This is a genomic window from Acinetobacter lwoffii (genome assembly GCF_024129435.1).
Lineage (GTDB): Bacteria > Pseudomonadota > Gammaproteobacteria > Pseudomonadales > Moraxellaceae > Acinetobacter > Acinetobacter lwoffii_F.
The window spans coordinates 57,120-262,136 of the sequence record NZ_JAMXXN010000001.1 but is presented as its reverse complement, the minus strand read 5'-3'; the positions used below and the strand labels follow the sequence as shown (position 1 = coordinate 262,136).

Annotated in this window: 200 protein-coding genes and 1 tRNA gene (1 of these 201 cut by a window edge); 82 read left to right on the top strand and 119 right to left on the bottom strand. The window is 43.3% G+C overall.

Annotated elements, in window-relative coordinates; all coding sequences use genetic code 11:
- Together NI455_RS01320 and NI455_RS01315 are read left to right on the top strand one after the other, a co-directional pair.
- On the top strand, positions 1 to 881 hold an 881-nt coding region (locus NI455_RS01320), incomplete at its 5' end, for an IS481 family transposase (RefSeq protein ID WP_253112038.1).
- A 342-nt stretch (positions 882 to 1,223) separates the two neighbouring features.
- On the top strand, positions 1,224 to 1,787 hold the full coding sequence (locus tag NI455_RS01315) for an NAD(P)/FAD-dependent oxidoreductase (RefSeq protein WP_153566254.1): 564 nt from the start codon (positions 1,224 to 1,226) through the stop codon (positions 1,785 to 1,787).
- A 246-nt stretch (positions 1,788 to 2,033) separates the two neighbouring features.
- On the opposite strand, the gene ppsR is transcribed toward NI455_RS01315, so the two are convergent.
- Positions 2,034 to 2,870 (bottom strand): posphoenolpyruvate synthetase regulatory kinase/phosphorylase PpsR, encoded by an 837-nt coding sequence (gene ppsR, locus NI455_RS01310; protein WP_004278781.1) that lies wholly within the window; start codon positions 2,868 to 2,870, stop codon positions 2,034 to 2,036.
- Positions 2,871 to 3,024: 154 nt separating this feature from the next.
- On the opposite strand from ppsR, the gene ppsA reads away from it, so the two are divergent.
- From ppsA to alr, 12 genes are all read left to right on the top strand, one after another.
- A complete protein-coding gene (ppsA, locus tag NI455_RS01305) occupies positions 3,025 to 5,403 on the top strand; it encodes a phosphoenolpyruvate synthase (RefSeq protein WP_004278782.1) in 2,379 nt (792 codons plus the stop codon).
- A gap of 419 nt (positions 5,404 to 5,822) precedes the next feature.
- Positions 5,823 to 6,620, top strand: coding sequence for an RDD family protein (locus NI455_RS01300; RefSeq protein WP_253112036.1), 798 nt, complete (start codon positions 5,823 to 5,825; stop codon positions 6,618 to 6,620).
- A 297-nt stretch (positions 6,621 to 6,917) separates the two neighbouring features.
- On the top strand, positions 6,918 to 8,012 hold the full coding sequence (gene cyoA / locus NI455_RS01295; protein ID WP_044108868.1) for a ubiquinol oxidase subunit II: 1,095 nt from the start codon (positions 6,918 to 6,920) through the stop codon (positions 8,010 to 8,012).
- A 3-nt stretch (positions 8,013 to 8,015) separates the two neighbouring features.
- Positions 8,016 to 10,004 carry a cytochrome o ubiquinol oxidase subunit I gene (gene cyoB / locus NI455_RS01290; protein ID WP_005252153.1) on the top strand — a complete coding sequence of 663 codons (1,989 nt, stop codon included), beginning with the start codon at positions 8,016 to 8,018 and terminating at the stop codon, positions 10,002 to 10,004.
- 4 nt (positions 10,005 to 10,008) lie between these two features.
- On the top strand, positions 10,009 to 10,629 hold the full coding sequence (cyoC, locus tag NI455_RS01285) for a cytochrome o ubiquinol oxidase subunit III (protein ID WP_004278786.1): 621 nt from the start codon (positions 10,009 to 10,011) through the stop codon (positions 10,627 to 10,629).
- Positions 10,629 to 10,955: a cytochrome o ubiquinol oxidase subunit IV gene (locus NI455_RS01280; protein ID WP_004645410.1), complete on the top strand. Its 327-nt coding sequence runs from the start codon at positions 10,629 to 10,631 to the stop codon at positions 10,953 to 10,955. Before cyoC ends, NI455_RS01280 begins: the two co-directional genes overlap by 1 nt.
- A gap of 10 nt (positions 10,956 to 10,965) precedes the next feature.
- Positions 10,966 to 11,844, top strand: coding sequence for a heme o synthase (gene cyoE / locus NI455_RS01275; protein WP_253112034.1), 879 nt, complete (start codon positions 10,966 to 10,968; stop codon positions 11,842 to 11,844).
- A 438-nt stretch (positions 11,845 to 12,282) separates the two neighbouring features.
- On the top strand, positions 12,283 to 12,669 hold the full coding sequence (gene rpsF / locus NI455_RS01270) for a 30S ribosomal protein S6 (RefSeq protein WP_004278789.1): 387 nt from the start codon (positions 12,283 to 12,285) through the stop codon (positions 12,667 to 12,669).
- A gap of 12 nt (positions 12,670 to 12,681) precedes the next feature.
- Complete coding sequence (gene rpsR, locus NI455_RS01265) at positions 12,682 to 12,909, top strand: 30S ribosomal protein S18 (protein WP_004278792.1); 228 nt, start codon at positions 12,682 to 12,684, stop codon at positions 12,907 to 12,909.
- Positions 12,910 to 12,918: 9 nt separating this feature from the next.
- Positions 12,919 to 13,365 carry a 50S ribosomal protein L9 gene (gene rplI, locus NI455_RS01260; protein ID WP_004278793.1) on the top strand — a complete coding sequence of 149 codons (447 nt, stop codon included), beginning with the start codon at positions 12,919 to 12,921 and terminating at the stop codon, positions 13,363 to 13,365.
- Between the two features lie 216 nt (positions 13,366 to 13,581).
- Positions 13,582 to 15,024 (top strand): replicative DNA helicase, encoded by a 1,443-nt coding sequence (gene dnaB, locus NI455_RS01255; protein ID WP_005247269.1) that lies wholly within the window; start codon positions 13,582 to 13,584, stop codon positions 15,022 to 15,024.
- A 49-nt stretch (positions 15,025 to 15,073) separates the two neighbouring features.
- Positions 15,074 to 16,144, top strand: coding sequence for an alanine racemase (alr, locus tag NI455_RS01250; protein WP_253112032.1), 1,071 nt, complete (start codon positions 15,074 to 15,076; stop codon positions 16,142 to 16,144).
- 47 nt (positions 16,145 to 16,191) lie between these two features.
- On the opposite strand, the gene NI455_RS01245 is transcribed toward alr, so the two are convergent.
- From NI455_RS01245 to NI455_RS01225, 5 genes are all read right to left on the bottom strand, one after another.
- Positions 16,192 to 16,623 carry a BLUF domain-containing protein gene (locus tag NI455_RS01245; RefSeq protein ID WP_044108864.1) on the bottom strand — a complete coding sequence of 144 codons (432 nt, stop codon included), beginning with the start codon at positions 16,621 to 16,623 and terminating at the stop codon, positions 16,192 to 16,194.
- Positions 16,624 to 16,704: 81 nt separating this feature from the next.
- Entirely contained in the window at positions 16,705 to 17,439 is a 735-nt protein-coding gene (locus NI455_RS01240; protein WP_004278798.1) for a proteasome-type protease, read from the bottom strand.
- A 13-nt stretch (positions 17,440 to 17,452) separates the two neighbouring features.
- Positions 17,453 to 18,232: a transglutaminase family protein gene (locus tag NI455_RS01235; protein ID WP_253112030.1), complete on the bottom strand. Its 780-nt coding sequence runs from the start codon at positions 18,230 to 18,232 to the stop codon at positions 17,453 to 17,455.
- Positions 18,229 to 18,831 (bottom strand): alpha-E domain-containing protein, encoded by a 603-nt coding sequence (locus NI455_RS01230; protein WP_004278801.1) that lies wholly within the window; start codon positions 18,829 to 18,831, stop codon positions 18,229 to 18,231. Before NI455_RS01230 ends, NI455_RS01235 begins: the two co-directional genes overlap by 4 nt.
- Before the next feature lie 22 nt (positions 18,832 to 18,853).
- A complete protein-coding gene (locus tag NI455_RS01225) occupies positions 18,854 to 20,413 on the bottom strand; it encodes a circularly permuted type 2 ATP-grasp protein (protein WP_004645420.1) in 1,560 nt (519 codons plus the stop codon).
- A gap of 240 nt (positions 20,414 to 20,653) precedes the next feature.
- Between NI455_RS01225 and NI455_RS01220 the strand changes: the two genes are divergently transcribed.
- Both NI455_RS01220 and NI455_RS01215 read left to right on the top strand, forming a co-directional pair.
- Complete coding sequence (locus NI455_RS01220; RefSeq protein ID WP_253112028.1) at positions 20,654 to 21,661, top strand: helix-turn-helix transcriptional regulator; 1,008 nt, start codon at positions 20,654 to 20,656, stop codon at positions 21,659 to 21,661.
- A 501-nt stretch (positions 21,662 to 22,162) separates the two neighbouring features.
- A complete protein-coding gene (locus NI455_RS01215) occupies positions 22,163 to 23,833 on the top strand; it encodes an FMN-binding glutamate synthase family protein (RefSeq protein ID WP_253112026.1) in 1,671 nt (556 codons plus the stop codon).
- A gap of 68 nt (positions 23,834 to 23,901) precedes the next feature.
- Here the strand turns inward: NI455_RS01215 and NI455_RS01210 are convergent, their stop codons facing one another.
- The 4 genes from NI455_RS01210 to NI455_RS01195 are packed head-to-tail and all read right to left on the bottom strand — an operon-like array spanning position 23,902 to position 27,636.
- Positions 23,902 to 24,945, bottom strand: coding sequence for an alpha/beta hydrolase (locus NI455_RS01210; RefSeq protein ID WP_253112024.1), 1,044 nt, complete (start codon positions 24,943 to 24,945; stop codon positions 23,902 to 23,904).
- Positions 24,945 to 26,084, bottom strand: coding sequence for a YdcF family protein (locus tag NI455_RS01205; protein WP_005263276.1), 1,140 nt, complete (start codon positions 26,082 to 26,084; stop codon positions 24,945 to 24,947). The genes NI455_RS01210 and NI455_RS01205 overlap by 1 nt, the downstream gene beginning before the upstream one ends.
- Before the next feature lies 1 nt (position 26,085).
- Positions 26,086 to 27,126, bottom strand: a complete 1,041-nt coding sequence (gene murB, locus NI455_RS01200) for a UDP-N-acetylmuramate dehydrogenase (protein WP_044108858.1) — start codon at positions 27,124 to 27,126, stop codon at positions 26,086 to 26,088.
- A 3-nt stretch (positions 27,127 to 27,129) separates the two neighbouring features.
- Positions 27,130 to 27,636: a low molecular weight protein-tyrosine-phosphatase gene (locus NI455_RS01195; protein ID WP_243474537.1), complete on the bottom strand. Its 507-nt coding sequence runs from the start codon at positions 27,634 to 27,636 to the stop codon at positions 27,130 to 27,132.
- A gap of 120 nt (positions 27,637 to 27,756) precedes the next feature.
- Here NI455_RS01195 and NI455_RS01190 point away from each other — a divergent pair, with 120 nt between their 5' ends.
- On the top strand, positions 27,757 to 28,917 hold the full coding sequence (locus NI455_RS01190; protein ID WP_253100598.1) for an iron-containing alcohol dehydrogenase: 1,161 nt from the start codon (positions 27,757 to 27,759) through the stop codon (positions 28,915 to 28,917).
- Positions 28,918 to 28,961: 44 nt separating this feature from the next.
- Positions 28,962 to 29,396 (top strand): acyl-CoA thioesterase, encoded by a 435-nt coding sequence (locus NI455_RS01185; RefSeq protein WP_081401206.1) that lies wholly within the window; start codon positions 28,962 to 28,964, stop codon positions 29,394 to 29,396.
- A gap of 8 nt (positions 29,397 to 29,404) precedes the next feature.
- On the opposite strand, the gene dnaX is transcribed toward NI455_RS01185, so the two are convergent.
- From dnaX to NI455_RS01160, 5 genes are all read right to left on the bottom strand, one after another.
- Positions 29,405 to 31,537: a DNA polymerase III subunit gamma/tau gene (gene dnaX / locus NI455_RS01180; RefSeq protein WP_253112022.1), complete on the bottom strand. Its 2,133-nt coding sequence runs from the start codon at positions 31,535 to 31,537 to the stop codon at positions 29,405 to 29,407.
- 133 nt (positions 31,538 to 31,670) lie between these two features.
- Positions 31,671 to 32,114: a copper resistance protein NlpE N-terminal domain-containing protein gene (locus tag NI455_RS01175; protein ID WP_253112020.1), complete on the bottom strand. Its 444-nt coding sequence runs from the start codon at positions 32,112 to 32,114 to the stop codon at positions 31,671 to 31,673.
- 78 nt (positions 32,115 to 32,192) lie between these two features.
- The gene (locus NI455_RS01170) at positions 32,193 to 33,458 is read right to left on the bottom strand and encodes a serine hydrolase domain-containing protein (protein ID WP_253112018.1); all 1,266 of its coding nucleotides are present in this window, start codon (positions 33,456 to 33,458) and stop codon (positions 32,193 to 32,195) included.
- A gap of 59 nt (positions 33,459 to 33,517) precedes the next feature.
- A complete protein-coding gene (locus NI455_RS01165; RefSeq protein ID WP_253112016.1) occupies positions 33,518 to 34,372 on the bottom strand; it encodes a MaoC family dehydratase in 855 nt (284 codons plus the stop codon).
- A 157-nt stretch (positions 34,373 to 34,529) separates the two neighbouring features.
- Positions 34,530 to 35,921: a 3-oxoacyl-ACP reductase gene (locus NI455_RS01160; protein ID WP_153566239.1), complete on the bottom strand. Its 1,392-nt coding sequence runs from the start codon at positions 35,919 to 35,921 to the stop codon at positions 34,530 to 34,532.
- Positions 35,922 to 36,161: 240 nt separating this feature from the next.
- Here NI455_RS01160 and NI455_RS01155 point away from each other — a divergent pair, with 240 nt between their 5' ends.
- Positions 36,162 to 37,679: an acetyl-CoA C-acetyltransferase gene (locus tag NI455_RS01155; protein WP_253112014.1), complete on the top strand. Its 1,518-nt coding sequence runs from the start codon at positions 36,162 to 36,164 to the stop codon at positions 37,677 to 37,679.
- Between the two features lie 54 nt (positions 37,680 to 37,733).
- On the opposite strand, the gene NI455_RS01150 is transcribed toward NI455_RS01155, so the two are convergent.
- A complete protein-coding gene (locus NI455_RS01150; protein WP_253112012.1) occupies positions 37,734 to 39,917 on the bottom strand; it encodes an LVIVD repeat-containing protein in 2,184 nt (727 codons plus the stop codon).
- 163 nt (positions 39,918 to 40,080) lie between these two features.
- Entirely contained in the window at positions 40,081 to 40,530 is a 450-nt protein-coding gene (locus NI455_RS01145; RefSeq protein ID WP_005252200.1) for an AceI family chlorhexidine efflux PACE transporter, read from the bottom strand.
- A 98-nt stretch (positions 40,531 to 40,628) separates the two neighbouring features.
- Between NI455_RS01145 and aceR the strand changes: the two genes are divergently transcribed.
- The 4 genes from aceR to NI455_RS01125 all read left to right on the top strand — a co-directional run bounded on the left by aceR (position 40,629) and on the right by NI455_RS01125 (position 44,606).
- The gene (gene aceR, locus NI455_RS01140) at positions 40,629 to 41,519 is read left to right on the top strand and encodes an HTH-type transcriptional regulator AceR (RefSeq protein ID WP_005263303.1); all 891 of its coding nucleotides are present in this window, start codon (positions 40,629 to 40,631) and stop codon (positions 41,517 to 41,519) included.
- Positions 41,520 to 41,608: 89 nt separating this feature from the next.
- Positions 41,609 to 42,586: a transaldolase gene (gene tal, locus NI455_RS01135; protein WP_085064292.1), complete on the top strand. Its 978-nt coding sequence runs from the start codon at positions 41,609 to 41,611 to the stop codon at positions 42,584 to 42,586.
- Positions 42,587 to 42,661: 75 nt separating this feature from the next.
- Positions 42,662 to 43,321, top strand: a complete 660-nt coding sequence (gene leuE, locus NI455_RS01130; RefSeq protein ID WP_004278829.1) for a leucine efflux protein LeuE — start codon at positions 42,662 to 42,664, stop codon at positions 43,319 to 43,321.
- A 109-nt stretch (positions 43,322 to 43,430) separates the two neighbouring features.
- Positions 43,431 to 44,606, top strand: coding sequence for a benzoate/H(+) symporter BenE family transporter (locus NI455_RS01125; RefSeq protein ID WP_253112045.1), 1,176 nt, complete (start codon positions 43,431 to 43,433; stop codon positions 44,604 to 44,606).
- A 39-nt stretch (positions 44,607 to 44,645) separates the two neighbouring features.
- Here NI455_RS01125 and NI455_RS01120 read toward each other — a convergent pair whose 3' ends face one another.
- Both NI455_RS01120 and NI455_RS01115 read right to left on the bottom strand, forming a co-directional pair.
- Positions 44,646 to 44,990: an SMR family transporter gene (locus NI455_RS01120; protein ID WP_005252206.1), complete on the bottom strand. Its 345-nt coding sequence runs from the start codon at positions 44,988 to 44,990 to the stop codon at positions 44,646 to 44,648.
- 90 nt (positions 44,991 to 45,080) lie between these two features.
- On the bottom strand, positions 45,081 to 46,067 hold the full coding sequence (locus tag NI455_RS01115) for an alpha/beta hydrolase (RefSeq protein WP_253112010.1): 987 nt from the start codon (positions 46,065 to 46,067) through the stop codon (positions 45,081 to 45,083).
- A gap of 266 nt (positions 46,068 to 46,333) precedes the next feature.
- On the opposite strand from NI455_RS01115, the gene NI455_RS01110 reads away from it, so the two are divergent.
- Together NI455_RS01110 and NI455_RS01105 are read left to right on the top strand one after the other, a co-directional pair.
- Positions 46,334 to 46,777, top strand: coding sequence for a universal stress protein (locus NI455_RS01110; protein ID WP_004278834.1), 444 nt, complete (start codon positions 46,334 to 46,336; stop codon positions 46,775 to 46,777).
- Between the two features lie 134 nt (positions 46,778 to 46,911).
- Positions 46,912 to 47,358, top strand: a complete 447-nt coding sequence (locus tag NI455_RS01105) for a universal stress protein (protein WP_004278835.1) — start codon at positions 46,912 to 46,914, stop codon at positions 47,356 to 47,358.
- A gap of 33 nt (positions 47,359 to 47,391) precedes the next feature.
- On the opposite strand, the gene NI455_RS01100 is transcribed toward NI455_RS01105, so the two are convergent.
- Both NI455_RS01100 and pepN read right to left on the bottom strand, forming a co-directional pair.
- Entirely contained in the window at positions 47,392 to 47,601 is a 210-nt protein-coding gene (locus NI455_RS01100; RefSeq protein ID WP_004278836.1) for a hypothetical protein, read from the bottom strand.
- 215 nt (positions 47,602 to 47,816) lie between these two features.
- A complete protein-coding gene (gene pepN, locus NI455_RS01095) occupies positions 47,817 to 50,423 on the bottom strand; it encodes an aminopeptidase N (RefSeq protein WP_253112044.1) in 2,607 nt (868 codons plus the stop codon).
- Positions 50,424 to 50,784: 361 nt separating this feature from the next.
- On the opposite strand from pepN, the gene NI455_RS01090 reads away from it, so the two are divergent.
- The 3 genes from NI455_RS01090 (at position 50,785) to thiM (ending at position 53,244) form a co-directional block, all read left to right on the top strand.
- A complete protein-coding gene (locus NI455_RS01090) occupies positions 50,785 to 51,042 on the top strand; it encodes a hypothetical protein (RefSeq protein ID WP_253112008.1) in 258 nt (85 codons plus the stop codon).
- Between the two features lie 161 nt (positions 51,043 to 51,203).
- On the top strand, positions 51,204 to 52,364 hold the full coding sequence (locus NI455_RS01085) for a hypothetical protein (protein ID WP_004278840.1): 1,161 nt from the start codon (positions 51,204 to 51,206) through the stop codon (positions 52,362 to 52,364).
- Between the two features lie 40 nt (positions 52,365 to 52,404).
- Positions 52,405 to 53,244 carry a hydroxyethylthiazole kinase gene (gene thiM, locus NI455_RS01080; RefSeq protein ID WP_253112006.1) on the top strand — a complete coding sequence of 280 codons (840 nt, stop codon included), beginning with the start codon at positions 52,405 to 52,407 and terminating at the stop codon, positions 53,242 to 53,244.
- A 570-nt stretch (positions 53,245 to 53,814) separates the two neighbouring features.
- Here thiM and NI455_RS01075 read toward each other — a convergent pair.
- Positions 53,815 to 55,338 (bottom strand): TerC family protein, encoded by a 1,524-nt coding sequence (locus tag NI455_RS01075; RefSeq protein WP_005247303.1) that lies wholly within the window; start codon positions 55,336 to 55,338, stop codon positions 53,815 to 53,817.
- A 742-nt stretch (positions 55,339 to 56,080) separates the two neighbouring features.
- Between NI455_RS01075 and NI455_RS01070 the strand changes: the two genes are divergently transcribed.
- On the top strand, positions 56,081 to 56,545 hold the full coding sequence (locus NI455_RS01070; protein ID WP_004278843.1) for a MarR family winged helix-turn-helix transcriptional regulator: 465 nt from the start codon (positions 56,081 to 56,083) through the stop codon (positions 56,543 to 56,545).
- 77 nt (positions 56,546 to 56,622) lie between these two features.
- On the opposite strand, the gene NI455_RS01065 is transcribed toward NI455_RS01070, so the two are convergent.
- The 5 genes from NI455_RS01065 to NI455_RS01045 form a co-directional block, all read right to left on the bottom strand.
- Positions 56,623 to 57,285 (bottom strand): SOS response-associated peptidase family protein, encoded by a 663-nt coding sequence (locus NI455_RS01065; protein ID WP_253112005.1) that lies wholly within the window; start codon positions 57,283 to 57,285, stop codon positions 56,623 to 56,625.
- A gap of 92 nt (positions 57,286 to 57,377) precedes the next feature.
- Positions 57,378 to 58,826, bottom strand: coding sequence for an aldehyde dehydrogenase family protein (locus tag NI455_RS01060; protein WP_253112004.1), 1,449 nt, complete (start codon positions 58,824 to 58,826; stop codon positions 57,378 to 57,380).
- Between the two features lie 128 nt (positions 58,827 to 58,954).
- On the bottom strand, positions 58,955 to 61,120 hold the full coding sequence (locus NI455_RS01055; RefSeq protein WP_253112003.1) for a malate synthase G: 2,166 nt from the start codon (positions 61,118 to 61,120) through the stop codon (positions 58,955 to 58,957).
- Positions 61,121 to 61,486: 366 nt separating this feature from the next.
- Positions 61,487 to 62,638 (bottom strand): cell division protein ZapE, encoded by a 1,152-nt coding sequence (gene zapE / locus NI455_RS01050; protein WP_005252217.1) that lies wholly within the window; start codon positions 62,636 to 62,638, stop codon positions 61,487 to 61,489.
- 84 nt (positions 62,639 to 62,722) lie between these two features.
- Complete coding sequence (locus NI455_RS01045; RefSeq protein WP_253112002.1) at positions 62,723 to 63,730, bottom strand: helix-turn-helix domain-containing protein; 1,008 nt, start codon at positions 63,728 to 63,730, stop codon at positions 62,723 to 62,725.
- Between the two features lie 144 nt (positions 63,731 to 63,874).
- On the opposite strand from NI455_RS01045, the gene NI455_RS01040 reads away from it, so the two are divergent.
- On the top strand, positions 63,875 to 65,371 hold the full coding sequence (locus NI455_RS01040; RefSeq protein WP_253112001.1) for a flavin-containing monooxygenase: 1,497 nt from the start codon (positions 63,875 to 63,877) through the stop codon (positions 65,369 to 65,371).
- 67 nt (positions 65,372 to 65,438) lie between these two features.
- The gene (locus NI455_RS01035; protein WP_253112000.1) at positions 65,439 to 66,347 is read left to right on the top strand and encodes a LysO family transporter; all 909 of its coding nucleotides are present in this window, start codon (positions 65,439 to 65,441) and stop codon (positions 66,345 to 66,347) included.
- 157 nt (positions 66,348 to 66,504) lie between these two features.
- Here NI455_RS01035 and NI455_RS01030 read toward each other — a convergent pair whose 3' ends face one another.
- The 29 genes from NI455_RS01030 to NI455_RS00890 all read right to left on the bottom strand — a co-directional run bounded on the left by NI455_RS01030 (position 66,505) and on the right by NI455_RS00890 (position 88,735).
- Complete coding sequence (locus NI455_RS01030) at positions 66,505 to 66,696, bottom strand: hypothetical protein (RefSeq protein WP_253111999.1); 192 nt, start codon at positions 66,694 to 66,696, stop codon at positions 66,505 to 66,507.
- An 85-nt stretch (positions 66,697 to 66,781) separates the two neighbouring features.
- The gene (pyrF, locus tag NI455_RS01025; protein WP_004645455.1) at positions 66,782 to 67,462 is read right to left on the bottom strand and encodes an orotidine-5'-phosphate decarboxylase; all 681 of its coding nucleotides are present in this window, start codon (positions 67,460 to 67,462) and stop codon (positions 66,782 to 66,784) included.
- A gap of 36 nt (positions 67,463 to 67,498) precedes the next feature.
- The gene (locus NI455_RS01020; protein ID WP_004278852.1) at positions 67,499 to 67,858 is read right to left on the bottom strand and encodes a lipopolysaccharide assembly protein LapA domain-containing protein; all 360 of its coding nucleotides are present in this window, start codon (positions 67,856 to 67,858) and stop codon (positions 67,499 to 67,501) included.
- A 24-nt stretch (positions 67,859 to 67,882) separates the two neighbouring features.
- Positions 67,883 to 68,188 (bottom strand): integration host factor subunit beta, encoded by a 306-nt coding sequence (locus tag NI455_RS01015; protein ID WP_004278853.1) that lies wholly within the window; start codon positions 68,186 to 68,188, stop codon positions 67,883 to 67,885.
- A 163-nt stretch (positions 68,189 to 68,351) separates the two neighbouring features.
- A complete protein-coding gene (gene rpsA / locus NI455_RS01010) occupies positions 68,352 to 70,028 on the bottom strand; it encodes a 30S ribosomal protein S1 (protein ID WP_004278854.1) in 1,677 nt (558 codons plus the stop codon).
- Positions 70,029 to 70,138: 110 nt separating this feature from the next.
- Positions 70,139 to 70,822, bottom strand: a complete 684-nt coding sequence (gene cmk / locus NI455_RS01005; RefSeq protein ID WP_004278855.1) for a (d)CMP kinase — start codon at positions 70,820 to 70,822, stop codon at positions 70,139 to 70,141.
- A 17-nt stretch (positions 70,823 to 70,839) separates the two neighbouring features.
- Positions 70,840 to 71,271, bottom strand: coding sequence for an SRPBCC family protein (locus tag NI455_RS01000; protein ID WP_005247314.1), 432 nt, complete (start codon positions 71,269 to 71,271; stop codon positions 70,840 to 70,842).
- Positions 71,272 to 71,331: 60 nt separating this feature from the next.
- Complete coding sequence (tadA, locus tag NI455_RS00995) at positions 71,332 to 71,847, bottom strand: tRNA adenosine(34) deaminase TadA (protein WP_005106574.1); 516 nt, start codon at positions 71,845 to 71,847, stop codon at positions 71,332 to 71,334.
- Positions 71,848 to 71,853: 6 nt separating this feature from the next.
- Complete coding sequence (locus NI455_RS00990) at positions 71,854 to 72,975, bottom strand: enoyl-CoA hydratase/isomerase family protein (protein ID WP_253111998.1); 1,122 nt, start codon at positions 72,973 to 72,975, stop codon at positions 71,854 to 71,856.
- Positions 72,972 to 73,685: a uracil-DNA glycosylase gene (gene ung, locus NI455_RS00985; protein ID WP_005247316.1), complete on the bottom strand. Its 714-nt coding sequence runs from the start codon at positions 73,683 to 73,685 to the stop codon at positions 72,972 to 72,974. Before ung ends, NI455_RS00990 begins: the two co-directional genes overlap by 4 nt.
- A gap of 46 nt (positions 73,686 to 73,731) precedes the next feature.
- Complete coding sequence (locus NI455_RS00980; RefSeq protein WP_004278864.1) at positions 73,732 to 74,328, bottom strand: 6-pyruvoyl trahydropterin synthase family protein; 597 nt, start codon at positions 74,326 to 74,328, stop codon at positions 73,732 to 73,734.
- Positions 74,329 to 74,480: 152 nt separating this feature from the next.
- Positions 74,481 to 75,452, bottom strand: coding sequence for a type II secretion system minor pseudopilin GspK (gspK, locus tag NI455_RS00975; RefSeq protein ID WP_253111997.1), 972 nt, complete (start codon positions 75,450 to 75,452; stop codon positions 74,481 to 74,483).
- Positions 75,453 to 75,458: 6 nt separating this feature from the next.
- Positions 75,459 to 76,100 (bottom strand): type II secretion system minor pseudopilin GspJ, encoded by a 642-nt coding sequence (gene gspJ / locus NI455_RS00970; protein WP_191112500.1) that lies wholly within the window; start codon positions 76,098 to 76,100, stop codon positions 75,459 to 75,461.
- Positions 76,097 to 76,648 (bottom strand): type II secretion system minor pseudopilin GspI, encoded by a 552-nt coding sequence (gene gspI / locus NI455_RS00965; RefSeq protein WP_404976566.1) that lies wholly within the window; start codon positions 76,646 to 76,648, stop codon positions 76,097 to 76,099. The genes gspJ and gspI overlap by 4 nt, the downstream gene beginning before the upstream one ends.
- A complete protein-coding gene (locus tag NI455_RS00960) occupies positions 76,638 to 77,189 on the bottom strand; it encodes a type II secretion system protein (RefSeq protein WP_005106567.1) in 552 nt (183 codons plus the stop codon). Before NI455_RS00960 ends, gspI begins: the two co-directional genes overlap by 11 nt.
- Positions 77,190 to 77,198: 9 nt before the next feature.
- Positions 77,199 to 77,813: a TetR/AcrR family transcriptional regulator gene (locus NI455_RS00955; protein ID WP_005252237.1), complete on the bottom strand. Its 615-nt coding sequence runs from the start codon at positions 77,811 to 77,813 to the stop codon at positions 77,199 to 77,201.
- Between the two features lie 41 nt (positions 77,814 to 77,854).
- Positions 77,855 to 78,628 carry a TatD family hydrolase gene (locus NI455_RS00950; protein ID WP_005106566.1) on the bottom strand — a complete coding sequence of 258 codons (774 nt, stop codon included), beginning with the start codon at positions 78,626 to 78,628 and terminating at the stop codon, positions 77,855 to 77,857.
- A gap of 27 nt (positions 78,629 to 78,655) precedes the next feature.
- Entirely contained in the window at positions 78,656 to 78,997 is a 342-nt protein-coding gene (locus tag NI455_RS00945; protein WP_004278877.1) for a PilZ domain-containing protein, read from the bottom strand.
- Positions 78,998 to 79,012: 15 nt separating this feature from the next.
- A complete protein-coding gene (locus NI455_RS00940) occupies positions 79,013 to 79,993 on the bottom strand; it encodes a DNA polymerase III delta subunit-related protein (protein WP_253111995.1) in 981 nt (326 codons plus the stop codon).
- 14 nt (positions 79,994 to 80,007) lie between these two features.
- Complete coding sequence (kdsB, locus tag NI455_RS00935) at positions 80,008 to 80,769, bottom strand: 3-deoxy-manno-octulosonate cytidylyltransferase (RefSeq protein ID WP_253111994.1); 762 nt, start codon at positions 80,767 to 80,769, stop codon at positions 80,008 to 80,010.
- Between the two features lie 12 nt (positions 80,770 to 80,781).
- Entirely contained in the window at positions 80,782 to 81,786 is a 1,005-nt protein-coding gene (gene lpxK / locus NI455_RS00930) for a tetraacyldisaccharide 4'-kinase (RefSeq protein WP_253111992.1), read from the bottom strand.
- Positions 81,787 to 81,789: 3 nt separating this feature from the next.
- Complete coding sequence (gene msbA / locus NI455_RS00925) at positions 81,790 to 83,517, bottom strand: lipid A export permease/ATP-binding protein MsbA (protein WP_253111990.1); 1,728 nt, start codon at positions 83,515 to 83,517, stop codon at positions 81,790 to 81,792.
- Positions 83,517 to 83,939: an ExbD/TolR family protein gene (locus NI455_RS00920; RefSeq protein ID WP_004278885.1), complete on the bottom strand. Its 423-nt coding sequence runs from the start codon at positions 83,937 to 83,939 to the stop codon at positions 83,517 to 83,519. The genes msbA and NI455_RS00920 overlap by 1 nt, the downstream gene beginning before the upstream one ends.
- A gap of 10 nt (positions 83,940 to 83,949) precedes the next feature.
- A complete protein-coding gene (locus tag NI455_RS00915; protein WP_253111989.1) occupies positions 83,950 to 84,588 on the bottom strand; it encodes a MotA/TolQ/ExbB proton channel family protein in 639 nt (212 codons plus the stop codon).
- Positions 84,589 to 84,621: 33 nt separating this feature from the next.
- Complete coding sequence (locus NI455_RS00910; protein WP_004731487.1) at positions 84,622 to 85,509, bottom strand: ParB/RepB/Spo0J family partition protein; 888 nt, start codon at positions 85,507 to 85,509, stop codon at positions 84,622 to 84,624.
- Positions 85,506 to 86,288, bottom strand: coding sequence for a ParA family protein (locus NI455_RS00905; RefSeq protein WP_004645476.1), 783 nt, complete (start codon positions 86,286 to 86,288; stop codon positions 85,506 to 85,508). The genes NI455_RS00910 and NI455_RS00905 overlap by 4 nt, the downstream gene beginning before the upstream one ends.
- A gap of 25 nt (positions 86,289 to 86,313) precedes the next feature.
- Positions 86,314 to 86,946, bottom strand: a complete 633-nt coding sequence (gene rsmG / locus NI455_RS00900) for a 16S rRNA (guanine(527)-N(7))-methyltransferase RsmG (protein WP_004645477.1) — start codon at positions 86,944 to 86,946, stop codon at positions 86,314 to 86,316.
- A gap of 85 nt (positions 86,947 to 87,031) precedes the next feature.
- Positions 87,032 to 87,721, bottom strand: coding sequence for an N-acetylmuramate alpha-1-phosphate uridylyltransferase MurU (murU, locus tag NI455_RS00895; RefSeq protein WP_253111988.1), 690 nt, complete (start codon positions 87,719 to 87,721; stop codon positions 87,032 to 87,034).
- Positions 87,722 to 88,735, bottom strand: a complete 1,014-nt coding sequence (locus tag NI455_RS00890) for an aminoglycoside phosphotransferase family protein (RefSeq protein WP_253111987.1) — start codon at positions 88,733 to 88,735, stop codon at positions 87,722 to 87,724. It lies immediately after the preceding gene.
- 121 nt (positions 88,736 to 88,856) lie between these two features.
- Between NI455_RS00890 and NI455_RS00885 the strand changes: the two genes are divergently transcribed.
- Positions 88,857 to 91,310, top strand: coding sequence for an LPS-assembly protein LptD (locus NI455_RS00885; RefSeq protein ID WP_253111986.1), 2,454 nt, complete (start codon positions 88,857 to 88,859; stop codon positions 91,308 to 91,310).
- Positions 91,310 to 92,617, top strand: a complete 1,308-nt coding sequence (locus NI455_RS00880) for a peptidylprolyl isomerase (RefSeq protein WP_044109557.1) — start codon at positions 91,310 to 91,312, stop codon at positions 92,615 to 92,617. Before NI455_RS00885 ends, NI455_RS00880 begins: the two co-directional genes overlap by 1 nt.
- A gap of 119 nt (positions 92,618 to 92,736) precedes the next feature.
- Here NI455_RS00880 and hfq read toward each other — a convergent pair whose 3' ends face one another.
- From hfq to tsaE, 4 genes are all read right to left on the bottom strand, one after another.
- Complete coding sequence (hfq, locus tag NI455_RS00875) at positions 92,737 to 93,264, bottom strand: RNA chaperone Hfq (RefSeq protein WP_253111985.1); 528 nt, start codon at positions 93,262 to 93,264, stop codon at positions 92,737 to 92,739.
- Between the two features lie 91 nt (positions 93,265 to 93,355).
- On the bottom strand, positions 93,356 to 94,300 hold the full coding sequence (gene miaA / locus NI455_RS00870; protein ID WP_004645483.1) for a tRNA (adenosine(37)-N6)-dimethylallyltransferase MiaA: 945 nt from the start codon (positions 94,298 to 94,300) through the stop codon (positions 93,356 to 93,358).
- Between the two features lie 6 nt (positions 94,301 to 94,306).
- Complete coding sequence (mutL, locus tag NI455_RS00865; RefSeq protein WP_253111984.1) at positions 94,307 to 96,274, bottom strand: DNA mismatch repair endonuclease MutL; 1,968 nt, start codon at positions 96,272 to 96,274, stop codon at positions 94,307 to 94,309.
- On the bottom strand, positions 96,264 to 96,743 hold the full coding sequence (gene tsaE, locus NI455_RS00860; RefSeq protein ID WP_004645485.1) for a tRNA (adenosine(37)-N6)-threonylcarbamoyltransferase complex ATPase subunit type 1 TsaE: 480 nt from the start codon (positions 96,741 to 96,743) through the stop codon (positions 96,264 to 96,266). The genes mutL and tsaE overlap by 11 nt, the downstream gene beginning before the upstream one ends.
- Before the next feature lie 126 nt (positions 96,744 to 96,869).
- On the opposite strand from tsaE, the gene NI455_RS00855 reads away from it, so the two are divergent.
- From NI455_RS00855 to NI455_RS00845, 3 genes are all read left to right on the top strand, one after another.
- Complete coding sequence (locus NI455_RS00855; RefSeq protein ID WP_253111983.1) at positions 96,870 to 97,778, top strand: pseudouridine synthase; 909 nt, start codon at positions 96,870 to 96,872, stop codon at positions 97,776 to 97,778.
- A gap of 114 nt (positions 97,779 to 97,892) precedes the next feature.
- On the top strand, positions 97,893 to 98,240 hold the full coding sequence (locus tag NI455_RS00850) for a type II toxin-antitoxin system RelB/DinJ family antitoxin (protein ID WP_005106547.1): 348 nt from the start codon (positions 97,893 to 97,895) through the stop codon (positions 98,238 to 98,240).
- A 97-nt stretch (positions 98,241 to 98,337) separates the two neighbouring features.
- Entirely contained in the window at positions 98,338 to 98,781 is a 444-nt protein-coding gene (locus NI455_RS00845) for a GNAT family N-acetyltransferase (protein WP_005106546.1), read from the top strand.
- A gap of 43 nt (positions 98,782 to 98,824) precedes the next feature.
- On the opposite strand, the gene NI455_RS00840 is transcribed toward NI455_RS00845, so the two are convergent.
- Complete coding sequence (locus tag NI455_RS00840) at positions 98,825 to 99,532, bottom strand: pseudouridine synthase (protein WP_191112513.1); 708 nt, start codon at positions 99,530 to 99,532, stop codon at positions 98,825 to 98,827.
- 140 nt (positions 99,533 to 99,672) lie between these two features.
- Here NI455_RS00840 and NI455_RS00835 point away from each other — a divergent pair, with 140 nt between their 5' ends.
- Positions 99,673 to 100,125 carry a DUF441 domain-containing protein gene (locus NI455_RS00835; protein WP_004645490.1) on the top strand — a complete coding sequence of 151 codons (453 nt, stop codon included), beginning with the start codon at positions 99,673 to 99,675 and terminating at the stop codon, positions 100,123 to 100,125.
- A 257-nt stretch (positions 100,126 to 100,382) separates the two neighbouring features.
- Here NI455_RS00835 and NI455_RS00830 read toward each other — a convergent pair whose 3' ends face one another.
- From NI455_RS00830 to NI455_RS00805, 6 genes are all read right to left on the bottom strand, one after another.
- Positions 100,383 to 100,709 carry a gamma-glutamylcyclotransferase family protein gene (locus NI455_RS00830; RefSeq protein WP_085064566.1) on the bottom strand — a complete coding sequence of 109 codons (327 nt, stop codon included), beginning with the start codon at positions 100,707 to 100,709 and terminating at the stop codon, positions 100,383 to 100,385.
- Between the two features lie 31 nt (positions 100,710 to 100,740).
- Entirely contained in the window at positions 100,741 to 102,456 is a 1,716-nt protein-coding gene (locus NI455_RS00825; RefSeq protein WP_129716622.1) for an AAA family ATPase, read from the bottom strand.
- Positions 102,457 to 102,546: 90 nt separating this feature from the next.
- Complete coding sequence (locus tag NI455_RS00820) at positions 102,547 to 104,553, bottom strand: hypothetical protein (protein WP_253111982.1); 2,007 nt, start codon at positions 104,551 to 104,553, stop codon at positions 102,547 to 102,549.
- Between the two features lie 197 nt (positions 104,554 to 104,750).
- Positions 104,751 to 105,503, bottom strand: coding sequence for a 1-acyl-sn-glycerol-3-phosphate acyltransferase (locus tag NI455_RS00815; RefSeq protein ID WP_253111980.1), 753 nt, complete (start codon positions 105,501 to 105,503; stop codon positions 104,751 to 104,753).
- A gap of 26 nt (positions 105,504 to 105,529) precedes the next feature.
- Positions 105,530 to 106,639, bottom strand: coding sequence for a beta-ketoacyl-ACP synthase III (locus tag NI455_RS00810; RefSeq protein ID WP_005247344.1), 1,110 nt, complete (start codon positions 106,637 to 106,639; stop codon positions 105,530 to 105,532).
- Between the two features lie 30 nt (positions 106,640 to 106,669).
- Positions 106,670 to 110,626 carry a DUF3418 domain-containing protein gene (locus NI455_RS00805; protein ID WP_253111979.1) on the bottom strand — a complete coding sequence of 1,319 codons (3,957 nt, stop codon included), beginning with the start codon at positions 110,624 to 110,626 and terminating at the stop codon, positions 106,670 to 106,672.
- Positions 110,627 to 111,115: 489 nt separating this feature from the next.
- Between NI455_RS00805 and ahpC the strand changes: the two genes are divergently transcribed.
- Positions 111,116 to 111,679, top strand: a complete 564-nt coding sequence (ahpC, locus tag NI455_RS00800) for an alkyl hydroperoxide reductase subunit C (protein WP_004278916.1) — start codon at positions 111,116 to 111,118, stop codon at positions 111,677 to 111,679.
- Positions 111,680 to 111,971: 292 nt separating this feature from the next.
- Positions 111,972 to 112,178, top strand: coding sequence for a KTSC domain-containing protein (locus NI455_RS00795; protein ID WP_004645498.1), 207 nt, complete (start codon positions 111,972 to 111,974; stop codon positions 112,176 to 112,178).
- A gap of 11 nt (positions 112,179 to 112,189) precedes the next feature.
- On the opposite strand, the gene NI455_RS00790 is transcribed toward NI455_RS00795, so the two are convergent.
- Together NI455_RS00790 and NI455_RS00785 are read right to left on the bottom strand one after the other, a co-directional pair.
- On the bottom strand, positions 112,190 to 112,780 hold the full coding sequence (locus NI455_RS00790) for an O-methyltransferase (RefSeq protein WP_253100690.1): 591 nt from the start codon (positions 112,778 to 112,780) through the stop codon (positions 112,190 to 112,192).
- Positions 112,781 to 112,804: 24 nt separating this feature from the next.
- A complete protein-coding gene (locus NI455_RS00785) occupies positions 112,805 to 113,023 on the bottom strand; it encodes a DUF1653 domain-containing protein (protein WP_034436473.1) in 219 nt (72 codons plus the stop codon).
- 233 nt (positions 113,024 to 113,256) lie between these two features.
- On the opposite strand from NI455_RS00785, the gene ahpF (NI455_RS00780) reads away from it, so the two are divergent.
- The 3 genes from ahpF (NI455_RS00780) (at position 113,257) to NI455_RS00770 (ending at position 115,697) form a co-directional block, all read left to right on the top strand.
- The gene (ahpF, locus tag NI455_RS00780) at positions 113,257 to 114,822 is read left to right on the top strand and encodes an alkyl hydroperoxide reductase subunit F (protein ID WP_253111977.1); all 1,566 of its coding nucleotides are present in this window, start codon (positions 113,257 to 113,259) and stop codon (positions 114,820 to 114,822) included.
- A 278-nt stretch (positions 114,823 to 115,100) separates the two neighbouring features.
- Positions 115,101 to 115,346, top strand: a complete 246-nt coding sequence (locus tag NI455_RS00775) for a hypothetical protein (protein WP_253111975.1) — start codon at positions 115,101 to 115,103, stop codon at positions 115,344 to 115,346.
- A gap of 144 nt (positions 115,347 to 115,490) precedes the next feature.
- Positions 115,491 to 115,697 carry a hypothetical protein gene (locus NI455_RS00770; RefSeq protein ID WP_253111973.1) on the top strand — a complete coding sequence of 69 codons (207 nt, stop codon included), beginning with the start codon at positions 115,491 to 115,493 and terminating at the stop codon, positions 115,695 to 115,697.
- On the opposite strand, the gene NI455_RS00765 is transcribed toward NI455_RS00770, so the two are convergent.
- A complete protein-coding gene (locus NI455_RS00765; RefSeq protein ID WP_253111971.1) occupies positions 115,681 to 116,319 on the bottom strand; it encodes a LysE family transporter in 639 nt (212 codons plus the stop codon). The genes NI455_RS00770 and NI455_RS00765 overlap by 17 nt on opposite strands.
- Positions 116,320 to 116,437: 118 nt before the next feature.
- On the bottom strand, positions 116,438 to 117,004 hold the full coding sequence (locus tag NI455_RS00760; protein ID WP_153566204.1) for an FxsA family protein: 567 nt from the start codon (positions 117,002 to 117,004) through the stop codon (positions 116,438 to 116,440).
- A 125-nt stretch (positions 117,005 to 117,129) separates the two neighbouring features.
- On the opposite strand from NI455_RS00760, the gene ruvC reads away from it, so the two are divergent.
- Entirely contained in the window at positions 117,130 to 117,675 is a 546-nt protein-coding gene (ruvC, locus tag NI455_RS00755; RefSeq protein WP_004278925.1) for a crossover junction endodeoxyribonuclease RuvC, read from the top strand.
- 3 nt (positions 117,676 to 117,678) lie between these two features.
- Here ruvC and NI455_RS00750 read toward each other — a convergent pair whose 3' ends face one another.
- Together NI455_RS00750 and NI455_RS00745 are read right to left on the bottom strand one after the other, a co-directional pair.
- The gene (locus tag NI455_RS00750) at positions 117,679 to 117,951 is read right to left on the bottom strand and encodes an acylphosphatase (RefSeq protein ID WP_191113031.1); all 273 of its coding nucleotides are present in this window, start codon (positions 117,949 to 117,951) and stop codon (positions 117,679 to 117,681) included.
- A 10-nt stretch (positions 117,952 to 117,961) separates the two neighbouring features.
- Positions 117,962 to 119,419: an NAD(P)H-hydrate dehydratase gene (locus NI455_RS00745; protein ID WP_253111969.1), complete on the bottom strand. Its 1,458-nt coding sequence runs from the start codon at positions 119,417 to 119,419 to the stop codon at positions 117,962 to 117,964.
- 23 nt (positions 119,420 to 119,442) lie between these two features.
- Between NI455_RS00745 and queG the strand changes: the two genes are divergently transcribed.
- From queG to bioB, 3 genes are all read left to right on the top strand, one after another.
- Positions 119,443 to 120,537: a tRNA epoxyqueuosine(34) reductase QueG gene (gene queG, locus NI455_RS00740; RefSeq protein WP_253112042.1), complete on the top strand. Its 1,095-nt coding sequence runs from the start codon at positions 119,443 to 119,445 to the stop codon at positions 120,535 to 120,537.
- Between the two features lie 104 nt (positions 120,538 to 120,641).
- On the top strand, positions 120,642 to 120,845 hold the full coding sequence (locus NI455_RS00735) for a hypothetical protein (protein WP_004278929.1): 204 nt from the start codon (positions 120,642 to 120,644) through the stop codon (positions 120,843 to 120,845).
- A gap of 133 nt (positions 120,846 to 120,978) precedes the next feature.
- On the top strand, positions 120,979 to 121,980 hold the full coding sequence (bioB, locus tag NI455_RS00730; protein ID WP_253111967.1) for a biotin synthase BioB: 1,002 nt from the start codon (positions 120,979 to 120,981) through the stop codon (positions 121,978 to 121,980).
- A 7-nt stretch (positions 121,981 to 121,987) separates the two neighbouring features.
- Here bioB and NI455_RS00725 read toward each other — a convergent pair whose 3' ends face one another.
- A complete protein-coding gene (locus NI455_RS00725; RefSeq protein ID WP_034438286.1) occupies positions 121,988 to 122,224 on the bottom strand; it encodes a hypothetical protein in 237 nt (78 codons plus the stop codon).
- Positions 122,225 to 122,896: 672 nt separating this feature from the next.
- Positions 122,897 to 122,973: transfer RNA gene (locus NI455_RS00720), tRNA-Ile, on the bottom strand.
- Between the two features lie 798 nt (positions 122,974 to 123,771).
- Here NI455_RS00720 and NI455_RS00715 point away from each other — a divergent pair.
- Positions 123,772 to 124,326: a 1-acyl-sn-glycerol-3-phosphate acyltransferase gene (locus NI455_RS00715; RefSeq protein WP_004278932.1), complete on the top strand. Its 555-nt coding sequence runs from the start codon at positions 123,772 to 123,774 to the stop codon at positions 124,324 to 124,326.
- 248 nt (positions 124,327 to 124,574) lie between these two features.
- Positions 124,575 to 125,324 carry a YebC/PmpR family DNA-binding transcriptional regulator gene (locus tag NI455_RS00710; protein WP_004645516.1) on the top strand — a complete coding sequence of 250 codons (750 nt, stop codon included), beginning with the start codon at positions 124,575 to 124,577 and terminating at the stop codon, positions 125,322 to 125,324.
- Between the two features lie 68 nt (positions 125,325 to 125,392).
- Here the strand turns inward: NI455_RS00710 and NI455_RS00705 are convergent, their stop codons facing one another.
- On the bottom strand, positions 125,393 to 125,863 hold the full coding sequence (locus NI455_RS00705; protein WP_004645518.1) for an Lrp/AsnC family transcriptional regulator: 471 nt from the start codon (positions 125,861 to 125,863) through the stop codon (positions 125,393 to 125,395).
- A gap of 384 nt (positions 125,864 to 126,247) precedes the next feature.
- Between NI455_RS00705 and NI455_RS00700 the strand changes: the two genes are divergently transcribed.
- Entirely contained in the window at positions 126,248 to 127,636 is a 1,389-nt protein-coding gene (locus NI455_RS00700; RefSeq protein ID WP_253111965.1) for a hypothetical protein, read from the top strand.
- Positions 127,637 to 127,701: 65 nt separating this feature from the next.
- On the opposite strand, the gene NI455_RS00695 is transcribed toward NI455_RS00700, so the two are convergent.
- A complete protein-coding gene (locus NI455_RS00695; RefSeq protein WP_253111963.1) occupies positions 127,702 to 128,466 on the bottom strand; it encodes a glutathione S-transferase family protein in 765 nt (254 codons plus the stop codon).
- A 294-nt stretch (positions 128,467 to 128,760) separates the two neighbouring features.
- On the opposite strand from NI455_RS00695, the gene ychF reads away from it, so the two are divergent.
- Complete coding sequence (ychF, locus tag NI455_RS00690; protein WP_004645523.1) at positions 128,761 to 129,852, top strand: redox-regulated ATPase YchF; 1,092 nt, start codon at positions 128,761 to 128,763, stop codon at positions 129,850 to 129,852.
- A 209-nt stretch (positions 129,853 to 130,061) separates the two neighbouring features.
- Positions 130,062 to 130,679, top strand: a complete 618-nt coding sequence (locus tag NI455_RS00685) for a superoxide dismutase (protein ID WP_164543056.1) — start codon at positions 130,062 to 130,064, stop codon at positions 130,677 to 130,679.
- Between the two features lie 190 nt (positions 130,680 to 130,869).
- Here NI455_RS00685 and NI455_RS00680 read toward each other — a convergent pair whose 3' ends face one another.
- Positions 130,870 to 131,367, bottom strand: coding sequence for a hypothetical protein (locus NI455_RS00680; protein WP_005106524.1), 498 nt, complete (start codon positions 131,365 to 131,367; stop codon positions 130,870 to 130,872).
- 103 nt (positions 131,368 to 131,470) lie between these two features.
- Between NI455_RS00680 and NI455_RS00675 the strand changes: the two genes are divergently transcribed.
- The 6 genes from NI455_RS00675 (at position 131,471) to dapC (ending at position 138,521) form a co-directional block, all read left to right on the top strand.
- Positions 131,471 to 132,223 (top strand): AzlC family ABC transporter permease, encoded by a 753-nt coding sequence (locus NI455_RS00675; RefSeq protein ID WP_004278940.1) that lies wholly within the window; start codon positions 131,471 to 131,473, stop codon positions 132,221 to 132,223.
- The gene (gene ygaH, locus NI455_RS00670) at positions 132,220 to 132,567 is read left to right on the top strand and encodes an L-valine transporter subunit YgaH (protein WP_004278941.1); all 348 of its coding nucleotides are present in this window, start codon (positions 132,220 to 132,222) and stop codon (positions 132,565 to 132,567) included. The genes NI455_RS00675 and ygaH overlap by 4 nt, the downstream gene beginning before the upstream one ends.
- Positions 132,568 to 132,661: 94 nt before the next feature.
- On the top strand, positions 132,662 to 133,306 hold the full coding sequence (locus tag NI455_RS00665) for a hypothetical protein (protein WP_253111962.1): 645 nt from the start codon (positions 132,662 to 132,664) through the stop codon (positions 133,304 to 133,306).
- 114 nt (positions 133,307 to 133,420) lie between these two features.
- A complete protein-coding gene (purT, locus tag NI455_RS00660) occupies positions 133,421 to 134,635 on the top strand; it encodes a formate-dependent phosphoribosylglycinamide formyltransferase (protein ID WP_253111961.1) in 1,215 nt (404 codons plus the stop codon).
- Between the two features lie 26 nt (positions 134,636 to 134,661).
- The gene (gene glnD, locus NI455_RS00655) at positions 134,662 to 137,334 is read left to right on the top strand and encodes a [protein-PII] uridylyltransferase (protein WP_253111960.1); all 2,673 of its coding nucleotides are present in this window, start codon (positions 134,662 to 134,664) and stop codon (positions 137,332 to 137,334) included.
- Positions 137,335 to 137,351: 17 nt separating this feature from the next.
- Entirely contained in the window at positions 137,352 to 138,521 is a 1,170-nt protein-coding gene (dapC, locus tag NI455_RS00650) for a succinyldiaminopimelate transaminase (protein ID WP_253111959.1), read from the top strand.
- Positions 138,522 to 138,622: 101 nt separating this feature from the next.
- On the opposite strand, the gene NI455_RS00645 is transcribed toward dapC, so the two are convergent.
- Positions 138,623 to 139,099, bottom strand: a complete 477-nt coding sequence (locus NI455_RS00645; RefSeq protein WP_114541885.1) for a glutathione peroxidase — start codon at positions 139,097 to 139,099, stop codon at positions 138,623 to 138,625.
- Positions 139,096 to 139,515 (bottom strand): peptide-methionine (R)-S-oxide reductase MsrB, encoded by a 420-nt coding sequence (msrB, locus tag NI455_RS00640; RefSeq protein WP_004645533.1) that lies wholly within the window; start codon positions 139,513 to 139,515, stop codon positions 139,096 to 139,098. The genes NI455_RS00645 and msrB overlap by 4 nt, the downstream gene beginning before the upstream one ends.
- A gap of 228 nt (positions 139,516 to 139,743) precedes the next feature.
- On the opposite strand from msrB, the gene NI455_RS00635 reads away from it, so the two are divergent.
- Positions 139,744 to 141,174: a pyridoxal phosphate-dependent aminotransferase gene (locus NI455_RS00635; protein ID WP_253111958.1), complete on the top strand. Its 1,431-nt coding sequence runs from the start codon at positions 139,744 to 139,746 to the stop codon at positions 141,172 to 141,174.
- A gap of 212 nt (positions 141,175 to 141,386) precedes the next feature.
- Positions 141,387 to 142,598 carry a YbfB/YjiJ family MFS transporter gene (locus tag NI455_RS00630; RefSeq protein ID WP_213687453.1) on the top strand — a complete coding sequence of 404 codons (1,212 nt, stop codon included), beginning with the start codon at positions 141,387 to 141,389 and terminating at the stop codon, positions 142,596 to 142,598.
- Here the strand turns inward: NI455_RS00630 and NI455_RS00625 are convergent.
- The 3 genes from NI455_RS00625 to icd all read right to left on the bottom strand — a co-directional run bounded on the left by NI455_RS00625 (position 142,577) and on the right by icd (position 144,976).
- Positions 142,577 to 143,134: a M23 family metallopeptidase gene (locus NI455_RS00625; protein WP_253111957.1), complete on the bottom strand. Its 558-nt coding sequence runs from the start codon at positions 143,132 to 143,134 to the stop codon at positions 142,577 to 142,579. The two genes, NI455_RS00630 and NI455_RS00625, sit on opposite strands and share 22 nt — an antisense overlap.
- A gap of 143 nt (positions 143,135 to 143,277) precedes the next feature.
- The gene (locus NI455_RS00620; RefSeq protein WP_005252272.1) at positions 143,278 to 143,418 is read right to left on the bottom strand and encodes a hypothetical protein; all 141 of its coding nucleotides are present in this window, start codon (positions 143,416 to 143,418) and stop codon (positions 143,278 to 143,280) included.
- Between the two features lie 301 nt (positions 143,419 to 143,719).
- Positions 143,720 to 144,976 carry an NADP-dependent isocitrate dehydrogenase gene (gene icd, locus NI455_RS00615; RefSeq protein ID WP_180180853.1) on the bottom strand — a complete coding sequence of 419 codons (1,257 nt, stop codon included), beginning with the start codon at positions 144,974 to 144,976 and terminating at the stop codon, positions 143,720 to 143,722.
- A gap of 194 nt (positions 144,977 to 145,170) precedes the next feature.
- Here icd and NI455_RS00610 point away from each other — a divergent pair, with 194 nt between their 5' ends.
- Positions 145,171 to 145,959 (top strand): rRNA large subunit pseudouridine synthase E, encoded by a 789-nt coding sequence (locus tag NI455_RS00610; protein WP_253111956.1) that lies wholly within the window; start codon positions 145,171 to 145,173, stop codon positions 145,957 to 145,959.
- Positions 145,960 to 146,107: 148 nt separating this feature from the next.
- Here the strand turns inward: NI455_RS00610 and NI455_RS00605 are convergent, their stop codons facing one another.
- Entirely contained in the window at positions 146,108 to 146,830 is a 723-nt protein-coding gene (locus tag NI455_RS00605; RefSeq protein ID WP_253111954.1) for a hypothetical protein, read from the bottom strand.
- Between the two features lie 170 nt (positions 146,831 to 147,000).
- Between NI455_RS00605 and paaI the strand changes: the two genes are divergently transcribed.
- Positions 147,001 to 147,393, top strand: a complete 393-nt coding sequence (gene paaI / locus NI455_RS00600; RefSeq protein ID WP_219309006.1) for a hydroxyphenylacetyl-CoA thioesterase PaaI — start codon at positions 147,001 to 147,003, stop codon at positions 147,391 to 147,393.
- A gap of 75 nt (positions 147,394 to 147,468) precedes the next feature.
- On the opposite strand, the gene NI455_RS00595 is transcribed toward paaI, so the two are convergent.
- Positions 147,469 to 149,172 carry a M61 family metallopeptidase gene (locus NI455_RS00595; RefSeq protein ID WP_253111952.1) on the bottom strand — a complete coding sequence of 568 codons (1,704 nt, stop codon included), beginning with the start codon at positions 149,170 to 149,172 and terminating at the stop codon, positions 147,469 to 147,471.
- A 175-nt stretch (positions 149,173 to 149,347) separates the two neighbouring features.
- Here NI455_RS00595 and NI455_RS00590 point away from each other — a divergent pair, with 175 nt between their 5' ends.
- From NI455_RS00590 to slyD, 3 genes are all read left to right on the top strand, one after another.
- Positions 149,348 to 150,661 (top strand): D-alanyl-D-alanine carboxypeptidase family protein, encoded by a 1,314-nt coding sequence (locus tag NI455_RS00590; RefSeq protein ID WP_253111950.1) that lies wholly within the window; start codon positions 149,348 to 149,350, stop codon positions 150,659 to 150,661.
- A gap of 241 nt (positions 150,662 to 150,902) precedes the next feature.
- On the top strand, positions 150,903 to 152,189 hold the full coding sequence (locus NI455_RS00585) for an NAD(P)/FAD-dependent oxidoreductase (protein ID WP_004645547.1): 1,287 nt from the start codon (positions 150,903 to 150,905) through the stop codon (positions 152,187 to 152,189).
- Between the two features lie 136 nt (positions 152,190 to 152,325).
- The gene (gene slyD, locus NI455_RS00580) at positions 152,326 to 152,808 is read left to right on the top strand and encodes a peptidylprolyl isomerase (protein WP_004278960.1); all 483 of its coding nucleotides are present in this window, start codon (positions 152,326 to 152,328) and stop codon (positions 152,806 to 152,808) included.
- A 166-nt stretch (positions 152,809 to 152,974) separates the two neighbouring features.
- Here the strand turns inward: slyD and NI455_RS00575 are convergent, their stop codons facing one another.
- The 5 genes from NI455_RS00575 to NI455_RS00555 all read right to left on the bottom strand — a co-directional run bounded on the left by NI455_RS00575 (position 152,975) and on the right by NI455_RS00555 (position 157,548).
- On the bottom strand, positions 152,975 to 153,748 hold the full coding sequence (locus NI455_RS00575; protein ID WP_005106510.1) for a M48 family metallopeptidase: 774 nt from the start codon (positions 153,746 to 153,748) through the stop codon (positions 152,975 to 152,977).
- Between the two features lie 112 nt (positions 153,749 to 153,860).
- Positions 153,861 to 154,169, bottom strand: coding sequence for a hypothetical protein (locus NI455_RS00570; RefSeq protein ID WP_071851724.1), 309 nt, complete (start codon positions 154,167 to 154,169; stop codon positions 153,861 to 153,863).
- Positions 154,170 to 154,329: 160 nt separating this feature from the next.
- Positions 154,330 to 155,649, bottom strand: coding sequence for an adenylosuccinate synthase (locus NI455_RS00565; protein WP_004278963.1), 1,320 nt, complete (start codon positions 155,647 to 155,649; stop codon positions 154,330 to 154,332).
- A 70-nt stretch (positions 155,650 to 155,719) separates the two neighbouring features.
- Positions 155,720 to 156,886 carry an ATP phosphoribosyltransferase regulatory subunit gene (locus tag NI455_RS00560; protein WP_195725826.1) on the bottom strand — a complete coding sequence of 389 codons (1,167 nt, stop codon included), beginning with the start codon at positions 156,884 to 156,886 and terminating at the stop codon, positions 155,720 to 155,722.
- A 206-nt stretch (positions 156,887 to 157,092) separates the two neighbouring features.
- Positions 157,093 to 157,548 (bottom strand): Lrp/AsnC family transcriptional regulator, encoded by a 456-nt coding sequence (locus tag NI455_RS00555; RefSeq protein ID WP_253111948.1) that lies wholly within the window; start codon positions 157,546 to 157,548, stop codon positions 157,093 to 157,095.
- Between the two features lie 147 nt (positions 157,549 to 157,695).
- On the opposite strand from NI455_RS00555, the gene NI455_RS00550 reads away from it, so the two are divergent.
- Together NI455_RS00550 and NI455_RS00545 are read left to right on the top strand one after the other, a co-directional pair.
- Positions 157,696 to 158,445, top strand: coding sequence for an AzlC family ABC transporter permease (locus NI455_RS00550; protein WP_253111946.1), 750 nt, complete (start codon positions 157,696 to 157,698; stop codon positions 158,443 to 158,445).
- The gene (locus NI455_RS00545; RefSeq protein WP_114541870.1) at positions 158,442 to 158,741 is read left to right on the top strand and encodes an AzlD family protein; all 300 of its coding nucleotides are present in this window, start codon (positions 158,442 to 158,444) and stop codon (positions 158,739 to 158,741) included. The genes NI455_RS00550 and NI455_RS00545 overlap by 4 nt, the downstream gene beginning before the upstream one ends.
- Positions 158,742 to 158,783: 42 nt before the next feature.
- Here the strand turns inward: NI455_RS00545 and NI455_RS00540 are convergent, their stop codons facing one another.
- Entirely contained in the window at positions 158,784 to 159,080 is a 297-nt protein-coding gene (locus NI455_RS00540; protein WP_004278968.1) for a hypothetical protein, read from the bottom strand.
- 192 nt (positions 159,081 to 159,272) lie between these two features.
- A complete protein-coding gene (locus NI455_RS00535) occupies positions 159,273 to 160,295 on the bottom strand; it encodes a type I glyceraldehyde-3-phosphate dehydrogenase (RefSeq protein ID WP_005106504.1) in 1,023 nt (340 codons plus the stop codon).
- 388 nt (positions 160,296 to 160,683) lie between these two features.
- On the opposite strand from NI455_RS00535, the gene alaS reads away from it, so the two are divergent.
- The 3 genes from alaS (at position 160,684) to csrA (ending at position 165,227) form a co-directional block, all read left to right on the top strand.
- Complete coding sequence (gene alaS / locus NI455_RS00530) at positions 160,684 to 163,377, top strand: alanine--tRNA ligase (RefSeq protein ID WP_253111944.1); 2,694 nt, start codon at positions 160,684 to 160,686, stop codon at positions 163,375 to 163,377.
- A gap of 64 nt (positions 163,378 to 163,441) precedes the next feature.
- Positions 163,442 to 164,722 carry an aspartate kinase gene (locus NI455_RS00525; protein ID WP_004278971.1) on the top strand — a complete coding sequence of 427 codons (1,281 nt, stop codon included), beginning with the start codon at positions 163,442 to 163,444 and terminating at the stop codon, positions 164,720 to 164,722.
- Between the two features lie 250 nt (positions 164,723 to 164,972).
- Complete coding sequence (gene csrA, locus NI455_RS00520) at positions 164,973 to 165,227, top strand: carbon storage regulator CsrA (RefSeq protein WP_004278972.1); 255 nt, start codon at positions 164,973 to 164,975, stop codon at positions 165,225 to 165,227.
- Positions 165,228 to 165,324: 97 nt separating this feature from the next.
- Here csrA and rnhB read toward each other — a convergent pair whose 3' ends face one another.
- Both rnhB and NI455_RS00510 read right to left on the bottom strand, forming a co-directional pair.
- Positions 165,325 to 165,912 (bottom strand): ribonuclease HII, encoded by a 588-nt coding sequence (rnhB, locus tag NI455_RS00515; RefSeq protein ID WP_005247416.1) that lies wholly within the window; start codon positions 165,910 to 165,912, stop codon positions 165,325 to 165,327.
- Positions 165,913 to 165,971: 59 nt separating this feature from the next.
- Positions 165,972 to 166,343 (bottom strand): hypothetical protein, encoded by a 372-nt coding sequence (locus NI455_RS00510; RefSeq protein WP_004278974.1) that lies wholly within the window; start codon positions 166,341 to 166,343, stop codon positions 165,972 to 165,974.
- A gap of 217 nt (positions 166,344 to 166,560) precedes the next feature.
- Between NI455_RS00510 and NI455_RS00505 the strand changes: the two genes are divergently transcribed.
- Complete coding sequence (locus tag NI455_RS00505; RefSeq protein WP_005247418.1) at positions 166,561 to 167,124, top strand: cytochrome b; 564 nt, start codon at positions 166,561 to 166,563, stop codon at positions 167,122 to 167,124.
- A gap of 43 nt (positions 167,125 to 167,167) precedes the next feature.
- On the opposite strand, the gene NI455_RS00500 is transcribed toward NI455_RS00505, so the two are convergent.
- The 4 genes from NI455_RS00500 to yaaA form a co-directional block, all read right to left on the bottom strand.
- Complete coding sequence (locus NI455_RS00500) at positions 167,168 to 167,521, bottom strand: hypothetical protein (protein ID WP_004278976.1); 354 nt, start codon at positions 167,519 to 167,521, stop codon at positions 167,168 to 167,170.
- Between the two features lie 46 nt (positions 167,522 to 167,567).
- Entirely contained in the window at positions 167,568 to 168,569 is a 1,002-nt protein-coding gene (locus NI455_RS00495) for an adenosine deaminase (protein ID WP_005103600.1), read from the bottom strand.
- Between the two features lie 76 nt (positions 168,570 to 168,645).
- On the bottom strand, positions 168,646 to 169,968 hold the full coding sequence (locus NI455_RS00490) for an NCS2 family permease (RefSeq protein ID WP_004645563.1): 1,323 nt from the start codon (positions 169,966 to 169,968) through the stop codon (positions 168,646 to 168,648).
- Between the two features lie 1,181 nt (positions 169,969 to 171,149).
- Positions 171,150 to 171,932, bottom strand: coding sequence for a peroxide stress protein YaaA (yaaA, locus tag NI455_RS00485; RefSeq protein ID WP_253111942.1), 783 nt, complete (start codon positions 171,930 to 171,932; stop codon positions 171,150 to 171,152).
- Positions 171,933 to 172,055: 123 nt separating this feature from the next.
- Here yaaA and NI455_RS00480 point away from each other — a divergent pair, with 123 nt between their 5' ends.
- The gene (locus tag NI455_RS00480; protein ID WP_253111940.1) at positions 172,056 to 172,688 is read left to right on the top strand and encodes an alpha/beta hydrolase; all 633 of its coding nucleotides are present in this window, start codon (positions 172,056 to 172,058) and stop codon (positions 172,686 to 172,688) included.
- A 32-nt stretch (positions 172,689 to 172,720) separates the two neighbouring features.
- On the opposite strand, the gene NI455_RS00475 is transcribed toward NI455_RS00480, so the two are convergent.
- The 5 genes from NI455_RS00475 to pheA form a co-directional block, all read right to left on the bottom strand.
- Positions 172,721 to 173,290: a GNAT family N-acetyltransferase gene (locus NI455_RS00475; protein ID WP_253111938.1), complete on the bottom strand. Its 570-nt coding sequence runs from the start codon at positions 173,288 to 173,290 to the stop codon at positions 172,721 to 172,723.
- Complete coding sequence (locus NI455_RS00470; RefSeq protein ID WP_253111936.1) at positions 173,278 to 173,640, bottom strand: hypothetical protein; 363 nt, start codon at positions 173,638 to 173,640, stop codon at positions 173,278 to 173,280. Before NI455_RS00470 ends, NI455_RS00475 begins: the two co-directional genes overlap by 13 nt.
- A gap of 99 nt (positions 173,641 to 173,739) precedes the next feature.
- Complete coding sequence (locus tag NI455_RS00465; protein WP_253111934.1) at positions 173,740 to 175,986, bottom strand: bifunctional prephenate dehydrogenase/3-phosphoshikimate 1-carboxyvinyltransferase; 2,247 nt, start codon at positions 175,984 to 175,986, stop codon at positions 173,740 to 173,742.
- 3 nt (positions 175,987 to 175,989) lie between these two features.
- A complete protein-coding gene (gene hisC, locus NI455_RS00460) occupies positions 175,990 to 177,081 on the bottom strand; it encodes a histidinol-phosphate transaminase (protein ID WP_004645569.1) in 1,092 nt (363 codons plus the stop codon).
- Between the two features lie 66 nt (positions 177,082 to 177,147).
- Positions 177,148 to 178,257 carry a prephenate dehydratase gene (gene pheA, locus NI455_RS00455; protein ID WP_004645570.1) on the bottom strand — a complete coding sequence of 370 codons (1,110 nt, stop codon included), beginning with the start codon at positions 178,255 to 178,257 and terminating at the stop codon, positions 177,148 to 177,150.
- Positions 178,258 to 178,745: 488 nt separating this feature from the next.
- Between pheA and NI455_RS00450 the strand changes: the two genes are divergently transcribed.
- Positions 178,746 to 179,264, top strand: a complete 519-nt coding sequence (locus NI455_RS00450; protein ID WP_005106495.1) for a DJ-1/PfpI family protein — start codon at positions 178,746 to 178,748, stop codon at positions 179,262 to 179,264.
- An 85-nt stretch (positions 179,265 to 179,349) separates the two neighbouring features.
- Here NI455_RS00450 and NI455_RS00445 read toward each other — a convergent pair whose 3' ends face one another.
- Both NI455_RS00445 and NI455_RS00440 read right to left on the bottom strand, forming a co-directional pair.
- A complete protein-coding gene (locus NI455_RS00445; RefSeq protein ID WP_253111933.1) occupies positions 179,350 to 180,492 on the bottom strand; it encodes an acyl-CoA dehydrogenase family protein in 1,143 nt (380 codons plus the stop codon).
- A 159-nt stretch (positions 180,493 to 180,651) separates the two neighbouring features.
- On the bottom strand, positions 180,652 to 181,995 hold the full coding sequence (locus tag NI455_RS00440) for a dicarboxylate/amino acid:cation symporter (RefSeq protein ID WP_253102397.1): 1,344 nt from the start codon (positions 181,993 to 181,995) through the stop codon (positions 180,652 to 180,654).
- A 407-nt stretch (positions 181,996 to 182,402) separates the two neighbouring features.
- On the opposite strand from NI455_RS00440, the gene NI455_RS00435 reads away from it, so the two are divergent.
- Positions 182,403 to 183,404: a glycosyl transferase family protein gene (locus NI455_RS00435; protein WP_253111931.1), complete on the top strand. Its 1,002-nt coding sequence runs from the start codon at positions 182,403 to 182,405 to the stop codon at positions 183,402 to 183,404.
- An 82-nt stretch (positions 183,405 to 183,486) separates the two neighbouring features.
- Here NI455_RS00435 and NI455_RS00430 read toward each other — a convergent pair whose 3' ends face one another.
- Complete coding sequence (locus tag NI455_RS00430; protein ID WP_004278992.1) at positions 183,487 to 183,759, bottom strand: YeaC family protein; 273 nt, start codon at positions 183,757 to 183,759, stop codon at positions 183,487 to 183,489.
- Positions 183,760 to 183,762: 3 nt separating this feature from the next.
- Positions 183,763 to 184,701 carry an NAD(+) kinase gene (locus tag NI455_RS00425; RefSeq protein WP_180086143.1) on the bottom strand — a complete coding sequence of 313 codons (939 nt, stop codon included), beginning with the start codon at positions 184,699 to 184,701 and terminating at the stop codon, positions 183,763 to 183,765.
- 191 nt (positions 184,702 to 184,892) lie between these two features.
- On the opposite strand from NI455_RS00425, the gene mrcB reads away from it, so the two are divergent.
- Positions 184,893 to 187,283, top strand: a complete 2,391-nt coding sequence (gene mrcB, locus NI455_RS00420; protein WP_253111929.1) for a penicillin-binding protein 1B — start codon at positions 184,893 to 184,895, stop codon at positions 187,281 to 187,283.
- 14 nt (positions 187,284 to 187,297) lie between these two features.
- Complete coding sequence (locus NI455_RS00415) at positions 187,298 to 187,843, top strand: hypothetical protein (protein ID WP_005103606.1); 546 nt, start codon at positions 187,298 to 187,300, stop codon at positions 187,841 to 187,843.
- Between the two features lie 58 nt (positions 187,844 to 187,901).
- Here NI455_RS00415 and NI455_RS00410 read toward each other — a convergent pair whose 3' ends face one another.
- Positions 187,902 to 188,801, bottom strand: a complete 900-nt coding sequence (locus NI455_RS00410) for an NUDIX domain-containing protein (protein WP_253111927.1) — start codon at positions 188,799 to 188,801, stop codon at positions 187,902 to 187,904.
- Between the two features lie 138 nt (positions 188,802 to 188,939).
- Here NI455_RS00410 and hemP point away from each other — a divergent pair, with 138 nt between their 5' ends.
- Positions 188,940 to 189,110 carry a hemin uptake protein HemP gene (gene hemP, locus NI455_RS00405; protein WP_004645578.1) on the top strand — a complete coding sequence of 57 codons (171 nt, stop codon included), beginning with the start codon at positions 188,940 to 188,942 and terminating at the stop codon, positions 189,108 to 189,110.
- A gap of 85 nt (positions 189,111 to 189,195) precedes the next feature.
- Here the strand turns inward: hemP and NI455_RS00400 are convergent, their stop codons facing one another.
- The 4 genes from NI455_RS00400 to tfpB all read right to left on the bottom strand — a co-directional run bounded on the left by NI455_RS00400 (position 189,196) and on the right by tfpB (position 193,540).
- Positions 189,196 to 190,518 carry a sensor histidine kinase gene (locus NI455_RS00400; RefSeq protein WP_253111926.1) on the bottom strand — a complete coding sequence of 441 codons (1,323 nt, stop codon included), beginning with the start codon at positions 190,516 to 190,518 and terminating at the stop codon, positions 189,196 to 189,198.
- A 4-nt stretch (positions 190,519 to 190,522) separates the two neighbouring features.
- A complete protein-coding gene (locus NI455_RS00395) occupies positions 190,523 to 191,188 on the bottom strand; it encodes a response regulator transcription factor (RefSeq protein WP_253111924.1) in 666 nt (221 codons plus the stop codon).
- 135 nt (positions 191,189 to 191,323) lie between these two features.
- Complete coding sequence (locus NI455_RS00390; protein ID WP_004645581.1) at positions 191,324 to 191,689, bottom strand: NirD/YgiW/YdeI family stress tolerance protein; 366 nt, start codon at positions 191,687 to 191,689, stop codon at positions 191,324 to 191,326.
- Between the two features lie 93 nt (positions 191,690 to 191,782).
- Complete coding sequence (gene tfpB / locus NI455_RS00385; protein ID WP_253111922.1) at positions 191,783 to 193,540, bottom strand: type IV pilus assembly ATPase TfpB; 1,758 nt, start codon at positions 193,538 to 193,540, stop codon at positions 191,783 to 191,785.
- Positions 193,541 to 193,749: 209 nt separating this feature from the next.
- Between tfpB and NI455_RS00380 the strand changes: the two genes are divergently transcribed.
- Positions 193,750 to 195,003: an MgtC/SapB family protein gene (locus NI455_RS00380; RefSeq protein ID WP_253111920.1), complete on the top strand. Its 1,254-nt coding sequence runs from the start codon at positions 193,750 to 193,752 to the stop codon at positions 195,001 to 195,003.
- Between the two features lie 128 nt (positions 195,004 to 195,131).
- A complete protein-coding gene (locus tag NI455_RS00375) occupies positions 195,132 to 196,193 on the top strand; it encodes a hypothetical protein (protein ID WP_253111919.1) in 1,062 nt (353 codons plus the stop codon).
- Between the two features lie 49 nt (positions 196,194 to 196,242).
- Here the strand turns inward: NI455_RS00375 and tsaA are convergent, their stop codons facing one another.
- Entirely contained in the window at positions 196,243 to 196,947 is a 705-nt protein-coding gene (gene tsaA, locus NI455_RS00370; protein ID WP_253112040.1) for a tRNA (N6-threonylcarbamoyladenosine(37)-N6)-methyltransferase TrmO, read from the bottom strand.
- A gap of 105 nt (positions 196,948 to 197,052) precedes the next feature.
- Here tsaA and NI455_RS00365 point away from each other — a divergent pair, with 105 nt between their 5' ends.
- Positions 197,053 to 197,832: a ferredoxin--NADP reductase gene (locus tag NI455_RS00365; protein ID WP_004279005.1), complete on the top strand. Its 780-nt coding sequence runs from the start codon at positions 197,053 to 197,055 to the stop codon at positions 197,830 to 197,832.
- A gap of 64 nt (positions 197,833 to 197,896) precedes the next feature.
- Here the strand turns inward: NI455_RS00365 and NI455_RS00360 are convergent, their stop codons facing one another.
- The 3 genes from NI455_RS00360 to NI455_RS00350 form a co-directional block, all read right to left on the bottom strand.
- On the bottom strand, positions 197,897 to 198,079 hold the full coding sequence (locus tag NI455_RS00360) for a YgdI/YgdR family lipoprotein (RefSeq protein ID WP_004279008.1): 183 nt from the start codon (positions 198,077 to 198,079) through the stop codon (positions 197,897 to 197,899).
- Positions 198,080 to 198,097: 18 nt separating this feature from the next.
- Complete coding sequence (locus NI455_RS00355) at positions 198,098 to 198,349, bottom strand: hypothetical protein (RefSeq protein ID WP_354269226.1); 252 nt, start codon at positions 198,347 to 198,349, stop codon at positions 198,098 to 198,100.
- A gap of 171 nt (positions 198,350 to 198,520) precedes the next feature.
- On the bottom strand, positions 198,521 to 199,144 hold the full coding sequence (locus tag NI455_RS00350) for a cation efflux transmembrane domain-containing protein (protein WP_071851681.1): 624 nt from the start codon (positions 199,142 to 199,144) through the stop codon (positions 198,521 to 198,523).
- 86 nt (positions 199,145 to 199,230) lie between these two features.
- Between NI455_RS00350 and NI455_RS00345 the strand changes: the two genes are divergently transcribed.
- The 3 genes from NI455_RS00345 (at position 199,231) to NI455_RS00335 (ending at position 201,441) form a co-directional block, all read left to right on the top strand.
- A complete protein-coding gene (locus NI455_RS00345; RefSeq protein ID WP_253111915.1) occupies positions 199,231 to 199,641 on the top strand; it encodes a Cd(II)/Pb(II)-responsive transcriptional regulator in 411 nt (136 codons plus the stop codon).
- Positions 199,642 to 199,774: 133 nt separating this feature from the next.
- Positions 199,775 to 201,184, top strand: a complete 1,410-nt coding sequence (gene trhP / locus NI455_RS00340) for a prephenate-dependent tRNA uridine(34) hydroxylase TrhP (RefSeq protein WP_004645587.1) — start codon at positions 199,775 to 199,777, stop codon at positions 201,182 to 201,184.
- Positions 201,185 to 201,186: 2 nt separating this feature from the next.
- Complete coding sequence (locus NI455_RS00335) at positions 201,187 to 201,441, top strand: YfhL family 4Fe-4S dicluster ferredoxin (RefSeq protein ID WP_071851677.1); 255 nt, start codon at positions 201,187 to 201,189, stop codon at positions 201,439 to 201,441.
- 250 nt (positions 201,442 to 201,691) lie between these two features.
- On the opposite strand, the gene ahpF (NI455_RS00330) is transcribed toward NI455_RS00335, so the two are convergent.
- The 3 genes from ahpF (NI455_RS00330) to NI455_RS00320 all read right to left on the bottom strand — a co-directional run.
- The gene (gene ahpF / locus NI455_RS00330; protein WP_253111913.1) at positions 201,692 to 203,257 is read right to left on the bottom strand and encodes an alkyl hydroperoxide reductase subunit F; all 1,566 of its coding nucleotides are present in this window, start codon (positions 203,255 to 203,257) and stop codon (positions 201,692 to 201,694) included.
- Positions 203,258 to 203,499: 242 nt separating this feature from the next.
- Positions 203,500 to 204,417: a hypothetical protein gene (locus tag NI455_RS00325; RefSeq protein ID WP_253111911.1), complete on the bottom strand. Its 918-nt coding sequence runs from the start codon at positions 204,415 to 204,417 to the stop codon at positions 203,500 to 203,502.
- Between the two features lie 37 nt (positions 204,418 to 204,454).
- Positions 204,455 to 205,017, bottom strand: partial view of a toxic anion resistance protein gene (locus NI455_RS00320; protein WP_253111909.1) — the 3' portion only. The gene runs 571 nt beyond the window's last position; 563 of the gene's 1,134 nt are visible here — the last part of the coding sequence; the start codon falls outside the window, past its right edge; the stop codon is at positions 204,455 to 204,457.

Below are 205,017 nucleotides of genomic sequence, written 5' to 3'. Positions count from 1 at the left end.
TGATCAATAAATCCCGTCGAGTACCAAATTTAAAAAACCGTGTAGATGATGCTACTGAACAGGCTGTTATTGATTTCGCAATTCAATATCCAGCTTATGGTCAGCATCGTACCAGTAACGAATTGCGCAAGAAAGGTGTATTTGTTTCAGGGAGTGGTGTTCGTTCTATTTGGCTCCGCCATGATTTGGAGAACTTTAAGAAGCGTTTAAAAGCACTCGAAGCTAAAGTGGCACAGGATGGTATCGTACTAAATGATCATCAGATTGCTGCACTTGAGCGTAAGCATGAAGATGATGTGGCGTGTGGTGAAATCGAAACTGCTCATCCAGGCTATTTAGGTGCACAAGACACCTTTTATGTCGGGAATCTCAAGGGTGTTGGACGGATCTACCAGCAAACATTTATCGATACTTATAGCAAGGTCGTTCATTGCAAGCTCTATACAACCAAAACACCGATTACAGCGGCTGATTTGCTCAATGATCGTGTATTACCTTTCTATCAATCCCAGGATTTACCAATGCTTCGCATTCTTACAGACAGAGGAACCGAGTATTGCGGTAAGGTGGAACAACATGACTATGAGTTGTATCTAGCGCTCAATGACATTGATCACACGAAGACAAAAGCAGCTTCACCACAAACGAATGGGATCTGTGAACGCTTCCATAAAACAATACTGCAGGAGTTTTATCAAATTACATTTAGGAAAAAGCTTTATAGCACGCTAGAAGAGTTGCAGACGGATTTAGACGACTGGCTGAAATTCTATAATACTGAACGGACTCATCAAGGAAAAATCTGCTGTGGTCGTACACCATTTGAAACTTTACTTGATGGAAAACAAATTTGGGCTGAGAAGAATTTAGCTCAAATTTAACCTGACAGGCACAATAAAAATCAGGTAACTGTCAGATCAGGTTTGAGCTAGTACATGACCAAAAGAAATATATCAGTAAAAGCATTTCTATCGACCTCCTCCATTAAAAAACTTCTTCCCTAAACGAACACTTCACTTCTTTTCCTTCATCCATCTCAGCAAGTTAAAAGTCATTCCTTTTGGATCGCGTGTAAATCTATTCAGTCTTCAATAAAATCAGATTTTATATTTTGCTCAAATAGATGACTGTCTAAGTTAAATTTTTCACTTTACCCTGGCTTGAGTTTTTGTTTATATCTCATACAAAGAAAATTAATTATTAAATAAATTCAAGGAATTCTAATGTCTACCAAGCAGGATCCACACGCTGGTATTTTTGAAAATCGCCCCGAACATTTTCAGCAGTTTAATGGAATTAAAGTGCCCTCCTCCGAACTGTTAGAATTGGATTATGCAGATAAAGATATTGCTATTATTGGCACAGATCAGTTTACCGTGAGCCAGCTGGATAAAATCAGTCAACATGCCCGTTCGGTAAAAGTTTTCCAGATTAATCCTGCTTTTGTACTGCCCGGTTCCGACCGAATTCTGCAACGAATTATTAATCACCCATTGATTGGTAAAAATCGCCGCTTATTTAACAACCGCATTAAAAGCTTGCTTTCTCTGCGGTTTTTAGAAAATCAGGTGCAGAATTTGTGGCTAAGACGCCAGTTAATGCCAAATCTTGCATCTTCCCGTAAAATTTATCTGAAATCAGATCATTATTATGCTGCCCTACAGCGTGAAAATTGCCAGCTGATTACTTGGCCAATTTTAAAAATTTCGGAAAATACGATTCATTGCATCAATGGTGAACAGCATCCGGTCGATATCATTATTCATACTTATTTAGCAGAAAAATAACTCACGCTGGCGAGTAAAAATGAAAAATTGGTAAGCTGATAATGAGATTTTTATTTACGTATCAAGAACCGACATGATGATTTATTCAACAAAATGAGCAAAGAAGACTCTTTTATATTTCAGAATATGATAATTGGTATTTTCTTAGAATTATAAAATTCATACATTATTTCGATTAATCAATGCTTACTTGTAATTTTTAGCTATAAATCAAAGCCAAACCGCAGTTTGGCTCTGGCTGGTTTCTTAACCGATTCGACGTTTTAAACCGGTCATTTGCAACACACGTGTTGAGATTTCTTCAATCGACATTTCAGACACATTCAGGTACTTGATGCCTTCCGAAATATAAATTCCTTCAATCGCACGCAACTCCATCTGACACTGACTAAAGCTGGCATAACGGCTATTGGCCTTACGCTCAGAACGAATGGCCACAAGGCGTTCCGCATCAATCATCAGGCCAAACAGCTTGTTTTTATGCGGTCGCAGCACGGCTGGCAGTCGGTTATCATCCAAATCTTCTTCAGTCAGTGGATAGTTCGCCACGCGAATACCGAACTGCAAAGACAGATAAATAGAGGTCGGGGTTTTACCTGAACGCGATACACCAATCAGGATCAGGTCAGCTTTATCATAATGACGGGTACGTGCGCCGTCGTCGTTATCTAAAGCAAAATGAACAGCATCAATACGGGCCTTATAAGACTCAGAGTCGGTCACCGCGTGGGTCTGCCCGACTAAAGTTGTAGGAATCGTGCCTAATTCATCAGCCAACTTACTAATAAGCCCTTCAAATACATCGAGATTTACTGCATTTGCAGTATTAATAATGTCGCGCACATAGGGATCAACTAGGGTATCAAATACCAGCGGTTTTTCACCGTCGATTTGAGCTCTTGCATTGATCTCTGCCACCACATTTGTAGCCGCTTCTTCGGAACTAATGTAAGGGATAATATGAATGTCAAATTTCACATGCGGAAACTGCGCTAACAGCGAGTGTCCAAGGGTTTCAGCGGTGATGGCGGTACCATCTGAAATAAAGAAAACACTACGCTGAATTTGTTTACCTTCCGACATTAAAATTCTCCTCCAACATTTGTCTTAGTGCTATATAATCTTTATAGTAAACCGATCTTACATGACTGTCGCTTAGTAAAATCAAAAACCTAGATGATTTGCTATACTCTCATGCCGAGATAGTGATTAATACTGCAAAAGTGGAGTAACAACTTTGGAAGCGCGCGTAATTGGTCTGGAAAAATTAGGGAAGCACGACGTTGAGCTGGTCGGTGGGAAAAACTCATCACTAGGCGAAATGATCAGCCACTTATCAAATGCTGGTGTATCTGTGCCAGGTGGTTTCGCAACGACTGCCGATGCCTACCGTGAATTTCTCGAGCAAAGTGGCCTAAACGCTAAAATCAATGCAGAGCTTGCTGCACTCAATGTTGATGATGTAAATGCACTTGCTGAAACTGGCGCAAAAATTCGTCAATGGATTGTGGATACTCCACTTACGCCTGCATTAGAACAAGAAGTTCGTACAGCATTTGCAGAACTTTCTAACGGCAACCCTGACATCGCGGTTGCCGTTCGTTCTTCTGCAACTGCAGAAGATTTGCCGGATGCTTCTTTTGCCGGCCAGCAAGAAACTTTCTTGAACATTCGTGGTATCGATAACGTTCTGATCGCAATCAAAGAAGTGTTTGCATCTTTGTACAACGACCGCGCAATCTCATACCGTGTACACCAAAACTTTGCCCATGATGTAGTTGCCCTGTCTGCTGGTGTACAACGCATGGTTCGTTCAGAAACTGGCGCTGCAGGTGTGATGTTTACGCTAGATACTGAATCAGGCTTCCGTGATGCAGTATTCATTACTGCATCTTATGGTTTGGGTGAAATGGTCGTTCAAGGTGCAGTTAACCCGGACGAATTCTATATTTCTAAACCGCTTTTAAATGCAGGCCGACACGCGATCCTTCGTCGCAACCTGGGTTCTAAGCACCAGAAAATGATTTATGGTGAAGAAGCATCTGCAGGTAAATCTGTCGTTGTCGTGGATGTTGAAAAAGCTGAACGCCAACAGTTCGCTTTAAACGACCAGGAATTACAAGAACTTGCTAAACAAGCGCTGATCATTGAAAACCACTACGGTGCACCAATGGACATCGAGTGGGCAAAAGATGGCGATGATGGCAAGATTTACATCGTTCAGGCGCGTCCTGAAACTGTAAAAAGCCGTGAAAATGTCGGCACCATGGAACGCTACCTGTTGAAACAACGCGGTACTGTGATCTGTGAAGGCCGTTCAATCGGTCAACGCATTGGTTCTGGTAAAGTCCGCATTGTGACGTCTATTAAAGAAATGGACAAAGTACAAGACGGTGATGTTCTTGTATCTGATATGACTGACCCGGATTGGGAACCAGTCATGAAACGTGCAGCTGCGATTGTAACAAACCGTGGTGGTCGTACTTGTCACGCAGCAATTATTGCACGTGAGCTTGGTGTTCCTGCAATCGTGGGTTGTGGTAATGCAACTGAAGTTCTTGTAGACGGTCAGGAAGTGACTGTGTCTTGTGCTGAAGGTGATACTGGCTTTATCTATGAAGGCGCACTAGATTTTGAAATTCAAAAGAATTCAATTGAGTCTATGCCTGCTCTTCCATTTAAAGTAATGATGAACGTGGGTAACCCGGATCGTGCATTTGACTTTGCTCAAATTCCAAACGCAGGTATTGGTCTGGCGCGTCTTGAATTCATTATTAACCGTATGATTGGTGTTCACCCGAAAGCATTAATCAATATTGACAGCCTTCCACGTGAAACACGTGCAGCAGTCATGGCGCGTACTGCAGGTTATGCATCTCCAATTGAATTCTATGTAGAGAAACTGGTTGAAGGTATCTCGACACTTGCTGCTGCATTTGCAGACAAGCCAGTCATTGTTCGTATGTCAGACTTCAAGTCTAACGAATATGCAAACTTGATCGGTGGTAAGTTATACGAGCCAGAAGAAGAAAACCCGATGCTAGGTTTCCGTGGTGCAAGTCGCTACGTTTCTGATAACTTTCGTGATTGCTTCGAACTTGAATGTCGTGCATTGAAAAAGGCACGTGATGAAATGGGTTTAACCAATATCCAGATCATGATTCCATTTGTTCGTACTGTTGCTGAAGCGAAACGTGTAATTGAACTTCTTGCATTAAATGGTCTTAAGCGCGGTGAAAACGGCCTTAAAGTGATCATGATGTGTGAACTTCCAACCAATGCTTTATTGGCAGATCAATTCCTTGAACATTTCGATGGTTTCTCTATTGGTTCAAACGACTTGACACAATTAACGCTTGGTCTTGACCGTGACTCGGGTATTGTCTCTCACCTATTTGATGAGCGCGACCCTGCAGTTAAGGCGTTGCTTTCTCTTGCAATTCAAGCATGTCGTAAAGCTGGCAAATATGTCGGTATTTGTGGTCAAGGTCCTTCTGATCATCCAGATCTTGCACAATGGTTAATGGAACAAGGTATCGACTCTGTGTCTTTAAACCCAGACTCGGTACTTGAGACTTGGTTCTTCCTGGCTGAAGAAAAAGTGCAAAAAGCATAAGCAATTGTGAATAAAAAAGACCCTTTGATAGGGTCTTTTTTATGAGATAGATATTATGATTTATTGTTTGAAAATTGATAACTAAAGACCCAATCACAAGCTAAACAATTGAATTTATAAATATAATTAAATCAACGCTTATCAACACATAAAGACTGTAATGACAAACAAATACCAACAGTAAAGTCATATCAAAATGGCAATAATAATAAATAACCATCGAATGTTCAGGAAGATATTTTTAAGAATGCAGATCCTTGCAATTTTGTATGGGCTCATTTTTAATGACAAATATGATTGAAAATCCTCAATTAATCTATATCTTACGATGAGAGGATGTTTGTTTTCAAAACAGAATTCAATACAATCTTGATCAAAGCTATTATCAGTTCACATTTATATATTGAGATTCAGTCTATATGCAGATTTACTTGGCCCGAAACAATCAACAAGCTGGTCCATATACGCTCGAGCAATTGAATCAGATGCTGGCGAATCAACAAGTCATGCTGACTGACCTGGCATGGCATCAAGGCATGACCGAGTGGAAAGCCTTAGGTGAACTTACCCAAGGAAAATCGGTATATCAACCCGAAGGTTATGTCGCTCCAGCAGTCACACCTGAAACGCCGGTATTCCAGAATAGCCAACCAACGACTTCGGCCTACTCACAGCCTCATACTCAAACAGCAACTCAAAAAAATGAACTTGCCAGTATTCCAAGCCGCATCCTGGCCAAAATTGTAGACGTATTACTGTGGCTACCAGCAACCTTCATTTTGACTGCTTTTTTTACGCCTGAACAGGAAACCCGGTTTGCTCAACTGAATGAAGAATTCATGAATGTTGTGCTGAGTAGCGATGCAGATCCTGCAATGGCTCAGCAATTACAGACTCAAATGTTTGAGATGTTTTCTCAGCAGGCGTGGCTTGCCACAGCGGTCTATTTGATTATCATGCTGGCCATTCAAGCCTTTCTGATTGCCAAATCAGGCCAAAGTATTGGTAAAAAGCTGACAAAAATCAAAATTGTAGATGCCGAATCAGGTGAAAAGACCAGCCTGTTACGCGCCTTCACTATTCGTAGCGTATTTTTCATATTTTTAAATATTGTATTTATGCCACTGAGTTTAATTATTGACTGGGCCTTCGGGTTGGGCAAAAAACGTCAAACCTTGCACGATAAACTCGCAAAAACGCAAGTTGTGAAACAATAGTGCAGGAATACACAAAATGGGATGAATATCATCCCATTTTGATTACAGAACTTTGAAATTGAAATAAAATTCCCATAAATCCCCCCAATCCAGACCAGCAAAATCGGTTTTTATTACAGGCATTTAAAGCGCCCTAGATATAGCTTAGTTCGTGAATCTCAGGCATAATGCCCTACAACGTAGCGGTGTATTGTGATTAATAGGATGTTTTGTAAAATTCAGCCTTTTTTGTCATATGCACTTTAATCGCTATCCCATATTAAATTAGGGAATGGGACTCTTCACCGAGGTTGTAAAATGAGACAAACGATTTTAGCTGTATTGTCTTTATCTGCGATGACTGCACTCTTGACCGGGTGTGGTGGTGATATGGTACTTCTGAACTCTAAAGGTCCAGTTGCAGCAGGTCAAAGTAACCTGATGATGACTGCGATTTACTTAATGCTTTTGGTGGTTATTCCATCAATCATCATGGCATTATGGTTCGGTTGGAAATATCGTGCATCGAATAAAGACGCAGACTATAAACCTACATGGACACACTCTACTGCGATTGAAATTGTAGTATGGGGTATCCCTGTCATTATTATTGGTATTTTAGCTTGGTTAACTTGGTGGGGCTCCCACAAGTATGACCCATACCGTCCAATTGAAGCAGATAAAGCGCCATTAACTGTTCAAGTTATTGCTGAGCAATTTAAATGGATCTTCATCTATCCTGAGCAAGGCATTGCAACTGTTAACGAATTGCGTTTCCCAGAGAAAACTCCGGTAAGCCTTCGTTTAACCTCTAACTTCACGATGAACTCGTTCTTCATCCCGGCGTTAAGTGGTCAGATTTATGCAATGGCAGGTATGCAAACTCACCTCAACCTATTAGCTGATGAAACTAGCCCAGCTGAAGGCTACCGTGGTTTCTCTTCAAACTATTCAGGTTACGGCTTCTCACAAATGCGCTTCCGTGCACATTCTGTGACTGATGCCCAGTTTGCCGAATGGGTTTCTGCTATTCAGGCAGGAAACGGTACTTCAGTTAACCCTAATGCAGTACAAAAAACTGTTCTAGACCAAGCTGAATTTGCAAGCTTACGTGACGGTAACCGCGGTGTTCACCAGATCGAAGCGATTATTGCAAGAGCTAAGACTCCTGAAGAGAAGGCTGCTGCTGAAGCAATGAAGCCTTACCCTACTAAGCCACATCCTGTGACTTACTACTCTTCTGTAGAGCAAGGTTTGTTTGAATCTGTGATTCACAAGTATATGAGTAACTACCACGGTGCTGACCATTCAGCTCCTGTAGAAGCTGCAGCGACTGATGCTGTTGCTCATGAAGCGTCTGCTTCTGAAGCTCATGTAGCTGGTGAACATGCGACTGCTTCTCAAGGAGAATAAGACATGAGCTTCTTAGGTAAGTTAGGTCCAGATGCAATTCCTTACGATCCAATCGTATTGGCAACTGTTGCAATGATGATCTTGGGTGGTATCGCAGTTGTTGCCGGTATTACCTACTTCAAAAAATGGGGCTACCTGTGGAACGAATGGTTCACATCTGTAGACCATAAAAAAATTGGTATCATGTACCTGTTCGTATCGATCATCATGCTGGTGCGTGGTTTCGCCGATGCGATCATGATGCGTCTTCAGCAGTTCCTTGCAAAAGGTGGCGGCGAAGGTTATTTACACCCTGAGCATTACGATCAGATCTTTACCGCGCATGGCGTGATCATGATCTTCTTCGTGGCAATGGGTCTTGTTGTTGGTTTGATGAACATCTCTGTACCGCTTCAAATAGGTGCACGTGACGTTGCATTTCCATTATTAAACTCTTTAAGCTTCTGGTTATTCGCCGGTGCTGCGGGTCTAATGATGGTGTCACTCGCGTTAGGTGAGTTCGCTGCAACAGGCTGGATGGCATACCCTCCACTGTCTGGCATTGAATACTCTCCAGGCGTAGGTATGGACTACTATATCTGGGCACTGCAAATTTCAGGTCTGGGTACGCTATTAACGGGTGTTAACTTCTTCGTTACCATCATCAAAATGCGTGCGCCTGGCATGAAACTTATGGAAATGCCAATCTTTACCTGGACATCTTTATGTACAGCAGTATTGATTATTGCGGCTTTCCCAGTGTTGACTGCAACAATTGCAATGTTAACGCTTGACCGTTACTTCGGTTTCCACTTCTTTACTAACGACTTGGGTGGTAGCCCGATGTTGTACGTGAACTTGATTTGGACTTGGGGTCACCCGGAAGTATATATCTTGGTATTACCAGCATTTGGTATTTACTCTGAAGTTGTTGCGACTTTCTCGCGCAAAGCATTGTTCGGTTACAAATCAATGGTGTATGCAACAGTAGCAATCACAGTATTGTCATTCGTTGTATGGGTTCACCACTTCTTTACCATGGGTGCAGGTGCCAACGTTAACGCGTTCTTCGGTATCATGACCATGATTATTGCGATTCCTACAGGTGTGAAAATCTTCTCTTGGTTATTCACCATGTACAAGGGTCGTATTGTTTACACTACTCCAATGCTATGGACACTAGGCTTCCTGGTAACTTTCGGTATCGGTGGTTTAACAGGTGTATTGATGGCGGTTCCACCAGCGGACTTCCTGGTACATAACTCTTTATTCCTGATTGCTCACTTCCATAACGTAATTATTGGTGGTGTAGTATTTGCGATGTTCGCAGGTATCATCTTCTACTGGCCGAAAATGTTCGGTTGGAGACTGAATGAGACTTGGGGTAAAGCAGCGTTCTGGTTCTGGTTCTTCGGTTTCTACTTTGCGTTCATGCCACTTTATATCCTTGGTTTCATGGGTATGACACGTCGTTTGAATACATTTGACAACCCAGAATGGGACCCGTATGTAAATATCGCGATGTTCGGTGCAGTTCTGATTGCGCTTGGTATCGTATGTTTCATTCTGCAAATCGTGGTTGGTTTCTTACAACGTGACCAACGTCTGGATTTGACTGGCGATCCATGGGATGGTCGTACCCTTGAATGGGCGACATCTTCTCCTGCTCCGTTCTATAACTTTGCTCATCTTCCAAAGATCAATGGTATTGATACTTTCTGGATCGAGAAAGAAAATGGTGTTGCGTATGCAAAACCAACGAAGTACGAAGATGTTCATATGCCAACTAACCGTGCTGCCGGTTTCGTTATCGCGATGTTCATCACTGTTATGGGCTTCGGTTTAATCTGGCACATCTGGTGGTTAGTAGTTGTTACGTTCCTTGCTTCTATCATTAGCTTCATCGTGTCTTCTTTCACCAAGAAAGTGGATTACTATGTTCCAGCTGCTGAAGTTGAGCGTATTGAAAACGAACGCTATGCGATTCTTGAAAAACACTTGAAGAAGGACTAAGACAATGGCTGAAGTACTTCATCACGATAACCACGGACACGATGAGCATCATCATCACGATGATACTGACATCACCGTCTTTGGTTTCTGGACTTACTTGATGAGTGACCTTGTCCTGTTCGGCACACTCTTCATTGCGTTCGCTGTTTTGAGTAGCCACATTCCTGTGGGTACTCCAAGTGCGAGAGACCTGTTTGGCGACTCTTTAGGTTTCGTTCTTACTGAAACCTTCGCCCTCTTGATCTCTTCTGTAACCTTTGGTTTTGCAGTTCTTGCTGCATACAAAAAAGACGTTGCAAAAGTACTGACTTGGTTAGCGATTACTTGGGTATTCGGTGCTATCTTCATCGGCATGGAACTATATGAGTTCAATCACCTAGTTCATGCTGGTCACGGTCCAAGCACAAGTGCGTTCTTATCTGCGTTCTTTACTTTGGTAGGTACGCACGGTATTCACGTAACTTCTGGTCTGGTCTGGATGATCGTGCTTATGGTTCAAATCAAGAAATATGGTTTGACTCTTGCAAACACGCGTCGTCTAGCTTGCCTAAGCTTGTTCTGGCACTTCCTTGACATCGTTTGGATCTGTGTATTCAGCGTAGTTTACTTGATGGGAGTTCTGTAATGAGTCACGATCATAACGCTGCTGGCGAATCACACGGTAACGTTAAGCAATATACTGTTGGCTTTATCCTTTCTGTCATCCTTACCGTAATTCCATTCGGTATGGTGATGGCAGGCGGTTTTGGCCGTGGTATCTTGATTACTGTCATCGCGATTACTGCGGTTGCTCAGATTCTTGTGCAGTTAATTTACTTCCTGCATATGAACTCTTCTTCAGAGCAACGCTGGAACGTGATTGCATTCGTGTATACCATCTTAACTATCGCTATTCTTTTAGTGGGTTCTGTATGGATCATGAATTACCTACACTACAACATGATGATCTAAACTGGTCGTCATGCTGAAAAAGTATTTATTCCTGACTAAGCCAGGAATTCTCTTCGGTAACTTTGTTACCACTTTGGGTGGCTACTTCGTAGCCACCCAAGGTTCTGTAGATTTCCTTCTCCTGCTTATTACCCTTCTCGGTACTACGCTTGTCGTAGCATCAGGATGTGTGGTCAACAACGTGATTGACCAGGACATCGACCAAAAAATGCAGCGCACCCAAAACCGTGCTCTGGTCACCAAAACCATTTCCGAACCTGTTGCCCTGGCCTTTGCTCTGGTATTAGGCATCGTTGGTTTTAGTCTTTTATGGTTCTGGGTAAATGCGTACGCTTTCTTATTCGCGGTGATTGGTTTTGTCGTATATGTTGGTTTCTACAGCCTATGGACAAAACGAACCACAATTCATCAAACTGTTGTAGGCAGTATTTCTGGTGCAGCTCCGCCTGTCATTGGTTATACCGCAGTAGCCAATCAATTTGACCTCGGTGCGTTACTGATCTTTTTAGGTTATGCGCTATGGCAAATGCCTCACTCATGGGCGATTGCGATTTACCGCTTTGATGATTACAAAAATGCAGGCATTCCGATTTTGCCTGTAGCGCGTTCGATTCATCGTACCAAGATTGAATCACTGGTTTATGTGGTGTTATTCACACTGACCATGAATGCATTATTTGTCTTTGGTTATGCTAACTGGTTTTATGCAGTGATTTTAAACTTACTGTGCATTTACTGGTTGTATATCGGTGTCATTGGATTTAAAGCTGAAAATGATCAACTTTGGGCAAAGAAATATTTCTTGTTCTCGGTGATCCTGATTACTGTCATCAGTATTATCTTTAGCTTTACCTCAACTGCGCCATCTATACAGATTGTGTTTTTTTAAAAAGATAGAGTTAGTCTCTATCTTTTTTTATTTTGATTTCTCTTAATCCCCTACTTCCAATAGTTGTAGAGCAGAATCAAAAATTCGGCTTTATAAAGCTAAACCTCGATCTTCCTGATCGCTTAGAAAATTCAATCTTTCTGGTTCCAGACTCCGATCCTTCAGTTTTCTAGATTTTCTGGCCTGATAAGTAAAGCTTGATCTTCGCAACAATACATGTGCTGAATTTAACCAGTCCAAATTTGCTTAAAGCCAAAGTCAGGTTCTGATGATCGATCTGGTTATAGAGATAATTTCGCAAAAATGTCTTATTTGGTTGAAATTATCCCTAAAGATCACTACAATTCCCCCTTCGCAAACACTGCGACACAACTTTGGTTGTGACTCCTTGCTTCAATTTACTTAAATTGGGGCTGTCCAAACCGTAAGGAGCTGACAATGCGTCATTACGAAATCGTACTTTTAGTACACCCTGATCAAAGCGATCAAGTAGTTGGTATGGTAGAACGCTACCTAACTCACATCAAAGAAGCTGAAGGTCAAATTCACCGTCTTGAAGACTGGGGCCGTCGTCAATTGGCTTACCCAATCAACAAGATCCACAAAGCTCACTACATTCTTATGAATGTTGAGTGTGGTCAAACTACTCTTGATGAGCTTGAAGAATTGTTCCGTTATAACGACGCAATCATTCGTAGCCTTATCATCCGTCGTGAAAACGCTATCACTGAAGAGTCATTATTGGCGAAAAGTGCTGAAGAAAAACGTGCGCGTAAAGCTCAACGTGAAGAAGCACAACACGCTCAAGACTCTGCTGAAGCTTAAGGAGAACATAACATGGCACGTTTTTACCGTCGTCGCAAGTTCTGCCGCTTTACAGCTGAGAACGTTACGTACATCGACTACAAAGATATCGACACTTTAAAACAGTACATCACTGAAAACGGCAAAATTGTTCCTAGCCGTATTACAGGTACTAAAGCTCGTTACCAACGTCAATTAGCGTTAGCTATCAAACAAGCTCGCTACTTGTCTTTGATCCCTTACACTGACAATCATAAGTGAGGTTGAGCTGTGGATATTATCTTATTACAACGCATTAAAAACCTAGGTAAACTAGGCGATAAAGTTTCAGTTAAAGCTGGTTACGGCCGTAACTTCCTTATCCCTCAAGGTAAGGCTGTTGCTGCAACTGAAGCAAACACTGCTGCTTTTGAAGCTCGTCGTGCTGAACTTGAGAAAGAAGAAGCTGCTATCTTGGCTGCTGCTCAAGCACGTGCTGACCAATTGAACGAAGTGAACATCGTTATCACTGCGAAAGCTGGTGATGAAGGTAAACTATTCGGTTCTATCGGTACTCGTGACATCGCTGACGCGTTGACAAATGCTGGTCTAGAAGTAGACCGTGCTGAAGTACGTCTTCCAAATGGCGCGCTTCGTCACACTGGCGAATTTAACATCGCAATCCAATTGCACCATGATGTTACTGCAGAAGTTCTAGTTACTATCGTAGCTGAGTAATTTCTCGCCTCAAAAAGAGCATGCGAAAGCATGCTCTTTTTTTATCTCTAAAAAATATAATCTAGCCAACACTGTCAAATTCATTTTATTATTCGTGTTTACAAAAAATTGCACTTCGCATTTTTGATCAGAGCGCGTATCATTTCATCTCGTAGTGAATAAACGCTATTCATCTCCGACGATATTTAACTATTGTATTTAAAATCAGGGATTTATATGTCACAGGCGAATGCCAGCAAAAAGGTAGCTACTGCTAAACCGGAAATTGTTACTGAAAATAGCAATCTCAAGGAGTTCCGTACTCCACCTCACAATTTAGCAATTGAACAGGCTGTACTTGCTGCCCTTATGACTGTGGCTGAATCTTTTGAGCAGGTCGGTGATGTGCTGACCGAAAATGATTTTTATGCCACCCGACACAAATATATCTTCCGTGCCATTGAGCAGCTCTCTAAAGAAAACTCGCCTTATGATGCGGTTCTGGTGCATGACTGGCTCATCAAACAAAACTTGCTCGATGCAATTGGTGGCGAAGAATATCTGATGCAGTTAATGGCAGATTCGCCATCGAGTTTCTATAACCTGGAAACTTATGCAGGCAAAATTAAAGAATTCTCTACCCTGCGTAGTATGATTAAAGTCAGCTCTGAAATTTTACAAAATGCCTATGACACCAAAGGCCGTACTGTCAGTGAAATTCTGGATCTGGCTGAGACCAATATTTTCTCGATTGCCGAACAGCATAATAACAATGCCAAAGCGCAAGGGCCTAAGCCGATCAACTCGGTGGTCGCGGACGTATTTGATAAATTAAATGAACTGTCGCAAATGGAAGGCAGCATTACCGGTTTAACCACTGGTTTTGTGGAACTGGATAACAAAACTTCCGGCATGCAATCCGGCGACCTGATTATTGTTGCGGCGCGTCCATCCATGGGTAAAACCACCTTTGCCATGAATCTGGTCGAAAGTGTCTTATTCAATAACAATCTGCCTGCTCTGGTCTATTCAATGGAGATGCCCGCCGACTCGATCGCCATGCGTTTGATTTCCTCATTTGGTCGCGTGCATCAGGGGCATTTACGTTCTGGTAAAATGGACAGTGATGAATGGTCAAAAGTCACCAGTACCATTGTGCATTTACAAGAAAAAAATCTGTATATCGATGATTCTTCTGCGCTACCACCAACAGAATTACGTGCCCGTGCGCGTCGTATTGCCAAAATGCATGGCGGAAAGCTGGGCTGTATCATGGTCGATTACTTGCAGCTGATGAAAGTACCCGGTATGGGCGATAACCGTGTCGGCGAGATCTCGGAAATCTCCCGAAGCTTAAAAGCTTTAGCGAAGGAAATGCAATGTCCGGTAATTGCCCTGTCACAGCTCAACCGATCGCTGGAAAACCGTCCAAACAAACGTCCGGTGATGTCCGACTTGCGTGAATCCGGTGCGATTGAGCAGGATGCCGACTTGATCATGTTTATTTACCGGGATGAGGTTTATAACAAGGAATCCAAGGAAGCTGGCACCGCCGAAATTATTATCGGTAAACAACGTAATGGCCCGATTGGTACCGTGCGTCTGGCATTCGAAGGTCAATATACCCGCTTTAGTAATCTCTCACCTGAGTTCTATGCTCAGTATGATGACGAAGAGTAATCAGGCTCTCGTCATCACATTTCCATCGTCCCTCTAGGAGTAATTTAGGGTGCGTCAAGCTACAGTTTATATTGACAGCGCTGCGCTGCAATATAATTTAAACCGTGTCAAACAACTTGCCCCAACCGCGAAAATCGTCAGCATGGTGAAAGCCAATGCTTATGGACACGGAGTTAAAGACTGCTTAGCAGCCTTAAGCGAAACCGATGCCTTTGGTGTCGCCTGCCTGCAAGAAGCCTTAGAAATTCGTGAATTAGGCTATCTACAGCCGATCACGCTTATCGAAGGTGTTTTTTCTGCAGATGAAATGCCAATCGTAATCGAACAAAATATTGAAGTCATTGTGCATCAACAGGCTCAAGTCGACTGGTTAATTGCACATAAAGATGCCTATATCGCCAAAGGTCTAAAAGTCTGGGTCAAACTGAATAGCGGCATGAACCGCCTAGGTTTTAAGATTGATGTGATTAAAACCGTGATCAATCAGTTGAAAGCAGAAGGCTTTACTTGTGTACTTGCCATGCACTTCGCTAATGCCGATGCCGAGCATCCACTGAATGATGAACAAATCCGTCAATTCCTGGAAATTAAAAATGACTGCGCCCCACTTTTAGCCTCTTGCTGTAACTCGGCTGCAATCTATAAATATCCAGAATTGCATTTTGACTATGTGCGTCCAGGGATCATGCTCTACGGTGCGACGCCCTTTTCAGACCGGGATGTGCATGATCTGGACTTAAAGCCGGTCATGACGTTTACAGCTGAAATTATTGCCTTGAATGATATTCAAGCAGGTGAGCATGTCGGTTATGGTTCGACATTTACCGCAAATCAGGACATGACGCTAGCGATTGTTTCGATTGGCTATGGTGATGGTTATCCTCGCGCTTTCCCTAAACAGAACTATGTCGCAATTAATGGCCAGCAAACTCGTGTGATCGGCCGCGTAGCGATGGATATGATTGCCATTGATGTGACAGGACTAGAAGTGCAATTGGGCACAGAAGTCGAACTTTGGGGTAAAACCCGTCTGGTGGATGATGTAGCGACAGCCAATGGCACGATTGGTTATGAACTATTATGCAGGCTCAGCAATCGTCCACTACGCCAAGTAGTCTGATCTAGTTCTCAAAATAAAAAAAGCCCAACTTATGTTGGGCTTTTTCTTTAGGCTGACTTTTGTTCTTCGCCCTGCTCTATGCATAATTGCATTAATAATGCATCGACATGGCTTTGCTGAAAGGCAAAAGGATTAAAGTCATCAAATCCCATTTCCCGACAGAATTGCTGGATCTGACTGCGTTTGGAAATATATTTCATGGACCAGTCCGGGAAACTTGGATATTCAATTTCCTTGGTTTCAAATAGTTTAATGTCCTGATGGCGAGGATCTTTATTCAGTCGCTCCACCAGCAGACTTTTTAAAGTGGGACATTCACCTTCCAGACATTGAAAAAAATGACCATCTGCGAAATAAAGTACACCTGTCACTTGATGCTGGTAATTAAAATCACGGGCTTCTTTCAAAATATTCGCTAAATCTTCAAGCAAATCAGTTTTGGGAGAAGTACTTTTACTGGCGTAACAAAATTGGTACATGCGCTAACTTCTCTATTTTTATTATGCTGGACTGCATAGAAGTTAACACTGTACGCGAAAAGCCTGAACCACGGTAGGTTTTTATAAGAAATACTCATTAGAGGGAACCGGAAGTTCTGCCAGTCCTTTTTTTAAGGTCTCTGACCATTGCCGGCTGATTGACGTGAAATACTCATCATCTTCGGCAATACGCTTGCCTCTTGGCATGATCAGACTGTCTTTTTTATAGACCAGCACATCGAGGGGCATGCCGACCGATACATTGGAACGTAGGGTCGATGCAAATGAAATCAGGGAACAGCGCAAAGCTTCATCCAGCGGCATATCATAAGTCAGCGCACGATCCAAGATTGGCTTGCCATATTTACTTTCGCCAATCTGGAAATACGGCGTATCGCGTGTGGCACAGATAAAGTTCCCTTGCGGATAAACATGATAAAGCTGCATATCCTGATCTTTAAGTTGCCCCCCGACCAGCAGATTGCAATAGTAATTGCTTTGTTCCGAAATATCGCTCGTAACATTCGCAATCACTTTTTTCAGCATACTTCCAACCAGCTCAGCGACATCAAACATGGTGTGCAGACTCAAGATATTGGGTTCCTGCTTCAGTTCGAGCTGATTTTTAATATGTCCAATTACGGCTTGTGTTGTTGCCAGATTTCCGGATGCCTGTATGACGATCATACGTTCCCCAGGAATACCAAAGGTATACAACTTTCGAAATACAGAAATGTGATCTACTCCGGCATTGGTCCGGGTATCACTGATAAAAAGCATACCTTGCTCTAAACGTAGTGCACAACAATACGTCATTTATTCGTCCTTATTAACATCCTAGCACTTGAACGATGGAATGCATGGATTCTACACCGCCTTTTTCTCTGACACCGCGTACCGGTGCCACATCCCAATAATCCCGTCCAATCGCCACATAAATATGCGAACTTGGAGTAAACACCAGATTACTGACATCAAAACAATACCATGTCTGGTCTACAAACACCTCTGCCCAAGCGTGACTGGCCAGATGCGAAGCATTTTGTGCATATAAATAACCAGAAACATAGCGTGCAGGCAAACCTAGATATTTGCACATGGCAATAAAAATATGACTATGGTCCTGACAGACGCCCTGTCTGGACTCAAAGGCATCTATTGCAGAGCCTTGCACTGAAGTACTGTTGGAAATATAAGGCACATGCTCCAGCAAGGCCTGTGCCAGTCCAATCAAATGCTGACGGGTTAATGCAGGAACATGACGTTGTGCAAAGTCTTTCATTGCTGCATTACATTGTGTCGATTCGGTCGGCTGTAGAAAAAGATTGGGATTGATTGAATCATTCAGTCCACTCTGATGCGCAGGATTCAGTTCAACAATCCCTTGCGCCATGATAGTCAGGGAATAATAAGGCTCCCGCTGGCTACAGGTCATCCACAGATTATGAAATGCATCTTTCCGGATTTCTTTATTACCCGGCACACTAATATCCCAGGAATGCACCCGCTGATGCGCATTGCTCGAAGGCATCATTTTAATGTACTGAATACTGTTCCTCACCTCGGCCGTGTACATATAATGCGTTTGGTGATTCACCATCAATTTCATACATCTGCCTCAAACAGTTGATGAATATGGTCGCTAAACTGGTAAAACTGAATCCGGTTCGGTTCTGTACGCAACTGCTCCCAGTACTGTTCCAGATCATTCCAGCCCATCTCTACCAAAATTCTGACCACATAATCAATCTTGCAGAGTGTAGTACTGGTTTCTTCACCCAGACGTAACTGATGATCGAGCTGTTCGACACATTGCCCTAGACTAAAAAACAGAAAAATATCGGAAGATTCGGCTTCCAGAATATCTTCACATTCCGTCACCACTTCACAGATATAACCAGCATTTTTGTCTGCGGTTTTGATCAATTTCATCAGTTCCGCATAGCCTGAAGCAGACAGCACCCCGCGTAATTCCTGAATATTGTCTTTAGCTACTTTAAACTGCTGGCTAAAAGACGCCACTTGCGTAGGATCAAGTACCAGCTCATTTAGGGAACTGGCATCAAAAGCAGGTAAACAAAAGGCATGGGCATACGCTACTGCCGCTTCGTCTTCTAAAAATGGAAAGCGCGCACATAAAAAATGAGTGCGAGATAAATAACGCCCTAACCAAAAAATATGTTGTGCATTGCTATTCAGCAAAACCATGACATTTTCCTTCTTTGGAATCTTATGAATGTAAATTGTCGACTACCCAGGTATCTTTGATACCGCCACCCTGTGATGAATTCACCACCAGTGAGCCGGGCTGCATCGCCACACGTGTCAAGCCACCCTGTACGATTTCAGTACGATAAGGCGAACTTAATACAAATGGGCGTAAGTCGATATGACGTTCAGCAATACCAAAATTGGTCAAAGTCGGACTAACCGATAAGTCCAAAGTTGGCTGCGCAATATATAAATGCGGCGCAGCTAAAATTTTCTCCCTGAAAGTTTCAATTTGCTGTTTAGACGCTTGTGGTCCAATGAGCATGCCATAACCGCCCGAACCCTGCGCTTCTTTCACCACCAGTTGATCCAGATGAGCCACGACATAGTCTAATTCTTCAGAATTACGACATTGATAAGTCGGAACATTTTTTAGAATTGGCTGCTCGCCCAAATAAAAATGAATCATTTTGTCGACATATGGATAAACCGATTTGTCATCTGCCACACCGGTTCCCGGTGCATTGGCAATCACAACATTATTTTGCAAATAAGCTGACATCAAGCCAGCCACACCCAAAGTGCTATCCGGTTTAAAGCATAAGGGATCAAGAAACGCATCATCGACCCGTCTATAAATAACATCGACTCGTTGGCGACCACGTATGGTTTTTACATAAACCTTCGAGTCATCAACAAAAAGGTCACGTGATGTTACTAATGGCACATCCATCTCTCTTGCAAGGAAAGAATGTTCATAGTAAGCACTATTAAAACGTCCTGGGGTCAGTACCACCACAAATGGCTTGTCGACATAAGCATTTTCGATCAGGATTTCTTTTAATAATTGTGGATATTGCTCGATTCCGGCAATCTTGGACTGCTCGAATACTTTCGGCATCAGTTTTTCACTGATCTTGCGGCATTCCAGCATATAAGACACGCCAGATGGCGTTCTGAGATTATCTTCTAAGACATAAAACTCGCCCTTGGAATCACGGATCACATCGATCCCGCTAATCTGGCTATAAATCCCGCCTTTCAAGCTATGTTGATACATATGCGGCTGATAGGCTTCATGAGTTAAAATCTGCAACTCAGGAATGATATTGGCTTTTAAAATGTCCTGTTGATGATAAATATCATGTAAGAATAAATTTAGCGCCCGTACCCGTTGTGCCGAGCCTAAAGCCACCATATTCCACTGTTTCCGGTCTATGACTCGCGGAATGATATCGTAGGGAATAGTGCGTTCTACGCCTTCTTCATCGCCATAAACGGTAAAGGTAATACCGTGATTTAAAAAATGTTCTTTTGCTACCTGATTCAGTGCATTGAGTTCATCCAGCGTATGTTGAGATAACCATTCTTCCAGTCTTTGACCTGCCTGACTGGACAGCACATGTTCATCCTGCATTTCATTAAAGAACTTTGAAGATAACTGCTGCAGTAAAAGTTGTGGGTTTGTTGTAGTAGATACCGCTGTAGTTTTAGTGTCTATAAAATTTTTTCCAATATTCTGGGAACTAAATTTATCAATTGTTTCAATCACATTTGTATCCTGATTTCCTTTAAGCATACAACCCCCCGTATTATCATCTATTATAATTAAATCAAAGCAATATCCATGCCATGACATCTGCATTTCAATTACCATTAATCTAATAAATGCCCAATGAACTCAATGCTATTTTCGACCAAGTTGTTTTAGAATTGTAGGACAAATGTTGCACAGAGGGACTTGCGAAAAAATGAGAGTTTTTTTATTGTGTTAAGCTAAGCCTAAATCCCCTATTCTTTATTGCCAGCAAAATAAATTATGTCAGCACAAGAAAAAGAAACTTCAAACAGTCTGTATCGCCAATGGCAAATTTTGTCGCGTCTTTCTACCGGCAAATGGATGGGAACACGTGAATTACAGGAAATCCTGAATCGCGAAGGCATTGATATCAGTCTACGTACCATTCAGCGTGACCTGAATCAGATTGCGCAACGCTTTCCAATTGAAAGCAGTAAAACCACGCCGCAAGGCTGGCGTTGGCGTTCAGATGCGCCGCTGCAAAGTTTGCCGCATATGACCAGCTCGCAAGCGGTCACTTTCATGATGGTCGAAGAACATTTAAAACATCTGCTGCCACCGAGCCTTATCGAGGAAATGAATCCGTGGTTTGATCTGGCACGACGCAGTCTTTCTTCCCAGAACAATGTCCGGCAATGGATTAACCGCGTACGCATTGTTCCGGCCACCCAACCCCTGATTCCACCTGTGGTAGATAAGGCCGCGCAGCAAGCGGTGTATGAAGGTCTGTTACAGGACAAACAGCTGGAATGTGTGTATCAGGGCCGCGGTCATAATAGCGAAGAAAAAACCTATATTCTCAATCCTCTGGCATTGGTACAAAAAGGGTCAATCATCTATCTGGTGTGTACCCGTCATGACAAGTCCGATATCCAGACCTTTGCCCTGCACCGCTTTAAATCGGCCGTCGTGCTGAATTCACGTGCCTTGCATCCGGTCAATTTCGATATTGATGAGTATATTGATTCTGGTGCGCTGGGCTTCCGGGTGGACTTTAACCATCCTACCGAAAATGTCACGCTTAAACTCAGCATGTCAGAATCGGATGCGCATTACTTTGAGGAAAGCCAGCTCAGCAAAGACCAGAAGATTGAAAAAATGGACAATGGTATGTCGCTGATCATTTCTACCGTGCCATTTACTTCACAACTGGTCTGGTGGTTACGCAGCTTTGGTAAAAAGATTAAACATATTGAACCGAGTATTGTAGCCAATGCAGTCGATCAACTGGATGAGGAAAACCCTTAACCACACAGGCTTCATCCAGATTCTTTTATGTATTCCGGAATAAAAAAATCCCCAAATTGGGGACTGGAGAATTATGCTTATATTTTTGTTCTTGTTGTGGTGATCTGCCGCTGTGCCAGGCTGCTTTTCTTTAACACCCCGAAATGCAGCCTAGATGAAACATCAATATTTAAAAATGACTGAGACATGAGCAAGCCAGTTCAGCATCATTAAAGCGAATGGATTTTTTGGTCATGGTTTAAGACTCCTATGTAGTGAATAAACCGACTATAAAGTCATCCGCCTTACTTGTGAAATAAATAGAATGCATGTCTTTTGCAGATTTTTTCTATAGAACTTTTTCCGTAAAATTTATCTGTAATCGCTGCCGATTCATTGTCTGGCTTAATAGCATTTTCGGCAAGTTTATAAAATCGAATAACAATTCTCTGCTTGTATAAGATACCTCGCTCTGCACATCATAAAGCCCTATAGAAGTAGAAATAGGGACTTAATTTTACAATGGCTAACCCTGCTCAATTAGTACGTCACAAGCTGCTCAATACTTTCTTTTCCCGCCATTCGGTCTGGTTTGCCTGCATTCTGATTGCAGTGATTTTTACTACATTTCATATCGGTTATTCACCGCGTTATATCTATTATTTTATGCCGCAAACGTTAGTGAATACCCTATGGATCCTGAGCATTCTGCTGAGTTTGCTGGGTTTGTATGATGTACTACAAAATAAGCATTCCATTCTGAAAAATTATCCCATTATGGGACATTTCCGCTTTATCTTTGAGGAATTCCGTCCCGAGATTCGTCAGTATTTTATTGAAGCCGACCGGGACGCACTGCCTTTTTCCCGTATGCAGCGCAGTCTGGTGTATCAGCGGGCAAAAAATGAAAATTCTGATAAACCTTTCGGCTCGATCCTGAATGTCTATGAAGATAATTACCGTTTTGTTAGTCATTCCATCACGCCCTGCAAAGTTGCCGATCCGCAGACTTTTCGCATCCTAATTGGAAATGAGCAATGTACCCAGCCCTTTTCAACTTCTATTTTAAATATTTCAGCCATGAGCTTTGGCAGCATGAGTGCAAATGCAATAAGAGCCCTTAATCTCGGCGCTAAAAAAGGTGATTTTTTCCATGATACAGGCGAAGGCAGTATCAGCCCCTACCATCTGGAATATGGCGGTGATCTGGTCTGGGAAATTGGCAGTGGTTATTTTGGCTGCCGTACTTTAGATGGGCAATTTGATCCGGAACGTTTTGCTGCACAAGCCAAATTACCCCAAGTGAAGATGATTGAAATCAAGCTTTCGCAAGGCGCAAAACCTGGCCACGGCGGTATTTTACCTAAAAGTAAAATTTCGGAAGAAATTGCCCAAATTCGAGGCATCAGCCGTGATCATGATTGTGTTTCACCTTCGAGTCATCCGGCATTTAGCACACCGATTGAAATGATGCATTTCATACAAAAATTACGTGAACTTTCCAACGGAAAACCGGTCGGATTTAAGCTATGTCTGGGCCAGCCGTGGCAGTTTATGAGCATGGTCAAAGCCATGTTACATACCCAGATTTATCCGGATTTTATTGTGGTTGATGGCTCTGAAGGTGGAACCGGAGCTGCACCCATTGAATTAATTGACTATGTTGGCGCCCCTTTAAGAGAAGGTTTGCTGTTTGTACACAATACCCTGGTTGGTGCAGGATTGAGAGATAAGATCAAAATTGGTGCAAGTGGTAAAATAATTAGTGCATTCGATATTGCCAGTACGCTTGCCATTGGTGCGGATTGGGTGAACTCTGCCCGTGGTTTTATGTTTGCAGTGGGCTGTATTCAGGCACAAAGTTGTCATACCAATCAGTGCCCTGTCGGAGTCACCACCCAAGACAAAGATCGCCAGAAAGCCTTACACGTGCCGACCAAGGCGGAACGGGTGTTTCATTTTCATAAAAACACCTTACATGCTCTGTCTGAACTGATTGCTTCCGCTGGTCTAAAACACCCTTCCGCTATTAAGGCACATCATCTGGCACAACGTGTTAATAATCACGAAATAAAGAACTTTGCGCAGATCCATTTCTGGCTCAAAGAAGGCGAATTATTGACCTGTGAAAATAAGGATGAGGAGAACTTCTACTTCAGGATGTGGAATTTGGCCCAATTAGAAAAATTTTAATTTGATGCAGTTAAAATCAAAAAAGGCGTTTTAATAAACGCCTTTTTAAATATCCAATTTTCAATCTATTAATAATAAGTTTTGCTGCCATGTGCATGCAGAAAGGCTGGAATCAAACCCGTCAATGCAGCGCGAATATCAGCACGTTCATTGATTAACTGATGCGAACCTTCTTCCAGCATCAGTAAAGTCTGGAGCCGGAATTTACGCCGGATAAATTCGATATTATAACGCCAATCAACAGTCTGATCCTGTGCACCCTGTGCCAGCCAGACTGGAATACGACAAGCCGGACGCGCTTCCATTTCCAGCATCCAGCGTGACATCGCCAGAATCCAGTCCATGCCCATCATTCGCGGTTGTAATGGATCTTTAAGCCGGATAAAACGCAGAAACTCCGGATTATGGTTATTGCGTCTAAAATGCCGGGGAACTTCACGTTTGATTCGGCTAATAATGCCAAGCCCGACCGAATTATGCCACCAAGCAGTTTTGGCGGGACGAATCAATGGTGATAATAGCAAGACCCGCTCGACAAAAGGATTTTCACGACGTTCTGCAAATTCCAGTAAATGGTGCATCCAGATCGCACCACCGGTACTCTGGCCGATGCCAACCCAAGGTTTCGGTAATTGTGAAGCGTGCTGTACATAGCGATGTACTGCATGCAAGACCTGCTGATAATGATCAAAATTCTGAATGCTAGCAGGTGAACCATCACTGAGACCATGTCCCGGCAAGTCATAGGTCAATACGCTAAAACCCTGTTCCAAAAGCTCTTTGACAATCGGCTGATAAATACCGCTATGTTCCAGATAACCATGCAGCAAAAAAGCGGTTCCCTGAATATTGTCAAAGCGGGTATTTTCCAGATTCGGTTCAAACACCTGTACATGTAACTTGAATAATGGCATCTGTACATAGCCCTGCCAGTGTTTGCAGTCCAGTAAATCAAAACCATAAAGCTTTCGATAGGACTGCAGATCAATCGGCGGTTCATCACTACGATTCAGGTTTAAAGGTGGCAAGAGTTGAGGCGTAACATCCCGACTCGGAATGGGTAAATCCAGCTGTTTCAGAATGGTGGGATTTAAAAATGGGATATCAGACATTATGGCACCTCCCGACAGTCACTGGATCCAAACCACATATCGCGCATGGTCGCCAACATTTCATAATTGGCACGACGACTGTGATCATAATTTTGTGCACTTGGACGCCATCGTGTCAATGGCGTTGGCATCGGCGCTTCTACCGGAATGGTTTGTATGCCATTTAACGCAAATAAACGGCGGGTACGCGGCATATGATAACGATCCGTAATCAGAATCACTGTAGGCGCTCCACCTTTCTTTTGTAATAATAATGAACTGAAACGGGTATTTTCACAGGTGTTCATGCTGCGATCTTCCAGTAATTTGGCATCGACACCATGATTTTTTAACCAGCGCTGCATATACGGCGCTTCGACCCCACTCAGAACAATCGGCAACTGATAATGTTTCTCTACTGCCAGCGTAGTTTCCAGACGTAGTCGCGTATAGTTATTGACGATGATCTCTTTGCCTTGGTCATCTAGGGTTAAGCCACCACCCAATACCACAATGGCATAAGGTTGGGAGCTATTCGCCGGTTTAGCCTGCTGTTGCTCTTGTAGTAAAGCCAAGTCCTGCTGGATTTCCTCTCCATCGGTTTCCTGTACCGAACTGGCTTCACCCTGCTCAAGTGGATGCGTCGTCAGAAACTCCATATATTGCTCAATGCGTTCCTTATTTTCACTACTGTCCCACTCCAGCAATTCCCGGACATTGGCTGTCGGATCGGCTGGTTCTGCATCTTCCTGTGAGGACAATAAGGGCACCTGAGCAGGTGGACTTTGCTCTGCTTTTTGATCCTGCTGTTCGCGCTGATATTCTTCAATCACCTGCTGCAGTGCTTTATAACGTGCCTGAATCAACATGAGGTTGGCCGAGTTATTTTGCTGGATATCCTGTTCCATGACCTTTAAATACGCCTGACGGGCAATCCACAAATCAGAGCCAGGTTCCAGATTTTCATGTTCGCTGAGTGCAGCCATTTTCTGGCTTTGAGCCGCGACTTCATTTAGCTCTAAGGAGACAAACTGGTTTAAGCCCTTGACGATCATTTTTGAGTAAAAAGGCGTATAAACCAACACCAGTAGACAGCCGCATAGCACAAACAGTCCAGTGACAATTTGTAGCAAACGTACCATCCAATGGGTGTTTTTCATGTTATTCCTCTTCCTGATGAGAACGGATCAAGCCATTTTTATCGAACAATACAGGTTCAGGTTCCAGCATCAGACTAAATTTTTCCCAAACTGATTGCTGTACCCCACGATACGTTTTACGAACATCGGTGAGAGAGGCTTGACCATAATTCACCAAGACCAATGCCTGTTTGTGAAACATGCCGACAGGCCCCAACTGTTTACCCTTCCAGCCCGCCTGATCAATCAGCCAGCCCGCTGCTAGTTTAACTTGAGCATTGGCTTGTTGGTAATGGGGTAAATTCGGGAAAGATACAGCAATTTGGTCAAAGACCGCCTGATCAACCACTGGATTTTTAAAAAAGCTACCCACGTTGGGAAATTCTTGCGGATCAGGTAATTTGCTCTGACGAATCTGAATGACCTGTTGCTGCAAGTTTTCTGCTGTGAGCTGATCACCGACCGCAGTCTTCAGGTCACCGTAATTCAGTTTCAAATCTGGCTGTTTAAGTAATCTAAAAGTCACATGGGTAATCACATAACGGTTAGGATCATCTTTAAAAATACTATGCCGGTAGGCAAATTGACAGTCTGCTGCCTGAATCGAGGCAAATTGTTTCAGCTGACGGTCATAGACCTCAACTGAATCGATAAACTCGCCAACTTCGACGCCATAAGCGCCAATATTCTGTACTGGCGATGCACCGACCCGACCCGGAATTAAAGCAAGATTCTGTAGGCCATATAAACTTTGTGTCGTGGTCCAGAGCACGAAGTCATGCCAGCCCTGACCACCACCTACACGTAAACGTTGCGACTGATCATCAGCATCCAGCATCTCTATGCCCTGAATATCCATATGCAAAACCAGTGCATCAATCTGCTCCGGCAGCAACATATTGCTACCGCCTGACAGGATCAGCACATTGAGTTGCTGTTGTTCAGCAAAATCCAGTGCAGCCAGCAGATCAGCGGTTGATTGAATCTGAGCATAGTGCGAAGCAACTGCTTCTAAATTTAAGGTATTAAAAGGTTTAAGTTGAACCTGGGTTTGAATCTGCATCGCTTAAACCTTGTGTAAATTCTGTTTAAAAATCTCAATCCAGGCCTGGCTGCTGGACTCACACTGATCAAGCACCCGTTCAAAGCCATCCGCTTCGCCATAATAGGGATCCGGTAAGGCCTGTTTCGGATAGGTCTGATCATGCTCACTCATCAATGCCACACGTGCACGTACATGACCAAACTGAGTTTCTGCCAGACGCTGTATGTTCTGGATATTGGATAAATTCTCCAGATCCATCGCCAGAATCAGATCATAATCAATAAAATCGTGTGGAATGAGTTGACGTGCGCGAAGTGCTGAAAGGTCATAGCCACGTTTTAGTGCATGCTTCTGGCTACGCAAGTCCGGTGCCTTGCCCGGATGATAATTACTGGTTCCGGCAGAACCGACCACAATATTCAGTTGCTGTTCATCACAATAATGTCTGAGTACAACTTCTGCCGTGGGAGAGCGGCAAATATTTCCCAAACAAACACATAACACCTTGTATGGCGTTCTGGATGACATAAACAACCTCAGAGCTACTTTATTTTAAGGATTCTTATGTTAAGTTATTTATATACTGATTCCTATCTTACAATCATAGAATAATCTCGTATTTGCAATAAAAAAATCAAGGATATCGCCATGAATCGTTTTCAGTTTCAAACCGTCCCCAATATCATTGCCGGACTAGGCACGATTCAGGAATTATTTAAAATTCTAAAAAATGGCCGTTATCGCCGTCTTCTGCTGGTGACTGACCCGGGTATGCTGAAGGAGCAATTACATCTGCCGATTCTGGATATTATTGAATCTGCCGGACTGGAGTATGTGATTTACTCGGATGTTCAGGCCGATCCGCCCGATACAGTGGTGCTTGAAGCGGTGGCTTTTGCAAAACAGGAAAATATTGATGTGGTTCTGGGCTTTGGTGGTGGCAGCTCGATGGATGTGGCCAAACTGATCGCGATTCTGGCACATCCCGAGCAGCATCAGACATTGTCTGATCTGTATGGCGTTGATAATGCCACCGGACCGCGTTTAGCCTTAATTCTGGTACCAACTACGGCTGGAACAGGTTCAGAAGTGACGCCGATTTCGATTGTCACCACAGGTGAAACCACTAAAACCGGTATTGTGGCACCGATCCTTTTTGCTGATATTGCCATTCTGGATGCAACCTTTACCCAGAATCTTCCGGCACAGATCACTGCCGCCACCGGCATTGATGCCATGGTACATGCCATTGAAGCCTATACCTCAAAACACAAGAAAAACCCTTATTCGGATATGCTGGCCAAACAGGCTTTAAGATTACTGAATGCCAATCTGCCGCGCGTGCTACAAGACGGATATGATTTAGATGCGCGTCAAAATATGCTGGTCGGTTCCATGCTGGCCGGACAAGCCTTTGCCAATGCACCAGTCGCCGCCGTACATGCGCTGGCTTATCCACTGGGTGGACATTTTCATCTATCGCATGGGCATAGCAATGCGCTGGTTCTAACTGAAGTATTAAAGTTTAATGCGCCAGCGGCCAAACAGCTCTATGCGGAATTGATGACCTGGCTGGATCCTTACAGTAAAGGTTGTCATGATGGCCTGACTGATCTGTTTATTGATCATTTTAATAATCATCTGATGCAAAGCGGTTTGACCCTAAAACTGAATCAGTTGAATATTCCGGAAGATATGCTGCAGGTCATGGCAGAAGATGCGATGCAACAAAGCCGGCTGTTGCAGAATAATCCACGTGAACTCAAGGTGGAGGATGCTTATCAGATTTATCAGGCGATCTATGCCTAGATCAATTTCCACCTAAGCCTTATCTAGCTGAGGACTGAATAGTGATGAAAGCCACCATCAAACAGCGCGAACACTATACATTTTTCCTGCCCATTCAAACTCGATGGGCAGACAATGATCTGTACGGCCATGTCAATAATGTGACTTATTACAGTTATTTTGATACCGCAGCCAATGCTCTACTGATTCAGGAGGCTGATTTTGATCCTAAATATTCCCCGATGATTGGGCTGGTGGTCAGCTCCAACTGTCAGTTCAATCAGGAACTGTCTTATCCGGAAATTATTGAAGTGGGCGTGGCCATTGAAAGCATGGGAAATTCATCGCTCAGCTATGATCTGGCTATTTTTAAACGCAACTCAGATACAGCCGCTGCGCAAGGCAATTTTGTCCATGTATTTGTTGACCGTGAAACACGAAAAAGCACCCCGATTCCAGTCGAAATGCGGGATGCTTTATCTCGATTTGTTGTGACTTAACATCCAGCCTATTTCAGCTGAATATTTTGCAGTTCACCATCAAACTGCTGTAACAGATCGCGTACTGCCGGTTCAACATGTAACAGTTCTTCGGCACGTTTAAAGGCACGTACCTTACGCTGATGCTGCATGGTATAGGGCGTTAACTGATCCACATTTTCAAATTTCACCTGGAAATTGGTTTGCGGCCATTGCTGTTGCAAAGCAGCTTCCAGATGATGTTGCAACTGGGTCAACAACTGCTGGTACTGTTCAGGAATATGGAAAACGGATTCGCCATTCATCTGGCCAGTCATGACGCCATACTGCGCCAGTTCCTGTACTGCCGGAGAAAGCTGGCTATTACGGAACCAGTATTCCCATTTTTCTACGCTCCACTCGCCTTCTAAGGTTTGCTCAGGTATTTTTAAAATATCCTGTGGCATCAGATTCTGCGTATTTACATCTTGGGAAATATCTTCCAGCAAAGCTGTCTGTGCAACTGGCTGAACCGGAGCTGTGTTTTCAAGAGCAGGTTGAGCAATCGAATCCTGTGAAAGTTCCAATTCCGGTGCAGCAAGACTAAATTCCTCATCAGCAGGCATACTGTCTTGTGCTGGCTCGGTAGGGATGACAGCATCTGCAGGAATAAACTCTTCAAGCAGGAAATCATCCGAACTGTTGCTGGTAGCAGGTGCTTCTGGCGTACTCTCGATTTCATCAAAACCAAATAAGCCTTTGTCATCATTTGGATCAAAAATAATTTGATCACTAGACTGCACTTCTTCAATGGTGGTCTGAATTACTACGGGCTGGACAGATTCAGGCTCAGTGATGCTGGTTGGCTCGTCTTCATCCAAAAAATCATCCGAAGAAGGTTCAGACGCTGATGCGAAATCAATCTCCTCATCTGTCTCATCGTCCAGAGAAAAATCATCAAATACAGGCTCCGCTTCAAATGATTGTGTTTCTACGGACTCAGATTGAAGTTGTGTCTGAACGGGCTGCTGTAGACGTGTTGTACTGGTTGCTGCCTGTTGCGGTGCAGTCTCCTGCATCACCGGAATTTCGCTTGGCTGTAAGGGACGGAAAGCCAATAAACGTAGCACCGTCATCTCAAAACCTTGTTCCTGCGTAACTGCAAGCTGTAAATCGGCACGCCCCTTACAGGCAATCTGATAATAGAGTTGCAGGTCTTGTGCTGAAATTATAGCCGATAATTGCATGATCTTTTGATTGATCTCTGCACTGTATTTCAGGCTCAGATCTGGCAGGTACTGCAATAAAGCCAGTTCATGCAATGTCGAAATCAGCTGGTCGAGCACCAACGATACATCCAGAGCCTGCTGGCGGAACTGCAATAATAACTCGCTAACACGTGCTTTCTGGTTCTGGTGAATCGCCAGAATCAGGTCATAAATAATAGTGCGGTCAATCAGACCCAGCATGTCTTTGACATCCTGATGCTGAATCGCTCCTTGACCATAGGCAATCGCCTGATCGGTCAACGACAAGGCATCACGTAATGAACCTTGCGCAGATTCAGCAATCTGCCAGATGGCATCCTGATCAGACTGAATGCTTTCTTTGCTAAGAATATGGCCTAGATGTTCAGTAATTTCATCGACTGCCAATGGACGCAAAGTAAATTGCAGACAGCGAGAAATTACGGTAATGGGTAGTTTTTGCGGATCGGTGGTTGCAAATAGGAATTTGACATGTTCTGGCGGTTCTTCCAGCGTCTTTAACAGCGCATTGAAAGAATGCGTGGAGAGCATGTGCACTTCATCGATCAGGTAGACTTTAAAGCGACCTTGAGTCGGTGCATAAGGCACATTGTCGAGCAACTCACGTGTATCTTCCACCTTGGTGCGTGACGCCGCATCAATTTCAATCAGGTCAATAAAACGACCTTCATTGACTGCGGTACAGGTTGCACACACTTCACATGGGGTCGAAGTAATACCGGTTTCGCAGTTCAAGCACTTCGCCAAAATACGTGCAATCGTGGTTTTTCCGACACCACGCGTTCCTGTAAACAAATAGGCATGATGCAAACGGCCACGTTCGAGCGCGCTGGTTAAAGCACGTGATACATGGTTTTGCCCCACCAATTCATTGAAATTACGAGGACGGTATTTTCGCGCAAGTACTTGATACATGTATGCTCCTTTTTACAGGTCTAAGCATACTGTTTTTTTATGAAATAGTGAAATGAATGTCGGTTTATAAAAAATAAAAATCCCTTGATCAAAATCATTGAAAAAGGGATATAAAACAAATACTTTTTTAAAATTAGACCAATTCAAACAGGATAAAGTCACTTTGCATCTGGTAGCGTTTGCCTGTTTGATCTTCACGAATTTCCAGAACATGCTTTTTCAGATCGACATAGAGTAGATTCCGGGTATCGACATTCAGCAATTCAATCTTTTGTTGTGATTCATCCTGAAACCGAATATTCCCGCTCATCGTTTCAATTTCATTATGACCACTTAAACTTTCACGCTGTAAAGTAAAGGTCTGATCTTCATTCAAAGTCAAGGCCACTGCCATGCCTGGACAGTCTTCACAACTTGAAAAGCATCCCATACATGGCGTTGTACCTTGATAATTCCCGACCCAGGCAGGAATCTGAGCTTTGGCTTCCATCACCGTTTTTGCAGCCGGCTGATTCGGCTCCTGACATCCGAACAACGCACTGCTTGCGACCAGTGGAATCACCAGCACTTTTTTCATTACTTCACACCATAGCCATGGACTGCGCGACAAAATAACATATTTGTCTGATGGGCTAAACTCCCAAATCAGGGATAACTAGCGCCAGCCTTTGCGGCCGGTCAGTACCGCATCCGCACAGCGCAATGTTTCCTGCGTCAGGCCCCAAAGACGATAATCTCCGGTTAATGAACCTGTCGGGAAATTATGGGTATAGGCAAAACTTAAATTCCGCTCAGGATCGCACCAGGCACCAGAGCCATTAAACCCCATATGACCAAAACCTTTAGAGGCTTTTCCTAAAGTGAGAACACGGTGATAACCCAAACGCCAGTGCATCGGTAAAGGCATGACCCGATCTCGTGTTTTGTATTGCATCTGACTAAGTCGCTGGAACACCTCAGGCGAAATCAGTTGCTGACCTTGCCATTCACCATGATTCGCCAGCATGGTATAGATTTTTGCCAGACTCTCTGCAGTAAAGACACCATTGGCGGAGGGAATAATCGCTTGTAGCCCCCGTTCACTAAAGAAACTAAATTTCTTCATGCCTTTGGGAATCATGGCATCCTGAAAATCCTGAGGATCCTGCCCGCTAAAGACCAAGGCTCGCTCCATCAGGTTCGGCTTTCTTGGTGTAGTTTTTTTCGCAGTCTGTGTTTGAGACTTGGCTGCTTTAGGCTTTAAAATGGGCAGCGCTACCCGAGCTAACTCATTCGTCGGTACGCTAAAATAAGCGCCATTTAACTGTAGTGGCTGTACCAGATATTCCTGCATCAGTGCACCCAGTTTTTTACCAGTCGCTTTTTCTAATGCCCCACCGACCTGCCAACCAAAAGTCAAAGGTTGATAAGCTGCATCTGTTGCAACCTGGAATCGTGGTTCAGCCCCCGCAATCCGGTCCAGCATATGCGACCAGTCGGCCATTTCAGTGGCATCATCAATGATATTACGGATATCAAACAATCCACTTTGATGACTGAGCATATGCGCCAGAGTAATATTTTCTTTACCCTTTTGCGCAAATTCAGGCCAGTATTCTGCAACCGGTCGGTCATAATCCAGATAACCTTGACTCACCAGAATGTGCGCCAAAGTCGCCAGCACACCTTTGCCAGTGGAATAACACAGTGACATGGTATCGGGTTGCCAGTTTTCAGTTAAAGACTTTTTACCGGTATAAATATCGACGACCTTTTGTCCCTCAAAATACACTACCAGTGCAGCACCACCCTGTTCGGTACGCGCATCCTGCAAACGGCTAAACTGACGGGCAAGATCGCTAAAACGCTCATCGACATTACCCTGATAATTGTGCTGATCAGCAAACAGATAATCTTTAATTGGCTGCATCATTCTATCCATAGAATATTGATCCCTTAAAATGAAAAAGCCTAAATCAGATTTAGGCTTTTGATTCAGATTTAAATTGCTTTGATATGACCGGTGACATGTGGTTTTTGATTCTTACTGTTTCGAATCAGGAAATCTGTATCATTCGCTGCCTGCGCGGTCAGGAACTCAACTTTAGATGGCAAGTACATCGGCAACTTGAACCAGACATCAACTTCATAAGCATCTGGCAATGACAGATTCGCCAGTGCTTTGGCTTTGCTCCACATACCATGTGCAATTGCCTGTTTAAAACCAAAAGCTTTCGCTGTGACTGCATGAATATGGATCAAGTTAAAGTCGCCTGAGGTCATGGCATAACGACGACCAGTATTCTCCGAGATGTTCCATTCATTATTGAGTATATATTCTGGCGCTTGGCTTTCTGCAGGTTTTGCAGCAGCTTTAGCATTGGTCTTTTGACGTGACAGATAAGTCGTCAATGCTTCAACTACGACCTCGCCTCCCACTTTGACTGTAGTAATGAAATCAAACTGCACGCCTTTATCGTGCGGCTGCAATTCGCCAAATTTGCATGATAGGGTCAAGGTTTCATTGACGCCGATTTTACGGTATTGCTTCACTTGGTTACGGATATGTACCAAGCCCAAGATCGGAAATGGAAATGCTTCTGAAGTCATCATGTGCATTTGCAGGCTTTGTGAAAGAACCGTCAGATAAATCGCTGGTATATAGCCATTATTTTTAAAGCCGCAGACTTCATTATAAGCTTTCAAATGTTTTTGATCGACCTTGAATGAATCCACCACATATTCAACTTGCGGTAGAACTTTTTCAGCTTTCGGCTTTTTAAAAATCAAGCCTTGAATCACTTTTGGATAGGCTAAATAAGGTTTTGGAAGTTGACTAAAATGGCGCGTATTCATACTGAACCTTTAAAATATTCTTTTCATTTATATATGAGTGGAGTTCTCTCTCCCTTTGGGAGAGAGTTAGAGAGAGGACTAAAAAAAGGCCCCTAGTCTCCCTCTCCTAAATCCTCTCCCTGAGCTTTAATTAAACTGCAAGAAAGGACTTGATGCTTTAAGCCCCTAACAGACTTTGACCACATACACGTACCACATTGCCATTTAAACCTGTTGATGCAGTAGCAGCAAACATTGCAATCGTTTCTGCAACATCAACAGGTAGACCGCCCTGACTCATCGAATTCATACGGCGGCCTGCTTCACGGATCGCAAATGGAATCGCAGCCGTCATCTGAGTCTCGATAAAGCCCGGTGCAACGGCATTAATCGTTATACCATTTTTTAATGTCGGTGCTGTGAATTTTACTACACCAATCACCCCGGCTTTAGATGCTGCATAATTGGTTTGACCCAGGTTTCCTGCAATCCCAGAAATTGAGGATACACAGATAATACGACCATTGGCATTTAGACCATCGTTGGAGATTAAATAATCATTCACGCGTTCAATTGCCGACAGGTTGATGTTAATCACCAGATCCCACAGTTCAGGCTTCATATTGGCCAAGGTCTTGTCACGAGTAATTCCGGCATTGTGCACAATGATGTCTAAGCCACCATGCTCAGCTGCCGCTGCCTTGATCTTTTCACCTGCATCTGCAGCTGTAATATCAATAGCCAAGGTAGAGCCGCCGATCTCACTAGCTACACGATCAAGGTCAGCCTGCTGTTGTGGAACATCCAGACAGATGACATGTGCACCATCACGGGCCAATACATGGGCAATCGCTTCACCAATACCACGGCTTGCGCCTGTCACAACCGCAGTTTTACCCGCTAATGGCTTGGTCCAGTCTACGTCTACTTTTTCAGCAGGTGAAACACGGATCACCTGACCAGAAACATAAGCAGAACGTGGAGAGACCGCAAAACGTAATGCAGATTCAAGATTTGCTTCAGCACCCGCATCTACATAGATCAGGTTCGCTGCAATTCCCTTTTTAAACTCTTTACCAACAGATTTTACAAAACCTTCCAGTGCACGTTGAGCGATTGACTGACTGACTGATTTAGCAGTTTCAGGCGTAGTCCCTACAATCACGACACGGCCAGAACTTTGGATTTGACGCGCAATCGGGTTAAAGAAATCATAAAGTGATTTTAACTGTTCTGAATTTTCGATCCCTGAAGCATCAAAAATAACGACCTTGAATTTTGATTCTTTATCGCCCGGGTTAAATGCACCCAGATTCAGCCCAGATGCTGCAGCCGCCTGTTGCAACTCAGCATTATTACCTGCATAGCTGTTGGCATGAATATTTGCCAGAACCTGAGCAATAGCACCCGTCAATGGACTTGCTGGTGCTGCGCCCAATAATACTGCGCCTTTTACCACCGGCGTAGCAGACTCAAAACGGTCTAAAGAAGTTGGGGATGGCAAACCCAAATTTTTAATGACAAATTTACCAATAGGAGATTTTGCAAAAGTTTGGTACTGATCAGTCATGTTTATTATCTCTCATACAAATTAATTTTTGGTTGATCTAAAGTTACCCTTAAACTTCAATATGATGCCAGACACATATATTTCAATAGATCCGCCAGATTCCGCCCAATCATACTTGAGATAATAGGCAGATGACTTGACCTGAGCGCAGTCTGTAATGTCATTGTAGTCAATACAGCCTATCCTCTTCTATGCTAATGTAAGCGCCAAGAAGACGATCTATTTGCCTGGTAAAGCCTTATGAGCAAAACAACTCAAGAAAATCCAGCAGTCGAGAACTCTGCGACAGGAACTGTGTCAAAACCATCAACGCGCACCAAGCGTAGCACTAAAAATACTGACACAGCCACTGGGACAGAAAAAAGTCCGACTAAAACCTCGCGTACACGGAGCACACCTGCCCGTGCCAAAAATACGACTTCATCTGAAAAAGATTTAATCTCTACAACACAGACTTCTGTTCTACAGGAACCAAACATGAACCAAAATACAGTTCGCCGCGTTGCGATTATCGGTGGTAACCGCATTCCATTTGCACGTTCTAATGGTGCTTACTTTACGGCATCCAATACTGACATGTTTACAGCAACCCTGAACGGCCTAGTTGAACGCTTTAATCTGCAAGGTCAACGCTTAGGTGAAGTGGTTGCGGGTGCAGTACTGAAACACAGCCGTGACTTCAATATGACCCGTGAATGTGTACTAAATACTGCCCTTGCACCTGAAACGCCTGCTTATGACATCCAGCAGGCATGTGGTACTGGTTTGCAAGCGGCATTTCTTGTTGCCAACAAGATTGCTTTAGGTCAAATCGAAGTAGGCATTGCAGGTGGTGTAGATACGACTTCTGATGCACCGATTGCTTTTGGTGACGGTTTACGTAAAGCATTACTTGAGCTAAACATTGCGAAAACTGCAAAAGACCGTCTGAAAGCACTGACCAAAATCAATGTGAAAGACCTTATGGATGCACCAAAAAATGGTGAGCCGCGTACAGGTCTGTCTATGGGTGATCATCAGGCGATTACTACACTGGAATGGGGAATTTCCCGTGAAGCACAGGATGAACTTGCTGCATCTTCACACCAGAAAATGGCTGCAGCGTATGAAGAAGGTTTCTTTGATGACCTGATCACACCATTCTTGGGTCTTCAACGTGACAATAACCTGCGTGCGGACTCAAGTGTTGAAAAACTGGCGAAATTAAAGCCGGCCTTTGGTAAGGGCGATGCCCGTACCATGACTGCGGGTAACTCTACGCCGCTAACAGATGGTGCTTCTTGTGTGCTATTGGCTTCTGAAGAATGGGCGAAGGCAAATGGCCATGAAGTGCTAGCTTACCTGACTTTCCAGGAAACTGCCGCAGTTGATTTTGTCGAGAAAAAAGAAGGTCTGTTGATGGCGCCTGCATATGCCGTACCACGCATGCTTGAGCGTGCAGGTCTGAAACTGCAAGACTTCGACTATTATGAAATTCATGAAGCTTTTGCATCTCAAGTATTGTCTACGCTGAAAGCTTGGGAAGATCCAAAATTCTGTAAAGAGCGTTTAGGTCTGGATGCACCTTTAGGTTCAATTGACCGTGCCAAACTGAACGTAAAAGGCTCTTCACTTGCTGCCGGTCACCCGTTTGCAGCAACTGGTGGTCGTATCATTGCGACAGCAGCAAAACTGATTAACCAGAAAGGTTCAGGCCGCGTACTGGTGTCGATCTGTGCAGCCGGTGGTCAAGGTGTGACGGCAATTATTGAAAAATAATCCGTTGACCGATCCAATTAAAAAGCCCCTCAATTGAGGGGCTTTTTTTATGTTTTAGGGATTTGGCATCGGGTTATTTTTAAAATATTCATCCACTTTGTTCCACGGTGCAGTCGATGCCACACCTTTCACCATATTCTGGTTCACACCCTGACAAAGCGCGCTGTCGGGTGTTAGGTGGAAAGCATTCACATTTGGGTCCATATAAGGAATTGAGCCTGGACGGCGCTGGAAATAGAAGTTTAACCAATCGACCATAGCTTCAAAGCCATAATTCGACATGGCCCAGGCACTATTATGCCCGCCCCAATGATGACCAAATTCATGTGCAATAATTCGATAACCAGATAATCTGTAATGGCCATAGAATAACCAAGTATCTACTCCTAATACTGCTCCACCACCTAAACCACCACCCATATTGGTAATGCCAAGATTAATTTCATTGCGGTTAAGAATTTCCCGATAGATCCGGACATAATCTTCTGGCTGAAAGAAACCATTCGGCCCTTCTACCTGACCATCATTGCCAAAAAAATCGTGTCCCATGACCGCTTTATGGTTAAACCATAAGGTTTCAAATTCTGGAGTACTGAGCATATAGGCCAGATTGGTCATCATCATGACCCATTCCCGGGCATAGACCGGCGTAATACGACACCATTTATTCGGTTCATCATAGGTACCAAAATAAATTTTCCATTTGGCTTTAATCTGATTCAGCTTTTTGACGTGCTCATCGGTCTCAGAGCTAATTTTCAGATCAAAAACATTGCTTGGGTTTTGCGTGGTCTGACTCAGACCTGCGAGCTGGATCGAGCCTGTGCCATCAAGCAACGGGAAACGGGATTGATCGGTCAACTTGAGACCAAAATTTGCCTTCGAAAATGGCGTCAACTGATCCAGCTTAGCCAGAATCACCCAGTCTTCTGAGTTTTTAATCTTGGCACGAATCTGCAAATCACGTACAGGCACAGCACTGTAGCTTTGCAAATGCAGGCGGTTGCCATTTAGAGTTGCCGATAAAATCTTGTCCATATAGACATGACGCTGGCTGCTATTGGTCAAGGTTTCCCATGATTCACCATCCTGCAAGACACGGCTTCTCTCGCGTGCCTGAGATTCGGTTAAAATCATAGCTTGGTTTAGCTGTGTGGATTTATTCTGTTGCAAGGTCAGCATTGGCAGAATATGAATTTTCTGATTGGCCATGTGTAATAGATTCTGACCATAAATATAAAGATCGCTGGCCTTGGCCAGTCGACTGCTCTGGTTTTGCCCTTTTAAAATATAATCTCGGAAAGTATCTACACTTTTATTGGGTAAGATAGACTCCAAGTTAAAAGATTTTTCCCGGTAGCTTTTTACAGTTCCATCATTTCGTGACACATAGACCAAGCCATCGTTATGACGATGCATGACTGCCGACAAATTGGTTTCTGTTAAAATGGGCGTAATATTATTTCCATTTTCCTGAATCTGATTGATATCGTGGACATAAGTCATACCATCCGGCAGGCTGGTATACAGATAGTCGCCCATGACCTCCATACGTGCATTACAGTTGCGTGCACAGCCCGGCAAGCTGAGCCGTGCAAATTTGCGGGCCTTTAAATGGTTTTGCGCTGTCACATCACTTTGACGCCAGACATTGATCCGGCCTTCAATATCAGGTACATACACATAACGGTCGTCAGCAGTCACTGCATTGCTATGTACCAGCGAATAATTAAGCGCATCGCCCCACCACACACCTGTACCGAGTGCCATAATGAAGCTCGGCTGTTCACCACTAATATCTAGAATATCAATTCGGTTCGAGCCATAATTGGCCACATATAAACGCCCTGCATGAATTTCCAGATCATTCAGGCTGTCCCATTTTTTGGCCAGACCCGAAATTTTCATAGGATCAATCGCACTGAGTGCACGTTTTTGTTTTAAGTCATAACGTAAAATATTCGATTCGGCCTGACTATTGGCAATATAAAGGACATCGCCATTTACCACCATGGCGGTGGGATTCCAGGTTTTCAGACCGAAATTCCCTGCTGTTAATTCTGAACCCACATCCAGAACCTTAAATTCCGCAATTTTGCTCAGTTGCTCACCCGAACCGGGGGGTGTCACTGGATCCGGCAGCGTCTGCTGTGGCGTACTGCTCTCACCTCCTCCACCCCCACAACCCCACATCAGCAACACGATGGACACTGACAAGATCGCTCGTCTAAATAGCATTGAATTCCCCAATAAATTTTAAAATTAAAATAAAAAATCAATGTCTTATAGCTTAATTTTCAGTTGGGTTCGAGCATAAAAAATGAGGACTTGATCAAGTCCTCATCGCTGAATATTTCACCTTTCACATTCTGAAAAGGGAGTCTGAACTGTGTGGTATTTTTTATGGCTTATTTGATGATGAGATTTTCCGATAATCCGGCTCTTGCCCCAGTCTGGCTTCTAGATGATCATAAATCCACTGGAAAATAAAGGTATACACCAAGATACAAAGGGTCAAAGCCAAATCCAGCAGAAAGGCCTGAGCCAGACTCATGTGCAAGGCATAAGCCACCATCGGAATGGTCGCCAGCATCAAACCGCCTTCAAAGCCAATTGCATGGGCAATCCGCACTTTAATGGTTCTTTTCAAACGATGTTTTGCTTCAAATTTTTCAAAATAATGATTAAACAGCATGTTCCAGAGTACTGAAGTCACGGCCATAGCAATCCCGAGTGCACCGGTGACCTCAAGCGGCATATGCATCAATGTACTTAGCAGGACAGCGATCACGACCAGTAAAATGCCTTCATATAAAGCTGCATGAATCAACCTTCTTTTGGAAATTAACATATCAAATCAGCTCAATTCATTACATGATGCAAGAATTTTATTTCTTTAAATCTGACTATTCGAGTTAGAATCTATCAGTAAAAATGAAAGATAAAATTATGAATGTTAATCAGGAACAGCTGCTGATGTTTAAAACTGTGATGGAAACCGGTTCTTTCTCTGCAGCTGCCCGTCAACTGGGTAAAGTACCTTCCGCAGTCAGCATGGCCATTGCCAATCTGGAAATTGACCTGAATCTGGAACTGTTTCAGCGTATAGGTCGTGAACCGAAACCAACTGCACAAGCGCAGGTATTGTATGAAAAAACCCAGCAGCTACTGGTAGAAATGAACCAGTGGAAACAGCATGCTCAAGCCCTAAGTTCAGGCTTGGAATCTGAATTGAATATTGTGGTAGTTTCAGAATTGCTGCATACGCGCTGGACCGATTATATTGTGTTGCTAGAACAGGAATTTCCTGCACTGCAAGTCAATGTATTCAGTGCACCTCAGGAAGATGCACATCGTATGCTGTTTGAAGGTTCAGCGCAGCTAGCCTTGATGTTTGAACGCGAACAACTGGAAACACGGGAACAGTTTGTGGAATTGAAACGTGAGGTACTGGTGGCTGTAGTCGCCAAACAGCATCCCCTAAGTCAGTTCGATCAAGTCAGTTATGAACAGATTTTGCAAAACAGGCAGATTGTGGTGGCCAGTCGGGATCGCACCATCAAGCCGGAACTACTCTTTTCACGAAATTACTGGCGCACCGACAACCACCACTCGGCTTGCAGCATGATTCAGCAAGGACTGGGCTGGGGGGTTCTGCCACTCGAAATGCTGAATGAGCAGCCACATTTGCAAGATCAGTTACAGGTTCTCAACCTGCTCGATTTCACCCCAAAGTTTGAATATTTTGTTGATCTGGTCTGGAGCAGAGAAACCCGATTAGGCACAGCTGCTCATTTTTTGATTAATCACTTGCGCAAACAACGTAAAACCGGGCATTAATCACAGAAATTCAACGACAGTCTACTTGGTAAACCGGCCATTTATGATATATAAGAAAGCATAAGCAATAACCATAGAACTAGATCGTAATGACATTAACTGCATTAAACCAATTAAAAAACTTGACGATCATTGTGGCAGACAGCAGTGATTTGAGTGCCATTGAAAAATTTCGTCCGCTTGATGCAACCACCAATCCATCGCTGATTACTGCAGCAGCAAAACAACCTGAAAATCAGGCCTTGATTGAAGCTGCTTTTCAGCAAGCCCAGCAAGAAGGCTATGCAGATGACGCTCTGATTGAACGGACTATTGATATTTTAACGGTCAAATTTGGTGTAGAAATCTTAAAACTGATTGAAGGTCGTGTTTCAACGGAAGTCGATGCTTCGCTGTCCTTTAATACTGAAGCTACCATTGCCAAAGCCAAAGAGTTACTGGCACTTTATGCGCAATATGGAATTGACTCAGACCGCATTCTGATCAAGATCGCGTCTACCTGGGAAGGCATTCAGGCAGCGAAAGCACTGGAAGAACAAGGCATTCATACCAATCTGACTTTATTGTTTGGTCAGCATCAGGCCCATGCCTGTGCTGATGCCAAAGTAACATTAATCTCGCCTTTTGTCGGCCGTATTCTGGACTGGTACAAAAAAGCTGAAGGCGTTGAGTCTTACCCGATTGAAAAAGATCCGGGTGTACTTTCGGTTAAGCGTATTTATGAATTTTATAAAGCGCATGGTATTCAGACTGAAATCATGGGTGCCAGCTTCCGCAGTATTGATCAGGTTCTAGGCTTGAGCGGCTGTGACCTGCTCACGGTAGCACCAAACCTGCTGGCCGAACTGGAAAATGATCAGCGTGAAGTGCAGGCCCAACTCTCAGCCAAAGATATTAAAGTTCAAGGTGAACTCAGCCCAATCAGCCCTGCCGATTTTGAAGCACAACTGAAACAGGATCCGATGGCCAGTGAATTATTGCAAGGCGGCATTGACGGTTTCATTAAAGCCCGTGAGCAACTGGCTGCTTTATTACGTGAAACTTTCCTGAGTACCACTGAGATTTAAAGAAAATTTAGCAAATTTCTCCAAGCCGATGTTGCTATAATGCCGCATCGGCTTTTTTGTTCATGCGAGTTTTTCGTGTTTGGTATCACAGATCTAACGACCTTTATCATTGGAACCACGTTGATTGTGCTACTGCCCGGGCCGAATTCCCTGTATGTCATGTCGATTGCTTCGCGCTTTGGGATTAAGACGGGATATATGGGTGCCTTGGGGGTTTATACGGGCGATCTGATCCTGATTATATGTACAGCATTGGGAGCAGCTTCTTTACTGCATGCCTTTCCGGTACTGTTTATTGCACTGAAAGTTATTGGAGCGATCTATCTCAGTTACTTGGGTATCAAGCTAATCATTGCGGCCTACCAGACTTTCTTTCCGGAAAAGTCATCACAACGCGTCCAGATTAAAAAGACGACTCCAGATACGGTAGAATCTGTTCAGCCCTTTCGTACAGCGCTCACAATCAGTATTTTAAATCCCAAAGCGATTCTGTTTTATCTGTCTTTTTTTGTGCAGTTTGTCGATCCTGCCTATCCTTATCCAGCCCTGACATTCACGCTTCTGGCTGTAATCTTGCAATTGATCAGTATGACCTATCTGTCGATCCTGATTTTTTCTGGTGTAAAACTGGCCTCCTATTTCAATCAGAACTATAAAGTGACTGCCAGCTGTGTCGCGGCGGTTGGGATCCTGTTTTGCGGTTTTGGCCTTAAACTGGCGACTTCAACTTTCTAGCAATGACCGGCTTCAAGCCAGCAGACCTCTGGATAAAATTGTTAAAAACATTGTGTTGATACGTGAAAAGCGTATGATTTAAACGCATTTAAAAATAGTGTCATGGATGATGCCAAAACTTTTACAAGATCTCTCCTTTCCCGCCATCATGGCCGGTTTTATTACCTGCATGATTGGTATCAGTGTTTCTGCCGTACTGGTTATTGAAGCTGCGCAAAGCCTGGGTGCCAATCAGGCACAGATCAGTTCCTGGTTGTGGGCACTGGGTATCGGCATTGGAGTTTCCGGGTTTCTGCTTTCCTGGAAATATCGCTATCCGATTTCAACCGCCTGGTCGACTGCCGGTCTGGCGCTGGTCATTGCTTCTGCCGGTCACTATAGTCTGGGGGAAGCAATTGGCGCTTTTCTGATTTCTGGCATTCTGATCGCTTGTCTAGGATTTTTTGGAATTTTCGAGCGAATTTTCCAGTTTATTCCACAAAGTTTGACCAGTGCCATGCTGGCAGGTGTCTTGCTGAAATTTGGTATCTCTGTGTTTGGTAGTTTGCAACAGTCATGGGAATTTGTGCTTTGTGTACTGGCGATTTATCTGGTTTCCAAAAAACTGAGTACGCGGTATAGCATCGTGATTACCGTGTTAATGGCTATTGCCCTTTGTCCGTTCTTTATTAATTTTACTATTCCACAGCTGAACTGGAGTATTGCCCAGCCGGTATGGATTACACCTGAATTTAGTTTGCAGGCTGTTTTAGGATTAGCCTTACCGTTAATGGTGATTAATCTGGCATCGCAATACCTGCCTGGCTTGGCCGTCATCAAAAGTTATGGTTATCCCCCGAAAGTAAATTCTATTCTAGGCTGGACGGGTATTACACAGACGATGTTGGCACCATTTGGCTGTTTTAGTGTCAATCTTGCCGCAATCAGTGCGGCGGTCAGCCTGGATGTCCAAGCGCATCCTGATCCGGCCAAACGTTATATTGCCGGTATGAGCTGCGGCCTGTTTTATATCCTGATGGGTTTTTTTGCTGCGACCTTGACCAGTGTACTAATGGCTTTTCCGGGGATTCTGATTACAGTATTGGCAGGCATTGCCCTGTTTGGCACCATTGGCCACAATATCGCGCTGGCTTTTCAGGACAGTCATGACCGTGAAGCAGCACTGATGACATTCCTGTTTAGCGCCTCTAATATCCAGTTTTTTGGTATTGGCTCCGCTTTTTGGGGACTGCTACTTGGTTTAATGGTTTATTTGCTGTTTAAGCTTAAACCGCAAGTGGCATAAGCTTATTGTAGAAATGAGGCAGCTACCTTGTCTGCCTTTTTAATGCCCTGCAGTCTGGGAAAACAGGTTAATCACCACCACACCGGAAATGATCAGTGCAATCCCGATAAAAGCGGGCAAATCTAGCGCCTGCTTAAAGATCACATAGCCTGCGATTGCCGTAAGAACGATGCCTACTCCCGCCCAGATTGCATATGCAATGCCTAAGGGGATTACTTTAATCACCTGAGACAGCAAATAAAACGCAATACAGAATAAAACGACTACTGCCAGAGATGGCCATAATCGGGTAAAGCCTTCAGACTTCACCAGAAATGTTGATCCAGTCACTTCGGCAATAATAGCCAATGCCAACAACAAATATGCCCATGAGACAGGATTCATTTTTTAAACTCCAAACAATTTTTCAATGATTGCTGTCGGGACGATCTGACATGATCAATCTTGAGAGATTCATTTTGCACCGTTTTCTCTTCAAGGGGAAAGCTGATGTAAAAAATCCAGGGTTTTGACAAAGGTTTGCTGACTTTCCTTTTTGCCCATAAAAAACTGATATTCATGAATGAGCCAGGCCTTAGACTCTGGATAAAATATTTCAGTCACAGGAACCTGCTGTTCCTTCAAAGCTTTTACAAATGGTAGCGACTGAGTATCGGTCAGAAAATCCTTGTTCCCGCCACTGATGAACACTGGCGGATAAGACGGCGTAATATACTGAATCGGAGAAATCTGCTTTAAAAACTCGGCATCATGTTTACGATCGCCGGTATAAGCCTGAATCAGGTTAAAGACACCCCATTCGATAATTTTCATTTCCTCAGGTGCTGTGCTGGCAAATGCTTCCAAGTCATAGATTCCACAATGCAATATTAAACCTTTAAGCTGCGCAGGTTGCAGATGAGGCTGAATACCGGATTGGTCGGCAAATACGGGATTGGTCAAAAGCGCGGCGTAATGGCTGGCCATATTCGCCCCGGCAGAATCTCCGGCCAGATATAAGTTCTGGGCATCGATTTGATAGGTTTCTGCATAGGTATCGAGAAATTCAAGTGCCTGATTGATCTGGTGTAACTGGCTTGGATAGGTCACTTGTGGCGCAAACTGATATTGCACGGATACCACGTTATAGCCCTGTGCCGCCAGCAGCTTGAAATAACCCCGTGCATGTTCTTTAGAACCTGAAATCCAGCCGCCGCCATGAATCCAGACAATGGTCGGTCGTGGGCCAATACTGGCAATATTCTGCGGCTGATACAGATCCAGAGATAATTTCTGTTGCGGCGCATAGGCAATATTCTGCTGCACGATAACCGCACTAGGTGCATAACGATCCATCACTTTTTGCTGCAAGCCTGTGGTCAGGTTAAAAGCACCGGCAATGACTTTAGTGTTCTGTGCGGTCTGACAGCCGGAAAGAATAACTGAACTTATGAGCAAAAGATGAATGGCAAAAAACCTCAAAACTGTCCCCTATACATGATCTAAAAACAGGCTACGGCAGTTTAAACTATCCTGCTGCAAACAAGGACTATTCATCCTCTTATTTTTGATCACTAAAACTGCAATTCCGAGTTTTTTACTCTGTTTTTTTCATCACTTTTACATAAAAAATATTTGTAATTTAATGAGTTTTTTCAATTTTACCGCTTTTTTGCAATTGCACCCGCCACAGCACTGTGCTATCAATAAACCAAGCCTAAAAATCAGACAACCTGCGGAGAAAAGCCATGGCCTATCAACATATTTTAGTCCCAGTGGACGGTTCAGAAATTTCCTTTTCTGCAGTACGACATGCTGCCAAAATTGCCAAGGCATTTGGTAGTCAGCTTTCCCTGATCAGCCTGATCGCAGAAGATCCTTTTACCGAGGCTGATTTCTATTACAGCTCCTCTATCATGAAGGAATATTTTATCGAGGCACATGCCAATGCCAAAAAGGCCTTGAAAGAAGCCACTGCCATCGCAGCCGGTGAAGGTATTGAAGCGCAATCCCGCATTGTCACAGGTTTAGTCAATGCAGAACATATTGCTGAAACCGCGGGTGAGGTGAAAGCCGACCTGATCGTCATGGGTTCTCATGGCCGTAAAGGCTTCCAGAAAATGATTCTGGGCAGCTTTGCACAGGATGTATTGGGTGCGAGTGAAATTCCCGTACTAATCGTTAAAAAATAATCCTGATGCTGCGCATCTTCAAGATGCGCAGTACTTGCTACTTTACATTTGAAAGTCTAACAAAACATGCTGTGGAGATTTACTCGCTCAAACCACACTCCCCTTTACTGCAATAATAAATATGAGGAAGCACCATGAATAACTATGATCATCTTCTCGTAGCACTCGATGAGTCCTCGATTTCCTATGCTGCCGCAGATCATGCCCTGGAACTGGCCAAAGTATTTCATAGCCATGTCACTTTACTCAGTGTGATTGCGGTGGATCCCTTTAAGGGCGTAGATTTTTACAAAGTTGCTCCTGCAGTCACAGACTATTTTATGCATGCAGAACAAAATGCGCTGGATCGTTTAAATGAACTGAAACTGAACTTTGTTCGTGATGGCATCCAGGTGACGACAAAAATCCTGCATGGCATGGCGCCGTCAGAAGGCATTATGCAGGCTGCAAATGAATCCCCGACCGATATGATCATTATGGGTTCACATGGTCGTAAGGGTCTGCAAAAACTCATGCTGGGCAGTGTCGCTCAGAATGTTCTGGCACTTTCCTCTATTCCAGTCCTCATCGTCAGACAATAAGATGCTTGATCAAAGCCTGTATGATGCAGGCTTTTAGCGAAGTTTTTGATTTAACTCACTTAAGAATATTTCAGCATCAAGCTGGCTTTGAAATACTTTTTTGTATTCTCCGACCTGCTGAATGGAATGCGGCGTATATTGAATGGAGATTTCAAGTAAGCCATTTTCAGGATTCTTGCTGACATGTACGGCAATAATATGCTGGCTATTTAAATAAAAACCATCTTCAATTTTCACTAACATATCTTGGACAACCTCTAGTAAGCGAATCTGTAGATCCCTTTACCTAGCTTACAGCTTAATAAACAAATACTCTTTTCCGTATAATCATACTGTAACACCCTTTAGTACTTACCTAAGCCTTTAGAGAAATTCAACTGTATTTAAAGCCAGCGTTTGAAATAAACAGGAAATAAAAAACCGGATCAGGTCGATCCGGTTTTTTATGAATATTGATGTTATACGCTGAGCATACTATTGAGTGTCTCAGACACATTTTTAGATTTAACCAGTGGCTTTAAGGTTTCAAGCTGTGCTTTCACTTCACTGCGTTGCGGTTCTGCCAAGGTATACCAGCGTGACAATACCTGTAGCAAACGTGAGCCTACAATCGGATTTTTCTCGTCCAGATATTTTGCCAGTCCAATAAAATGCTGCACGCCAAAGCTCCAGGTATTGACCGGATTAGCATTCAGCCCCCCGCTCACTGCACGGATACGGTTAGGCACAGCCAGATCATAATCCGGATGCTGGGTCAGATACGCAATCGTTGCATCCGTTGCTTTTGGATGTGCTGCCTGAACCATAAACCATTGGTCTAAAGACAAGGCTTCATCTTCAAAGCGGCTATAGAAATCTGCCAAAGCTTCTTCTGCTTGTGGTGCATCATTCCAGACCAAGACTTTCAGCGCACCCAAACGTTCAGACATATTCCCCGTGTGATATTGCTCATAGGCTAAATCAAAGGCAAATGCATCTCCCTGACGAGCCATCATCGTCAGCATAATATTTCTTAAAGCACGTACACCCATCGCTTGTGAGAATTCAGATTGCAGATCAGGATCCAGATTAAGATAAGTTTCTTTCGCTGTTTCTCCAAAAGCACGTGCCAAGGTATGCAGCAAAGCCTCACGCTTTTCCTGAATCATGACCGGATTATAATCCTGATCAATACGGCTACCTAAATAACCTTCCGACGGTACATCAAACAGACGTGATGCCAACAGCGGATCTTTCTCAATCACATCCGGCAAGGTATTGAGCATAGCCTCGATATAAATTTCTGCAGGCTGGTCATCCAGCAAGATACGCTCGAGTAAGGTCTGAGTTGCTTGCCACTGGTTAAAACCATTGGTCTCGTATTGCAACAGGAAAGCCAGTTCTTTTTCTGAATAGTCAAAGTCCAGATTCACCGGTGCAGAGAAATTACGCAGCAAGGACACCACCGGTTTTGCTGTCACACCGCTAAATTCGATCGTGGCTTCATCCTGATCAAACAGATACACGCCATCTTTGACGCCATTTTCAAAGAGTGCCTCAGAGTTCAGCGTTAGCTGCTCACCGCTTTCAGCATCAAACAGTGCCAAAGCCACTGGAATGGGTACTGCTTTCAGATTTGGATATTTAGCATGGGTTTTCAGGCTTTGCTTAAAGCTGAGGCGATAGATTTGGGTCTCTACATCATATTCAGCTTTTGCTTGAAGTTTAGGCGTACCTGGCTGGTTGTACCAGGTCAGGAAGTTAGAAAGATCTACACCTGAACCGGCTGTAAGCGCGGCCACCCAATCCTCAACCGTTACCGCCTGACCATCATGACGGCGGAAATACTCATCAGTTCCTTGACGGAATTTTTCCTTGCCAAGCAAGGTCGCCATCATGCGGTTAATTTCCGCACCTTTTTCATAAACGGTGGCGGTATAGAAGTTGTTAATTTCTACAAAATGATCTGGACGCGGTGGATGCGACAGCGGCCCTGAATCTTCGGGGAACTGATGCGCTTTGAGAACTGCTACATCATCAATACGTTGTACCGCAGCCGACTGTAAATCTTCCGAGAAAGACTGGTCACGGAATACAGTTAGACCTTCTTTTAAACACAACTGGAACCAGTCACGGCAGGTAATCCGGTTACCGGTCCAGTTATGGAAGTATTCATGGGCAATCACCGACTGCACCCGCATGATTGCGGCATCAGTGGTGTACTCTTCATCGGCTAGCACGCATGAAGTATTGAAGATATTCAGACCTTTATTTTCCATGGCACCCATGTTGAATGCACTGGTCGCCACAATCATGTAGTTATCCAGATCATAAGGCAGACCATAATGCTCTTCATCCCAGCGCATGGAATGTTTGAGCGCTTCCATGGCAATCTTACATTTTGGAATATCTTTTTCTTCTGCGTAGATTTCCAGAGCCACATTGCGGCCTTCTGACGTGACATAAGAATCTTTCATCACTGCCAAATCACCAATGACACAGGCGAACAAATAGCTCGGTTTCTTGGTTGGATCCTGCCACACGGCATAGTGACGCTTTTCATCTACTTCACCGGTTTCCAGCAGGTTACCATTCGCGAGCAAGACCGGATATTTCTTGTCTGCCTCTACACGCGTTGTAAAGACCGACAACACATCAGGACGGTCTGGATAGAAAGTAATTTTACGGAACCCTTCTGGTTCATTTTGGGTCACAAACAGATCTGAACTGGCCTGATACAGACCTTCCAGCATGGTATTACTTTCAGGATGAATTTTAACCACGATTTCAAGCGACACTTGATCAGGCGCATTGGCAATCACCAGTTGTTCAGCATCAAGACTGTAGTCAGTTGCATTCAGGATTTGACCATTTAACCGAATCGATTGCAGCTCCAGATCGCGGCCAAGCAGAACCAGATCGCCAGCAGTTTGGCGCCGCATCTCTAGCTTGCTGCTGACCAGACTGTGGTCACTATAGACTTGAATATTCAGGTCGATGGAATCAACAATAAAGGAAGGTTTTTGATAGTCTTTTAAATAAATGGTTTGATCCGCTTCGATCACCGGGTTTGCCGCAATATTCATGTCCTGTCCTAATCTTTTATCGTGTTCGACATTGTTCATGTCAAAATCATACGCCAAGTTTTAAACGCTGTCTGTGCATTTGTATTGTTAGATCTAATATGGGCATTTCGTGCACCACTTTCAATGTATTCTGCCTAATTGAGCAGCACTCGACTCTACATAAGAAATATCTGTGCCATAAAAATAACCAGCATCATAATTTCTTACATTTTTATAAATAACTGATTTAAAAATATATAATTTTATTTGCAGAATACCGCATAAATGCAGATTAAAAAATGAGCACACTTCTTGCTACAGTTAAACTGTGTTTTTCCACACTTCCAATGAAAGAATAATGATAACGATGATGAGGTGAGCCATGTATTTAAAACAGCATGTTGTACGGATCGAAAATATCAAAACTTTGCAGACCCTGGATCAGGCCAATATTGACCATAAAGTGATTGCCCTGTTGATGAGCTGTGAAGGCATTCCGCTTCAGGCCCATGAAGTGACTGCCATTCTCAACACCTACGATGCACTCGGTGCCAAAAAAGTGCTCTCTAAAAAGGTTCAGGCCTTAATTCATGCCAAACACCGCGGCGAGGAGGACGACACATTACCCTGCCCGGTTTAAAAAACGTCATTTCATGTTTTTAAAATCAGAGCTACTTCGGTAGCTCTTCTCCTGTTTGGGTGACTAATTTTGATTTAGAAAAATTGCACCAGTCCACTACGTTTGCATCTCATCAGCCGTGTATAATCAAATGCCCTTCCATTCTAGAGTTGCTCGCGACCATGGTATTCAGTGTTCTGCAAAAACAGCTTGATGAAAGTACTCACTGCCCATTGTGTAAGGCATCGATGTATTGGATTGAGGCAGAACAATATGATCAGGAGCTGAGCTATCATGAATGCAGCCATTGCCAGCATCAGCTGTATTCCGATCAAAAGCACAATTGTTATTGCGAACAATGTCTGGCGCAGCGTAAACGCATGCTCAAGGAAGTCCGTTTACAGGAAAACCGTCAATATCATAAAAAGCAGGATCGGCCGGTTCTTGAGCTGAATCAGCTCAGTTTTATCAATAAGCTGTTTTTACTTTCGGTTCTGGATGAACAGGTGCAGGAATATAGTCAGCACCGTGAATATATTGACTGGCATCAAATTCGATATTATTCCATCAGTCCCAATTATCTGTTCCAACATGGTCTGGTAAAAATCCTAATCAGGGATCAGGTTCTGATTCCCAAAGATCTCCAGCAGGAAAATCAGCATTATTATATAAATGTGCGACTGGATGGCTATTCTGAACCGACCCTGTTCAGCATTACCCAGCAGCTGCGCAATTGGTTTTATCAAAACCTGAGCCAAGGTGTGCCCTTTAAAAGTGCAGATGAAGTCAAAGATGCACTCTATTGCCTGCTGTATGAAGAAATTATTCAGTTTGCCCAATTCTATTGCCGTAGCTGGAATGTGCAGATTGCCGGAAATCAGAGCTTTCAGACCTTTTGCTATCGACTTTTGGATGTACTTGCTGTGGGCCAGATTTATTATCTGGTACAAACAGGACTTGAATATCTGTATAAACAAAAAGCCCTTAAGCCTCGCAATGAAAACTTTATTAATACCAATCTGCTGAAAAAAACCTTACAGCAGTATCGCGAACGTTCCGTGACGGAAAAATGGGAAACCTCTACTTTGCCTCGACCACCTCAACTGGCATTTAGCAAGATGAGCGAAATCTTGTTTTACCGTTTTCTGGGCTATGATGAAAATATCTTCTTTCAGCCGGTGTGGCGTTCGTGGCATAAGATCGAACCTCGCCTGAAATTTTATTCCCAAAAACGTTGTATGCACTGCGGCTCACAGGAACTGTCGGTGGATTATGATGCCAGTGATTATGTCAGCCTGTTCTGTCGTAGCTGCAAGCATCAAGACCACTATTTTACCCGCTGACCGAATACAACGAATCTTTCTCTTCTTCTAAATAACCATTATGACGACTTCTACGCAAGCACTACAGCAAACGCTTCTGGATCAGATCTGTGAGGCCTGGTTGAAACTTCAGCAACAGCAGCCCCTGGTACATATAATGACCAATACGGTGGCCAGTAACTATGTCGCCAATATTGTACTGGCTGCACATGCATCTCCGGCTATGATCGACAATCCGTTTGAAGCTGAAAGTTTTGCCAAGATTGCTGCAGCGATCAGTCTGAATCTGGGTACACCGACGACAGAGCAGGTTCAGGCGATACAGATTGCTGCGAAAACTGCCCATCAATTGCAAAAACCCTGGGTGCTTGATCCGGTCGGTTATGGAACAGTGCTGCACTGGCGTTCTGGCATCGTAGATCAGTTGATGCATTCCCAACCTACGATTTTACGAGGCAATGCTTCTGAAATTGGGGCTTTGGCCGGTAAGCAAATCGAATCCAAAGGTGTCGACAGCACGGTAGATAGTGCGGACGTTTATTTACAGGCGCAAAGTTTGCTGGATCATTGTGAATGTATCGCGATCTCTGGTGAATCCGATTACATTATTTCGAAAGACTATCCTGTGATACAGGTGTCAGGCGGTTCTGCTTTACAGCCCCGAATCACGGCGATGGGATGTGCGCTCGGTGCACTAATTGCTGCCTATAGTGCATTAACGTCTCCAGCCCTTGCTGCATTGACTGCGCATGTACATTTTGCAATTGCCGGTCAATTGGCATTTGAACGCGCACAACAGTTAGGCTGTTTTAATGTCGCCTTTCTGGATGAAATCCACCAACTCAATACTGAAACAATCCGAAAATACGCAAACTTTAAAATTCTGCCAGAATCCATTTAGTTTACGGGTCACTTCATGGGTGTTTGTTCTCCTGAATAGATAAATGCCCCTCTTTAGATTGATCCTGCTCATTTGCTCTATTGATCTCCTTAGAAATGTTCTGCCTAGCTCTTTCGGAGATCATTTTTGAGTAGTTTTATTCTGAACTGAGTAGGCTTCATACAACTTATCTAGTGATTTCCACACAAACGGTTTCCATTTTACTTAAGATCTGTTTGCATCATGCAAACCTAGTTCATGTGAATTGTAGTTCAATTTTTTGTCAGTATTTAAATATGACTTTTAAGTTTTGATTAACAGGTTACATGAATCAATATTTGATGCTTGATCATGCTTATTTTCGATTGCTGACTTGACTTTTTCGGCTTCAAAATCTCACTGCAATATCCGGATATTCAGCTCAATCGGGAACATGACTAATAGTATGAATAAACTGATAAAAATCAGTTTAAACGAAGGCTCATATTATTTTAATGAGCCACATTCAACAGACATGCATTAAAAAAGCCAGCTGCCACTAAAGCAACTGACTTTTAGAATTTGAACAAATAACGTGTTTAAAACACCTGTTTAACCTACGTAATGAATGCTGACCGACTTGATACGATTGCTTTCAATTTCAGTGACTTTGAACTGCACACCTTGATAATTTAACTCGGTGCCCACTTCAACCGTACTGTTGGTTTTATCCAGAATCAAACCCGCCACACTGATATAACCGGCATCTTCATCAATCAGATCAATCATGCCAAGCTCAAGCTCAAGCTGATAAAGATCTAACATGCCCGATGCAATCCAGTGCGTATCATCGATTTTAACTAGATCTAGCTGTTCGTCTGCATCCGGGAATTCACCAGCAATTGCTTCAAATACATCTAGCGGTGAAATCAGACCCTGTACATTACCAAACTCGTCACTCACCAAGACCAAAGAACCTTTAGAAGTACGCAAGGTATTAATCGCGTCAATAACTTTCATCTTTTCAAAGATATAAATTGGGCGATGACGTTTAATCAGTGCTTTTAATTCTTCCGGCTCTTCCAGTACATCCAATAATTCTTTGGCACGTACTACGCTAATGACCTTATCTAGGCTACCGCGACATACCGGGAACAGACTGTGTGGAACAGACAGAATTTTTTCACGGATCTGTTCTGGGCTATCTTCCAGATCAACCCATGAAATCTGACCGCGCGGCGTCATGATCGAAGCGACTGAACGCTCTGCAAGGGTAAGCACCCCACCAATCATATAGCGTTCTTCATCTGCAAAGGTTTCTTGTGCCTGATTATTTTGACTGTCGGTCGTCTCTAGCTTGCCACCCATTAACTTCAGGATCGAGTCAGCCGTACGATGACGCAAAGGAATCTTGGATTCATGTTTAGCAGCATTACGCTGACCGAACTGGTTGAATGCTTCGATTATGATCGCAACACCAATACCTGAATAGATATAGCCTTTTGGAATATGGAAACCAAAACCTTCTGCAATCAAGCTGATACCAATCAAAAGTAGGAAGCTTAAACACAGAATCACCACGGTTGGATGGCGATTCACAAAGTTGGTCAATGGTTTCGATGCCAGTAGCATCACGCCCATTGCGACAATCATGGCAGCCATCATGACATAAATATTGTCGACCATACCAATGGCGGTAATCACTGAATCTAAAGAGAAAACAGCATCTAAAACAACAATCTGTGCAACAACAGCAGTGAAACTTGCATATACCACATTGGTAGACACTGTGACTTCAGGTTTACCTTCAATCTTTTCATGCAGCTCAGTAACGGCCTTATACACCAGGAACAAGCCACCAAATAACAAGATCAGGTCCCGACCGGAGAAGGTCCAGTCAAACACAGTAATCAATGGTTGTGTCAAAGTGACCAACCAGGCAATGGCAAATAACAGGCCTAGACGCATGAATAATGCGAGAGACAAACCAATAACACGTGCTTTATCGCGTTGTTCAGGAGGAAGTTTTTCAGCCAGAATGGCAATGAAGACTAGGTTATCAATACCTAAAACGATTTCAAGAATAATAAGAGTAATTAAACCTACCCAGATTCCGGGATCTAATAAAAATTCCATTAGAGAATGACCCCGTTCGAGTAAGCTAGAAATAGAGATGGAAGATCAACGCACGGCGAGGGATCCATTAAAATTTAACCTATGCAACTTAAGACTATTCCATTATGCATAAACTGAGTATTTTGTAATGTATTAATTTACAAAAAAATTACATGATCATGATTTTATTGAGACTTTTATGGCCAACTGATTGATGCTGAAACTGATTAATTTTAATTTTTTCTACATCATGTATTCGAATTGAATTAAAAATAAACAGAATTTAGTTTGATTAGGCTATTATTTTTAAGGTCACTTAAAGATTAGAGCATAAACTATTTTTTTATTGAAAGAACAATCACTTAAAAATATAGCTGTAAATAATCATTTACTATATTGACTAAAACCATTCAATCACCCTATATTTCTTAAATCGATTAATTTATTGAAATACAATTATTTGCATTAAAACCTATTCAGACAGGCTGCTTAAGAACAATAAAAAGTCTTGGAAAACATTTCTACTCACGAAATACATAATGAGGAATTAAATTTATACAAAATATTATCGCCTTTCATCCGATTTTAAAGAACAATCTTCGCGCCAGATAAGGCTCACCTACAGAACTGATCAACTCCTTGGGATGTTAAGCAAAACTAAAAAGTGTTAGCGCTTTAACATTTTTAAAATAAAGGTTGAAATATGCATAAACTTTTTCATAAAATGAACGGGCCCTAGAAAAATAAATACAAGGAACATTTCATGACTAAGAAATATGCAAAATTTTTGCCGTGTACGGAAGAATTTAATTTAGAAAACTTTCCATATTATTGGGTAACCCAGGTTCATGCTCAATACGTCGTTAATGTCGATCATGCACTAAAAAAGTATGGTGTTGACAATTCCCGCCGCCGCATCCTTCTTGCACTAAAAGCCAAACCGCATGCCAGTGTTTCTGATTTGTCAGAGATGGTGGTTTCTAAAATGTCGACCACGACTAAAATTGTCTACCGCTTAAAAGACGAAGGTCTGGTTGAAACCTATTCATGTGAGGATGACGCACGGATTACCCGAGTATTTTTGACTGACAAAGGCATGCAAATGACACATAAGATCAATGATCTGACCAATGTCGTACTGGAACAGTCATTTGAAGGCCTGACGCCTTTGCAAATTGAAAAAACCATGGAAAGTTTACGTCATATTTTCAAAAATTTAGCTCGTTAAAGACCTACTTTTTATTTTAAATAGACGCTGGCGAATTGGCGCATACTTTACAATAATAAATAATTCGCCAGAGCTTTCTAAAAATCAAAAAAGTTCAGTTGTGGACTGACTTTTTTGATTTTTTCTTTTGGTACATGTGAACATTCAAACTCTTCTACCGGAAAGCCCTCTACAAAGCTACGAATATCCGTATGCCTTAGCGTTAGCCATTCTTGCAGTCGCTGCTGTGGAATCACAATAACCGAGCGTTTGATATTACCCGGCTCATGAAACTCCTTCATCATGGGATGGTCAATTGCATCCATGGTAATCATACTGGCAGAGCGTAAAATTTCCCCTTGTACCTGAGCAATCTCATACACAGCTGCAATAAAAGTCGCCTGACCATCTTTACGTCTTACACCCCAACGCTGCGGTTTATTATCAAAATATTTGGACTCATAAAATTCCGATACCGGAATGACGCCAAAATGACATTTGACAGTGGCTTCAGCAAAGGTTGGCTTTTGCAGTAAAGTTTCATTTCTGGCGTTATAGGTCTTGGTACCTATAGTTTTGTCTTCTGCCCATTTCGGAATGAGTCCAAAATTCACGGAACGCCATTCCAGTCCTTGAGCTGAATGAAATAAAAGCGGTGTAACATAATTGGGATAGACCTCCTCTGGATATTCAAAAGGAATTTCTGGCAATCCCAGGTTATGCAACTGCTCTAAGGTTAAAGGCTTAAAATTGGCGCACATGGTTCATATATGTAAATCATTCGACCATAACATTATACCGTGATGCCAAGTCGAAGCCTGTCGTATTTCTATAGTTTTAGGCGCGTTGACTGTTATGAATTCGGTACCGTCAACCAATGTGTCCGGGTAAACTCTTCAAAAATCCAGCGACCATTGAAACGACCCAATCCTGAATTTTTCTCGCCGCCAAAGGGTGCATTTGACTGGTCTGCCACACTAATGCCATTAATATGTGTCATACCGATATCCAGTTGTGCGGCAAACGCGCTGCCTCGCTCGATGTTTGAGGTACATACTGCACTGGATAAACCAAACTCGGTCGCATTGGCCAGGTTTAAAGCATGTGCTTCATTCCGGGCTTTTAAGATAGGTAAAATCGGACCGAAGCTTTCTTGCTGCGCCAGATCGGAATCTTCCGCGACATCAATAAAAATATGCGGATAGACCAGATTCCCTTCAATTCCTCCTTCATACACCAGTTGTGCGCCCTGCTCGCTGCCTGTTTGAATGATCTGTTGATGCTTTTCAACCTGACTCTGATTAATGATCGGACCGATCACGGTATCTTCCAGATTTGGATCACCCACCGGAATCATTTTGATCCGATCCAGGAGCTTATCTACATAAGCATCATGGATAGAGGCATCGACAATGACCCGGTTAGTACTCATGCAAATTTGTCCCTGATGCATAAAACGCCCCATCAGCGTTAGTTCAACCGCAAGATCAAGATCGGCATCATCCAGAATGACCAAAGGTGCATTGCCACCCAGTTCAAGTGCCAGACGTTTGATTCTCGAACTGGCTAGAGCCTTACTGCCAACACTTTTTCCCACTTCGGTGGAGCCGGTAAATGAAATCATTTTCGGCACTGAATGCTCAACAAAATAATCCCCGATTTCACTGCCAGCACCGGCAACAATATTCAGTGCACCTGCAGGCAAACCTGCCTCTTCAAATAATTTACCAATTAAGGTGCCGCCAGTCACTGGTGTATCACTGGCTGGCTTCAGCACAACGGTATTACCACAGGCAATTGCAGTTGCCACTGAACGTAAGGATAAATGAAATGGAAAGTTCCATGGACTAATGACAGCAATCACGCCTAAGGGCTTGCGCAAAACCATACTTTTACGTGCCGGATCCTTACTTTCCAGCTGTTCTGTTTGGATCCAGTCTGGAAAAGCCAGACTTTCCTGAATGATGCCCAGAGCAGCATCCACCTCAACGCCGGCTTTAATGCGCGTACTGCCTGATTCAATAATGAGCCAGTCAATGATTTCGTCCCGACGCTGCTGAATAATTGTCATCACATTTTGCAGCACTGTTTTTCGTACTTCAGTGGGATTCAAAACACCCTGCTGAAAAGCCTGCTCTGCTGCGGTATAAGCACTGTCGACATCGACAGAACTGGCAGCTGGCATACTAAAAATTTCACTCTGGGTATAGGGATTAATATTTTTTATTATTCTGGTTGAAGTACCAGCTTGCCACTGACCATGAATAAACTGCTGGTCTAAATTTTGATATACCGTTGTCATTTTATTGTTTCCTCACATGCTTTGCCCCACTTTAAGAGTTCAACTGGAAAATTTCTAGTCAAAACAACGACGGCTTACCATTAGACAATAAAAAAGCCTCCGAAGAGGCTTTTTTAAGCTAGACAGGATTAGTCACCTGTATAGCCTTTTAACTTTAAACGCGCTGCGTGCAGAAGCGGCTCGGTATAACCTGATGGCTGCTCACCACCTTTAAAAATCAGGTCAGATGCTGCCTGGAATGCAATATTGTTGGCAAAGTCAGCAGACATTGGTGTATACAGTGGATCATTGGCATTTTGCTCATCCACAATTTTCGCCATACGTTGCATGACTTCTTCTACCTGTTCACGACTTACGATACCGTGACGCAACCAGTTCGCAACATGTTGTGAAGAAATACGTAAAGTCGCACGGTCTTCCATTAAACCGACATCATTGATGTCTGGAACTTTAGAACAACCTACACCCAAATCTACCCAGCGAACCACATAACCTAAAATACCTTGACAGTTATTTTCGAGTTCTTTGGTTTTTTCTTCTTCAGACCAGTTAGTGTCTTTCGCCAATGGTGGTGTCAACAAATCATCTAGAGATAAAGGCTGAGTCGATAATAATTCTTGCTGACGGTCTGCAACATTAATCTGGTGATAGTGAATCGCGTGAATCACCGCACCTGTAGGTGATGGAACCCATGCACAGCTCGCACCCGCTTCAGGATGTTCAGTTTTGGTTTTGTACATGTCAAGCAGCATGTCTGGCTTTGGCCACATGCCTTTACCGATTTGTGCTTTACCACGTAAACCTGCTTGCAGACCAATCATCACGTTACGGTTTTCATAAGCCGGGAACCAGATTTGGCCTTTTACTTCGCCTTTACGAACGAATGGACCAGCTTCCATAAAGGTATGGATTTCATCGCCGGTACGGTCCATGAAACCTGTATTGATGAAGATCGTACGATCTTTGGCTTGTGCAATACAGTTCTTCAAGTTCACAGAAGTACGGCGTTCTTCATCCATAATCCCGATTTTTAAAGTTTTTGCAGGTAAGCCAAGTGCCTGTTCTGCACGTTCAAACAATTCAACGGCAAATGCCACTTCTTCAGGACCATGCATTTTCGGCTTAACGATATACATTGAACCTTGACGCGAGTTCTTGATCGTGTTTTCACCTTTGATGTCTGCAAAAGACAACAATGGCGTAACCAATGCATCCATGATGCCTTCATAGATTTCTGCGCCATCTACCAGAATCGCAGGGTTTGTCATTAAATGACCAACATTACGCAGCAACATCAATGAACGGCCGTGAACTTTAGTTTCACCACCTTCTACATTTTTGAAAGTACGGTCTTCATTCAGTTTACGGGTAACAGTTTTACCGTTTTTCTCAATAGACTCTTCTAAAGTACCTTTCATCAGGCCTAACCAGTTACGGTAGCCTTCTACTTTCTCTTCAGCATCAACAGCTGCAATCGAGTCTTCCAAGTCCTGAATGGTCGTAACTGCCGCTTCAAGAACGACGTCTTTTACGCCTGCTGCGTCAGTTTGACCAATCGGACTATTGGCATCAATCTGGATGATTGCGTGCAAGCCATTATTTTTAAGTACGATTTCAGTCGGTGCTGAAGCTTTGCCATTGTAACCAACGAATTTAGCGGCATCTGCCACAGTTGTTTTTGAACCGTCTTTTAGGGTAACAACCAGTGCATTAGCTTCAACTGCGTATTGAGTTGCGTCTGCGTGCGAACCTTGTGCGAGTGGAAAAGTTTCGTCGAGGAAATTCTTTGCAAATGCAACAACTTTTTCACCACGTTTCGGGTTATAGCCTTTGCCTTTTTCCGCACCATCTTCTTCAGAGATGACGTCGAAACCATAAAGCGCATCGTACAAAGAACCCCAACGTGCGTTTGCTGCGTTCAAGCAGTAACGGGCATTACGTACCGGTACCACCAACTGTGGACCTGCCAGTACTGCAATTTCTTCGTCTACATTTTCAGTGCTGATTTGAAAATCTTCTACTTCTGGTAACAAGTAGCCAATTTCAGTCAAGAAAGCTTTGTAAGCTTGTAATTCAAATGTGTTATTGCGGTGCCATTCATCAATTTTCGCCTGAATGTCATCACGCTTAGCCAAAAGTGCTTTATTTTTAGGGCTAAGATCAACAACGACTTGTTCAAAGTTTTTCCAGTATGTTTCGCTGTCTAAACCAGAACCTGGTAGTGCTTCATTTTCGATGAAATCGTAAAGTTCTTTAGCAATCGCTAACTTGCCTTTTTGAATACGTGCAGTCATTGTCTTTCCTGATATTGCTACTTTTTATACAAGAGATTCTAGTATACCGATTAAAATCTAGCTGAATAGTATTATCACATTGCTAAATACTGAGCATTTTTTCCAATATGAATACCCTCATAAACATATTTGATATTTCTCAGTTACAAATAGATATCATTCTGCTAAATACCCTAATGACAGTGTATAAAGTTTTCGAAATGTAGAAATTAGACTTAAGTTCAGATTTTCGAGTAAAAATTATGCATTCTAGTTATACACGATCATATTTAGATCAAGATTAAGCCATGTTTGATCAGGCTTGTCGATAATTTAAGTACCTATTTTTATAAAAAAAGCGCCAGTAAATAACCAGCGCTTTTATTCTTACTCTCCGTTCACGGAGGCGATTTTCTCAATCTGGCGATGTTCAGAATTCAGGTATTCATCTGACTGCATTTCCAGCAAACGGGAACGGGTCCGTTCAATTTCAAAGGCCAGTTTCTCACCCTGGTAAATATCCACGATATTATCTTCCGAGGTTAAGAGCAACTTGACGCCGCGGTCATAAAATTCATCCACCAGATAAATAAAACGGCGTGTTCCATCATTCAGGAAATCGGTCAGGTGCGGCACATTGCTGACCAAAACCGTATTATAAATATTGGCGATTTCAATAAAATCAGCCGGGCTTCGTGGTTTTAAACACAGCTCAGAAAACTCGCACCACAATACATCTTCAGTATGTGACACGGTTTCAACAATACGGTTGTTGATAATAATCGGCTCTTCAGAACAGGTCTGTGTCTGAGTCAAAGCGCTAAAACGTTGTGCAATCCAGTTTTTATGATCATGTGTTAACGGGAATTTAAACAGTTGTGCCTGTTTTAGAACCCGTAGACGGTAATCGACTCCTGCATCGACATTTAATACTACACAGTTTTTCTTGACCAGTTCGATGGTAGGCATAAAACGGTCACGGTGAATGCCGTTTTTATATAAACCGTCCGGTGCGATATTCGAGGTGGCAACCAAAGTAATACCGCGTTCAAACAGCTTCTGGAAAAGATCGCTCAGGATCATCGCATCCGTCACGTTAGATACAAAAAATTCATCAAAACAGATGATGACCGCTTCTTTATAAATCCGATCCGCCACGATATCTAGCGGATTACGCTGTCCGGATAATTTGTTTAACTCACGATGCACATGCTGCATAAAATGGTGAAAATGCATCCGGGTTTTACGGCGAAACGGAATCGAATCGTAAAACTGATCCATGAGCCAGGTTTTGCCACGCCCTACTCCGCCCCACATATAGACACCTTTGGGAGACGTCTGACGGCGAAAGCGGCGAAATGCTTTTTTCGATGCCTTAAAACGCTGAATCAATTCCAGCCAGACACGATTCAGTTCATGTACTGCCATTGCCTGTGCTTCATCAGGCATAAACTGTCCTGAAGAGATCGCTTGCGCATAACGTTCTGCAGGAGAAATCGGACTAAAAGCGGTGCTGTGCTGTGAATTAAAATCGGACATAGAATTTCGTACTATTTGGGATCAATTTAATTATAGCGGAGTTTAATCAACACGCTATAACACTTTGGCATAAACAAACTTAGGCTATTTTATATATTGCCGAGGACTTTGCCCAAACCAGCGTTTAAAGGCATGGTTAAAAGCAGCCGGCTCAGAATAGCCTAATAATTCTGCAATCATCTCAATCGAATACTGTTTATATTCAATCAGTCGCAAAGCCTTATCTTTAATAATTTCTTCGCGAATTTGCTTATAACTCGTATCACACTGCTGTAACTGATGTCGCAAGGTTCGTTCCGGAATATTCAGCGCCTGTGCCGTTTCAGCCATACTCGGCATTAGGCCACTTTGGATTTCCAGATAATCCTGAACACGCTGCACCACAGTCGGCGTCTGCTCATCCTGTTGCAAACGTTGCATTTCAGCCAGACATTTGGCTTCATAGACAGCAAAAGTGACCGTATCCGCAGAGGGAATTTTAATATCCAACACTGCTTCATCAAACCAGAATGCTGCCCGAGGTGCATCAAACTGTACCTGTGTTCCATAATAATCATGGTAGACCTTTAAGGTATTCAGATCTTCTGGATAGGCAAATGGCAACTCGATCCGCAAATCAGGTTTAGATAAGCCCATCAATTTGTAAATTTCCCGAATAAACTTAAACGTTCCGGAAATCTCCGCCTGTGCCAGCAGCATCCCCAAATGATCATCCTGCTGCTTTGCTCGATAACATAGCGCGCTATGATGCTCGCTTTGCTGCAAGGCCAACTGACCGGTCAAATGCGTCAAATGCTGAAAACGGATCACCTGATTCAGTGCATCGCGTACTGTAGGACTGGTCACCAGCAACATGAGTAAGGGACCATAACCTGCCAGGGCATAATGCTGGCCAATCAATAATCCCTGTTCAGGCTGAATTTCCTGCCCCACCACCTTGAGCACATCATGTTCCAGACTCGGATGGATCACCGAGCTTGGATCAAAGGCATCTACACGCAGCCCAATGTTTTGCAGTTTCTGATCGACCTGCATGCCAGCCTTACGCATCCCTTGAATCAAATACATCAGACTGAGAACAGAACGTTTCATAACCATATAAATACAATGTGCTTGCACTAGTTGTACTATAAAAATAATGTGCCGGCTATTGCCGTTTAGATCAATTTTATGTCTAATCGTTTAGGAGCAAATTACGATAAATATCCAACATTAAAATAAACAAGGAATGTATGAATGCTAGATCATGCCACTGCCACACGCTCCCCCTCTCATACCAAAGTTGCCATTATTGGAGCCGGTTTCGGCGGTATTGCCATGGCAATACGTTTACAGCAACAGGGTATTGATGATTTTATTATTCTGGAAAAAGGGAGCGATTTTGGCGGAACCTGGCGGGACAATCAGTACCCTGGAGCAGCCTGTGATGTGCAATCACATTTATATTCTTTGTCATTTGCACCGAAAAGCAATTGGTCCAAGCGTTATGCAGAAGCACCCGAGATATTTTCTTATATTCAGGATCTGGTGACCGATTATAACCTGCGTGCTTTTTGCCGTTTAAATACCGAAGTACTGGCAGCACATTACCAGGCAGAACGCTGTCTATGGCAATTACAGCTACAGGATCAAAGTATCCTTGAAGCCCAGTTTGTTATATTCGCTTCCGGACCTTTACATATTCCGCAAATCCCAGATATTCTCGGTATTGAGAAATTCCAAGGCAAAGTCTTTCATTCTGCGCAATTGGATCACACTTATGACCCGACTGGCAAAAATGTCGCATCGATTGGAACAGGTGGCAGCGCCATTCAATATATTCCGGAAATTGCCCCGAAATGCAAACAACTGTATGTCATGCAACGTACTGCGGCTTGGGTCATTCCTCGGGATGAACGTGCCTACCCGAATCTTGAAAAGAAACTCTTTAAAAAATATGACTGGTTTAGAAAGCTACACCGTGCCCGCCTGTATTGGTCAAATGAATCGCGTGTGGTACCGATTGTCAAACCGGGCATTATGAAATTCACCCAAAAACTGGCAGAACTATTCATTAAATATGAGGTTAAAAACCCTGAATTGGCCAAGAAACTAACTCCCGATTACATCATGGGCTGCAAACGTATTCTGGTTTCAAATAAATACTTCCCGACGTTTAACCGCCATAATGTGGAACTGGTGACCGAGAAGATTCAGGAACTGACTGAACACAGTATCATTACACAAGATGGAAAAGAGCGGCCGATTGACTGTCTGATTTATGGCACCGGATTCATTACCGATCCACGTATCTATATGAAGAATTTTCAATGTACCGGGCTTGATGGCGTAGAACTGAATGAAATGTGGAAACAAGGTGCTGAAAGCTATTATGGAATTTGCGTGAAAGACTTTCCAAACCTGTTTCAGTTACTGGGGCCAAATACCCTATTGGCACACAATTCTGTCATTTTTATGATTGAGGCACAAGTTGAATATATTTTGCAATTGATGCAACTGGTCGATCAATCCCAAAGCGATGCCATTATGGTTAAAGACCAGGCACAAGATACATTTAATCAGCAGGTGCAACATATGTTTGAAAAGACCGTGTGGCAATCTGGCTGTGTCAACTGGTATCAGCAGGAAGGTGGCAAGAACTTTGCCTTATGGCCAACTTATACCTGGAAATACTGGCTCAAAACCAAAAAGCCAAATGCCACAGATTATCGATTATTGAATAAAGTCGCCTAAAAGCTTTTACCATCTGACATCAAGCGGTGGCATAATTTATAGGTAATTTTTTCAATCCATTAAATTTATGCAATCGCTTTGGCTTATCTTTCAGCTTCTATTCTGTCTAGCACTCGGTTTTGCCATGGCAAAACAAATTCCGCTTTCGATTATTAAAATCTGTTTCAAGCTATTGCCCTATTTTAGCTATGTTTTATTGATTGCAATTGCCTTTGAATTTTCACAATTGGTAGATAAATTGCAGCATCCTCTCCAGATTTTGAGTACGTCGATCAGCATTGCCTTTCTGACCTCGCTCGGTGCTTTTGCATTTTGCTATCTACTATTTAAATGGGCAGGTTATCCTCCTAGTTCCGGTCGGGTATCCGTCGACCTGGTGCTTAAATCCCTACTGAACATGAGCTATGCCTTTTTGGCTCTCGCAGGCGGATATTGTTTACATACGGGCTTGAATCTATTTGATCTATCCGTGCAAATCAGCACCTGGCATTTGTTGCTGGTATTTATGTTCATGATTGGCCTGGATCTGGCTTATTCACCTTTAGATCGTTCCTGGTTAAATTTTAAAATTCTCTTAGTTCCGATTGGTTGTATTTTTGGTTCATTATTTGCAGTCATGCTTTATTCATTCTGGAATACAGACATCAGTCTAAAAGATTTGATCATGCTGTCACAAGGCTATGGATTTTACTCAATGTCAGGTGTTGTCGTAACAGAACTCAGAAATGCAGAACTCGGCAGTATCGCGCTAATGAATGACCTGTTTAGAGAAATTTTTGCCATCTTACTCATGTATTGTATGGGCTGGAGATACCCAAGATCCGCCATTTCCGCAGCGGGTGCAACTGCGATGGATGTGACTCTACCGATGGTTAAACAGGCCTGTGGGCATGATTTTATTCCACATGCCATGGTCAGTGGTTTTATTTTGTCACTGTTAGCACCAGTCATGGTGAGTGTATTGGCAGCGATTTAATTACTTTATCACTTTCTCAATCTCACTAAATTCCTCTTTTATAAAAAGGAACTCTCCTCCCTGATTCAGTTTAAAAGCAGAATTTTAAAACGAAGCACAAGCAAGTAGGCCGAGAGGGCTGACTAAAAACTTAAATCAATATCACTTAAGGCATCGCCTACTGTTTCAATAACATCCGAAGCAAGACTGATGGCATCAGATGCCAAACTGACCACATCGATCCCCGCTGTCCGATCTGCTGAGCTTGCCTGCTGTTGTTGCTATTCTTGTTGCTAAGCTGTTCTGCCTGTTGAATATTTTGAATCACGTCATTCTGTACTTTTTCTAATTGTGGTTCAGATGAAGTCATCATTTTTCCTTTTTATTTTATAACCATTTTTTCAATATATAAAAAAAGCCTTTCGACTGAAAGGCTTTTTGTCATTCAAACCGTATTAAAGCGTTGCCAAAATATCTTTCAAAGTCTGACGCATATTTTTAGACTGGGTAATCGGGCGACCAATTACCAGATGTGTTGAGCCATCTAGCATTGCCTGTTTCGGTGTCACAATACGTTTCTGGTCATCTGCATTCGACCCTTCTGGACGAATGCCGGGTGTCACTAATGCAAAGTCTTTTCCAATCGTTTCACGTAACATTTTCGCTTCTTGAGCTGAGCAAACCACCCCATCTAGACCACTGTCTTTTGTCAGTTGTGCCAGACGTTTTACATGCTCATTTGGCTCAATATCCAGACCAATATCTTTCAAGTCTTCACGGCCCATTGACGTCAATACAGTCACTGCAATCAACTGAGTTTTATAATTACCCGCTTGCAAACGCTCTACACAGGTTTCCATCATCTTGCGGCCACCTGAGGCATGCACATTGACCATCCACACACCCAAATCTGCTGCCGCGCATACTGCCTGTGCTGTTGTATTTGGAATATCATGAAATTTCAGATCCAGAAATACATCAAAGCCTTTATCTTGAAGTGCTTTGACAATAATTGGACCTTCATGGGTAAATAACTCTTTACCAACTTTAAGTCGACACAAGGCAGGATCTAACTGTTCTGCAATGGCTAAGGCATCAAATTGGCTTTTGGCATCTAGTGCGACGATGATACTCAAGAGATTACCCCTTCATATAGGCAAAAAATAAGCCCATTATAATGGGCTTTGATTTTCATTGGTAATATCTAATACAGTTTTTTCATGCCGGGTATGGGCTGCTGCTTCAGCGGCCATTAACTTGGCTGTATTCAACTGTTCCTTACGTAGATGTTCAATGTCTTTACGCAGTCGTTTAATTTCCCAATTCGTCTGAAAAACCCGGAAGATCTGAACGCCCAATAACAGGCCCAAAACGACACCTAAAGATAACGTGAGGAGAAGTAATAATCCCAGGCGCATTGCGGGAACTTGAGTAAATAACAAGTCCACTGACAATTCAGTACCGTTTTGCAAAACTAAAGCTAATGAATAACCAAACAGTACCAATAAAAGAATGACCAGAACGTAACGCATGAACACCCCGCAAAATATTTACAATTATTTTTGTGCAGACTCGTTCACAGCGTCACGAAGTGCCTTGCCTGGTTTAAAGTGCGGAACTGCTTTTGCAGCCACTTCTACTGATTTACCAGTTTTAGGGTTACGACCTACGCGCGGTTCACGGTGATGCAATGCAAAACTACCAAATCCACGAATCTCGATACGATTGTCAGTTGATAATGCTTCTATCATTTGATCAATCATAATTTTAACTGCTTCTTCCACTAAAGGCTCAGCCAAATGCGGATTTTTTAACGCAATACGCTCTATTAAGTCAGACTTATTAAGTGCTTCAGTAGTCATCTGCGACCTCTTTAATTATCAAGCTACTTGGGATCTATTTCCCGATAATAACCTGTTTAAATACAAAACGGTAGCGCAATAATTAAATACTACGCTACCGTTTACAGTATTTGTATAAAAAGTATTAGTTAACTTACATTAACAATACAATTCAAACGCTTACTTAGTTGCCCATTTGAGCTTTGATCAGGTCACCAATCGTCTTAGGACCATTGTCTTGACCAGCAGGAGCTGTTTTCAAGTTAGCAACTGCTTCTTTCTCTTCAGCTTCGTCTTTCGCTTTGATAGACAAGTTGATTGCGCGAGATTTACGATCTACGTTGATGATCTTCGCTTCAACTTCTTGACCAACTTCAAGGAACTTAGTTGCATCTTCAACGCGGTCGCGGTTGATTTCAGATGCTTTCAGAGTCGCTTCAACTTCGTCAGCTAACTTAACAGTCGCGCCTTTAGCATCAACTGCAGTTACAGTACCTTTAACCAACGCACCGCGTTCGTTAGCAGCAAGGAAGTCATTGAACGGATCGTTGTTCATTTGCTTGATGCCAAGGCTGATACGGTTGCCTTCAGCGTCTACAGAAAGGATAACCGCTTCAACAGTGTCGCCTTTTTTATAACGACGAATCGCTTCTTCGCCTTGTTCGTTCCAAGAAATATCAGACAAGTGAACTAGACCGTCGATACCGCCTGGTAAACCGATGAAGATACCGAAGTCAGTGATAGATTTGATCGTACCAGAAACTTTTTCGCCTTTGTCGTGGTCTTTAGCAAACTCTTCCCACGGGTTAGCACGAGTTTGTTTGATACCAAGAGAAATACGACGACGTTCTTCATCAACTTCAAGAACCATAACATCAACTTCGTCACCAATCTGAACAACTTTAGATGGGTGGATGTTTTTGTTCGTGTGATCCATTTCTGAAACGTGTACTAAACCTTCAACGCCTTCAGCGATTTCAGCGAAACAACCGTAATCAGTCAGGTTAGTTACGCGCGCTTTAACGATTGAACCTTTAGGGTAACGGTTCATGATCGCTAACCATGGATCTTCGCCAAGTTGTTTAAGACCTAGAGAAACACGGTTACGTTCGCGGTCGAATTTAAGTACTTTAACAGTAACTTCTTGACCCACTTCAACAACTTCTGAAGGGTGCTTGATGCGTTTCCAAGCCATGTCAGTGATATGAAGAAGACCATCAATACCGCCAAGGTCAACGAATGCGCCGTAGTCAGTAAGATTTTTGATCGTACCAGTAACTGTTTGACCTTCTTCAAGCTGAGCAAGAAGAGCTTCACGGTCAGCTGAAGATTCAGCTTCCATAACAGCACGACGTGAAACAACAACGTTGTTACGTTTAGCGTCAAGTTTGATTACTTTGAATTCTAACTCTTTGCCTTCTAGGTGAGTAGTATCACGAATAGGACGAGTATCAACTAAAGAACCTGGAAGGAACGCACGTACTGGACCGATGTCAACAGTGAAACCACCTTTAACTTTACCAGAGATAACACCAGTAACGATTTCGCCGTCTTCAAAGATTTTTTCAAGTTTAGTCCAAGTTTCTGCGCGTTTAGCTTTTTCGCGAGAAAGAACTGTTTGACCCATACCGTTGTCAAGTGCTTCAACAACTACGTCTACAGTGTCGCCAACTTGAACTTCAAGTTCGCGCTGTTCATTTAAGAACTCAGCACGGTCAACAACGCCTTCAGATTTAAGGCCAGTGTCAACAGTTACCCAATCAGAGTCAATGCTTACTACAACGCCCTGGATAACTGCACCCTTTTCAACGTTGAGGTTTAATTCGCTTGCTTCAAAGAGGGCTGCAAAAGATTCGGTCATGATATTTCCGATAAAGTCAGCGGTCTTGGATCAGACAAGGCCGGTTTAATTAAGCATCTACATAGTCCATATAAAACTGATCAAGCTATGCGTTTGCTGATAAAATTGGGTTAATTTGCTAACTGCTGATCCACATAAGTGGTCATCAGCTGGAATACTTCATCGATATTCAAATCTGAACTATCAATAATGTAAGCATCATCCGCAGGCTTGAGTGGAGCGACAGCGCGTTCCGTATCTCGTTTATCGCGAGCGATGATATTAGCTAAAATGTCGCTTATTTTAACATCCAGTCCCATGCCCTGCAACTGCTTTACACGTCTTTGCGCGCGTGATTCAGCCGAGGCCGTCAAATATATTTTTGCCTGAGCATTCGGGAAGATACTTGTCGCCATATCACGTCCGTCTGCTACCAGACCAGGCGCCTGTGCAAAGGCATGCTGACGTGAAACCATCGCTGTTCTAAGCTCAGGAATTGCTGCAACTTTTGAAGCAAACTCTCCTACCCGTTCAGTTCGAATAGTTTGGGACACATCTTCACCATCCAGCCACACCTGCACCCCGGTGTCGGTACTGACAAACTGGATATCTAAATTTGTTGCGATTTGTACGCATTCTGGCAATTTCGTGTCTAGCGAATCCAGCAAATCATGGTGATGCAATGACAAACCCAAAAGGCGGTATAAAGCACCAGAATCCAATAAGTGAAACTGATAATGTGCAGCCAGTTTCGCTGCTAACGTGCCCTTGCCAGACCCACTTGGACCATCAATGGTAATAATTTGAACTGTCATTGCTTTCCCGTTGTTGTTTAAACAGATTTTGCGAGTTTTGTCAGGCCTAGTTTAATCGCTGCCTGTAACTGTGCAAGGATTAATTTACTCACAAAAGGCGCACGTGCCTGCAATTCAATCGTATAAGTTACTAACGTTTTGTCATCAGCCAGTGCTTCAAATTCAATAATGCCTAAATGATGCTTGATCAATGGATTTTTAATAATCTGATATTCGATGCGATTATTTGGCTCGAACAAGGTAATTTGTTCTTTCAGCGGCTTCACTGGCCCCATACCCATTGCACGTACTGAACCGAGTCCATCAGGATATTCAGCATCCGCAGAATCCTTGATTCGTTCGACCTGCATCGGTGCGAAGGCAATATTATAGGTGGCATGCTTGGACATCAAATTGAAGACATCATCAAGGGCTGCTGGGAATTCTTTTTTTACTTGGATGCTGTTCATTATTGTTCCTGAAGATTGCAGATATTTGAAAGTGGGAAAATTTTAGCGGATAAAGTAAATTTACTTCTGCGTATTTAATAACTTTTCTTGTAACTTGAATTGTCGTTTCTGCTCGCGACGCAACTTAAAAAATGCACTGAGCTGTTCAGAGCATTGCTGCTGCATGCAGCCTGCCTGGAAAGAAAATACGTGATTATAATAACCGGTTTCAAACAGTTGACGCGCACTCACCAGTGAACCTGCTTTCGCTTCAAATGCGCCAAATACTACCCGTGAAACCCGTGAATGCACCAGCGCACCAACACACATGGTGCACGGCTCTAAAGTCACATAAAGCACTGCATCATCAGGTAAACGATAATTCTGGATGTTTTGACAGGCATCACGTAGTGCAACAATTTCAGCATGCGCAGTCGGATCATTCAACGAGATGGGCGCATTAAATCCCTGACCAATGATCTGATTCTGACTGACGATAATTGCCCCGACGGGGATTTCTCCCTGTGCAGCAGCAAGTGCAGCCTGCTCGTAAGCACGCTGCATCCAGTATTCATCTGTAAATTGTGTTTCGGACATTGAAGCTTAAATCACACCATAATGCTTGAGCAGCTCATTCCAGCTTTCAATAGTCGTAACTGGAGGATTCCCAGACAGGATCCCTTTCAAGCTCATATCTGCACCTTTTTTCCACTCAGGACTAAGGTCTTTATCGACCAGACGCGCTCGCACACCTTCGACAAAATCATGATGACGGATTTTCCAGTCTGAGATCTGAACTTCCAGTTCGAAAACTTCATTCCAGGAATGTATCTGCTTACCCCATTGCCACAATAGCCAGGTCAAGGCTGCAGTAGTTGGCGAACCTTTTTTCAGGTTTTCACTGGCCTGACGCAACCAGTCACTGCGTGCGTCACTCAGGCCAATAATCGACTCATAATCATGCTCAAAGTTGACACCACGGCAAACACTATGAATCACATCCAGAGAGTTTTGCAACGGTCCCGGGCCGACCGGACGGTGCATACTATTCAGGGTGTCATCAATGGCACGGAAGTCACCTGCAGGATAATGCTCCCAGTCAATATTAATGACTTTATCCAAAACTGAATCACGCTGTGCATCACAAATATGCGTTGCCCAGCCAATCCCGTAAGCGCCCGCAGCAGTCATGATTGAACCGGTCAAGCCGGTAAATAGACCAATCGCACCACGATCTGCCAAGAAGCGGGTTGCACCCACGTCTGGATACAAACCGATATTGATTTCAGGCATTGCCAAACGTGAATAGGGCGTCACTAAACGGAAAGGCGCCGCCATAAACAGCCCCAAGCCGCCGCCCATCACATAACCTTCACCCCAGACTAAAACGGGTTTGGCATAATTATGCAATAACAGATCAAGTGCATATTCTTGCTCAAAGAATTTATTGGCAGTCGCGACTTCATCATTAATCACTAACTGACGCAGTTTACGTACATCCCCACCCGCACAGAACGCTTTCGGTGTGGTTGAATCCAGCCAGATGGCTTTTACACTGTCATCATGATGGAAATCCTGAAATACTTCCAGAAGTGCGGAAGCGATCGATTCATCCAGCGCATGCAAAGATTTCGGGCGATTTAAACGAACGATACGCCAACCATTGTGCGCTTCTTCAACAATCAGATCTGGATGATAATGTTTAGTAAGGGGAGAATATTTCATGCGTCCAGCTGCCAATCTATAGGCTCAATGCCATGTTGTTTGAGGTAATTATTCGATTTCGAAAATACTTTGCAACCAAAAAAACCACCACGGTTTGCGGCCAAAGGCGATGGATGTGCTGCCTTTAACACGAGATGCTTGTCTTGATTAATGCGCTGTCCTTTACGCTGTGCGTATGCGCCCCAAAGAATAAAGACAATATGTTCACGCTGCTCATTTAATACATCAATGACGTGATCGGTAAATTCTTCCCAACCGCGCTTTTGATGCGAAGTCGGCTGACCTGCTTCTACGGTCAGTACTGCATTTAACAGAAGCACACCCTGCTCTGCCCAATGCGTCAAGTCACCATGCTTCGGTCTTTCAACCCCAACATCAGCATGTAACTCATGAAAAATATTACGCAAAGATGGTGGTAATGCAACCCCCTTTTGCACGGAAAAGCTTAATCCATGCGCCTGATTTGGGCCATGATAAGGATCTTGCCCCAAAATTACCACTTTTACCCGATCTAGCGGCGTGGTATTTAACGCATTAAAAATCAGATGATTGGGAGGATAAATGATTTTATCTGCTTTTTTTTCTTCAACGAGAAATGCTTTTAATTCATCCATTTTTGGACTGAGCAAAAATTCACTCAATCCATATTTCCAGCTTTCATCCAACTGAACTTTATTCAGCTTGGCCAGTTGCTGTTCATTTAAAGACATTCTTCAATCCTAAATCTATGTCAATGGATTTAAAGTCACGCAGACTTTAAATCTGTACCTGTAAATCTACTGTAGGGTTATGAAATGGTGTGCCCTGTTTGAGCTTGGCGAACATGTCCGGATCTGTCCATTCGGCTTGCACCTGTTCAGAGAACTCAAGTTGCTCTAGACTCAAAATTCCCATCTGTTCATTTTGAATATCTTCTAAAAAGCTTTGTGCATAGCCGGTGTCAGTTTCATGCACAATCACAGAATAGACTTCGACATCACCTTCGCCATTTTGAGTCACGGTCGATGCCAGCACTTGCTGTGCCAGAAAGAAGAAAATACGTGAAAACTGCTCTGCTGATGGCGATACCGGCAAAGATACCCAGCGCGCGCTGAAATTCTTGCAGGCCTGAATATATTCCGGGTCGTCATTTTGCCAGAAGCAGATGGCATGATCGAAAGAATCAAAGAAATCCTTAATCACACCTTTAAGCAGACCAAAGTCATAGACCATTTGACCATGATCTAGCTTCGAGGCTTTTAGCAATAACTCGACTTTATAACTATGGCCATGGATCGAACGCTTACAGCGATCTGACGTGCAGTTACGCACAATATGAGCATTCTCAAACTTAAATAACTTACGAATTAACATATGCCGTAATGTCGTCAAAAAATAGGTGAATTAATTTTGATTATAAAGCAAAAGTAAAGCTTTGAGGATTAATTTTGCTGTTTAGCATGATAGGGAAAAGGCATCAGCCCGGCATTTGCGCTTATCCAGCCTGTACAATTCATGAGCTAAAATTAAAATGGCGCCATGCTACGATAGGCTACATAAACCTGTTTGTCCTGACGAACCAGATCACTGCTGAATTGGCGCTTACGCTCACTTAAAACCACTTCGATTCGGGCTTTAAAATAATTGGATTGAACCCCAAGCAGACTGTTAAATAGATTACGCTTATCCGCATCAACCTGAGCGAAAGGCTCGAGTGACCACAAATCAGATACATTGGAAAAATACTCCAAATTGGCCTGACGCTGATCCAGCAATTGCTGCACCGCATTCACATCCAGCTTTTCATCTATACTCGCCAAAAGAAAAGCTGAAGCCGTATTAATATTGACCGGACTCTCCTGCACCGGTGAAGTACTCAGATAAGGTGCTATCAACTTATATTTATTCTCTTCAAAACCGCGTACCAGCTTTAATTCTTCCACGCTATGAAATTTTGCATTTGGTGGCAAAGCGGCATTCGGCAAACCTTGATAATAATTAGATTCAGCACCCATGCCTCCACTAACCAGCTCGTCTGCATCCTGCCAATCAATGACTGCTTCACTGAGCTGTACCGGCAAACCGGCACGTTTTAAAATCAGCTCGAACCATGCTTTGGCATTTTCATTGACAGCACCTTCGGCAGTGATCAGGCTATTTAAATTAAACTTGCCTGATTCATCCTGTATTATTCCGGAGACATAACCGTCATCTACCGGAAAAGCTGGCATGGGCTGCGCCCAGGTTTCCTGCAGATGGTCGACCTCTGCGGCATTTTCAGCATCATCGACCAGCAATTCAGAAAAAAAGGCCTCAGCACTTTTGGCATACATTAAGGACTGGTTTTGTCGCATCAAATAGGCAGTGCTTTCAGCAGTTGCAGCTTGACGTTGCGCAATCGTAGCCGCCAGAATAGTCGCTAGCGCTACCATCACCAGAATGGTAATCAGTGCAATGCCCTGCTGCTGCTTGATCATGATCGCTTTATTCATTTTCATTTCTTATTATTCTGAGCTGGGTTGACCGGTGTTCTGAGTATCAAGCAAAAAGTCCGTATTCAATAAACTGAACATCCATTCATAACTTACACCATTCACGGTTAAATTGATTTTAATCCCTTTAGGCAAACGCTGTTTATGCTCTAACTGATTCAGATCAGCAGAAGCATCCGGCCATTGCGTGAGTTCATTCGGATTAAGTACGATGATCTGAAATTGTTCCACTTCCGACAATAAAACACTGGATTCGGGCTGATCTTGACCTGCCTGATTTAGATTCCGGTATTTCAAGCGATAAAGTTTCTGCTCATCGGCTCGATACTGATATTCAATGCGCTCATCTGGAGAAATCCCTTCTTCCAAAGGATCAGTTACCCCGGTTTTACTGAAATTAAAGCGTCCGTTCTGCAGCACTAGAGCCGGTTGAATATCCCCATTGATGTTGGCCGTTAAGGGAACTGTCTGTACGGTATCTCGCAGAATCTGCTGATAGGTTTGTTGTAACTGACCTAGACGCTGTTCATGAATCACATTCTGATCTTTAGTTTTGACAATATAATCAAAAACTTTCCAGCCCAAAGCAGACAGCACCGCAAAGATCGCAATTGCGACCATTAATTCAACTAGGGTAAATCCTTTAGGCTTCATGGGGTATTGTTCATGCGATGATTAAAGAACATCAGACTGCTGATGCCAGATTCAACCTGACCACTGTCCTGATTAACCAGACTAATCTGTAATTCGATTCGCTGGACATTCGGACTGACCGTCGGCTCACTACGCTTGTCAATCTGCCAGGTTTCACCTTGCTGGGTCAGCTGTTTGGAAGCCGTGCCTTCCATCCATTCCTGATTGATTTCCATTTGTGCCACTTCATTTAAGGCAACAAACTGTGCTTTGGTACGTAGAATGGCATTTGAGGTGGATTGGGTATATTGCATCGCGACTTTGGTCAGGGTTATGGCTGCGGTCGCAAAAATTGCCAAGGCGACCATAACTTCCAATAAGGTAAAACCTGAGGCACGATTAAGTCGAGTAACACTCGACCTGAGCGACATTGTCGCGCAAGAAAGTCCGATAGCAGCGCAAGACGAAGTCCTATGCTTGCAGCACACATGATCAAATCCATGAACACTCGCCTTAAACAACTTGATTACACCAGACCCAGCGCTCTGCTTGAAATATCTAGATTTCATTGATTTTACCCAGATGATCAATCTCAATCGCAGCACCCACTTCACGGTCTTCTAAAAAGAACTGAATCCGCACCGGCTTGACTTCACCATTGCCGAGCCAGATTAATTGAGGTGAATTTGCCTGAGTCAGGTCACGATTTTGTGCCCTGGCATAACGCTGCTGTTCCAGTGCCTGAATTTGAAAGGAAATATGATCAGGCAAACTACGCAATTTAAAATCTGCATAATTTTGCCATTTCTCATTTTGCAGGTTCGGTTCAGTCTGCGCTGCCGAACGATATTCTATAATTCCATAGCGAAATGGCGTGACATCTGTCGCTGATTGAACGTCAAGCGCGAGTATTCTGGATTGGTCATTAGCCTCGCGTAGCACCCGTTGCAAGTCCACCAATAAAATTTCCCGTGCCTGCATCGCTTTGCGCTGATCGACACCACTGGTATTCAGCAGCACTAGTGAAGCCATAATTCCCATAATCACAATCACCACCATCAATTCGATTAAGGTAAAGCCACGAACTGCACTGTGAGGTGATCTGATCATAGGACAACCTTAGGCAAACTGCTCGGCTGAATGTACCTGCTTAGGCAAAGCCAGTGCCTGATCGATATAGGCTACACGCAAGGTATCGCGCGAACCCAAATAACGCTGATAGAAACTGGAATTAAGAATTGCAGCTGCACCATGGGTCAACGACCAGATCGAAGCCAGATAATCGCGTACTGACATGCGGCTATTAATAGAAGCCAGATAAGTTTCTGTCATACGGATAATCAGGCGTAAACGCTGTTTGCGCACCTGATAAAGTTCGCTAAAAAGGTGCTGGATTCCAACCCCAGTCGTCGACAGGCGTTCTTCAATCTGATGAAACAGCACGGTTCGTTCCGGATGATGTAAATGATGCAGCATAAAGAAGGCCAGATGTTCAGGAAAGGCTTTATCGCTATCCTGAATCATTTCCAGCAACATGCGCTCATTACGGATAATCAGCAGCATGTACAGCTCATCTTTACTCTGAAAATGTTTATAAAGTGTCCCTTTGGCCAGATCAAGCTCGGCAGCCAGCGCATCTAGCGTCATTCCTGCTTCACCATTTTCCAACAGGAGCTGTTCTGCAACTTGAAAAATCAAGGTTTCTCTTGCTCGAAACTGAGCCTGACGATCCATCTTCACCCTATAAACTCTCTTTGTACTTTATATAACTTTATTTACTTTAAATTCAGAAGATTTTCAAAGTTCTGCTTTGTGATAAAAGCCATTTCTTCTAGCGACTTATCATATACATCGCAAAGCGCTTTGGCTACATAAGGAACGTATTTAGGCTCATTAGATTTGCCACGATACGGCATTGGCGCAAGATAAGGACTATCGGTTTCAATCAGCACACGATCCAGCGGAACCTGTTTGGCGACATCACGCAGATCCTGCGCATTTTTAAAGGAAACAATGCCGGAAAATGACACATAATAGCCGCAGTCCAGTACCGCTTTGGCGGTTTCCCAGTCTTCGGTAAAACAATGCAAAATCCCGTGAGTCGATTTTTCCGCGCGGATAATATCAACGGTATCATGCTTGGCGGAACGGGTATGAACAACTACAGGTTTTTTGGTGATTTGTGACGCATGAATATGCCGGGCGAAACAGGCCTTTTGCTCTGCAATAAAATCGGTACTGTGATAATAATCAAGACCGGTTTCACCGAGCGCCCAGACTTTCTCCGGTTGCGCCAGTTCGACCAGATATTCAGTCGTGGCACGCGCCATGGTTGCAGCATCTTCGCAAGGATGTACGCCAACGGTATATCCGACATCTGCATGACGCGCGGCAATTTTGGCCAGCTCGATATGATCATCTAGATCGACCGAGATACTCATGAATTTGGAAACACCGGCTTCACGAGCCTGAGCCAATGCTTGGTCCAGATCACCATGATATGGTGTCAAATCAAGCAGGGTTAAATGACAATGAGTATCTACAAACACGATGCGTTCCTACCAAGGGTAAATTAACTACATAGTGTAACTTTTACGTCCTTCAGATTTAAGACCCGCAACCAGACGATCTGCTTCATTTTTGAAATAAACGCCTTTTTCACCGCTTAACTGGATGCCAAAGCCTTGTGGCTTGATGCCATTCTGCTTTTGCGAGACCCAGATGACTTTACCAGTTAAAGGAATTTTCTGGGTCTGGTCAGGCAAAGTCGTCAATACAAAAACCTCTTCGCCCAGTTTAACCGGCTGCTTGGAAGGAATAAAAAGCCCACCACCCACAACATAAGGCATATAGCTGGCAAACAGTGTTTCGATGTCAGGAATATTGGCCTGAATAATACCGCCCATACGTGGTTGCATGTGATTTCCCCTTAATTAAAGATTCATCAGCTTGATAAACAATTCATCAATAACCAGATTGCTTTGGACATTCTGTTCAAGGAATTGTTTAGCGCGCTGAAAATCCTCATAAATTTTAAAAAGTGCTTCTAATGAATATTGTTCGGCAAGCACATTGAATTCAAGGTCAATGTTTTTCACCGTCTGATTTAGCTTGACACAAATTAAATCGGACAACAAGTATTCAAACATTTGAGCAAATTCACCAAAACTCAGGCTTTTATTCCATTTGGTCGCAATTGCCAGTGGCATATTTTTTTGAATGACCAGTTTTTGCCAGTCTTGCAGGAATTCCTGACGCAGTGGCAGCCAGGCACTTTGTGCAACCTCTAATGCCTGTAACGGCATCTGATTAGACAGGTTCATCAATAATTGTTGCTGGCTAGAACCTGCATCCGGGAGCTGATTCTGGACATAATCGCTAAATTGTTCTGCGGAAATTCGATCCAAAGCAAAATGCTGCAAACGACTGCGTATAGTCGCGGGCAATTTTAAATAATGATTCGCCAGTAAAATAATGACCGTATTATCACCGGGTTCTTCCAGTGTTTTGAGTAAGGCATTGGCAGAGGCAATATTCAAGGCTTCTGCCGGCTCAATCACAATCACGCGCCAGCCATCTACAGTCTGTTGCACAAAAGGCAGCAGATCGCGAATCTTCTCGATCTTGATTTTGGCATTCTGTTTTTTATTGTCGTCATCGGTACTGATATGCACATAGTTGGGATGGGTGTCTGCCTTTAACCATTGACAGCTACTGCATTCACCACATGGCCCGGCAGGCTGACGATTCAGGCATAATACCCAAGCCAGAAACTGTTGGGTAAACGCTTCTTTACCACAGCCTTTTTTTCCATAAAACAATAAACCATGTCCAAGCTTGGGAAAGCGCCCGGTCAGGGTTTCCCAAACCTGTTGCTGCCATGGATAGATATATGCATTGACATCAAAAGGCATGTATTTGACTCTTCTTAGGCAAAATGGGAAAGATCCATCTGATTCAGGCGATCCAGATCTTCCTGAGTATCTACCCCTGGCGGCAAATTGGCTTCAGCCACCGCAATGGCAATACGGTGTCCATTTTCCAGTACCCGTAACTGTTCTAGAGATTCCAGTTTCTCCAGCACACCCATTTCCCAGGTCACATATTCTTGCAACAGTTTTACCCGATAGGCATATAGACCTAAATGACGATAGGCCTGATCATGCAGCTTCGGTTCAGCGAGTTTCGCGCCATCACGGTCATAAGGAATGGTAGCACGGCTAAAATACAGTGCCTGCTGCTGTTTTGACATTACGACTTTTACAATGCTGTCGCGTTTGAATTCATCCAGTTGATGGATCGGCTCACATAGCGTCGACATGGAAGATTCAGGCTGATCTTCCAAGAGTTGAGCAACCTGTTTTACCAGTTGCGCCGGCAGTAAAGGTTCATCCCCCTGTACATTGACAATGATGTCATCACTGGCCCAGCCTTTAGTTCGAGCCACTTCACTCAAGCGGTCTGTGCCTGAAGGATGATCCGCTGAGGTAATCACCACATCAATGCCTTCAGCACGGCAAACGGCTGCAATACGCTCATCATCAGTTGCCACACACAGATAGTCAAAACCTTGCACTTTTTTGGCTTGGTCCACTACCCGCAGAATCATGGGACGACCATGAATTTCCAGCAAAGGTTTACCCGGCAAACGTGAACTGGCGAAACGTGCAGGAATAACAATGTGTTTCATAATGAATGAGCCTTAAGAAATTTGAATACCGTATTGTTGTAACTGTTGCTGCAAGACTGTATAGCAGGCTGGCGATAGGACTGCATCGACTGGCACCACCCAGATATCCTGTTTAAAATCTGGATATTGTTTAAGTAGCGCCATAATTTTTATTGCGTCTTTTTCAGTGGTAATAATCGGATTGTTATCATCGAACTGTAAATCTTCAATGTCATAGTCATGATGGTCTGGAAACTCATGACACTGAAATTGTTCTATGCCTAAATTTTGCAAGGTCTGATAAAACCGCTGTGGAAAGCCAATGCCGACTACCGCATAAAAAGCCGCTTGAGGATTAAAGATTTTAGTGCCGTCCTGATTGAGCAAATAAGGCTGTGATGCAGCCAGATGCATATTCAGTTCAGAACCTGGATGGGCTGCATGCTCAATTACGGTTCCCGTTTTCAAACGGGTCACTGGTTCACGTAGATAACCTTCTGGAAGCAGTTTCTGATTACCCAGACCGCGATTATTATCCAGCACAATCCACTCAATCTGGCGGTTCAAGGCCCAGTGCTGTAATCCATCATCACAGATAATCAGATCCAGCTCATGTCTGTGCAGCAATAGCTCGATACTTTTCTGCCGGTTGGGGCCAACTGCCATCGGCACGCCTGTTGCCTGCACAATCAAGGCAGGCTCATCTCCGACAATCTCCGGCAAGGTATTAAAGTCGACATAGGCCGGAAATGGACCTTGGCCGCCATAGCCTCGACTGATCACGCCTACACGAACATTTTTCTCGGTTAAATAATCCACCAGATGAATCAGCAAAGGTGTTTTACCGCTACCACCGACCGTGATATTGCCAATCACCATAACGGGTATCGGCGCACTATAACTTTTTTTAATGCCTTTTTGATAAAGCCAGTGATTGCTGACAAAACCCAGGCGATACAACCATGACAAAGGACGCAGCACCACCAGCCACTTTGCCTGTGCATTCCAAGCATCCTGAATGATTTGTGCCAGTGCCATAAGTTAATGTTCCTCAAAGTTACGCTGATGCAACTGATAATAAGCACCATGTAGCGCAATCAGTTCTGCATGACTACCCTGTTCAACAATACGGCCCTGATCCATGACCACAATACGATCCGCATTTTCAATCGTCGATAGACGATGTGCAATTACGATGGTGGTACGGTCCTGCATGGCTTTATCAAAGGCACGCTGAATAAAGTATTCCGACTCGTTATCCAGCGCACTGGTTGCTTCATCCAGAATCAAGATAGAGGCATTTTTCAAAATTGCGCGTGCGATGGCGATGCGCTGACGCTGGCCACCAGACAGGTTTAAACCCTGGGCACCCAGCTGAGTATCATAACCTTGCGGCAATGCCATAATAAAATCATGTGCATAGGCTGCTTTTGCTGCCGCGATAATATCTTCATCGGAGGCACCTTCAAGCTGACCATAAGCAATATTTTCCCGCACAGTTCGGTTAAACAGTACTACTTGCTGGTTCACCATGGCAATTTGGGTTCGCAAGGCGGTAATTTCAAAATCTTCAATCGGTTTCTGATCCAGCAAGATCTGCCCAGAAGTTGCATCCTGATAACGCACCAGCAGATTCACCAGAGAACTTTTTCCTGCACCAGAACGTCCTACCAGCGCTACTGTTTCACCGGCCTTGACCTGCAAATTAAAGTCATGAATAGCATGATGGCCATCATCATAAATCAAGTTAACATCTTTAAACTCGATATCGCCTTTTAGGCTATCAGTCAACGTCCCGGTATTTTTTTCCTCAGGCATATCCAGCAATTCAAATACTGAATGTGCTGCGGCCATACCCCGTTGAATCTTTTCATTGATATCCGTCAAGGCTTTGATTGGTCTTGCCAGCATACCCGCCGCAGTAATATAAGCAACAAATTCACCGGCAGAGGTGTCACCCAAGATTTGTGGGCGCAAGGCAATAAACATCACGATACTCAGTGAAATGGACATGATCAACTGAACGACAGGACTATTCAACTGTTGCACAGCGACCATTTTCAAGCCACGACGCAAGTTTTCAAGCGAGTTCTGTTTAAAGCGTTCCTGCTCAGAACTTTGCCCGCCAAAACCCTTGACGATCAGGTTGGCATTCACCGTTTCCTGCACTACATGGTTCACATCACCCATGGTGTCTTGTACTTGTTGCGATAATTTACGCATCCGTCTTGCAGCTTTACTGATAATAAAACCTATGACGGGTGCAAAAATCAGGATACACATGGTCAGACGCCAGTTGGTATACAACAGGTAGCCTAATAATGCCAGGGTGATCAAACCTTGTTGCAACAAGGTTCTTAGGGCTTCAGTTGAAGCAGCGGTTAGCTGTTCAACGTTATACATGATTTTGGCAGTAATATGCCCGCTGGTATTGTCCAGATAATACTGGGAAGGTAAACGCAGCAATTTTGCAAAAACTTCCTGACGGATATTGAATACCAGATTCCGGGAAATTACCGCAGTAAAATATCCACCCATGAACAAACCCAAGCCCCGGAAGAACATGAGTATGACCACTAAAAACGGGAAAAGTGATGTGAAACTCTGGTCTTTATTTTGAATCGCCTCAATAATATATTCCAGTAATTTAGCGACAGAAACTTCCGTAGCCGCATTAATAGAAAAACCCAACAGGACAAGCAATGCAATGCCCCAAAACGGTTTTAAATAACTTAAAAGGCGAAGATAGACCTTAAAATCGTGCTTCACTAATAACCTCGGGTGGGTACTTTGGTACTGATATTAATATTTACAAATCCGAGCTGACCGGCCACGTCCATGACACGAATCACGTCCTGATGGCTAGCTTTTGCGTCAGCTGCAATGACAAACATTAAATCACGGCGTTCATTAGAAATCTGTTTAATTGCAGTATTTAAATCCGCGACTTCCTTACTGGCCAAGGATTGACCATTGACTGCGTAATGACCATTGGCATCCACAATCACTTCGACTTTTTGATCATAGCTTTTAGGCGGTACACCCTGCGCATCAGGCAAGGTCAGATTCATTCGGCTCATTTGGCTAAAAGTCGTCGATAACAGCAAAAAGACCAGAATAAACAGCAGACAATCAATCATCGGTGTCAGATTAATATGTACATCTTCCACCTGGTTGCGTTTGAATTTCATCATCCGCCTCCTAGCTGGCTTTTTGCATGTCTTGATCTATGTCTGCATGATTACGATAAAAAAGATCCGCATGAAACAAAGTCGCTTGCTGCTCAAGTTCAGCCACATATTCCTGAACAAGACGCTGAAAATAACGGTGCGCAAACAGTGCAGGAATTGCAATCAGCATACCGGCTGCCGTGGTAATTAAAGCCTTGGAAATACCGGGCATCATCAAGACCGGATCACTTCCAGTTCCCACATCGATCATCAGGAAAGACTCAATAATCCCAAGTACGGTCCCCAACAAACCGAGTAAAGGCGCAACTGCACTCAACGTGCCCAGAAAATTAATATTTTTTTCCAGATAACCGATTTCCTGTGACGCCACCACTTCCATCTGCGCGCGAGCATACTGCTCACCCTGCGGCTTACTAGTATAGCCCGCAGCCAATACCCGGCCCAAAGTGCTTTGCTTTAAGGCCGCACTTTGATTCATTTTTTGTATGACTTGTGCTGTATTTTGCGAAGGCCCCATCAACAGTGTCAACGGAAGTACTGCATTCTTTTTCAGGCGAATCAGACGCTCGATCGAAATCGCCAGCATAAAGATAGAACACAAGACCAGGGGCAGCATAAGCCAGCCACCTGCTTTAACCAATTCCCACATCTAATTTATTCCCCAATAAAAAAAATATATAAATTATTCATCTTCTAAAATAGAAAGAATGCCATCCAGCTCTTCTAAAGAGTGATAGCTAATAACCAGTTTCCCTTTACCTTGCTTGTTATAGTCAATTTTAACATCTGCACTGAAACGCTCTGAAAGGCGCTGAGTCAATTGCTGAATATCCGGTGCTACAGCTTCTTTTACTTTTTCTTGTTTAGGTGTATTGAAATCACGGACTAACTGCTCGGTTTGACGCACAGACAGACTTTTTTCAATTACGATATCTGCAACTTTGAGCTGATCTTTAGCTTTTAAGGTTAAGATCGCACGTGCATGCCCCATATCCAGCAAACCCTGCTGCATAAAGTCTTTCACTTCTTCTGCCAGGCTAAGCAGGCGAAGTAGGTTACTCACTGTCGTACGCGCTTTACCCACGGTATCTGCAATTTCCTGATGGCTTAAGCCAAATTCTTCATGGAAACGTTGCAGAGCCATCGCCTGATCAATCGGATTCAGATCCTGACGCTGGATGTTTTCAATCAAGGCCAGTGCAATCGCAACCTGATCATTCAGATCACGTACAATCGCAGGAACCTCGGTCAAACCCGCCAGCTGTGCAGCACGCCATCGACGTTCACCCGCAATAATCTCGTATGGATAGCGTTCATCGTCAACCGGACGGATCACGATGGGCTGCATGATGCCATGCTTTTCAATCGATGCCGCCAGTTCCTGCAAATCCTGCTCGTTAATATAACGGCGTGGCTGATATTCACCACGCTTGAGCAAATTCACATCAATCTGTTTCAACTGACCATGATCAAGACCTTGGGCTTCGAGTTGTAATTTTTCTTTTTGAATTGAGCCTAGCAAGGCATCCAAGCCACGACCTTTGGCGAGTCCACGTTTCTTGACGGTCATGCTTTACTTCCTTTTTTCACTTTGCTTTTCTTTAATACTTCAGCTGCCAGATTTAAGTAAGCAACTGCACCCTTTGAGCTTTTTTCAAAATAAATCACCGGCAAACCGTGTGCTGGTGCTTCAGCCAGACGGATATTCCGTGGAATCACGGTTTCATACAGTTTTTTACCAAAATATTGTTCTAATTCTTCAGAGACATCACGAGTCAAGGCATTGCGTGCATCGTACATGGTGCGTAATACACCAACAATTTGCAGGTCCGGATTCAAGGCTTGCTGAATCCGATCGATGGTTTGGGTTAAATCCGCCAGACCTTCCAGTGCATAATATTCACACTGCATTGGAATCAGCACACCATCCACGGCTGCCAAAGCATTGACAGTAATCAGGCTTAAACTTGGTGCACAGTCGACAATGATATAGTCGAACGAACCTTCAATTTCCTGCAATGCATCACGCAAAATGAACTCGCGCCCTTCCTGCTCTGCAATCGCAAGCTCAACCCCAGCCAGATCACGGTTTGCCCCAAGAACCTTGTAGCCGACTTCTGCTTTAGAGATCGCCGTTTCAATCGGTACTTCACCCAGCAGCACATCGGTAACCGAATAAAGCAGGTCATTCTTCTGAATGCCAGACCCCATGGTCGCATTGCCTTGCGAATCCATATCGACCAGCAAAACACGTTTTTTTAACACAGCTAAAGATGCCGCCAAATTTACTGCGGTTGTGGTTTTACCGACACCACCTTTTTGGTTTGCAATCGCAATAATTTGTGCCATGTTGCCCCCAATCCCTTTAAAAATCTTAAATACGTTTTAATAGAAGTAAATGACGCTGTTCGTCTAAGCGCGGAACTTTAAGTTCAATAATCTCACAACTAAATTCATTTTTTAAAGTAGCAACTTCATCTTCAGGAATTAAGCCTTTCATTGAGGCAATAATCGTTTGCTCATGCATATATGGCTTAGAAGCATCAACAAAGTCTGTTAATGATGCAAAGGCACGACTGGTAATCACATCGAATTGACCCAGCTCATTGATGCTGTCTTCATTTTCTACACGCGTTTGCACGGCAATGACATTTTTAAGTTTCAAGTCAGCAATAAACTGCTTGAGGAAACGAATTTTTTTACCGTTTGAGTCCAGCAATACACATTCACGCTCAGGCTGACATAAAGCAATGATCATGCCCGGCATACCACCACCTGTGCCGATATCCAGCAATCTGCCCGCAGGCAAGTCCTTTAAAATACTTAAACTGTCGAGTAGATGCTTGACCAGCATTTCTTTAGGATCACGGATTGCAGTCAAATTGTATGCTTTGTTCCACAGCACCAAAGCATCCTGATACTTGAGTAATAAATTTAAAGCTTCATCAGATAGCTCTAAACCCAAAGCCTGGCTACCCTGCTTTAGTTCTTGAAAAAACATGTGCATAAACAATCTACGCTCGAAAAAGTTAGGTGGAAGTATACCGTTTTCTCTATATTGGCACAGTAGGCAGTGCTTAGCGAATATTCACTTAAGCAAACTTCCCTTCACGGATCGCCGTATCCAGTGCCGTTAAACGCTCTGGGGTTCCCACATCAACCCAAATACCTGCCAGTTTAGACGCTGCAACCTGCTGATTCTGCATTGCCGCTTTTAGCAATGGCGCTAAAGGACGCTTGCCAGTGTCTAAGCCTTGGAACATCTTTGGATCAATTACGGATATACCGCTAAACGTCAGGTTTTCACCTTCGACTTGCTGATCAAAGGTATAGGCTTTCCCTTCTGCAAGCGTAAAATCACCTTCAGGATGTTGTTCAGGGTTCTGCACAAGTACGAGATGCGCCAAATTACCCTTTAGATCAATATCCAGTAAAGGAGCAAAATCCATCGTGGTCCAGACATCACCATTTAACAGAATAAAAGGTTCATCACCGAGTAACGGCAAAGCATTAATGATTCCACCAGCGGTTTCCAGACCTTCACCCTCATGTGACCAAAGAATGTTGATGCCAAATTGCGAACCATCACCCAAAGCTTGAGCCAGTTTTTCGCCGAGCCATGCGGTATTGATGACAATTTCAGTGACACCGATCGCTGCCAGTTTTTCCATATGCCAGACGATTAAGGGCTTGCCCCCGACTTCCAGCAAAGGCTTTGGCGTATGCAGCGTTAGCGGCCGCATACGATTACCGAGTCCTGCAGCCAAAATCATCGCTTTCATTTAGGCAGCCACCTCATATGATCCATATTTAGCTTCGAATGCAGGCATCACTCTGTCACGGATAAACTGCATGAATGGCTCTAGCTCTACATAAGCCTTAGATTCTTCAAGTAGATACCACATCACACGTGGTAAGTCCTTGAGATAACCCGACTTGCCATCACGTTCAAATAGACGCACAAAAATACCTAAAATTTTGATATGACGCTGAATCGCCATCATGTCGGCATCTTTTTTAAACTGTTCAAAGTCACGGCCTTCTTTAGCAGATGCTGGCAATAACTCATAGAAAGTTTTGAACCAACGATACACACGATTGGCATTCCACTGTACATAAGCATCACGGGTAATCGAGATCAGGTCATAAGTATCCGCACCAATCACGGCATCCTGAAAATCAATCACACCGAGTTCGGTTTCATTGTCGATTTTCATCAAATTCCGGCTATGAAAATCACGATGCACGATCACCTGTGGCTGTGCCAATGCGGCATTGGCCAAAATCGAAAAAGTGCGTTTGATCAAGGCACTTTCTGATTCAGTCGGTTGAACCTTTAACGCTGGCAACATCCAGTCAGTCAACAATTCCATTTCTGAAATCAGTTTTTCATAAGAATATGCCGGGAAATGCCCTTCTCCAGCAATCGATTGCAGCTGAATGAGCTGCTTAAAGCTTTGCTCATAATAGGCATCTACAGTCACGTCATTGAGCAGATTCGACAGCAGCACATCACCAAAGTCTTCGAGCAGTAAAAAGCCATTTTCCAGGTCTTTTGCCACGATATGCGGAACGCACACGCCATGTGCATCAAAAAACTCATCTATCGTCACAAAAGGCACACAATCTTCTTTTTCTGGTGGTGCATCCATCAGCATAAATGTTTTATTATTCAGTTTGATTCGTGCATAACGACGGAAGCTGGCATCACCTGCTAAAAAATGAGTTTCAAATTGATCTGAACCGAGTACAGAGGCAATCCAAGATTGTATCAATTGTTCGCGTTGTGTATTCATTTGCAATTAATTCTAATACAGGCTGAGTTTTTAAAGTGCTAAGTGTAGCTACTTATCAACTTTTTCTCTATGATGCGACAATAATTAATTGCGATAAAAGCATGATTGGTTAATGAGACAAATGAAGCATCACTTTAAAATAAATCCTCTAGCGACTGCGATCTTAACCCTTTTATGTGGCAGCTCAGCCTCCGGCTATGCTGCATCAAATGTCTCGTCCGATGTAAATGCAGAACAACTCAAACAGCGCATAAATGAGACCTATCCAGGTGAAGCCTTCTTTTCGCAATACTATGTCGACAAATCCTCAACTGAGGCACAGCAGCGGCAGGAAAAATATTTAAGTTCGGCTTATTGTGAAGGCACCTGGGTGACCCCGATTGCCCCAGATGCAGCAACCGTTGCGCCAGATCAGGCTACATCCACCATTACTGCAGATTATGGTCACTACAATCCAGCAGGTGACTCTTATTTAGAAGGCAATGTCATCATTGACCAGCAAGGTCGCCAGATTCGTGCTGAACGCGTAACGATTGATCAAACCCAAACCTATGCCAAAGCAGAAGGTCGGGTACAACTTGCTCAGGGTGGCCTGCTCTCGCAAAGTGATGATATTAATTATAATTTAAAGACCCAAGAAGGCGACCTAAATAACAGCTTCTATATTGCCGAGCAGCAACATGCGCATGGTCGGGCAGAAAAGATCGCCAGAACCTCGACCGAGACAGTAGAACTGGAAAATGCGACCTATACCACCTGTCCACCTGAGCAAAAACCAACCTGGAAAATCCAGGCAGAAAAGATCAAGCTGAACCAGGAAACCGGACGTGGTGAAACCCGCAATACCAAGTTGTATGTTAAAGATGTTCCGGTCTTGGCAGTTCCCTATTTCAACTTCCCGATTGATGACCGCCGCACTACCGGTATTCTGACGCCGACATTTGGCTTTACCAATGATGGTGGTCTGGAACTGGGTGTTCCGGTTTACCTGAATTTGGCACCGCAATATGATGCGACAATTACGCCGCGTTATATTGGCGATCGTGGTGTGATGTTAGACGGTGAGTTTCGCTATCTGACTGAAAATTATGGTGAAGGCCGTATTTGGGGAGGTTATCTGCCTTCCGATGAAAGCTATAGCGATGAAGATCGTAAAAGCCTGCATTTTTTACATAATTGGCAGATCAATAATCAGCTTTCCACCAACCTTGAATATAACTACGCTTCAGACAAAGATTACTTTGCCGATCTGGATAACAACCCGAACTCTAAAACTGACCTGAACTTACGCCGTGCCTGGGAAGTCAATTACAAAAATGGTATTCCTGGCTTAAAGGCACAATTCAAAGTTGAAGATTTCCAGACCCTAGATCCAACTGTACTGGATGAAGACCGTCCTTATGCACGTCTGCCGCAGCTTTTAGTCAATTACAAAACTGGCAATCCATTGGGATTACAGCTTGAATTTAATAACGATACGGCTTATTTCCAGAAAGACCTGAGAAATTTCGCCGATACTGATCCAACGGGTGAGAAGGTATATCAGCCAAGTGGTACACGGATCTATAATGACTTTTCCGTGCGTTATAATCATTTTACCCCGTGGTCATTCTTCATTCCTCAGGCGACTGTACGCAACATCAATACTTTCTATGATGAAAAAACCCAAAGCCGTAGCGCGTCTAGTGAAAATAATTCAATTGTGGTGCCACAATTCACGCTGGACACCGGCTTAATTTTTGAAAAAGAAGGTACGTATCTACAGACCTTAACGCCTCGTCTGTTCTATGCGTATTCACCTTATGAGAACCAGCAGAATCAGCCAAACTTTGATTCAGTCGTCGCTTCGATTAATTATGATCAACTTTTCAGTGCGCGTCGCTTTTATGGTAATGACCGCCTGGAAGACAATAACTTTGCCTCCTTAGGTCTGAGCTATAGCCTATTTAATGAAGAAGGTCTGGAGCGCCTGCGTGCCAGCGTTGGACAGAGCTTTTTCTTTGAAGATCGCCGTGTAACGTTGGAAAATGATGCAGATGAATTCGACCGTGAAAGTCATACTGGCCCTGTAATTCAACTGACCAGCCAGCTGTCAAATAATGTTCACGTTAATCTGAACTCAAGCTGGATGTCGAATGGATCGAATGCCCAACGAGATTTGCAGGTTTATTATACCGGTGAGCAAGGCAATCTTTATAACCTAGGCTATTTCTATCGCAAAGATATTCCGAACCGTCAAAAGAGCTATGATCATGTGGTGGGTTCATTTATCCAGCCGATTGCCAACAACTGGCGTCTGGTTGGACATGCCCAGTTTGACCTGGATAATAGTGTCGCACGGGAATATTTACTTGGCGTGAACTATGAGTCATGCTGTTGGGGAGTTTCTGTTTACGGTCGCTCATATTACAATGACTTAGACGACGTTAATGATTCAAGCATCAAAGCCAAACGCGCCATTATGGCCGAAGTCAGCCTGAAAGGCTTAGGTGGGTTAAGCAGCAAACTCACCTCATTACTAGAAAATCGTATTCTAGGTTTTAACAATATCAATCAAACTTGGACAGAACGTTAATGAAGACAAAACAGTTAAAACAAATTTTTAAAGCAACCGCACTTGCGCTATGCCTTTCTTCAGCGATGACGACTTTTGCTGTTGCCCAACCTAAAGATGAAGTTGTAGCTGTAGTCGACAATAGTATCATTCTACGTAGTGACCTGGCTCAAGGTGTAGCCGAAATCTCACATCAGCTGCAAAAACAGAAAAAGGCAGTTCCACCACAACAATATCTTGAGCAACAAGCTTTAGAGCAACTGATTATTCGTCAGGCACAGCTTGAACAAGTTAAACGTTATAATATTCGTCCAGATGAAAAAGCTTTAAATGAAGCCGTCCTGAAAGTTGCCCGTGATTCTGGTTCACCGAGTCTGGAAGCATTCCAGCAGAAACTGGATGCCATGGCGCCCAATACCTATGCTTCTTTACGTAACCGTATCGCTGAAGATTTAGCACTGAATCGTTTACGTCAACAAATCGTGACTTCACGTATTCAAATTACAGATCAAGATGTTAAAAACTTCCTAAATACCCCGCAAGGTCAAGCTTTGCTTGGCAGTCAGGTCCATGTACTGCATTTACGGGTAAGCGGTGAAAATGCTGAACAAATTGCAACAAAGGTAAAGCAAGAATTAAATAGCAGCAATGACATTCAGGCGATCAGCAAAAAGTACAGCACTGGCGGCGTTAAAGTCGAAGCTGCTGATATGGGTGTGAGAAACCTGTCAGAAATTCCAGCAGAACTGGCTGCACGCGTGACCACCCTGCAACCAGGTCAAACTTCTGAACTGATTCCTGTCGCTGATGGTGTACATGTTCTGAAGCTCTTGGAACGTAAAGGTGGCGAACAGAAAGCCCTTGTTCCTCAATATTTAACGCGACACATTCTGATTCAACCGTCTGAAGTGGTCAGTCCTGAAAATGCCAAACAAATGATTGATAGTCTGTATAACCGCCTCAAACAAGGTGAAGATTTTACTGTTTTAGCTTCAACGTTCTCCAATGATACTGGCTCGGCTCGTGATGGCGGAAGTCTTGGCTGGGTTAGCCCAGGGGTAATGGTACCTGAATTTGAACAGCAGATGAAAAGCACCCCAGTAGGTCAGTTCAGTAAACCATTTCAATCCCAGTTTGGCTGGCATATTCTGCAAGTGAGTGAAACACGCCAACAAGATATGACACAGGAATATCAGGAACGTATGGCTCGCCAATTGCTTGGTGAACGTCAATTTGATGCCGAATTAGATAGCTGGTTACGTGAAACGCGCAATAATGCTTATGTAGAAATCAAAGATCCTCAACTGGATCCTAAACGTAACCGTTAAGCCTTACCATAATCCTAAAAAGCCAACGACATCTCGTTGGCTTTTTATTTAAAAAACTTAAAACGTACAGATATAAAAAAACCTCTCATATAGAGAGGTTTTTTAATTTTCAAACTCGATTAACGATTGTTTTCATCGTCTGAAGAGTCTTCAAATTTAGTGTCGTTGTCAAAACCAGTGCCTTGACCACCAAAGCCAGCACCTTGACCACCGAAGCCACCTTGACCACCGAAGCCGGCACCTTGACCACCAAAGCCGCCTTGACCACCAAAGCCACCGCCTTGACCGCCGAAGCCACTTTGACCACCGAAGCCGCCGCCTTGACCGCCAAAACCACCTTGACCACCGAAGCCGCCAGCACCTTGACCGCCACCAAAGCCACCTGCAGCACCTTGACCACCGAAGCCCGCACCTTGTGGACCAGCAGGCGCGCCAGCAGGACGTGGATTACGTGCAGGTACTACAGTTGAAATTGCATGCTTATAAACCATTTGGCTTACTGTATTTTTTAATAAAACCACGTATTGGTCAAAAGATTCGATATGACCTTGTAATTTAATACCGTTTACCAGGAAGATAGATACTGGGATACGTTCCTTACGGAGAGAATTCAAGAATGGATCTTGTAAAGTTTGACCTTTAGACATGTTATAACTCCAAAAAAATTAAAAATCAGCGCAAAAACTATCTCTATTTTTCAATTAAAAATTATAAAAAAGATAGTCCCTAAATTTTGCTTTATCCGTGACAGTTTCGCAAGTCTTCTTGAGCCTGCTGTAGCGTAAAATATGTTGTAAATTTATGCTTTTCTTGCAAAGACCTTAACCACGTATATTGACGTTTTGCAAGTTGTCGTGTCGCAAATAAAGCTTTATCCTCCATTTCCCGTTGCTTTTCCTTGGTTTTATCAGCATTTTTTAAGAATTCCATAGCCTGACGATAACCCACTGAACGCATGGAAGGTAAATTTTCATTAAAATCGTATTTTTCAATTAAATTCACAACTTCATTTAAAAAACCGCTTTTCCACATAATTTCCAGACGTTGTTCAATACGCCCATGTAATTCTAACCGATCTGGCATCAGTGCATAATTATGGAAACTGTAACGATATGGTAAGTTTTTAGGTTGTTCTGCCTGTAGTTTTGTAATCGGCTCACCAGTCAATTTAAAAACTTCCAAGGCTCGAATAATGCGCTGCTTGTCGCTAACCTTGAATTTTTCACCGGCAATCGGATCGACTGCACATAATTCTGCATAAACCGCTTCCCAGCCCTCCTGCTCACCCTTGGCTTCAATCTCTGCCCGGATAGCATAGTCTGCACTTGGTAGGTTATCTGACAAACCTTCAAGCAAGGCCTTAAAATACAGCATGGTTCCGCCAACCAGAATCGGGGTTTTACCACGCACATGAATATCATCAATCAGGCGGCAAGCATCTTCGACAAAGTTGGCTGCAGAATACACTTCAAGTGGACTAATAATATCAATCAGATGATGCGGATAGCGCGCCAGTTCCTCTTTAGAAGGTTTGGCTGTACCAATGTCCATTTCCCGATAAACCAGTGCAGAATCGACCGAAATCAGCTCAAATCCCCCTTGCTCATACAGTTCACATGCCAAAGCGGTTTTACCACTTGCAGTTGGCCCCATTAAATTGATGACCGGCAATTGATTGGACATGTAAAACTACTCTCCTCGAGCAAAAAGTTTATCTAGTTGAGCCAATGGAAAGGCGCGCCAAGTCGGACGACCATGATTACATTGACTGGCAAATTCGGTTTGTTCCATCTGCCGTAATAAAGCATTCATTTCAGACAAACTTAGGATACGATGCGCTCGCACTGCACCATGACAGGCCATGCCTGCCAGAATCTGGTCACGCTTCTGCAATAGGCTTTGTGCCTGATCACCCGGATCTAAATCATTCAATAATTCAGGAATCAGGGCATCGAAATCGGCCTTGTGTAGAATAGCCGGTACACCACGTACGATAACTTGCTCATCACCATACTGATCGATTTCCAGCCCCAAACGTGCCAACTGCTCTTTCAGCTCTTCGACACGCATGGCCTGCATCCGGCTAATATTCACGACTTTTGGAATGAGCAATTGCTGTGATGTCCAGAATTCAGGTTTATCCCAAGCCGATTTCATTTGCTGCAAGACAATACGCTCATGCGCCGCATGCATATCCACAATAATCAGACCTTCGGTATTTTGCGCCAGAATATAAATGCCATGTAACTGGGCAATAGCAATGCCCAATGGATGCTCATCCACTTTAGTGTTTACATGTGTCTGAAAAGACTGCTCAGGGCTGAATATTTCGGTTTCCGAACTTTCTCTGAGCGGTGCTAAATAACTTTGCAAGGCATTATTCAGCTGCTGTGAACCAGAATAAGATTTACGGTAATCTTGGGAATAATGCACTGTTTGTGGACCTGAAGATGCAAAATCGGTCAGCACATCTGAAGTTTCATTTTCACTTAAGGCAGATGTCGTTCTCACCACCTGTGGCTGAGAATGCGCAGTCTGATGCAGGCTGAACTGTTCCTGATAACGCGGTTGCGGGGCCGTCAAGCCAGGCTGCTCATCCTGTTTCATTGCCTCGGCTAAATCTGCAGTTGCGGTCTGGAATTGTGCCAACGTTTCTTTGGCATAATGCCGTACGAACTCATGTACTTCACGTTGATTCAGGAAGCGAATTTCATGCTTGGTCGGATGGACGTTTACATCCACATTTTCTGGATCAACTTCTAAAAACAGTAAATAAGCCGCATGCTGATGCCCATGCAGGATGCCGTCATAGGCCATCCGTAAGGCATGGGAAATGGTTTTGTCTTTGACAATCCGGCCATTTACATAGACATACTGCAAATCAGCCTGTGCACGTGCATCTGAAGGATGGCCAAGCCAGCCAGACAAACGCATGTTGATACTGTCTGCATCCATCCAGTAGGCATTTTCAGTAAACTGGCGGCCAAGCAATTGCTGTACCCGCTGAAAACGCAAAGCGCCGCTATCCGCCACGGGTAAATTCAGTTTGATGCTTTCATTATGTTCTAGCACAAAACGGATATCAAAATGCGTTAACGCCATACGGCGCACAATTTCTTCGATATGACCAAATTCAGTGCCCGGTTTTTTCAGGAATTTACGCCGTGCAGGCACATTAAAAAACAAATCCTGAACCCGGATATGCGTCCCTTTTGAAGCCGCGACCGCTTGAATTTCCTGATGATCAAAAGCCGTCCCATTGACTTCGACCTGATAACCGATGCCCTCGTCACTTTGACTGCTGATCATGGTCAGGCGTGAAACCGCTGCTATCGACGCCAATGCTTCACCACGAAAACCCAGACTGCTAATCGCATACAGTTCATCAGCGCTCTGGATCTTACTGGTAGCATGGCGCATCACAGCCAAAGCCAGATCTTCAGCATGAATTCCGCGTCCATTGTCGATGATTTCAATTAAAGTACTACCGCCCTGTTCGACCCGAATGATCAGTTCTGTCGCACCCGCATCAATCGAGTTTTCCAGTAATTCCTTGACCACAGAAGCCGGACGTTCAATCACCTCACCTGCGGCAATCTGGTTGGCAAGTGCAGGATCAAGGGCACGAATACGGCGCAGACTTAAATCATTCGACATGTGAGAATTGACGCTCCAGAGCCTCTCGTAAGGCAAGATTCGATGAAATCAGACTTGCAGTACGGGTCAGCTCATCTTCAGATTTTAAAATTTCAATAATCAGGTCAGCTTGCGGAATTTCATCGCCACCTTTGGACGGCCATTCAAATAAAAATAGCGCATTCGGTGTTTCCAGATAATCCCGGATTCCCATCAGTTCCAGTTCATACGGATCATTCAGACGATACAAGTCAAAATGAAAAATATCCTGACCATTAATTTGATAGGGTTCGACCAGTGTATAAGTTGGACTTTTCACTGAACCTTTATGACCCAGCTGTTGCAAATAATAACGCGTTAAGGTCGTTTTTCCTGCCCCCAGGTCACCAATCAGATATACGACTCCCGCAGGGAAATTTTCCGCCAGAACCTTGGCAAGTTTTTGGGTATCGTCTTCATGATTTAAAGTGACATTAAATGAATAAGGCATATTACTCACGACATGATGCAAAAGAATAAATATAATAGCATCGCCACGCTTTAAAAGCCTATTCACCTATGTGAGAAACTGTATTTTTTCACAGCATCTGTCCCTTAAGAGGTTAATCTGCCTGCCATGCAACCGACTGTTGAATTTAACCCGCCCATGCTGAATGGGGTCAGTGCCAGTAAAGTGTTTTTGCCAGCCAGTCCGGATGCACCCCTGACAGTTCTTGCTTATTTATGCTCGCAATTTGCGCATATTACAGCAGATGAATGGCAGTCCCGTTTCAACGAGGGTCTGGTCTATGATGCTCAGGGCAATCAATTAAGCACAGAAAGTCCATTTCAGCCCAATAGCCACTGTTTTTATTACCGCTTTTTGGCACATGAAGTGCATGTGCCTTTTCAACATCAGATTTTATTTGAAAATGAGCATTTCATGGTGGTCGATAAACCGCATTTTTTGACCATGAATCCGACCGGACAATATGTGCAGGAAACGCTATTGGTTCGTCTTAAAAAACAAACTAGTAATGAACATTTAACGCCTATTCACCGACTGGACCGTGAAACGGCAGGTGTGGTCCTAATTTCCAAATGCGTGGAATCGCGTGGCCTATATCAGCAGATGTTTGCTACACGTCAAGTGCAGAAGACTTATCATGCGATTGCAGCTTATCAACCTGATTTAAAATTTCCATTGATCACGCGATTAAGAATGGAAAAGGGACAGCCTTTTTATATCATGCACGTGCTAGACGGAACGCCAAATAGCGAGACAGCGATTGACCTGCTGGAACACAACACAGAATGGGCCAAATACGAGTTGAAACCGCATACTGGCAAGCAGCATCAATTACGGGTGCACTTGAATCATCTGGGTATTCCGATTCAGCACGATCCCTTTTATCCACAGGTAGCACACAAGGCGGAAGATGATTTTTCTGCCCCTTTAAGTTTATTGGCCAAACATATTCAATTCATCGATCCGATCACGCAGAAAAGCATGAATTTCAGCTCGCAACTTGAATTGACACTGTAAATCGCTTGTCATTACAGATTATTTTCTAAAATCGGTCGCTTTAAGATTGAATTTCAAACGTAATTGATTAGAATAAAGGCGAAAAGTTAAGTAATTTAAAGCTTTAAAAATATTATGAGAAAAACTGAAGTTTATCAAATTCGCTTGGACTCGCAAGAGAAGAAACAAGCCTTTGCGGTATTTAAGCAATTGGGGATTACGCCAGCTCAGGCCGTGCGTCTTTTTTTCAAGCAGGTGGTGATTACCAAATCGATCCCCTTCTCGATTGAAAACCAGAATATCAATCTGGAACAGCTGATCCGACTGCGCAAGCTGAAACAAAATGAAGCTAAAACCGAGCAAAATGCGCTTTCCAGTTCTGCCCTGAATCTATTGGATGAGCAGGAAATTGCATTGGATGATGATCATCTTGATTTATTTGAAGAACTGAATGCCATTTTGGGTGAAAGCGACAAAATTTAACATTGTTGCATTTCCGAACAATTTCTAAAGCCTGCCACTCATAAACTTCGCTATGCTTGATGCTGATAATCAATAAAAAATTAGCATGGAGTATGCAATGCTCGTACGACGCGCCCAGTCAGCAGACCTGAATCAGCTGGCGATATTATTTGATGAATATCGACAGTTTTATGGTACGTCTTCCAATCCTGAACTCTCTTACCAATTTTTAAAACAGCGTTTTGAAGATGGGCAGACTGTTATTTTTATTAATACCAAAGATGATACCTTTACCGGTTTTATCATCCTGTATCTGGGTTTTTCTTCGGTGGCCTGCTCGACCTATTATATTCTGGATGATGTCTATATCACTCCAGTTTTTCGGCGTCAGGGCGCAGCCAAACAACTGATTGATACTGCGATTTTATTTGCCAAACATGAACAAGCCTTAAGAATCACTCTGGAAACCCAAAAAAATAATTATCAATCGCATAAATTGTATGAATCCATGGGATTTATCAAGGATGATGAATTTCAAACTTATCACTGTTTTCTGAAATAAGTCCTAATTTTTTTAGTCACATTTCAAGCGAATACAAAATTTATTATTCCGAGCGGAATTTGGCCTGCGCCACCTGTTCCGCATTTAAATACAGCCATTCCCCTTCAGCCAGTTCAGGCAAGACCAAAGCACCTATTTGTGCACGGTGCAATTGTTCAACTTTATTGCCTACGGCAGCCAGCATGCGCTTTACTTGATGATAGACCCCTTGATGAATGGTCATTTGCAGACGATTTTCAGCCAATCGAGTCACTTCAGTAGCCGCAAAAATACCTTTTTCATTTCTCAATTCGACACCTTGTTCTAGTTGCTGAATCTGTTCATCTGTGACTGGATCCGCAGTTTGCATCTGATAAACTTTGGCGACATGCTTTTTCGGATGGGTGAGCGCTTGCAGAAACTGTCCATCATCGGTCAGCAATAATAGTCCAGTGGTATCCTGATCCAGACGTCCCACACACTGAATCCCCCGATTCAGCAGAATGTCATCAAACAGGTCAAATACACTAAAATGATGCGTCGCCTGATGCGAACACTCATAGCCTTGTGGTTTATTTAAGGCGATATACACTTTTTCCCGATAGGTATGACTTTTCCCATAAACCTCGAAATTTAAGTGATTTAAATCCAGGTTATATTTAGGATTGTCAACCACTTCATCTTGAATTGAAACAGCACCATTTTTAATCAGTTGCTGACAATGCTTGCGGGAGCCGAAACCTTGTGACTGCAACATTTTTTCCAATAGCATCTGTTTATACCTGTATCGAGTGAAGACCTGTGCATTCTATCCTGAAACAGTCCTGAATTTGATTTCTTCCGCTGTTTTCTAGGTATCATGCGTTGAAAAGCTCTACAATAGCTTTATTTTTCACTCTATATCTCCCCCTTATGTCGCAACTTGATTTGAATCTGATTGTTCTTTTGGTTTTACTGGCTTGCGGTATTTTCAGTCACAATAGTGCCGTCACCATTGCTGCAGCGGTATTAATTGTTTTAAAAATCACACCTCTCAGCAGTTTATTGCCTTATGTACAGGCGCACGGTTTAAATATCGGCATTATTATTCTGACCATTGGTGTTCTGACACCAATTGCCAGTGGCAAAATTTCAGGGGAAAGTATTCTCAAATCTTTCCTGAGCTGGAAGTCTTTGCTGGCAATCGCGATTGGGGTCTTTGTCGCTTGGCTGGGAGGACGTGGAGTGAAGCTGATGTCCAATCAGCCAGATGTGGTGGCCGGACTGTTATTAGGCACAGTAGCAGGTGTAGCAGTATTACGCGGTGTTCCAGTCGGTCCTTTAATTGCGGCTGGGATTTTATCGTTATTGATTAGTACACAATAATGTTCAAATCATCAGCGCCCTTCACCAGTATGCAAAGATTTCTCAAAAATAATCATATAACGGGAAATATGCAGATCGCCCGTTGATTATCTTGCGCTAAGCTCTAAAGCAATGCTTCAGGCTTGCTCAGAAGATACTATCAGATCAACGGAATACTTTATTAATTCAATCTTTTGAAACCAAGTCAAAGGAAAGTTATGATCTTTGAAGCTCTGACCTGATAAAAATCAGAAATTCAATAAATGACACACCCCAGTCTAATCTTTCAAAGCATAGACCAAACTTTCTATCGTCTGACCATTTTCCAAATATACTTTAACCGGGATACGTTGATATTCATCGCCTTCAAATGCATCCAGCTCATCCCAATATTGGGGAAGATTCTCGGATATGAATACATAACCCGGAACAATCTCTCCCGAATCACTGAGCTGAATACCCGGGCTACCCAGCTCAGCACCCCAACCACGCTGCTGCAAATACCCACGAATATAACCGGCTTTCCAGCTCCCCCCAATCCGCTCCATGACAGGGGCATTGGGTTGCTGCGGACGAAGCGTGCCGTATACGAATAAACTGTGCATCTTAAGAACTTTTAAACATCACTTTTAATGATTATTCTACAAATAGTAGTGCCAGACGCACTTGGTCATAAGCCATTTTAGGCGTGGTCAATTCCACAATCGGACGCAACTTAATAGAACCGTCATCATTAAAATGCTCCGAGTTTTGACGCTTGGTCAGGCGTTTATAAATCTTGCGAACCTGCTCCACCACTTCCTCACCCGGATGTGCCAGCGAGATATCCAGCCCCTGCTCTTTATGCAAACGCCCCAAATGATTGATGATGGTTGCCGGGGTCAAACCACGTTCAGTCGCGATATCGGCAATTTCATAACCTTCTTCAAACAGTTCACGCGTTTCGTCTAGCGTTGCAGCGGCATAGCTTTGCTTACCCCCATTCTTGGAAATTTTCTTCTCATTGCGCTGGATTTCAACTTCATTCAAAGTCCCGCCACAATGTCGGATAAAGGCCTTATGCTGTGCCGTCAAATCGACATTTTCAAAATTCGCTTCGGCTTCATCAGAAAGTTCTTGAAAACGGCGATCGGCTTTAATTGCCAGACTATCGAGTTCCAAAGCCTGCTCATTAAAACCTTTTAATCGTAGGCCATTTAAGCTTTTCAAACGGGACAACGCGACATAGCCCTGTCCTTTTTCAAAAGTATGGCTCAGGTCAATCTCGGCAGCTTCCAGGGTCATGCCTTGTGATTTATGAATGGTAATCGCCCAGGCCAGACGCAATGGAATCTGCTGGAAACTGGCAATGGTTTTACCGGCCTCATTGTCTACCGACCAGGTTTCAGGCTCAACCACCAGTGTCGTGCCATCGGTCAGTTTGACTTTAGGCAGCACACCATATTCATCATCTTCTTCAAAACTGATCACTTCGCCCAAACTGCCGTTGATATAACCCATATCAAAGTTGTTTTTCACAAACATGACTTTGGCATGTTTTTTCAGGGTTAAGGCTTCAGGCGCTCGCACTGACGATTTTAAAGTCTCGATCAGCTTTTCATTGCCATCACACTGCGCATCAAACTGGCGCGGATCATTGTCAATTTCATTCAGATGTTTAAAGTTAATACTGTCCACATCCATATTATGCGTATACAGGCGCGTATAGGTATCACCAATTTCTTGATGTCGCGTGGCCTGTAAAGCAGTGCGGTGTTCATGGCTAATCGCCTGCGCACGGATCGCATTCAGAATGTCATTCAAATAATCATTGCCCTGACGATGCTGCTCAGTTAGGTAGCAAACGCGAAACTTGGCTTCGACCCAGGCATCCGACATAAAGCAGAATTTGTCGCGGTTGCGCTCATCATTTTTACCGACTGGCGGTAACTGGAAAAAGTCCCCTGCTACAATCACCTGAATACCACCGAAAGCTTCATCACTTTCTTTGAAATATTTCAATACCTGATTGACCAGATTCAACTGCTTGGCATGCAGCATTGAAATTTCGTCAATAATCAGGACTTGCGCATTTTCCAGATGTTCTTTTAAGTATTTGCGCTCTTTCATCCGCTTTAAGTCTTCTTCAGACAAAAAGTCTTTAATGCCAATGCCTGCCCAGGTATGAATAGTCATACCATTCATGTGTGTGGCTGCAATACCGGTCGATGCGGTAATCGCGACGGCGACCTTACGTGCCTTTAAATAATTAATATATTGATTCAGCGTATAGGTTTTTCCTGCACCGGCAGAACCGGTTAAAAAGACATTTTCTCCTGCTTTGAGTAACTTAAGGGCAGTTTCCTGTTTCATAAGAGCAATACCGTAAAAGAACGGCTATAGCCTAACGATTTTTAGCGGAAAAGTTAAGCGTCATGGAGGAAAACAAGCTGTATTGAACTGTCAGGCCTGCAAGTTGAGCCAGTTAATAAAATGCATGGCGATATTACTGTATTCAGCTTCTGCTTTCTGGTTATTCGGATATTCCAGCTGATCAAAAATCACCTGTCCATTCACTAATTGACACCCCAAGATCAAGGGTAGGCGCACAGCAGGATGAGACATACGAAAGGCCACATACTGCCCTTCCAAAATTTGCTGAGCATAGCTTGCCGCCAGACAGTTCCTGAAAATTTTAGATTCCTCTAAAATCCGATCCAAAGTTTTAAGTTCTTCAAAACGCCAGTTGAAATACAGTAAAAATGAAACCTGAGTGATTGGTGTCCAGTTCACCAGTGCAAACTGTTTTTTCAGCTTGGCGATCATTTCCTGCTTTTGAATCTGATCATGCCAGACGACCGCCTGATTAAACAAACTGGTCCAGCTCAGGTTCTTCGGTATTTCTGCATGGCTGGAAAAATACTCTACTAGATAGTCACGTACATAACTGTCAAATAGCGACTTACGTACATGCCCGCTTTGCAAATAAAACAGCTGCCTGAATTCAGTAAAAGGAATGCGATAGCGGTGCAGAACATTATAAAAATCACGGTTCTGCTGACTTTGAGGCTGAATATACACCAGAACCTCATCTGGTAAATGCGCCGTAATTTTATATAAATGCTGCATATAAGCTTGCATCATCCGGCTCAAGTTCAGATAAACCTTTTTAGTCAGCTGATCATCCATTTTAACCACATTGCGCAGCAGCTCCATCCATTCGTCCAGATACAGAATTGAGGGACTAATCGCAATCCGCTGATCTTCAATCGATTGGCGTGTGCCTTTTAATACCACCGCCTGATTATGCTGGTGCTGAAACCAGTCATGCTGAATTGCATATTCATGCATGCTATAAATAAACAATCGCGCCGAGACATATTGAAAATATTGTAAAGTCGCCATAATAATCTGCGGATGAATATGATGGCTGTCTATAAAACTTAGGGCCGTTACTGCCACCCGCACACTGCTATGCTGGATATTATTACTGATCCAGTCCAGTACCTCGGCCGGTTGCTTGAAGATCCAGTTCACAGCACGATGACAGTCAAATAGTGGCAATCGGGCCACCTTTTTCTGCCATAAGTACGGATGATTTTCCAGGAAATTCCGTTTGGATAATAAATCATCCCGATGCCACACGTCCCGGTTCATCAATCGGACAAAACCGAGCAGATTACTTTGCCCCTCAGCATGCCGATATAGCAAACAGATATCATCAGTATGATCATTCAGTTCATGCAGATTAAAGCGCTCTTCAAAAGACAGTGACATAATCCGGAACATCGCCGGAGGCAAAAACTGTGCGGCGCTAAAACAGAACTCATCCAGACTATCCATCAATGACTGGATCGACAGGAATTCATCCTGCTGTAGACACTCCAAAGAAAAAGCCTGTTGCAAGCTTTCAAGAATCTGCTGTGGAATCTCTTGTTCATCCTGAACAAAGTTTTGCATGACGGGTGTGATGTATAGCCCGGCCTTAATCAGCTGCTGGTCGATAATCTCAGCCTGAACAATCGACATTTGCTGCAGAAATTCGAACACCCGTTCTGGGCCATTGACCCACACATAGACCTGAGTCAGGATAAGCTGACGTAACTGTTTGGCTTTGTCGCGTAAATATAGCGAATGCTGCGGTTTTAAATCCCCGGTCAGGAAATAGATATCCTGTAAAAAGAATTCCTCTAGTGCTTCTGCCTTACATTGCTGGAAATAAAAATGACTGTCTAGCAAAGCAGGTGCAGTTCCAGAGTCTAGTGCACGTGGAGCATGAAACTGGATATGAAACAGGCCATCCACCAATTCAATCCGGTGTTGATCCTGCTGAATTTTTATTAAATTTTGTGCATTCAGATGACCAATCATCGCCATCTGATCAAGATAAAGCTGGTTGAGCTCCGGAGAAATCCGTAAGCATTGTTGTGCCAACAACGTTAAAGATGCTACCAAGCTTTCCTGTTCCATACGTGCACCTCGGTCATCTTAGAATCATCTTATTTTTATATTGGATCATGCTGAGTCCTTGATCGCCAATCAATGAACACTTAAAAATACATTATGGCATCACTTGCACTATAAAAAAGTCCCTGCATCCTCATTGCTAAAAATAGAACATCTCAATAGATGATAGCCTAGATTTTACAGGAAGAATTTTTCTTTTTTTAGTTTTGCTGACGTAGCACCTTAAGCTCGGCTAAACCTGTATAAATATGTTGCTGCAAGCTGTGTCGAAATGCAATCAGCTCTTCCTGAGTCTGAACCTCAGCAATCGATTGTCGCGGCATAAACTGAAAATAAAATGGCAGGCGTTTTGGGAATAATCGTTTAGGCAAAGATGGAATCACATCGCCCTGACGTAGTAATTTGTTGAGTTGTGGTACTTTGAGGAGTTTTTGAAAATATTTATGCTGGATGATCTTATTGGCATCAAAGCCGATCTCATAGACCTCATCCCCACCGAGCGCGGCAAAAGGGACAATATCATAGTTGAATTCCTGAGCCAGCTTTAAAAACCCGTAGCGTTGCTTCCAGATCAGTTGATACTGTTCACCCTGACGTTTAAGTACTTCGCGCCCACCTCCCGGAAACACCAGAATGGAGTAGCCCTGCTGCATCACAACACGTACATAATGCTGGATGCCATCGACTGCCCCAAACTTTTTCACGGCTTCACGCCATAGCGGTACATAAAAATGGCTATGATCCGCAATACTGACCACAGCCACTTTATGTTCGTTATAGAGATAATCAATCAGCATCGGCGAATCAAAGATGCCGTACATGGAATGATTACCAACATACATTGCAGGCCGACTGGCATCAATATATTCAGCCCCTAAAAATGTAGGGGTAAAATATAATTTAGATAAGGCACTTAAGCGTCTAATCCATTGCCCATCATGTTTGACCTGCAAGCTGTCTGCTCCTTATCTACCCCGGATTATGCCACGCGCTTTTGGACCAGAATCGAACCTACCGAATAACCCGCACCAAATGAGCACAACACGCCGTATTCACCATCTTCAACTTCATGTGCACTACGGTGCAAGGCGATGATCACCCCGGCAGAAGAAGTGTTGGCAAACTCATTCAGAATGATCGGTACCAGACCAGGTTTGGCATTTTCTTTGCCGACGACCAGTTTCAGGATCAGTTCATTCATACTGGCATTGGCCTGGTGTAACCAGAAGCGTTTAACACCTGTAGGCTCAATCTGATTCTTTTCCAGTTGCGCAGTAATCATTTTCGCAACCAGTGGACAGACTTCTTTAAATACCTTACGACCATCCTGACGGAAACGTTTGTCGTCAATGTCAGCATTTTCAGAAGTATTCAAGAAACCAAAGTTATTGCGGATGTTATTCGAGAACTGGGTAAACAACTCAGAATCCAGAATTTCAAAACCGGTTTTGCTGTCGGTATTTTCAATAATTGAAGCGGTTGCCACATCACCAAAAATAAAGTGACAGTCACGTGAACGGAAATCGGTATGTGCAGAGGTAATTTCCACATTCACTAATAACACACGGCGCGCGCCTGCTTTGATCGCATCATAAGCCTGTTTCAGACCAAATGTTGCTGCAGAACACGCCACGTTCATGTCATAGGCATAACCTTTGATGCCTAGAGCGGTCTGAATCTCGATCGCCACAGCAGGATAAGCACGTTGCAAATTCGAACATGACAAGATCACGATATCAATGTCTTCGGCAGTCACACCGGCATTTTCCATCGCCTGCTTGGCTGCGATTACACCCCATTCTGCTTGCAGTGAAATTTCATCATCTGCACGTTCACGTAAATTAGGACGTAAGCGTTTTGGATCAAGAATGCCTGATTTTTCTACGACATAACGGCGTTGTACGCCAGATGCTTTTTCAATAAAGTCTGCACTAGAACCACGACGTGCTTCAACTTCGCCTGCAGCGATTTTGTCAGCATTTTCGTGATTAAACAGTTCCACATAAGCATTTAAACTTTCAACTAATTCTTCATTGGTGATGACATGTTCCGGATGGAATAAGCCCGTACCCGTAATGCGGATGCCCATGTAAAATTCCTTATCTGAATTACCTATATCTTAACTGATTCCAAGACGATCCCATACTTTTTGCAAGCGAGTTGGAGACACGGGTGCTTTTGTTTTCATCGGTTGTGAAAACAATGAGATTCTTAACTCCTCGACCATGAAATACAATTCTTTCAGGCGAGGGTCATCTTTAAACTTGAATAATTTTTCCATCCATTGATCAATTTGGTCAATGGCGGAATTGTCCCTTTGTAGATTATTGGGCAAGCGCTCTAAACGCAAGATCAAGGCTTTCAAATAACGTGGAAATTCGACCCATACATCGGAAGGTTTACGATACACAAAGTCAGAAAGGCTCATTAAATCAAGTTGATCTTCAATATCATTGATATTTTTTTCAAACACAGAATGATCTAAAACCAATAATTTCCGGCGGATTTCCTGCCACTGGATATAAATATCCGTGATCTCTTTCAGGGCAACTTGGGCATAAGTCAAGAAAGATTTTTTTACATCTTCAACCAGTTTTTGGAACTCTTGCGCATTGACAGGTAATTCATTAATAGACATGTGCAGTGTGGCATAAACTAACATTTGTTCCAGTTGTGCCTTATCACCGAGTGGTGAATAAGCCAGCGCCAGAGGTTTGGAAATCTGTTTTTTCAACTGGCGGGTCAAGTCTCCGAGTTGCATATGCACCAGTCGGATCACTCCTTCACGATGTTTTTTGATCGCTTCAGCCTGATCATTAAAAGTCTGAATCACCACACCCGATTCATCTTTCTGCTCCAGGGCAGAAAAAGCTTTAGTCGGAACCAGCGCCTGGTACTGCTTGACCACGACACCGGTGACTTTTTGTGAGGCTTCAAATACAAAGCTTTCCGGGAAGGTTTTAAATTCACCTTTAAGCTGTTTGACCGGACTATGCGTTTCAGTCCGGCAGCGCGCTTTCAGCTCAGCAAGATCACGCCCTTGTTCAATGACACGGCCTTTTTCATCAGTAACTTTAATAAAAGGCAACAGATACTGATCGACCCGGTCAAAGCTGAAATCTTTCTCCGTGATTTGATCGCCTCGCAACTGGAATGCCAAGAAACTAAAAATATGTTTCTGTAAATCCTGCGCATCTACTTTTGCTATGAGTTTTTGTGCAGTATCCGGAATCGGCACCAGATTACGGCGCTTATCCTTCGGCAAAGCTTTTAGCAATGCTTCAATCAGATCCAGACGCCAACCCGGAATCCCCCATGACCAGATACCTTCATCGACCTGGGCCAAGGCTTGCAGGGGAATTTTAACTGTCGCGCCATCTTCATCATGACTCGGGTCAAAACGATAGGTTGCAGCCAGACGCAGGCTACCATTGTGCAAATAGTCCGGAAATTGTTGTGTCGTCGGCCGGTCATTCAGCCATAGCGCATCATCATCGACAAATAAATAACGCGGATTCTGAGGCTCAACCGTGGCACGCCAGTCTTCAAAAGTACGACGGCTGGCCACTTCAGGCGGCACTTTCGAGGCATAGAACTGGTAAATGGTTTCTTCATCAACCACCAGATCACGACGGCGTAATTTGTCTTCTACTCGCTCGACTTCTTCCAGTTTAAGCAAGTTATGCTTTAAAAATGGTGGAGTAATGCCTAAATGCCCAGTGGTTAAAGCATCCCGCAAGAAAATTTCATGCGCGGCCGCCTGATCTACTTTTTCATAATTGATTGGGCGTTTCGGCTCAATAATCAGACCAAATAATGAAATCTGATCATAGGCATTCACCACACCGGCTTTTTTCGACCAGTGCGGTTCAAAATAATGATGCTTGAGCAAGTCACGTGCGGCCAGCAGAATCCATTCCGGTTCAATCTTGGCTAGGGTGCGTAAATATACCTGAGAGGTTTCCACCATCTCAAAAGCCATCACCCATGGCGTATTGGTCTTGTGCAAGGTAGAAGCCGGGAAAATCCGTGCTTTTTGCTGACGTACTGCCATAAAGACATTACGCTCATCGGTCTTATTGGCGATAAAGGACAATAGACCAGTTAACAAGGCACGGTGCAGATTTTCATAACTGGCTTTCTTTTCATTAAATGACAGTTTTAAACCCTTAGCCAACTCCACCAGCTGCTCATGAGTTTTCTTCCATTCACGCAGACGCAACCAGCTCAGGAAGTGATTACGCGCAAAAGTACGGCGCTTATTTTCACTCATGCTTTCGCGGTTATTGTGCAGCGTCTCCCAGAGTTTAATATAGAACAGGAAATCAGAATCAGCTTCACGGAATAGTGCATGTTTCTGATCTGCCTGCATCTGCTTGTCCGCAGGGCGTTCACGCGGATCCTGAACTGCAAGCGCTGCCACAATCACCAGAACTTCGTTCAGCACGCCAAAATGTGCACCACCAAGAATCATGCGGGCCAGACGTGGATCAATCGGCATTTTCGCCATTTGCTGACCGATCTTGGTTAGTGCATCTCCCACCTTAACATTTCCCCCTTTTTTTAAGGGGGCAGAAGTTGCAGATTGAGATTGCTTTTCATCTGTAACTTCAGGGGAATTATCTTGAGAATGAGACGCTTTCTTTTCACTCATTGCCCCGAGTTCAATCAGCAATTTACGACCATCATTTACCAGACGATGATCTGGTGGTTCGATGAAATCAAAATCTTCGAGTGAACCCAAGCCCAGACTTTGCATCTGCAAAATTACAGATGCCAGGTTGGTTCGCTTTATTTCTGGTTCGGTAAACTCAGGACGGCTCAGGAAGTCTTCCTCAGAATACAGACGTATACAGACACCCGGCGCAATACGACCACAACGACCTTTACGCTGGTTCGCGGCTGCCTGAGAAACGGCTTCAATTGGTAGACGTTGCACCCGTGAACGATAGTTATAACGCGAAATACGGGCAAAACCGCTATCAATCACATACCGGATATTCGGAACGGTTAAAGCTGTTTCTGCTACGTTGGTGGCAATAATAATGCGTCGCCCGCCACCAGAAGGATTAAAGATTTTCTGCTGTTCGGCCAGCGCCAGACGCGCATATAAAGTTAATACTTCCGTATGGCGTGGCCCATGTTTGATCAGGGTTTCCTGTAACTCGCGAATTTCCTGCTCGGTACTGGCAAAAATCAGGATATCGGCATGTTCGGGATGACCTTTTTCCTGTGCATCCTGAAAGCATTCTTCGACTGCTTTGACCACAGCGCGAGGCAGGTTTTCTTCAAAATCATCAAACTCATCATCATCACTACCGCCAATGCTCATTTCCGAGATCGGGCGATAACGTAGCTCGACTGGAAAGCTGCGGCCTTCCACTTCAAAAATTGGTGCACCATTAAAGTAACTGCTAAAACGGTTTACATCCAGGGTTGCAGAAGTAATGATGACTTTCAGATCAGGTCGGCGCGGCAACAGCTGCTTCAGATAACCCATAATGAAGTCGATATTCAGTGAGCGTTCATGCGCTTCATCAATAATAATCGTGTCATATTTGGTCAGATAGCGGTCATGTGTCAATTCGGCAAGCAAGATACCGTCTGTCATCAAACGCACAATTGAATCTTGTGAACCCTGTTCCGTAAAACGCACTTTAAAGGAAATTGATTCCCCAAGTTTTTCACCAACTTCTTCGGCAATACGCTGTGATACGCTGCGAGCTGCCAGTCGACGCGGTTGGGTATGCCCGATCATTCCGGTCAGACCACGTCCGGCCAGCATGGCAATTTGTGGTAACTGGGTGGTTTTACCAGAACCGGTTTCACCGGCCACAATAATCACCTGATGCTTTTGAATCGCAGCAATCAGCTTGTCAGTGTATTGGGTAACCGGCAGATCCTGATTCAGCTTGATGTTCGGAAGACGCTCAAGCCGTTGCCGTACTTTCAGATTGGATTTTTCAAATAATTCCTGATACTGCTTGGCATCTGCGTCTTTCCCTTTTTTCAGTCGATTTAAACGGTGACGGTCACGCGCCATTATCCATTGATCTACATTTAAATGACTCTGCACAGAGAAAATACCCACATCAAAAAACCGGAAAGGTTTATTTTACTTGGTTCATTAGATTTCAGATAGTCGTAGTTCTGTTAAGTGCCGGACAAATTGGCTTTGGCTGCCTGATTTCCCACAATTCAGCGCCATAAACCTGTCAAAATATCTATATGACACCCTTGAATTTTCCTGACTAGATTTAATCATCAGTTTAAGTTTGGAATTGATATTTAAATTATTTTGGGGAAATTATGCTTTTTTCCGAATTGACCCTTGAATTTTTTGGTTTCAACATCATGTTTGCTAGCACGAGGAAAAAGAGATAATTTTGTCATCAGGCCATCATCTTGATGCTGCTCAATGAACAAAGCGATTTTGCCGAAGTGGCGCGTTTTTACTTAATTCGGTTTTTCCGATGTTTGTAATGTAAAAATACCATTTTAGCATCAACCAAAATTTCGATACTCTTATTCAAAATCAAAGACTACCTCAATCATGGAGACAATGATGAGCTTAATTAATACTGAAGTTAAACCATTTAAAGCAACTGCATTCCAAAACGGCAAATTCATTGAAGTTACTGAAGCTGACCTGAAAGGCAAATGGTCTGTTGTATTCTTCTACCCAGCTGACTTCACTTTTGTTTGCCCAACTGAACTTGGTGACCTTGCTGACAACTACGCTGAATTTCAAAAACTAGGCGTTGAAATCTACTCAGTTTCTACTGACACGCATTTCACTCACAAAGCTTGGCACGATTCTTCAGAAGAAATCAAAAAAATCCAGTATGTAATGGTTGGTGATGCAAACTGGACACTTGCTAAAAACTTTGACGTATTAATCGAAGCTGACGGCCTTGCTGATCGTGGTACTTTCGTGATCGATCCAGAAGGTAAAATCCAAATCGTTGAAATCAACGCTGGTGGTATCGGCCGTGACGCTCAAGAACTTCTTCGTAAAGTTAAAGCAGCTCAGTATGTACACGCTCACCCAGGCGAAGTTTGCCCAGCTAAATGGAAAGAAGGCGATGCAACTCTTGCTCCTTCAATCGACCTAGTGGGTAAAATCTAATTTTAATTAGATTGAACTGATTCAAAAAAACCACGCTTTTTAGCGTGGTTTTTTATGGTTTGAACTTTTATGTCAGTGCAATACTGGATTTTATTTTTTTAAATTATTTTGTTAGGACTTTAAATATTGCAGTCCTATTTCTTTCTTGATCCATCATATAAAAATTCAGGCATATCTTTTGCTTCGCTTTCTCATAATCCTTACCGATTCTTACAATTGAGCTATACATCTGCAGAGCCATATGGCATAAGTTCAAATGATAAGATAAGAAATATTCAGTGGAGGAACGCATATGCAAAAACTGCTTACCGTGATTTCTTGGAAATACAATCCCTCAAGCCGCCACCTGAAAATTGTATACAGTAATGGTCATGCCGAGCTGTATCATCCCGTACCTGAATTTATTTATGACAACCTGTTAAGACGCCAAGACAAAGCCGCATTCGTAGAAAAGTATCTCGAATATAATTTACATTTTAATAAAATTTGCATGGATTGAAGTGAATCCATTTAACGAAATCCCACCATCAGCAAACCTGCGCCTATGGGTACAATACTCATGATAAAACGTGGGTCTTGCTGAATTAAGGCAATAAACTCTTCGACTTCTGCTGCATGTGAAATGACATTATCAACTACCAGTAACCCGCCCTTTGCTTTAAGTAATCGACTCAAATGTGGCCAGTAACTGACATAAGCATCTCGTTCAGCATCTAACAGGATAAAATCAAATATTTCCTTTTCTGCCTCCAGATAAACCTGAGCATCAATTACTTTAAAATTGATTAAATCTGCAAGATCTATTTCTGTCGCATATTGCTTTGCCTGAATAACCCGTTCTGCATCAACTTCAAGTGTTGTAATCATGGCTTGAGTCTGCCGAGCCGCTTCTGCCAGCCATAAAGTGGAATAACCAGTAGAAGTCCCAATTTCCAGAATACTTTTCGATTGTTGCGCACGAATCAGCATAGATAAAAATCGACCGGATTCTGGTTCTATATTGCGATATCGGTGCAGGCGATCTGCCTGCTTAAGATCATGCCTATGAAACTTTTCATATAATTCCTGCATGAATCTTTCAAATTCATCTGAGTTTTGCATCACTCTTCCCTGATTCTGTTTGGCTTAAAGTGCCTGAATCAATTTAAAACGCTCCACTTCACGATCATCGTTAGTGGTAATGGTTTCAGTGAACATCGTTAAAGGACGTACCCAAATCGAATAATCCCCGTAGAGACATTGATAAACCACAAGCTTTTCTTCAGTTTCACTGTGCGTGGCAACATGAAACACCTGATAAAGCTGTCCCTTATAATGTTGATAAATACCGCGTTGTAATTCCATCATTCAAGTCTCAAATATCTTGTTTTAATCTTAGCTGAAAATCCTTATTCTTGCTCTAAACTACTTGAAAATTAATCTTTCACCCCCATATAGAACTTTGAAATTAATGATGAATTTTTCAATAAATCTGTAAATCCGATCAACAAGATAAAAACAAACTGTTTTACCTATTTATTCAATTCATTTAATATCTTGTTATCAAATAAACATTTACTCCTTTGGAGACGTTAGCAATGTTAGACCAAAATACTTCAGCTCAACTTAAAACCTTATTAGAACGCCTGGAAGGCCCGATTGAACTGGTCGCGACTTTAGATGGCTCTGACAAATCAGCCAAAATCCAGGAACTGGTTGCCGAAGTGGCTGCACTGTCTGACCTGGTGACTGCACGCTTTGACGGGACCAATGCACGTGCGCCAAGTTTCGGGATTGCCAAACAAGGTGAGGAACCGCGTGTGTTCTTTGCAGGCTTGCCAATGGGCCATGAGTTCACCTCACTGATCCTGGCATTGTTGCAAACCTCAGGTTATGCACCGAAAGTTTCAGATGAAGTTCTGGCGAATATCAAGAGCCTGGGTGTTCAATCTAATTTCGATGTATTTGTATCCTTAAGCTGCCATAACTGTCCGGATGTGGTTCAGGCACTCAACCTGATTGCCATCTATAACCCGGGCACTACTGCCACCATGATTGATGGGGCTTTCTTCCAGGAAGAAGTCGAAGAACGCAAAATCATGGCGGTGCCGATGGTATTCCAGGACAACCAGCATATCGGTCAGGGTCGTATGACACTGGAAGAAATCATTGCCAAGCTGGATAGCAATGCCGCTGCCAAAGATGCGGAAAAGCTGAATGCCAAAGAAGCCTTTGATGTCCTGGTGATCGGTGGCGGCCCTGCGGGGAATACTTCTGCCATCTATGCAGCACGTAAAGGCATTAAAACCGGGATCGTGGCTGAACGCATGGGTGGTCAGGTCATGGATACCATGGACATCGAAAACTTTACTTCAGTGCAAAAGACCCAAGGTCCTAAATTTGCAGCCGAGATGGAAGCCCACGTGCGTGAATATGGTGTCGACATCATGAATCTGCAACGGGTATCCAACATCAAAGGTGCAGATGAAACAGCCAATGGTCTGGTGGAAGTGACTTTAGAGAATGGTGCCACACTGGAATCTAAAACCGTGATACTGTCGACCGGCGCACGCTGGAGAGAGATGAATGTGCCAGGTGAACAGGAATATAAAACCCGTGGTGTAGCCTACTGCCCGCACTGTGATGGTCCACTGTTCAAAGGCAAATGCGTCGCTGTAATTGGTGGCGGTAACTCGGGTGTTGAGGCCGCGATTGACCTGGCGGGGATTGTAGAGCATGTCACGCTGGTGGAATTTGATACCAAACTACGTGCGGATCAGGTGCTGCAAGACAAGCTCAACAGTCTGCCAAATACCACCGTGATCAAGAATGCCTTGTCGACTGAAGTGCTGGGTGATGGTGCACAGGTGACGGGTCTGAAATATAAAGACCGTGCCACAGATGAAGAGCATGTGGTTGAGCTGGCGGGGATCTTCGTGCAGATCGGTTTGTTGCCTAACACCGATTTCCTGAAAGAAACCCCGGTTGAGCTGACCAACCGTGGCGAGATTGTAATTAACGATCGCAACGAAACCAATGTGAAAGGGGTATTTGCTGCAGGTGACTGTACAACAGTGCCGTACAAGCAGATCATCATCGCGACCGGTGAAGGTGCGAAGGCATCACTGTCTGCTTTTGATTACATCATCCGTTCAGGACAATAAGTTTTAGACTAGCTCAAATAAAGCCCGCTTGATGCGGGCTTTATTTTTAATTGATTTTGTCATTATCTTTTTAGATTCAACTATATTTTCAAATAATGAATCATTTAATCATTTTCTTGATATGATCTTAGTCATGTAATTAATTTTTACCCTATATAGATACTATGTAATTGTCGGCAATCTCGTCTTGTCAGCCTAGAAAAGCTCTCCTATGATAGAGCAACAAATCATCTTTCATGATCGAAGAATAAAAAGGATAACATCCTGGGAGAAGAAAAATGCAGTATCAATATCACTGTGCCTGCTGTGAAAAAGTAGTCGACTCTACAGAAAAATCATGCTCAAACTGCGGCTCACATCATATTCGCAGCCCTTTTGGTTTCTGGGTTTTGTGTCTAGCAGCCTGCCTCGTTACAGCAATTGTTTTTAAAATGGTGCATTTGTATGTGCAGTCACAACAAGAAGTTCCTGTACAACACTCTATACTGGACGTTTTAAAAGAAGAAGATAAAGGACTTCGCTAATTTCATTCATCTCACAGCAAAGACCTGTTGGTCCAAATAGGTCTTTTTATTACTCTTGAATAATTCAAATAGAAATGCGGAAAATAGCCTCATCAAATCCATATTTGATTTACAATAGCCGTGGATTTGAATGAGAGGTGTGCCATGGTTCAGTTAATTAAAAAAGGTGGATTGCGTGAGCGCGCCAACCGTAGCCGCAGTTATCAAGGCTCTGAAAATACTGAAACCACCTTAAAGCCTAATCGTTATCAAACGGCGGTTAAAACACCAGACAATTTAGCATCTCCTATCCCAGCCTCACCAACTTCTCCAGCATTAAATGAAGATATACCACTTAATTCATCAGAATAAGTGCGTCATACCATAACCACAATGCAAATAGCAGAAATAGTCCGCCTGAAATCATATCAATATAACTCCCCGAACGCTGGTACAAGGTTTTAATTTTTGGTTGAGAAATCAACAGCATCAATAAAGCGAAGGTGATAAAGGTCTGCAAAGGAATAATCACCGCCAGCTGTGCTTTCAAATAATCGGAAGCAGACGAACTCAAGGCCAGTGAAAATACGCTACTAAAGTAGATCAGTGTTTTTGGATTAGAAAGGTTGGTCCATAAGCCCAACATAAAATAGTTTTTAGCTTGCATCTGTCCATTTGTATCGTCGTCAGTCTGATGTCTATTTTTAAAGCTATGCACACCACCCTTTAACATGGCCCATCCCATCTTCGCCAGGAACACACCACCGAGCACCATCAATACCTGTTGAATCCATGGAAACTGGTCAATTAACACAGTAAAACCCGCAAGTGTCAGTACTACCCAAACCACAATACCGGCAGAGATCCCAGCAATAACTTTCAGGGCATTCTGGCGTGTGGTAGATGCGGCACTTTTAGCAATGAGCAAAATATCGGGACCGGGACTTAGTTGAGCAACAAAATGCAGAAGACAGATCGTAAAAAGCAGAGACATTAAAATAAGCTAAATTTATAAAAATATATTATAACGTTTGTTCAAAGAGATTAGAAAGCTCCAATAAAAAACCGAATCATCAGATTCGGCTTGAATAGAGTTTTTCCAAATAAAACAATTATTTCGGATTGATATCTTTCATTTCAATTTTTTTCGCCTCAGGTCTCACTTCACGTGCTTCACCATCAATAATGGTGGAATCACCGCGACCTGATTGCTGATTTTGCATATCCTGCATTTGACGCATCATCTCGGCAAATGGATTTTGGCCTTGTGCCCCACCCATATCGCCCATCATGCCACCCATCATTTTTTCCATCATGAGTTGCTGACGCTTCATCATCGCTTTCATCATGGCAGCTTTAAAGACCTGCTGAACCGCTGGAATGAGCATCAATACTGCCAATACATCGGTAATCAATCCAGGAATAAGCAGAAAGAAACCTGCCAGAATTTTAGGTAAATTTCCTGTTAGTGCAGGGTCTGCACTCATCTGCCCCATTTGCATTTGCTGCATCTGTGGCATGACACCGGCCGAGTATTTACGGATCAGATTCATACCAATAAAAAATGCGGCTACAAACCAGAAAAATACGTACCACATGCTCCCGACGAGGTCACCCACGCCAATCCAGACAAATACTTCTAGGATTAAGCCTGCAAGGATAATAAGAAATAATTTCATGAAAATTAATCTAATCTCAGTAAAATAAATAATAGGATGCTGGAATCAACTGCTTCATCAGGATCAAGCTTTTTTGATACGCTTATGTAACAATATGGGCATTATTCTATTTTTAAAGTGCGGGCATGTCATTAATTATTGGGATTGACCCCGGTTCTCGTTTAACCGGTTACGGAATTATCGAAAAAGACGGCTCCAAACTGACTTTTGTTGATGCCGGCACCATCAGAACAGAAACGACAGAAATGCCTGAACGTTTAAAACGGATCTTTGCCGGCGTGGAGCGCATTGTAAAATTTTATGGTCCCACTGAAGCTGCGGTAGAACAGGTCTTTATGGCACAAAATCCGGATTCTGCCTTAAAACTCGGTCAGGCCCGTGGTGCTGCTGTTGCGGCACTGGTCAATCTGGATTTGAAAGTCGCTGAATATACTGCGCGCCAGATCAAGCAGTCGGTAGTGGGTTATGGCGCTGCGGATAAAGAACAGGTGCAGATGATGGTAATGAATATTCTAAAACTCAGCATCAAACCGCAGCAGGATGCCGCCGATGCTTTAGCTGCTGCTATTTGTCATGCCCACGCCTCAGGCAGTATGAGTAAAATGGCGGTATTGAATGCGTTGGGTGGTATGGCACGCGGCCGGAGTCGCGTCAGTAGCCGTCGTCGATAAGGTTTAACGCAATATTATAAAGTCTTGAGCATCTAGCTCAGATTCCAGATACTCTTGAATAACCGCTTGTACGATTGCACGAGCAGGCCCTTTCCAACTTCGTGTAATCATTTCCTGAAGTTGGGAGTCTGTTCCAGCAATAACGGCCTCCACCTCACCTGTGCTCAAGTTCTTCACATATCCTTTCAGTCCAAGCGCCTGAGCCTGCTCGGCAAACCAGTAAAGGTATCCGACTCCTTGAACTTGGCCTGAAATATTCAGTTTGATGACTGGCACACTATTCTCCTTAGCGATTCACGACCTGATAAATCGCATGTTTCATATCCTGTGCCTGCAAGCCACGTTCGCCATTTTTGGCCAGTTCATCACCTGCAAGTGCATGCAGCGTCACAATTTCATGCAAATAAATTTTTTGCGCAAATTGCGCCTTTAGACTGGCAATCATGCCGGCCAGCACATCCCCCATTCCGCCAGTTCCCATACCGGCATTCCCGGCATTGCAGATGTAAAGCCTTTCTTCCAGAATCAGGCTGCCTGAACCTTTTAGCACCCACTGTCCCTGATATTTTTGTTGCAGAGCATGAATGGCTGCAATCCGATCCATTTCAACTTCCGCAGTGCTACATGCTAGCAAAGTTGCAGCTTCTCCTGGATGTGGTGTGGCATAAGTCTGGGAATTCAAAACTTGAGGCTGCTTGGCCAGAAACCATAAGGCATCCGCATCCAAAACAACCTCCAGATCAGATTGCTGAGTCAGCTCAAACCAAGCTGTATATTGTTGCTCTGACCAAGAATCACGACCTAATCCCATGCCAAAACAGACTGCATCGACCTGCTGAATCAGTGCTTGGCGTTGCTCCTGAGTTAAAAGATTGATATCACGCAGCATAATATTTGGCGCACGTGACAAAATCGCGGTGTGGTGTTTTGCATCACAAACGATCGTCACTTTACCCGCTCCAGCAGCAAATGCTGCTTCAGCAGCCATAATCACTGCTCCGCCCATATCGGCATGTCCACCAATCACCAGAACATGACCATAACTGCCTTTATGACCAAAGGCTTCACGCTTCGGCAATTGAATCTGATGTGATGAAAGACAAGCAATCGGTTGAAGTTCTGCATCTGTTGGAATAGCAGAAATCAGTTCGATCTTGCCCGCATATTCTTTACCTTGTCCGGTAAACAGTCCTGCCTTAAGCCCTAAGCCCGTGAAAGTATAGTCAGCTTTGATCGCAACAGGCAAAGGCTGGCCGGTATTGGCATCCAGTCCACTCGGAATATCGATCGAGATTTTGAGCCCATTTTGCCGGTTAATGCCGTGAATAACATTTTGCCAGTCAGAAGCCAGCTGACGGTTTAGACCAATTCCGAATAAGGCATCGATATAGACCTCATATTCGGATTGAAAATCAAAATGCGAATAAAACTGCACACCAACCCGCTGGGCTTCCAGCACAGCCGATGCCAAATCTTTAGAATTACCTAACTCAGCCGCATAAATATGAGCTTGAAAACCAGCCTGTTTGAGATATTTGGCCACAAGATAGCCATCGCCGGCATTATTACCCTGACCACAGCAGACAGCGATTTTTTTTATTTTTTGCTGGGAAAATAAAGTGATCAGCCGCTGACTAATCCCCCAGGCGACTTGTTGCATTAAACCGTAGGAACTATTTTGCTGTTGAAACCAGCGCTGCTCCCATGCTTGTAGATCACGGCTATGGTAAACTTGTTGCTGCATTTCTTATTCCCTGTCTTTGGTTTATGGCAACTCCCGATTCTCAAGCGCAAATTAAAGTTTATCAACAAGATCCAGCCGAGCTAAAAGCATGGATTAAAGCGCAGGCTTTAGAATTGGGTTTTTCTGATTGTGTCATTGCCAAACCAGATGCTCAAGCAGAATTAGCACGCTTACAGGAATATCTGGATCGTGGTTATCATGGTGACATGAAGTTTCTGGAAGAGAATCTGGAAAAACGTGCCAATCCCGTCTTACTGGTTCCCGGCACACGTAGCATTATCTGTGTGCGTATGGATTATCTGGTCGACGCACCAGAACCACGTTATATCCCTTATGCACCCAACTCTGCCATTATCGCGCGTTATGCTCGTGGCCGGGATTATCATAAAACCATGCGCGGTCGCCTGAAAACCTTGGCGACAAAAATCCGGGGAAAAATCGGAGATTTTGAATCACGTCCTTTTGCGGATTCTGCACCCATTTTTGAAAAATCGCTGGCTGAAAGTGCCGGCATGGGCTGGACAGGTAAACACACCCTGCTGATTCATAAAACATCAGGCTCATTCTTTGTACTGGGTGAACTGTTTACTTCACTGGAACTGCCCTTTGATGAACCCGCGACCAAACATTGTGGCTCCTGTACTGCCTGTATCGACATCTGTCCGACTCAAGCCATTGTCGAGCCTTATATGTTAGATGCTCGCCGCTGTATCGCCTATCTGACCATCGAATATAAAGGCATTATTCCAGAAGATTTGCGACGCGGAATTGGTAACCGGGTTTTTGGTTGTGACGATTGCCAGCTGATATGTCCATGGAACAGTTTCGCCCAAGTGACCTCGATAGGGGATTTTCATCCGCGGCATGGACTGGATCAAGTGAGTTTACTGGATTTATGGCAATGGGATGAAGCCACCTTTTTAAGTGCGACTGAAGGCAGTCCGATGCGTCGTACGGGTTATCAAAGCTTTATGCGCAATATCGCCATTGGTTTGGGCAATGCACCCTTTGATGGGCAGATTATTCCGGCCCTTCAGCAACAGCGTAATCAACATGATGAAATTGTGCAGGTACATATCGATTGGGCTATTCAAGAACAACTGGCAAAATCCAGTTGATTTTCCATCTTTACCTAGCGTCACAGTTTCACTTAAAAGCCTTACACACCCATGTTTCAGACTATGGCATAAATAAAAATAGTCAGAAATGAAGTGGAGGAAAGATGATGTCATCAAAAAATCCAAATCAAGAACTGCTGGAGCAGCTTCAGCATGACCAGCAGAAGCAACAACAGCAGCAGCCGCAACATGGCCCGATTAATTCCCCAAAAAACAATCAGCATGAACAGGATCAGCGCGTGTTTAACAAGCAGCACCGTAGTGATCTGCATGGCCAGGATATTCATGGAAATCACAGTAATAAATAATCTGGCAACTGAAAAACAAAGCTCACCTCGTGTGGGCTTTGTCATTTATATAAGGTCATATTTTGCTAGTGAAGCAAAAGCTTATTTTTATTAAGATGAACCGAATGATAAATAAGCACAGATAGGGAAAGAGATGAACAGTAGTGATGCGGTACGTAATGATTGGTCACGTGAAGAAATACAAGCTATATATCAACAGCCTTTAATGGATTTAGTGTTCCAGGCGCAACAGGTTCATCGTGAACATTTCACTGCGAATACCGTTCAGGTGAGCACCCTGCTTTCGATTAAAACCGGTAAATGTCCTGAAGACTGTAAATACTGTTCACAATCAGCGCATTATGATTCCAAACTGGAAGCTGAAAAACGCATTGCGGTCGATAAAGTGATTCAGGAAGCCAAACAGGCGCTGGCATCAGGAAGTTCACGTTTCTGTATGGGGGCTGCATGGCGCAACCCGCATGAACGCGATATGCCTTATGTGCTGGAAATGGTACGTGAAGTTAAAGCACTCGGTCTGGAAACCTGCATGACACTGGGGATGCTAAATGGATCTCAGGCTGAACGCTTGAAAGATGCAGGACTGGATTATTACAACCATAATCTGGACACTTCTCGTGAATACTATTCACATATCATCAGCACGCGTAGCTTTGATGATCGTCTGGATACATTGGGTCATGTACGTCAGGCTGGTATGAAAGTCTGTAGTGGCGGTATTGTGGGTCTGGGTGAAAATCGTGATGACCGAATTGGTTTGTTATATGAACTTGCAACTCTGGCGATTCATCCGGAATCTGTGCCGATCAATATGTTGGTTCCGATTGAAGGAACACCGATGGCAGATGTAGAAAAGCTGGATGTGATTGAGTGGATTCGTACCATTGCCGTAGCACGCTTGCTGATGCCTAAAAGCTATATTCGCCTTTCTGCAGGGCGTGAATCCTTAAGCGATTCAGATCAGGCTTTGGCATTTATGGCTGGTGCCAATTCTATTTTCTCTGGTGAAAAACTGCTGACGACCCCTAATACATCCCAAGGCCGGGATCAGCAACTTTTTGCAAAATTAGGTTTAGTTGCAGAACAGCCAAAACCGAGTGTTCGCAGTCTGGCTACAGATGCAATGGCAAGTTAATCACTGTTTAAGTTGATGAACTCGCAGAAAAGTTATGTGCAGTAATTAAAATGCCATAACGGGCATTCAGATAATCTCCGACTCGGATTTGATCTACTCCATTGGCATGATGCACCATCAGCGCTTGCGTGACTGCATCATAGCTAAAGGAGTCATAACTATCTTGATGCAGGCTGAGCCAGTGCAGCGTATCTGCCAGGTTGCTGTCGACGATATAGGTATCTGCATGAAAATCTTTGCTCATATTCCTGTTTATCGTGTTGAAATTTCCCTTTAATTTTAACGGAAATTAGCCCATGACAAGCATAAAAAAAGTGAGCCATTGCTCACTTTTCTTGTAAAAACTTTAGTCCTTATTCGTACCGCACTTACGACACTCCCTGTGTTCCCCGATTTCTTGCATTTGCTCATATTCATAAATATGCAAACAAAACAATTTTCTTAAAAGCTGAAGCATCATTGAAACTCCTGTTTAATCATTTTTTTAATACGCTTCTTAAGATATTCCGTCCTGAAACATCATGATTTTTGACTAAAAAATCATCTCATATTAATTAGCATAATTTTTTCAGTTGTAAAATGCATTTCATCTACTTTTCACTTTTTTTGCAGATATTCTTTGAACTACATCACAATTATTTCATAAATATGAACTTTTTTTTTGATTAAAGAGGATGTTTATGGAATTTAGATAACAAAAGTAATATCTGAGGGAGATGCTTTTTTATTAAGCTGGTAACGAAGAATCTTTATTGAAAGGCAAACTAGAAAAGTTCATTATCAGTGGAGGCAACCCATTTTAAGTCCTTCGAGATAAGAACGACGATCAATTAAGTGAATTGCTTACTTCAGATTTCATAATATCCAAAAACAAAAAAACCACTTACGATTAGTACACGTAAGTGGTTGTTTTATATGGTGGGCCCAGACAGACTTGAACTGTCGACCAACGGATTATGAGTCCGCTGCTCTAACCAACTGAGCTATAGGCCCTATATGCTGAAAACTTTATTTATCAATAAGTTCAGGCGTCATGAATACTAGCTAAGATTTTTTGGAAAGACAAGTGCTTTTATAACTGCTTGAACATTTAGGCAGCAATCATGGGCGACTTGTCTTAGTCAAAATTCAGTTACTTAAGACTTCAGTATAGGAGGCATATAGAAAAATGAGATACATGCTGCATCATTTAAGATAAATGAGCCTTTATCTTGAATTTAATCCGGTCTACTAAGCGTAAAACTGATAGATTTAAGGTCTTAGTATATCTATAAGGTATCAAAATTCTTTATTGCTCAGGCAGCAATGTTAAAGGAATAGCCTAGAACTAAAGAAGATAGAATGACTAGAATTCAGACTTCATTTCTTCGTCTTTATGTAAATCCTGCTTAATTTCGATCAAAGACCATACAATTATAAGCGCAAAAATCAATAGGGAGACTACGAAGGCTGTCATGTACGTCATACTTTTCAATCTCAGAGTAGAAAGAATAAGAAAATAGAAAAGACCTGTATCAGTCTTCTTCTTCGACAAAAGTCTAATAACTAAAGTGTGCTCTGGATAGTCATTTTTTCATCATTTCAAGACTTTTTTTGTATCTACTGATATTTTTAAGATATTAATATTATTTTATTTATATATATTAACTCTTAATTTTGCAGCTTAAAAAGATGAATAAATCATAGATTTTTACATTATTCGCTGATTTTATTGGAAAGCCTATTGACTGTATGGGCGAACAAGATGAAATTATGCAGTTCTCTACATACAGCTTTTACTTCTCCGTACTTATGCTAAACAAATTCCTTGGCGAATCTGCATTTAAACTTGCAGGTTGGCAATATCATGTCGAACCAGATGTGCTTGAAGACAAACAGGTCATTATTGGATTCGAACATACCTCAATGATGGATGCGGTACTGTCAATTGCCCTGTTCCAGATCTATGATCTCAAGGTACATACCTTGATCAAAAAAGAATTATTTAAAGGACCCTTCAAGCCATTATTGAACGCTGTGGGTGGTATTCCGGTTGACCGCAAGGCCAGTAAAGATATCGTGACCCAGATGGTGGAACATTTTCAGAACAATGAAAAGTTCAATCTGGTCATTGCACCCGAAGCAACACGTGCTAAACAAGGTGAAGCACGCAAACCGATCCGTACCGGTTTCTGGCATATTGCCAAGGCTGCCAATGTACCGATCGTGCTATTATATGCCAATTCCAAAACCAAGCAAGGCGGTATTCTCGGCAAGATTTATCCGACAGATCTTGCGCATGACCTGGCTTTGATCAAACAACTTTATAAAGACAAGGTTGGTCTGGATATCGTTATTCCAGAATAAGCTTTTTAAAAAGAAAAGCACGGACATAATCAGCGATTCTGCTGTTTATGTCCAAGTCATCTGTCCATATAAATGTATAAATAGAATTATAAATTCCCCTATCCTCTTTCTATTTTTCCTCGATATTGCACTTTTTTTGTTTTTATCCTGAAATCTCAAATCCAGACACTTTTTTTTAAAAAAACGCTTATGGTAGAATTTCGGCATTCTGATAGGCATACAGCCAATCTACAAGGAGCATAGTTCGCATGGCGGGTCATTCCAAGTGGGCCAATATTAAGCATCGCAAAGCAAAACAAGATGCAAGTCGTGGTAAAGTTTTTACCAAATACATTCGTGAATTAACCACTGCTGCAAAGCTTGGTGGTCCAGATACTGCAAGCAACCCTCGTCTACGTGCTGTGGTTGAAAAAGCATTATCAGTGAATATGACACGTGACGTGATCAACCGTGCCATTCAACGTGGTGCTGGTGGCGAAGATAACGACGACCTGAAAGAAGTGACCTACGAAGGTTATGGTGTAGGTGGTGTTGCGGTTATTGTTGAAACCATGACTGACAACTTGAACCGTACTGTGCCTGACGTACGTCATTGCTTCTCTAAAACTGATGGTAACTTAGGCACCAACGGTTCGGTGGCATTCCTGTTCACGAAACGTGGTGAGATCACTTTTGAAGATGTGTCTTTGGAAGATCAAATCATGGAAGTGGCATTAGAAGCAGGTGCTGAAGACATCGAAGTCACTGAAGATGATATCCTAGTCATTACCACACCTGAAGCCTTCGGTGAAGTTCAAGATGCTTTAACTGCTGCAGGTTTAAAATCTGACAATGCTGAAGTAGTGATGAGTCCTTCAACCAAAGCAGAAATCACAGACATCGATCAAGCAAAAAAAATCATGAAAATGATTGATATGCTTGAAGATCTGGATGATGTACAAAACGTTTATACCAACGTTGAATTCTCAGACGCAGTTTTAGCAGAACTTGATGCTTAAATATGTCTGATTCAAAAAACGCACCTTAGGGTGCGTTTTTTTATGGCTGTCCACCAACCTAGCTTTGATTAAACTTTATTGAGTAATCCGCTACAGTTAAAGACATTATATTCTTTAATCACAAAGCTGGAATGCAGTGCCACCACATGCTCAATTTTTCCAATCCGCTTAAGCAGGATTTCACTATAATTTTCCATATCTCTTGCCACGACTTCAACAATAAAGTCTGCCGACTGACCGGTGACCAAAAAGGCATTAATTACTTCGGGAATACTTTCCAGTTCTTCCAGAAATTTGGCAAAAGTATCGCTATCATGTTTGCTTAAGGATACCTGCAACAGCACATGCAGACTGAAACCTAATTTTTGGTAATTGATTTCACGTTTTAAGCCACTGATAATATTATGATCGATTAAGTGTTTGATCCTGCGATGCACCGAACTGACAGATAAATTCACCCGCTCGGACAGTTCATTCAGATTGACATCTTCATGGGTCAATATTTCTAGAATATGTTTATCGAAACGATCCAGTTCCATTTTTATACTCTTATATCAATAATCAATAGATGCAGAAAATTTTGCGCCATCTCTGTTATACAATATTTATTTATTTTTCACAAAATTTTCATATTCTGAAATTTTTTTCCAAATGGGATTTCATTTTATAAATACGGTTTTCAGGAGGGTTTAAATGACCGTTAATCGCATTAATTAAAAATATGACCAATGGCATTTTTAATTAAATCTTTATTTTTAAATTATTTAAATTGGGTAAACACGACAACAGATAGGCTATTCCTCTCAGCCCCTACCTACACGACTTAACCGTCCATCTTTTACAAGTGTATAGAAATAGATTAAAACAAAGGCGCTTTAAAAACAAAAATAGCGCATTTCAAAAATATTACACAAGGAACGGTCATGGCTTCTAAACTTTTAAGCTTGATAAAAACAAAAGTGAGTCCTGTTTTAACCGTCGAAACCCAAACGAAGAGCTTATTGGGCGGCTTATTCGGTGGAACGACATCAGGCACCCTCACCAATCTTATTGGCAATCTCACCGGATCCAATACTCAACCTTCAGTCAGCTCATTATTAAATAATCTCCTTTCTGGAAGCAGCCTGAGTACGACAAATCTCAGCAATTTATTAACTCAATTTTCTGGTTCGAATGCCTCAAGTTTAAATATTCAAAGCCTGATCAGTAGCTTAACTCAATCCAATGGCGGTAGCTTTAATATTACCCAAGTCACCAACTTATTAAAGAGCTTAATGGGGAGCAATAGCAGCAGCCTGGATCTTGGGGCTATTTCTAAACTGGTGGGCGGCTTATTGAGCGGCAGTACAGGCAATATTGATATTGGTAAAATTTCTCAACTGGTCGGTGGTCTGATCGGCGGTTCAAGCAATATTGATATCGGTGCGATCGCGGGTCTGGTCGGCAAGCTGATTGGCGGTAATGGTGATATCGATATTGCGCAAATTGCTCAACTGGTTGGTGGCTTAATCGGTGGTTCAAGCAATATTGATATCGGTGCGATCGCAGGTCTGGTCGGCAACCTGATCGGCGGTAATGGCGATATCGATATCGCACAAATCGCTCAGCTCGTTGGTGGTCTGATTGGTGGGTCTGGCGGTTTAGGTGACGTAGACATTGGTGCCATCGTAGGTCTGGTCAGCAACCTGATTGGTGGTAATGGCGAGATTGATATCGTACAAATTGCTGAATTGGTCGGTGGTCTGATCGGTGGTTCTGACGGTTTAGGTGATATAGATATTGGAGCAATTGCAGGTCTGGTGGGTGGCTTAATCGGTGGCAATGCAGGCGGTGATTTTGATCTTGGTGCTATTACCGATTTAATTAGCGGCTTTGTAGGCGGAAATGCAACGGGTGGTTTTGATGTCGGTGGCTTCACTGACTTACTGAGCGGTCTGATTGCGAATGGCTCAAATGGCATAGACTTGGGTGGGTTATTGGGTAATCTGAATCTCGGTAGCGATCTGGATCTGGGTGGTATGATCGAAGGTATTTCCTCTGCTTCGAACGGCTTTGACTTAGGCAGTATTGCCGAAGGTGTTGGTCAGTTGGTTGGTAGCGGCTCTTCGATTGAATTGCCTGACCTCGGTGATCTTGTCCAAGGGGTGGGTACGACTGATTCTAATATTGATCTGTCTGCCATCCTGCCGGGCATTAAAGATACAATTCAGAATATCGGCAGTGGCGGTTCTTCATCCGGATTTGATTTTGGTTCACTCCTCAATAATTTTACTAAAAATATTGATATCGATCAGACTAATCCTTGGGGTTAATCATAATCTCATCAAAAAAACGCGCTTCATGCGCGTTTTTTTAATTCTTGGATTGGCATTTAAACTTATACACCACGCCAGTCTACCCGGGCATTACGTTCGGTTCGGTAAATACGGCAAATATATTCACCCAGTGGAAGCTCATTCAAATACTGCTGATAGTCGCGATATTCTTCGGACAAGGTTTCGAAATTTTCTTTTTCCCATGGCGTACCTGGAATCGCCAGAAGCGGTGCCAACATGGAACAGACTGCAATATCCGCCAGACCTAAACGATTTCCGACAAAATAATACCCACCTTGGCTGACCAGCATCTGATTGAGCTGCTGTACCGCAACATCAATATGCTGTTTGGATTCCGCCACAGTTTCCTCATTCAATGCATAACCCTTGGCCACCATCGCTTTCAATAAAGGTTTAGAAAATTTTTCAAACTGGCGCAGATAACCCTGCTCACCAATTAAAATATCCAGAGATTCATGATCAGAAGTCAGTGCTTGAGAGAGCATCCAGCGACGGACATGACGACCCAATTCCAAAGTAATTTCATTAATTTCTAAAGCTTTATTTCGAAAATACCCTTCTGCGTGCAGTAAACGATGTTCTGGATAAGTATCATCCAAATACAGAGCAATCTGGGTGGAATCTGCGATCCATCGATCCTGATCACGCAAAATAGGCAGACGATTCTGGCCTGTTTTCAGGCGGGCAAAAGCGCGGTGTACCCCGGGTATCAGATTGTGAGCAACATAATACAGCTCTTTATGGTCCAGCATCCAACGTGCTTTTTCGCAAAAGTGAGATAAAGGAAACTGGTATAAAGTTCGCATGTATGCTCCATGTTTATCGTTATTGGATCAGGGCGTGTAGGCCGCTGTTTTATTCAGATACTTTAGTCACTCACTTTTAGAAAAACAATGTGATTTTTATTCAAAAGTAAAATACTGGCTGATTATTCCTCTATGGTTGGTGGACTCACTACACATCCCGGAAAGCTCAGCGAGTCATTTTAGGTCGCCAGAAGCATTTGATTGCAATAAACCACAAGCACATGACCTGACTTTAGTCATGCTTTCATGTAAAATCGGGGGCAATTTTTATATAACGCTTTTGTGAGTTATTTCATGGGTTTTAATTGCGGTATTGTCGGCTTGCCGAACGTTGGTAAATCTACACTTTTCAATGCCTTAACCAAAGCTGCTATTGCTGCAGAAAACTTCCCTTTCTGTACGATCGAACCAAACACCGGGATTGTACCTGTTCCTGATCCACGTTTAGACAAATTGACCGCAATTGTTAAACCGCAACGTGTTATTCCGACTTCTATGGAATTTGTAGACATCGCAGGTCTGGTCGCGGGTGCTTCTAAAGGTGAAGGCTTGGGTAACCAGTTCTTGGCCAACATTCGTGAAACTGATGCAATTGCTCACGTTGTGCGTTGTTTTGAAGATGAAAACGTCATCCATGTGAATGGTCGTATTGATCCACTGGATGACATCGCTACGATTAATACCGAACTTGCGCTTGCAGACTTGGATGCTGTAGCCAAAGCGATTACGCGTTTGACTAAATCTGCTAAGGGTGGCGACAAAGAAGCGCTAGCTACTAAAGCAGTTCTGGAAAAAATCCAGCCTTTACTGGATGAAGGTAAACCGGCTCGCGCAGCGGACCTAGATGATGACGAACGCAAGCTGGTACGTGGCTTTGGTTTAATGACGCTTAAACCAACGATGTATATTGCCAACGTTGCTGAAGACGGTTTTGAGAACAACCCGCATTTAGATGCAGTCAGAAAATTAGCCGCTGAAGAAAATGCGATTGTGGTTCCACTTTGCAACCAGATTGAAGCTGAAATTTCATTGCTTGAAGATGAAGACCGTGCTGAATTCCTTGAAGCAATGGGCATGGAAGAACCGGGTTTAAACGTTGTAATTCGTGCAGGTTATTCATTACTGGGCCTACAAACTTACTTCACCGCGGGTGTACAAGAAGTTCGTGCCTGGACCGTAAAAGTTGGCGCAACTGCACCACAGGCAGCAGGCGTGATTCATACCGACTTTGAAAAAGGCTTTATCCGTGCAGAATGTATCGCTTATGATGATTTCGTGCAGTACAACGGCGAAGCCGGTGCGAAAGAAGCAGGCAAATGGCGTCTAGAAGGTAAAACTTACATCGTTCAAGATGGCGATGTTTTACACTTCCGTTTTAACGTTTAAGTCATTGCTGTTAAAAAAAGCCCCTTCTTGGGGCTTTTTTATTGCTTATAAAAAGAGGATTCATACGTATAACAGGCTTTCTGGAAGCGCATAAGATCAACACATATTAAAAATAATGATAACTATTCTCATATATAAATATTAAATTAGGGCGTATCTTAAATCTAATGAAAAATAACCTAACTTCATTCTCTCAAGGAATCCTGCCAATGAGCTACACCTTGCCTGCACTACCTTATGCTTATGATGCGCTAGAGCCTCATATCGATAGCAAGACTATGGAAATTCATCATAGCAAGCATCATCAAACCTATATCAATAATATCAATGCAGGAATAGCGGGCACAGAATGGGAAGATTTATCGGTCGAAGCCTTAATTAGCAAATTCAATGAAGTGCCCGAGCAACTCAGACAGAACGTGATCAACAATGCTGGTGCACATGCCAATCATTCCCTGTTCTGGACAGTGATGAGTCCAGACTGCGGTGGTCATCCCGAAGCTGAAATTGCCAAGGCAATCGAACATGAATTAGGAGGATTCGAGGCATTTAAAGAAGCGTTTACCCAAGCAGCGCTTAGCCGTTTTGGTAGTGGGTGGGCCTGGTTAAGTATGGCGCCAGATCAAACGCTTATTGTGGAAAGCAGTGCCAATCAGGATTCTCCGCTGATGCATGGCAATATTCCCCTTTTAGGTCTGGATGTCTGGGAACATGCTTATTATTTACAATATCAAAACCGTCGTCCGGAATACATCTCGGCTTTTTTCAATGTTGTGAACTGGAAAGAAGTAAATCGTCGTTATTTGGAAGCATTAAACACGCTTTAAATCTTTGAGGAGATCGACCATGTCTACACGTACAATGATTCAACGCATGATTGGCAGCACACTCCTGATCTGCGGTGTAATGGTACTTTTATTAGAACATATGTGGATGCCCTATTTTTAAGGCTTATTTTGCTAAAAAAGCCAGTCATTCAGACTGGCTTTTTATAAGTACATTTAAATGGGCAAAGGTTTATTGCATATTGGCAATTGCAGTACCTTTTTGCTTAGGATCGGTATTTCCGAGTGCAGGATGGGCAATGGCATTCTGACATTGCAGTTTATCCCGCTCATAATCCGCCTGTTTTTGTTGCAGGCTGTTGCCATTTTCCATGGTCGTCCGCGCCCAGATTTCCAGACTGGTCAAAGCTTTACGACACAGAGCATATTTGCCTTCGGTCACCGAATCGGTCATTTTGACATTAATACGCCAGTCTGTACTCAATTTACGTGCTGGTTGACGTACCTGTGTTTCCAGCTGATCCACTTCTTTATTATAGACCAGTGGATCCACTTCATTGATCAGTTGCCATGCGGCATTGGCATAAGTCGTCGCATCATTAGTCAATTTAGGTGCCGGTTTAATTTCTGGCTTATCAGTCGATTGACTGTCATTCCCACACGCTTGTAACAATATTGCCGTGCTTATTAAAGCAGCAGTCAGCATCGCACGTGTCTTGAACATCCACATATCAGGCTCGCCAATTTAAACATTTCGGCACTATGCTATTAAATTCACGTAGAATACACAATCTTCATTTGACCCATCGTTCAACTCTCCTTCAAGGTGTGTCGTGTCTGAACCGAATCAACTCGCTACGCAACCTGCTGGCTTCTGGCAAGGTGCAAAAGATAGCCAAGCGATTATCTTCACTTATTTACCGGTGTCGTTTGCTTTTGGTGTGTCAGCTACTCAGTTTGGCTTTACCGCTTGGGAAGCACTGTTCCTGTCCTGTTCGATGTATGCAGGTGCCAGCCAGTTCCTGGTAGTTGCGCTCTTAGGCAGTGGTACATCCATCTGGATGACGGCATTGACCGTGATTGCCTTGGACATTCGTCATCTGCTTTATGGCCCTGCGTTACAAAATCTGATTCAAGACCGGCTGAATTTAAAGAAAACGGCAATCTGGTCTTGGGGTCTGACCGATGAAGTCTTTGCCTCCGGTATGATCAAGCTCTCGCAACGGCGTCAAGAATGGTCGGAATCCTGGATGCTCGGTTTAAGTCTGTTTAGCTGGATGTCCTGGGCACTCGGATCTTTCCTCGGTGGCTTATTTGCCGATCAGGTCAGTAACTTGCCACAGTTCTTGCAGGCAGCACTGGATTTCTTGTTACCTGCGCTGTTCCTGAGTTTCTTGTTGGCAGCTTTTGAAAAGAAACATACTTTTGTTGTAGCTGTCACGATTCTGGTTTCTGCGATTGCCTGTTATTTTATCGACCTGTCTGCCGCGATCTTTATCGGTATCAGTTCTGGTATTTTCGCCGGCTTGTTTAAGCACTATATTTTGAAGCAGCCAGATCCTGAACACGCAGGAGATCAAGCATGAATCTAGAGATTATTCTGGTCGGAATTTTAGTCGGAATCGCCAATTTTGCCTCGCGCTTTGGTCCGTTTTTTGTCATTCAAAAATTTCAGCAAGGTTCGCAAAAACGCGGAGCATTGTGGCTAAAAATTGCCTTGGGTTCAATCGGTATTGCTGCGATCAGCTCTATGCTTGTAGTTGCTACCCTGCCACCTTTATTAGAAACGCCGAATAAAAGTTTTGCGATGCTGGTTGGCTTTATTGTGCTTACTGTTTTGTATTTTAAGTTTAAACGTATCGTGATGGCTACTCTGACCGCAGCACTAACCTATGGGTTGGTTTACACCTATGTTCCGGTACCCTTTTAAGCTTTAAATAGTTGATCAATTGAAACAAAGACTTATGCTAAACTCATAGTATAGGTCTTTTTTTATATAACAATAAAAACAAGGAAGGATGCGCATGTTTGAAGTCAAACAGGTGATTGAAGGCAAAATCTTTATTCATCATCGGCGCGATGAAATGTTAACCGTATTCCATCGACATGAAGTGCCGGCACAATATTTTGAATGTTTTATCAATGCTCAAAATTTTACCGGACATTTTGTCGAAATACATGCTCAACCAGCAGATCAAGTTCGGGTGGTTTATATTAAAAAGAATAGCACCCATCAAATTATTGCTATGCTTAATCAGAGCCAATACGTGCTGCATCTTCATCCTTTGACATTGATTTTGGGTAAATGGAGCTTCAGACATCGTGTCCTGCCGAATACTCTAAAAATTTTTGCTGGTTTATTTGCGCTCCTTTTTATTCTTTTTTCAGCTACCGCCTTTTCAGCAGATCAGTTCCAGCTCACCACCATCTTGCGAGACTGCATTCAATTCATAGTTTTTGGGCTACTGTTATTTTTGCTGTGCTTTGTACTGCCTTTTGTATTGCCCTATGCGTATTTCCTGCATGTTCGTACATTACGTCTGTTAAAGATGCTAAATATCAATACTGAACAAGTTGCACAAATAGAAAAGCTCAAGTCTCAAAGCGAGATTTATCTTCTGCAAACGCAGTCTGACAGCGATGTGAAAATGACAGCGCCTCCTTATTAAATCTAGAAAAACTTTATAAATAAAACTGTTGGTCAATATCACAATTTTGTATGAATCTTGGCTTAACTGTCGGCTCAGTTCTGCTATGCTAAAAGTCCATAAAATCAAGCATGGATGATCCACATGAGCGTGACTATTGGTACTCCCCTTCAATCTTCTGCCTATAAAGTTCTATTATTGGGTTCTGGTGAACTGGGCAAGGAAGTGGTGATTTCACTACAACGCCTTGGAGTCGAAGTTCATGCTGCTGACCGTTATGATCATGCCCCTGCCATGCAGGTTGCGCATTATTCCTATACCTTGAATATGGCAGATGCTGTAGAACTCAAACAACTCATCAATCAAATCCAGCCACATTTAATTGTTCCTGAAATTGAAGCGATTGCGACCGAAGTTCTGCTTGAAATAGAAGCCCAGAACATTGCTACAGTCATTCCTTCTGCTAAAGCCGTCAATCTGACCATGAACCGTGAAGGTATTCGTCGTCTGGCTGCGGAAGAACTCGGTCTGCCAACTTCAGCTTACCGTTTTGCCGACAGTTTAGAATCCTTCCGCGCGGCCTGTGACGATGTCGGCTATCCAAACTTTGTGAAACCGGTGATGTCATCTTCAGGCAAAGGTCAGTCTCGTGTTACCCGTTTTGATGAAGTCGATGCTGCCTGGGAATATGCGCAAACCGGTGGCCGGGTCAATCAGGGTACTGTGATTGTAGAATCACAAATTGACTTTGATTTTGAAATTACCTTATTGACTGTTCGTGCAAAAAATCCAGAAACCGGCGAAATCGAAACGTCTTATTGCGACCCGATCGGACATCGTCAGGACTCAGGTGATTATGTGGAAAGCTGGCAGCCTCAACCGATGACTCCAGCCGCGCTGGAAGAATCCAAGCGCATTGCCAACAAGGTCACTACAGCACTTGGTGGCTGCGGAATCTTTGGAGTGGAACTCTTTGTAAAAGGCGAAAAAGTATGGTTTAGTGAGGTTTCCCCACGTCCACACGATACTGGACTGGTGACTTTAGCCTCCCAATTTCAAAGTGAATTTGAGCTGCATGCACGTGCTATTTTAGGCTTGCCGGTGAATACTGCACGACATAGTGTGGCTGCCAGTGCGGTAATTTATGCTGGAGTAGATGGCCGTAATCTTTCATTTTCTGGCCTGAATCTTGCTTTAGCAGACGGCAATACCGATTTGCGCCTGTTTGGCAAACCAGAAGGTTTTAAACGTCGTCGTATGGGCGTTGCCACGGCACGTGCAGAAACTATTGAACAGGCACGTGAACTGGCCCTCCAGGTCGCCAACCAAGTTAGCGTCAACCAAAACTAAGCTGAAATACCAACGGACGACTGTACATGATCAACACCCATCCACTGCTGAATTACGCTAAAAGCAACCATGACATTAAAGCCATCAATCAATGGCGCAGTGATGTCGAAAATCAGCTTCAGGAAAGTTTTGAAAATGGCCAGTCGATTCGGGATATTATTCTGGCGCGTTCCAACCTGATTGATGAAGCATTGCAGTTTCTCTGGCAGCATGCCGAACTGGATCAAACTGATTTGGCCCTGTTTGCAGTCGGAGGCTATGGCCGTCGTGAAATGCTGCCTTATTCTGATGTCGACATCATGATCTTGTCAGAAGACGAGATTAACCCGGAACAGGAACAACTGATTTCTACATTCATTTCATCGCTTTGGGACGTGGGGAATTTCAAACCCGGTATCAGTGTCCGCACCATCAATGAATGTGTCAATCAGGCCAGCAGTGATCTGACCGTCGCCACCACCCTGATCGAAGCCCGCCTGATTATTGGCAATGAAAACCTGTGCAAATGGCCACGTCGTATCGTGTCACGTACCTGGACTGACAAAACTTTTTTTGATGCCAAGATGGATGAGCAGCATAAACGCTATGCTCAGCACAACAATACCGAAAGCAATCTGGAACCGGATATTAAAAATGCGCCGGGTGGCATCCGTGATATCAACCAGATTGGCTGGATTGCCAAACGGCATTTCCGCGTCAATCGCATTTATGATCTGGTACATCTCGGTTTTATTTCAGAATTTGAACTCGGTGTGCTTGAGGAAGCCGAAAGTTTCCTCTGGGAAATCCGTCATCACCTGCACCGCCTGACCAAGCGCGATGAAAACCGCTTATTGTTCGATTATCAGCGTGATATTGCTGCCAAATTTGGCTATGTACGTGAAGAGGCGCATCATCCGAACTATCCAATTGAACAGTTCATGAAGCGCTATTATCGCAGTGCACAGCAAGTGTCTACGCTGAACGAAATGCTGCTGGCCTATTTTAATGAATCGGTCATTACGCCACGTTTACCGCAATATGAACGCCAGATCGAAGAAATCAACCAGAACTTTAAACTGGTCGATGGCAAACTGGCTGTGCAGCATCACAAGATTTTCTCGGAAAATCCAAACGCAATTCTGGAAATTTTCTATTTACTAGCCAATCGTCCTGAGATCGAAGGTATTCGTGCGCGTACTTTACGCCTGCTGACCCTGGCTGGAAAACGCATTGATCAGGATTTTCGTGATAATCCGGTGCATCAAGCGCTATTTATGGCGATTATCCGTTCACCGCATCGACTCTACGATACTATGGTCGCGATGAAGCGTTATGGTGTGCTTGGAAATTACATCCCGGCCTTTGGACAGATTCTGGGACTGATGCAATATGACCTGTTCCATATCTATACGGTCGATGCACATACCTTATTGCTGCTGCGTAATTTAAACCGCTTTAAAGAACCTGAATTTGCCAAGGAATTTCCGGTGGTCAGTTCAGTGTTTCAGCGTCTGACCCGTCGTGACATAGTCTATCTGGCAGCAATTTTCCATGATATTGCTAAAGGTCGTGGCGGTGACCACAGTGAACTCGGTGCCAGCGACGCGATTAAATTCTGCCGTAGCCATGGCTTTACTGAACGCGAAAGTAATCTGGTGGCCTGGCTGATCCAAAATCATCTGATGATGTCGGTGACTGCCCAGAAAAAAGATATTTCCGATCCGGATGTGGTCAAAGAATTCGCCGAAAAAATGGGTGACATGGAACATCTGGACTATCTGTACACCCTGACAGTCGCCGATATTAACGCCACCAATCCGAAGCTGTGGAATACCTGGCGCGCTTCGCTGATGCGTCAACTATATACTCAGGCACGTGACGTAATCCGTTCTGGTCTGGGCCGTCCGGTTGATTATCAAATGCTGATTGAAGATACTAAATTTGCAGCCAGTGAACTTCTGGTTCAGGACTTCTCACTGGATGAGGTAGAAAAAGTCTGGCAGGAACTTGGTGATGACTATTTCCTCAAAGAAACAGCAGATGAAATTGCCTGGCATACCCGTGCCATTTTACAGCACGGGGATAATCCTGCCCCGTTGGTGTTAATGCGGGCGCACCGTAAATATGCACAAGATGCGGTACAGATCTTTATTTATACGCAGGATCAACCCAACCTGTTCGCCACCACCGTGGCTATTCTGGATCGTATGAATCTGGATGTACAAGACGCACGGATTATTACAGCGACTAAAGCTTTCAGTCTGGATACCTATGTGGTACTGGACCGTTTTGGTACCTTATTGACCGATCCGGAACGCGAAGCCACAGTGATTGAAGCCCTAAAAGATGCCTTGAGTCATTCAGATGAATATCCGGGCCTGATGCAGCGCCGGATTCCACGTCAATTACGTCATTTCGATATTGAAAATACAGTCGATATCAGTATCAATCCTGCCTTGAATCAGAATATGGTTGAAATTGCCACTCTCGATCATCCTGGTTTACTTGCCAAAATCGGTGGTTTATTTATGATGCAAGGCCTGGATATCCACTCTGCCAAAATTGCCACACTTGGCGAACGTGCCGAAGATATTTTCTTTGTCACCAAAAAAGATGGCAACCCTATGACACCTGGAGAATCTGCCGAATTTGCAGCTGCACTTAAAACTGCGCTGGATGAAGCTTCTCATCAGGTTTGTAGTCAACACTCACATTAAAACGCGGTTACTTATTCATGAACTCTAGCTTGTCTCTACTGCATCCTTATCCGTTTGAAAAGTTAAATCAGCTTTTTGCGGATATCCAGCCTGCAAATATGCCCTTAATTCCCCTGTCGATTGGCGAACCAAAGCATCCTGCACCGGAGTTTGTGAAACAAGCGATTATTGATAACTTTAAACATTTATCGACTTATCCAAACAGTAAAGGCCTGCCGGAGCTACGTGAAAGTATCGCCCAATGGCTGACGCGCCGTTTTCAGCTAAATAGCATCAGTGCAGACAGCAATATCCTGCCTGTTTCTGGTACGCGTGAAGCGATTTTCTCGTTTGTACAGGCTTTGGTAAATCGTGAAGAGGCACCTTATGTGGTGATGCCGAATCCGTTTTATCAGATTTATGAAGGTGCAACACTGCTCGCAGGCGCCAAACCTTATTTCATCAACTGTACTGAGGAAAATAACTACCTTGGTGATTTTGATGCTGTTCCGGCACAAGTCTGGGAAAAAACGGCATTGCTATTTGTCTGCACCCCGGGCAATCCAACAGGTGCAGTGCTATCCAAAGAACAGTTCAAAAAACTGATTGCCCTGTCGGATCAATACAACTTTGTGATTGCTTCAGACGAATGCTATTCGGAACTGTGGTTTGACCAAGCACCCGTAGGTTTACTGGAAGTTTGTGCTGAAATTGGCCGGGATGACTATAAAAACTGTGTGGTGTTCCATTCACTGTCTAAGCGCTCTAACCTTCCGGGCATGCGTTCAGGTTTTGTTGCCGGTGATGCCAGCCTGTTAAAACCTTATTTGCAGTACCGTACTTACCACGGCGCAGCGATGCCGGTTCAGCACCAGTTAGCTTCAATTGCTGCCTGGGATGATGAAGCACATGTGGAAGAAAACCGGGTGCAATACCGTGCCAAGTTTGATTTATTCCAGAAAGAACTCGGTCATCTGCTGCCACTCAAAAAACCGGATGCAGGTTTCTATTACTGGTTAAAAGTCGACAATGATGAAGCCTTTGCCAAACATTTGATGGAAGAAGCACATATTAAAGTTCTTCCGGGTCGTTATTTATCCCGCGATACTGAACAAGGTAATCCGGGTGAAAATCATGTACGTCTGGCACTCGTAGCCGATCTGGCGCAATGTGAAGAGGTTATTCGACGCCTGAAAACCATCCTCTAAGTTTTAATCATGACTAAAAACCCACTTTAGATAAGTGGGTTTTTTAATTAACATTAGATGAGCTCTATTTTTATCACATACTGAGAAAATAATGCTGATTCTTACAACACTTTGGCAATTTCATCTTCAATATCTTCAGGCTTGGTGGTCGGAGCAAAACGGTTCAATACCTTGCCATCACGCCCGATCAGGAATTTGGTAAAATTCCATTTAATTCCATTGCCTAAAATACCTTTGGAATTGTTAGTCAAATAGCGAAAAATGGCGTGCGCTTCAGGGCCTTTGACATCCACCTTGGAAAACATCGGGAAAGATACCCCGTAATTCTTCTGGCAAAATTCACCAATCTGTTCATTGGAACCTGGATCTTGACCACCAAACTGATTGCATGGAAATCCCAAAATTTCCAGACCTTGATCTTTATATTTTTCGTAAAGTTTTTCTAATCCTGAAAATTGTGGGGTAAAACCACACTTACTCGCTGTATTGACGATCAAAAGCACCTTGCCTTCGTAATCTGCAAGTGGCTTGCTTTTGCCATCTAACAATTCAGCTTCAAACTGATAAATGTTAGTCATGGATAGGTTTCCTCATCATTTTTTTCTTGTGTTTCTAAGTCCAAAGAAGCCGAGTTGACACAATAACGCAAACCGGTCGGTTCTGGGCCATCCGGGAAAACATGCCCTAAGTGTGCGTCACAATGATGACAAACAATCTCAGTTCTGACCATTCCGTGTGAAGTATCAGGTAATTCTTCTACCACCGAACTGCTGACGGGACGGTAGAAACTTGGCCAGCCACAGCCGCTGTCATACTTGGTTTCAGATGAGAACAGTGGCGTGCCGCAGCAACGGCATACATAGGTGCCATCTTGCTTGGTATTCCAGTATTTTCCAGTAAATGCCGGCTCGGTTCCCTTCTCGCGCGTAATGCGAAACTCCTCAGGTGATAACTCTCTTTGCCATTCCCGGTCTGATTTATTGAGTTTTCCCATGATCACATACCTTTTTATCTTGCTATTTAAAATAGGATAATCCTATATTTACGTGATTCATTTTAAAAATTCTAGTCTTTATTCAACATTTTACAAAAGACATATAATGCCCAAAAAAGCAAAAAGAAAGCAAATATAAAAATAAAAGTAAGCAATTTTTACATTAAATGTTTTTTAGTGAGCAAATTTAATGGTATTCTTAGCTCTAAATTTGCTCAGGATTAAAAAATGTCGCAAAAAAAGAGCGTAATTTTTAAAAATCTGCTGCCTGTGATCAAACAATATCAGCAGCTTGGATTTACGCATGAAAAAATTGTTGCACTACTTCGAGATGAACATGATCTCGATCTAGTCACAACTGAGACATTTAAAAGTTATTTATATCGTTATGCAAAAGTGACCTCCACTCCATCCGAGAACATCAAAATGCCGAACACTTCCCAATCCCCTCGTGAAATCAAGAAATCATCCAAGCTTGATCATGTTTGCTACGACATTCGCGGACCTGTGTTACGAGCGGCCATCGAGATGGAAGAAGCTGGTCACAAAATTATTAAATTAAATATTGGTAACCCTGCCCCATTCGGTTTTGAAGCACCACAAGAAATTATCAACGATGTGGCTTTAAACCTGCCGAATGCGATTGGTTATACAGATTCCAAAGGGATTTTCCCGGCGCGTAAGGCGATCTGTCAGTATTATCAGCAAAAAGGCATCCTGGATATGCACGTCAATGACGTCTATATCGGCAATGGTGTGTCTGAACTGATTGTTATGGCCATGCAAGGTCTGCTGGATGATGGCGATGAAATGCTGATTCCAATGCCGGATTATCCACTCTGGACGGCAGCAGTGAATCTGTCTGGCGGTACAGCGATTCACTATAAATGTGATGAAGAAAATCACTGGTATCCAGATATTACTGACATGGAAAGCAAAATCACGCCAAATACCCGTGGTATTGTGATTATTAACCCGAATAACCCGACCGGTTCGGTTTACCCACGTCATGTGTTGCAGCAAATCGTCGACTTGGCCAAGAAATATGACCTGATTTTATTTGCTGATGAAATATACGACAAAATTATTTACGATGGAATCGAGCATGTTGCTGTAGCAGCTCTGGCTGGCGATCAGCTCTGTGTTTCGTTTAACGGTTTATCTAAAGCCTATCGTATTGCTGGTTTCCGTTCCGGCTGGATGGCCATTACCGGCGATAAAGCACGTGCCGCAGACTATATCGAAGGTTTGGATATGCTGGCATCGATGCGTTTGTGTGCCAACCATCAGGCTCAATATGCAATTCAGACTGCACTGGGCGGTTATCAGTCGATTAATGACCTAATTCGCCCAGGTGGGCGTTTATATGAACAGCGCAATATTGCCTGGGAAATGCTGAACGAGATTCCAGGTGTATCTTGTGTCAAGCCTGAAGGTGCAATGTACTGTTTCCCGAAACTGGATCCGAATGTGTATCCAATTCAGGACGATGAAAAACTGATGCTGGATTTGTTACGTGCCGAGAAAGTGCTTCTGGTTCAAGGTACAGGCTTTAACTGGCCGACACCGGATCATTTCCGTGTAGTATTCCTGCCGGCTGAAAATGAACTGCGTGAAGCCATTACCCGTGTTGGCCGTTTCCTGGCCAAGATGCGTTAATTCTTGAAATAGACAATATAAAAAACCGCGTTGATACGCGGTTTTTTATTTCTCTGAAAAAATTCAGGCTTTTGACTGATGAAATTTTAAAAATCATACCGGTTTCTTTGAGCAAATTTCTGCACTCAATGGTTTCTTCTCAGGCAATTTCCCCTCAATCATGAAGATTCATGTTATTTTTTGACCAAATATAAAATTCTATGAGTGCACGGATGTCCTCAAACACAATGAAGCTCAGCCTTTTTCTTTGTCTTAGTATGTGCTTGGGCATTGGCATTCTTCGTTTTTCTTATACTGCACTGTTACCTGGCACACGAGAAGCCTTTGGCTGGAGTACAGATTTTGCCAGCCTCTTGAGCAGTGCCAATTTGCTGGGTTATTTAATCGGTGCTTTTACCGCGATGCGTCTTCCTCAAGACCGCAGTATGAGTACCTATATTCAAATTTCAGCCTTTGCTGGCATGTTCAGCCTGATGTGTTGTGCGTTTTCTGGTTTTTCTGAAGCGTGGTATATCGCTTGGCGTATCATTTCAGGGATCAGCGGTGGACTGATGATGATCTTATCGCCGAGTGTGGTCGCGCAGTGTTGTGAACTTCAGGATCGTCTTAAAATCAACTTTATTGGTTTTAGTGGGATTGGACTAGGCGTTTTAATTGCGACCCTGTTTCTGCCTTATCTGGATCAAATTTCCATACAGACTGCATGGCTAATCTTATGTGGTTTTGCTTTGCTCATCTGTATCGTTTTAAGTCTACTGATTCAGAAATTTAAGCCATATTTGTCGGCACAAGCTCCTGCGGTTACCTCTCATCTATCTCTGAATAGCGTCTTTTATAGTTTACTTACAGTTTATGCTTGTAGTGCTTTCGCTTATATACCGCATTCACTCTTCTGGATTGATTATTTAAGCCAGCAGTTGGGATTGAGCTTGTTCTGGATTAATTTCAACTGGATTCTGTATGGACTAGGTAGTGCTTTAGGCGCCTTGAGTGCTTATGCACTGGCCAGAAAATGGGGTAATTTTGTTGCCCTGAAAATTCTTTATAGTCTTTATATTGTGGCTATTTTTATTGCAACCCTAGATGCCAGCCCATTGCTTACTTTTAGCTCTTCCTTTTTTACCGGGATGCTAAATCCGGCTGTGGTGTTCCTGACCTCCTATACCATTTTGCAACTGTATGGACTGGCTTATAAAAAGCTCTGGAGTATTGCCACCTTGTGTTTTGCCTCGATTCAGCTAATCGGTGGGCTCAGTTTTAGTGCGCTGCAATATTTTGGATTGAGCTATCATCAACAGTTCATACTGGCCACATTTGTTCTTTTATTAGGAACGTTACAATTGTTCTGGTACACACGTCCTGTCAGACTCAAATCTGAACAACAAACTCTGCCAATTTCTGCTCATGGAGAAGGGACTAAATAAGGATAAGGATTGGTTGCTCCTTGCCCACCTAAATAAATCCCATAATGTAAATGCGGCGGGGTATTTTTGGCATTACCTGTATTCCCCACATAAGCGATGACTTCACCTGCCTCAACCCAGTCGCCTTCCTGAATATGTTCTGCATAGTCATCCAGATGTGCATAATAATGTTGGCTCATATTTGGACCGGTCACCCAGATGATTTTTCCACCCAGATTGTTGGTGCCAATCCTACGCACAATACCTGGGGTCGCGCTAAATACTGGCGTACCGCGTTTGGCAAAAATATCCGTACCTTCGTGTTTACGACCGTCACTACGCGCTGCTCCCCAAGTATCATTAATCTGACCAACTCTGACGCCTTCAACCGGAATCTGTAGCGGAGCTTCTAACTGGGCTCTCTGTAATTGCCAATACAGATAAGGGCTTTTCCAACCTGCTGCTTCACCTGAAGGCGGTGGCTGACAGGCAGTTAGTAGAAAACCTATAGATAACAGTAAGCTTATAATCCGAAGAAATTTCACAAATATTCGCATTAAATTAAATAGATGACTTTTATCTTAATCACAACCGCCTAATTTAAAGTCACAATCCTGTTATTTTTAGTGATGATTTTATACAAGCGTTCAAATAACAAAACCCTCAAATGAGGGTTTTGTTATTTTAGGTGGATAGGAGATTATCTACGTTTTTTAGCACGAGATGGTTTCGATGGTTGTTGCTGTTGTTGCTGTTGCTGCTGTTGCTGCTCTTCATTCTGAGCATTGTCCTGCTTGTCTTTTTGTTGGACCTGCTTATGTCTCGCTTTAGCTTTAGCCATGATTTACTCCTTTGGAGAAACGTCTCTATATCACTGGAAGTTCCATTCATCACTGTAACGTTTATACAAAATAAGCCAATCGCTGAGCTGTATCCAAATACGTCAATGTAATACAGTGTTTACTAAGTTATTCAGCTTAGAACGAATCATTTCTAGGCTCATTACACTTCTTACATGATCTTGCAGCCTGATACTTATTTTAACGTTTAACCTTAAACCGTTCAGCCTTTGCTTCCCAATAAAGTGATAAAAAAACCCGCCGTAATTGCGGGTTTTTTTATTCATAAATTGCATCGCAATTTCAGGCATCCATATTGGCAATAATCGCTTCACCAAACTCGGAACAACGCAGCAAGGTCGCCCCTGGCATTAAGCGCTCAAAATCGTAGGTCACCGTTTTTGCCGCAATCGCACCCGAAATCCCCTTGATGATCAAGTCGGCAGCTTCTATCCAGCCCATATCACGCAGCATCATTTCTGCTGACAGAATAATCGAACCCGGATTTACTTTATCTTGTCCAGCATATTTAGGCGCTGTACCGTGGGTTGCTTCATAAACTGCAATCGAACCGCCGATATTGGCACCCGGTGCAATCCCGATCCCGCCGACTTCCGCAGCCAGCGCATCAGAAATATAATCACCATTTAAGTTCAGTGTCGCAATTACAGAATAATCCGCCGGACGCATCAAGATTTGCTGCAAGAAGGCATCAGCAATGACATCTTTAATAATAATGTCTTTGCCTGTTCTTGGATTTTTGATTTTAACCCACGGGCCACCATCTAAAAGTTCACCGCCGAAACGTTCCAATGCGACCTCATAGCCCCACTCTTTAAATGCCCCTTCAGTGTATTTCATGATATTGCCTTTGTGTACCAAAGTCACACTAGGCTTGTCATTTTCGATGGCGAACTGAATCGCTTTACGCACCAGACGCTGGCTACCTTCTTTGGAGACAGGTTTGATTCCGATTCCACAATTGTCTTCAAAGCGGATGTTGGTTACACCCATTTCTTCTTTCAGAAACTTGATAACTTTTTTCGCTTCCGGAGAATCTGCTTTCCATTCAATACCGGCATAAATATCTTCTGAATTCTCACGGAAAATCACCATGTCGGTCAGTTCTGGATTATGTACTGGCGAAGGTACCCCTTCAAACCAGCGCACCGGACGTACACAGACATATAAATCCAGTTCCTGACGTAAAGCCACATTCAAGGAACGAATACCACCACCGACTGGCGTGGTCAGTGGACCTTTAATCGATATCACATAATCGCGCAGTGCTTCGAGAGTTTCTTCAGGCATATAGGTGCCGTAAATTTTGTCAGCTTTTTCACCGCAGTAGACTTCCATCCATTCGATGGAACGCTTCCCGGCGTATGCTTTTTGCACAGCAGCATCTACCACAGTTCGCATTGTTGGTGTAATATCTGCACCAATTCCATCCCCTTCGATAAATGGGATAATTGGATTATTTGGTACGTTGAGTGACAGGTCTGCATTAACGGTAATTTTGGTACCATCCACAGGTACTACGATTTTTTGATATCCCATTATTAGTATTCTCCCGGATGCCGCTGACAAATCTAAAATAATTGCCGATTAGGCAATACTTTCAACTGTTCTTAACGCATAATATTCTAATCCAGATTTGTTGTTTTTGAGATTTATACGGGAAATAGCTAAATTTCCCTTTTAAATAAACCTCTACATTTTTTAAATTAATGTAATTATAGAAGTTATTTCCTATGAAAATCGTCATTCTAAACAAACCTTATGACGTCCTCTCCCAATTCCGTGCGGATGAAAAGCACCCAACCATGGCTGATTTTGTCAACGACAAAGATTTACGTCTTGCTGGCCGTTTGGACATGGACTCAGAAGGTCTGGTTTTCCTCACCGATCACGGTGGTCTCAACCAATATATCACCAATCCTGCCAATAAAAAGTTTAAAACTTATATAGTGCAAGTGGAAGGTGATGTGACCGAAGAAGCACTTGAGCAACTTCGTAAAGGTGTTGAACTGAAAGATGGCATGACGCTTCCTGCACGTGCTGAAAAAGTATCTGAACCGGAATGGTTGTGGGAGCGTAATCCTCCTGTACGTTTCCGTGCCTCTGTTCCAACGTCTTGGGTTGAAATTTCGATCTGTGAAGGTCGTAACCGTCAGGTTCGTCGTATGACCTCTGCCGTGGGCTTCCCTACACTGCGTTTGATCCGTACCAAGATTGGTGAGATTGATTTGGTTCGTATGGGATTGCAACCGGGCGAGACCAGAGAAATTGAACCATTACTTTATCCAGACTTCCAAAATGTTCCTGCGGAAGAACCATACCGTTCACGTTCTTATGTGAAAAAGCCGGGTGGTACGGGCGGTAAGCCAATGGTTCGCAAGAATAAAGATGGTTCTGTGAAAAAGTCTGGCACCAAACGTATCTGGCAAATGGATGAAAGTGAAAAGCCGCGTCGTAAGACCAATGGCACAACTCGTCCAAATACTAAAGCACCACGTGGTCGCGGCCGCGGTCGTGGCTAAGTTTGAATAGATTCAATCAAGCTCACTTCGGTGGGCTTTTTTATGTGCCAAAATTTCTAATTCATTAAGACATGAGATGAATACTTTATTTAACCGTTGCTTAGTTTTATGGGTATTCGATGTATTAAGAAAATAAAAAATAAAAAAATTAATCTTCACTTGCTTCAGAAAGATAAACATTTATTCCATAGAATGGAGGGTTAATTTGGAATACGTGCGTATTAATTATTTTTTTATATAGTTTTCCAGCTTTAGTTTCATATTCAATTGTGAAATCTACTACTACCTCTCTTTTCATATTTAATATATCAACCTGTGCATCATCAAGCTCCAAACGAATTTCCTGATCTTCATTCGCTAAAAATTTATTTATTTTATGGATAATAAAACTATTATTAAGTTGTTTAACTTTGACGTTAAAAGCATCATTTCCTAGATTTGCAATAGTCAGCCTTAAAGCAACAAGGCAATTATTTGTCATTTCAGAATTATCAAAAACAGTTCTAACTTTTGACTGTAAAATAAAAAATCTGGCTTCTCTGGATTTTTGACTCTCAAACAATTGCTCTTTTTGGATATTTGTTACTATTTTTTGCTGTTCAATTCCTTGCCTCATCTCATCAATTTGAAGCTGTAATGCTCTTTCTTGTTGCTCTAATGCTTTTGTATTTTGCTCCAACTGTTTACCTTGCTGAACATAGCCTAAAATCAGCCAGAGAAAAGCAATTGGCGCAAATATTCCCGCTAGAAAATCCCCAAGCTCATTTAATGAAGTAGGCGAACTCAATCCACCAAAAATCCAAAAAGAAGTGATTACAGCAAGCCAAATTACTGTTATTCCAATTCCCCAATTTAAACTATTTTGATTCATCTTCTAATAATAAAAAACCCATACCTAAATATAGGTTTTACCTGCTTTTTCTTATGTGTGCAAACAAGATTTTTAACTCTTCCCTCTTGTCATTCTGACTATCCGATGGTACTTATGATTCACATAATTAACATTTAAAAATAAAACGTATCTTAAAAAGGAGTTTTGCAATGGATCAGCAAGTCAGCCAGATGTTTAATCAGGATCGGTTAATTCAGCATCTTGGTGCTCATCTGGTTTCTTATAACCACAATTATGCAAAGATCGAATTAAAGGTGACTGAACAGCATTTACAGGGTCATCAGACGTGTAACGGCGCTGTGATTTTTGCACTTGCAGATGCGGCTTTTGCCATTGCCTGCAATACTGGTGAACATCCGGCGGTTGGTCAACATTGTGGTATTCATTATTTAAAACCGGGCTTGCTTGGTGACACACTGACTGCTGTAGCAGAACATAAAGCCAGCAGTGGCCGTAGTGGCATTTATGATATTCAGGTGATGAATCAAAATAATCAAATCGTGGCGGAATTCCGTGGCACATCACGACTGATCATTAAATAATTTTTTCTCAAAATTTAATGCAATAAAAAACCGGTGACGATGCACCGGTTTTTTTAATTAAGAATAATTATGGCTTTAAGCTTTAAGCCATTTCTCAGCTTTAGCCTGATCTTCCACTTTCAGTTCAACTTCGGTCAGTTCAGAATCCGCGGCTTGAACTTCAAAACTCATCAGCTCATCACGACGGAATGCATACACTGTAAAAGTACCTTGCTGTTTTGCATAGCTTTCAACAAGTTTGGTCGTTGCTTTTAATCCATCAATTGCAATGATGACATCATTGGCAGAAAGGCCAGCGAGCACAGCGGCACCCTCACGACGCGCAGATTGAACCAGCACACCTTCCGGCTTATCTGCCAGCTTTAGACCGAATGGCAAAGACTTATCATTTTTCAGGCTATAAGCCATACCAAACTCAGGGAAGAGCTGATCCAGCGGCAATTCATCTGTGGTATTGATCAAGTGATTAATCTGTTCTGACCAATCATCTCCTGTCAATTCTTTACACAATTCAAAGATCGTCCGTTCATGCACCTGAACGCCTTTCTGGGCATTTTCATACAAACGGCGCATCAAAGCATCCAGACTTGAACCACGTAAACGCAGACCCAAATCCAGGCACAGTGCAACTAAACAACCTTTGTTGTAATAGCTGGTACCCGCATTATTCGAGTTTTCATCCTGACGATAGAATTTCACCCAGGCATCAAAACTGGATTCAGACACTGACTGAATCACACGTCCCGGATTTTGCAAATAACGGTCAATCTGTGCTTTTAACAAAGCAATATACGATTCCTGATTAATCACGCCGCTACGCAGCAAAATCAAATCATCGTAATAAGAGGTGAAACCTTCAAAGATCCATAACAGAGAGGTATAACCTTCTCTGTTTAAATCATAGTTAACGAAGTTTTCAGGACGAATAAACTTCACCAACCATGAATGGAAATATTCGTGGCTACATAAGCCGAGGAAACGCTGATAATCTTTCGACGGTTCTTCAGGTTCATTGGCTTTCGGCAAGTCATCACGCGGTGAAATCAGGCTGGTAGAATTTGGATGCTCCAAACCGCCATAGCTATTGCCGGTTGCCATGGTCATAAAGGTATAGTCTGTAAACGGCGCTGAACCAAACATTGAAATTTCTGTGGCACAGATTTTTTCAATGTCCTGCTGCATACGCGCGGCATTCATGGCATGTTTACCTGAGACCACAAATTCATGTGGAATGCCATTTGCTTCAAAACTGAAACGGGTTTGTTCTGCCAGCTCAAATGGTGCGTCAATCAGTTCGGCATAGTTTTTAGCTTTAAGCGTGAAACGGCCTTTAACCAGACTTTTGGCCTGCATGCCGGTTGCCAGCTGAAAATGCTTTAATTCATCTGGCAGGAAGATTTCCAGTTCAATTTCTTTATTTTCCTGACCTTCTAGCCCCAGACATGCACAAGCCGGGTTCACGTAGAGACGATTTTGATCCACATATGCACCACGAACGGACAGGTCATAGGCATAGACATCATATTCAACTGTAATCAGTTCATGATCGGTATTGAATAAACGCCATTTGTTCTTTTCAAATTTCTGGATCTGTAACTGGCGCCCATCTTCATCATAGGCTTTGACCGCTTCAATGTGCTTGGAAAATTCCCGAATCAGATAGCTTCCCGGAATCCAGGTCGGTAATGACAGGACTTGTGTCGGGTCCGCAAGAAAACGAACAGTCACGTGAATAAGATGCTGACGATAATCGTCAAATTCAATTTGATAATGCAACATAATGAACGATATAAAATTAAAATAAATGAGATATAGCTTAGCTTAGCATTTTTTAAGCCAGTATGGTTTAGCTGTCTTATTTGTCTACATTTACGACTAGCTATCTGTATAAAAAAGGCATAGCATGCGTGAAAATTAAATCGTTCAACACCCAGCGGGTTATCAAGGAACACCATTGAAATACATCATCTCACTGATTGCGGTTTTCAGTTTATTTATTTCTGCATTTTCACATGCTGCCCTACTCAATATTGTGCCTGAAAGTGTTGAAGCTGAAGCCTGGACCATTCTGGATTCACAGTCTGGTCAAGTCATTGCAGCGCATAATGCAGACGTGCAACGTGCTCCGGCCTCGCTGACCAAAATGATGGTGGCTTATATTGCCTTAAAGGAAATTGAGGCCGGAAAATTAAATAAAAATGAAGTTTTAACCGCGACCTCTGTGGTTAAAACCGTGATGTGGGATGAGTCACAGATGTACCTGAAAGAAGGTGATCTGATTTCAGTCGATCAGCTTCTGGCGGGCTTAATTATCATGTCTGCCAATGATGCCGCGGTGACGCTGGCTGAGAAAATTTCGGGTGGTATTCCTCAGTTTGTTGAACGCATGAATCAGGAAGCCAAAGCACTCGGCATGCAGCATACCAATTTCCAGAATCCGGCCGGCATTACCATGCCTGAGCATTATTCGACTGCCGCCGATTTGGCCAGACTGTCTATGGCGGTGGTGAATGAAACTCCAGATTATCTGTATTATTCTAAGCAGCCAAGCTTTACCTACAATCAGCATTTTCATCGTGCGACCAACCGTGTGCTTCAGGTCGATCCAACCGTAGATGGCTTAAAAACCGGTTTTACCCGTGCGGCAGGCTACAATCTGGCGCTGACGGCCAATCGTGTCACAGCAGATTTTGAAATGCCAAATCGCCGTCTGATTGTGGTGGTGCTGGGTACTAAAAGTGCCGCAAAACGCGCTGATGTATCACATAAGCTGATGAATCTCGCTTATACCTATACCCGCAATGAAGTAGCGATCAAAGATCAACAGCTACTGGCTGAATTGCCTGTGATCAAATCCACCTTAAAAATGTTTAAGGTGCAAACCAAGCAACCGCAGATCATTACCACTTCTTTATATGATCAGGGCTACAGTATTGACCTGAACCAGTTTGATCAAACCCAACAGCGTGTCATGCTGAATACAGGTGATGGCGTTTTAAAAAGTATCGAGCCTTTACAGGAAACGCAAACTCATATCAATGTTGAAGTGAAAGCATCTGAACTCATTGCACCTTTGGCGACCATGATGCCTTTGGCGACTATTCAGGTTTATCAGAATAATCAGTTGATTCGCACCATTCAAATTGAAGATCATGTCGAAATTGAAGAAGCCAACCTGTTTCAGAAATTCTTTACTTGGCTACAAGGCTTATTCGGTTTGTTTTCAGACAATACGCCAAGCGTAAAGCTTTATCCTTTAGATAGATAATAGCCCTACATCTCAAGTTACTTTTCTTTAAGCTAGAAGATCTACTCGCTGATCTTCTGGCAGATTTTCTTTTCTCCCTGCATCACTCCCCAAGACAGGGAAACTTACCTGCCCTCACAGAATTGCTACGTTTTGTAATGTGTATAACAATTTTAACCAAGACGCGATCTGGCCCATGCCATAGTATATTTTCTCTCTATTTCTCTTATTTTTATTAAAAAAATAAACAGGTTAATCATATATGACAGCACATAAAATCGTGATTGTGGGTGGTGGTGCCGGTGGTCTGGAACTGGCAACTCAGCTGGGTGAGAGCTTGGGTAAAAGCGGCAAAGCGCAGATTGTTTTAGTCGATCAAAAACTGACGCATATCTGGAAACCGCTGCTGCATGAAGTTGCCGCAGGCACCTTAAATCCACATGAAGAAGAAACTAATTATTTTGCCCATTCAGCCGCACATCATTATGAATTTGTCTTGGGGACATTTACCGGTCTGGATCGTGAAGCGAAACAGATTGTGGTAGAAACAGAATATTTCTCCAAAAAAGCCCAAGCCAAGAAGAACCAGCGCATCGACTATGACACCCTGGTACTGGCCTTGGGTTCTACCTCGAATGACTTTAATACCGAAGGCGTCAAACAGTTCTGTCATTTTCTCGACAGCCGTCCACAAGCTGATATCTTTCAGCAGGATCTGTTGCATCTCTACTTGAATGCTCAACATGAAGCTTCGAGCCGTGAACTGAATATCGCGATTATTGGCGCCGGTGCGACTGGAGTAGAATTGGCTGCCGAGTTGGTGGAGGCCAAACACAATTTCTTTAAATATGGCTTAAACAAGGTCGATCCAAATAAAGTCAAAATTACCTTAATTGAAGCGGCGGATCGTATTTTGACTGCGCTCTCGCCGAAAGTTGCTGAACATACCATGCAACAGCTGGAAAAATTCGGTATTGAAGTCCTTACCAGTCATCGTGTGGCCAAGGTAGATGAAGACAAAATTTATTTTGCAGATGGCTCAAGTCTGGATGCCGAGATTAAAGTCTGGGCCGCAGGTATCAAAGCACCTGAAGTCTTGGCACAACTGCAAGATATGGAAAAGGACAATATTCACCGCTTGAAAGTCTTCTCCACCCTGCAAACCAAATCTGATCCAGACATTTTTGCTTTTGGTGATTGTGCTCACTGCCAGCCTGCTGCAGATGAACCGGTCTTGGGTCCACGCGCACAAGTGGCTAGCCAACAGGCCAATTTCCTGGCCAATGCCTTGAAAGCACGTGTCAATGAAGAAAGTTATTTACCGATGTTTAAATTTTCTGACAAAGGTTCACTGATTTCCTTAAGCCAGAATAAAGCCGTCGGCGAGTTGCTCGGTCAGGTCAATGTGCAAGGCTTTGTTGCCAAATCGATGTATGTTTCTTTATATCGAATTCATCAGGCGACCATTCATGGTTATGCGCATGCCGGCATTCTCACCGCAAAAGATTTTGTTACACGAAAAATTTCTCCAAAGCTGAAATTGCATTGAAATTCCAGAATTTGGCCCAATCAATGAAAAAATCGTCAACAAAATTGTCAAATTGCGTTTTTTTGCTAATTTTAGTCTACAAAAATGCAATTTCACTTTATGATGTACCCTTAAAAAATTGAATGGATCAATTAACATGACTGCTATTGCAAATAACCTCGTGGTTTCTTTCCACTACACATTGACTAACGCAGAGGGTGAAACTCTCGACCAATCTCAAGGTGAACCACTTGCCTATTTGCACGGTGCAGGTAACATCATCCCAGGTTTAGAAAATGCGTTAGAAGGCAAAACTGTAGGTGAAAAATTCACTGTAAACGTTCCTGCTGCTGAAGGTTATGGCGAATACAACCCTGACCTAGTTCAAGAAGTTCCTGCGCAAATGTTCCAAGGCGTAGACAACATTCAGGCAGGCATGCAGTTCCAAGCTCAAACTGATGACGGCGTGCAAATCGTAACTGTTAAAGCAGTTGAAGGCGACAATGTTGTTGTTGATGCTAACTTCCCACTTGCTGGTCAAGACCTGACTTTCGAAGTTGAAATCGTATCTGTTCGTGAAGCTTCTCAAGAAGAATTAGATCACGGCCACGTACACGGTGTAGGCGGTCACCAGCACTAAGATCTTCTGATCTTGAGTGAAAAAAGGCAAAGTCAGACTTTGCCTTTTTTATTGCCTGAAAATAGCCCGCAGAATATTAACCATCCAATTAGCTATAAAAAAAGCAGAGCCATTGCCCTGCCTTTCCAATCCGATCAAGATCTCCTTTTACAGGATGATCAGTGGATTATTTTTTTTGGTTATAAATCTGCATCGCTGCTGGCAATTGTTGACGCATTTGCCCAATACGCTGACTATTCGATGGATGCGTAGACAGGAAGGTTGCACCACTGCCGCCACCAAGTTTGTTCATTTTTTCCCACAGGGTAATGGCTGCATTCGGGTTATAACCTGCGCGCGCCATCAACATTAAACCGCCTTGGTCAGCACGGCTTTCCAGATTACGCGAGTATGGCAAGCCAATACCGATCTGACTACCTAATTGTGCTGCTGCAGCGCCACCTTGACCTACACCTGCTGCATTTAAGCCAATACCCAAAGCCAGATCAGTCAGGGCTTGAGCACCGATTTTCTGCTTAGAATGCTCTTCTAAGGCATGCACCATTTCATGACCCATAATCGCTGCAATTTCAGCATCGGTCAGATTCAGTTTATTCACGATACCGGTATAAAATACAACCTTACCACCTGGTGCAACAAAGGCGTTGACCTGATCAGATTTGAGCACAGCCAATTGCCACTGGAATGCTGTACCGGTTTGATTCATCTGGTTAGCAACTGGCTTCAAACGGTTAAATACATTATTAATCCGTTTATAGGTGGCTGAACTGGTATCCAGTTGGCCTTTATTGCGCGCATCATTGACCATGGCATTATAGCTTTGGCTCGCAGATGCATTTAAGGTCGCAGTATCTGCCCCTGCCATATCGGCAATGGTGGTACAACCTGATAATGTGACGACTGTAGCAGCAGCCATACTCAATAAAAGTTTATTCTTCATTATAATTTACTCCACCTTGGCTCAAGGGCAATTTACATTGTAAAAATTATAAGTGAAAGCGCGTAGCAGCTAAACGCTTAATTCATTCATCTTCTTATAAATTATGTAATTTTTAAGCCAAATACTGTATCGCCAACCAATAAATCAGACAAATAATATTGAGGCCCAAGTAAACCTGACTGAGTGGTTTGATTTTCTGTTCAAGCATTTCGTCTTTACGTTTGAAATATAAAAAAGCATTTTGCAATAAAATAATAGGCACTAATATACATGCAATAATGACACTCAGACCAATCAGCACCGCATAAATCACTTCGGGGTTTTGGGTTTGCGCACGAATAATCATCATGGCCATTGTTGGCGCCCCGCCCATCGCGAATAACAATGAATAAAACATGGTCGCCGATATATTTTTTTGCATCCTGCAGCTCATTTTTCTTTCTTTATATACCGCTATGTTAAAGCACATCACGCTACATTACCGATGCAACTTTAGTCTTGAAATAGCTGCATAAATTCAGGATATAAAAAAACCCATCCGGAGATGGGTTTTTATCATTCAAGCTTTAGTCAAATGAAGATTAAGCATCAAACGGGTGGCGAAGAACAATGGTTTCTTCACGGTCTGGACCTGTTGAAATGATGTCGATTGGACATTCAATCAATTGCTCAAGACGTTTTACATAGTTCAATGCAGCTTCTGGCAACTGATCTAGTGATTTCGCACCGAAAGTTGACTCAGACCAGCCTGGCATAGTTTCATAAATCGGTTTTAAAGTTTCGAATGCAAGCGCATCAGAAGAACCGACACAACCAGAATCTGCAGCTTCATAACCCACACAGATTTTCACTTCTTCTAAACCGTCAAGAACGTCAAGTTTAGTCAGGCAAATACCAGAAAGTGAGTTTACATCAACTGAACGGCGTAGAATTTCAGCATCGAACCAGCCACAACGACGTTGACGGCCAGTAGAGGCACCAAATTCATTACCAATCGTACCGAGGTGTTTACCAATCGCATCACCTGTGTCATTTGCAGCGTCATACACCAACTCAGTTGGGAATGGACCTGCACCTACACGCGTTGTGTACGCTTTAGTAATACCCAGTACATAGTCAAGGTGCAAAGGACCCAGACCTGAACCAGAGCTTACGCCACCAGCAGTTGTATTCGAAGACGTTACATACGGATATGTACCGTGGTCAACGTCAAGAAGTGAACCTTGCGCGCCTTCGAACATGATATTGTCACCGTTTTTACGGTAGTTATGCAATTCCGTGGTCACATCCACAACCAGTGGCGCAACAACCTTACGCCATTCGTCGCAAAGTGCCAGCACGTCTTCCAGTTTAACCGCTTCAACACCGTAGTATTCAGTCAGCTGGAAGTTATGGTAGTCCAGAAGTTCAGTTAACTGAGCAGTAAGATGTTCACCACCACGTACTAGGTCAGCAACACGTACTGCACGACGCGCTACTTTGTCTTCGTATGCAGGACCGATACCGCGACCTGTCGTACCAATCTTCGCATTACCACGTTTTTTCTCACGCGCCTGGTCAAGTGCGATGTGGTTCGGAAGAATCAATGGACAGTTTGGAGAAATGCGTAAACGTTCTTTAACAGGAACGCCTTCTTTTTCAAGAATGTCCATCTCTTTGATGAGCGCTTCAGGAGAAAGAACAACACCGTTACCAATTAAGCACAATACGTTTTCACGTAAAATACCTGATGGAATGAGGTGTAAGACAGTTTTCTTACCACCAACCACAAGAGTGTGACCTGCGTTATGTCCGCCTTGATAACGAACTACCGCTGCCGCTTGATCTGTGAGCAGGTCGACGATTTTACCTTTACCTTCGTCGCCCCATTGGGTACCAAGTACCACAACATTCTTGCCCATAATAGCCTCATTACATCATGCTGTTAAAGTTGAAAGCCCCGCTCAGCGACATGAACACTGAGCCAAGCAGTTAAATCGTTTTGACTGTCCACTCACCATTCGCATTCACCAGCTGGTGCGTTGCATATGGAATCGAGTTTAAATCATCATTACCCAGTAACTGAATTACACTTAAGCCTTGTGCACGAATATTCTGAATCGCATTCAGAAGCTCTGCATCAGTGCCTTTAGGTGCAACCACGACCTGTACCGCATCAAACTGGCCTGCGCTTAAAGCATATAAGTCACAAGAAAAACCGGTTGCCGGACGCGCACGGCCAAAATGTTCACCAATGCCATCATAACGGCCACCTTGTGCCAGTGCAGCTGCACGGTTCGGTGCATAGACTGCATACATCAGACCAGTATGATAATGGTATGAACGTAATTCAACCACATCAATCCCAATACTCAAGTTTGGCCAACGGGTTTGAACTTCATCTTTGGTGGTTTGCAAGACATTAAAAGCCTGAGTGAATGCTGGATTTGCCAACACTTCAGCACTTAAATTCGCTTGTAATGCATCCAGGTCGCTGGCATAGCGTCCAAGTGCATAGAAATCCTGACCAAATTTCAGGTCTGCCGTGAATTCTTCTAATTCTGGCAAAGCCTTACGCTGGTATAAATCAGATAATTGCTGTTCAGCGACTTTGTTTAAGCCGGCTTGAGCCACCAGACTGCGGAATAAACCCACATGACCTAAGTCCAGATGAATACCATCTGCCAGACCTGTTTCCTGAATCAGACTGATCATCAAGTCGACCATTTCTACATCGGCATCGATGCTGTCTGAACCAAATAGCTCCGCACCTAACTGTAGTGGCGCACGCGAAGTGTTAAAACCGCGAGGCTTGGTATGCAGAACGGTTCCTGCATAGCAGTAACGTGCTACACCTTCCACTGGATGTACATGCGCATCAATACGAGCCACTTGTGGTGTCATATCGGCACGCACACCAAGCAAACGACCAGAAAGCTGATCGATTACTTTAAAAGTGGCTAAGTCTAAATCTTGATTCGATTCTGAGAGAGAAGATAGAGATTCGATGTATTCAATGAATGGCGTGTACACCAGCTGATAACCTCGAGATGCAAGGAAATCCAGTGATTTACGGCGCAGACTTTCAATAACTTGCGCTTGTTCTGGTAATACATCAGCTACACCATCAGGTAATAACCATGTCTCTGAAATGGGCATGTTGTAAACCTAAATTCTTGTCAGCGCGGAACGAATCCGCATAAAAAAATCGGGAGCACACCCGATTTCTCCTAGTCTAGCACGATAGTTTTGGCTGTGCATCGCAAATTTTATAATTTTCGCTACCTGATGAAATCAACAACAATTGTGTCAACTATCAGCGTTTTAATGCACATTTAAAACAAATAGCATGACAAAATCCGGCATTAAACCAAAGGCAATGCAGTCGTGCTTTTAACCGTTTGCAATGGAATTTCAGTTTTTACACTTTGAATGCAGGGAATTTGGGTTAAATGATGAATCTGAAATTTACGATAGGCATCCAGATCAGCCACCACAATTCTTAAAAAGAAATCACAATCGCCTGCCATTAACTGGCACTCGACGACTTCTGGCATTTCCTTGATCGCTTCGACAAATTGATCGACCACAGCAGCTTCTTGAGACTTGAGCCAGACGCGTGCAAACACGCTCATCGCCAAATTGACCTTTTGTGGATTCAGCAGTGCGACATATTGCTCAATCACGCCATCATCTTCCAGCTGTTTTACCCGTCTTAAACAGGGTGACGGTGACAAGCCAATTAATTGAGCCAGTTCATTATTTTGCAGTTTTCCATTCTTTTGCAGCTCATGCAAAATGCGTTTATCTATTAGATCCATATTTATACTTTGGCATTTAAAACCCTTTAAATTTAATTTAGCGCAATTTAATTTCAAATAAAACTCAAATATCTTTCATTACAACAGCAAATAGCCTGAATATCGCCATAAAATATGGTCTAGTTTTGCAGTACCCAGGTCATTTCCATGCTTTTGTTTAGACAAAGCACCGCAGCGGTGGTTGTCCCTACCGATTTCAGCGAATTTCAACGTGGCATGAAAGACTCTATCCCCATGCTTTTAGGGATTATCCCCTTTGCGCTGGTGTTGGGTGCGACGGCGGTACAGAAGAATTTCAGCTTGCTCGAAGTGCCGTTACTGACAGGTCTGAACTTTGCCGGTGGTTCTGAGTTTGCCATTCTGGAAGTCTGGAGCAGTCCGCCAAATTTACTCATGCTGATGTTCATTACCTTTTTGGTGAATAGCCGGCATCTGTTGATGGGCGCCAGTTTGGTTCCATATTTAAAGCATCTTCCGAATCGTAAAGTTTTTCCGGCGCTGTTTTTTATGGTCGATGAGAGCTGGGCGCTCGGTCTGGCTGATGCACAAAGGAAACAGGCGCAACTGGGTTATCGTGCTGCGTTTAGCATGCCTTATTATGCTGGCCTGTGTTTTTGCCTGTACTTGATGTGGGTCGGATTTACCACACTCGGCGCCATGCTTGGACCTGTATTAGGCGACATCAACCGTTTTGGTTTTGATATGGCCTTTCCTGCTGTATTTCTGGTGTTACTAAGAAGTATGTGGAAAGGTTTTGAGGCTGCCCGGCCATGGCTGGTCAGTTTAGTCTGTGCGGCTTTGGCTTATTTATATTTACCTGCGGGCTGGTATGTGCCGATTGGCGCCTTGTCTGGAATCACTTCGGCATTTTTCCTGATTCAAGAGGATCAAGCATGATCCAGATAAATACCTTGGTGGCCATTATCCTGATTGCTGTGACCACCTATTTAACCCGGCTCTTGGGCTATGTCTTATTAAAAAATAAAACGCTGACACAGCGCCAGCGAAAAATTCTGGAAGTAGTTCCCGGCTGCGTGCTGATTTCAGTGATTGCGCCTTATTTTGTACGCGACCATCCGGCAGACCTGATTGCCTTGGCTTTAACGCTATTTGCCGCTACACGTTTTGGATTATTACCGACCGTCGCCATCAGTATGGTTTCTGCTGCAATTTTAAGAATTTTAATAATCTAACGCTAGAAAAACCCCTTTAAATGATCTCTAAAGGGGTTTTGTTTATTTCTGTGGATCAACCACTTTGGTCAGCAAACTGACCAGTTCGGCATTTTGCAATTCAACCTGCTGAAGTTTGGCTGTGGTCTGATCCAGCACTTCCTGCTGCACATGCATTTTTTTGGCTAGATCCTGCATGATTTCCAGGGTCTTTTTTAAATTTTCTTCCAGATGCACGATTTTTTCTTCGACTGGCACGCCTTCCACGCTACGTGGCTCATCACTCTGGTTAAACTGCAGCCAGATCAGAAAAATTACCGCCAAAGTCAGCAGTATAATAAATCCCCAAACTACCATCATGTGCTTGCTCTTATTTCATTTTATTGTCTTTATCTTAACGAAAAATGCTGCGGATAACGTAAATAATTCAGCCTCGATTCCTGATTTTCGATCAATTACCGGCAAATTCTCTTAAAACATGGCTTGCAGAATATTTATAGGAAAGAAAAAAGCACCGTGTCTTGGTGCTTTTGAGGTTTAGATAACCCGAACTTAATGAAATGATTCACATAAATCCAGTAGACGGTTGGCATAGCCCCACTCGTTATCGTACCAGGCAAAAACCTTAGCTTGATGCCCGACCACCAGAGTCTGGGTCAGATCAACAATCAGTGAATACGGGGAATGATTAAAATCACTCGATACCAAGGGCTCGTCCGTTACCGACATAATTTCGGCAAAATCCTGCCGGGCAGCCTTAATCAGAACTTCATTTAACTTGTGATCGGTAATCGGCGACTGGGAGACAAAGGTCAAATCAATCGCGGCCACATTAATGGTTGGCACCCGAATCGAATAACCATCAATACGATCTTCCATTTTTGGCATGACACGCTTTAAGGCACCGAGTGCGCTCGAAGTGGTCGGAATGATGTTATGGCCCGAGGCACGTGCACGTCGCAAATCACGATGTGCATGATCCAGTACCGACTGATCCGCCGTAACAGCATGGATTTCGGTCATCAGGGCGCTACTGATGCCAAATGCATCATCAATAATTTTGACCAGTGGCACCAAAGCCTGCGTAGTACAAGAAACACTGGAAATGATCTGGTCCGATGCTTTGACTTCATGATGATTGACACCATAGACAATTGCGGCATCGACCGTATCAAAAGGTGCTGCGCCGATAATCACACGTTTCGCCCCTGCGCCAATATGCTGGGTCGCGGCTTCACGAGAACGGAATAGCCCAGTACATTCAAGCACTACATCTACCGTCAAGTTTTGCCAAGGCAACTTAGCCGGATGCGACTCACACAAAACCTGTACTTTTAATGCAGTATCTTGATAGCTGATATGCATATAGATATGTTCAGCATCATAGCTGAGATCCACCTGCCCCGGAAAACGGCCATGGGTCGAGTCATATTTAAATAGATGGATCAGGGTTTCAACATCGGCAATATCGTTAATGGCAACGATTTCAAAATTAAAATCTTTCGGGTTTTCAAACCATGCGCGCAGTACATTCCGTCCAATACGCCCAAATCCATTGATTGCCACTCGTTGCATGACTCGACCTTTTATATGCCTATTTTAAAACTCTTCTATGTTAAAGGATTTCTGGCGCCGTACATTAAAAACTTCAGTGAAAATACTGATTTTCGATTATTTTATTTCTGATACATTCGTCTATATTCAAGCCATTTAAAATTGCGTTTATTTTTTAATGTGATGGATATCCACAGATTCTGCTTCGGGAAAATTCAATTTAATTATTCAGCAAAAAACCTGAGTAAATAAATCCTTCGCAATTGGTTTTAAAATGATTGGTGCATACTGCTTTTTCCGTTATAATTTGGCGTTTTAAATTTTTAAGCCCCGCATTGCAGCAGAGCTCTTGTATGCTTGTCAGACTGTGGTGTTTTAGCCAAATCGGAAATTATGGAGTGACTTGGTTGTGAGTACTCGTTTTATGACATCAGCTGAAATTCGTGAAGCATTTTTGCGTTACTTTGAATCGCAAGGGCATACACGTGTCGCGTCGAGTTCTCTAGTACCTGCCAATGACCCAACTTTGCTGTTCACCAATGCTGGTATGAACCAGTTTAAAGATTGCTTCTTAGGTCTAGAAAAACGCGATTATGTACGTGCAGTGTCGTCACAAAAATGCGTGCGCGCAGGTGGTAAGCACAATGACCTGGACAATGTGGGTTATACAGCACGTCACCACACTTTCTTTGAAATGTTGGGTAACTTCTCCTTTGGTGATTACTTCAAACGTGATGCGATCAAATTTGCTTGGGACTTTTTGACTAACGAAGAATGGCTTGGTCTTCCTAAAGATAAACTCTATGCAACCGTTTACCACACCGATGATGAAGCCTTTGACATCTGGAACAAAGAAATCGGTCTAGATGCATCTCGCATCATCCGTATTGGTGACAACAAAGGCGGTCAATACGCATCTGATAATTTCTGGGCAATGGGTGACACCGGTCCTTGTGGTCCATGTTCTGAAATCTTCTTTGACCATGGCGATCACATCTGGGGTGGCCTACCGGGTTCTCCTGAAGAAGATGGTGACCGTTTCATTGAAATCTGGAATAACGTTTTCATGCAGTTCAACCGTACTGCTGATGGCGTGTTACACCCTCTTCCAGCGCCTTCTGTGGATACAGGGATGGGCTTGGAGCGTATTTCTGCAGTTTTACAGCACGTCAACTCAAACTACGAAATCGATTTATTCCAGCATTTACTTAAAGCTGCGGCTGAAATTATTGGTCTGGATACTACAGCGCTTGAAGCTGAAGCTGCTGAGAAAGGCACACCAGTTCAGTATCCTGCTTCATTGAAAGTCGTTGCTGACCATGCCCGTTCATGTTCATTCCTGATTGCTGATGGCGTAAATCCATCGAATGAAGGCCGTGGCTATGTATTGCGTCGTATTATCCGTCGTGCAGTACGTCATGGTAACAAGCTAGGTGCAACAGGTTCGTTCTTCCACAAGATGTTGAAGCCACTGATCGAAGTGATGGGCGAAGCTTATCCTGAACTTGCTGCTCAACAAGCACGTATCGAAGCACAACTTCTGAAAGAAGAAGAACAATTTGCCAAAACACTTGAGCAAGGTCTGAAATTGCTTGAAGGTGAATTGGCACAGTTAAAAGGTTCTGTGATTCCGGGTGAAGTAGTATTTAAACTTTACGACACTTACGGCTTCCCGACAGACTTGACTGCAGATATCGCACGTGAACGTGACTTAACTATTGATGAAGCTGGTTTCGAAACTGAAATGGCTGCACAGCGTCAACGCGCACGTGATGCAGGTAAATTCGCGATCGACTACAACAGCGTAGTTAAAGTTGAAGGCGAAACTCAGTTTGATGGTTATGACGCAACTGCAGGTGAAGGTCAAATCATCGCAATCTACAAAGATGGCGAGCAAGTTGATGAAGTGTTTGAAGGCGATGAAGCACTGATCGTACTCAACCAAACACCTTTCTACGCAGAAAGCGGCGGTCAAATCGGTGATACAGGTATCTTTAAAAACGATACTGGTATTTTCGAAGTTCAAGATACCAAAAAATCTGGTGGCGCATTTGTACACCAAGGTATCGTGACGATGGGTAACTTGAAAGTTACTCAAAATGTAGAAGCAACAGTAAAAGCAGATATTCGTGCAGCAACTGCGCGCAACCACTCTGCGACTCACCTGCTACATGCTGCGTTACGTCAAATTTTAGGTTCACATGTACAGCAAAAAGGTTCATTGGTTGCATCTGATGTGTTACGTTTTGACTTTGCCAATGACCAACCTGTAAGCTTTGAACAGCTGCAAGAAATTGAACGTTTGGTCAATGCTGAAGTGATTGCCAATACTGCGGTGTCTACTGAACTTCTGGATATCGAGTCTGCGAAAGCTAAAGGCGCGATGATGCTGTTTGGCGAGAAATACGGTGACGAAGTACGTGTACTGTCTATGGGTTCAGTGATTGAAGAGAAAAAGTTCTCAATCGAACTTTGCGGTGGTATTCACGTAAAACGTACCGGTGATATCGGTCTGTTCAAAATCACCTCTGAAGGTGGTGTGGCAGCCGGTGTACGTCGTATTGAAGCAGTAACAGGCACTAAAGCAGTTGAAGTTGCGCAAAAAGCCGATCGCGATATCAATATGATTAACGGTTTGCTCAAAGCACAAAAAGACCAGACTTTAGAAAAAGTTGAAGCGTTGGTTGATACTGCATCGAGCTTGCAGAAACAGATCGAACAACTCAATCAAAAACTTGCTAGCCTGCAAGCCGGTGAACTTCTAAGCCAAGTTCAAAGCATTGCAGGTCGTGCAACCTTGATTACAACTGTTGAAAACATGGATGCGAAAGCACTTCGCAACCTGCACGACGGTGTGAAATCAAAATTAGAAAATGCAGTGATTGTTCTTGCAGGTGTAGAGGGTGACAAGGTGAGCTTGATCGCATCTGTGGCAAAAGACTTTACTGCTTCTATTAAAGCAGGTGACATCATCAAACATTTAGCGAATGAGCTAGGTGGTAAAGGTGGTGGTAAACCTGACTTGGCACAAGGTGGCGCGCCACTTAACGAGAAGTTTGCTCCAGTGATGGCAGATTTAACTGCCTGGCTTGCAGCAAAATAAAACTTCAATTTTGTGTAACTGACCCTGATAGGTACATCAGGGTCATGGCTTATATGGAACAACTATGGCATTAATCGTTCAAAAATATGGCGGTACCTCTATGGGTACTCCCGAGCGCATTTTAAATGTTGCTCGTCGTGTAAAGCGCTGGCATGACCACGGCCACAAGGTAGTGGTAGTGGTATCAGCAATGAGTGGCGAAACCAATCGTCTACTTGCTTTAGCGAAGGCCATTACCGAAACCCCTGACCCACGTGAACTAGACCAAATGGTATCTACGGGTGAACAGGTTACGATTTCTATGTTAGCAATGGCGCTGAACTCAATTGGAGTTGAAGCAAAATCACTAACAGGTCGCCAGGTTGGCATGAAAACCGACAGCTCATTCAATAAGGCACGTATCGAATCCATTGATACTGAAGTCCTGAACTCAAATCTGGATGCAGGCCGCGTACTTGTCGTTGCCGGTTTCCAGGGTTTTGATGAACATGGCAATACCACCACTTTAGGGCGTGGCGGTTCTGATACTTCAGGTGTTGCAATTGCTGCCGCACTCAAAGCAGATGAATGCCAGATTTATACCGACGTTGACGGTGTATATACCACCGATCCACGTGTTGCACCAAAAGCAAAAAAAGTTGATCGTATTTCATTTGAAGAAATGCTTGAGATGGCGTCACTCGGTTCTAAAGTCCTGCAAATTCGTTCAGTTGAATTTGCTGGTAAATACCAGGTGCCTTTACGCGTATTATCAAGCTTCGACAATGACAACGATGGCGCATTCGACGAAGAGTTTAAGCAAAACGTTGGTACACTTATTACGACTGAATTGGAAGACAACATGGAACAGCCAATTATCTCCGGTATCGCATTTAACCGTGACGAAGCAAAATTAACTATTTTAGGTGTGCCTGACGAACCAGGTATTGCTTCTAAAATTTTGTGCCCGATTGGTGATGCCAATGTTGAAGTGGATATGATTATCCAGAACGTTGAAGAAGATGGTACAACTGATTTCACTTTTACTGTGAACCGTGGCGAATTAAATAAAGCCAAAGCCATTCTTGAAGCGACTGCTCAAGAAATTGGTGCGCGTGAAGTTGCGACCCGTTCAGATATCGTAAAAGTATCGATTGTGGGTGTAGGTATGCGTTCTCATGCAGGTGTAGCGAGCAAAATGTTTACAGCATTGGCAGATGAAGGCATCAACATCCTGATGATCTCGACGTCTGAAATCAAGATTTCTGTGATCATTGAAGAAAATTATCTTGAACTTGCTGTTCGTTCATTGCATACCGCATTCGGTTTAGACCGTGAACAAGGCGAATCTAGCGCACGTGCTTAAGTGTTAAGACAGAATATTGTCATTGTTTGACAGTATTTTATAAAAGTCTACAAAAATGCAGAGCCACTATAGTTTTTTTTATAGTGGCTCTGTTATATTAAGCCTGAGGATTTTTAACCAGCTGAGATAGATTAAAATCTTTCACCCAGATGACAGAATTTCTATCCAGATCTTATTTTGTAATTTTTGGTTGTGCTTTTTGTTTTACATTCAATAGATTGCAGGTTTTGCATTTTGCAAGGAGAAAAACATGCTGATTCTGACTCGACGCGTCGGGGAAACTTTAATGATTGGTGATCAAGTCAGTGTGACTGTGCTTGGTGTAAAAGGTAACCAGGTTCGTATCGGGGTAAATGCTCCGAAAGAAGTCTCTGTGCACCGTGAAGAGATTTACCAGCGTATCCAGCATGAACGTGCAATGCATGAACATCTTCAACATATCGATCAAGATTACCAACCTTCTTATGAAGATGACAGCCAGACACAAAATAACTTTAATCGTTAATGTTTGTGCGAAGAATAAAGCGGCTTTTGAGCCGCTTTAAATTTGTCCGCATTTTATATAAAAATATTAAATACTTAGATACTACTTTAAATAAAACTTAAAGTTCTGCACCCTGCTGTAATGCTGCAATCACCTTTTTCACTGGCCCAAAACTGCGGCGATGCTCATCAATGACACCATGCAAGGCAATTGCTTCAAAATGTGCTTTGGTCGGATAACCCTTGTGCTTGGCAAAACCAAATTGCGGATGCTTCTGATCCATCTCGATCATCTGATGGTCACGGGTTACTTTCGCCAGAATACTGGCTGCTGAAATTTCAGCATGCAGTGCATCACCACCCACCACGGCATCACAGCTCATGCGAAGGCCTTGAGGGACTTTATTGCCATCGACTAGTACATGCTCTGGTTGAACTGGCAAAGCTTCTACAGCACGACGCATGGCCAGCAAAGAAGCTTGCAAAATATTATGTTCATCAATCTCTGCCGCAGAAGCCTCAGCAATGGCCCATGCCAGCGCTTTTTCCTGAATCTCGATAAAAAGTTTTTCACGCTTCTTTTCAGTGAGTTTTTTAGAATCATTTAAACCCTCAATCGGGTTGTTCGGATCCAAAATAACTGCCGCAGCGACCACCGAACCCACTAATGGCCCACGCCCTGCTTCATCTACACCAGCAATCTTCATGTCTATTTTTCCATAAAAAATAGGCTGAACCAGTCAGCCTATTTCAATTTAATCTTGGCTTAGTTTACAGCTTCAGCTACACAAGCGTTAATGGTTTTTGCAACCACATTGCCGACAATCGTCGCACGTGCTGCCGGGTCAATCGCTGCAGTCGCCAAATCTACCGCTGTTACGCTTTGGGGTGCTTTTTCGCTGACACAGCCACAAATTTCAGTCTGGATATTCTGCTTTTGGGTCGTAGTCATTAGACGTGTAGCTGTTTGCCATGCTGGAATATTATTCAGCTCAGTCGTACATTTTGCATTGATCGCGATTTTAAGCGCAGCCCCACCCAGCTGTTGAGTCGTGGTTTGCGTTTCAGGGCTGCCTGTTGTTGCACAAGCCGATAAAACCAAAGTAAGCGGAGCAAGTGCAGCCAATAATTTTTTCACAGATCTGTTCCTTGTTTATTCATATATGAAGCGTGACGCTATTGTGCCGAAATTCACCTGAATAAGAAATCTATAAATCATCCTGAATGTTTAATCTGCACCCAGCAATTTCAATAGATGTTGCATGAAAGCCACCATAGCGTTGCAGATTTGGAATTGCTGAGTTGATTCGCCCTTTGCTAAGGTGCATTCATCTTTGAGGGCAATCGAAAATCACATGGAAAAAGTACAATATTACACGCGCACGGCACAATGGCTGCACTTGATCATGGCAGTTATCTTTATTGCGGCCTGGCTGATTGGTTTTTATAGTGGGAATTTTTTAAGTTATGAAGTCGATGGCAGCTTTAAAGGCGATGTCATCACCCTGCATAAAAATATCGCCACCACCATTATTTTCCTGTTGGTTGTGCGAATTTTCTGGCGTTATACCCACCCTGCCCCTGAACTACCGGACACTATGTCACCCCGGATGAAAACTTTGGCACATGCAGGTCATCTGGCTTTGTATTTTATGCTGATTGCCCTACCTGTCACCGGCTGTTTATATAGCTGGAGTCTGGGCTATCCAGCACCAGTGCTATATTTATTTAACCTGCCGGCACTGATTTCAGAAAATCCGGCTGTAACCGCGATCGTAAAACCCCTGCATATCTGGCTTTCCTGGGCAGTTGGCTTACTTTTAGTTGGACATATTTTCGCAGCACTGAAACATCATTTTATCGATAAAGATCATGTACTCAACAGCATGACCCGACAATCCAAATCTTCTAAAAAATAATCTGCAAAACCACACTCAATCAGCTTTCATTGCAAAGCTGATTTTATTTTAAGAACTCGGTCATGCAGCCTTTCAGACTGTTTGCAATAGCCTGTTGCGTGAGTTTTGACTTTACTTCTTCATCCAGAGTCGCTTTCAGTAAAGTGCTTGCCGGAATATCCTTGAGTGCATGCTCACCTACACATGAACAGACATTTTGCTCAAGTTCAGCTTTATTTTTGTCCTGCATAAAATAGGTCGAGGCAGTCCAGAATTTAGATGCTTTCAATTCTTTTGCACATTGGTATTCAATCACGGGTTTTAAAGTACGCTGTGTCAAAGTCATATCTGCATTTGAGCAGGCAGATATCAACACGCTACTGATGAGTAGAATTACATGTTTCAACTTCATATCCATCTATAAAAAACAAAGGCAGAGCGTACCCTGCCTGTTATCTAAAAACTTAAACCAGGGCACGGATCTGGTTGATCCATTGCTCTTTATCAGCATCGGTAATAAAAGAAGCTTCAAATGAGTTGATGGCCAACTGCTTCAATTCCTCGTTGCTTAAATCCAGTGCTTCAGCAATGGCAATAAAATTGTCATTCATATAACCACCAAAATAAGATGGATCATCTGAATTGACCGTGACATGCACACCTTGCTGTAAGAGGCGACGGATATTATGCTGCTGCATATCATCCACGACGCAGAGTTTCAGGTTTGACAATGGGCAAACCGTCAGTGGCATCTTTTCTGCGATCAGGCGCTGCATTAACGCCGGATCTTCTTCCGAACGTACACCATGATCAATACGATTCACTTTCAGCAAATCTAAAGCTTCCCAGACATAGGCTGCCGGGCCTTCCTCACCTGCATGTGCTACAACCAAGAAACCTGCTTCACGCGCTTTAGCAAAGACACGTTCAAACTTTGAAGGTGGATGCCCGACTTCACTTGAGTCCAAACCGACTGCAATAATCTGGTCTTTATAAGGTAAGGCCTGTTCCAATGTTGCAAATGCAGCATCTTCACTTAAATGACGCAAGAAGCACATAATCAGATGTGAACTGATACCCAGTTTAGTTTTGGCATCATCACAGGCTTTTTGCAAGCCGTTGATCACGGTTGCAAAAGCAACGCCACGATCGGTATGGGTCTGTGGATCAAAGAACATTTCAGTATGCACGACCCGGTCTTCAGCACATTTCTCAAAATACGCCCAGGCCAGATCATAAAAATCCTGTTCATGAATCAATACAGTAGCACCAGCATAATAAATATCCAGGAAGGACTGAAGATTATGAAAGTTATAGGCCTGTTTAACTTCTTCAACAGATTTATACGGGATGGCAATTTTATTACGCTGAGCGATCGCAAACATTAGCTCAGGCTCAAAAGTGCCCTCAATATGAACATGAAGCTCGGCTTTTGGCAAAGCTCGAATCAACTCAAGACGGTTCATCGCTTCTCCTTATGAAACCTAAAATAATAAAAAAAGGGTGCAAACTGAGTTTACACCCTTTCCAAATCTAGAAAAATTAGCCGCCAAATAGTGCGAATTTAAGCGTCCATAGTACTGCAATAATCCAGACCATATACGGTACAGTTGATGCCTTACCGGTTAACAATTTAATCAGTGCATAGCTGATGAAGCCCATCGCAATACCATCCGCAATCGAATAGGTAAATGGCATAAATACAATGGTTAAAAATGCAGGAACTGCTTCTGTAATATCTTCCCAGTCAATATGCACGATACCTTGAATCATTAAGACACCGACAAATAACAGCGCTGGCGCGGTTGCAAAGCTTGGTACAGACTGTGCCAATGGAGCCAGGAACAAACAGGCAACAAACAGGATACCGACTACAACAGCAGTTAGACCTGTACGACCACCGGCTGCTACGCCTGCAGAAGATTCAATGTATGGTGTAGTCGATGAGGTACCTAAAGCTGCACCTGCAACAATTGCAGAAGAGTCAGCAAAAAGTGCTTTTTTCAAACGCGGCAGTTTGCCATCTTTCAACAAGCCTGCACGGTGTGAAACACCTACGAGCGTACCGGTTGAGTCAAACAGATCAACCAGAAAGAAGACAAAAATCACGCCAATTAAACTGGCAGTGAACAGACCTTCAAAGCTCATTTGCATAAATGTGGGTGCAATCGATGGCACTGCGCCAACCACACCTTTAAATTCACTCAGACCCAATGCTGCTGAAATACCGGTTAACACCAAAATACTGATGATGATCGCACCACGCACTTTAAAGTGATGCATCACAACAACCAAAAGGAAACCAAATAATGCAAGCAAAACCGATGGTTGCTTTAAATCACCCAAACCTACCAACGTAGCGGGATTATCCACAATAAGGCCGGCATTTTTCAAAGCAATCAGCGCAAGGAATAAGCCAATACCACCACCGATGGCCAGTTTCAGCGACATTGGAATCGCATTGACAATGGCTTCACGGATTTTGAACATGCTGATCGCAATAAACACAAGACCGGAGATAAACACAGCCCCAAGTGCTGTTTGCCAAGGCACACCCATTCCCAAACATACGGAATAGGTAAAGAAGGCATTCAAGCCCATGCCTGGTGCAAGTGCAATTGGATAATTTGCAATCAAGCCCATGACTAAACAGCCAATCGCGGCTGCAAGACAGGTTGCTACAAAGACAGCCCCATGATCCATCCCCGTTTCGGACAAAATCATCGGATTGACAATAATGATGTAACACATCGTTAAGAATGTGGTCACACCAGCAAGAACTTCTGTACGGAAACTGGTTTTGTTTTCACTCAGTTTAAACAGACGTTCAAGCATACTTTCTGAAGATGGATTAGGAGTCGTCATGACCTAGCCCCTATTGAGTAAACTTTATGCTTTAAGCAAGCCGTCAAATAAATGAAATTTTATAAAAAAATTCATCAATTTTAAGGATGTGTTAGCAACGAATATGCCAGCATAGCCATTTGACGGGTTAAAATGTTGGAACAGCTTACAGCCCCAGGGCTATGCTATAAAAACCCAAAAAAAATCTAAACAAAAAAGCTGCATAACCTTTATGCAGCTTTATTTTCTCGATTTAAATCGAATGCTTAACAAGATGAATTCTGCTTCATCCTGATCGTTGGCAAATTATAACACATTGATTTCTTATTGCTTATTTGATTTTACACTTTATTAGAAATTAATATATTCCAGGTGAATATTTAAAAAATTTTATTATATTTATTATGGTTTTAATTTTATTAATCCAGCCCAATTGGCGGGAGGAAGATATATAACCTGCTTAATGTCGATGCCGATTGGATTCCAGCAATTTGCTTGAATCACGTCCATCGTTCAAGACATGACGGATCTTTTCATATTTTCTGATTTCTGACTGTTTATGGACACAAAATCCTAATAAACTGATCATTAAGGCAAAAACAGGGATAGCATATATTTTCATTTTTATTATGCTGCTTTGTAACACTATGCAATTATGCTAACAAAAAACCTAACAAACTTGTGACATAGTTTACATTTAACCCGATAGAAGGCATTTATTTATCTTCTAAAGATTAATTTTATGTCGTTTTATTTATTAATACTTAATTAATTTATAATTCTTTTTTTCAAAAAATCGATACTATTAAAAATTCTTTCAAATAAACAATAAATAATTGAATTTAATATATTTTTAAAAATCTCTAAAAGAAGTTTCTTCAAAATTAAAATATATAGATAAATGAAATCTAACCTATTCAATAGAAATTATTTCGATTTATTTTATCGGCATTTTCCAAGAATGCTCAACTGTAATTTTTAGAATAAAATGATCTAAATAAGGGAGATTTTGCGAGGAATTTCAAAGTGTTTAGCGATATTTTTTATTTTTAACTATCGTGAAGTTTTCATTATGCAGTTCATCCACACTTCACTCATCATAGAGTCAAATCGTTGAACACTATTTAAGAACCTAACCATGATAAAGACATCCCAATATCCGGCATACATATCCTCATGCCAGATACTGGGAATCATCTCATTTATGCACTCAGTTGCTCATCACGCTTGAACACCAGTTCTCCCTGGAGTGAACTGTCTGCATCGAAATAATAGCCATCGCTATTAAAAGCTTTCAGCTCTTCGACACGATCAATTTTATTTTCAATCATAAAACGCGCCATGAGACCGCGTGCTTTTTTGGCATAGAAACTAATCACTTTATATTTACCATTTTTCTGATCCAGAAATAGCGGCTTGATAATGTCTGCCTGAATTTTGCGCTCGTTGACTGATTTGTAATATTCATCAGAGGCAATATTCACCAGGATTTCAGAATTTGCTGCTGCTAGATCCTGATTAATCAGATCAGTAATGTGATGCGCCCAGAAGTCATATAGGTTATGCCCGCGGGAATTGGCTAACTTGGTTCCCATTTCCAGACGGTACGGCATCATCAGATCCAAAGGACGTAAGAGTCCATATAATCCAGACAACATGCGTAAACGATCTTGTGCATAGTTCAGATCTTCATGTTTCAAACTATAGGCATCCAGACCTGTATAGACATCGCCTTTAAATGCAAAAATCGCCTGACGGGCATTGGCTAAATTAAAATCTGGCTGCCAGTCATTGAAACGTGCGGTATTTAAACTGGCAATTTTTTCACTGACACTCATTAAGCTGGAAATTTCTGTTGCAGAAAGTGTGCGACAAACTTTAATCAAGTCCTGTGAATGTTCTAATAATCTTGCTTGAGTAAATTGGTCAGTCGGTAATGGAGTATCGTAATCGAGAGTTTTGGCTGGAGAAATTAAAGCGAGCATGGCAACCTGGTCAAAAAATGATTAATCAAACTATATCAGTCTGCTTATTTTAATTCCAATTCATGTTTTTATTCACCATAATCGTTAAAATGCACGATTCTCCTGTTAATCATCGGTTTTTATATGTCCGAGCAAATTTTTCTTCAAGGGCCTGCGGGTCAGATTGAAGTTTTTGTGGATTATCCTCAGGGTGAAGTGAAAGGATTCGCGGTAGTTTGTCACCCCCATCCATTGCAAGGCGGTACACCACAACATAAGGTTCCGGTTTTACTGGCACAAATGTATCTGGAACGTGGCTGTATTGTGTATCGTCCAAGTTTCCGTGGTTCTGGTCAAAGTGAAGGTATACACGACGAGGGCTTCGGTGAGACGGATGATGTATTAGAAGTCATTCGGTTCGCTCGCAACCAGCATATTGCCCTGCCTTTTTATGCAGGTGGTTTTAGTTTTGGTGCGCATGTCATGGCAAAAAGCTATGCAGCCTTACCGGTAGAACTGCAACCAAAGCAAACCATTTTATGTGGTCTGCCGACTGCAACAGTTGCAGGTATTCGCCATTATGTGACGCCCGCCATTAAAGGCGACATTCTGTTCGTTCATGGCGAAGCCGATGAAGTGACTTTGCTCTCAGATATAATTGAATGGGCAAAGCCACAACGCCATTTAGTGACCGTATTACCTGGTGCCAACCATTTTTTTACCGGCTATTTAAAGCAATTGCGGATTGCAATGAGCCGGTACTTAGCGCTTGGTTAAATAAAAAACCCATCAGATGATGGGTTTTTTTATTAAAAGACAAAATCGTCTGCAAAAATTTCATACATCACAGCCCGATATTTAGGCTTATCGATGTAACGGATAATTTTTCCGCCCAAGCGGTCTGCAATTTTACGGCTAGCCCAGTTTTCTTCTGCTACCGGATAGCTTAAGACTTGAAGCCCTAATGTATTGAAAGCATAGGCCACAATACAATGCACTGCTTCATGTCCATAATGATGACCATGCGCATTTTCACGGATCCAAATACCGACTTCAGGTATTTCATCATGAAGTCGATCTTCAGGTATTTCATCATGAAGTCGATGTAAACCACATAGTCCAATAAATTCTTGTGTTTCAATATGACGGATCACAAATACATATTCTTTATAATCGGTCATATTTTCCAGCCAATTTTGCCAGACTGTTGCAAATTCCTGTTCAGATTCTGGTGGGTCCCACGCCATAAAACGTGTCAGACTCGGCGTAATTGAAGCATAAGTTTCTTTGGCATCGGCTGATTTAAAACAATTCAGGATCAGGCGTTTACTTTGCAATGTAGGCAAAGCTGATTGAGTCTGTTGAATTAGCTCTTCCATTCAAACTCGCTAAAGCTTTCCTGCTCTTTTAGAGAGGTTTCCACTGCCTGTGCAAGCTGATTAAGCAAACTTCTTTCGGTGATACGATCCAGCCAGTCCTGTTTTTCTTCAGGATATGAGGCAATTTCACAGACCAGATGCCCTTGTTCATCTCTGGTTTCACAACTCACCGATAAAGGCAGCGCATGTTCATCTACACTGACGGCAACCTGAGCACCACTTTGGCTTAAGGTCTGAAAACCATATTTGCCTAATTTTTCGGCAAGTAAATGTGCTACATATTCCTGGGTTTCCTGACTATCCCGTGGTGTTTGGCTCTGGGTATTGGCCATGAATTTTAATTTTCGCATCGCTACTTCCAAATGGCTTTTTTCTTATATGGGTTTAGCATAAGCAATATAAACAAAACAGCCAAGCAAAAGCTTGGCTGTTTCACATAATTTTAAAAATTATTCTGACACTTGAATGGGCAGTCCTGCGATTGAGGTCAATTCTGTGAAGGTCGGGAAACTGGTTGCGACCGTTTCAGTACCGACAATCTTGATCTGCTCCGAATTACGCAAACCGGCAATCGAAAAACTCATCGCGATACGGTGATCGTGATGCGATTCAATTTCACCACCCGTAAAGATTGGCGACCAGTCACCGGACTTGCCCTTACCTTCAATGATGATGCCATCTTCAGTTGGGGTACAGTCGATGCCCATGGTTTGAAGACCATCTGCCATCACTTGAATACGATCCGATTCTTTCACGCGAAGCTCGGCAGCACCGGTCAGAATCGTCTGACCTTCAGCGCATGCTGCCGCAATGAATAACGCCGGGAATTCATCAATTGCCAATGGCACCTGATCTTCCGGCATATGAATGCCTTTCAAGGTACGCGTACCACGAATACGAATGTCCGCAATTGGTTCACCGCCTGCAATACGCTCGTTTTCAACTATAATGTCCGCCCCCATTTGCTTGAGGATTTCAATCACACCAGTACGGGTCGGGTTAATGCCTACCGCTTCAAGGGTGACGTCCGAGTTTTCAGTAATTGCCGCACCCACCATAAAGAAGGCAGCGGACGAAATGTCTGAAGGCACCTGAATATTGGTTCCAACCAGCTTACCACCACCTTGCAGGGAAATTCGGTTACCTTCAGTTTTCACCTCATAACCGAATGCACGCAACATACGTTCAGTATGATCGCGGGTTGGTTCAGGTTCAGTCACCGAAGTTTCACCTTCCGCCCACAGGCCTGCAAGTAAAATACCTGATTTCACCTGAGCAGAAGCCATTGGCAAATCGTACTGAATCCCTTTAAGGTTTTGATTACCGGTAATGGATACAGGTGGTGTACCGCGTTCACCTGTGGTCTGGATCTGCGCGCCCATTTCACGTAAAGGCTTGGCAATACGCTCCATTGGACGTTTGGATAAAGATGCGTCGCCAGTCATGACTGAATCAAATTTCTGCGCTGCCAGCATACCGGACAGCAAACGCATTGAAGTGCCTGAGTTGCCCATATAAATGGCAGACTGTGGCGCTTTTAAGCCCTGCATGCCAACACCATGAATGGTCACTTCGCCATTTTTAGGGCCTTCAATGCTGACACCCATATCACGGAAAGCTTGCAGTGTCGCTAAAGCATCTTCACCTTCCAGAAAGCCGGTCACATGCGTGGCGCCTTCAGCAATCGCACCAAACATGATCGAGCGATGTGACACAGATTTGTCACCTGGCACGGTAAATTTACCCTGAAATTTCTTGGCACCCGGCTGAATGGTAAATTGTTGTGTCACTTTATTTTTCTCCATGAAAGGTTTCTTGGCGAGCATATGGTTGAAATGCTGGCGAGCTGCCTGCGCATGACCCAATAAGCCCATCAATGCGTGGGAATCTTCATCTTCAATCAATTTGCGGATAATCGCGAGCTGCTGTTCAAAGCCATCAACAGCATTCAGAACTGCTTTTTTGTTGGCAAAAAAGATGTCATGCCACATTTGTGGATCGCTGGCGGCAATTCGCGAGAAATCCCGGAAGCCACCGGCAGCATAACGAAATATATCTAAATTGTCTTCACGCTTGGCCAGTTGCTCAACCAGGTTAAAGGCCATGAGATGCGGAAGATGACTGGTATGCGCTAGCACTTCATCGTGCTTGTCGACATCCATACAAATCACTTCGGCTTTCGCCGCTTGCCACAGCTGAATCAGTTTATCGACGGCCCAGCCTGCACTACTTGGCAGTGGCGTCAAAATCACCTTATGATTGGCAAATAAATCGACTTTTCCTGCATGTACACCAGTATGTTCTGCACCTGCAATCGGATGGCCCGGTACAAAACCTTCAGGTAGTGCATCGCCAAAGACTGCTTTCGCTGCATCGACTACATTGCCTTTAGTACTACCGACATCAGTGATAATGGTATTGGCAGATAAATAAGGCTTGATGGCTTCCAGCACCTTTTGCGTGGCACGCACCGGTAATGCAAGCACTACCAGATCAGCACCTTTGACCGCTTCCACAGGATCTGCATAGCCTTCGGAAATCAGGCCAAGAGATTTAGCATCTTCCAAAGTCTTTTGTGAACGTGTCGATGCAACGATGTCATTGGCCAAATGCTCGGCTCGAATGACACGCGCCAGACTTGAACCAATGAGTCCAAGCCCGATAAATGCAACTTTTTCAAACAGTGGCTGCGACATGGTTTAAGCTTTTGCCTCTAAACCGAGTACTTTAGCCAATGCGCTCAAGAATTTCGCATTTTCTGCTTCAGTACCAATCGATACGCGAATGTGATTTGAAATACCAACCGGACGCACAATCACCCCTTGTTTGAGCAAACCATTGAAGGTTGCTGATGGGTCTGCCTGTACATCTACCAGAATAAAGTTGGCACGTGAAGGCACATAGTTAAGACCCAAAGCCTTAAAGCCAGCTTCAAGTTGCGCCATACCGGCTTTATTCACTTCACGAGAACGCGCGATAAAGTCTTCATCTTTCAGTGCAGCCACCGCAGCGACCATCGCTAAATGGTTGACATTAAATGGTTGACGAATACGGTTCAGGTAATCTGTCACTTCAACTGAAGCCAGAGCAAAACCAACACGTAGTGCAGCCAAACCATAACACTTCGACAAAGTACGGCTAACGATCAGGTTTGGATATTGCGCGAGGAATTTCAAGCTGTTGAAGTTTTCCGGGAAATATTCCACATAGGCTTCATCCAGAACCACGATGACATTGGCAGGAACTTTTTGCATGAACGCTTCAAATTCAGCTTCTTCAAACCAGGTTCCTGTTGGATTATTCGGGTTTGCAATGAAGACGAGTTTGGTATTGTCCTGAATGGCAGCCGCCATTGCTTCCAAGTCATGCGAAAAGCCTTTAGCTGGTACTTCAATCGCTTGCGCATTAATGGCTTGAGTTACCAATGCATAAACCGCAAAAGCATGCTGGCTATACACCACCGAATCATTTTCTGAAACGAATGCACGGGCAAACATTTCCAGTAAGTCGTTTGAACCATTCCCCAAGGTAATCTGATCATGATTAAAACCAAACTGGGTTTTGATCTGATCTTTCAGGATAAAACCACCACCATCTGGATAACGGCCAATTTCAGCAATTTCCGCAGCGACCGCTTCTTTGACTTTATCTGAACAACCCAGCGGATTTTCATTTGAAGCCAGTTTGACGATATCGGTAAGACCCAACTCGCGCTCAAGTTCACTGATCGGTTTACCCGGTTGATATGGCTTTAATTTTGAGATGCCTGAATTGGCTGGAACAAACGACATTTTAGACTTCCAATTTTAGGTATAAAACAGTGGTCAGCACCCTCGCCCTGACCACGTATAGCTGACTTAAAGTACAGCTGCAGGATATGAACCGAGCACGCGAACTTCTTTAACCAAAGGACGAATTTCTTCAATGGCTGCTTTCACGTGTTCCTGCTCAATATGGCCTTCAAGATCAATGAAGAACACATAAGCCCATTTTTCAGGAAGTGCAGGCCGGGTTTCAATACTGGTCAGACTGATATTGTGCTTGGCAAACGGCGCCAGAATTTCCAGCAAAGCTCCGGCACGATCATGCGCTGAGATTAGTAATGAAGTCTTGTCATTACCACTTTGAGGCACTTTTTCACGACCAATCACCAGGAAGCGTGTGGTATTTTCCGGATTGTCCTCGATATTGCTATGCATGATTTCGAGGTCATAGATACTCGCGGCAATTTCAGAAGCAATTGCAGCAGAATGCCATTCATTACGAATACGGCGTGCTGCTTCCGCATTGGAACTTAAAGCGACACGTTCCACACCTGGATAATGAGCATCCAGCCACTTACGGCATTGTGCCAAAGTCTGCTGATGCGCATAAATCTGTTTGATGCTGTCTTTACGGGTATTTTCAGAAATCAGGAACTGATGGTGAATCGGTAATTCAACTTCGCCAATCACATTCAGGTTCGATGTTTTAAAACAGTCCAAAGTATGGTTGACCACGCCTTCAGAGGAATTTTCTACCGGCACCAGACCATAATGGGCACTGCCTGCTTCCACGTCACGGAAAACTTCATCAATGGTCGGTAAAGGACGAACCACAGCATCATGACCAAAGTGCTTGAGTACCGCAGAATGGGTATAAGTCCCGACTGGTCCAAGGAAAGCAATGCTTTGCGGAGCTTCGAGTGCCAGACAGGCCGACATGATTTCACGGAACAGACGTGCCATGGTGGTATCAGACAATGGCCCTTCATTACGTTCCATGACATTACGCAAAACCTGAGCTTCACGTTCTGGACGGTAAAACAGCGGATTCTCTTCTGAGGCAAATTTTGCTTTTGCCACTGCTTCAGCCAAACGTGCCCGACGGTTAATCAATTGCTGAATTTGCTGATCAACAGAATCGATATCTTCACGAATTTTTGCCAAATCAAGAGAAGTCGTGGTGTTTTGATCGTCGTTGATCATTGTTCTGTCGCCCTTCATAAACCTTATCTGTTCAGTATAACAATAGTGAGCTTTCAAATGTTACGCAATATGGCATTGGTAGATTAAGTCTTAAAAACATACAGTTGATTTTAACCGTTTATCGCTTTTAGTCATATCTGGTAACATTTACTTCAGCTTTTCTGCTTGATTTACATTATTAAATTGTAAACTTTGCCTGTCCATATTAACTGATTTTAAGGAAGATGAAATATCACTATTTCTTAATCTATATAGCGGTTTTAAACATAAGAAAATTAAAATAATTGCTTTGCAAACGTCATTTTTGAACCATTCATATCTAAGATAGATTTCACAATAAAATGCACACTCTGCAACCCCATTTTTATCGACTTCTCTTTGATTTCACTTATTTTTTTACATTAAATCACTACTCAATTACAAAGCAGAGACGATTTTTTAACCAATCATAGATAGTCTAACTTAAAACAAGCGTTTGGGTGTCAGTCATGCCAAAAAGAATAGCTGTACTTTTGACGAATAATTTTGAAGATCAGGAATATCTTGAACCCGTTGCGGCCTTGCTGGAAGCAAAGCATAGCATCTGTAATATTGAGTTTAATGCAGGAAAAGTGGTCTATGGTCTGCATGGCTGTTCTGCAGTGACGATTGACCGGGACATCGAACAAATCAGTATTGATGATTTTGATGCCTTGCTGATTCCTGGCGGTGAATCTGCAGTTTCTTTATCTACCGATATGCGGGTGCTGCAATTTATCCAGGCTTTTAATCAAGCCAAGAAAACCATCTTTAGTTTATGTGATGCATCATTATTACTGTGTGAAGCAGATGTGCTGAAAAATCGAATTATTACCAGTATTCGCGCGCATGCCAGTCGCGTCCAACGTGCCGGTGGAACGTATTATGATGCAGAACTGGTGAATGACAATAATCAGTTGATTTCATCGCGTCTACCCAATGATTTACCCATTTTTATTCATGAATGTTTGGATGTCTTAAAATCATAAAGTCTTAAAAAATATTTCCCATCTTGGCTATGTTCTCCCCCTATAAAAAAGAGTCCTTCGGGACTCTTTTTTTATGAGTGAGCTATTAACGTCCTAACAGACCACGTGCCACTATCTCTTTCATGATTTCATTAGTACCACCATAAATCCGCTGAATCCGCGCATCAACGAAGAAACGTGAAATTGGATATTCAGTCATATAGCCATAACCCCCAAATAATTGCAGGAGATTGTCCGCGATTTTCATCTGCATATCGGTAGAAAAACTTTTCAATGCCGCTGCAGTTTCTACATCCAGCTTCCCTTGCATATAAAGCTCAAGATTCTGGTTATAAAATGCTGCAGTTGCCAATTCATCAATTTTCGCTTGCGCCAACACAAAACGAGTATTCTGGAATTGACCGATCGCCTGACCAAAAGCCTGACGCTCTTTCACATATTGTGTGGTCACATCAATAGATCCACGAATGGCGCCTAGAGCGGTGGCAGCAATGGCGGTACGCTCACGCGGCAATTCCTGCATTAAGTAAGCAAACCCCTGTCCCGGCTGACCCAGTAATTGATCCTTTGGCACTTTGACATTGTCAAAAAACAGCTCAGACGTATCCTGTGCATGCAGACCAATTTTGTCCAGATTGGTGCCTTTTTTAAAGCCTTCCAGATGGGTATCGACCAGCAGCAATGAAACGCCTTTGGCACGGGCTTGCGGATCAGTTTTGACTGCAAGCACTACCAAATCGGCATGCTGACCATTGGAAATGAAGGTTTTTGAGCCATTTAACAGATAATGTTCATCCTGCAAGATGGCACTGGTGCGCATAGCTTGCAAATCTGAACCAGCACCCGGTTCAGTCATGCCGATCGCACCGACCACTTCACCGGTGACCATTTTTGGTAACCAGTATTTTTTCTGTTCTTCGGTACCGATATGCAGGATATACGGTGCTGCAATATCGGAATGACAAGACAGACCTGTGGCAATGGCACTGTATCCGGCACGTGCAGATTCTTCGATCAGCATCAAGGAATAATCGGTCGGCACCCCATAGCCACCATATTCTTCTGGGACATCGACACACAAGAAGCCATTTTCACCGAGTGCATTCCAGACTGAACGCGGCATCAGACCTTCACGTTCCCACTGCTCATAGTACGGCGCGACATGTTCGTTCATAAAGCGTTTAAAATTATCGCGGAATAATTCTAGATCGGCATCGTAGGCAATCATTCTATTGTCCTTGTTGTTTATCGTTTTAGTTTCCTTTTCACAGACTATCGACTTTCCTGCTCCCTGTCATGTGCCGGCATTCATCTTTTTACTAACTTCACAGTCAATAAAAAAGGGAAGCCGAAGCTTCCCTTTTAGACACGAAAGACAGACTCAAACTTAGTGAGCGTTATTGCCTTCTTGCGCCATTTTTTCATCAATTTCAGCTGGATTCGCTAAAGCATAGTTCAGCTTGTCCATATCTAACTGGCCCACCCATTTTGCAACTACTAAAGTCGCCAAAGAGTTACCAACCAGATTGGTCAAGGCACGAGCTTCAGACATGAAACGATCGATACCGAGAATCAATGCCAGACCTGCAACAGGAATATTACCTACAGCAGCCAAGGTTGCCGCCATCACAATAAAGCCTGAACCAGTCACACCTGCCGCACCCTTAGATGAGATTAGAAGTACCAGAAGCAAGGTAATTTGATGAGACAAATCAAGTTGCGTATTGGTCGCTTGTGCAATGAAGATCGCAGCCATCGTCAAGTAAATCGACGTACCATCCAGGTTAAATGAATAACCAGTTGGAATTACCAGGCCTACCACTGATTTTTCAGCACCAGCAAGTTCCAGTTTCTTCAACATACGTGGCAGTACTGATTCTGAAGATGACGTCCCCAGTACAATTAGAAGTTCTTCGCGAATCAGGCGGATCATCTTCATGATACTGAAACCAGCAAAACGCGCAATTGAGCCTAATACGATGAAAATAAACAGTACGCAGGTGATATAGAAACAAATGATCAACTGTGCCAGCTGAGCAAGAGAACCAATACCATATTTACCAATTGTAAATGCCATTGCACCAAATGCACCGATTGGAGCAAGTTTCATCACCATGTTCACGATGTTGAAGAATACATGTGAAATCTGGTCAATGAGTTTCAGGACTGGCTTGCCTTGATCACCTAGCTTATGCAGCGCAAAACCAAAGATGATCGCGAACAATAGAACTTGCAGGATTTCGCCTTCTGCAAATGCGCCCACAACCGTATTTGGAATAATGTTCATCAGGAAATCGATAGTCGATTGTGACTCACCTGAAGCAACATATTTACTAATGCCACTGGTATCCAGTGAAGCAGGATCAACGTTCATGCCTACACCAGGCTTCACGATGTTAATCACGACCAGACCGATGACCAAAGCAATCGTAGACACGATCTCGAAGTAAAGTAAAGCAACACCACCAGTTTTACCGACTGATTTCATGCTTTCCATACCCGCAATACCGCTCACCACGGTACAGAAAATCACAGGTGCGATGATCATTTTAATCAGACGGATAAATGCATCACCAAGCGGTTTAAGCTGTTCGCCCAAGCCAGGGACATGCTGTTCTACGCCATTGATAATTTGCGTACCACTAGGCGAAAAATGCCCGACCAGAATACCTGCGATAATGGCCACAATCACTTGAAAATACAGTGACTTATAAATTGGTTGTTTCGCCATAATAAATCTACTTGAACGATATCAAAAATAAGAAAGACCATTTTGAGGAATACACTGACCTATTCATCCCTTCTCGAATGAACTTGATCAAGTCTCAATAGGCTCAAGAGAATGTTCAAAATGATAATCAGCCATGCATTGAATCTGACACTCAAGTATCAGACCAAAGTATTAAATGGAAGAAAGAGATTAAGAAAAATTAAACAGACTCTAAAAATTGCCTAAATTTTACCGAATATTCAGACTAAATGCGCATAACTTATTAGGCGGTTGCTTATGTTTTAATCAGAATAGATTAGACATTAGTCGATAATCAGATTTAACTGATTGTTTTACGTATACTGAAAGGTTTATGGATTTCCATCATCTCCCTTGACATTAATATTTTCTGCAAGCTGTAAAAAGTTATGAATACCAAAAGAAATATTTATAAAGATTTCGAACATCCCTTTGCCCAATATGTACGCATTGTGGGTAAAGGGAAAAATGGCGCCCGCTCCCTCAGCTATGATGAAGCCTATCAAGCCTTCAGTATGATTTTGAAAAATGAAGTGCTGGATGTGCAGTTAGGTGCATTCTTGATGTTATTGCGGGTCAAGGAAGAGTCGGTAGATGAGTTGGCCGGTTTTGTACAGGCGACACGTGACCAGCTGAATTTCAAGACACTGGATGTTGATCTGGACTGGTCGTCCTACGCGGGCAAGCGCAAACATTATCCATGGTTTATTCTGGCAGCGCTGACGCTGGCCAAGCATGGTTATAATATTGTGATGCATGGTTCCTCGGGCCATACCATGAACCGCGTTTACACCGAACAGGTGCTGACTTACTTAGGCTATCCAATCTGTCAAAATGATGTCGAGGTTGAACGACAACTACAACAACAGCATTTTGCCTATATCCCACTTGAGGTGATTTCTCCGATTCTGGCGGACTTGATTACGCTGCGTAATGTCATGGGGTTACGCTCCCCGATTCATACGCTGGCTCGTTTAATTAATCCCTTTAATGCCAAAGCGACCCTGCAAGCCATTTTCCATCCAGCATATCGTGGTTCGCATCAGCAAGCAGCTTTCCGCTTGGGCTATAAAAATAGTGCCGTGATTAAAGGTGAAGGGGGCGAATTCGAGCGTAATCCGGATGCCAAAACGCTCATCTGTGGCATTAAAGATGGCCTGCTCTATGAGCATGAATTGCCAAAGCTCACTGACAACCGCAGTCCAATTGAAGAAGAACTGGATCTGGCGCTATTTAAGGCTGTCTGGGACGGTCAGCAAAGCCATGATTATGGCGAGATTGCAGTGATAGAAACTATGGGCATTGCGCTATATACCATGAGCGTGTGTGACAGCTTTGAAGCTGCGATGCAAAAAGCCAAAATCTTATGGGCGAATCGCCACACGGTTTAATCTTGTGCAAAAGAAAAAAGCATTGTTCAGTGAATGAACAATGCTTTTTTTAATTGTATTGCTATTGGCTGGGAATTAAGCCTTAAACAAAACGAATCGGCTTGAATTCAGGTTCATTCTTGTGATGATCATCATCACACTCTTCACCCTCTTCTTTAGTACCGCGATCGATATAACCGCTGCGCTCATTTTCAGGCAGGTTTTTCATTTCCCAGGCATACACTGCCTGCATACAGGTCTGACGTTGTTCTGGTGTCAAGGCTACACCGTTTGGCCACTTTCCAATTTCGACTGCTGTTCTTAGGCGTTCAACAATCTCAGGATTGAGTACGGCAAGCATTTGTTCAATATTCATGATTTAATCCTGCTTAAAATAATCAAAGTCCTGATTCCACCCCAGTTTGGTTCGACAGGCATTATAAAAGTCATAACCCGGTGGATGCAGAAGATTCAGTTTAAAGGGATGCTTGCGAATATGGACGCTATCACCCACATTCAAAGACACACTGTGTTGTCCATCCGCACTAACCATCGGCAGTACGCGATTTTCACGAATCAATAATTTAATTTCACTATGTCCACCGACCACAATCGGGCGTGAAGACAAGGTATGCGGATGCATCGGTACCAAGGCAATCGCATCCATACTTGGATGTACAATCGGGCCACCACCAGAAAGCGCATAAGCCGTAGAACCAGTCGGCGTAGAGACTATCAGGCCATCGCTGTGCTGACGATAGACATATTGTCCATCAATATTCAGTTCAAAATCGATCATATGTACCGATTTCCCTGAATGTAGCACCACATCATTTAGAGCAATGGCATCGTAAATCACTTCACCTTTGGAGCGAATTTCGACTTCGAGTAAAAAACGTCGCTCAGTCTGAAAGTCACCTTTTAATACCTGATCCAGCTTGAAGATCACTTCGGTCGGCTTGATATCCGTTAAAAACCCCAGACGACCACGGTTAACCCCGATTACCGGGGTATTGTACTTGACCAAGGCGCGTGCTGCATGTAACAGCGAACCGTCACCGCCCACGACAATCACCAGATCCACCACCTCACCCAATAAAGCACGACTGACGGTTTGGGTATTTTGATAGGGAACAAGTTCAGCTGTCGCTGCATCAAAAACTGGATGTAGGCCTAAATTGAGAAGATGATCGTGAATAAGGCATAAGGTTTCAACCACCGACGATTTATCAGGACGTCCTATTAACCCGATATTTCGAAAGGTCTTATGGGAAATTTGCACCAGTGTCGTCGCTCCGCTACGAATCTTGGATATCATAACATTAAGCTATACCTGGATGACAATTTATAACAGTGCTTCATAGGTAGGAAATTATTTGAAATATATTCGAATTAAGGAGAAATTGTGGGGTTTCATTTTAATTTTAAACGCATTTCTTGATTAAATATTGCAAAATAATGAAAAGCTTCGCATGATTAGCACAATTTCACAGGATCTTATAAGTATTTATGAAATCTGAACGTGGCATGGGGTTTCTTGCCTTAATTTTTTCTATTATCGTCATTTCTATCTTTGTAGCATTTAGTATCTATCTGATTAGATTAGACAATATTGTACGCGACAAGTTTGAAGGTCAGCGCTGGGATATTCCGGCCAAGGTCTTCGCACGTCCGATGGAAGTGTACGTGAATGCCCCAGTCAGCCTGCAGGATTTCCAACAAGAATTAAAATTACTCGGTTATAAAAATTCGGATAGTTATACTAAATCAGGCAACTTTGTCACCACGGGTAATACCCTGTATGTGCATACACGCGGCTTTGATTTTGGTGACCGGGTTGAACCGGAACAAATATTGAAAGTCAGTTTCAGCGGTGAACAGATTGCAGAAGTCAGCGCAACCAAACCGTCTTCAAGCGGGATTGCGCGTTTAGAACCTTTATTAATTGGCGGGATTTATCCGCAGCATAACGAAGACCGTGTGCTGATCAAGCTAAATAAAGTGCCTAAGCCCTTGATCGAAGCGCTGATCGCGACCGAAGACCGTAAGTTCTATGAGCATCATGGGGTTTCACCGCGTGGTATTGCACGTGCCGTAGTCAGCAATATTACCGGTGGTAAACGTCAGGGTGGCTCAACCTTGACCCAGCAGCTGGTCAAAAATTTCTATTTAACCCCTGAGCGCACCTTAAAACGTAAAGTGAATGAAGCCTTTATGGCGATGCTGATTGAATTGCATTATGACAAGAATGAAATTCTAGAAGCTTATCTGAATGAAGTAAATCTCGGCCAGAATGGTAACTACTCCATTAATGGTTATGGTCTGGCATCGCAGTTTTATTTTGGCCTGCCACTGCGTGAACTGAATATTTCCCAGCAAGCATTTTTGGTGGGTTTAGTCCAAGGCCCGAGTCTATACAATCCATGGCGCAATCCTGAAAGTGCGAAAAAACGCCGTGATATCGTCCTGAATAATATGCTGGTGATGGGCTATCTGACTCAGGAACAATATGAAAAAGAAACTGCACGTCCATTAAATGTCATTTCAAAACCGACTTTAGGCCCTGCCCGCTTCCCGGATTTTCTGGATATCGTACGTCGTCAATTACGCACAGATTATCAGGAAACCGATCTGACCAATCAGGGTCTGCGAATTTTCACCACTTTAGATCCTTTAGCCCAAACCAGAATTCAGGACAGCTTTAAAGAGACGGTGGCGCGTTTAAGTAAATCCAATCCGGGTCGCCTGAAAGATTTACAAGGTGCGGTATTGGTATCGCATCCGGAAAATGGTGAGCTGGTAGCCGCAGTAGGTTCTACTCAAGATTTTACCGGCTTTAACCGTGCAGTCGATGCCAAGCGTCAGGTTGGTTCCCTGTTAAAGCCTGTGATCTACCTGAGTGCACTGGAATCGAACCGTTATCATTGGGCGAGCCCCATTGAAGACAGTGAAATCAGCATTAAGAGTGACGGCAAAACCTGGACACCGAAAAACTATAGTGGTCGTGGACATGGTGTCATTCCAATGTCGCAGGCATTATCGCAATCTTATAACCTGTCCACTGTGCGTTTAGCACAAGAATTTGGCCTGTCTACCTTTATTAATCATCTGAAAAAATTTGGTGTAACTTCAGATATTCCATCTTATCCGTCGATTTACTTGGGTGCGGTAGATATGTCCCCGATGGAAGTGATGAACATTTACGGCAACTTTGCTACAGGCGGCTTTAAATATCCAACTAAAGCCATCCGCTCTGTGGTGGATGCCAACGGCCGCTCTCTGGATCGTTATAGCCTGAGTGTACAACCGACTATTGATCCTGCTTCCGCTTATGCCCTGAATTATGGCTTACAACAGGTCATGTCGAATGGTACAGGCCGTGCAGCCTATAACAGCTTGCCACGCAGTCTGAATCTTGCCGGTAAGTCCGGTACCACGAATGACAGCCGTGACTCATGGTTTGCCGGATATTCAGGTAATTATATGACCGTGGTCTGGCTCGGTCTGGATGACAACAAAGTCACTGGCTTGACCGGTTCATCGGGTGCCCTGCCCGTTTGGACCAATGTCATGAAACAGTTGCGCCAGAAACCGGTGAATCTGCCACAGCCGAATGAAATCGAATGGCATTGGCTAGATCGTCATACGGGTTTGTTGTCTGCACAAGGCTGTGAAGGCGCCATGTATATCCCGATTTCGCGTCATGCCCTGCCAAATCAGGCGACTGCCTGCGGCATCTCGCACTATGCGACGGAACCTTATGATATTGATTCAGAACCTGCGCCATCTAATGCTGAACAGGATGATATGAGTCGCTACATACAAGAAAGTGAAACAGAAATAGAACGCGATCTTGAGAGCGAAACCCGTATTATCGCCAGTGGAAGTTATAGCCATTAATTGAGTCTATGTTTATGTTAAGAAAAATCCTCCCTGGTTTGCTCATCCTCAGTCTGGTGGGCTGCCAAAGTATCTCTGAGCCAGAAAAGCCAGTTACCCCAGTCAAGCCTGCGACGGAAAAACCTAAGGCAAAAACGCCAGACAGCGTAGTGATTACGCCTTATGACCGTCCTGACATCAAACGTCAGAAAATTGTCATTCCTGAACAGAAGCCGAAAAGCCAAAAGTTTGATGATGGCCGTAATCTGCCGGCTTTCAAGAGTCTGATGCAGCAAACCCAGCAGGCCTATACCAAGCAGCAGTTCGCTCAAGCTGAAGCGTCTGCAACTCAGGCACAGCGACTGGCCCCTCAGGCACCGGAAACCTATTTATACTTGGGTATGATTGCTAACCGTAAAAATCAGCCAGCAAGCGCCGATGCTTTTGCCTTACGTGGCCTGAGTTATGCACAATCTAGTGCCATGAAAAAGCAGCTTTGGCAAGTGCGCCTTAAATCTGCTCAGTTGCGGAAAAATGCCAAAGCGATTCAGCAAGCCCAACAGGCACTCAAAAAGCTTTAAGATAATTTCCCATAGAAACTGACTTACTAATAGAAAGTTTATTTTATAAATAAAGTGCTTAAATATAGCGAATGCCGGCAATGCCATAAGCGTGCTGGCTTTTTGCATACTCAAGCTCATCAGCCTTCATTCCACCCAAAGCAAAAACCGGAATCTGTACCTGCTCTGCCATTTGCTTGAATTGCTCCCAGCCTAGCGCAGGCGTGTCCGGATGCGTTGCGGTCGCCAGTACCGGACTCAGCAAGGCTGCTTCACAACCGATCTGTTCTGCATGCATTAAAGCACTCAGGTCATGACAGGCTGCCAGATAACGATAGCCAGATTTCAATTCACCTTGTTTCAAGTCCATCAATTGAGTCTGTTTTAGATGAATCGTATGAATCGTCTGCTGCTGCAATTCATTCAGTTGTGACCAAAGCTGCTGATTAATGATTAACTTGGAGAGTTGATCTACCGGATATTGCTGTAATTGCATGATCCGTTCAGGCGTTGCTTCCACGCGCCAATACAACATTTGATCTGTATCCAGACTTGATAAGATATCCAGATCTTCAGCAATCTTGATGCGCTGCGGCCATTGCAGCTTTTGAATCATGGACTGATTGGCTTTCGGAAAATTCAGCCGACCAAGTTCTTCTCGGCTGTACCAGCGCCAAGGCTGTTTGATTTCAGCCAGTTGAGCAGGCTGTACTGAAGCATGGAAAATATGCAAATTGACGATGAGATCTTCATATTCATAGGAGATAAAATCAGAGGCATGCCAACGTTCAATATCAACGCCGACCTCTTCCATCACTTCGCGGCGACATGCCTCGACTGGTAATTCGCCCTGTTCAACTTTTCCGCCTGGAAATTCATATTTATTGCCCTGATGCTGCTTGGCCTCACGCCAGCCGACGAGAACCTGATTTTGATAAAATAAAAGCGCAATTGCGACATGAATCGTAGCTTTAGTCATGATGTACAGAACCGTTAAAGTTTTACAGATTGTAAGCAAATTAGAGTTTTTTATAAATTGCTCAATATTTCGTTGACAGACCTATTCGATAATGATTATCATTTAAATCAATCCAAAACACACCACGGAGTCGACGGAATGAACGCCCCATTTAGCCTATTTACCCGTAACAATGATACTCACCATGCCTTGCCAATGCTGCACTCCAACAATCTTTTTGCACTGGGTCGTGAAATCCGGATCATGCATGCCGGTGAAGAATACCGCTTGCGTCTGACCCGCAACAACCGTCTTATTCTGACCAAATAATTAAAACAATCTAAAATAACAAACGTGGGAAGCAGCAGTATGAATCAGCGCATACTGCTTTTTAATCTTCTGATCATGAGATTTGCTATTCAAGCTTAAAACTCAATAACACTTTAAGTCCGCCCAGATCCGACGGCGCATAGTCAATTTTAGCTGCATGCAGTGCCATAATTTTCTGGCAAATGGACAGACCTAGACCTGAACCCTGAGTTCGCGTACCCAAAGCCCGATAAAAACGTTCACCTAAACGTTCCAGCACATCATCAGTAATCCCCTCTCCTGAGTTTTCAATCAATAGTTGTATCTGATGCTGCTCAACAACCGTTCGGATCTCGACCTGTCCCTGCGGCGGCGTATAACGGATCGCATTGTCGACCAGATTGCGAATACAACTAAAAATCAGCTCTGGATTCGCTTCGATCACAGCATCCTCAAGGTTTAGATTCCAATGAATGTCTTTTTCTTCTGCAAAAGGCTGCAATGCCTGCAAAGCCTCCTGAACCAGATTTTTAAGATTAATCGTTTGCGTTGGTAATTGCTCTGTGCGCTCCGGATCGAGTCGTGCCAGCAAGAGTAAATTTTCCAGCACCTGCGTACCGCGGTTGACATCATTTTGAATCAGCTGCAATGCTTGAGGGAGCTGTGCATCACCTTGATATTTGCGTTTTAAAACCTGTAGACGCATTTGAATTGCAGACAGTGGAGAACGCAGCTCATGTGAAGCATCTGCAGTAAAACGCTGTTCGGCAGCCAGTGACTTTTCCAGCCGGCCGAGCATGGCATTCAACTGACGAATAATCGGTTGCAGTTCAGTGATTTCAGGGTCAGGTGTTTTAATAGGACTCAGATCCTGAGCAGTCTTGGAACCAATGGCACGCGAAATCTTGTTTAATGGCCGTAACTGGCGTTTGACCGAGACCCTTAGAATCAGCCATTGCACTAGCCATAAAGTGAATAAGATCCCGGCAAAGCCCAAAGTAGTTTGCCAGAGTTCATCGAAACGTACTGAAAGTGGCTGTACGATTTTGACCTGAAGGTCGTCATCTTCCGCAGTCAGTATCCGGATAAAATGACCATTTTCATAAGCAAACTGAAAGCCGTTGTTCTGTGCTTTTGGAATGGTATTAATTAATTCATCATCAATCGAAGTAGTCAGTATCTGCTGATCTAGCAACAAGGCATACTGGATATCGAACTGTTCACTGAGTTCATCGACCTGGGCGTCTTTGGCCTGGGTCACATCGCCAAGCAGCAACTCAGAAATCTGCTCCATTAATTCATCATGCAGCTGACTGGCTTGATAACTGGAAATTCCCAATAACAGCAGCCAGGCCAATATTCCAGCCAATATCGAACTGAACAGCGCATGTTTGATCAGTTTAGTTTGCAAGGAAATAGCAGCTGACATAGGTTTATACCTCAGCCTTATGCATGCGATAGCCCAGACCGCGAATAGTCTTGATCATCTGGCTGCCGATTTTTTTACGCAGCTGATAGATAAATACTTCAATGGCATTACTTTCAATTTCATCACCCCAAGCGTACAGCGATTCTTCCAGCTGTTCACGGGTGACAATATGTTCAGGCTGCTGCATCAGCTTGTATAGAATTTGAAATTCCTTCGCAGTCAGATTCACAGCTTGACCTTCTTTAGTTAGGGTCTTGGCTTGAGTGTCCAGACTGAGATCCTGCCAGTGCAGGATATGATTCGGTGTTTGCTGCTTCTGTCTGAGCTGGGCGCGAACCCGGGCCGAAAGTTCTTCCAGGCTGAAAGGCTTCACCAGATAGTCATTGGCACCCAGATCCAGCCCCTCGACCCGGTCATCAATACTGTCTTTGGCCGTAATAAAAATCACCGGCGTATCTTGGTGTTGGCTGCGCAAACTTTTCAGAATCTCGTCTCCAGTGGCATTCGGCAGGCCACGATCCAGCAAAATGCAGTCATATTGATGCTGCTCAATCGCTAGGATCGCATGATCACCACGCTCTACCCGATCAATCACATAACCGTCCATTTCCAGCCAAGTCTGGATACTGTCTGCCTGAGACTGATCATCTTCCGCCAAAAGAATACGCATATTCTGCTCCGTTTGCTTCCTTGTTCTATCTTGCCTTGAAAAAGTTCCAGACTCAAAAAAACCACATGCTTTTTGGTAACTTGCATGTGGTTTTTTGTCGCTGTGTTCAAATTGATTTCAGCAAATCAGGCGATATTAGAAACGAACCTGATCAACCTCAATTTCAACACGTTTTGCCGGTTTATAATCAATGTCGATTTCACCTGTGATGATTACCGGTGTTTTGGCTGAAATCGGTTTGCCTTGCCAAAGTTCATCATCAATCTCAACAGTAATAGTTCCTGTGCTGTCTCGGAACTGGTATTTTTCATCACCGACCGCTTTCACGACATAACCTTTAAGCTGAACCTTACTGTCATCTTTCATGGCCAGTGCCTGTTTGACTGTGGTCGATTTAGCAAAAGCAGCCTGATTCACAGCAGTGTCGCTACTTGCTATCGTAGCCGTCGCGATAGAACCCATCAATGCAGCTGCCAAAACCGTATTTATCATCATTTTCATCGCAATTACCTCTTTAAAGTCTTGCCTTGTTTCGATGATGCTATTAAAACAGCCGAAGATGAATTGAATCTTAAGATTGCTTCATTTTCAAAATTAATTTAAGGGCACAACTCTCAGGACTTCTTCAAGCGTGGTCACACCTTCCAGAATCTTGCGTGCCCCGGCAATTCTGAGCGGCTCTACCCCTTCTTTTTTAGCCTGCTGACGCAGCTGGTTCAGGTTGGCATCGGCACCAATCAGCTGTTTGGTGGTCAGACTCAATGGCATAAACTCATAAATCCCGATACGGCCTTTATAGCCGGTATGCCGGCATTCTTCGCAGCCCACCGCCTTAAAAACAAATTCCGGTCGCGGCAAAGGATAATCCGTAGCTAGATGCTGCCATTCCTGTTCATTCAGGAAGCTTTCCTGTTTGCAGTGCGGACACAGCTTACGTACCAGACGTTGAGCCAGAACACCCAAGATGGTTGCTGCTGTCAAAAATGGCTGTACGCCCAGATCATGCAGACGGGTCAGACTCGACGGCGCATCGTTGGTATGTAAAGTTGAGAGAACCAGGTGACCGGTCAATGCGGCCTGAATCGCCATATTGGCAGTGTCCTGATCACGGATCTCCCCGACCATGATAATGTCCGGGTCCTGACGCATCAATGCACGCACGCCGTCAGCAAAACCAAGATCGATACCATTATTGACCTGCATCTGGTTAAAGCTGGGTTCCAGCATCTCGATCGGATCTTCAATGGTACAGACGTTGACCTGTTCAGTCGCCAGCTGTTTTAAGGTTGAATAAAGCGTAGTAGTTTTACCGGAACCAGTCGGACCGGTCACCAGAATAATGCCGTGACTGTGACTGGTCAGATTGTTCCAGTCGTTGAGCAGATGACCTTCAAAACCGAGTTGCTGGAAGCTTCTCACCAGCACTTCCGGATCGAAAATACGCATCACCAGTTTTTCACCGAATGCCGTTGGCAAGGTCGACAAACGCAATTCGGTTTCCTGTCCTTTTGGTGTACGGGTTTTCAGGCGGCCATCCTGTGGTTTACGTTTTTCCGCGACGTTCATCCGGCCCAGAATCTTGATCCGGGAAATGACGGCGGTCAATGTATTGGCGGGCATGTTGTAAATCGTATGCAGTACGCCATCAATCCGGAAACGAATCTTACCCGTATCTTTACGCGGTTCCATGTGAATATCACTGGCGCCCTGCTCAAAGGCAAATTGCAACACCCAGTCTACCAGTTTGACAATATGCTGGTCATTGGCATCCGGATTCTGTGAGTCACCCAGCTGTAGCAAGGCTTCGACGCCCTTATTTTCCCGGTCATAGGCGGAAGATTTTTGTGAACCACTGACTGCACGACTGACCTGATAATATTCAGTAATATAACGTTGTAGCTGTTCCGGATTCAGTAATACCCGTTGTATTTTCTTCGGGGAAATATTCTGTTCGAGATTCGACACCCATTCGGTTTTATAAGGCTGATCCGTAGCGATCAGAACTTTGTCTGCCTGTATTTCCACTGCCAAAATATGGTTGCGCAGTGCATATTCCTGCGACATGACATGGGTCAATGCCTGTACATCAGCTTTAAGCGGATCAATGATATAGAACATCAATCCGGTTTTTTCTGCCAGCCACTGACATAAACGGTTCAGAGTCAGTGTTGTTTGAGGATGGGACTGATCGACCAGATTAAAATTAGCAATCCACTGTAAAGGGTGCCATTTTAGGTGTTCACGTTGCCGATGAGTGGTTTGTACCAGCATCCGGTCGCGTTCACTGATTTTACCGTCTTTAAAGAGTTGGTCTAGACACCATGCCGTATCAATTTCAAAGTCAAATTTCATTATTATCAGTCCCCAAACTTGCCTCCACTATAACAAGTTTTTGCAGTTTTTCGCATGCTCCCGACCTATCGAATGTACGTTTCTATTTCAATCTCAAAAAGAAAGTAAAGAATGGATTTGATCACTACTGCAACATTTTTGATCTATGCAAACCTGATCTCATCACATATATTTTTAAATAATCAACTCTTAGCTTGCTGAGGTCACAGATGGATTTGACTGCGGTTCCCCTGCATGCGCATTCTTTTCATGAACTGCTCACGATACTCACCTCGGCATTGGGCTGCGGCCTATTGATTGGTCTGGAGCGGGAACGGCATAAACAACGTGAGCAGCAACCGAGTTTTGCCGGCTTACGTTCCTTTGCGATCTGTGCTTTATTGGGCGCACTGTGTTTCCTGTTTGGAATCGTGATTGCTGTAATAGGTGCTTTGATCGTGGGTGGCATGGTCATTTTATCCATAAAAAATCAGCCAGATGACCCGGGCATTACCACAGAGCTTGCATTTGTGATGACCTATTTTATTGGCGCCATGTGTTTATGGAATATTCCTCTGGCAGCCGGTCTTTCTGTGCTCTTAACCGGTATTTTGATGGCCAAACATACCATGCACAATATTGCCGGAAAATGGATTAAAGAAGCCGAATTCAGGGATGGACTATTATTACTGGCCTTGATTTTGATTGGTCTGCCGCTTACCCCTGACCGGCCTTTTTGGGGCGAAGTGCTTAATCCTTATCTTATTCTCAAATTACTGACCTTAATTTTAGTGGTACAAGCTCTGGCTCATATTGCGAAACGCTTTTTCTCGACTAAAAATGCCCTGATGCTGTCCTCCATCGCTTCCGGTTTTGTTTCCAGTACGGCGACCATCGCTCAGTTGGGCTTACAGGTCCGTAAAGGTGAAATGGATGCACGATCGAATGCCGGTGCCGCGCTGATGTCCTGTATCTCGACTATTGTGTTGCTATTGATTGTGATCGGGGGCGTATCCTGGAGCTGGCTTAAAATCCTGCTCTTGCCCTCTTTAGTTGCCGTAATCCTTCTGGCAGCCTGTGCATTTTTATTATTGCGCAAGGCAAAACCTGCGCCGAGCATGGAATCGTCAGACAGCCAGATGTTCAGCTTAAAAGAAGCTGTGATTATTGCAGTCACATTAACATTGATTCAGGCTGGAGTTTACGGACTGGAGGTCTGGCTCGGGGATGCCGGCTTACTGGCCGGGACCTTGCTCGCCTCTTTATTCGAGATTCATGCCGCGATGGCCAGTGTCGTCGTTCAAGGCGATCCCTCCAATCTACGTTTGATTTATGCCCTGCTTTTAGGTCTGGGTGCTCATGCCTTGGCCAAGTCAGCCAATGCCGCTTTGACCGGTAGCTGGAAGTTTGCCCTTTATTTTGCACCTGTGCAGATTTTGCATATGGCAGTGTTGATTGGGGTTTTGTGGTGGATGGTCTTTTAATTATTAAATATTTCTAACTAATTAATTTTTATATTTTTACTAGGTTTTATTTCAATATTTTATAGCTATAATGGGCTGGCTTTACTTTTAAAAAACAATTGAATTAATATAATTTTTATAGGGTATTTATGAAATTTAAGGCTTTATCATTCGCAATTTTTAGTGCATTCATGTTAAGTGCATGTGGCGGGGGTTCATCTTCTAGCACAGACAATGGAACAGGAACAGGAACAGGAACAGGAACAGGAACAGGAACAGGAACAGGAACAGGAACAGGAAATACTACAATAAATGATTCTGAATGGTCTGCCTATGAACTCTCCTATGCTGATGATTCAGAAAATCTATTTAATAAAATAACTTTCACTGCTAAAGGAAATACACAATATCTACGTGTAGACTATTTGAGCGATTCAAACAATACAGAAAATTTTGATCCAAATGAATCTTATCTCCTTAACGACTATTTAACTGATGAAGGTTTCTACGAATTAGAATTAAATAAAGACCCTCAATTAGGCTACAAAATTGGATCACTTTTAAAAAACACTCCAACTGAAAAAACCTATATTCCATCCTCTAAAATTGGGCATACAGGCCTTCAATTAACTGAAAAATATGAGTTAGTCGATCTATCTGGCAAACCATTGGCTGAATACATAGATACATATACGTATCTGGTCTCTTCCGAACCTAAGCTAAATTATTATGGTAGCTTCGGACAACTCTATCTTTCTAAACTTAAAGACAAGAAATTTCCAAGCGGTTCACAATGTTTACGTGGTATCAGCCTGTCATCTACAAAAGATCATATCCTAATGTACAAACATCCATTAGATAGTTCAGATACATTTGACCCTGATAATTTTAGCGAAAATTATACTACTTCCACTTTTGGTGGTTATAAAACCTATATTTCAACCAAAAGTTATGAAAATGACTATACGAATGCTATAGCTTTCATCAACAACAAATACCGTCAGGGTGAGTATTATAAAGCTGGAACTTCTTACACATTAAATAAAGAAATCGAACTTGAACAAGCAACATTAAATAAACTAAAAGCCAATAACTCTGGTACTCCAGAAGAAATTTTGGAACAGGAACTTATTATCAAAACAATAAAAACAGAATGTACTGTATTTAACCCCACTGCGAGTAAAGAGATTGATAAATACCGTGTAATGTAATTCAACTAGGATTATTTTTTGGGGGGAGGAAATTTCTCCCCTCAAAATTTTAAATCTCGACAATCTGAATATATTGCGTATTTACTTTAAATTTCATATCTAAATCAGCAAACCTCATCCCATACACCCGTTCTTCATCTTCCTGATAAGCCGGTCTTGGATCTAGAGATAAAACCGCTTCCAGTTCCTGAACTGTTTGCACAGAAATTTTTCCATTTCCTAGTAATTGCTGCTTTTGCTGCTCCGCTTCATCGCTCCAGATGACGGTCTTACGTTGCGGTTCATCCTGCGCATAACCGCTTTGTGCTTCAATGATAGCATCCGAATATTGAATATAAGGTTTGATATCGACAATTGGCGTGCCATCGAGCAAGTCACTCCCTGTTACATACACTCGAACATGTTTGCCGACCTTTCTCACTTCCTTGAATTTGACCACAGATAAACCAAGCGGTGATGGACGATACATGCTGCGCGTGGCAAACACGCCTATTTTCTTGTTACCGCCCAAACGCGGTGGACGCACTTGTGGACGAAACTGGCTGTTGTGCTGGTTTTTATTGTCATGAAATTGCCAGACCAGCCAAAGATGACTGAATTCTTCAATCCCCTCAAAGGCGAGCAGATCATTATAGGGCCCGACCATTTCAATATAGCTTTCGACCTGAACCAGATTCGGCTGACGAGGAATACCGAATTTTTCTTTATAGGGAGAGCGCATATAACCAATAATCGGCAGCGCAAGTTCAGTCATCATCACTTTTTTTGATAAGCTCAATTAAATATATTCAGTTTATCGAGAATGAATTTAGATTAGAATAGCAAGCTGTTCTAATTTGATAATTTATTGAGACCTTTAATGGCTGCTTTTAACGTCGAAAAGATTACTCACGTCCACCACTGGAATGATACTTTATTCTCTTTTAAAACGACTCGTGACACTGCTTTGCGTTTTAAAAACGGTCAGTTTGTAATGATCGGCCTTGAAGTCAATGGCAAGCCGTTAATGCGCGCATATTCAATTGCAAGCGCCAACTACGAAGAAGAGTTAGAATTTTTCTCAATTAAAGTGCCTGATGGTCCACTGACTTCGATTTTACAGAAAGTAAAAGTCGGCGATGACATTTTGGTTTCTAAAAAGCCAACAGGTACATTGGTACTTGATGACTTGAATCCAGGTAAAAATCTTTACCTGCTTTCTTCTGGTACTGGTCTTGCACCGTTCCTGTCGACTATTCGCGATCCTGAAACTTACGAGCGTTTTGAAAAGATTATCGTAGTTCACGGTACCCGTTTCATTTCAGAACTGGCTTATCAAGATTTGATCCTGAATGAAGTGCCAAATCATGAATTCTTCTCTGAACTCGGCGCGAAAGAAAAATTGGTATATTACCCAACCGTAACCCGTGAAGAATATCCAAACCAAGGTCGTGTTACGACTGCGATTGAAACCGGCGAACTGTTTGAAAAAATCGGTCTGCCACGTTTCAACCCGGAAACTGACCGTGCCATGTTATGTGGTAGCCCTGCATTCCTAGATGACGTTGCTGCGCTTCTTGACCAACACGGTCTGAAAGAATCTCCAAAAATGGGCGTTCTAGGTGACTACGTGATTGAACGTGCATTCGTAGAAAAATAAGATTTTCTAAAATAAAAAACCGGACTTTTAAGTCCGGTTTTTTATTGGAACCATCACTAAATAATTAACGATCGCGACCTTCCTGGTTTGCAGAACCTGAACAGCCTGCGCCACCTGCAATGATGAAACCCGTTTGCGCTTTACATGAACCAATCATACGGCCATGAGAGTCAAATGTAGTTACTGACGATGCACAGCCCGTCAATACAACAGTCGCTACAAGTGCAATAAGTGCTGATAATTTCATGATATTCCCCTTTATTATTTACGGTTTTAAATTAATCTGATTTTGGCTTGGTGGCGTTGGTAACAGGCCTGTATTCGCATCTGGCGTATTGTAATTCACACCTAAGGCATCGCCTGAACCACTACAATGTGCACTTGCGGTCGAAAGTAGGCCACGCGTCGCCATACATGAACCGATGATTTTTCCTGTTGCATCATAAGTCACGACTTTGGAACTACAAGCGGCTAGCCCCGATATTACCAATATTGAAAAAATTTTAATTAAATTCACATTAACCCTCGCACGATGCAAAAAACTAAATTATTAAAATTTATGTATATTTTCTGAATTTCGCCAGAGATTCTAATTTAATTTGTTTATTTGTAAAGCTTTATTTTTCAAATATTATAAAAATGGAAATAAATAAAAAGCTGCCCTGCAGGACAGCTTTAAATATAAAAATTAGCTGGATTTATGTTTAAGTGATCTTTCTTCCAGAGACTGCTTAATCACTTGATAACCTGATGTGATGCCAAGTGTTGCGATAATCACAGCCACAATAATATCTGGCCAAAGACTACCTGTACCAAATACGCCTACGGCTGCCAAAATGACCGCAAAGTTGCCAATTGCATCATTACGACTACAGAGCCAGACCGACCGCATATTGGAATCACCTTCACGAAAAGCATAAAGAATTGCTGCTGTAAATACATTCGCCACCAAGGCCAGGACGCCAATCAGGCCCATTGTCAATGCTTCAGGTGGAATGCCTTGCAGATAGGCGTAAATCACTTTGCCAATAACCACCAGACCAAACAACGCCATGGTCATTCCCTTCACCAAAGCGACTGTTGCCCGCCAATACAGACTTGCACCGAGTACAGCCAAAGAAATCCCGTAATTGACGGCATCACCAAAGAAATCTAGCGCGTCTGCCCATAAGGCTGATGAATGTGCATATGCACCACCGATCAACTCCACTACAAATAAAGTGAAGTTCACTAACAAGGCAATCCATAGCGCTGTTCTAAATTTGCTGTTGGGCTTGATGGGTGCCGGTTCAGGACTACAACTACAGGCCATATAACTCCCCCGATGATTTTTTATCTAAAATACGATAAATTGATTAGAAACTATGGACTAACTCCAAGGTCAAGCATGAGGGCGATATGTCAGTTTATTTGATTTCAGAAATGGCCAAAAAAACTGGTCTAAGCACCGATACCTTACGTTTTTATGAGAAAAAAGGCTTTATTCAGCCGAATTTTCGAGCAAGTAATCAGTATCGTTATTATGGTGAAGACGCATTAAAAAGACTGCTTTTTATCAAGCGTTGCCGTGCCTTAGACATGTCATTAAAAGAGATTGAAACCCTGATTCAACTTGAACAAAATCCGGATCAGGAATGCTGTGCCGTAAACCAATTGATTGATCAGCATCTTTTAGATATTTCAAATAAAATTAAAGAATTACAAATATTTGAACGGCAACTGATCACACTGAGAGAAAGTTGCAACACCCCAACCACTATTGATCATTGCCAGATTTTAAAAACGCTTGAAAATCCTGAAAATGATTGAGTATTGAAGACATTTTATGGAGGATTCCCTACTTAAAATAAAACCTTGTTTTACATCCAAATCGCGTATTTCCGAGTGATTTACTAGGTTGAATCCAAATTCCAGATGATTAGAATAAAGCCGTACTTTTTATATGTCTTTCGATTTGATCATGAGCATTACCACCGTTACCGAACTTCTCTCACCAGCTGGCTCACTCAAAAATATGCGCTATGCTTTTGCTTATGGTGCAGATGCAGTCTATGCTGGCCAGCCACGCTATAGCCTGCGGGTTCGTAATAATGAATTTGACCATGACAATCTCGCCATTGGCATTAAAGAAGCACATGAACTCGGCAAAAAGTTCTATGTGGTGGTCAATATCCAGCCGCATAACTCCAAGCTGAAAAATTTTATTCGTGATTTAGCGCCTGTAGTGGCGATGCAGCCAGATGCGTTGATCATGTCCGATCCAGGTCTGATCATGCTGGTGCGTGAACATTTTCCAGAGATGGATATTCACTTGTCTGTTCAGGCCAATGCCGTGAACTGGGCAACCGTGAAATTCTGGAAAAATATGGGCCTGACCCGCGTGATTCTGTCACGTGAACTGTCGATTGAAGAAATTGCAGAAATCAAACAGCAAGTGCCCGATATGGAGATTGAAGTCTTTGTTCATGGTGCACTGTGCATGGCCTATTCTGGCCGTTGCATGCTGTCAGGCTATATGAACAAACGTGATGCCAATCAGGGTGCCTGCACCAATGCCTGCCGCTGGGAATATAAAGTGCTGGATGCTAAGGAAGATGAAACCGGTGATGTGATTCCAGTGAAAAATCTGGATTCAGGCTGCTGCTCCAAAGATGCCGACGAACAACACATGCAAGAACAACATCAGTTTGATGAGCCTGTGTTATTGCAGCGGAATGATGAAGATATGTTTGCCGCAGAAGAAGATGAACACGGCACTTATTTTATGAACTCGAAAGATCTGCGTGCAGTCCAGCATGTAGAGCGCTTAACTAAAGTGGGTGTGCATTCACTGAAAATCGAAGGCCGTACCAAGTCTTATTTCTATTGCGCCCGTACTGCTCAAATTTACCGTAAAGCGATTGATGATGCGCTTGCGGGTAAACCTTTTGATCCGTCACTGATGACACAATTGGAAGGCTTAGCGAATCGTGGTTATACCGAAGGTTTTCTACGCCGCCATGTGCATAGTGAATATCAGAATTATGAACATGGTTCTTCCAGTTTTGATCATCAAATTTTCTGTGGTGAAGTACTGGAGCGCAATGGAGATTACATCAAGATCGATGTGAAAAACCGTTTTATCGTCGGTGACTCACTCGAACTGATGACGACTAAAGGCAATATCACTTTCAATTTAACCGAAATGAAAGACAAAAAAGGTAATCTGATCGAAGACGCCAAAGGTTCAGGTCATATCGTTGAGATTCCAGTTCCGGCAGATGTTGATATGCAATATGCCCTGCTCATCCGTAATCTGCCAAGCTCGACTATGGATATTTCGGCATCTTCACTGGCTTATCAAGCGAGTTAAATATGGCACTACTAATTACCGACAAATGCATCAATTGCGATATGTGTTTACCGGAATGCCCAAATGACGCGATTTATGAGGGTGCGAAAGTTTATGAAATTGATGTGAACCGTTGTACAGAATGCGTCGGTTTTTATGAGCATCAGACCTGTGTAGATGTCTGTCCGATTGAATGCATTGTTCCACATCCGGAGTATGGGGAAACACAAGAACAATTACTGGAAAAATTTAAGGGTTTGAACTTATTTAAATCTTAAAAATGAAGCGATGGAATAAACATTGCTTTATATAAAAACAACCTTGGGGAAAGTATAAAAATAAGGGTTGAAAACAAAAACTGTGCAGAGGAAAGGAACAGCTGAAAGTGCGTGGGGACACTTTTGGCTGTTCCAATAATAAATATAAAAAAAGGAACTCGGGTGTTAGCGTCCTGAGTTCCTATAAAGCGATAATAATGTATTTATAAGATATAGCACCTCGGTTTTGGGGAACCCAGGTGCTATTTTTTTATTGTCCTGAACGGATGATGTAATCAAAAGCAGACAGTGACGCCTTGGCACCTTCACCGGTCGCAATGATGATCTGCTTGTAAGGCACTGTGGTACAGTCACCTGCCGCAAACACACCTTTGACATTGGTTTCGTTGCGGTCGTTAATCACAATCTCGCCACGGTTAGTTAATTCAACAGCCGTTTCTTTCAGGAAGTCCGTATTTGGCAACAAACCGATCTGCACGAAGATCCCTGCAAGTTCTACTGTATGCTCTTCATCTGTGGCACGGTCTTTGTATTTCAGACCCGTCACCTGTGAACCGTCACCCAGCACTTCAGTCGACAAGGCATTCTTGATCACGGTGGTGTTCGGCAAGCTGTTCAGTTTGTCTTGCAGCACCTGATCCGCACGCAATTTGGTATCAAATTCCACCAAAGTTACATGCTCTACAATCCCTGCCAGGTCGATCGCAGCTTCCACCCCCGAGTTACCACCGCCAATCACGGCGACACGTTTACCCTTAAACAGTGGGCCATCACAGTGCGGACAGTAGGCCACACCACGAGTTTTGTATTCCTGCTCACCTGGAACGTTCATCTCTCTCCAGCGTGCGCCGGTCGACAGAATCACGGTTTTAGATTCCAGTTTGGCACCATTCTCTAAAGTCACTTCCACCAGACCATTGGCCGTTTCGTCTGCCCCTTTGATATCAGACACGCGTTGCAGGTTCATGATGTCGACCCCGTATTCACGCACGTGGGCTTCCATTTCCGCTGCAAATTTAGGACCTTGGGTTTTTTGTACTGACGTGAAGTTTTCAATATCCATGGTGTCCATGACCTGACCGCCCATGCGCTCCGCCACGATCCCGGTTTTAATGCCTTTACGCGCTGCATAGATGGCTGAAGTATTCCCCGCAGGTCCACCACCAATCACCAGAACATCAAAGGCGTCTTTGGCATTCAGCTTTTCCGCATCTTTGGCAGCGGCATTGCTATCCAGCTTGGCAATGATTTCTTCCAGTGTCATACGACCCTGACCGATATGCTGGTTGTCCTGGAATACCATCGGCACCGCCATGATTTTGCGTTCTTCGACTTCTTCCTGGAAGAAGGCCCCATCAATCATGGTGGCAGTAGTGCCCGGGTTATAAATGGCAATCAGGTTGAGTGCCTGAACCACATCCGGACAGTTATGGCAGCTTAAGGATACAAATACATCGAAATTAGATTGAACACCTAGGCTCTTGATATTCGCCAGAACTTCATCAGAGACTTTCGGTGCATAACCTGAGGTTTGCAACAATGCCAGGATCAGCGAGGTAAACTCATGACCCATCGGCAAACCTGCAAAGAACACGCGTGGCTCCTCACCAGCTTTTGCAATCCCGAAACTTGGCGCACGTGCATTGATTCCGTCAAAGCGTGCAGTCACCAGGTCAGACAGTGCAGCTACTTCGGACACCAGTTCCTGGATTTTGGCTGATTTGTCAGAGCCATCCAAAGTCGCGACCAGTTCAATCGGGCCTTCCAGGCGTTCTAATAGGGTTTTAAGTTGAGCTGAAGTATTTTGGTCTAACATTGCTAACGTCTCCAAAGGAGTAAATGTTTATTTGATAACAGGATATTAAATGAATTGCATAAATAGGTAAAACAGTTTGTTTTTATTTTATTGATCGATATTTTAGATTATTAAACTAAACCTAGTTTTTTTACTGCCTTATTTAAATTTTTGAACTGTGTTAAGCAAGTTGAATAGGTTATCTTAAAAATAGCGTTGAAATTTCATCAAAAAATGCTCCTATTCAGGAGCATTATGGGAAATTAATGAATCCGCTGTTCGATACGCAGGGAACGACCCTTGATTGAGTTGGCCAAGAAAAACAAGATTAAGCTGAGTAGCGCCGATAAAATAGCGACACCAATAATGACCAGATTCGTGATCTGACTTAACTGATCCGCCTGTTGTACCTGCGTATTTACACTCTTGGCGACTGGTGTCATGGCTTGACCATAGACCTGTTGCTGCATGGTCCAGATTTGTTCAGGCTTGAAACCATATTGTTCAAATTTAGGATCCTGTTTTTCTGCCTCAACCAAGTTTAAAACATAGGGTTTTGCGGCAGATAAATCCTGCGGCTTATGCAGCAATGCCGTTTGCGCCAGTAAATAAGACTTTACTGGTGCAGCAATCTCTGAATCGGCCAGATAACGGGCAATTTCACTGTCATTGATATTGCTGTCGTAATACACCACTTGCTGATAAGCATCATCCCGATCATTACGTAGATCATGCTGCCAGTAAGTCAATCCTGACCAAATCACGATAAAAGCAATCAGCCAGGCGACAAATTTCAGCACAAAAGACTGAAAGCGCACATAAAAGAAACGCAACTTTTTCAGTAAGCCAATGACAAAAAATGCACCGATGAAAGAGGCAAAAATTTTAATAATCAGCCAGCCAAACCAGCTCAGCAAACTAAAAAAATAATCTGGACTATCACCAATGCTCGCCAGTGTGGCGTCTACACTGACCGGTAAATGCAATTGCTGTACTTGAGTACTCAGGCCAAAAAAACCATAGACCAGTTCCTGCTGGAAAAACAGGCTAATGATTGAAGCTATAAATATAGTAGAGGTAGTCAAACCCAATAGCATCAAATTGCGTTGACGTTTCTTGAGTGCAACTACCCCCTGCTTGATGTCCTGAGGCTTAACGGCATATTCATCTAAGGGCGGCAATCTCTACTCCTTCTTTCAGATTTTGGCCCTACCTGATTTAGTTGGGCTTGGATCCACTGGTACTTGATTCAATCACCAAATGATTCAGATTATCCTGCAGAGCTTTTAAACGCACGGTTGCTTCTGTGCGTTTTTGTACACCTTCTTTCTGAATCTGAATCACATCGTTTACAGTTTTAATGAGGGTGTTTTGCACATGTTCAAGCGTTTCGATGTCAATCACCGAACGCTGGTTGGCTTTAGCCGTATCGACCGAGTTCTGATGTAACAGGTCAGCATTACGGCGTAGCAGCTCATTGGTGGCATCATCAATAGTATTGGCCAGCTGTACACTGTTCTTCTGTTCATTCAACGAAATCGCCAGACTGATCTGATTTTTCCACGCCGGTAAAGTAATGTTTTTGATCGCATAGAACTTGTCAACCAGCATCAGGTTATTCGACTGGATAATCCGGATCATTGGCAAGGTCTGCATCGCAGATTGCTGCAGTACCTGTAAATCACTGACACGTTTTTCCAGATTATTGGCCAGATGGTTCAGGTCATAAATTTTCTGGGTGGTGCTCTGATCTTGCGGCAAGGCGGTTAAAGCGGAAATTT

Excerpts from the sequence above, each read along its gene's own strand:
- NI455_RS01315 (WP_153566254.1), top strand. The coding sequence starts at position 1,224 with ATGTCTACCAAGCAGGATCCACACGCTGGTATTTTTGAAAATCGCCCC.
- ppsR (WP_004278781.1), bottom strand. The coding sequence starts at position 2,870 with ATGTCGGAAGGTAAACAAATTCAGCGTAGTGTTTTCTTTATTTCAGAT.
- NI455_RS01300 (WP_253112036.1), top strand. The coding sequence starts at position 5,823 with ATGCAGATTTACTTGGCCCGAAACAATCAACAAGCTGGTCCATATACG.
- cyoA (WP_044108868.1), top strand. The coding sequence starts at position 6,918 with ATGAGACAAACGATTTTAGCTGTATTGTCTTTATCTGCGATGACTGCA.
- cyoB (WP_005252153.1), top strand. The coding sequence starts at position 8,016 with ATGAGCTTCTTAGGTAAGTTAGGTCCAGATGCAATTCCTTACGATCCA.
- cyoC (WP_004278786.1), top strand. The coding sequence starts at position 10,009 with ATGGCTGAAGTACTTCATCACGATAACCACGGACACGATGAGCATCAT.
- NI455_RS01280 (WP_004645410.1), top strand. The coding sequence starts at position 10,629 with ATGAGTCACGATCATAACGCTGCTGGCGAATCACACGGTAACGTTAAG.
- cyoE (WP_253112034.1), top strand. The coding sequence starts at position 10,966 with ATGCTGAAAAAGTATTTATTCCTGACTAAGCCAGGAATTCTCTTCGGT.
- rpsF (WP_004278789.1), top strand. The coding sequence starts at position 12,283 with ATGCGTCATTACGAAATCGTACTTTTAGTACACCCTGATCAAAGCGAT.
- rpsR (WP_004278792.1), top strand. The coding sequence starts at position 12,682 with ATGGCACGTTTTTACCGTCGTCGCAAGTTCTGCCGCTTTACAGCTGAG.
- dnaB (WP_005247269.1), top strand. The coding sequence starts at position 13,582 with ATGTCACAGGCGAATGCCAGCAAAAAGGTAGCTACTGCTAAACCGGAA.
- NI455_RS01245 (WP_044108864.1), bottom strand. The coding sequence starts at position 16,623 with ATGTACCAATTTTGTTACGCCAGTAAAAGTACTTCTCCCAAAACTGAT.
- NI455_RS01240 (WP_004278798.1), bottom strand. The coding sequence starts at position 17,439 with ATGACGTATTGTTGTGCACTACGTTTAGAGCAAGGTATGCTTTTTATC.
- NI455_RS01235 (WP_253112030.1), bottom strand. The coding sequence starts at position 18,232 with ATGAAATTGATGGTGAATCACCAAACGCATTATATGTACACGGCCGAG.
- NI455_RS01230 (WP_004278801.1), bottom strand. The coding sequence starts at position 18,831 with ATGGTTTTGCTGAATAGCAATGCACAACATATTTTTTGGTTAGGGCGT.
- NI455_RS01225 (WP_004645420.1), bottom strand. The coding sequence starts at position 20,413 with ATGCTTAAAGGAAATCAGGATACAAATGTGATTGAAACAATTGATAAA.
- NI455_RS01220 (WP_253112028.1), top strand. The coding sequence starts at position 20,654 with ATGTCAGCACAAGAAAAAGAAACTTCAAACAGTCTGTATCGCCAATGG.
- NI455_RS01215 (WP_253112026.1), top strand. The coding sequence starts at position 22,163 with ATGGCTAACCCTGCTCAATTAGTACGTCACAAGCTGCTCAATACTTTC.
- NI455_RS01210 (WP_253112024.1), bottom strand. The coding sequence starts at position 24,945 with ATGTCTGATATCCCATTTTTAAATCCCACCATTCTGAAACAGCTGGAT.
- NI455_RS01205 (WP_005263276.1), bottom strand. The coding sequence starts at position 26,084 with ATGAAAAACACCCATTGGATGGTACGTTTGCTACAAATTGTCACTGGA.
- murB (WP_044108858.1), bottom strand. The coding sequence starts at position 27,126 with ATGCAGATTCAAACCCAGGTTCAACTTAAACCTTTTAATACCTTAAAT.
- NI455_RS01195 (WP_243474537.1), bottom strand. The coding sequence starts at position 27,636 with ATGTCATCCAGAACGCCATACAAGGTGTTATGTGTTTGTTTGGGAAAT.
- NI455_RS01190 (WP_253100598.1), top strand. The coding sequence starts at position 27,757 with ATGAATCGTTTTCAGTTTCAAACCGTCCCCAATATCATTGCCGGACTA.
- NI455_RS01185 (WP_081401206.1), top strand. The coding sequence starts at position 28,962 with ATGAAAGCCACCATCAAACAGCGCGAACACTATACATTTTTCCTGCCC.
- dnaX (WP_253112022.1), bottom strand. The coding sequence starts at position 31,537 with ATGTATCAAGTACTTGCGCGAAAATACCGTCCTCGTAATTTCAATGAA.
- NI455_RS01175 (WP_253112020.1), bottom strand. The coding sequence starts at position 32,114 with ATGAAAAAAGTGCTGGTGATTCCACTGGTCGCAAGCAGTGCGTTGTTC.
- NI455_RS01170 (WP_253112018.1), bottom strand. The coding sequence starts at position 33,458 with ATGGATAGAATGATGCAGCCAATTAAAGATTATCTGTTTGCTGATCAG.
- NI455_RS01165 (WP_253112016.1), bottom strand. The coding sequence starts at position 34,372 with ATGAATACGCGCCATTTTAGTCAACTTCCAAAACCTTATTTAGCCTAT.
- NI455_RS01160 (WP_153566239.1), bottom strand. The coding sequence starts at position 35,921 with ATGACTGATCAGTACCAAACTTTTGCAAAATCTCCTATTGGTAAATTT.
- NI455_RS01155 (WP_253112014.1), top strand. The coding sequence starts at position 36,162 with ATGAGCAAAACAACTCAAGAAAATCCAGCAGTCGAGAACTCTGCGACA.
- NI455_RS01150 (WP_253112012.1), bottom strand. The coding sequence starts at position 39,917 with ATGCTATTTAGACGAGCGATCTTGTCAGTGTCCATCGTGTTGCTGATG.
- NI455_RS01145 (WP_005252200.1), bottom strand. The coding sequence starts at position 40,530 with ATGTTAATTTCCAAAAGAAGGTTGATTCATGCAGCTTTATATGAAGGC.
- aceR (WP_005263303.1), top strand. The coding sequence starts at position 40,629 with ATGAATGTTAATCAGGAACAGCTGCTGATGTTTAAAACTGTGATGGAA.
- tal (WP_085064292.1), top strand. The coding sequence starts at position 41,609 with ATGACATTAACTGCATTAAACCAATTAAAAAACTTGACGATCATTGTG.
- NI455_RS01125 (WP_253112045.1), top strand. The coding sequence starts at position 43,431 with ATGCCAAAACTTTTACAAGATCTCTCCTTTCCCGCCATCATGGCCGGT.
- NI455_RS01120 (WP_005252206.1), bottom strand. The coding sequence starts at position 44,990 with ATGAATCCTGTCTCATGGGCATATTTGTTGTTGGCATTGGCTATTATT.
- NI455_RS01110 (WP_004278834.1), top strand. The coding sequence starts at position 46,334 with ATGGCCTATCAACATATTTTAGTCCCAGTGGACGGTTCAGAAATTTCC.
- NI455_RS01105 (WP_004278835.1), top strand. The coding sequence starts at position 46,912 with ATGAATAACTATGATCATCTTCTCGTAGCACTCGATGAGTCCTCGATT.
- NI455_RS01100 (WP_004278836.1), bottom strand. The coding sequence starts at position 47,601 with ATGTTAGTGAAAATTGAAGATGGTTTTTATTTAAATAGCCAGCATATT.
- pepN (WP_253112044.1), bottom strand. The coding sequence starts at position 50,423 with ATGAATATTGCGGCAAACCCGGTGATCGAAGCGGATCAAACCATTTAT.
- NI455_RS01090 (WP_253112008.1), top strand. The coding sequence starts at position 50,785 with ATGTATTTAAAACAGCATGTTGTACGGATCGAAAATATCAAAACTTTG.
- NI455_RS01085 (WP_004278840.1), top strand. The coding sequence starts at position 51,204 with ATGGTATTCAGTGTTCTGCAAAAACAGCTTGATGAAAGTACTCACTGC.
- thiM (WP_253112006.1), top strand. The coding sequence starts at position 52,405 with ATGACGACTTCTACGCAAGCACTACAGCAAACGCTTCTGGATCAGATC.
- NI455_RS01075 (WP_005247303.1), bottom strand. The coding sequence starts at position 55,338 with ATGGAATTTTTATTAGATCCCGGAATCTGGGTAGGTTTAATTACTCTT.
- NI455_RS01070 (WP_004278843.1), top strand. The coding sequence starts at position 56,081 with ATGACTAAGAAATATGCAAAATTTTTGCCGTGTACGGAAGAATTTAAT.
- NI455_RS01065 (WP_253112005.1), bottom strand. The coding sequence starts at position 57,285 with ATGTGCGCCAATTTTAAGCCTTTAACCTTAGAGCAGTTGCATAACCTG.
- NI455_RS01060 (WP_253112004.1), bottom strand. The coding sequence starts at position 58,826 with ATGACAACGGTATATCAAAATTTAGACCAGCAGTTTATTCATGGTCAG.
- NI455_RS01055 (WP_253112003.1), bottom strand. The coding sequence starts at position 61,120 with ATGACTGCACGTATTCAAAAAGGCAAGTTAGCGATTGCTAAAGAACTT.
- zapE (WP_005252217.1), bottom strand. The coding sequence starts at position 62,638 with ATGTCCGATTTTAATTCACAGCACAGCACCGCTTTTAGTCCGATTTCT.
- NI455_RS01045 (WP_253112002.1), bottom strand. The coding sequence starts at position 63,730 with ATGAAACGTTCTGTTCTCAGTCTGATGTATTTGATTCAAGGGATGCGT.
- NI455_RS01040 (WP_253112001.1), top strand. The coding sequence starts at position 63,875 with ATGCTAGATCATGCCACTGCCACACGCTCCCCCTCTCATACCAAAGTT.
- NI455_RS01035 (WP_253112000.1), top strand. The coding sequence starts at position 65,439 with ATGCAATCGCTTTGGCTTATCTTTCAGCTTCTATTCTGTCTAGCACTC.
- NI455_RS01030 (WP_253111999.1), bottom strand. The coding sequence starts at position 66,696 with ATGACTTCATCTGAACCACAATTAGAAAAAGTACAGAATGACGTGATT.
- NI455_RS01020 (WP_004278852.1), bottom strand. The coding sequence starts at position 67,858 with ATGCGTTACGTTCTGGTCATTCTTTTATTGGTACTGTTTGGTTATTCA.
- NI455_RS01015 (WP_004278853.1), bottom strand. The coding sequence starts at position 68,188 with ATGACTACTGAAGCACTTAATAAGTCTGACTTAATAGAGCGTATTGCG.
- rpsA (WP_004278854.1), bottom strand. The coding sequence starts at position 70,028 with ATGACCGAATCTTTTGCAGCCCTCTTTGAAGCAAGCGAATTAAACCTC.
- cmk (WP_004278855.1), bottom strand. The coding sequence starts at position 70,822 with ATGACAGTTCAAATTATTACCATTGATGGTCCAAGTGGGTCTGGCAAG.
- NI455_RS01000 (WP_005247314.1), bottom strand. The coding sequence starts at position 71,271 with ATGAACAGCATCCAAGTAAAAAAAGAATTCCCAGCAGCCCTTGATGAT.
- tadA (WP_005106574.1), bottom strand. The coding sequence starts at position 71,847 with ATGTCCGAAACACAATTTACAGATGAATACTGGATGCAGCGTGCTTAC.
- NI455_RS00990 (WP_253111998.1), bottom strand. The coding sequence starts at position 72,975 with ATGAAATATTCTCCCCTTACTAAACATTATCATCCAGATCTGATTGTT.
- ung (WP_005247316.1), bottom strand. The coding sequence starts at position 73,685 with ATGTCTTTAAATGAACAGCAACTGGCCAAGCTGAATAAAGTTCAGTTG.
- NI455_RS00980 (WP_004278864.1), bottom strand. The coding sequence starts at position 74,328 with ATGTTAATTCGTAAGTTATTTAAGTTTGAGAATGCTCATATTGTGCGT.
- gspK (WP_253111997.1), bottom strand. The coding sequence starts at position 75,452 with ATGAAAATGAATAAAGCGATCATGATCAAGCAGCAGCAGGGCATTGCA.
- gspJ (WP_191112500.1), bottom strand. The coding sequence starts at position 76,100 with ATGAAGCCTAAAGGATTTACCCTAGTTGAATTAATGGTCGCAATTGCG.
- gspI (WP_404976566.1), bottom strand. The coding sequence starts at position 76,648 with ATGAAATCTAGATATTTCAAGCAGAGCGCTGGGTCTGGTGTAATCAAG.
- NI455_RS00960 (WP_005106567.1), bottom strand. The coding sequence starts at position 77,189 with ATGATCAGATCACCTCACAGTGCAGTTCGTGGCTTTACCTTAATCGAA.
- NI455_RS00955 (WP_005252237.1), bottom strand. The coding sequence starts at position 77,813 with ATGGATCGTCAGGCTCAGTTTCGAGCAAGAGAAACCTTGATTTTTCAA.
- NI455_RS00945 (WP_004278877.1), bottom strand. The coding sequence starts at position 78,997 with ATGCAACCACGTATGGGCGGTATTATTCAGGCCAATATTCCTGACATC.
- NI455_RS00940 (WP_253111995.1), bottom strand. The coding sequence starts at position 79,993 with ATGCCTTTTGATGTCAATGCATATATCTATCCATGGCAGCAACAGGTT.
- kdsB (WP_253111994.1), bottom strand. The coding sequence starts at position 80,769 with ATGAAACACATTGTTATTCCTGCACGTTTCGCCAGTTCACGTTTGCCG.
- lpxK (WP_253111992.1), bottom strand. The coding sequence starts at position 81,786 with ATGGCACTGGCACAAATCATTCAGGATGCTTGGAATGCACAGGCAAAG.
- NI455_RS00920 (WP_004278885.1), bottom strand. The coding sequence starts at position 83,939 with ATGAAATTCAAACGCAACCAGGTGGAAGATGTACATATTAATCTGACA.
- NI455_RS00915 (WP_253111989.1), bottom strand. The coding sequence starts at position 84,588 with ATGTGGGAATTGGTTAAAGCAGGTGGCTGGCTTATGCTGCCCCTGGTC.
- NI455_RS00910 (WP_004731487.1), bottom strand. The coding sequence starts at position 85,509 with ATGACCGTCAAGAAACGTGGACTCGCCAAAGGTCGTGGCTTGGATGCC.
- NI455_RS00905 (WP_004645476.1), bottom strand. The coding sequence starts at position 86,288 with ATGGCACAAATTATTGCGATTGCAAACCAAAAAGGTGGTGTCGGTAAA.
- rsmG (WP_004645477.1), bottom strand. The coding sequence starts at position 86,946 with ATGCACATGTTTTTTCAAGAACTAAAGCAGGGTAGCCAGGCTTTGGGT.
- murU (WP_253111988.1), bottom strand. The coding sequence starts at position 87,721 with ATGAAAGCGATGATTTTGGCTGCAGGACTCGGTAATCGTATGCGGCCG.
- NI455_RS00890 (WP_253111987.1), bottom strand. The coding sequence starts at position 88,735 with ATGAATACACAACGCGAACAATTGATACAATCTTGGATTGCCTCTGTA.
- NI455_RS00885 (WP_253111986.1), top strand. The coding sequence starts at position 88,857 with ATGAAGCATCACTTTAAAATAAATCCTCTAGCGACTGCGATCTTAACC.
- NI455_RS00880 (WP_044109557.1), top strand. The coding sequence starts at position 91,310 with ATGAAGACAAAACAGTTAAAACAAATTTTTAAAGCAACCGCACTTGCG.
- hfq (WP_253111985.1), bottom strand. The coding sequence starts at position 93,264 with ATGTCTAAAGGTCAAACTTTACAAGATCCATTCTTGAATTCTCTCCGT.
- miaA (WP_004645483.1), bottom strand. The coding sequence starts at position 94,300 with ATGTCCAATCAATTGCCGGTCATCAATTTAATGGGGCCAACTGCAAGT.
- mutL (WP_253111984.1), bottom strand. The coding sequence starts at position 96,274 with ATGTCGAATGATTTAAGTCTGCGCCGTATTCGTGCCCTTGATCCTGCA.
- tsaE (WP_004645485.1), bottom strand. The coding sequence starts at position 96,743 with ATGCCTTATTCATTTAATGTCACTTTAAATCATGAAGACGATACCCAA.
- NI455_RS00855 (WP_253111983.1), top strand. The coding sequence starts at position 96,870 with ATGCAACCGACTGTTGAATTTAACCCGCCCATGCTGAATGGGGTCAGT.
- NI455_RS00850 (WP_005106547.1), top strand. The coding sequence starts at position 97,893 with ATGAGAAAAACTGAAGTTTATCAAATTCGCTTGGACTCGCAAGAGAAG.
- NI455_RS00845 (WP_005106546.1), top strand. The coding sequence starts at position 98,338 with ATGCTCGTACGACGCGCCCAGTCAGCAGACCTGAATCAGCTGGCGATA.
- NI455_RS00840 (WP_191112513.1), bottom strand. The coding sequence starts at position 99,532 with ATGCTATTGGAAAAAATGTTGCAGTCACAAGGTTTCGGCTCCCGCAAG.
- NI455_RS00835 (WP_004645490.1), top strand. The coding sequence starts at position 99,673 with ATGTCGCAACTTGATTTGAATCTGATTGTTCTTTTGGTTTTACTGGCT.
- NI455_RS00830 (WP_085064566.1), bottom strand. The coding sequence starts at position 100,709 with ATGCACAGTTTATTCGTATACGGCACGCTTCGTCCGCAGCAACCCAAT.
- NI455_RS00825 (WP_129716622.1), bottom strand. The coding sequence starts at position 102,456 with ATGAAACAGGAAACTGCCCTTAAGTTACTCAAAGCAGGAGAAAATGTC.
- NI455_RS00820 (WP_253111982.1), bottom strand. The coding sequence starts at position 104,553 with ATGGAACAGGAAAGCTTGGTAGCATCTTTAACGTTGTTGGCACAACAA.
- NI455_RS00810 (WP_005247344.1), bottom strand. The coding sequence starts at position 106,639 with ATGGGCATCCGCATTACGGGTACGGGCTTATTCCATCCGGAACATGTC.
- ahpC (WP_004278916.1), top strand. The coding sequence starts at position 111,116 with ATGAGCTTAATTAATACTGAAGTTAAACCATTTAAAGCAACTGCATTC.
- NI455_RS00795 (WP_004645498.1), top strand. The coding sequence starts at position 111,972 with ATGCAAAAACTGCTTACCGTGATTTCTTGGAAATACAATCCCTCAAGC.
- NI455_RS00790 (WP_253100690.1), bottom strand. The coding sequence starts at position 112,780 with ATGCAAAACTCAGATGAATTTGAAAGATTCATGCAGGAATTATATGAA.
- NI455_RS00785 (WP_034436473.1), bottom strand. The coding sequence starts at position 113,023 with ATGGAATTACAACGCGGTATTTATCAACATTATAAGGGACAGCTTTAT.
- ahpF (WP_253111977.1), top strand. The coding sequence starts at position 113,257 with ATGTTAGACCAAAATACTTCAGCTCAACTTAAAACCTTATTAGAACGC.
- NI455_RS00775 (WP_253111975.1), top strand. The coding sequence starts at position 115,101 with ATGCAGTATCAATATCACTGTGCCTGCTGTGAAAAAGTAGTCGACTCT.
- NI455_RS00770 (WP_253111973.1), top strand. The coding sequence starts at position 115,491 with ATGGTTCAGTTAATTAAAAAAGGTGGATTGCGTGAGCGCGCCAACCGT.
- NI455_RS00765 (WP_253111971.1), bottom strand. The coding sequence starts at position 116,319 with ATGTCTCTGCTTTTTACGATCTGTCTTCTGCATTTTGTTGCTCAACTA.
- NI455_RS00760 (WP_153566204.1), bottom strand. The coding sequence starts at position 117,004 with ATGAAATTATTTCTTATTATCCTTGCAGGCTTAATCCTAGAAGTATTT.
- ruvC (WP_004278925.1), top strand. The coding sequence starts at position 117,130 with ATGTCATTAATTATTGGGATTGACCCCGGTTCTCGTTTAACCGGTTAC.
- NI455_RS00745 (WP_253111969.1), bottom strand. The coding sequence starts at position 119,419 with ATGCAGCAACAAGTTTACCATAGCCGTGATCTACAAGCATGGGAGCAG.
- queG (WP_253112042.1), top strand. The coding sequence starts at position 119,443 with ATGGCAACTCCCGATTCTCAAGCGCAAATTAAAGTTTATCAACAAGAT.
- NI455_RS00735 (WP_004278929.1), top strand. The coding sequence starts at position 120,642 with ATGATGTCATCAAAAAATCCAAATCAAGAACTGCTGGAGCAGCTTCAG.
- bioB (WP_253111967.1), top strand. The coding sequence starts at position 120,979 with ATGAACAGTAGTGATGCGGTACGTAATGATTGGTCACGTGAAGAAATA.
- NI455_RS00725 (WP_034438286.1), bottom strand. The coding sequence starts at position 122,224 with ATGAGCAAAGATTTTCATGCAGATACCTATATCGTCGACAGCAACCTG.
- NI455_RS00715 (WP_004278932.1), top strand. The coding sequence starts at position 123,772 with ATGCTAAACAAATTCCTTGGCGAATCTGCATTTAAACTTGCAGGTTGG.
- NI455_RS00710 (WP_004645516.1), top strand. The coding sequence starts at position 124,575 with ATGGCGGGTCATTCCAAGTGGGCCAATATTAAGCATCGCAAAGCAAAA.
- NI455_RS00705 (WP_004645518.1), bottom strand. The coding sequence starts at position 125,863 with ATGGAACTGGATCGTTTCGATAAACATATTCTAGAAATATTGACCCAT.
- NI455_RS00700 (WP_253111965.1), top strand. The coding sequence starts at position 126,248 with ATGGCTTCTAAACTTTTAAGCTTGATAAAAACAAAAGTGAGTCCTGTT.
- NI455_RS00695 (WP_253111963.1), bottom strand. The coding sequence starts at position 128,466 with ATGCGAACTTTATACCAGTTTCCTTTATCTCACTTTTGCGAAAAAGCA.
- ychF (WP_004645523.1), top strand. The coding sequence starts at position 128,761 with ATGGGTTTTAATTGCGGTATTGTCGGCTTGCCGAACGTTGGTAAATCT.
- NI455_RS00685 (WP_164543056.1), top strand. The coding sequence starts at position 130,062 with ATGAGCTACACCTTGCCTGCACTACCTTATGCTTATGATGCGCTAGAG.
- NI455_RS00680 (WP_005106524.1), bottom strand. The coding sequence starts at position 131,367 with ATGTGGATGTTCAAGACACGTGCGATGCTGACTGCTGCTTTAATAAGC.
- ygaH (WP_004278941.1), top strand. The coding sequence starts at position 132,220 with ATGAATCTAGAGATTATTCTGGTCGGAATTTTAGTCGGAATCGCCAAT.
- NI455_RS00665 (WP_253111962.1), top strand. The coding sequence starts at position 132,662 with ATGTTTGAAGTCAAACAGGTGATTGAAGGCAAAATCTTTATTCATCAT.
- purT (WP_253111961.1), top strand. The coding sequence starts at position 133,421 with ATGATCCACATGAGCGTGACTATTGGTACTCCCCTTCAATCTTCTGCC.
- glnD (WP_253111960.1), top strand. The coding sequence starts at position 134,662 with ATGATCAACACCCATCCACTGCTGAATTACGCTAAAAGCAACCATGAC.
- dapC (WP_253111959.1), top strand. The coding sequence starts at position 137,352 with ATGAACTCTAGCTTGTCTCTACTGCATCCTTATCCGTTTGAAAAGTTA.
- NI455_RS00645 (WP_114541885.1), bottom strand. The coding sequence starts at position 139,099 with ATGACTAACATTTATCAGTTTGAAGCTGAATTGTTAGATGGCAAAAGC.
- msrB (WP_004645533.1), bottom strand. The coding sequence starts at position 139,515 with ATGGGAAAACTCAATAAATCAGACCGGGAATGGCAAAGAGAGTTATCA.
- NI455_RS00635 (WP_253111958.1), top strand. The coding sequence starts at position 139,744 with ATGTCGCAAAAAAAGAGCGTAATTTTTAAAAATCTGCTGCCTGTGATC.
- NI455_RS00630 (WP_213687453.1), top strand. The coding sequence starts at position 141,387 with ATGTCCTCAAACACAATGAAGCTCAGCCTTTTTCTTTGTCTTAGTATG.
- NI455_RS00625 (WP_253111957.1), bottom strand. The coding sequence starts at position 143,134 with ATGCGAATATTTGTGAAATTTCTTCGGATTATAAGCTTACTGTTATCT.
- NI455_RS00620 (WP_005252272.1), bottom strand. The coding sequence starts at position 143,418 with ATGGCTAAAGCTAAAGCGAGACATAAGCAGGTCCAACAAAAAGACAAG.
- icd (WP_180180853.1), bottom strand. The coding sequence starts at position 144,976 with ATGGGATATCAAAAAATCGTAGTACCTGTGGATGGTACCAAAATTACC.
- NI455_RS00610 (WP_253111956.1), top strand. The coding sequence starts at position 145,171 with ATGAAAATCGTCATTCTAAACAAACCTTATGACGTCCTCTCCCAATTC.
- NI455_RS00605 (WP_253111954.1), bottom strand. The coding sequence starts at position 146,830 with ATGAATCAAAATAGTTTAAATTGGGGAATTGGAATAACAGTAATTTGG.
- paaI (WP_219309006.1), top strand. The coding sequence starts at position 147,001 with ATGGATCAGCAAGTCAGCCAGATGTTTAATCAGGATCGGTTAATTCAG.
- NI455_RS00595 (WP_253111952.1), bottom strand. The coding sequence starts at position 149,172 with ATGTTGCATTATCAAATTGAATTTGACGATTATCGTCAGCATCTTATT.
- NI455_RS00585 (WP_004645547.1), top strand. The coding sequence starts at position 150,903 with ATGACAGCACATAAAATCGTGATTGTGGGTGGTGGTGCCGGTGGTCTG.
- slyD (WP_004278960.1), top strand. The coding sequence starts at position 152,326 with ATGACTGCTATTGCAAATAACCTCGTGGTTTCTTTCCACTACACATTG.
- NI455_RS00575 (WP_005106510.1), bottom strand. The coding sequence starts at position 153,748 with ATGAAGAATAAACTTTTATTGAGTATGGCTGCTGCTACAGTCGTCACA.
- NI455_RS00570 (WP_071851724.1), bottom strand. The coding sequence starts at position 154,169 with ATGCAAAAAAATATATCGGCGACCATGTTTTATTCATTGTTATTCGCG.
- NI455_RS00565 (WP_004278963.1), bottom strand. The coding sequence starts at position 155,649 with ATGGGCAAGAATGTTGTGGTACTTGGTACCCAATGGGGCGACGAAGGT.
- NI455_RS00560 (WP_195725826.1), bottom strand. The coding sequence starts at position 156,886 with ATGCCCATTTCAGAGACATGGTTATTACCTGATGGTGTAGCTGATGTA.
- NI455_RS00555 (WP_253111948.1), bottom strand. The coding sequence starts at position 157,548 with ATGGATCTAATAGATAAACGCATTTTGCATGAGCTGCAAAAGAATGGA.
- NI455_RS00550 (WP_253111946.1), top strand. The coding sequence starts at position 157,696 with ATGCTTTTGTTTAGACAAAGCACCGCAGCGGTGGTTGTCCCTACCGAT.
- NI455_RS00545 (WP_114541870.1), top strand. The coding sequence starts at position 158,442 with ATGATCCAGATAAATACCTTGGTGGCCATTATCCTGATTGCTGTGACC.
- NI455_RS00540 (WP_004278968.1), bottom strand. The coding sequence starts at position 159,080 with ATGATGGTAGTTTGGGGATTTATTATACTGCTGACTTTGGCGGTAATT.
- NI455_RS00535 (WP_005106504.1), bottom strand. The coding sequence starts at position 160,295 with ATGCAACGAGTGGCAATCAATGGATTTGGGCGTATTGGACGGAATGTA.
- NI455_RS00525 (WP_004278971.1), top strand. The coding sequence starts at position 163,442 with ATGGCATTAATCGTTCAAAAATATGGCGGTACCTCTATGGGTACTCCC.
- csrA (WP_004278972.1), top strand. The coding sequence starts at position 164,973 with ATGCTGATTCTGACTCGACGCGTCGGGGAAACTTTAATGATTGGTGAT.
- rnhB (WP_005247416.1), bottom strand. The coding sequence starts at position 165,912 with ATGAAGATTGCTGGTGTAGATGAAGCAGGGCGTGGGCCATTAGTGGGT.
- NI455_RS00505 (WP_005247418.1), top strand. The coding sequence starts at position 166,561 with ATGGAAAAAGTACAATATTACACGCGCACGGCACAATGGCTGCACTTG.
- NI455_RS00500 (WP_004278976.1), bottom strand. The coding sequence starts at position 167,521 with ATGGATATGAAGTTGAAACATGTAATTCTACTCATCAGTAGCGTGTTG.
- NI455_RS00495 (WP_005103600.1), bottom strand. The coding sequence starts at position 168,569 with ATGAACCGTCTTGAGTTGATTCGAGCTTTGCCAAAAGCCGAGCTTCAT.
- NI455_RS00490 (WP_004645563.1), bottom strand. The coding sequence starts at position 169,968 with ATGACGACTCCTAATCCATCTTCAGAAAGTATGCTTGAACGTCTGTTT.
- yaaA (WP_253111942.1), bottom strand. The coding sequence starts at position 171,932 with ATGCTCGCTTTAATTTCTCCAGCCAAAACTCTCGATTACGATACTCCA.
- NI455_RS00480 (WP_253111940.1), top strand. The coding sequence starts at position 172,056 with ATGTCCGAGCAAATTTTTCTTCAAGGGCCTGCGGGTCAGATTGAAGTT.
- NI455_RS00475 (WP_253111938.1), bottom strand. The coding sequence starts at position 173,290 with ATGGAAGAGCTAATTCAACAGACTCAATCAGCTTTGCCTACATTGCAA.
- NI455_RS00470 (WP_253111936.1), bottom strand. The coding sequence starts at position 173,640 with ATGCGAAAATTAAAATTCATGGCCAATACCCAGAGCCAAACACCACGG.
- NI455_RS00465 (WP_253111934.1), bottom strand. The coding sequence starts at position 175,986 with ATGTCGCAGCCACTGTTTGAAAAAGTTGCATTTATCGGGCTTGGACTC.
- hisC (WP_004645569.1), bottom strand. The coding sequence starts at position 177,081 with ATGTCGTTTGTTCCAGCCAATTCAGGCATCTCAAAATTAAAGCCATAT.
- pheA (WP_004645570.1), bottom strand. The coding sequence starts at position 178,257 with ATGATCAACGACGATCAAAACACCACGACTTCTCTTGATTTGGCAAAA.
- NI455_RS00450 (WP_005106495.1), top strand. The coding sequence starts at position 178,746 with ATGCCAAAAAGAATAGCTGTACTTTTGACGAATAATTTTGAAGATCAG.
- NI455_RS00445 (WP_253111933.1), bottom strand. The coding sequence starts at position 180,492 with ATGATTGCCTACGATGCCGATCTAGAATTATTCCGCGATAATTTTAAA.
- NI455_RS00440 (WP_253102397.1), bottom strand. The coding sequence starts at position 181,995 with ATGGCGAAACAACCAATTTATAAGTCACTGTATTTTCAAGTGATTGTG.
- NI455_RS00435 (WP_253111931.1), top strand. The coding sequence starts at position 182,403 with ATGAATACCAAAAGAAATATTTATAAAGATTTCGAACATCCCTTTGCC.
- NI455_RS00430 (WP_004278992.1), bottom strand. The coding sequence starts at position 183,759 with ATGAATATTGAACAAATGCTTGCCGTACTCAATCCTGAGATTGTTGAA.
- NI455_RS00425 (WP_180086143.1), bottom strand. The coding sequence starts at position 184,701 with ATGATATCCAAGATTCGTAGCGGAGCGACGACACTGGTGCAAATTTCC.
- mrcB (WP_253111929.1), top strand. The coding sequence starts at position 184,893 with ATGAAATCTGAACGTGGCATGGGGTTTCTTGCCTTAATTTTTTCTATT.
- NI455_RS00415 (WP_005103606.1), top strand. The coding sequence starts at position 187,298 with ATGTTAAGAAAAATCCTCCCTGGTTTGCTCATCCTCAGTCTGGTGGGC.
- NI455_RS00410 (WP_253111927.1), bottom strand. The coding sequence starts at position 188,801 with ATGACTAAAGCTACGATTCATGTCGCAATTGCGCTTTTATTTTATCAA.
- hemP (WP_004645578.1), top strand. The coding sequence starts at position 188,940 with ATGAACGCCCCATTTAGCCTATTTACCCGTAACAATGATACTCACCAT.
- NI455_RS00400 (WP_253111926.1), bottom strand. The coding sequence starts at position 190,518 with ATGTCAGCTGCTATTTCCTTGCAAACTAAACTGATCAAACATGCGCTG.
- NI455_RS00395 (WP_253111924.1), bottom strand. The coding sequence starts at position 191,188 with ATGCGTATTCTTTTGGCGGAAGATGATCAGTCTCAGGCAGACAGTATC.
- NI455_RS00390 (WP_004645581.1), bottom strand. The coding sequence starts at position 191,689 with ATGAAAATGATGATAAATACGGTTTTGGCAGCTGCATTGATGGGTTCT.
- tfpB (WP_253111922.1), bottom strand. The coding sequence starts at position 193,540 with ATGAAATTTGACTTTGAAATTGATACGGCATGGTGTCTAGACCAACTC.
- NI455_RS00380 (WP_253111920.1), top strand. The coding sequence starts at position 193,750 with ATGGATTTGACTGCGGTTCCCCTGCATGCGCATTCTTTTCATGAACTG.
- NI455_RS00375 (WP_253111919.1), top strand. The coding sequence starts at position 195,132 with ATGAAATTTAAGGCTTTATCATTCGCAATTTTTAGTGCATTCATGTTA.
- tsaA (WP_253112040.1), bottom strand. The coding sequence starts at position 196,947 with ATGACTGAACTTGCGCTGCCGATTATTGGTTATATGCGCTCTCCCTAT.
- NI455_RS00365 (WP_004279005.1), top strand. The coding sequence starts at position 197,053 with ATGGCTGCTTTTAACGTCGAAAAGATTACTCACGTCCACCACTGGAAT.
- NI455_RS00360 (WP_004279008.1), bottom strand. The coding sequence starts at position 198,079 with ATGAAATTATCAGCACTTATTGCACTTGTAGCGACTGTTGTATTGACG.
- NI455_RS00350 (WP_071851681.1), bottom strand. The coding sequence starts at position 199,144 with ATGGCCTGTAGTTGTAGTCCTGAACCGGCACCCATCAAGCCCAACAGC.
- NI455_RS00345 (WP_253111915.1), top strand. The coding sequence starts at position 199,231 with ATGTCAGTTTATTTGATTTCAGAAATGGCCAAAAAAACTGGTCTAAGC.
- trhP (WP_004645587.1), top strand. The coding sequence starts at position 199,775 with ATGTCTTTCGATTTGATCATGAGCATTACCACCGTTACCGAACTTCTC.
- NI455_RS00335 (WP_071851677.1), top strand. The coding sequence starts at position 201,187 with ATGGCACTACTAATTACCGACAAATGCATCAATTGCGATATGTGTTTA.
- ahpF (WP_253111913.1), bottom strand. The coding sequence starts at position 203,257 with ATGTTAGACCAAAATACTTCAGCTCAACTTAAAACCCTATTAGAACGC.